Here is a 208,303-nt window from a genome sequence, read left to right as displayed (position 1 = left end):
GACAAAAAAGCATTTGCCAGAATCATTGCCGAAAAAAACAAACCCAATCAAAAAGACAGGGCATACAAACTAATTCCGTCGACTATGACACACTGTTGAGTTCTCAAACATCAGACGCACTCAGCGCGGTACCGGAGCCTTTGGTCCGACCGCCGCTGGGGCAACCTGCGAAACCTTACCGGGCGATCTCAGGCCGGTCAACTCTGGATGTTCGAGCCGATGTCGCCTGGTGTTCCCGCCCGGTGTGGGCCGCGAGATAGAACGTTAGGGCACTACCCGTCCGGACGCCAAATCGGGGGTCCCCTCACCCGCTCGGGGGTGGCGACGGTAGGCAGAGACCGATGGCTCATCCGGCAGCCAGAACCGCCACGGCCGGTCCGCGGCCAGGCGCACTCCGACCCGCGGACCGCTGCAGTACCTCACGCGCGTCGTCGCAAGAGCGAGGGCGAAGGGGGGTCGATCCAGCGCGGAGCCGGCGTCGTCGAGCTCGATGCCGAGCGCACGTCCGAGGTTGCCCGGCCCACGCGCGAGCAGATGCGCAGGGATGTCCGGCCGCCGTCGCGAGCGAGCGACGTCGATGCCCTCGACCACCTCACCCGCGCGCAGCAGCACGCCGCCTCCCTCACCCTCGGGACCGGTCACGATGTTCGCGCAATGGTGCATCCCGTAGCTCAGATAGACGTAGAGCCGCCCGGGCGGACCGAACATCGGCGCGTTGCGCGGCGTCGGGCCCAACGCCGCGTGCGAGGCGGGGTCGCTCGTCCCCTGATAGGCCTCGACCTCGGTGATCCGGACCGAGACGTCACCCTTGCGGAGCACCGCGCCGAGCAGCTGCGGCGCTGCCGACGCGGCGGCGCCGCGGAGTTCAGGCCAGCCGCCCACGAAGCAGCGCCATCTCCGAACGGACGTCGTCGAGCTGCTCGGCGACGCGCTCGGGAGCAGTGCCACCTCGACCGTTCCGCGCGGCGACCGACCCCGCGACCGTGAGCACGTCGCGAACTGCGGGTGTCAGATGCGGTGAGATCGCCGCGAAGTCGTCGTCACCGAGCTCGTGCAGCTCGATGCCCCGCTGCTCGCACTGCTGTACGCAGGCCCCAGCCACTTCGTGCGCAATGCGGAACGGCACGCCCTCCCGCACCAGCCACTCGGCGATGTCGGTCGCGAGCGAGAAGCCCTGCGGCGCGAGCGCAGCCATGCGATCCCGGTCGAAGGTGAGTGTCGCGACCATGCCGGTGAAGGCAGGGAGCAGCACCTCCAGGGTATCGACGGAGTCGAAGACCGGCTCCTTGTCCTCCTGGAGGTCACGGTTGTAGGCCAGCGGCAGCGCCTTCAATGTGGCCATCAGGCCGGAGAGATTGCCGATCAGGCGACCCGCCTTTCCGCGCGCCAGCTCGGCGATGTCGGGGTTCTTCTTCTGCGGCATGATGCTCGACCCCGTCGACCAGGAGTCGTGCAGGCGCGCGAACCCGAACTCGTAGGTCGTCCAGAGGATCACCTCCTCTGCCAGGCGTGAGACGTCCACCCCGATCTGCGCGCAGACGAACGCGAACTCGGCGACGAAGTCGCGAGCCGAGGTGCCATCGATCGAGTTCGCACTCGAGCCCGAGAAGCCCAGCTCGACCGCGACCGACGTCGGGTCGAGGCCCAGGGTCTGACCGGCGAGGGCACCCGAGCCGTAGGGCGAGTCGCTCGCGACCCGCGCATCCCAGTCGAGGAGGCGACTGACGTCGCGCAGCAGAGGCTGCACATGGGCGAGCAGGTGATGTGCGAGCAGCACCGGTTGTGCGTGCTGCAGGTGGGTGCGTCCGGGCATGACCGCGTCGCCCTGGGCCGCGGCCTGCTCGGCCAACGCCTCGACGAGATCCAGCACCGCGGCGCCGACGAGTCGGGCGTGATCACGCAGGTACATCCGAAAGAGGGTCGCGATCTGGTCATTGCGCGAACGTCCGGCGCGCAGTCGCCCACCGACATCCGCACCCACCTCGAGCAGCAGCAGTCGCTCGAGCGCACCGTGCACGTCCTCGTCGCCGGCGTCGGGCCGCAGGTCGCCGGCGGCGAAGCGCTCCCCGAGAGTGTCGAGCCCGCGCAGCAGCTCCGCATGCTCGGCGTCGGTCAGCAGTCCCGCTCGGTGCAGCGCGTTGGCGTGCGCCCGCGATCCCGCGAGGTCATAGGGCGTGAGTCGCCAGTCGAAGTGCGTCGAGCGGGACAGCGCCTCGAGCTCGGGCGAGGGGCCGCCCGCGAAACGGCCACCCCACAGTTTGCCGGTGTTGGTCGTGGACTCCCCCGCCATCAGTCGCTCCCGAACTCCATCGCCGCCGCGTCGAGCGCGTCGTCGGTGAGGTCCTCGTCGACGGCCGGGTTGTTGGCGATCACCTCGCCACCACCCTGTTCGATCTCGCCGAAGAGCGTGCCGTTCTCGACGAGCACCTGACCCTGCTCGATCGGCTGTGCGGCGTAGAGCTCGAGCTTGGCACGTGAGTCCGCGATGTCCAGGTTGCGCATCGTCAGCTGGCCGATGCGGTCGGTGGGCCCGAACGCCGCCGACTCGGTGCGCTCCATCGAGAGCTTGTCCGGGTGGTAGCTGAAGTCCGGGCCGTCGGTACGCAGCACCGTGTAGTCCTCGCCTCGACGCAGGCGGATCGTCACCTCGCCGGTGACGACCGAGGCGATCCACCGCTGGATCGACTCCCGCAGCATCAACGCCTGCGGGTCCAGCCACCGACCCTCGTAGAGCAGCCGACCCAGACGCCGGCCCTCCGCGTGGTAGCTGGCCACGGTGTCCTCGTTGTGGATCGCATTCAGCAGCCGCTCGTAGGCGATCCACAGCAACGCCATACCGGGCGCCTCGTAGATGCCGCGGGACTTGGCCTCGATGATCCGGTTCTCGATCTGGTCGGACATGCCGAGACCGTGACGCCCACCGATCGTGTTGGCCTCGTGGACCAGGGCGACGGCGTCGCCGAAGCGACGTCCATCGATCGCGACCGGACGTCCACGCTCGAAGGCGATGGTGACGTCCTCCGCGGCGATGTCGACGGAGGGATCCCAGAACTTCACGCCCATGATGGGCTCGACGGTCTCCAGGGAGACGTCGAGGTGCTCCAGCGTCTTGGCCTCGTGCGTCGCACCCCAGATGTTGGCGTCGGTGGAGTAGGCCTTCTCCTGGCTGTCGCGATAGGGCAGGTCGCGCTCGGTGAGCCACTGGCTCATCTCGGCGCGGCCGCCCAGCTCGGTGACGAAGTCGGCGTCGAGCCACGGCTTGTAGATACGCAGGTTCGGGTTCGCCAGCAGCCCGTAGCGGTAGAACCGCTCGATGTCGTTGCCCTTGAAGGTCGAGCCGTCGCCCCAGATCTCGACGCCGTCCTCGTGCATGGCCCGCACGAGGAGCGTGCCGGTGACCGCTCGCCCCAGAGGCGTGGTGTTGAAGTAGGACCGCCCGGCGGAGCGGATGTGGAACGCGCCGCATGCGAGGGCGGCCAGCCCCTCCTCCACCAACTGGGGCTTGCAGTCGACGTGGCGTGCGAGCTCCGCGCCGTACTGCATCGCGCGCCCGGGCACGCCGGCGATGTCCGGCTCGTCGTACTGACCGATGTCGGCGGTGTAGGTGCACGGCACCGCACCCTTCTCGCGCATCCAGGCGACGGCCACGGAGGTGTCGAGGCCGCCGGAGAAGGCGATGCCGACGCGCTCGCCGACGGGCAGGGAGGTGAGGACCTTGCTCAACGGATGTTCCTTCTTCTGATCAGGGAGGGGTGGGTCGGTGGTGGAGAGTTCAGTGGTCGACCGGCGGTGCGGGCGGGCTGTCGGCCAGCGCGAGCAGTCGTCGCGCCAGGGCGTCACCGCCCAGCGGATCACGGCCGATCAACAGCACGGTGTCGTCGCCGGCGATCGTGCCGAGGACGTCGGGCAGCTCCGCCTTGTCGACGGCCGACGCGAGGTACTGGGCGGCACCGGGAGGGGTACGCAGCACCACGAGGTTCGCGCTGGCGTCGGCACTGACGAGCAGCTCTCCGCAGAGTCTGGTCAGACGCGCCAACGCCGCGGCGGTCTCACTCGGCGCGGCCAGTCGACGGTCGCCGCCCTCTCCTGGCACGGCGTAGACCAGCGAGCCCGATGACGATCGCACCTTGAGCGCGTCCAACTCCACCAGATCACGCGAGAGCGTGGCCTGGGTGACTCGCAGGCCCTCGCCGGCCAGGAGGTCGGCCAGCTCGGTCTGGGAGTGGACCTCGTGCGTGGTCACGAGGTCGACGATGCGCTGATGGCGCGCGCTCTTCGTCGTCGGGACCATGCTCGCCATCCGCGTGCTCACTCCCCCGCCTCGGGGGAACCACTCTGCGCGAGCAGGAACGCGATCACGGCCTTCTGCGCGTGTCGGCGGTTCTCCGCCTCGTCCCACACGACCGACTGAGGCCCGTCGATGACGTCTGCGGCTATCTCCTTGCCGCGGTAGGCGGGCAGGCAGTGCATCGCGATGGCACCCGGGGCGGCGTGCGCCATCAGCTCCGACGTGAGCGCGTACCCGCCGAACACCGCGATGCGTTCGGCCTCCTCGGCCTCCTTGCCCATCGAGATCCAGGTGTCGGTGACGACGACGTCAGCGCCGGTGACGGCTTCGACAGGGTCGGCGAACGCCTGCGCCGACCCACCCGTGCCGGCCGCGATCTCGCCGGCCCGTTCGAACATCGCATCGCTCGGCACGTAGCCCTGCGGACCGCTCACGCGCACGTGCATGCCTGCCGTCGTGCCGGCCAGCAGCCAGGAGTTGCCCATGTTGCAGGCGCCGTCGCCGAGGAAGGCGACCGTCACTCCGGCGAGGCGGCCCAGGTGCTCGCGCACGGTGAGCAGATCGGCGATCAGCTGACAGGGGTGGAAGTCGTCGGTCAGCGCGTTCACGACCGGGACACCGACGTGGGCGGCCATCGTGTCGAGGTCGGACTGGAAGAAGGTGCGCCACACGACCACCGCGACCTGGCGGCCGAGCACGCGCGCGACGTCCTCGACCGACTCGCGCACGCCGATGCCGGCCAGGCGGCCCTCGACGAGCATCGGGCTGCCGCCCAACTCGGCGATGCCGGCACCGAAGGAGACCTGGGTACGCAGCGTCGGCTTGTCGAAGATCATCGCGACCGACCGCGGCCCGGCGAGCGGACGGCGAGCGAACGGCTCGGCCTTGATCGCCTGGGCCAGGTCGAGGACGTGCGCCTGCTCGGCCGGCGTCAGGTCGTCGTCGCGCAGGAAGTGCCGGATCACGAGGCACTCTCCGCGGCCATGGCCACCGCAGCGTCGAGGATGCCGGGCCACGCCTGCACCAGCTCGTCGATGTCGGTGTCGCTCACGATGAGGGGCGGCGCGAACCGGATCCGGTCCGGTCCGGTCGCGTTGATGATCCATCCGGCGTCCTGCGCGGCCGCGACCACGCGCGGCGCCTCGACGCCCTCGAGAGTCAGCCCGACCAGGACGCCTTCCCCACGGACCTCGACGACTCGATCATCCTGCGCGATGCCGGCCCGGAGCCGCCCACCCGCGAGCACGGCGCGCTCGATCAGGCCGTCGGTCTCGATGGTGTCGATGACGGCGAGCGCCGCGGCGCAGGCCACCGGGTTCCCACCGAAGGTCGTGCCGTGCTGACCGGGTTGCAGCAGGGCCGCCGCTGCTCCGAGACCGAGGCACGCGCCGATCGGCACACCGCCGGCGAGTCCCTTGGCGAGGGTCACGATGTCGGGGACGACGCCCGAGGGGTGGCTCGCCAACCAGTGGCCGGTACGACCCATCCCGCTCTGCACCTCGTCGAACCAGAGCAGTGCGCCCCGCTCGGTGGTGACCGTGCGTACCGCCGTCAGGAACTCCGCAGAAGCCACGTTCACACCGGCCTCGCCCTGGAGCGGCTCGATCACGACCGCGGCGGTCGCCTCGGTGACCGCCGCTGCGACAGCGTCGACGTCTCCGTAGGGAACCCAAGTGACCTCGCCGGGCAGAGGCTCGAAGGGCTCGCGGTAAGCGGCCTTCGAGGTCAGGGAGAGGCTGCCGAACGTCCGCCCGTGGAACGCGTCCTCCATGGCGACGATGTGCGTGCGACCGGTACGCCGGGTGATCTTGAGCGCCGCCTCGTTGGCTTCGGCCCCGGAGTTGCAGAAGAACACCCGCGCGTCGACCTCGGGGGGCGTCATCACGGTCAGCAGCCGCTCGGCCAGCTCGACCTGCGGTCGGGTGGTGAAGAAGTTGGAGACGTGGCCGAGCGTCGCGAGCTGATCGGTCACCGCAGCCACCAGTGCGGGGTGCGCGTGGCCCAGCGTGTTGACGGCGATGCCGCCGAGGAAGTCGACGTACTCGCGGCCGTCGACGTCCCAGACGCGGATCCCCTCGCCGCGCTCCAGGACGAGCTTGGGCCGGCCGAAGGTGTTCATCACGGCCGCCTCGTACCGGTCGAGATACGACGTGGTGGCAGGGCCCGCGCTCACGAGTCCCGAGCCTTCCGGGTCTTGGTCTCGACGCCCGGCAGCACCTGCGTGCCGACACCCTCCTTGGTGAAGAGCTCCAGCAGGACGGCGTGCGGTTCGCGGCCGTCGACCACGGTGGCCCGCGGAACCCCGGCGCGGACCGCCTGCAGGCAGGCGCCCATCTTCGGCACCATGCCGCTGGCCAGGGTGGGCAGCATCTCCTCCAACGACTCGGGGCTGATCTCTCCGACGACGTCCTGGCTGGCCGGCCAGTCGAGGAAGAGCCCCTCGACGTCGGTGAGCACGAGCAGCTTCTCGGCCCCCAGCGCGACGGCGAGCGAGGCCGCGGCGGAGTCGGCGTTGACGTTGTGCACCAGGCCGTCGACATCGGGGGCGACGCTGGAGACCACGGGGATGCGCCCGGCCTCGATCAGGTCGAGAACCGACTCCGGGCGCACGCTGGTGACCTCGCCGACCAGCCCGAGGTCGACCTCCTCGCCGTCGACGACGGTGTTGGTGGGCGTCGCGGTGAACAGTCCGGCGTCCTCGCCCGACAGTCCGACGGCGAGCGGTCCGTGCTCGTTGATCAGCCCGACGAGTTCACGCTGGACCTTGCCGACCAGCACCATCCGGACGACCTCCATCGCCTCCGGGGTGGTCACGCGGAGTCCGCCCCGGAACTCCGACTCGATGCCGAGCTGGTCGAGCATCGCGGAGATCTGCGGGCCGCCCCCGTGCACGACGACCGGTTTGAAACCGGCGAAGCGCAGGAACGCGATGTCCTCGGCGAAGGCGCGCTTGAGAGCGTCGTCGGTCATGGCGTTGCCGCCGTACTTCACCACCACGATCTTGCCGTGGTACTGCTTCAGCCACGGGAGTGCGGCGGCCAGCGTGCGGGCCTTGGCCTGGTCGGGCTTGGCGGTGTCGAACTCGCCGCCGACGCTGGAGTCGTTGACAGACTTCATGGAATCGCTCATGAGGAATAGGCGCTGTTCTCGTGGACGTAGGCGTGGGTGAGGTCGTTGGTCCAGACCGTGGCTCGCTCCGAGCCGGCCTTGAGGTCGATGGTGACAGTGACCTCGCGCGGCGCGAGGTCGACGGTCGACGGATCGGCGGACGGCGTGGAGTTGCGGCAGACCCAGACACCGTTCATCGCGACGTCGAGGTCGGCGGGGTCGAACGCTGCCGCGGTGGTGCCCACCGACGCGAGCACCCGACCCCAGTTCGGGTCCTTGCCGAAGACGGCGGCCTTGAAGAGGTTGCTGCGCGCCACGCTGCGGCCGACCTCGACGGCGTCGTCCTCGCTGGCGGCGTTCACCACCGAGATCGCGATCTCGTGGTCGGCACCCTCCGCATCGCGCAGCAGCTGCATCGCGAGGTCGGTGCACAGCTGACTCAGTGCGTCGGTGAAGTCGGCGAGCGACGGCGTGATGCCGCTGGCCCCGCTGGCCATCACCGTGACCGTGTCGTTGGTCGACATGCATCCGTCGGAGTCGAGCCGGTCGAAGCTGACCCGCGTGGCCGCACGGAGCGCGCCGTCGAGATCAGCGGCCGGCACGACGGCGTCGGTGGTGATCACCACCAGCATGGTGGCCAGTTGCGGGGCGAGCATGCCCGCGCCCTTGGCCATCCCGCCGATGCTCCACCCCGCGCCTTCGACGACCGCCTGCTTGCTGACGGTGTCGGTCGTCATGATCGCGCTCGCGGCGGCCGGTCCGCCGTCGGCACTGAGTCCGGCGTGGGCGGTCACCACGCCGTCGAGCAGGTTCTGGCGCGGGTTCGTCAGGCCGATCAGCCCCGTCGAGCACACCACGACGTCGAGTGCGCCGATGCCGAGGACGTCAGCGACCTTCTCGGCGACCGCGTGCGTGGTCTGGAAGCCCTCGGGACCGGTGTAGCAGTTGGCCCCGCCCGAGTTCAGGACGACGGCGCGCACGACGCCGTCCTTGACGACCTCCTGGCTCCACAGCACCGGGTTGGCCTTGCAGCGGTTGCTGGTGAAGACGCTGGCGGAGTCGAAGGTGGGGCCTTGGTTGACGACCAGCGCGAGGTCGGCGGCGCCAGTGGACTTGAGTCCGCAGGCGACTCCTGCGGCGACGAAGCCGGCAGGGGCGGTGATGCTCATGGGGGTTCCTCTCGGGCGTGGCTCTGAGGCCGTGACTAGGCGATGGGCGCAGGCTCGACGGCCTGCCCCGCTCGTCGCCAGGCCTGCGCCGCGCGCTCCGCATGCTGTTGGGGCACCAGGATCCAGTCGGTGTCGAACGTCGAGAGGGTGAAGGCACTGATGCCCTCCTCCGCCAGCGGCGCCAGGATTCCCGCCAGTACTCCGGCCTGCTCCCACGGGATCGTGCCGGCGATCTGGAAGGCCGTCAGGCCCCGGATGGCCCGGGCCTTGGTGGGCACCGAGCGCCCCGCGCAGACCAGCGAGGTCTCGGTCGCTGTCGCGGTGATGGAGAAGATCGACGAAGACTCGGCCCAGGTCGGGATCTCCGCTCCTGCGGGGAGGCGGACGACGGCGAGCTTCTCCGGAAACTGGTGCAGGGTCCACGAGGGTGCCGAGCCCTCAGCGGGGCTCTCGGCAGGCGTACCGGTGGGCTCGCTCATGGCGCGACTCCGATCGTCGAGAGGCCGAGGGCCTCGTCCAACCCCAGTGCGAGGTTCATACATTGCACCGCGGCACCGCCGGTGCCCTTCGCCAGGTTGTCGATGGCGCCGACCGCGACCAGCCGTCGAGCGGCGGCGTCGACGGTGACCTGCAGGTGGATGGCGTTCGACCCGAGCACCGACTGTGTCTGGGGCCATTGCCCGGTCGGCAGGACGTGGACGAACTGCTCGTCGGCGTAGAACCGCACGAACGCGTCGTGGGCCTCCTCGGCGGAGAGGTCGCGGGCCAACGGGGCCGAGCAGGTCGCGAGGATGCCCCGCGCCATCGGCACGAGCATCGGGGTGAAGCTGACGCTGACCGGAGTGCCGGCCAGCGGGCCGAGGTTCTGCATGATCTCGGGCGTGTGTCGGTGCACTCCCCCGACGCCGTAGGCGCTGGCGTTGCCCATCACCTCGCTGCCGAGAAGGTTCGCCTTGAGCGCCTTGCCCGCACCGCTGGTGCCCGAGGCCGCGACCACGACGACGTCCGGTTCGACCAGACCGCCCGCGATGGCCGGCGCCAGCGTGACCGAGGAGATCGTCGGGTAGCAGCCCGGGACGGCGACTCGACGCGCGCCGCGGAGCAGGTCGCGATGCCCGGGCAGCTCGGGCAGCCCGTAGGGCCAGGTGCCGGCGTGCGTGCCGCCGTAGAACTGCTCCCACGCCGCCGCGTCGCGCAGCCGGAAGTCGGCGCCGCAGTCGATGACGACCGCGTCGTCCCCGAGCTGCTCGGCGATCTGGGCGGACTGGCCGTGCGGGAGTCCCAGGAAGACGACGTCGTGTCCTGCAAGCACCTCCATCGTGGTGGGCTCAAGGACGCGGTCGGCGAGCGGCACCAGGTGGGGCTGGAGGGCCCCGAGCGTCTGACCGGCATTCGAGCCGCCGGTCAGGGCGCCGATGCGCACCTCCGGATGGGCCAGCAGCAGGCGCAGCACCTCACCACCGGCGTACCCGCTCGCTCCGGCCACCGCCACTGACGTCGTCGTCATGCGCATGAACATACAGGTTCTTGCATGATGATGCAGAATCGGGGTATCGCAGTCAGGAGCGTCGGACCGCCCCGGTGCGTTCGCCTGCCGCCGCGACTGCCGCATCGCGTGCGGCGGCGATCTCGTCCTCGGTCAGCGTCCGGTCCGGCGCACGGAACCGGAGCGCGAAGGCGAGAGAGACCCTGCCGTCCCCGACCTGCTCTCCGGTGTAGACGTCGAAGAGCCGGATCGACTCCAGCAGGTCGCCCGCTCCCTCGCGCAGCGCGTGCTCGACGTCGGAGGCAGGAACCGAGGCAGCGACGACGAGCGCCACGTCCTCCTTCGCGACCGGCTGGGTGGAGAACGAGGGCGCGACGCGCAGGTCGACGGCATGGTCGATCAGCACGTCGAGGTCGACCTCGGCAGCCACGGCCCGCGACGGCAGGCCGAGCTCGGCGCAGACCTTCGGGTGCAGCTCACCGGCATGGCCCACCACGACATCGCCCAGCACCAGCTCGGCACAGCGCCCGGGGTGCCACGGAGCGCGGGTCACCGCGCGACGATCGAGCCTCAGGCCGAGCGCCTCCGCGACGCCGTCGACGGCTGCGACCGCGTCGGTCCAGTCGACCGCCCGCCCCTGGCCCCACCAACCCGAGTGCTCCGCCTCGCCGACCGCGACGATCCCCAGGTGCAGCGGTTGTGCAGGCAACGCCTTCATCAGCGAGTCGAGCTCCGCGTCGGTAGGACGTCGGTCGACCGGCAGGATCGGCGCGCCGTCGCCACCCCGCGGCAGCGTCACGGTGGCGGCTTCGAAGATCGCGCACGAGGCCTGGCCGTGTCCCACGTTCCGCGACGCGGTGCGGAGGAGTGCCGGGAGCAGCGTGGTGGTCATCGCGGGCGCCTCGGCGCTGAGGGGGTTGCTCAGCACCAGGACATCGCGGCGCGGGTCGTCGGCTGGAATGCCGAGCGCATCGAGGGAGTCGACCCCGACGAACGGGAAGGTCACGACCTCCACGTAGCCGGCGCCGGCCATCGTGCGGCCGATGCGACGACGCAATCGCTGCGCGCGCGTCAGGCCGCGACCCGACGGCGGCGTCGGCAGCACCGAGGGCACCCGGTCGTAGCCGACGAGCCGGACGACCTCCTCGGTGAGGTCCTGCGGGTCGGTGATGTCGGCGCGCCACGGCGGCGGCACGACGTCGAGGCCGGCGGCATCGCCGTCGGGGACCTCGGTGACCTCGCAGCCGACGGCGCGCAGCGTCTCCACCACGCTCGCAGCGTCGATCGGGAGACCGGCGACACGGGCCGCCAGGTCGGTGGCGAGCCGGATCGTGGGCATGGGTGGCGGCGTGCCGACCACGGTGACGCCGGGGTCGGCCACGCCGCCGCCGTGCTCGATCAGCAGCTCGACGACCCGATCGGCCGCGGCCTCGCAGATGGTCGGGTCGACCCCCCGCTCGTTGCGCTTGCCGGCCTCCGAGGTCAGTCGGTGACGGCGCCCGGTGCGGAACATCGAGACGGGATCCCAGTGCGCCGCCTCGACGACGACGTTCGTGGTGGTCTCGCTGATCTCGGTCGAGGCCCCGCCCATGACGCCGCCCAGGCCGATGACACCGGAGCCGTCGGTGACGACGAGATCGCCGGCGTCCAGCTCGCGGTCCACGTCGTCGAGGGTCGTCAGGCGCTCACCGGTCCGGGCCCGCCGGACCACCAGCGGACCGGCTAGCCTGTCTCCGTCGTAGGCGTGGATCGGGCGGCCCGTCTCGAGCATGACGTAGTTGGTCACATCCACCGCGAGAGAGATCGAGCGCATCCCGGCCGCGGTGAGCCGCCGCACCATGAACGCCGGCGACGCAGCCGTGGCGTCGAAGCCACGTACCGTGCGCGCCACGAAGACGGGACAGCCCGTCGCGTCCTCCACCCGCACGGGGTGTCCCTCGGCGTTCGCCTGCGGCACCTCGCGGACCGCCGGATCACGGAACGACGTCGCGCCGTCGACGGAGACGAGAACCTCCCGAGCGATGCCGCGCAAGGAGAGGGCGTACGCACGGTCGGGGTTGACCTCGAACTCGATGATCTCCTCGTCCAGGCCGAGGAGAGGGCGCGCGTCGGCGCCGGGCGCCGCGGCTCCCGGCGCCAGCACGATGATGCCGTCGTGATCGCCGGAGAGGCCGAGCTCGGCCGCCGAGCAGATCATCCCCGCGGAGAGATGCCCGTAGGTCTTGCGTTCGGAGATCGCGAAGCCGCCAGGCAGGACACCTCCGGGGAGGACCACGACGACGAGGTCGCCGGGGCCGAAGTTGTGAGCGCCACAGACGATGCCCTGCGGTTCCCCCGTGCCGTTGGCGTCACCGACGTCGACGGTGCACCAGTTGATCGTCTTGCCGTTCTTCTGCGGTTCGGGCTCCTGGGTCAGCACCCGGCCGACGACAAGCGGGCCGGTGATCTGGTCTCCGGGACGCTCGATGGCCTCGAGCTTGAGCCCGGTGAGGGTGAGCCGCCGCGTGAGCTCGTCGGTCGTCACCTCGGCAGGGACCTCGACGTACTCGCGGATCCAGGACAGCGGCGCCTTCATCAGATCTCCGTTCCGAACGCGGCGCTGAACCGCACGTCACCTTCGAACAGCGGGCGCAGGTCGCCCAGCTGGTGCCGGAACATGAAGGACCGGTCGATGCCCATGCCGAAGGCGAACCCGCTGAACTCCTCGGGATCGACGCCGCACGCGACCAGCACGCGCGGGTTGACCACCCCGCAACCGCCCCACTCGATCCAGCCCTCGCCGCGGCACGTCCTGCACTGGTCGGCGTCCACCCCGCGACACACGAAGCAACGCACGTCGACCTCGGCCGACGGCTCGGTGAAGGGGAAGTAGGAGGGCCGGAACCGGGTGTCGATCCCCTCACCGAAGAGCTGACCGGCGAAGTGGTCGAGCGTGCCCTTCAGATGCGCCATCGAGATGCCGCGGTCGACAACGAGACCCTCGACCTGGTGGAACATCGGGCTGTGGGTGGCGTCGTACTCGTCGGTGCGGAAAACCCGCCCCGGGCAGACGACGTAGATCGGCGGAGTGCGGGTCAGCATGGTGCGCGCCTGGACCGGTGAGGTCTGGGTGCGGAGCACGACGTGGTGCTCGGCCGGCTCGACCCAGAACGTGTCCTGCATGGTGCGGGCCGGGTGGTCCGGACCCAGATTGAGCGCGTCGAAGTTGAGCCACTCGGCCTCGACGACCGGGCCTTCGGCGATCTCCCACCCCATCGCGACGAAGAGGTCGGCGATCAGCTCGGACTGCAGGGTCAGCGGGTGCCGCGACCCACGCGGGGTGCGGTCGACCGGACGCGTGACGTCGACGGTCTCCTCGACGAGCATCCGGTCCTCGTGCTCGACCTCCAGGACGGCGAGTCGGGCCGCCAGCGCCTGGTTGACCGCACCACGCGCCTGCCCGATGCGCTGCCCGGCCTCCTTGCGCGCCTGAGGCGGCAGGGCGCCGATCTCGCGGTTGGCCAGAGCCAGCGGCGAACGGTCGCCGGCGTGCTCGATCCGGACCTGCTTGAGCTGCTCGAGGTCGGCCGCCGCGCTGATAGCGCCGATCGCGGCGTCGCGAGCCGCCTCCACCTCCTCGGCCTTGAGTGGAGTGACCTCCACGGGGTCGTAGTCGGTGTTGGGTCCGGACATGGGGTGGAGTCTAGAGATCCATCGATCCACCGGAGTCGCGGCCCTTGACCGGCGAACCGGTGCCGTCGTCGGCCCGTCGTCAGCGCAGCTCGGTCGGCACCCCGGGCCAGTCGAACGCCAGACTCGCCCCGCCGCCGGGCGCGTCGGCGATCTCGACCGCTCCGCCGTGGGCGCGGACCAGACCGTTGACGATGTAGAGCCCCAGCCCCGACCCACCACGCCCTCCCCCGGTCCAGAACTTGGTGAAGACACGGCGGCGCAGCTCGGGCGGAATGCCCTCGCCCTCATCGGTGACACGGACCCGGATGCCCTCGGCCTCCGCCGTTGCCTCCGCCGAGGCACCCAGGCCCTCGGTGACGGTCCCGTGCTGGTGCGACTGCCCCGCGACGACCTCCACGCGCACCTCGCCGTCGCCATGCCGCACGGCGTTCTCGACCAGGTTCGTCACCACCTGGGTGAACTTGTCGGGATCGGCCATGATCTGGGGCACCGTCGCCGGGTCCGCCTCGAGCGTGATGGTGCGATGGGTACCGGCACCGACGGAAGCGACCACGCGCTCCAGCAGCACGAGCGGGTCGACCGGTCGCGGGTAGAGCTGGAGCCGACCGGTGTCGATGCGGGCGACGTCGAGCAGCTCGGCGATCAGCCGGCTGAGCCGGTCGGAGTCGGCCGCGACGGTGGTGAGCATCAGCTTCTTCTGCTCGTCGTTGAGCTTGTCCCAACGGTTGAGCATCGCCTGGACGAAGCCCTTCACCCCGGTCAGCGGCGAGCGGAGCTCGTGCGCCACGGTCGCCACGAGATCGGATCGCTCGCGGTCGAGCCGGGCCCGCCCCCGCCCCGAGCGCAGTACGACGGCCACGCCAGCGACCGGGCCGGCGCGGCGAGGTCGGGTCAGGCGCGCGGCGACCAGCACCTCGGTGCCGTCGGGCAGCAGCCAGGACTGCTCGGTGATACCCGTACGGGTGCTCAGGCCGCCATAGGGGGCGTTGCACTGCATCCACGCGCGGCCGTCCTGGTCCTGGAGGCGCAGCACGTCGGACAGCGGACGGCCGACCGCATGGGCGGTGTCGGTGCCGAGCATCCGAGCGGCGACGGCGGAGCAGTGCGTGACGCGTTGGTCGGCGTCGGCCAGCACCACGCCGTCGGGCAGGGCATCGAGCACGTCCTGGGGTTCGCAGCCGGCCACGTCGGCAGCGTACGCCGCGCGACCGCGGGGGCCGCTCGCCCGATGGTGTCCGCGGCGGCCGACCGTGTAGCCGGGTGACGACGGGGCATCATCGAGGGATGTCTCGGGCCATCACAGGATTCGCCACCTCCTTCGCGTTGCTCGCAGGGGTGGCCATCGTCGCCCCACCCGCCGCACGTGCGTGGAGCCCACCGTCTTCCGTGAGCTCCGTGAGCGACGACCCCGTCCGCACCGATGGAGCCGTCCGATTCACCGCGATCCCCCGGCAGGTCTTCCCCACCCCCGACGGCGGGCGGATCGCCGTCGGGGCCAACACCCCGCGTCGAGTGTTGATCCAGCGCCAACCGCCCGGCTCCGCCTGGAGCGCGCCGACCGTGCTCTACCAGCGCCGCGGCGTCACGTGCGGCGAGATCGACGGGCGAGCGTCCGCTGGCGGTGTCGCCCTCCTGCTCGAGTGCGACACCCCGTACTACGAGGACCAGGCCCCCGTCCACAGTGTGGCAATGGTGAGCCGCGACGGACGCTCCTGGGCGCGCACGGTGCTCCCCGGGGAGGCCTACCAGGCTCCGGCCATCTCAGCCGATGGTTCGCGAGCGGCCTGGCTGACCGGGGGTCACGGGCAGTACGTGCGCTGGAGCACGGGCGAGGGATTCGCGCCGGTCGCCGACACCGGCTACCGCTTCGACAGCGGAGGCGAGACGCTCGTGGTCGCCGACGACGGCAGTGTCACGGTGATCGGACCGGAGTCGAGGAGAGACCGCTGCCTCGTCGTCGCCTACACCCGTGGCGCGACGGGCCTCCGGAACCGCCAGGTCGTGTCCGGCGTCGACCCTGGTTGTACCGAGGGCGCTCTGTCCAACCGCGACCAGGACACCGTCACGGGTGGAACCTACGGGGGACGCGAGGCCCAGTACGTGATCAGTCGCACGGCGCCCGGAGCTCGATGGGTCCTCACCGCACGGCCGCCCTCATCCGCTCCGGGGCTCGCGGGGTTCGCCCGCCCCGGCGTGACGTTCCTGGACGTGCCCGGCCGCCCGCTGGCGGCGGTCGGGGGGATCGCGGGCACCTTGGCTCTCCAGACGTACGACACCGACCGCCAGGCCTGGAGCGGGTCCCGTGCGATCACCAGGCTCCCCGGCGACGGGTGCCGTGCGCGCGCGACGTTCACCGAGCGCGCGCTGCGGGTCGGGCTGCTCCCGCTGCGGTGCGGCCCCCGGGCGTATGCCGCCGTCTCGCCCGACCTCGCGTCCTGGCAGCTCGTGGTTACCGGTCGTCGTCCGGTCGCGATCTCGGCCGACGCCCGTACCGTGACGGCGCCCGCGGCGGGGCGCACCGTGATCGCCTCCCCCGACGGACTGCGGACGTTGAACGTCGTCGAGTCGTCGCGGTGCGGTTTCATCGCCGCCGACGGCGCCGACGTCGTGCGCCTGCACGCCCGCCGCTCGGATGGCTGGCCGAGGCTGGTGCAGACGTGGCGCGAGGGTCGTTGGCAGACGGTGCGTCGGCTGGCGCTGCCGAGGGGCACCTGCGCCGAGGTGCGCTCCGACGGCTACAGCGTGCCGACCGTGTTCGTGCTGAGGGGCGATGACCGGCGCTCGATCGCGCTCGAGGTGCGGCGCCGCGACGGCCGGCTGGACATCGTGCGCACCCGCTGGTGACTCCGCGACGAGGATCGCCACACCTGCGTGCCGGGTGTCGTCAGGATCGCGAACGGGCGCTCTCGTAGAGGCAGAGCGCGGCGGCCGTCGCGAGGTTGAGGCTCTCGGCGCGGCCGTGGATCGGGATCCGCACGCGGTGATCGGCCAACGCCGCGGTCTCGGCCGGGAGGCCCCACGCCTCGTTGCCGAAGAGCCAGGCCACCGGGCCGGGGGCGATCTCACCGACGCGATAGAGGTCGATCTCGCCGGTGCCGTCAGCGGCGAGCACGGTGAGTCCCCCAGCACGTGCGGCGGCGACGGCAGCGACGACGTCGCGCTCCTGCGCGATCGGGAGGTGGAAGGCGCTTCCTACGCTCGCGCGGATGGTCTTGGGGTTGTGCAGGTCAACGGCGTCGCCGGCCAGAACGACGGCATCTGCCCCGGCCGCATCCGCAGTGCGGATGATCGTGCCTGCGTTGCCCGGGTCACGCACCTCGGCGCAGATCGCCACCATGCTGGCGCCGTCGAGAACGGCGTCGACGGGACGGTCGAGGTGGCGGCAGACGGCGACCACCCCGGCCGGTGAGACGGCGTCGCTGAGCGCGGCCATGGCGCGGTCGTCCACGAGGTGGACCGGCGGCCCGCCGTCGCCGTCATCGGACTGCGGCAGCAACGCCAGGCCCGTTGGAGTCGTGAAGAGCTCCACGACGCAGCCCGGCCGGGAGAGCGCCGCCTCGACGGCCTTCGGGCCGTCGGCAAGGAACAGCCGCCGCTCGGAGCGAACCGAGCGGCGGCTGAGCCGACGCGCTTCCTTCACGCGGGCGTTGCCCGCGGTCAGAGGCGTCATGGTGAGACCTGTGCGCCTCAGGCGTCGGCGGACTCGCGCGGCGCGTTGACGTCGTCCGGCAGGGCCGCCTTGGCGACCTCGACGAGGTGGTTGAACGCAGCGACGTCGTTGACGGCGAGGTCGGCGAGGATCTTGCGGTCGACCTCGACACCCGCCAGGTTCAGGCCCTGGATGAAGCGGTTGTAGGTGATCCCCTGCGCACGCGCGGCGGCGTTGATGCGCTGGATCCACAGGCGACGGAAGTTGCCCTTGTTCTTGCGGCGGTCGTTGTAGCTGTAGACCAGGGAGTGGGTGACCTGCTCCTTGGCCTTGCGGTACAGGCGCGAGCGCTGGCCGCGGTAGCCGCTGGCGCGCTCGAGAGTGGTCCGGCGCTTCTTCTGGGCGTTCACTGCCCGCTTGACGCGTGCCATGGTGGTGCTCCTTCGTGTCGTGCGTCAGATAGGTGGGTGCGGGCAGGGCCTCAGCGGCCGAGCATCTTCTTCGCGCGCGGGACGTCGGCCTTCGCGACCTCGGTCGTGCCGCTCATCCGGCGGGTCACCTTGGAGGGCTTCTTCTCCAGGTTGTGCCGCTTGCCGGCCTTCTCGCGCAGGATCTTGCCCGAACCGGTCACCCGGAACCGCTTGCCGGCACCGCTGTGGCTCTTGTTCTTCGGCATGTCTTCTCTCCTCGGTTGGTCGCAGCCTGCCGCGCACGGCGGGCTGGTCGTCGTCCGCGGGTCACCCCGCGAAGTTGTGTGGGCTCAGAGCCCGATGCTCAGGCCTCGATCTCGGGGTCGAGGTTCTCCGAACGACGGCGCTCCTTCTTGGCAGCCACCGGACCAGCGGCGTGCGCGGCCTCGCGCTCGGCCTGCTCGTCGGCGGCCTGCGCCGCACGCGCGGCTTCCTTCTCGGCCTTCTCGACGAGATGGTCGGCCTTGGCCTCGGCCTTCTTCTTGTGCGGCCCGAGGACCATCACCATGTTGCGGCCGTCCTGCTTCGGCGAGGACTCGACGAAGCCGAGCTCGGTGACGTCCTCGGCGAGGCGCTGCAGGAGCCGGAATCCCAACTCGGGACGGTGCTGTTCGCGACCGCGGAACATGATGGTGATCTTCACCTTGTCGCCCGCGCGCAGGAACCGGACCACGTGACCCTTCTTGGTCTCGTAGTCGTGCGCGTCGATCTTGGGACGAAGCTTCATCTCCTTGATGATCACGTTCGTCTGATTGCGACGCGCCTCACGGGCCTTCTGGGCGTTCTCGTACTTGAACTTCCCGTAGTCCATGAGCTTGCAGACGGGCGGGCGCGCCGGGGGGGCCACCACGAGGAGGTCGAGGTCGGCCTCCTGCGCCAGCTTGAGCGCCTGGTCGGTCGACACGATGCCGACCGTCTCTCCGTTGGGACCGACGAGTCGGACCTCGGGAACCCGGATCCGCTCGTTGATGCGCAGCTCGGTGCTGATGTGTCCTCCAGTGATTCAGGGGTAAGGGCGGCGGAGTCTGCCCGTCGTCGTCCTCGAACACCGGCGCGGCCGGCGTCCGGGCCGCAAATGACGAACGGCTCCCGCTGGTCACAAGCGGAAGCCGATGCAGCCCACCCACCACGTACCTCCGCGTGCACGCCGTCGGCGCGCCCGTACAGGCACGAGGCCAGAGCCTCATGGACCGGACCCGACGATCTGTGATGGAGCTGGCGATCGATGCGGGTGGGAGAGGACGAACCTTCTCCGCTTGTGAGATCGGTGGGCATCAGCAGCACTGCCGAGGCGGCGCGGACGTCAACCCACTGATCGGTCAACACCGAAGGCTACGTCAGGATTCCCCGTCCTGCCCAATCGCCGTGCCCACCCAGGCGAGGCCACCGGCGACCCTCGCCACCTGCCACCCCGCGGCCAGTCCCCGCAGGTGCTCTCCCTCCACAACGAACGGCACCGGCCCTCCGACGTCGAGCACCAGCGCGGCAGCCTTCTCCTGGACCGCAGCGAGGGCGGCCGTGACCGCCGTGACGGGCACCGGGCGCGCGTCGGGCCGCCACGCCGACAGCGCTTCGGTGCTGGTGAAGCCGAGCAGCGCGAGCCGTCCGTCGGCGCCTTCCAGCAGCACTGCCGCCATGTCGCTCGACTTGTCGTGGGCCAGACCCTGCTCGTCGTACTCGACCTCTCCGAGCACGGCCATGACCGGGACCAGCACGCGACTGCGCCCGAGCGCGTCCAGGACGGCCCCGAAACCATCGATGTCGGTCGGCGCGGCGGCGTACGCCGCGAGGGCGGACTCCAGAGCCGGGTCGATCTCGCCGGTGTCGTCGGGGAACGCCGGAGCGAGGAGGTCACGGCGAGTCATGGGGTCCATCATCCCAAGTGCTCGGGGCGGGCGCACGTCCGGCATCGTTCGACGATCGGGTGGTTCTGGGAGGGTGGCCAGATGAGCCCTGGCCCCGACGTCGCCGAGGCGGCGCGCTCCGTGCGTGCCCAGATGGACGCGCGCGCCTCCCACGGTGTCGTCTGCCTCGACGGCCCCGCCGCGTCGGGGAAGACGACGCTGGCCCACGCTCTCCGCGACCACGCCGACGTGACCGTCGTCCACACCGACGACGTGCTCCCCGGGTGGTCCGGCCTGGCCTCGCTGCCTGCCGCGCTCGACGACCTGATCCTCACCTTCACCGCCGAACCGCGCCGGCCGTCAGGGTTCTACACCCGCTACGACTGGCACAGGGAGCAGCTGGCGGAGGTGGTCGAGGTGCCGCGGACGCCCTGGCTGGTGCTCGAAGGGGTCGGGAGCGGCAGCCTGCGCCATGCGCACGCCGTCACGCTGCTCGTGTGGGTGGAGCTCACCGACGCATCCGAGCGGGAGCGGCGCGGCCTGGCCCGCGACGGGGAGTCCGTGCGGCGGTACTGGCAGCAGTGGATGCTCGACGAACAGCGGTACTTCGACGAGCACCGGGTGCGCGAGCGCGCCGACCTGCTCGTCGTCGACGGCGTCCTGTCCCCCACCTGAGGCTCGAGTCAGCTCAGCGAGGCCCTTCCAGACCGGTCAGCGGTCGACCAGCGCGCGCAGCTCGCTGATCGCCGTCCGGGCGCGCGCACCGTCGGAGCTCTGGATGCCCATCGCGCTGAGGGTGGTGCCGTCCGCGAGGTCGAGGGTGGCCCACGGCGCTCCCCGGCCTAGGTGAGCGGCGACGACCTGCGGCCACTCCAGCTCGCGACGCCTGAAGCCGTTGACGACGGTGATCCCGTCCTCGCGCGCCTCCACCCGGGATCGCGCCATGGCATAGAGGCAGGAGAAGCCGAGCGCGAACATCGCGATCACCGTGCCGCGCTGAAACGGCGTGACGGCGGCTCGCGTCTCGTCGTCGAAGCCGAACCAGAGCAGCGCCATGATCACCGTCAGTGCCGCAGCCGAGGCGATGCCGGCGATGCGGGGGCCGATCGGGCGCCATGTGCGGGGAAGCGGCACGGTGTCTCCTGACTGTCCGGGCTGGGGCGTCATCGGTGGTCCGATCGCAGTCGCGTCAGAGGCGGCAGGCGTGGATGTCGGTGAGCAGGATGCCGCGCGCACCGAGGTCGTAGAGCTCGTCCATCAGTCGCTGGGCCCCTGCCCGCGGCACCATCGCCCGGACCGCGACCCAGCCCTCACGCCGCAGCGGCGACACGGTGGGACCCTCGATGCCGGGGGTCAACTCGACCGCCGCGGCGACGTCGGTCTCGGCGATGTCGTAGTCCATCATCACGTAGCTGCGCGCGACCAGGACGCCCTCGAGGCGGCGCTTGAACACCTCGAACGCGTCCGGGAGCTCGACGGCGGGGCGGGCGATGAGCACCGCCTCGCTCTGGAGAACCGGCTCTCCGAAGGTCGCCAAGCCCGCCCGCCGCAGCGTCGCGCCGGTCTCGACGACATCGGCGATCGCGTCCGCGACGCCGAGCTGGATGCTGGTCTCGACGGCGCCGTCGAGACGGATGACGCTCGCCTCGACACCGCGAGAGCGCAAGTAGGCCTCGACCACGCCGACGTAGGAGGTCGCGATGCGCTGACCCTCGAGGTCGGTGACATCGGAGAAGCGGCCCGTCGGACCGGCGAACCAGAAGGTGCTGCGCCCGAAGCCGAGCGTGCGCACCTCGGCTGCGGTCGCACCGGAGTCGTGGAGGAGGTCACGGCCGGTGATCCCGACGTCGAGGGTGCCCTCCCCCACGTACAGGGCGATGTCGCGCGGGCGCAGGTAGAAGAACTCGACGCCGTTCTCGGGGTCGGACAGCACGAGCTGCTTGGAGTCCTCTCGCTGCCGGTAGCCGGACTCGCGGAGGATCTCGGAGGCCGCCTGTGCCAGGGATCCCTTGTTGGGCAGAGCGATCCGCAGCATCGGGGCGGTCGGAAGGGTGGTCATCGGAAGGTCCGATCAGAAGAGCGATCCGGCGGGATCAGAGGTGGGCGTAGACGTCGTCGAGGTCGAGTCCGGAGGCGAGCATGAGCACCTGCGCGTGGTACAGCAGCTGGCTGATCTCCTCCGCCGTGCGCTCCTTGCCCTCGTGCTCGGCGGCCATCCACGACTCGGCGGCCTCCTCCAGGAGCTTCTTGCCGATCGCATGGACCCCGGCGTCCAGCGCCGCGACCGTGCCGGAGCCCTCGGGCCGTAGACGCGCCTTCTCGGACAGCTCTGCCCACAGCGCCTCGAACGTCTTCACGGGCACCCAGGGTAGTGCTGGGAGTCCCGGGTCATCGACGCAGGTCGTGCAGCGTGCGGGCGGTGAGCAGCGCGGCCGACGTCGCCTCGTGGCCCTTGTCCTCCGCCGACCCGGCCAGCCCGGCGCGGTCCAGAGCTTGGTCCTCGGTGTCACAGGTCAGCACGCCGAAGCCGATCGGCACGCTGTGGTCGAGTGAGACGCGAGTCAGACCGTCGGTGGCCGCGCTGCAGACGTAGTCGAAGTGCGGGGTACCGCCACGGATCACCACACCGAGCGCGATCACCGCGTCGTAGCCCTGAGCGGCGAGCACACCGGCGACGACGGGCAGCTCGAAGGCGCCGGGCACGCGGACGACCCGGGCACCCTCGACCGCGAAGTCGGCCAAGGCCCGCTCAGCACCGGCGAGCAGGCCGTCCATCACCTGGGTGTGCCAACTCGCGGCGACGACCGCGACGCGCAGGTCGCTGCAGTCGATCGCCTCGACGGCGGGGGCTCCGTGTCCGCTCATGCGTCTTCTCCTGTCGTTCCCGTCGCGGCGTCGACATCGTCGGACGTCGCCGTCCGGCCGGCGGTGCTGGCGTGCGCGTCGAGCCCGGGGAGCTCGTGTCCCATCCGGTCGCGCTTGGTCAGAAGGTAGGCGATGTTGTGCCCGTTCGGATGGGGCGTGAGCGGAACCCGCTCGGCGACCGGCACGCCGTACTCCTCGAGGTTGCTGACCTTGTCCGGGTTGTTGGTGAGCAGACGGACCTGCTCGACCTTGAGGTCCTTGAGCACCTGCGTGGCCGTGCCGTAGTGGCGGGCGTCGGCGGGAAGACCGAGGTCGAGGTTCGCGTCCACCGTGTCCCGACCGCCGTCCTGCAGCTGGTAGGCCTGCAGCTTCGCGACCAGGCCGATGCCACGGCCCTCGTGACCGCGCAGGTAGACCACGACACCGCGGCCCTCGGCGACGATCCGCTCGAGTGCCTCGTCGAGCTGAGGTCCGCAGTCGCAGCGCTGGCTGCCGAAGACGTCGCCGGTGAGGCACTCCGAGTGCACCCGGGTGAGCACCGGCTCGGGACCCGTCACATCGCCGTAGACGAGCGCGATGTGCTCGGAGCCGTCGGTGCTGATCCGGTAGCCGTGGGCGGTGAAGTCGCCGAACTTCGTCGGCAGTTGGGTCGTGGCCACCCGCTCGACGAGGTTCTCATGGGTTCTCCTCCAGCGGACCAGGTCCTCGATCGAGATCATCGCCAGACCGTGCTCGTCGGCGAACTCGCGGAGCTCCTGCGCGCGCTTCATCGTGCCGTCGTCGTTGACCACCTCCACCAGGACGCCCGCCGGCGTCAGTCCGGCGATCCGAGCGAGGTCGACGGCCGCCTCGGTGTGGCCCCGGCGAACCAGTACGCCACCCTCGCGGTAGCGCAGCGGGAAGACGTGGCCGGGCCGGGTGAGCTCCCACGGCTCGGTCGCGGAGTCGGCCAGGACCCGAGCGGTGTGGGCGCGATCGGCGGCCGAGATGCCGGTCGAGACGCCGTCGCGGGCGTCGACGGAGATCGTGTAGGCCGTCCGGTAGGCGTCCTTGTTGTGCGGCGTCATCAGGGGGATCTCGAGACGGTCGAGCATCGCGCCGGGCATCGGCAGACAGATGACGCCGCTGGAGTGACGGATCGTGAACGCCATCAACTCCGGTGTCGCCTTGCTCGCGGCGAAGATCAGGTCGCCCTCGTTCTCGCGGCCCTCGTCGTCGACGACCACGACGGCCTTGCCCGCCGCGATGTCGGCGATGGCACGCTCGACCGAGTCGAGCCGGACACCCCCGTGCTGGGGCGGTCGCGCGACGTCGTTGCTCGGGCCGTCGAGTGAGTCGTGGCCGGAGCCGGTGGTTCGGGATGCCATCAGCGGCTTCCTTCCTGCTGGGACGTGGACTGAGGGGGCACGACGTCGAGTCGTGCGGCGAGAAGCTTCTCGACGTGTTTGGCGAGGACGTCGACCTCGAGGTTGACCGCATCGCCGGGCTGACGGGAGCCCAGCGTGGTGCGGGAGAGGGTCTCGGGGATCAGGCTGACCGTGAAGGAGCCGGCCCGCGCCTCGACGACGGTGAGACTGACGCCGTCGACGGTGATCGAACCCTTGTCGACGAGATAGCGCCCGAGGTCAGGCGCCGCCGGCAGTCCGATCTCGACGACCTCCCAGTGCTCGCTCGGGTGGCGTGCCACGACCCGGCCCACGCCATCGACGTGGCCTTGGACGATGTGGCCGCCGAGACGCTTCTCCGCGGTGACGGCGCGCTCCAGGTTGACCCGGTCGCCGGGCGCGACGCCGGCCAGGCTCGTCTTGTCGAGCGTCTCCTGCATGACGTCGGCGGTCCAGCGGGCGCCGTCGCTGCTCACGACGGTGAGGCAGCAGCCGTTGACGGCGATCGAGTCACCGAGGCCGGTGCCTTCGAGCACCGTGCAGGCTGCGACGGTGAGACGGACGGCGTCGCCCTGCTCCTCGACGTCCTCGATGGTGCCGAGCTCCTCGACGATTCCGGTGAACATCAGCGCTCCTCTCGATGGGTGGATGGCGGGGCCGGACGGCCCGACGCGGATGTGACAGGGCGCAGGGTGAAGCGGACGTTGTGCTCGGGATCAGCGGTCAGGACGTGCACGTCGACGACCTCCGGCCGGAACGCGTCGCCGATCGTGGCGACACCGAAGTCGCCGACAGCCGACGCCCCCGCCCCGAGCAGGGTCGGCGCCAGGTAGGCCACGATCTCGTCGACCAGCCCGGCGCGGAGGAATGCCGCTGCCAGGGCAGGGCCACCCTCGAGGAAGACGTGGTGCCGATCGCGCTCGCGCAGGAGACGAAGCGCCTCGCGCGGATCGCGGGTGCGCAGGCGCACCGTGTCGGCCGCCGCGTCGAGGATGCGACGTCCGGGATCGAGGTCGCGTAGACCCATCACCGCGCGCAGCGGCTGGATCGGCAGGTCCACGTCGTGCTCGTCGCGGACGGTGAGCCGGGGATCGTCGGTCTCGACCGTGCCGGTGCCGACCAGCATGGTGTCGCAGAGCGCCCGAAGCCGGTGGGTGTCACGTCGCGCGGCGGCGCTGGTGATCCAGCGGCTGCTGCCGTCGGCCGCGGCGGAGCGGCCGTCGAGCGTGGCGGCGAACTTCCACGTGACGAACGGGCGGCCCTGCTCGATCGCGAAGGTCCAGGTCCGGTTGAGCTCACCGGCGTCCTCGGCGTCGATGCCACCGAGCACCTCGAGACCGGCGGCCCGCAAGGTCGCTCCCCCGCCGGACGCCACCGGGTTCGGGTCGGACTGGGCGAAGACGACGCGCCGGACGCCGGCCTGGATCAGCGCCTGTGCGCACGGCCCTGTGCGTCCGGTGTGATTGCACGGTTCGAGGGTGACGACGGCGGTGGTGCCGCGGGCAGCCGCGCCCGCACGCTGGAGCGCGTCGGCCTCGGCGTGCGCGGTTCCGGCACCGCGGTGATGCCCCTCGGCGACGGTGCGCCCCTCGTCGTCGAGCAGCACGCAGCCCACCCGCGGGTTCGGACCGACCGGGACGCCGGGCGTCGCCGCCAACGCGAGGGCACGGCGCATCGCCGTCCGCTCTACTGCGCTGACCGACATGGTCTCAGTCCTCGGTGGTCTCGGGCTCGCGAGACTCCGGGGCTGACGGCGGATCGCCGGCACGTCGATCGCGTACCGGAGCGTTCCACCAGCGTGCGCTTCCCATCCGGACTTTCACCGTCGGTTCAGGAATCACACCTGATCAACCGGTGACTGGCTGTCACCGGGTCGCGGACTTTCACCGCCGGCTCGGAATTACACCGACCCCAGAGCACGCGAGCGAATTGCTCGTCGAGGACAAGCCTGCCACACCGGAGCGGTCGATCCGACGCTGCCCGCACCGTGGACGGATGACGGCATCGCCTATCGGGCTCTGAGGCGTCGCCGATCGCGGCCCGAATTCGGCTCGCCGCGTTTCGAGACGCTTCCTGGCGCTCGCTCCTCGACCCAGGCGGTGACCGAGCCTCAGGCGCGGGCGGCCTCCGCGCGGGCGCGCAGGTCGGCGACCATCGCGTCGGGGTCATCGGCGGAGTACACCGCACTGCCGGCTACGAAGACGTCGGCGCCCGCAGCGGCGCACCTCTCGATCGTCTCCAGGGAGACACCGCCGTCGACCTGGAGCCAGGTCTGCACGCCGTGCTTGTCCATCAACGCTCGGGTGCGGCGGATCTTCGGCAGCACCATGTCGAGGAACTTCTGGCCCCCGAAACCGGGCTCGACGGTCATCAGCAGCAGCATGTCCAGTTCAGGCAGCAGGTCCTCGTAAGGCTCGACCGGTGTCGCCGGCTTGAGCGCCATGCTGGCGCGAGCACCCGCCGCGCGGATCTCACGGGCGAGCCGGACCGGGGCCGCGGCCGCCTCCACGTGGAAGGTCACCGAGCCGCATCCGGCCTCGGCATAGGTGACGGCGTGCCGGTCGACGTCGGCGATCATCAGGTGCGCATCGAGCGGAATGTCGGTGGAGCGCGCCAGCGCCTCGACCATCGTCGGCCCGAAGGTCAGGTTCGGGACGAAGTGGTTGTCCATCACGTCGACATGCACCCAGTCCGCACTGGCGATCCTGGCGACTTCAGCACTCAGGTTCGCGAAATCGGCGTTGAGGATGCTCGGGGTGATCTGCACGTGGCCCACGGAGGTGCAGGCTACGGGGCGTCCGCCGCCGCCGCGTCTTCGGTGTCGCCGGACTGTGCCGCGTCCTCGGGTGGGGTCTCGGCGCCGTCGCGCTCATCGCGATCGGCCCAGCCCCTTAGCACGTCGAGCGAGAACACGTGGTCGTCGATGTCGTGGTGGAGGTCGCCGAGCTCGGCGAACCGGCCCGGCATGGTGAAGATCGTGAAGTCGCCGGGCTCGGCGTCATCGATCTCGTCCCACCCCAGTGGTGCGGACACCCGTGCTTCCGGGACGCCACGGACGGAGTAGGCGCACGCGATCGTGTGGTCGCGGGCGTTCTGGTTGTAGTCGACGAAGAGGTGCCCGGGGTCGCGGTCCTTGCGCCACCACGCCGTCGTCACGTCGTCCGGGGCGCGGCGCTCGACCTCGCGCGCGAAGGCGAGTGCCGCCCGACGCACCTCCCGGTGGCCGTGGTCGGGTGGGATGCGTACGTAGACGTGCAACCCGCTGCCGCCACTCGTCTTGGGGTAGCCCACCGCTCCCAAGTCGTCGAGCAGCTCGTGGACCACCCCCGCGACCCGGCGCACCTGCGCCCAGTCCGACTCCGGACCGGGATCCAGGTCGATGCGCCACTCGTCGGGTTTCTCGGTGTCGGCACGACGGCTGTTCCACGGGTGGAACTCGACCGTCGACATCTGTACGGCCCAGATGACGCTGGCGCGTTCGGTGACGCAGAGTTCGTCGGCGGTGCGGTTCCAGCGCGGGAAGTGCAGACGCACGGTCTCCACCCACGGCGGCGCGCCGGCAGGCAACCGCTTCTGATGCACCTTCGGACCGTCGAGGCCACGCGGGAACCGATGGAGCATGCATGGTCGTTCGTCGAGCGCGTTGACGATCCCCTCGCCGACGGCGAGGTAGTACTCCACCAGGTCCAGCTTGGTCGCGCCGCTCTGCGGGAAGTAGACCCGGTCGGGGTTGCTGACGCGCACCACCTTGTCGTCGACGTCGATCTCGATCGCAGGGCTGCTGCTGGCCACGCCGTCACGCTAACGCCTGGGGGCAGATCGTCTCGGCGACGCGACCGGCCACCCGGGCACTAGAACACGTTCTAGACTCCGGTCATGGCGACGATGTATCCCTGTGAGCGCGTCGAGCTGGACTGGCTCGACCGCGCCCCGGCCCGTTTCAGCAACACCGTGAGCCTGGCGATCACACCGGCCCAGGCCTGGGAGGTGCTCGAACGAGCGGACACCTGGCCGCGCTGGGCTTCGGTGATCACCGACGTGGAGTACACCAGCCCCCAGCCGTTCGGCGTCGGGACGACGCGCGTGGTCACGATGCGCGGCGGCATCATCGGCGACGAGGAGTTCCTCGCCTGGGATCCCGGCGCCCACATGGCGTTCCGCTTCAACTCCTCCTCCGTCAAGCAGCTCGGCGCATTCCTGGAGGACTACCGGATCGTCGCGACACCGTCGGGATGCGACCTGACGTGGTCGCTCGGGCAGAGCCTGAGCGGCGCCTCGAAGGTGATGCTGCCGGTGTCGCGGCCGATCACCGACCTGATGTTCCGCCGCTTCCTGCGCAACCTGCGGCGACTCACCGCCGACGGCGTGCCGCCGGCTCTCTGAGCTCCGCCGAGACGGTCCGGTCAGGAACGCCGCAGCAGCGCGAGGAACATCGCATCGGTGCCGTGCCGGTGCGGCCACAGCTGCACGGTGCCCGGTAGCGGACCCTCGCAGTCGGGAACCTGCGGCAGCAACGCCGCGACGTCCTCGATCGCGACGTCGGCGCGAGCCTCGACGACCGAGGACACCACTCCGCCGGCCCCCGCGAGGCCCGGCGAGCACGTGGAGTAGAGCCCCACCCCGCCGGGTCGGACGGCGTCCAGTGCGGCACCCAGCAGTGCGCGTTGCAACAGCACGAGCTCCACGAGGTCGTCGGGGCGGCGGCGCCACCGCGACTCGGGACGACGTCGCAGGGCACCGAGACCGGTGCAGGGCGCGTCGACCAGGACGCGATCGGCCGAAGCCGGTGCGATCGGCACGTGCCGGCCGTCGGCGACCACGACACCGCTCACGCCGTCGCTGCCGGCGAGTGCCCGCTCGACGAGACGTGCACGATGCGGCTGCGGTTCGACGGCGAGCACCGCCGCGCCGCGCCGCGCGGCGAGCGCCGCCAACAGCGCAGCCTTGCCGCCTGGTCCGGCGCAGAGGTCGACCCAGCGCTCGTCGCGGCCGTCGACCTCGGCCTCGGCGAGGGCGATCGCGATCAGCTGGGAGCCCTCGTCCTGGACTCCCGCGCGCCCCTCGGCCACCGCCGGGATGGCACCGGGCGCACCCCCGGCCGCGGTCACCCCGAACGGCGAGTACGGCGTGGGCTCTCCGGGCAGCTCGGCACGTTCGGCGCGGCCGGGTCGGGCGACCAGCGTGACGGCGGGCGGCACATTGTCAGCTGCCAGCAGGGCGTGCAGTTCCTCGGCACCGACGGCCCGCCGCAGCTCCTCCACGATCCAGCCCGGGTGGCTGAAGCGGATCTCCTCGTGGCGCGTGGAGGTCGGTACGGGATCCGGCGCCAGGCGGGCGATCCAGCCGTCCAGGTCGTCGCCGGCGGCGGCGCGGAGCACGGCGTTCACGAAACCCGCCGCGCCGGGGTTCGCGACCGAGCGGGCCAGATCGACCGAGGTGCTGATCGCGGCGTGGGTCGGTACCCGCATCGCCAGCAACTGGTGCACGCCGAGTCGCAGCACGTCGAGCACCGGCGCCGCGACCTTGCTGAGCGGACGGTCCACGCACTGCCCCAGCACGGCGTCGTAGGTGCCGCGCCAGCGCAGCGTGCCGGACGCCAGTTCGGTGACGAAGCCCGCGTCGCGCGGGTCGAGTGCGTGGTGGGCGATGACGGTCGGCAGCACCAGGTTGGCGTAGGCGTCGTCGGCCCGGACCGTGCGCAGCACCTGGTAGGCCGCCAGCCGGGGCACGTCCACGGTGGCCGGACGCCCGCGCCCTCCCCCGGTGGGCGGGCGGCGGCGTTGGCCGCGACGCTCAGCCATCGCCGAGATGGGCCCGCACCAGGCGCTTCGGGGCGTACTTCGCCCACGCGTCGGTGATGATCTCGGCCAGCTCGTCCCGGCCGACCTCACCGATACGCGAGAGGGACACCAGCACCGCGGCGTAGTTGCGGAAGTGATCGATCGTGAAGAACGGGGTACCCGGATCCTCGACGAGAGCCCGCTTCTCCGCCTCCGTCGGCGTGATGATGACCAGCAGATCGTCGAAGGGTTGCCCGGTCGTCGGATCGACGGCGTCTCCGCGCGCGGGGCGGTAGAGCACGAATCCCTTGCCCTTGGGCCCGGCCGGCACCTTCCACGTCGGCACGTTCCCCCACGAGGTGCCCAACTCGGTCTCAGGCAGGTCGGCGCAGATCGCGTCGACGTCCTCCGGAGTGGCCGGCCGATCGGCCGTGGACGTCATGCTGCCCTCACTGCGACGCGTCGAGCGGTCCGCCGAACACCACGCCGGACTCGACGCGCGTCCCGCGGGCCCAGTCGGCCGCGCCCATCTGCTTCTTTCCGAACGCCTTGACCTCGCCCAACCGGACGGCGGAGGTGCCGGTGCCCACCAGGACGTCCCGCTTGCCCACCCGCAACTCGCCGCGCGGCAGGACGTCGTCGGTGACCTCGACCGGGCCGAGCTTGATGCGCTCCCCCGCGAACGTCGACCACGCGCCGGGCGCGGGGGTGCAGGCGCGAATCCGACGGTCGACGGCGACAGCCGGCTCGCTCCAGTCGACCTCGCCGTCCTCGGGGTTGATCTTGGGGGCGAAGCTGACGCCGTCCTCGGGCTGCTCGCGGGCCTCCAACGAGCCGTCCTCGATGCCGTCGAGAGTCGCGACCAGCAGCCCGGCGCCGCCTTCGGCGAGACGCGCGAGCAGGTCGCCGGAGGTGTCGGTCGGGCGGATCCGCTCGGTCATCACCCCGAACGTCGGTCCGGCGTCCAGCTCCTTGACGATCCGGAACGTCGTCGCGCCGGTGACCTCGTCGCCTGCCCACAGCGAACGCTGCACCGGTGCGGCACCGCGCCAGGCGGGCAGGCAGGAGAAGTGCAGGTTGATCCAGCCGTGGGGCACGAGGTCCAGCGCGGACTGCGGCAGCAGCGCACCGTAGGCCACGACCGGGCAGCAGTCGGGGCGGAGCGCCGCCAACTCCGCCTGGAACTCGGGGTCGCGCGGGTGCGCGGGCTTGAGCACCGGGACACCGAGCTCGGCCGCGCGCTGGCCGACCGGCGATGCGAGCAGCTTGCGGCCACGCCCGGCGGGGGCGTCCGGGCGGGTGACCACGCCGACCAGTTCGTGGCGGGAGGCGAGGATCGCCTCCAGCGCGGGGACGGCGACCTCCGGTGTACCGGCGAAGACGACGCGCATCAGAGTCCGAAACCTCTCGTGGCATGGGGGCTGATCTTGACGGTGGGCTGCTCGAGTCCGAACCACTCCGACTCGCGGATCTCACGCATCGCGGCCTTGCGTGCGACGTCGTCGAGGCGATCGATGAAGAGGATCCCGTCGAGATGGTCGGTCTCGTGCTGGATGGCGCGGGCAAGGAGGTCGGAGCCCTCGATCACGACGGGTTCGCCATGCAGATCGAACCCGCGTGCCACCACCGCGCGCGCACGACGGCAGTCGTAGGTGAGTCCGGGCAGCGACAGACACCCCTCACCTCCGTCCTGGACATCGTCGGAGAGCGAGAGATCGGGGTTGATCAGGTGCCCGACCTCCCCGTCGACGTGCCAGGTGAAGACCCGCAGGCCCACGCCGATCTGCGGTGCCGCGAGACCGGCGCCGGGGGCGGCGAGCATCGTGTCGACCAGATCCGCAACCAGCGTGCGCAGTTCCTTGTCGAAGTCGACCACCTCGAGCGCGGGCTTGCGGAGCACCGGGTCGCCGAAGAGCCGGATCGGCTGGATGGCCACGGTGGGATCGCACTCCTTCGCGCCGCGAGAGATCAGACGGGACGTCGCGCCTGCGACCCCGTGATCCTAGAGGTTCCGCGGAGAGGGGCTGTCGTGGTGGGCGTCGTCCCGGTGCGTGCAGGGATGCCGGGGATCACCAGTCGGCACACGGCCGGGTCTCTCCGGGCAGGACTGCGGCCGCGGTCACCGCGAAGAGCCGATCGCCCTGGCGGACGTAGGTTCCCAACCGGGCCTCACCGAGCAGGTCGGTGAGACCGGCCGCATCGACGACGCGGCAGCCCTGCTCGCCCGCCAGAGCGGGGCCACCGGTCGGCCACTCGACGACCTCAGCACCCTGCGCACCGTCGTCGCCGGAGACCGGCGTGACGAACAGCCGAAGCTGCTCGGGCTCGTAGGTCCCGTCGGCCGCCTCACCGAGCGCGTCGGTCGTGGCACCGACGAAGTCGCGTAGCCGCTGCCGGGCCGGGGTGTCGCCCTGGGTAGAGGAGAGCGCATAGATCTCGTGCACCCAGGGCCCGCCGTCAGCGGCGATCTCGACGGTCGTGGTCGGGTTGTCGGTGACCATGAAGCCGCCGTCGAAGTCGTAGCTCGGCGCGGCGGCCAGCAGCCCGCTCTCCGCGGCCGAGGAGAGGATCTCCTGGACCTGCGCCTCGTCGACACGCCCCTCACGGACGGTCCACAGCCGCGCGTCACCGTCGTCGGGATCGGTGGCCAGCACCCTGCCGTCTCCGTAGAGGACGATCGTGGGCCGGATGGCGAACTGGTAGTCCATCGAGGTGTAGCCACCTGCGGTCAGGATCCTGAGCACGACGTCGTCGGCGCCCGTCGGGTGCTCGTGCGCCCCCACAGCCGCACCGGCGGGCCGGTCGGCGGCCGGCGAGGTCTCCTCACCGCAGGCGGACAGGCCCAGCAGCGCGAGGCCGAGCAGCGCGACGAGACCGAGGCGGATCCGGGATGCGTGCATGGTCATATCTCTACAGACGTTGGGGCTCGACGACGCGTTCCCACGCCCGGGCCGAGGCGCGCGGTCGGACGCGCCGCTCAGAGATCCGCCGGATCGACCTGCACCCGCACGGGCTCGAGCTTGCGGGCCGAGCGGATCCGCTGCAGCTCTCCCAACGCCGCACCGAGCGCGGCTCCCTGGGCTCGCGGAACGCGCAGCACCACCCGCTCGACGACGTCGTCACCCGCCACCGCGGGTCCCGGTGCGAACGTCGCTGTCACGGCCGGCGAACCTCCCGGTACGGGCATCGGGCCGAGCACGTCGCACGGCTCGGGAGGGGTGAGGAGCCTCAACGCATCGTCCAGGGCCCCGGGGCTTCCGGTGAGAGTGGCGATCCGAGCGGCCGGCGGCAGGTGGGCTGCACGCCGCTCCTCGATCTCGCGGTCGGCGAAGCCCGCGTGGTCCCATCGCACGAGGGCCTGGACGGCGGCGTGGGCAGGGTCCCCGACGATCAAGGCTCGACCGCCCGGGCGCACCAGACCGACGGCATTGCTCCACCGTCGGAGCGCCTCCTCGTCCGAGCGCAGTCCGTCGCGACCGAGCGCGAGCCATGCGTCGAGCAGGACGACCGCGGCGTACCCGCCGTCCGCCACCGGTTCGGCACCGGGAGTGGCGACCACGATCGCGGGAGTCGCCGGGACCGCGGCACGAACCCGGTCGCCCGAGGAGGTGATCACCGATGTGCTCGGGTGGGTACGCCCGAGCTCCTCACCGGTGCGGGCGTCTCCGACCACACCCGAGCGCATTCCACGGCCCCCGCAGGCGGCACAGGCCCACGCCGGATGCTCGGTGCCGCACCAACCGCAGGCGGGCGGGCGCTGGGGGTCGCTGAGTCTCAGCGGGCCGCGGCAGGCCCTGCAATCGGCCGGAGTCCGGCAGCTCTCACATGCCAGCCGCAGGGCGTAGCCCGAACGCGGCGTCTGGACGAGCACGGGTCCGCTCATGAGCGCGTCACGGATCAGCTCGTGTACCTCGCGCGGCATCCGCGACGTCCGAGCCAGGGGGTCGCGTCGCAGTTCGTGCTCGCTGGCGCCGGCAGCACGCACGGTGACGCGTTGTCGCAGTACGTCGCGTTCGGCAGCTACTTGGTGCGCCCACCCCGCACGCACCAGCTGGTGTGCCTCGACGCTCCGTGCGTGACCGAGCACGAGTGCACCGGCGTCCTCGCGGGCGGCACGGGTCAACAGCACCTCGCGCGTATGCGGGTAGGGCGCTCGCGGTTCGGCGAAGAGATCGTCGCCGTCGTCCCAGATGATCACCAGACCGAGGTCGTGCACCGGAGCGAAGGCGGCTGCCCGTGTACCGATCGCGATCCGCACGCTCCCTCGGAGGACCGCGAGGAACTCCCGGTACCGGCGCGCCGGGCCGAGGTCGGCGGTCAGAGTCGCGAAGGCACCCTCGCCGGCCAGCTGCGTCAGCGCGGCGACGAGCCGGTCGAGATCGCGCCGATCGGGCACGCAGGCGACGACACCGCGACCAGCAGCGGCCGTGCGGACGGCCGCCTCGGCGACGAGGCGTGCCGCATCGTCACCCGGCAGCACCGAGACCACGGCGCGGGGTGCACCGCCGGAGGCGAGGTGACCCCAGAACGACTCGGCAGACCGGTACGGAGCCCAGGCTCCGGCTCCCGGGGCCACGATCGTGGGCGTGACGAGCGGACGGGCATCCTCACGCTCGGTCGTCGCATGTCGCGGAGGGATCGCCAGCCGGAGGACGTCTCCCGAGATGCCGGCGTAGCGCTGCGCCAGGTCGACGGCCAGCCCTGCTATCTGCGCTGTCAGCACGGGTTCGGCACTCACCACCCGTCGCACGGGAGCCAGCACGCCGTCGTGGTCGCTGACGGCGCGACGCTCGAGGACGAACCCGTCGACGTCCTGCCCGGCGAACCGCACCTTGACCCGCACGCCGGGGTGCGCGGTGTCGTCCAGGGCCGCGGGCACGAGGTAGTCGAAGGGGCGGTCCAGGTGAGCCAGCCCGGTGTCGACGAGGACCCGCGCGACCGGCAGCTCTGCGGCGGGCTCGACCGCGGCGCGCTGTCGCCGCTCCCGGGCAGCCGCGCGGTCGCGGGCCTGCCGCACGCTCGCGCGCGCCAGTTCGGGGAGTCCGGCGATCGTCGGCTGGCCGTCGTCGGACGCGGCGCTGGCACCGACCGCGCCCTCCGCGCCCTCCGCGCCCTGCCGACCTCCGCCTCGACTCACGCCGTGTGTCTATCAGGGGTTGCCGACAGCGTCGGCGTCGGCGTGGGTGGGGGTTCGCCCGTCGTGGAGGGAGAGATTCACCGGGTAGCCGGTGAATCTCTCCCAGGGCAGGGCGGAACTCCCGGGACGAAGTGCTGTCTGGCCCTCGTGGCGGGAGTTTCGCCACATCACGCGGGTCAGGCCGTCCACCGGCTGGCGGCCCGTCGCCCGAGACGCCGAACGCCGGACCCGACGAGCGGGACCGGCGTTGCGGCACGAATCCGAGGCGCCGGACGAGGCACCTCGGTCAGCTTCTCGATCAGATACCGGCGGCAGCCTTCAGCGCGTCGGCACGGTCGGTGCGCTCCCAGGTGAACTCGGGCAGCTCACGGCCGAAGTGACCGTAGGCGGAGGTCCTGGCATAGATCGGACGCAGCAGGTCCAGATCGCGCAGGATCGCGGCCGGGCGCAGGTCGAACACCTCGAGCACGGCCTCCTGGATCTTCTCGTCGGAGACCACGCCGGTGCCGAACGTCTGCACGAAGACGCCGACGGGCTGGGCCTTGCCGATGGCGTAGGCGACCTGAGCCTCGCAACGACGGGCGAGGCCGGCAGCCACGACGTTCTTGGCGACCCAGCGCATGGCGTAGGCAGCCGAGCGGTCGACCTTCGAGGGATCCTTGCCCGAGAAGGCGCCACCGCCGTGGCGGGCCATGCCGCCGTAGGTGTCGACGATGATCTTGCGACCGGTCAGGCCGGCGTCGCCCATCGGACCGCCGACGACGAAGCGTCCGGTCGGGTTGACCAGCAGTCGGTAACCGTCGGAGGGCAGTGCGATCGTCTCCAGCACCGGGTCGATCACGTTCTGCTTGATCTCGGCCTCGAGCTTGGCGAGGTCGGTCTCCTCCGAGTGCTGGGTGGAGAGCACCACGGTGTCGATGCGGACCGGACGGTCCTGCTCGTCGTACTCGACGGTGACCTGGGTCTTGCCGTCGGGGCGCAGGTTCGCCATCGTGCCGTTCTTGCGCACCTCGGTGAGCCGCTCGGCCAGTCGCTGGGCGATCACGATCGGCAACGGCATGAGCACGTCGGTGTCGTCGCAGGCGTAGCCGAACATCAGACCCTGGTCGCCGGCGCCACGCTGGTCGAGTTCGTCCTCCGACGAACCGACGCGGGCCTCGTGACCCTGGTCGACGCCCTGGGCGATGTCGGCCGACTGCGCGCCGATCGCAACCTGGACGCCGCACGTGGTGCCGTCGAAGCCCTTCTCGGAGCTGTCGTAACCGATGTCGAGGATCGCGTCGCGCACGAGCTGGGCGATCGGGGCGTAGGCCTCCGTGCGCACCTCACCCGCGACGACGACCAGACCGGTGGTCAGGAGCGTCTCGACGGCGACCCGCAGGTCGGCCTTGTTCGGGTCGTGCTCCATCAGGTAGTCGAGCACCGTGTCGCTGATGCGGTCGGCGATCTTGTCGGGGTGACCCTCGGTCACCGACTCCGATGTGAACAGACGTCCAGACACGATCTCTCGCTCTCAGTTCTGCGGGCGCGGCAGTCGGTCCGCCGCGCGACCCACGCCCCAGCGTAGGCGTCGTTCAGCATGCAAGATGCAGGTCTCAGGGTGTGAATCGGCGGGCGATCTGGTCCCAGATCACGTGCGCCAGAGCGGCCTTGCTCCCACGCGGCACCTCGACGGCCGAGCCGTCTGCGGCGAGGATGACGGCCTCGTTGTCCGGGCTGCCGAAGACCGCACCACCGCTGACGTCGTTGACCACGAGCAGGTCGCAACCCTTGCGGGCGAGCTTCGCGCGGGCCAGGTCCAGAACAGAACCCGTGGAGTCGCCGGTCTCGGCGGCGAACCCGACGATCACCTGGCCGGCGCGCAGGCGATCGCCCGAGAGCTCACGCAGGATGTCGGGGTTCTGAGTCAGCGTGATGGCGGGCGAGGATCCGTCGTCGCTCTTCTTGATCTTGGCGTCGCTGACGTCCGTCGGCCGGAAGTCTGCCGGTGCGGCGGCCATGACGACGGCATCGGCCTGGGCGCTGGCTGCGAGCACCTCGGTGCGCAGCTGTGCCGTCGTCTCGACGCGCACGACCGTCACGCCCGCCGGGTCGGCCAGCGCGGTGTTGGCTGCGATCAGGGTCACCTCGGCGCCGCGAGCGGCAGCCGCGCGGGCGAGTGCGTAGCCCTGCAGGCCCGAGGACCTGTTGCCCAGGAATCGCACCGGGTCGAGGTACTCGCGCGTGCCGCCTGCCGAGACGACGACGCGGTGGCCGACCAGGTCGACCAGGTCGCGCCCGGCGTGCTCCCGGCTGCGCGCCATCACCTGGGTACACACCTCGAAGATCTCGGACGGTTCGGGCAGTCGGCCCTTGCCGGTGTCCTTTCCGGTGAGCCGGCCCTCTGCGGGCTCGATCACCAGTGCTCCGCGGCCACGCAACGTCGCGACGTTGGCCTGGGTGGCGGCGTGCTCCCACATCTCGGTGTGCATGGCCGGGGCGAAGACCACCGGGCAGCGCGCCGTCAGCAGAGTGTTGGTGAGCAGGTCGTCAGCGAGTCCGTGAGCGGCCTTGGCAAGCAGGTCGGCGGTGGCAGGTGCGACGACGACGAGGTCGGCCTCCTGGCCGATCCGCACGTGCGGCACCTCGTGCACGGCGCTCCACACGTCGGCGGCGACGGCCTTGCCCGACAGTGCGGCCCAGGTCGATGCGCCGACGAACTGCAGCGCGGCCGACGTCGGCACCACGGTCACGTCGTGACCGGACTCGGAGAACCGTCGCACCAGCTCGCAGGCCTTGTAGGCCGCGATTCCGCCCGCCACTCCGACGACCACCCGGGGGCGGACAGCAGAGGACCGGGCCCCCTGGGGGGACCCGGCCTCGGAGTGGTGCTGCTCGTTCAGGAGGTCAGCCCTGCTCGGCGTAGGACGCCTCGAGCGCCGCCTGGCGGGCCGCCTCTTCGGCAGCGAGCTCGGCGGGGTCGACGTCCTCGCAGGTCAGCTTGTCGGCGGCGATCTCTCGCAGCGCGATCGACAGCGGCTTCTCCTGGACGCCGGTCTCGACCAGCGGGCCGACGTACTCGAGCAGGCCTTCGCCGAGCTGGGAGTAGTAGGCGTTGATCTGGCGGGCCCGCTTGGCGCTGTAGAGCACGAGCTGGTACTTGCTGTCGGTCTTGGTCAGCAGGTCGTCGATCGGCGGGTTGGTGACGCCTTCGGGCAGGGTGTGGGGCGCAGACACGCGGAACCTCATCATCGGCTGGATCGGTGGGCCGACGGTCACGTCACGAGGACGGCGATCCGACGGCAGAACGCGGAGCCGGATGCCGACTCACGCAGGTCGCATCAAGGCTACCAAGTCGTCAGCAGCAGCGTGAACTTCATGGTTGACGATGGTCACGTCGAACTCCGCCTCGGCGGCCAGTTCGTCACGTGCCGTCGCGAGCCGTCGGTCGCGCTCCTCCGCCGTCTCGGTGCCCCGACCCACCAGTCGGCGCACCAGCTCGTCCCACGACGGCGGCTTGAGGAAGACGAAGACGGCCTCGGGCATGGTCTTCCGGACCTGACGTGCACCCTGGAGGTCGATCTCGAGCATCGAGGGGCGCCCCGCGGCCAGCGACTCCTCGACAGGACCACGCGGCGTGCCGTATCGGGCGACCTGGTGGACGGTGGCCCACTCCAGCAACTGCTCCTCGGCGACGAGTCGGTCGAACTCGTCGTCGGAGACGAAGTGGTAGTGGACGCCGTCGACCTCACCGGGACGGGGACGACGGGTCGTGGCCGACACCGAGATCCACACGTCGGGATGGCGTTCGCGCACGGCAGCGGCGACCGTGCCCTTGCCGACCGCGGTCGGGCCCGCCAGCACGATCAGACGGGTCGGACCCTGCGGACCGACGTGGGCGGGCTGCTGGCTCACTCGGTCGAGAACTCGCGCGCGAGCGCGGCGATCTGCTTGGTACCCAGACCGCGAACCCGACGGGACTCCGCGATCGCGAGCCGCTCCATCATCTGGCGCGCGCGCACCTTGCCGAGCCCGGGCATGGACTGGAGCAGGTCGACGACCTTCATCTTGCCGATGACCTCGTTGGTCTGCCCCTCGGTGATGACATCGATGATCGAGGCACCGGAGTTCTTCAGGCGGTTCTTGACCTCGGCCCGCTCACGCCGCGAGGCGGCTGCCTTCTCGAGCGCCGCTTGGCGCTGTTCGGGTGTCAGCGGGGGCAAGGCCACGAGTTCAGGTTCCTTCGATCCAGGACGATCCCAGGAGATCCCGGGGATCGGGTGCGATCAGGGCGGTGCGGTGTGACATACCAGGGGTCGTCACACCGACGGGCACACCAGACCGCACCCTAGCCAGAGCCGAATGCCCCGGCAATGCAGGGGTGCGCCGTCCCCGACCACCTCACCGCTGGTCACCGCACGAGCGGTGTCTTGCAGACGTCGCGCGCTTGCTGCTGCACCGCGTTGAACGCTGTGCGCATCTCTGGGGTGTCGAGGGCCGAGGCAGCGGCGCGGATCCGCTCGACCTGGGCAGCGCTGACTCCCTCCGGCGGATCCGTCGGGTCGTAGCCCGCCGGATCGTCGATCCCCGCTGCGGAGAGGGCCTTCTGCAGTCCACCCAGTCGCTCGGTCACCACGGCCCATTCGTCCACGAGATCGTCGGGCGCCGCTGCCGCGAGCTCCTCGAGCTCGGGCAGCGCGGAGAGCAGACCGGTCGCCGCGCCGTCGGCGACCGCCGCACTCAGAGCCGACTGTCGCGCCTCGACCTCGGCGCAGTAGTCCGCCGTGGGATCTCCCCCGCACGCACTCAGCGACGTGGTCGCCACGAGCGCCGCGACCGTCAGCACCGGTCGCAGACGTCGCGCAGCGGCCACGCCGCTCATGCGGGCCGCAACTGCGCTGTCGCGTCGGCGACGGCCGCGCGCATCGCGTCGACGTCCGGCCCCTGGGAGAGCACCTCGCGCGAGGACGACGGGGCCACGTTCCCGGCCGCCGCGCCGAAGATCCGCTGGATGTCAGCGGGCGTGCCGCCCTGCGCACCGAACCCGGGGGCGAGGATCGGGCCGTTGAAGTCGAACGCGTCACGGAACCGATCGACGTCGCCGAGCGTGGCGCCGATGACGGCGCCGAACGACCCCAACGGTGCGGCGTCGCGGTTGAGGTCGGCCAGATGGGCCAGCACCCGCTCGGCGACGGTCTCGCCGGTGTCGACCGCGGCGTGCTGCACCTCCGGCCCCTCGGGGTTGGAGGTCAGCGCTAGCACGAACAGGCCCCCGCCGTGTGCCCGGGCCGACGTCACGAACGGATCCAGCGACCCGAAGCCGAGGTACGGGCTCACCGTGACGGCGTCCGCCGCGATCGGGCTCGTCGGGTCGAGGTAGGCATCGGCATAGGCCTGGGACGTCGATCCGATGTCACCGCGCTTGACGTCGAGCAGCACCAGCGCGCCCGCCTCGCGGCAGGTCGCGATCGTCCGTTCCAGCACCGCGACGCCGCGGGAGCCGAAACGCTCGAAGAACGCCGACTGCGGCTTCACCATCGAGCACACCGGACCGAGCGCCTCGGCCGCGGTCAGTGCGAAGCGCTCGAGCCCCGCGACGTCGTCGGTCAGCCCCCACTGCCGCAGCAGGGCTCCGTGCGGGTCGATGCCCGCGCAGAACGGCCCGCGGACGGCGACGGCGGCGTGCAGGCGCGCGCCGAACGGCACGGCGGAACTCGTCACGAGGTGAGCCTCCGGAGGATGTCGGGGGTCAGGTCCGCGCGGGCCGGGTAGCCGTCGACCGCCATGATCAGGTCGGCCTCGGCCAGCAGCGAGCGCAGCACGTGCACGGCACCGGGCACGCCGCCGTGGGCGAGGCCGTAGACGTAGGGCCGGCCGATCGCCACGGCACTGGCGCCCAGCGCCAGCGCCTTGACGACGTCGGAGCCCGAGCGCACCCCTGAGTCGAAGATCACCGGGGCATCCGCGTTCGCCTGCGCCGATGCCTCGACCACGTCGGGCAGCCAGTCCAACGCCGCCCCGCCGCCGTCGGCCTGGCGACCGCCGTGGTTGGAGCAGTAGATGCCGTCGGCGCCCTCGCCCAGAGCACGGCGCGCGTCGTCGGGGTGGCAGATCCCCTTGAGGACGATCGGCAGATCGGTCACCGAGCGCAGCCAGGGCAGGTCGTCCCAGGTGAAGGGGTGGCCGAACGTGCCGACCCACGTGAACACCACAGTGCCGGGATCCGGGTTCGGACCGCACATCTCCTGGAACACCGGGTCGGAGGTGTAGTTGGCCAGTGCCTTGCCGCGCAACTGCGGGAAGTTGCCGCTGGCCAGGTCGCGAGGACGCCAACCCGGCACCCAGGTGTCGAGGGTGACGACCAGGGCGTCGTAGCCGGCCGCCTCGGCACGGCGGATCAGACTCTCGGCGAGCTCGCGGTTCTTCGGGGTGTAGAGCTGGAACCAGCTCGGCGTCTCGCCGGTGTGGCCGACGACGTCCTCGAGCGGGTCCGACATCAAGGTCGAGCCGATCATCGGGACGCCCGTCGCCGCCGACACCTCGGCCGTGTGGATGTCGCCGTGCTGGTCGGGCGTACAGAGCCCGACGACGCCGACCGGCGCCATCATCAACGGGGTGGACAACCGCTTGCCGAACAGCTCGACCGAGAGGTCGCGCTCGGTGCTGGCACGCAGCATCCGCGGGATGATCGCCCACTTCTCGAAGGCGGTGACGTTCGCGCGCTGGGTGCTCTCGCGCCCTGCTCCCCCGGCGACGTAGGTGCGCAGCTCGGGCGGCAGCACCGCGAGCGCGCTCGCCTCGAGCTCGGTGTAGTCGAACGGGTGCGCGGGCAGAACGCCGCCGAGCGCGCCGAGGTAGAGCTCGATCTGATAGTCGCCGAACGTCATCGCGCCGCTCCCGCACTTGCGAGGGTGCGGTTCACGCGGGGAGATGACGGAGTCGGGCGTGCGACGGAGGTGCACGCGACCGGCGTCTCGAAGTCCATGCCGCTCAACCTCTCACATCCCCGCCACGACGCGGCGTGGCCAGAGCGGACCCTCGTAGATGAACGCGGTGTAGGCCTGTAGGAGGTCCGCGCCGGCCGCGAGGCGCCGGCGTGCGTCGTCCGCGGTGCTGATGCCGCCGACGCCGACGAGCGTCAGGTCGGGCCCGACCCGATCGCGGAGCAGCCGCATCACCGTCTCGGCACGCTCGGTCAACGGCGCGCCGCTGAGGCCACCGGCCCCGATCTCCTCGATCTGCTGCGGATGGCTGCGGAGGCCGGCGCGCGAGATCGTCGTGTTCGTCGCGATCACCCCGTCGAGGCCGATCGCCAGGGCCAGGTCGGCGACCGCCAGTACATCGTCGTCGGCGAGATCGGGGGCGATCTTGACCAGCAGCGGCACCGGAGCACCGCGATCGTCGAGCGTGGCCTCGTCGGCGATCCGACGCACGTGCTCCAACAGCGGCTGAAGCCGCTCGACGGCCTGCAGATTGCGCAACCCCGGCGTGTTCGGCGAGGAGACGTTGACGACCAGGTAGTCGGCGTGAGGCGCCAGCAACCGCGCGCTCGTGGCGTAGTCGGCGAGGACGGCGAACTCGTCGTCGTCCGGCACGACCTTGGACTTGCCGATGTTGACGCCCAGAACCGGGGCGCCAGCCACGCGACGACGGCGTCCGCGTGCGGCGAGCCGCTGGGCGACCGCTTCGGCGCCGTCGTTGTTGAAGCCCATCCGGTTGACCACGGCGCGGTCGGCCACCAGACGGAACAGCCGTGGCTGGGGGTTGCCCGGCTGGGCCAGCGCCGTCACGGTGCCGACCTCGACGTGCCCGAAACCGAGCGCACCGAGCGCGTCGATGCCCACCGCGTTCTTGTCGAAACCGGCGGCGAGCCCGAAGCGGTGCGGGAACCGCAACCCCATCGCCGTCACCGGCTCTGCGCCGGTGACGGGCAGCCTGGCCAGCACCGGTCGGCCGGCCCGCACCGCACGGAACCCGAGGTGGTGGGCGCGTTCGGGATCGACGCGGGCGAAACCGTGCTCGAACAGGCGTCGGTAGGGGCTCATGCCGGGGCGTGGTCCGCGCGCGCCCCGACCACGACCGCGCGCCAGTCCTGCAGGCTGCGGACGCCGATGTCGCCGCGGCGCATCGACTCGATGCCCTGCACGGCGGCACCGAGACCCTGCACGGTGGTGATGCACGGGACGTTGGCCATCACCGCCGCCGTCCGGATCTCGTAGCCGTCAAGACGTTCGTGGCCGGCACCGCCCGCACCGTAGGGCGTGTTGACGATGAGGTGGATCTCGCCGTCCTGGATCAACTGGACGGTGGTCTTCTCGCCGTTCGGTCCGGGGCCTTCGTGCTGCTTGCGGACGACCGAACACGCGACGCCGTTGCGGCGCAGCACCTCCGCGGTGCCCTGGGTGGCGAGAATCTCGAAGCCGAGGTCGGCGAGCACCTTGACCGGGAAGACCATCGAGCGCTTGTCGCGATTCGCCATCGAGACGAACACCCGACCACTGGTCGGCAGGGGCCCGAACGCGGCGGCCTGCGACTTGCTGAACGCCGTGCCGAAGTCGCGGTCGAAGCCCATCACCTCACCGGTCGACTTCATCTCCGGTCCGAGCACCGTGTCGACCTGCTGGCCGTCGGGTGTACGGAACCGGTTGAAGGGCATGACCGCCTCCTTGACCGCGATCGGCTGGTTCGGCGGGAGGACGCCTCCGTCGCCGGTGGTCGGGAGCACCCCTGCGGCACGGAGGTCTGCGATGGACTCACCGAGCATCACTCGTGCAGCAGCCTTCGCGAGCGGCGTCGAGGTGGCCTTCGAGACGAACGGCACCGTGCGCGAGGCGCGGGGGTTGGCCTCCAATACGTAGAGGATGTCCGAACCGAGGGCGAACTGGATGTTGAGCAGCCCGCGCACCCCGACACCGCGCGCGATCGCCGTGGTCGCCTCGCGGATGCGGGCCACCTCCCGCGCGCCGAGGGTGATCGGCGGCAGAGCGCACGAGGAGTCGCCGGAGTGGATCCCGGCCTCCTCGATGTGCTCCATCACGCCACCGAGGAAGAGCTCCTCACCGTCGAAGAGCGCGTCGACGTCGACCTCGACGGCGTCGTCGACGAACCGGTCGACCAGCACCGGCGCCTCGCGACTGATCAGGCCGGCCGCGACGTACTTCTCCAGATAGGCACGCAGCGCGTCGTCGCCGTAGACGATCTCCATACCGCGACCGCCGAGCACGTAGGACGGACGCACGAGCACCGGGTAGCCGACCTCGGTCGCGATCCGCTGTGCCTCGGGGTAGGACGTCGCGGTGCCGTGCTTCGGCGCGACCAGACCGGCCTCGGCCAGCACCCGGCCGAAGGCGCCGCGGTCCTCGGCGAGGTCGATCGCGTCAGGTGAGGTGCCGACGATCGTCACGCCGTTCGCGGCGAGACCCTGCGCGAGGCCGAGCGGCGTCTGACCACCGAGCTGACAGATGACGCCGGCGATCGGGCCGGCCTGCTGCTCGGCGTGCACGATCTCCAGGACGTCCTCGAGCGTGAGCGGCTCGAAGTAGAGCCGGTCGGAGGTGTCGTAGTCGGTGGAGACGGTCTCGGGGTTGCAGTTGACCATCACGGTCTCGTAGCCGGCATCGGCCAGCGCGAGCGAGGCGTGCACGCACGAGTAGTCGAACTCGATGCCTTGACCGATGCGGTTGGGCCCCGACCCCAGGATGATCACTGCCGGGCGCTCACGCGGCGCGACCTCGGTCTCCTCGTCGTAGGAGCTGTAGTGGTATGGCGTCCGGGCGGCGAACTCGGCCGCGCAGGTGTCGACGGTCTTGAAGACCGGGCGGATGCCGAGCGCGTGCCGTACCCCTCGGACGACGTCGGCGGTGGTGCCGCGGATCTTGCCGAGCTGGGCGTCGGAGAAGCCGTGCCGCTTGGCGATGCGCAGGAGCTCCGGAGTCAGCTCGGGAGCAGAGATGAGCTGCTGTGCGATCTCGTTGATCAGACTCAGCTGGTCGACGAACCAGGGGTCGATCTTGGTGCTGTCGAAGACCTCCTCGGCGGTGGCGCCGGCGCGCAGCGCATCCATCACCTTCTTGAGGCGACCGTCGTGCGGCGTGCGGATCTGTTCCAGCAGATCGGCCTTGTCGAGCTCGACGACCTCCTGGGACCAGTCGAAGGGAGCGTCCTTGCTCTCCAGCGACCGCAGCGCCTTCTGCAGCGCCTCGGTGAAGTTGCGGCCGATGGCCATCGCCTCGCCGACCGACTTCATGTGCGTGGTCAGCGTCGGGTCGGCTCCGGGGAACTTCTCGAACGCGAACCGCGGCACCTTGACCACGACGTAGTCCAGGGTCGGCTCGAACGCCGCCGGCGTCGAACCGTGCGGGCCTGCGGTGATGTCGTTGGGAATCTCGTCCAGGGTGTAGCCGATGGCGACCTTGGCGGCGATCTTGGCGATCGGGAAGCCGGTGGCCTTGGAGGCCAGGGCGCTGGAGCGGGAGACCCGCGGGTTCATCTCGATCACGATCACGCGGCCGTCGACCGGGTTGACGGCGTACTGGATGTTGCAGCCGCCGGTGTCGACGCCGACCTCGCGGATGATGCCGATCGCCAGGTCACGCAGGTGCTGGTACTCGCGGTCGGTGAGCGTCATCGCCGGTGCGACGGTGATGGAGTCGCCGGTGTGCACGCCCATCGGGTCGAGGTTCTCGATCGAGCAGACGATGACGACGTTGTCGAGCTTGTCGCGCATCACCTCGAGCTCGTACTCCTTCCACCCGATGATCGATTCCTCGATCAGCACCTCGGTGGTCGGGCTCGCCGCCAGGCCGGCGCCGGCGATGCGCTGCAGGTCGGCCGGGGTGTAGGCGATGCCCGAGCCCGTACCTCCCATGGTGAAGGACGGACGGACTACGACGGGGAAGCCGAGGTCGGCCGCGGCGGACTCGCAGTCGGCCATGGAGTGGCACACGAAACTGCGCGCCACCTCGCCGCCGACCTTGGCGACGATGGCGTTGAACAGCTCGCGGTTCTCACCGCGGTGGATCGCCTCGAAGTTGGCCCCGATCATCTCCACGCCGTACTTCTCCAGCACACCGTTCTCGTGCAGGGCGATGGCGGCGTTGAGCGCGGTCTGCCCGCCGAGGGTCGGCAGGATCGCGTCGGGGCGCTCCTTGGCGATGACCATCTCGCAGAACTCCGGCGTGATCGGCTCGACGTAGGTCGCGTCGGCGAACTCCGGGTCGGTCATGATCGTGGCCGGGTTGGAGTTGATCAGGATCACCCGCAGGCCCTCGGCCTTCAGGACGCGGCACGCCTGGGTGCCGGAGTAGTCGAACTCGCAGGCCTGGCCGATGATGATCGGGCCGGAGCCGATCACCAGGACCGACTTGATGTCATCACGCTTCGGCATCAGAGGTCTCCTGCCATCAGGGCGGTGAAGCGGTCGAAGAGGTACGCCGCGTCGTGCGGGCCGGCCGCGGCCTCGGGGTGGTACTGGACCGAGAAGGCCTTCAGACCCCCTCCCTCGGCGGCCGGAGCACGCAGTTCCAGTCCCTCGACGACGTCGTCGTTGAGGCAGACGTGGCTCACGCTGGCCAGGCCGTAGGGCGTCTCGGTGTCGTGGTCCAGCGGGGCGTCGACGGCGAAGCCGTGGTTGTGGGCGGTCACCTCGACCTTGCGCGTGGTGCGGTCCATGACCGGCTGGTTGATCCCGCGGTGCCCGTACTTGAGCTTGTAGGTACCAAAGCCCAGCGCGCGCCCGAACAACTGGTTGCCGAAGCAGATGCCGAAGTAGGGCAGACCTTGGGCGAGGGCACCACGCAGCAGCTCGACCTGGTCGGTCGTCGCGGCCGGATCACCAGGACCGTTGGAGAAGAACAGGCCGTCCGGCGAGACCGCGAGCACGTCGTCGAGCGAGGCCGTGGCGGGCAGGACGTGCACCTCGATGCCGCGCTCGGCCATCCGGTACGGCGTCATGGTCTTGATCCCCAGGTCGAGAGCGGCCACGGTGAACCGCTTCTCACCCCACGGGCCCGCGTGGGCAGGCACCACGTAGGTGGCGTCGGTGGAGACCTCGCCACTGAGCTCGCTGCCCGTCATCTCGCCGGAGGCCAGCACACGAGCGAGCAACGCCTCGGGGTCGCGCTCGACCGAGGAGATGGCGCACCGCATCGCGCCGCGCTCGCGCAGGTGGCGGGTCAGCGCGCGGGTGTCGATGCCGCTGATGCCGACGACGTCCTGGGCACGCAGCTCCTCGTCCAGGCTGCGAACCGAGCGCCAGTTGCTCGGACGGCGGGCGGGGTCGCGCACGACGTACCCGGCGACCCAGATGCGCGAGGACTCCAGGTCCTCGTCGTTCACCCCGGTGTTGCCGATGTGCGGTGAGGTCATCACCACGACCTGTCGGTGATACGACGGGTCGGTCAGGGTCTCCTGGTAGCCGGTCATGCCGGTGTTGAAGACCGCCTCGCCGAAGGTCTCGCCCTCGGCGCCGTAGGACTCGCCGCGGAACACGCGGCCGTCCTCCAGCACGAGGAGGGCCGGGATCGGCATGCGACCGGTCGGGGCACTCACTGCAGGTCTCCTTCCAGCACGGTCGGGACGCCGCGCAGCAGGGTGGTGTGTATGGAAGCCGCGAGCGTGCGGCCGTGCCAGGGGTTGTTGCGCGAGAGCGACACCGAGGCGTCGCGGTCCACGGTGTGGGTGCCGCGGGGGTCGATCAGGGTCAGGTTCGCCGGGCTGCCGACCTCCAGGGTCCGCCCGTGGCCGGAGAGTCCGGCGATCCGCGCCGGCTCGCTCGACATCACGCGCGCGAGGTCGGCCCAGGTCATCCGGCCGGACTCGACCATCACCGTCGCCACGACCGGCAACGCGGTCTCCAGGCCGAGCATGCCGAACGCGGCATCGACGAAGGCGTGCTCCTTGTCGTGGCGCGCGTGCGGCGCATGATCGGTCGCGACGGCGTCGACCGTGCCGTCGGCGAGCGCCTCGCGCAGGGCCTCGACGTCCTCGGCGGGACGCAGCGGCGGGTTGACCTTGTAGGTCGGGTCGTAGCCGCCGTTCTCGGTACCGAGCAGGTCGGTGGTGAGCAGCAGGTGGTGAGGCGTCACCTCGGCCGTGACCGACCAGGTGCCGTCCTTGGCTGCCATCGCCTTGGCCCAGCGGAGCACCTCCACGGTGCCGGCGGTGGAGGCGTGCGCGATGTGCACCCGGGAGCCGGTGTGGCGGGCCAGCATGACGTCGCGCGCCACGATGACCTCCTCGGCGATTCCGGGCCAGCCCGGCAGGCCCAGGCGTCCGGAGAGCTCGCCCTCGTGGCAGCACGCGGTCGGTCCCGCCAGCGTCGGCTCCTGGGCGTGCTGGCTGACCACGCCGCCGAACGCCTTGACGTACTCCAGCGCGCGACGCATCACGCGCGCGTCGGCCACGCAGCGCCCGTCGTCGGAGAAGACCGAGACGCTCGCCCGCGAGCGGTGCATCAGGCCGAGTTCGGCCAGCTCCTCGCCGCCGAGGCCCCGGGTGACGGCGCCGACCGGCTGCACGTCGACGATGCCGGCGGCACGACCCAGGTCGTAGACCCGCTCGGCAGCCTCCGCGGTGTCGGTGACCGGCGAGGTGTTCGCCATCGCCAGCACCGCGGTGTAGCCGCCGACGGCTGCTGCCTGCGAGCCGGTGCGCACGGTCTCGGCGTCCTCGCGGCCGGGCTCGCGCAGATGGGTGTGCAGGTCGACGAGACCGGGGAGCGCCACGAGTCCGTCGGCGTCGACGACGACGGCGCCGTCGGGCGCGGTGAGCGAGCCGATCTCGGCGATCACGCCGTCGACGAGGAGCAGGTCGGCGGCGTCGGCGCCGAGCAGCCGCGCACCCTGGATGAGGGTCTGGTTCGACCGCTGGGTCACGAGACGGCTCCTTCACCGGCCAGGAGGTGGTACAGGATCGACATCCGGACCGCGACGCCGGCCGAGACCTGGTCGAGGATCGCCGACTGCGCGGCGTCCGCGGCGTCGGCGGCGATCTCGAGGCCGCGATTCATCGGTCCCGGATGACAGATCGGGACGTCGGGTCCGAGCACCGCGAGACGGTCGCGAGTGAGTCCGTAACCCACGGTGTACTCGCGCGCGCTGGGGAAGTACCCGCCGCTCATCCGCTCTCGCTGGACGCGGAGCATCATCACCGCGTCGGCGGTCGGCAGCACCTCGTCGAGGTCCCAGCTGGTCGCGAAGCCCTGCGCGGCCGACCAGCTCGCCACGCCGCTGGGCATCAGCGTCGGCGGCGCCACGACCGTCACGCGGGCACCGAGGGTCGCCAGGCACTTGACGTTGCTGCGGAACACCCGACTGTGCGTCAGGTCGCCGACGATGACGACGTGGCGCCCTTCGAGGCTGCCGAGACGGCGTTGCAGCGTGTAGGCGTCGAGCAACGCCTGCGAGGGGTGCTCGTGGGTGCCGTCGCCCGCGTTGATCACGGCGGCATCGACCCACTGCGATACCTGGTGGGCCGCGCCGGAGGCGCTGTGACGCATGACGAGGGCGTCGACGCCCATGGCGGCGATGGTGAGCACCGTGTCGCGCAGACTCTCGCCCTTGGACGCCGAGCTGCCCTTGCCGGTGATGTTGATGGTGTCGGCCGAGAGCCACTTGCCGGCGATCTCGAAGCTCGACCGGGTGCGCGTGGAGTCCTCGAAGAAGAGGTTGATCACGGTGCGACCGCGCAGAGCGGGGAGCTTCTTGACCTCGCGGCGCTGGACGTCGTGCATCTCGGCCGCGGTGGCGAAGAGCGTCTCGATGTCGTCGGCGCTCAGGTCGTCGACGGAGAGCAGGTGACGCCTCACGACAGGTCACCTCCCGAGGCGATTCGCACTTCCTCGATGCCGTCGAGGTCGTCGAGGCGCACCATCACTCGCTCGGTGCGGGCGCTCGGCAGGTTCTTGCCGACATGGTCCGCGCGGATCGGAAGCTGGCGGTGGCCGCGGTCGACGAGCACGGCGAGGCGCACGACGTCGGGACGGCCGATGTCGTTCATCGCGTCGAGGGCCGCACGCACCGTGCGACCGGAGTAGAGGACGTCGTCGACGAGCACGACGGTGCGACCGTCGACACCGCCGGGAGGCAGCTCGGTGGGCTGCGGCGTCCGAGCGGGGTGCTTGCGCAGATCGTCGCGGTACATCGTGACGTCGAGGGCACCGACGGGCACGTCGACTCCCTCGGTGGCGCTGATCCGAGCGGCGATGCGCCGGGCCAGGTGTACCCCGCGCGTGGGGATGCCCAGCAGGACGAGGTCCGCTGCCCCCTTGTTGCGCTCGAGGATCTCGTGGGAGATCCGAGTCAGGGCCCGGTTGATGTCGCGGGCGTCGAGGACGACGGTGCCGGTCTCACCGGAGGAGACGGCGTCAGGGCTCGGCTGGGCGCACACGGGTGTCGCCAGACCTCCTTCTCCGCCTCACAGGACGGCTCGTTAAAGGATGTCGAACGACCCGAATCCTAGCACCACGGAAACGCCTCGAGAGGTCAACGTCCAGCCGTCAGGTGCGGCGCCGCGCGCCCGGCGATCAAGGGCAGATCGAGATAGGTCTTGATGCCCGGGCCGGCGGCGTGCACGTACGGGATCGCGCTGACGCAGTGATTCGCGGTGGAGACGATGCCAGGGTTGCGGACCAGACCCGCCTCGACACTCTCGGGCTGGAGACCCTTGATGGTGAGGCTGACCGAGGGGTCGCCGGTGACTTCGATCTCGAACCGCTCTCCCTCGGGTCCGAAGTCCCACGCCGGATCGAGGTGCTCCTCCCCCATCAGCCAGTTCACGGTCGCGATGACGACGGGCACGCCGTCCACGCTGGCCCGCCAGTGGAAACGACGAGCAGCGACGAGGCCGGGTTCGATCGGACCGATCGGGCTGTCGATCGGAGCCGTGGCGACGGCGACCTCCTGGATCGTCTCGATCTTCGGGTCGGCGTCGAAGCCCATCTCTGCCACGATCATGCGCACCGAGCTGCGGAACCCTCCGCCGAGCAGGCTCGCCATCGGACTGGCCAACGCCTCCTCCGGGGTCGCCCCGAAACCCATGACGTGGCGCACGACGTCGGGGGCACCGTAGGTGCGGATGTCGGAGAACTCCTCGGCACGCACGTGGGTGACGCGGGCCGAGACCGCCGAGACCATCAACGGGAAGCGCTCGGTGATGCCGCCGGGGTGGATGCCGGTGCCGTGCAGCGTCGAGCCGCCGGCCTCGCACGCCGCGCGGATCGCCTCGGTACGGGCGGGATCGGGGTAGATCCACCCGACGGGGGTCACGACGTCCTTGCCCGAGCGCAGGAGCGCCACGACCTCCGACTCGTCAGGTACCAGTGGCGAGTAGACGACGACGTCGGCGTCGGTGGCGTAGATCGCCTCCTTGTCCGTGGTCGCGCGCACGCCGACCGGTCCGGACGAACGTCCCTCGAGCAGGTCCCCGACGTCGAGCCCGTCCTTGGCGCTGCTGTGCACCCAGCAGCCGACGAGGGTCAGTTCGGGATGGCTCAACACCGCCTCGATCGCCGCGCGACCCACACCTCCGGTCGCCCATTGGATGACGCGGACCTGGTCTCGGCTGGGAGCGCTCACGGGCGCCCAGTCAGCCAGGCGGGGCCACCGAGGTCAAGCACCTTCGGCGCCGGGATTCGCCCGGCACGTGGATCAGAGCGCGTCGGCCATCCCCGCGCAGGCCGCCAACCACGACATCCTCGTCGCTTTGGACAGCTGCGCGTACGGCACCACCGAACCCGAGACCAGGCAGGGGTCGTAGGGGACGCGGTAGACGCCGCGGGTGCGCTGCTCGTAGACCGACACCAGGTCGTCGGCCAGGCGTCCGTCGACCTGAACGGAAGGGTCGGAGAGCACCGTGACGCACTTGCGCTTGAGATCGTGCATGCCGGCGTCCTGGAGAGCATCGAGCATCCACAGCCCGCTGTAGCCGGTGTCCTCTCGCACGGTGCTGGTCACCACGAGCAGGTCGGCCGCCTCCGCGGCCGCGAGCCAGTTCTCCGCGCGCATGTTGTTGCCGGTGTCGACCAGGATGACCCGGTAGAACCGCTCGAGCAGGCCGTGCACCTCGACGAAGTCGTCGGCGCGGATCGTGCCGGTCACATCCGGTCGCTCGTCGGAGGCCAGCACATCGAAATGGGCATCGCCCTGCGAGCGCACGAATGCGCCCAGGTCGCCGATCCGGGACTGGTAGACGTCCTTGAAGCGTCCCAGGTCCTCCAGCAGCTCCCGGGTGGTGTTGCGGTGCGAACTCCGTGCCCCGCGGATACCGAGCGTCCCGCGGGTCTCGTTGTTGTCCCACGCCACGACGCCGCCACCACGCACGGTGCCGAAGGTGTAGCCGGCCGCCAGCACGCCGGTGGTCTTGGCCGCCCCACCCTTGGGATTGATGAACGCGATGGTGCGCGGACCGTCGAAGTCACGCTGGATCGACCGGCGCGCGAGCTCGTAGGCCTCCTCCTTGGCGTTCATGGTGGGCTTGATCAACCCACCGGACCAACGGCGAACGACACCGCGCCAACCCCATGTCGCGGGGCCCAGCTGCTTGTCGTTCTCGCGGCGGTCCAGGAAGTCGGTCGCCGTCATCGGGCGGCGCGCAGCCGGCTCTCCCAGGGCTGTCGGATCGACGGGACCGGCGGGGTCGCCGGTCGCGTGAGCGGCCTGCTCCGCGGCGGGCTCGGGCACAGCGGTCCGCAGCGGCGGGGCCGAAGTGGGGGCCGAGGCAGGGGAAGGCGTGGCACCGATCCTCGCTCCGGCGCCGTCCGTCGACGGCGTCCAGGTCGGAGCCGGTCCGCGCGGGGCGGACGCGGGCACGGCCGGGGGCTCGGTGGCCGCCTGCGGCCAACCGTTGCGAGTCGCGGACTCACCGCCCAGCGGGTCACTGAGCGGATCCGCGAGTGGGTCGCGCAGGCGATCACCCAGGTCTCCCGTCGGCGCCTGATGCACGGATGGCTCGCCCCCCGCCGACGACGTACCCCGCGCTGCCGCGTAGCTCGCGAGCTCCTCGCGACGGTAGAGCCGGTCGCTGGTGCCGTCCGGGGCCGGCGACGGGTCGGCGTTCTGGCGGTGGCGAGTCATGGATCCCTCCGAGATAGACGTCACGACGTCCTCCTGCAACGTAAGCGGTCGGGGTCGCGCGTCGTCACCTGTCCCCGTGGACACGGCCCGAGCGCCGGGTGCGACGTGCGTGCTCCCTCTCGTTGTGTCCGCTCGCTCCCGCCGTGAAACCTCTCCGGCGGGACGGCGCGCGATGCGGGAGCAGCTCAGATCTTCTTGAGGGCGGTCTCGATGGCGCGGTGGAAGGTCAGGTACGCGAAGTGCATGCCGCGGAGCGTGGTGATCGGGATGCGCGCGTGCACCGCCGTCGCGAGCAGACCGATCACCTCGCCGCCGGCGGGCGCGACCGCCGTCGCACCGACCAGGATGCCGCGCTCGGCGTCCGCGACGACCTTGATCACGCCGCGGGTGTCGGGTCCGTGGATCCAGCCTCGGCTCGAGCTCTCGATCTCGGCCGTACCGACCCGGACATCGATCCCACGGGCGCGTGCCTGCGTCTCGGTCAGGCCGACGGCACCCAGCTCGGGGTCGGTGAAGGTGACGCGGCTGACGGAGTGGTACTCCGCCTCCGGCGGCGACTGCCCGAGGAGGTCGCGCACCACGATGTCGGCCTGGTAGCGCGAGACGTGCGTGTAGGCACCGTGCCCGGTGATGTCCCCGACGGCGTAGATCCCCTCGCCGACGCGGAGCAGCCCGTCGGTGGGCACCGCGGTGTCGCCGGCGTCGAGGCCGACGGTGTCGAGCCCGACGTCGAGATTGAGATGCCGCCCGGTCGCGACCAGCAACCGGTCGCTCTGCACCACGGACCCGTCGGCGAGCGTGACGGCGAACGCTCCGTCGTGGCGCACGCTGACGGCCTCGGCTGCGGTGCGGACGTCCACGCCGTCCGCGCGCAGCGCCGCCTCGACGACCGCACTGGCTTCGGGTTCCTCGTCGACCATCAGCCGCGCTGCCGACTGCAGCACCATCGTCTCGACGCCGAAGCGCGCGAAGGTCTGCGCCAGCTCGCAGCCGATCGGGCCGCCGCCGAGCACCACCAGGCTCTCCGGCAGCTCCTCGACCTTCACGACCTCGCGATTGGTCCAGTAGGGCGTGAAGTCCAGGCCCTCGATCGACGGCACCGCGGGCCGGGTACCGGTGTTGAGGACGATGCCGCGGCGCGCGCGCAGCACGACCTCGCCGTCCGCCGTCGTCACCCGAACCCGGCCGGGCCCCTCCAGGCGGCCGCGACCCCGGACCAGCCGGACGCCGGACTTCTCCAGCCTCTCGGCGTGCACGTGGTCGTGCCAGTCGCTGGTCGCCGAACTGACGCGACCGGCCACGGTGTCCCAGTCCGGACGGACCCGGGCGTCGCCGCCCAGCCCTTCGACCCGGCGCGCCTCGGCGAGAACGTCGGCGCCGCGGATCATCAGCTTCGACGGGGTACAGCCGAAGAAGGGACACTCGCCTCCGTAGAGCAGCTCGTCGACGGCGACGACGGCGAGGCCGGCGCGACCGAGCCGGTTGGCGGCGTACTCGCCTCCGGGCCCGACTCCGAGCACGACGACGTCGACAACCTGCTCCGGGGCACCCGTCATGCGTGTCAGCATGCCGGAGGCGTGGTCATCGGTACGACGGGCCGAGACCCGTCGCTCCCCTCGGGGAGTCGTCAGGCGGTGGCTCCGGAACGGTCGATCGCTCCGAGCACGCCGTTGACGAACGTCGGCGACTCGTCACCAGAGAGCTCACGTACCAGTGCGACCGCCTCGGCCATCGCCACATGGGCCGGGACGTCGTCGGCCCAGAGGAGCTCCCAGACCGCGAGCCGCAAGACATTGCGGTCGACCGCGGGCATGCGTTCGATCGTCCAGTCGGTCGCGTGCTCCGAGATCAGCTCGTCGATCCTCACCGCGTGCTCGGCTACTCCCTGGACGAGAACCGAGGTGTAGTCGTTGGACGGCGCGCCGTCCGCCGTGATCACGCGCTCGAGCGCCTCGCTCGGCGTCTCGTCGCGCAGATCGGCGGCGTAGAGGATGTCCAGTGCCCGTTTGCGGGCCTTGGAACGTGCAGCCACGAAGGTCAGCCCTTGACGCGGCCGAGGTAGGAGGAGTCGCGGGTGTCGACCTTGACCTTCTCGCCCTGGTTGATGAACAGCGGCACCTGGATCTCGTGGCCGGTCTCCACCGTCGCGGGCTTGGTGCGACCCGTGGCGGAGTCGCCGACGACGCCGGGCTCGGTGTAGGTGATCACCAGCTCCACCGACGCGGGCAGCTCGATGAAGAGCACGCGACCCTCGTTGGTGGCGACGATCGCCTCCTGGTTCTCGAGCATGAAGTTCTTCGCGTCCCCGACGATGGTCGGGTCGACCTCGATCTGGTCGTAGCTCTGCACGTCCATGAAGACGTAGTTGTTGCCGTCGTTGTACAGGTACTGCATCGTACGGCGGTCGACCGTGGCGGTCTCGACCTTGGTGCCGGCGTTGAACGTCTTGTCGACGATCTTGCCCGACTCGACGTTCTTCAGCTTCGTACGGACGAACGCCGGGCCCTTGCCAGGCTTGACGTGCTGGAACTCCAGGACGGCCCACAGGCCGTTGTCCATGTTGAGCACCATGCCGTTCTTGAGGTCGTTCGTGGATGCCATGCGCGCGTGTCAGCCTTCGGTCGTCGTGGTGAGGTCGATGCAGATGTCAAAGCTCGGGCGCCCGCGGCCGGCGGGCACAGCCGCCCACTCTACTGAGGCCGCTCGGCCGGATTCGAATCGGTGGCGGGCCGGCACCGACTCCGGGCCGACGCCGGTCGGGGCCGCCTCACACCCGCGGACGGGCCGCCAGATGCTCCAGCGCGAGCCGGTAGCCGTCGACGCCGTGCCCGGCGATGACGCGCTCGGCGTGCGGAGTGACCACCGAGGTGTGTCGGAACTCCTCGGGACGCTGCAGAGGATCGGAGATGTGCACCTCCACGAGCGGGGCCTCCAGCTGGGCGCAGGCGTCGTAGACGGCGTAGGAGTAGTGCGTCCACGCCGCCGCGTTGAGGACGACGGGCACCATCCGGTCGGCGGCGTCCCCCAGCCAGTCGAGCAGCTCGCCCTCGTGGTTGGTCTGACGGACATCGACGTCGAAGCCAAGGTCGCGCCCCCACCCGCGGCACAGGTGGGCGAGCTCGGCGAAGGTGGTGTGGCCGTAGATCTCCGGCTGGCGACGGCCGAGCCGGCCCAGGTTCGGCCCGTTGAGCACCCACACAGGTCGCGCACCGAGCACCCCCGCGCCGAGGTCTCCGCCGATGACGACGTCGTCCGGGCTCACAGGTCGACGTCCGCGTCGGAGCCGGTCACTGCCTCGAACGCAGCACGGAGATGCTCCTCGGAGGGCCCGGCCAACACGATCGGGCGGCCGACGTCGGCCAGCACGATGAAGCGCAGCTGGTTGCCGCGCGACTTCTTGTCGACCCGCATGGTGGCGAGCAGGTCCTCGAAGTCGGCACCCTCGTAGCTGATCGGCAGCCCGACCCGCCCGAACGCAGTCCGGTGGCGCTCGACGAGCTCGGCGGGCAGGCCGGCGGCGCGGTGGGCGAGCTCGGCGACGAACACGCAGCCGATCGACACGGCCTCGCCGTGCCGGATCTCGTAGCCTTCGGCACGCTCGATGGCGTGCGCCAGGGTGTGCCCGTAGTTCAAGGCCTCGCGGCCCGGGTGGGCGCCGGTCAGCTCCGAGCCGCCGGCCTCCTTGAGATCGGCCACGACGACGTCGATCTTGACCTGCACCGCCCGCTCGACGAGCTCGCGGAGCACCGGAGAGGCGGGCACCAGGTCGGCTGGATCGTTCTCCTCGACCAGGCGCAGGATCTCGGGATCGGCGATGAAGCCGCACTTCACGACCTCACCGAGGCCCGCGATCAGCTCCTCGGTGGGCAGCGTCTCCAGCAGGGCCAGATCGCAGAGGACGCCCGCGGGCTCGTGGAAGGCGCCGACGAGGTTCTTGCCGGCGGCGGTGTTGATGCCGGTCTTGCCGCCGACGGCGGCATCCACCATCGCGAGCAGCGTGGTCGGCACGTGCACGACCTTGACGCCGCGCAGCCAGGAGGCGGCCACGAACCCGCCGAGGTCGGTCGTCGCGCCACCACCGAGAGTGACCACGACGTCGGATCGGGTGAAGCCCTCCTCGCCGAGGGCCTCCCAGCACGCGTTGGCGACCTCGGCGCTCTTGGCCTCCTCGCCGTCGGGGCCGGCGAGGACCGTGATGTCGCGTTCGGGCACAGCCGGCGTCGGCTCGGCGAGAGGCCCGACGATCTCCTCGACGAGATGTTCGAGGGAGTCGGGGCAGATGATGGCGACCCGGACGGCGTCGCCGACCATGCCCGGAAGGTGCCCCGCCAGGTGGTGACCGATGACGACGTCGTAGGGCGAGGCGCCGCCGACGTGGAGCACCGACTCCGGCGCGTGGCTCATGTGGTCGCTCCTTGCAGTGCGGTGAGGATCTGGTCGGCGACGGCGTCGGGAGTCAGCTCGTCGGTGTCGACGACGACGGTCGCCACCGACTCATAGATCGGGGTGCGCTCGTCCAGCAGCGCCTTGACCCGGGAACGCACGTTGCCGAGCAGCAGCGGACGGCCGGTACCGAGCCCGACGCGCTTGACGGCCTCGCTGAGGCCGACGCGCAGGAACGCCACCTGATGGTCGGCGAGCAACCGGCGAGTGTCGACGTCGAGCACCGCTCCCCCGCCGAGCGAGAGAACGCCGGTGTGATCGGCCAGTGCCGCCGCGACCGCGGCCCGTTCGAGAGCGCGGAAGTGCTCCTCGCCGGACTCGACGAAGATGTCGGAGATCCCACGCCCGTCGGTGGCCTCGACGTCGGCGTCGGTGTCGCGGGCCGGGACGCCGAGTCGCCGGGCGAGCACGGCCGCCACCGTCGACTTGCCGGCACCCATCGGGCCGACGAGCACGACGACCGGCCCGGAGCGGGGCGCGTCGGTCATCGGTGGCTCACCGGTACCGCAGCGTGTCGAGGTAGCTCTCGGCGTTGCGACGGGTCTCGCTCAACGCATCGCCGCCGAACTTCTCCACGACCGCGTCGGCGAGGACGAGTGCCACCATCGCCTCGGCGACGATGCCCGCCGCGGGGACCGCACACACGTCGGAGCGCTGGTGGTGGGCCACCGCCTCCTCGCCGGTGGTGACGTCCACGGTGCGCAGCGCGCGGGGGACGGTCGCGATCGGCTTCATCGCGGCCCGGACCCGGAGCACCTCGCCCGTCGTCATCCCACCCTCGGTGCCGCCGGAACGTCCCGAGACCCGACGGATGCCGTCGGCGGTGGGAACGATCTCGTCGTGGGCCAGAGAACCGGGTGTGGCAGCGAGCTCGAAGCCGTCGCCCACCTCGACGCCCTTGATGGCCTGGATGCCCATCAGTGCGCCCGCCAGACGCGAGTCCAGACGACGGTCCCAGTGCACGTGGGAGCCCAGGCCTGGCGGCAGGCCGTGCACGACCACCTCGACGACCCCGCCGAGCGTGTCGCCGTCCTTGTGGGCCTGGTCGATCCGCTCGACCATCGCGGCTGCAGCCTCGGGATCCAGGCACCGCACGGGATCGGCGTCGAGGCGCTCGACGTCCTCGGGCGTCGGCCAGAGACCCGCCGGGGCGCGGACGCCACCGAGCTCGATGACGTGGGAGACGATGCGGGCGCCGACGGCCTGTTCGAGGAAGTTCGAGGCGACCCGGCCCAGCGCGACGCGGGCCGCGGTCTCACGGGCGGAGGCCCGCTCCAGGATCGGGCGCGCCTCGGCGAAGTCGTACTTCTGCATGCCGGCGAGGTCGGCGTGGCCGGGGCGGGGGCGGGTCAACGGAGCATTGCGCGCCGATCCCTCGAGGATCTCCGGTGCGACCGGGTCGGCCGACATGACCGTCTCCCACTTGGGCCACTCGGTGTTGCCGACCTCGATCGCGATCGGACCACCTTGGGAGCGTCCGTGGCGGACACCTCCGACGATGGTGACCTCGTCCTGCTCGAACTTCATCCGGGCACCGCGGCCGTAGCCCAGCCGGCGGCGCGCCAAGGAGTCGGAGATGTCGGCGGTCGTGACCTCGACGTGGGCCGGCAGGCCCTCGAGGATCGCGACCAGGGAGGGGCCATGGGACTCACCCGCGGTCAACCAACGCAGCATGGCTCCAGTCTCCCATCAGCTCGTCGACGGCCGCGCACCCTCACCCGGCGACGAGACCGGAGACCACGATGCCAACCCAGGCGCCCAGCAGCATCCACGGCCCGAACGGGTTGTTGCGGCGGTCGATCACGCCGAGCACGGTGAGCAGCAGGCCGCCGATCGCGCCGAGGAAGAGACCGGCCAGCAAGCCGTACATCGCCGCCTGATAGCCGAGGTAGCCGAGCACGATGCCCAGCACTCCCGCCAACCGAACGTCTCCGTAGCCCATGCCGGGCGGGTAGATGAACCACAGCACGAAGTAGAAGCCCCCGACGGCGAGCCAGCCGATCAGCGCACCGACGATGTTGCTCGGGACGTCGTCGAGCAGTGCAGCCGCGACGCAGGCCGCGAGCGCCAGCGGGTAGAGCGGAAGCACGAGCCGCTTGGGGAGCAGGCAGGTGCGCCAGTCGATCACCGCCAGCGCGACTCCGGGAACGACCAGGGGCAGCACGACCAGGAGCGACCACGACGCCCCCAGCGACCAGGCGAGCGTGCCCGCCACGAGCGCGCCGACCGCTGCGGCCAGCGCCGCCAACCCCGGCGTCGCCGCGATGTCGCGGTAGAGCTCCTTGGGCTCGGTCGGCTCGGGCGTCGTCGTCGCCTGCTCCCCCGGCACGACGTCGATCGGCGCGCCGTCCCGCCCCGGCGTCGGCTCGGGAGCTGCGTCCGGCGCCGGCTCGGGGATCGCGGCGACGAGCCGCGGCACGAGGAGGCCGAGGGTGCCGCAGGCGAACGCCGCCAGGAACACCGCCCCGAGAGTCTCGGTCATCGGGTTCTCACCGTGCCGTCCCCGCACGCGCCGCGAGCGCGGCCTCGCCGGCCGCCCGCATCAAGGCCAGCGGACCGGCCTGCCCGGTGAACAGCTTGCACTGGAGCACCGCCTGGTGAACCAGGAGGTCGAGTCCCCCGACGACCACCTGGCCGCGGCTCGCTGCCGCGGCGGCCAACGGGGTCGGCCACGGGTCGTAGAGCGCTTCGAAGACGACGACGGCCGCACCGGCACGCGCCACCAGCTGATCGTCCTGCGCGGCAGCAGGCACGGTCGACACCACGACCTGACCGATAACGTCGGCGTCCAGGGGCGCCACCCGCACGGTCGGCTGGGCCGGGTGCCGGGCGATCACCTCGAGCGTCTCGACGGCGCGCTCGGCACTGCGCGCCAGCACGACGATCTCGCGGGCGCCGAGTTCCACGAGCGCGAGCCCGGTCGAGGCCGCCGTCGCACCGGCGCCGATGATCGTGGCCGCGTCGATCGGGCCGTCGTACCGCTCGCGGACCGCCGCGACGGCCCCGGGCAGGTCGGTGTTGTCCAGCCGAAGCCGACCACGGTCGAAGACGACTGTGTTGGCCGCGCCCGTCCAGCGCACGCGGTCGGAGACGTCGTGGCCGAGCGGCACGACCTCGCGCTTGAGCGGCATCGTGAGGGACAACCCGCGCCATCGGCTCACACCGTCGGCGTCCACCCGCTCGAGGAACTCCGCCATCGCGCCGGCCGGCACGGAGATCGCATCGTAGGTCCAGTCGAGGCCGAGGCTGGCGAACGCGGCTCGGTGGAGCACGGGTGAGAGCGAGTGGGCGATCGGGTCACCCAGCACGGCACAGCGCATCGGCAGCGTCGTCTCTGACCGGGCTCAGCAGCGATCCGACTGCGTCGCGCAGTACTCGTCGAACTCGGCCTCGAGCTGGGAGAACTCGGCCGGCGTCTTGGCGAACTTCGTCTCCGCGGTGCGCAGGTTGACCGTGACGTAGAAGAACCAGTCGCCATCGGCCGGTGCCAGCGCCGCATCGATCGATGTCGAGTCGGGGGCGGCGATCGGACCGGGCGGCAGCCCCTTGGTGCGGTAGGTGTTGTACGGCGAGTCGGCGACCGAGTCGATCTGGGCGATGGTCAGTCGGGCGACCTTCTCCCCGAGGGCGTAGTTCACGGTGGCGTCGATCTGGAGGAAACCTGCACTCGGATTCGGACTCACCTGCTCGAGCCGGTTGTAGATCACGCGGGCGATCTTGCGACGATCGCCCTTGCTGAGCAGGCTGCCCTCGGCCTGCACCATGCTGGCGATGGTCATGACCTGCCGGGTGGTGTAGCCGAGCTTCGCCGCTCTCGCGTCGAGATCCATGTCGTCGGCGGCGCTACGCCAGCGCGCGACCATGTCTCGCAGGATGGAGGTCGCCGTGCTGTCGCCGAAGAACACGTAGCTGCCGGGGAAGAGGTAGCCCTCGGCGCTCCCCTCAGCCTCCGGCGGGAGGCCGAGCGCGTCGGGATCCTTCAGTGCCGCTTCGAAGTCGCGACGCGAGAGCTTGGTGTCGCGGGCGAGCAGCTCGACGATCTCGTCGACGGTCTTTCCCGGAAGGAACGTGTACTGGGTCCCACGGGTGTCCCCGGACACCAGCAGGTCGACGACGTCGGCCGCGGCCATCTCGCTCCGCAAGCGGTAGAACCCCTGCTGGATCCCCGACGAGCGAGGCTCCTCCTTGGCGGCCTCCACGAAGGCCTCGGAGGAGGCGACGACGCCCAGCGCCTCGAGATTCTGGCCCATCGTGGAGAGTGAATTGCCCCCGAAGACCTCGAAGGACACAGAGCCGGAGCCGGGGCCCGGGTAGTCCTCGGCTCCGCCGAAACGGTCACGCAGCTCATCGATCCCACGGGTCACGCCGAGGTAACCGAGCCCAGCCACGATCGCCAGCACCACGAGGATCGGCAGGCACCCGGAGCCGCGGCGCCGGCGGCGCCCGCCGGGGACGACGGGCGAGGGAGCGGCGTGCTCGTCAGACATCCTGCTCCTCCACGAGCTCGCCCGGCGCAACGCCGGTCGCTCGTTCGGTGTCGAGGGCGTGCTGAAGGATCAGCACGGCTGCGGCCTGGTCGACCACGGCCCGCCGCTTGCGGCCCTTGGTCCCCCGGTCGCGCAATATAGCCTCCGCCGAGACCGTCGTCAGCCGCTCGTCGACCAGACGCACGCGCACCGGGGCCAGCGCCCGGGAGAGCTTCCCGGCCCAGTCCCGCACCTTGACCGCCGCCGGACCCTCACCGCCCGAGAGCGAGCGGGGAAGGCCGACGACGACCTCGATGGCCTCGTGCTCGGCCACGAGGGCCTTCAGCCGCGCGACGTCGCCCTTGCCGCGCGACACCGTCTCGACCGGCGTTGCCAAGAAGCCCGAAGGATCGCAGCGGGCCACGCCGATACGGGCATCACCGGGATCGATGCCGAGCCGAACTCCCCTCCGCGTCGTCACCTGGCCTCCGGTCGGCTCAACCGGCCGCGACCGTGGCGAGCACTGCCGCGAGCGCCTCGTCCACACGACCGGTGTCGATGCCCCCGCCCTGAGCCACGTCGGCCTTGCCGCCGCCCTTGCCGTCGATGAACGGGGCGACGGCGCGCACCAGCGCGCCGGCCTCCAGGCCGCGCTGCTGGGCCGCGTCGTTGAGGGCCGCGACGACGGCCACCTTGCCGTCGGCCACACCGAGGACGACGACCACCGCCGGCACACCGCCCGGCATCCGACCGCGGACGTCGAGCGCGAGCGTCCGGACGTCGCCGCCACCGGCGCCGTCGACGCGGTGCGCCACGACCTGCACGCCGCCCACGTCCTGAGCGGCGGCGGCGAGCGCCGCACCGCCGGAGAGCAGCGTGGCCAGGCGCGCCTTCTCGATCTCCTTCTCCGCGGCCTTCAACCGTTCGACGAGGTCGCCGACGCGCGTGACGAGGTCGTCGGGCTGGGTCTTCAGCAAGGTGGTGAGTTGCCCGACGACGTCGCGCTCGCGGGCCAGATAGCCGAAGCCCTCGACGCCGGTGAATGCCTCGATACGCCGGTTGCCCGATCCGACCGACGCCTCGCCCGTGACGACGATCGTGCCGATCTGGCTGGCGTGGTCGACGTGCGTGCCGCCGCACAGTTCGCGCGACCACGGGCCGCCGATCTCGACGACGCGCACCTTGGACGAGTCGTAGGTCTCACCGAACAGGGCGACGGCGCCCCACTCCTTGGCCTCCTCCAGGCTCATGTACTGCCAGCCGACCGGCAGGTCGGCGCGCAGGGCCCGGTTCGAGACCTCCTCGATGTCGCGCACCTGCTCGGGGCTCAGGCCCGTCGTCCACCCGAAGTCGAGCCGCAGGTAGCCCGGGCGGTTGTAGGAGCCGGACTGCAGGGCGCTCGGCCCCAGCACCTCGCGCAGCGCGGCGTGCACGACGTGGGTGCCCGAGTGCGCCTGGCGGGCGCCGATGCGCCACTCGGGGTCGACCTGGGCGTGCAGCGATGCACTCGCAGCGTCGAGGGAGAGCTCGCCCTCCACGACCCGGACCTGGTGCACGACCAGGCCGCGCACCGGACGCTGGACGTCGAGCACCTCCAGGCGCCCCCCGTCGAACTCGATGATGCCGGCGTCGGCGACCTGACCACCGGACTCGGCATAGAACGGGGTCCGGTCGAGCACGATCTCGCCGACGTCGCCCTGCTCCAGTCGCGTCGACGGAGCACCACCGGCGAGGACGGCGAGTGCCCGCGACTCGGTCTCCAGCGTCTCGTAGGCCAACCACTCGGTCGGCCCGTGCTCGTCGAGGATCGCGCGGTAGACGCTGGTGTCGGCGTGCTGGCCCTTCTTCGCCCTCGCATCCGCCTTCGCTCGATCCCGCTGCTCGGCCATCAGGGCCCGGAAGCCCGCTTCGTCGACGCTCAGGTCGGCCTCGGCCGCCATCTCCAGCGTGAGGTCGATCGGGAAGCCGTAGGTGTCGTGCAACGCGAACGCCTGGTCACCGGCGAGCTGTGCTCCCCCGGCCGCCTTCACCTTCGCAGCGGCGACGTCGAAGATCGTCGTACCGGCCTGGAGCGTCTTGCGGAACGCCTCCTCCTCGGCGAAGGCGACCCGGCTGATCCGCTCCCAGTCCGAGTGGAGGTCGGTGTAGGTCTCGCCCATCTTGTCGCGGCTGATCGGCATCAGCTCGGGCAGCGCCGGGTCCTCGTAGCCGAGGAGGCGCATCGAGCGGACGGCGCGGCGCAGCAAGCGGCGCAGCACGTAGCCGCGGGCCTCGTTGCCCGGCGTGACGCCGTCGCCGATCAGCATCATCGAGGAACGCACGTGGTCGGCGACGACGCGGAACCGGACGTCGTCGACCGGGTCGGCGCCGTACTTCCTGCCGGTGAGGGCCATCGCGTGCTCGATCACCGGGAACATGACGTCGATCTCGTACATGTTCTCGACGCCCTGGGTCATGAACGCGACGCGCTCGAGGCCCATCCCCGTGTCGATGTTGCGCTTGGGCAGAGAGCCCGCGATGTCGAAGTCCTCCTTGCTCCGCACCGCACTGAGCTCGTCCTGCATGAAGACCAGGTTCCAGAACTCGAGGTAGCGGTCCTCGGCGGAGAAGTCGCCGTCGGCGCCATAGGCGGGACCGCGGTCGATGAGGATCTCCGAGCACGGGCCGCCCGGGCCGGGGACGCCCATCGACCAGTAGTTCTCCGACTTGCCCAGGCGGGCGATCCGGTCGTCGGGGAGCCCGGTGATCTTGCGCCACAACGCGACCGCCTCGGCGTCGTCGACGTAGACGCTCGGGTACAGCTTGTCCTCGGCGAAGCCCCAGCCGCCGTCGGCGACCGGCTTGGTCACCAGCTCCCAGGCGAGCTCGATCGCCCGCTCCTTGAAGTAGTCGCCGAAGGAGAAGTTGCCGCACATCTCGAAGAAGGTGCCGTGGCGCGTGGTCTTGCCGACGTCCTCGATGTCGGGGGTGCGTACGCACTTCTGGACGCTCGTGGCCCGCACGTACGGCGGCGTCTCCTGACCCAGGAAGTATGGCTTGAAGGGCACCATCCCGGCGTTGACGAACAGCAGGTTGGGGTCGTCGAGAAGCAACGAGGCCGACGGCACGGCCGTATGGCCGGCCTGCTCGAAGTGCGTCACGAACCGGCGGCGGATCTCCGCGGTGTCCATCAGTGGGTGCTGCCTTCCTGGATCTGCGTCACGTCCTGCATCGATTCCGATGTCAGTTCGGCCGGACGGCGAGCGCCGTCGAGCTGGGTGGCCCGCTCTGCGAGCCGATCGCGCAGGTGGAACTCGGCCTCGGCCTTGCCCTGCGCGACCTCGTCGCGGAACATCCGCGCTCCGACGGCGGCCGCGCCGACGCGGTCACGGAGACCGTCGACGGTCAGGGCCTCGGCGACCCGCCGCGCCCGCAGCATGCCGTAGACGCCGGCACCGGCGCCGGCCACGAACCACACCGCGCGGCTCACGAAGGCTCTCCGAGCCCGATGCCGCCGCGCTGGCGAGCCGCGACCTCACGTTGCGCCTGACGGCGAACGGTGCGGCGGTCCTTGCGAGCGCGCTTGACCTCTCGGCGCATCTCGAAGCGGATCCGGTGCCTGTTCTCGGCAGAGAGTGCGCGACGGAGCCCGGCGGCCAGTGAGACCGCGTGCACCACGCTCTCGCGGGCCACGATGTCAGCGAAGAGGGGCGCAGCCACCGTCGGCGCGTCGTCACGCTCGGCCCGATCCGCCGACGCGTCGGAGTCGCCGACGCTGGTGATCGTGTACTCGGTGCGCTCTGCTCCGTGCCTGATCTCGGTGCGCGCGGAGCGCGCCTGAGCGTCCGCAGCATCCAACCGCGCCTGCAACTCGCCGAGGTCACGCCGCAGGATGCTCGTCAGCGCCTGGGTCTCGGCGCGCAGCTGCGCGAGGGCGGTCGCCGTCAGGATCACGATGGCGAAGACGATGGCCAGCGCGGCGAGGGCGCACACGCCCAGCCACACCGGCACGGTCCAGTCTCCACCCACGGTCACTCAGCCTAGAGGTTGGACCCATCGACGGCCTCGATACCCGTCCCAGAGGCGACGAGGCAGCGTTCGGATGCCGCGGATCTCAGTCGGCCTCGCCACGGACGATCCGACGGACCCGCTCCCACCTCTCCTTGATCGCCGCCTCCGCCCCGATCTCCTTCGGCCGGTAGTAGGAGGCATCGACGACCGGGTCGGGCGCGTACTGCTGGGGCGCAATGCCGAACGGATGGTCGTGGGCGTACTCGTAGGTGGTGCCGTGCCCGAGTTTCTTCGAGCCGCCGTAGTGGGCGTCGCGCAGATGGGGCGGGACGGTGCCGAGTCTGCCGGCGCGCACGTCGGCGCTCGCCTCCCCCAGCGCGATGGTCACCGCATTCGACTTGGGGGCGACCGCGAGCGCGATGGTGGCGTGCGCCAGGGTCAGGCCGGCCTCGGGCATGCCGATCAACTGCACCGTCTGCGCGGCGGCCACCGCCGTGGTCAACGCGGTCGGGTCGGCCAGGCCGATGTCCTCGCTCGCCAGGATCATCAAGCGGCGTGCGATGAATCGCGGGTCCTCTCCCGCTTCGATCATCCGGGCCAGGTAGTGCATCGCGGCGTCCGCATCCGAGCCGCGCACGGACTTGATGAAGGCGCTGACGACGTCGTAGTGCTGGTCGCCGTCCTTGTCGTAGCGGACCGCGGCCTGGTCGACGGCGGTCTCGGCCGAGGCCAGGTCGATCCGTTCGACCCCGCGCGCCTGGGCAGCACCCGCAGCGGCCTCGAGGTAGGTCAGCGCCCGACGTGCATCGCCGCCGGCGAGCCGGACGACGTGCTCCAGCGCGTCGTCGTCGGCCTCGACCCCACCAGCGAGCCCCCGCTCGTCGACCAGCGCGTGGGCGATCACCTCGCGCACGTCATCGTCGGTCAGCGACTCCAGTCGCAGCAGGAGACTGCGCGAGAGCAGCGGTGAGATCACGGAGAAGTAGGGGTTCTCCGTCGTCGCGGCCACCAGCGTGACCCATCGGTTCTCCACACCGGGGAGCAGTGCGTCCTGCTGCGCCTTGCTGAATCGATGCACCTCGTCGACGAAGAGCACCGTCTCCGCACCGGTGCGCACCAGCGAGGCTCGGGCCGAGTCGATCGCGCTGCGCACCTCCTTGACGCCCGCCGAGACCGCCGAGACCTCGACGAAGCGACGTCCTGTCTGCTGACTCACGATCGAGGCGATCGTGGTCTTGCCCGTGCCCGGCGGCCCCCAGAGGAGGAGGGACATGGACTGGTCACCCTCGATGAGTCGCCGCAGCGGAGATCCCGCGGCGCGCAGCTGCTGCTGGCCGACGAGCTCGTCCAAGGTGCGCGGGCGCATCCGCACGGCGAGCGGCGCCGCAGCGTGGGAGGCCGACGACAGCGACCCTGACCCGCCCGCCGGGGCGGAGCCGGTCACGGGTGTGTCGAAGAGACCGTCGGACTCAGGCTCGGGCAAAGGTCTTGTTGTCCAGGTCGAACCAGGTGTCTGCGTACCCGGGCCGTTGCTCGAGGATCTCCGCACTCGGGCTGGCGCCAGCATCCGGATTGCCGTGAGCGTCGACGCCGAGCAGACGCGCCGTCAGCGGCTCGGTCGGCGCCTGACCCAGACGCCCGGGGAAGTGACACGCGACCTTGTGGCGTCGCCCGATCTGCAGCAACGGGGGTTCGTGCTTCGCGCAGATCTCCTGAGCGATCGGGCATCGTGTCCGGAACCGGCAGCCCGACGGCGGGTCGATGGGGCTGGGCACGTCGCCCTCGAGACGGATCCGCTCGCGGCGTCCACCGGTCGAGGCCTGCCGGACGTCGGGAACCGCGGAGAGCAACGCCTGGGTGTAGGGGTGCCGCGGAGCGGAGTAGATGCTCTCTCGGTCGCCGATCTCCACGATCTTGCCCAGATACATCACCGCGATCTCCGGGCAGAAGTGCCGTACGACCGCGAGGTCGTGGGCAATGAAGAGGAACGCCACGTCGAACTCGCGCTGGATGTCTTGGAGCAGGTTGATCACCTGAGCCTGGATGGATACGTCCAGGGCCGAGACCGGCTCGTCCGCGACCAGCAGCTTGGGCTGGAGCGCGAGGGCACGCGCGATGCCGATGCGCTGACGCTGACCGCCGGAGAACTCGTTGGGGTAGCGGTTGTAGTGCTCCGGGTTCAACCCGACGACCTCGAGGAGCTCCTGAACGCGGCTGAGCACCTGCTTCTTCGGCACGACGTCGTGAACCTGCAGCGGTGTGCCCACGATCGTCCCCACCGTGTGCCGGGGATTCAGCGAGCTGTAGGGGTCCTGGAAGATCATCTGCACCTCGCGGCGCACCGGCTTCATCTCTCGCTTCGAGAGCTTGGCGAGATCCTCTCCCTCGAAGCGGATCGCGCCGGAGGTCGGCTTCTCCAGCCGCGTGATCAGGCGTCCCGTCGTCGACTTTCCACATCCGGATTCACCCACCAGGCCCAGCGAGCCGCCCGCGGGCACCTGGAAGGACACACCGTCGACGGCCTGGACGTGCGCCACCGTGCGCCGCAGGATCCCGGACGACTTCACCGGGAAGTACATCCGCAGCCCGTCGGCCTCCAAGATGGCAGGCCGGGAAGGATCCAGCTCGGTCGGCGCATGCGGCTTGAGCACCGAGGAATCGGCGTCGAGCAACTCGGCCTCGTCGGCCAGCTCGTCGATGAGGCCGTCGCCGAGCTCGATCTCGGCGGCGCCGTCGGGCAGGCCGTGTGTGACCTCGCTCATCGCGTCTCCCCTGCCTCCGGAGCTACCTCCGGGATGACGAACTGCTCGTAGATGGCATCCGGGTCAGGCAGGTGACATCGCTTCAGGTGATGGGCCGATCGACCAGGTGCGAGCAGGGGAAGCGTCGTCGCACACAGGTCTCCGGGGACGGCGGTGGCGTGGATGCACCGCGGCTCGAAAGCACAGCCGGGAGGCGGTGACAGCAGACTCGGCGGCGTTCCAGGGATCGGCAGGAGACGCGTGGTCGTATCCGCCGTGACGTCGGGGACGCTCGACAGCAGTCCCCAGGTGTACGGCATCTCCGGATGGGTGAGGACCTCGGAGGTGGAACCCTTCTCCACCGCCCGTCCGCCGTACATCACCAGGACCTCGTCGGCGATCTCCGCGATCACACCGAGATCGTGGGTGATCATCACGATCGCGGAGTTGTACTCACGCTGCAGGTCCTGGAGGAGATCGAGGATCTGCGCCTGCACCGTGACGTCCAGAGCGGTGGTCGGCTCATCGGCGATGAGCAGCTTCGGGTCATTGACCAGCGCCATCGCGATCATGGCGCGCTGTCGCATCCCGCCGGAGAACTGATGCGGGTAGTCATCGACGCGACGAGACGGCTGCGGGATTCCGACGCGCGCCAGCATCTCGATCGCCCGTTCGCGCGCCTGCTTCTTGGAAACGTCGTGGTGGACGCGGTATGCCTCCGCGATCTGCGAGCCGATCGAGTAGAAGGGATGGAGCGCCGTCAGCGGGTCTTGGAAGATCATCGCGACGTCGTTGCCGCGGATCGAGCGCAACGTGTGCTGCGAGGCACCGACGACTTCGACACCGCCGACGGTGATCGAGCCGTTGAGGCGCGTCTGTCGCGGGTTGTGAAGTCCCAGCACGGCCATCGACGACACGGACTTTCCCGACCCGGACTCCCCCACGATTCCGAGGGTCTCGCCACGGCGGACGCTGTAGGACAGGTCGGTCACCGCTTGCACGAGGCCGTCGTGGGTGGGGAAACGCACCGTGAGCCCGTCGACGACGAGGAAGGGCTCCTGCTGATCGCCGTCGTTCGACGACGAGACGCCGGTCGAGGTGGTCGGGATGCTCATGACAGTCGGACTCTCGGGTCGATCACGGAATAGAGGATGTCGACGATCAGATTGGCGACGACGACGATGATCGCTGCGAACAGCACGGTGGCGGCTACGACTGGGAAGTCCACCGGTGACCGGAGGGACTGGATGGCCCAGCGTCCGATCCCGTCGATCTGGAAGATCTGCTCGGTGAACACCGTTCCCGAGAGCAGGAAGGCGAAGTCGAGACCGAAGATCGTGATGATCGGCACGATGGCCGCCCGCAGCGCGTGCCGGATGACGACCGCACGTTCCGAGACACCCTTCGCCGTCGCCGTGCGGACGAAGTCCTCGCCCAGCGCCTCGATCATCTGACCCCGCGAGTAACGGGCGTATGCCGTCGACGACGTCAGCCCGATCGCGAACCAGGGAAGGACCAGCGCCCATGCCCACGCCAGCGGATCCTCGGTCAGCGGGTGGTAGGAGGTGTCTTCGAACCACTTCCACTGCAGGGAGAAGAAGATCCACAGGAGCAGCGCGACGACGTAGTACGGGATCGCGGAGATGAACACGCTGACCGCGACGAGACCGCGGTCCATGTTCGTACCGCGCTTGCGAGCCGCGATGGTGCCGAGCAGGACCCCGGTCACCAGGTAGATCGTCGCGCCCCCGACGGCGATCGACAACGTGGCGGGGAGCTTCTCGACGAGTTCCTTGCGCACTTCGCCGCGCGTTCGGTAGGAGATGCCCAGACACGGGGCCTCGCAGGTGAACGTCGCACCGAACTTGATCTCACGGTCGCTGACGAGGCCCTTGGCCCAGATGCCGTACTGATGCACGACCGAGTCGTTCAGGCCCAGGTCCTCGGTGAGGATGGCCAGCTTCTCCGGGGTGCACTTCCCGTTGAGATCGCACAGCGGGCGCGCCGGATCGCTCGGCCCCTTGAAGAACAGCAGGAAGAGGAACATCGAGGTCAAGACGACGACCAAGGCGGCCGATACCAACCGACGCACGATGTAGCCGAGCACGACAAGCACTCTCCTTCAGGCACGTCTCCGCACCAAATCATCACAGCAGGAGGAGACGCATCGACCGGGTGGACGCGAGGTCAGCACCCGGCCGATGCGGTGGGACCGGTGGTCGGTCCGCTGACAAGCGGACCGACCACCGGCTTTCGATCACTGGTTGATCCACATGTCCCGGAACGTGGGGGTTCCGAGGGTGTTGTCGATCGCCATGCCCTCGACCTGCGAGCCGTGGACCTGCGCCACACCGCCGTAGAAGCGCGGCACGACCGGCATGTAGTCCGTCATGATCTTCTGCTCGAGCGCGTTCCACGCTGCGGGCTGCTCGTCGACCGACATGAGCGTCGTCGCGTCGATCTCCTCGTCGATCTCGGGCACGTTGAACGCGGCCTCGTTGGTTCCGAAGCCGACCTCATCGATGTCGGTGGACTGGAAGATCGGCGGGATCCACGTGGCACCGGACGGCCAGTCGGAGCACCAACCGTAGGAGCGGACGTTGATGTCGCCCTTCGGGTCGTCGCGGTCTGCCACGAAGTTGGCGATCGTCGTCGGCACGTAGGTCACCTTGAACCCGGCCTCCGTCAGAGCCTTCTCGGTGACGTCCTTGGCCTTGACGTCGGTGTCGAGGTCGGTGCGGAAGAGGAGCTTCAGCTCGAAGCCGAGGTTCCCGGACTCCTCGAGGATCTCCTTCGCCTTCGCGGCGTCGGTCTCGAACGGACCGTGGCCCTCGACCGGGTTGTACTCCTCACGACCGGGCACACCCGGCGGCATCAGGTTCGTCGCCGGAATGGCGTTCACGTCCGGGATCAGGCCGGCAGCCAGGATCTGGTCGTTGTACGGAACCGCCCACGTCAGCGCCTCGGCGATGGCCTTGTCCGGAACCACGCGCTGGTCAAGTGCGTAGAAGTAGGTGCAGGGCTGCCCACCGAGGACGAGACGCCCGGTGTCCTCGAACTTGCGGAAGTTCTGTGCCTGGACGTCGTCGTAGGTGATCGAGGTCTTGGCGTCACCGGAGTCGTTCAGCATGATCTGGTCGATCTGGTCCGGCTGCAGGCCCGAGGTGAACTCGTAGCCGTCGGGGTAGGCGGTGCGGCCGGGGTCGGTCGCCGGGTCCCAGGCGTCGTTGCGCTCCAGGACCAGCGTCTTGCTGATCGTGTACTCCTTGATCTTGTACGGCCCCGACGCCATCGGACGCTGCGCGTACGCGGCCGGGTCGTTGACCTTCGGGTCGAGCGGGATCGGGCCGATCGCCGGGAACGAGGCGTAGTAGGCGAAGTCCGGGAAGGGCTTGGCCATCTTGACCGTCACCGTGCGGGCGTCCTCGTCGAAGGTCACCGCCTGCTGCGAGGCATCCGGGGTGGTGTACGGACCCTTGTAGTCCTCGCCACCGAGGAAGTACGGGTTGCTGTAGTAGAGGCCCGGACCGTTCGGGAAGGTCTTGCCGTCCATCGACCGGATGATGCCGAAGGCGACCTCCTCTGCCGTGATGTCGTCGCCGTTCTCCCACTTCACACCGTCGCGGATCGTGAAGGTCCACTCGGTGAAGTCGTCGTTGGCGGTACCGAGGTCGGTGGCCAGGTCGGGGATCAGGACCATCTGGCCCGTCTCCTCGTCGTAGTCGTACTGCGTCAGCTGCCGCGTCACGAGGCTGGTCATGATCGCGTTGGTGTCGGTGTAGTACAGGTCGCTCGGGTCGATCGGCGTGGTGAAGCCGACCGAGGTCAGGACCTTCACAATGCCGCCGGTCTTGGCGCCCTCGATCGTGACGGGGCCCTCGCGGTCCGGGTCTTGGCTGTCGCCGGTGTTGCCCAGGCTCTCTCGATCGACGGAGCTGCCGCTCCCGCCGTCGTTCCCGTCGTCGCCGCCACAGGCGGCGAGCGTGAGGAGCCCGGTGGTGGCCACGAAGGCCACAACCGTCTTCTTCAGGCGCATTGTTCGTTCACCTTTCTCGATGTGCAACAGCTCACAGGGACCCGGGTGGTCACCGGCGAGTTCGGGGGTCGAAGGCGTCTCGCACGGAGTCGCCGAGGAGATTGAGCGACAGCGTCAGCAAGGTGATCGCCGCGACGGGGAGCCACAGGTACTGCGGGTAGTCGCTGTAGTACGGGGTCGCGTCGGAGACCATCTTCCCCAGCGACGGCGTACCGGTGAGGCCGAGACCCAGGAAGGAGAGACCCGCTTCGGCAGCGACGAACGCCGGGAGTCCGAGCGAGATCGAGACGACGATCGGCGCGACCAGGTTCGGCAGCAGCTCCTTGAAGAGGATGCGGTGCGTCGGCACCCCGATGACCTCGGCCGCCTGGATGAACTCACGCTCGCGCAGCGAGAGCACCTGGCCGCGGATCAGGCGAGCCAGTCCCATCCAGCCGAACACGACGAGGATCCCGATCAGGGTGAAGAGCTGCGCCCGCGCGAGGTCGTCGAGGTTGCCCTGGAAACGCGACACCACGATGGGCGCGAGCGCGAGCATGCCGAGCAGGTACGGGAACGACAGGAACAGGTCCGTGACGAACGAGATGATCTTGTCGAGCACGCCGCGCGAGAACCCTGCGATCAGGCCGAGCGTGACCCCGACGATCGTGGAGAGCACGGTCGCCGCGAGCGCGACCAGCAGGGAGGTGCGCAACCCGTACAGCAGGTAGGCCAGATTGTCGTAGCCCACGGTGGGAGCGAGACCCAACGGGTGATCCCACGTGAACCCGTGGAACGGCGGGCCGATGGCCGGGAAGCCGTCGTACTCCAGGACCTGGCTGGGCGTCGGCGCCGCCGGGTCGCTGATGTCCCAATAGATGTCGAAAGCGCGCGTGATCACCGGCGCGAAGAGCGCGAGCAGCACCAGGAGCAGCAGGACGACGCTGCACACGATCGCGATCTTGTCCTTCGCCAGCCGCGCCAGGGCGATCTGGGTCGGCGACTTGCCGGCGAGCGCCTTGCGACGCCGTGCCCGGGTCGGCATGCCGCCGTCACCGGCGGGCTCGTGCCCTTGGATGACGTCGCTGGGACCGACGACCGACATGCCCACCTCGTTCGGGCCGAAGCCCCGTCCTGAGTTCTGACCGGTGGCCCGAGACAGGCACCGGAGCGCTACAGCGCCCTCGTGACTTTAGGCGAGCGGACGGGGACGGGCGATCACTCGGCGGTAACGATCCGGTCTCATCGTCAAGCGGTTTGATCTACGGCCGGTCACGCCTTCGACGGGACATCCTCCGCAGGCTTGGCGTCGACACCAGCTTCCTTGCGCTGCTGGAGCGTGATCGGCGCCGGGGCCGCGGTGAGCGGATCGAAGCCACCGCCGGACTTGGGGAACGCGATGACGTCGCGGATCGACTCCGTGCCGGCGAGCAGCGCCACGATGCGGTCCCAGCCGAATGCCAGGCCGCCGTGCGGCGGGGCGCCGTACTTGAACGCCTCCAGCAGGAACCCGAACTTCTCCTGCGCCTCGTCCTCGTCCAGCCCCATGATCGCGAAGACGCGCTTCTGGACGTCCTCACGATGGATACGGATCGACCCGCCACCGATCTCGTTGCCGTTGCACACGATGTCGTAGGCCCACGCGAGCGCGTTGCCGGGGTCGGCGTCGAAGCCGTCGACGTCCTGCGGCGATGTGAAGGCGTGGTGGACGGCGGTCCACGCGCCGCTGCCGACGGCGACGTCACCCGCGGCCGTTGCGTCGTCGGCCGGCTCGAAGAGCGGGGCGTCGACAACCCAGAGGAAGCTCCAGGCCGCCTCGTCGATCAGGCCGCAGCGGCGGCCGATCTCCAGGCGCGCCGCGCCGAGAAGCGCACGGCTGCTCTTGACCGCGCCGGCCGCGAAGAAGATGCAGTCGCCGGGCTGGGCGCCCACGTGGGCGGCGAGGCCGGCCTTCTCCGCGTCGGTGAGGTTCTTGGCGACCGGACCTCCGAGCTCACCGTCGTCCTGGACCAGCACGTAGGCCAGTCCCTTGGCACCACGCTGCTTGGCCCACTCCTGCCAGGCGTCGAGCTGCTTGCGCGGCTGGCTCGCGCCACCGGGCATGACGACGGCACCCACGTACGGCGCCTGGAAGACGCGGAAGGTGGTCTCGGCGAAGTACTCGGTGCACTCGACGAGCTCCTGCGCCATCCGCAGGTCCGGCTTGTCGGAGCCGTAGCGCGCCATCGACTCGGCGTAGGTCATCCGCGGTAGCGGGACCGGCACCTCGTAGCCAACCAGGGACCACAGTGCGACCAGGATCTCCTCGGCGATCGCGATGACGTCGTCCTGCTCGACGAAGCTCATCTCGAGGTCGAGCTGGGTGAACTCGGGCTGCCGGTCGGCGCGGAAGTCCTCGTCGCGGTAGCACCGGGCGATCTGGAAGTAGCGCTCCATGCCGGAGACCATCAACAGCTGCTTGAACAGCTGCGGGCTCTGCGGCAGGGCGTACCAGCTCCCCGGCTGGAGCCGAGCAGGCACCAGGAAGTCCCGGGCGCCCTCGGGCGTGGATCGCGTCAGCGTAGGCGTCTCGATCTCGACGAAGTCGTGTCGGTCCAGGACGTCGCGCGCGGCCTTGTTGACCTGACTGCGCAGTCGGATCGCCTGATTGGGGCCGCTGCGCCGCAGGTCGAGGTAGCGGTGCCGCAGGCGCGCCTCCTCCCCCACCTCGACGTGGTCGTCGATCGGGAACGGCAGCGGCGCGGACGCGCTGAGCACCTCCAGCTCGGTGGTGATCACCTCGATCTCACCGGTCGGCAGGTTCGGGTTCGCGTTCCCCTCGGGTCGCAGGCCGACCTCGCCGGTGACCTTGATGCAGTACTCGCTGCGCAGGGCGCTGGCGACATCCTCGTCGCGGACGACGACCTGGACGACGCCGCTGGCCTCGCGAAGGTCGAGGAAGGCCACGCCGCCGTGATCGCGCCGCTTGGCCACCCACCCGGCAAGGGTCACGGTCTGGCCGACGTGCTCGGCGCGCAGGGCGCCGGCGTCATGGGTGCGGATCACTTCTACTCCTCGGTGTGCGAATCTCGGTGGTGCTGATCGGTGGACGAACGGCGCGTCGGGTGTGGGCTCGGAGGGACCGACTGCTCAGGGGGCCGCGCTGACGACGCGCGGCCGCAGATCGGCAGAAGGTGGATCCCAAGTGTGCGGATCCGCCTCGATCTGCTCACCACTTCGGATGTCCTTGACCTGGTGGCCGGTGCCGGCATCGGCGGGGAACCAGACGAACGGGATACCGCGACGGTCGGCGTGCCGGATCTGCTTGCCGAACTTGGCAGCGGTCGGCGCGACCTCGCACGGGATGCCACGGGTGCGCAGCGCCGACGCGACGGCGTCGCTGGCGGCCCGGTCGCTCTCCTCCGACACTGCCACCAGCACGGCGCTCGGCACCGATCGATCGGCGGTCAGACCGGTGCGGGCGAGCAGCGGCAGGATCACCCGGCTGAGACCGAGCGAGATCCCGACACCGGGGTAGGTGGTGCGGCCGTCGCTGGCGAGCGCGTCATAGCGGCCACCCGAGCAGATCGAACCGAGCGACTCGTACCCGTGCAGCCGGGTCTCGAACACCGTGCCCGTGTAGTAGTCGAGCCCGCGCGCGATCGAGAGGTCCGCGACGACCTGCACGCGCTCGGAGACGAGGTCGGCGCACGCCGTCACCAGCTGGGCCAACTCTGCGAGCCCCTCGTCGAGCAGCGGGTCGCTCACACCGAGCGCGCGGACGGCGTCCACGAAGGAGTCGTCCTCGGCCCGGATCGTCGCCAGGGCCAGCACCCGATCGGCGACCTCCTCGTCGACTGCGGCGTCGGTGACCAACAGCTCACGCACCCGGGAGGGTTCGAGCTTGTCGAGCTTGTCGACCAGGCGCATGACCTCGTCGATGCCGGCCGCGTCGATGCCCAGACCGGCGTAGAAGCCCTGGATGAGCTTGCGGTTGTTCACCTGCAGCCGGAAGCCGGGCAAGCCGATCGACGTCGGGTCGGCGAGCCGGGTCAGCGCATCGACCATCACCCGTGCGACTTCGACGTCGTGGTGGAACGGCAGGACGTCGCGCCCCACGATGTCGATGTCGGCCTGGGTGAACTCTCGGTAGCGACCCTCCTGAGGACGTTCGCCGCGCCAGACCTTCTGGATCTGGAACCGGCGGAACGGGAAGTCGAGCTTGCCGGCGTTCTCCAGCACGTACCGCGCGAACGGCACCGTCAGGTCGAAGTGCAGGCCGATGCCCGCGTGGCCCGACTCCGACTCCTCGTGGAGCCGGCGCAGCAGATAGACCTCCTTGGAGGTGTCGCCCTTGCGGAGCAGCTGGTCGATCGGCTCGACGGCGCGCGTCTCGATCCCGCCGAACCCGTGGAGCTCGAACGTCGCGCGCAGGGTGTCGATCGCCAGCTGCTCGACGGCGCGCTGGGCAGGCAGCAGCTCGGGGAACCCGCTCAGGGGCTTGGGGGCCGCCACGTCACAGTCCCCGGGTCACGCGACCGGCGTCGCCGTGGTCGAGGAGGTCGAGCAGGTAGGGGTTGGTCGCGCGCTCGCGGCCGATCGAGGTCTGCTCGCCGTGGCCGGGCAGCACCACGATGTCGTCGGCCAGCGGCAGCACCTTGTCGGTCAGCGAGCGCAGCATCGTCGCGTGGTCGCCGCCGGGGAGGTCGGTGCGCCCGATCGAGCCGGCGAACAGGAGGTCGCCGGAGAACATGACCTCGCTGATCTCGTCCTGCAGCCGCGTCCCGGCGGCGTCGGTGTAGGGCGAGCGGAACGTCACAGAACCCTCGGTGTGGCCAGGCGTGTGGTCGACGACGAAGCGGAGGCCGGCGAGCTCGAGCATCTGCGCGTCGCCCAGTTCGCGTACGTCGTCGGGCTCGGCCCAGGCGTAGTTGCCGCCGAGCAGCATCGAGGTCGTCTCGCGCGACATGCCCTGCATCGGGTCGGCGAGCAGGTGCCGGTCGGCCGGGTGGATCCACGCCGTCGCGTCGTAGGTGCCGGCGACCGGCGCCACGCACCACATGTGGTCGACGTGGCCGTGGGTCACCAGGACGGCCACCGGCTTGAGCCGGTGCTCACGAACGACCTCCGCGACGCCGTCGGCGGCGTCCTTGCCGGGGTCGATGACGACGCACTCGGCGCCCGGCCCCGTGGCCGCGACGTAGCAATTGGTACCCCACGGACCCGCGGGGAAGCCGGCGATGAACACCGTGGAAGCCTAGTTGGTGACGGCGGGTCGACTCGACCGGGTTGATGGGCCGATACGGCGAGCCGTGCTCACTGTTGAGAACCGGACCGGGTGACACCACTAGAGTGAGTGAGCACATCGAGCGCCCTGGTCGTCGGATGGCCGGTGCACACGACTGAGTAAGGAACCGCAGTGACGAGCAGCGAATGGGGCCGCGTCGCCGACGACGGCACCGTCTATGTCCGGACGACCGACGGCGAGCGGGCCGTGGGTTCCTACCCCGCAGGAACGCCTGAGGAGGCACTGCACTTCTTCACCGAGCGGTTCGCGGCCCTGCAGTTCGAGGTGACCCTGCTCGAGCAGCGGGTCAACGGCTCGAAGCTCTCCCCCGAGGAGGCCGCCGAGTCGGTGAAGTCGGTCCGCGCTCAGGTGGCGGAGGCGAACGCCGTCGGCGACCTCGCCTCGCTCGCAGGGCGTCTGGACGCCCTCGGCCCGGTGATCGCCGTCCAGCGTGAGGCGCGCAAGGCGGAGAAGGCCCAGCGCTCGGCGGAGGCCAAGCAGGCCAAGGAGAAGCTCGTGGCCGACGCCGAGGCGATCGCCTCGGGCTCCGACTGGCGTCACGGCGCTCAGCGCCTCCGCGATCTGCTCGACGCGTGGAAGGCGATCCCCCGGATCGAGCGGGCCGCCGACGACGCGCTCTGGAAGCGCTTCTCGGGTGCTCGCACGACCTACACCCGCCGCCGCAAGACGCACTTCGCCGAGCAGGACGAGAAGCGCGCCGGCGCCCAGGTGGTCAAGGAGCGCCTGGTCAAGGAGGCCGAGGCTCTCGCCAGCTCCACCGACTGGGGCCCGACCGCGGGCCGCTACCGCGATCTGATGCGTGACTGGAAGGCCGCCGGGCCCGCACCGAAGGACGTCGACGACGCACTCTGGAAGAGGTTCCGGGGCGCGCAGGACGCCTTCTTCGGTGCGCGTGACGCCGAGAACGCTGCCCTGGACGCCGAGTTCGCCGCGAATGCCGAGGTCAAGGACGCCCTGCTCGTCGAGGCCGAGGCGTTGCTGCCGATCACCGACCTCGATGCCACCAAGCGCGCCTTCCGCGACCTGGCCGACCGTTGGGAGGCGGCCGGCAAGGTGCCGCGCGACCGGATGCGTGACCTGGAGGGCCGCATGCGCGCCGTCGAGCAGGCGATCCGCGCCGCCGAGGACGACGCGTGGAAGCGCAGCGACCCGGAGAAGTCGGCTCGTGCCGACGACATGGTCTCCAAGCTGGAGGCGGCGATCGCGAAGGTGGAGGCCGATCTCGTCAAGGCGCGTGCGGCGGGCGATGCGAAGAAGACCGCCGAGCTCGAGGAGAACCTGGCCTCACGCCACTCCTTCCTCGAGATGGCGAAGCTGGCCTCGCAGGACTTCAACGGCTGAGTCCGAGCGCAGCCCGGGTGAGGCACGAACCCGGGCTGGGCGCGAGGAGGTTGAGGAGCGGGACGCGACTGCCCTTCGAGACGCCTCGTCCCTCGGCTCCTCAGGAACCGGAACGAAGTCGCGAACCGCGTCTCGAAACCCGGTGAGGGTCGCGACAGGCTCGACCATCGGCGGTGAGGGTCTCGACAGGCTCGACCACCGGCGGTGAAGGTCGAACAGGCTCGACCACCGGCGGTGAGGGTCTCGACAAGATCGACCACCGGGGGCGATCACCGCAACCGTTCGTCTCACCGGTTTCGAGACGCTCGCTGCGCTCGCTCCTCAACCACCGGAGGGCCGCTCGCTCCACGGCCAGCGGGCGAGCGCCTACTGCGTGACGCGGTAGGCGTCGAAGACGCCCGGCACCGACCGCACCGCACGCAGCACGTTGTCGAGGTGCTTGGCCTCGGCCATCTCGAAGGTGAACCTGGTCTTGGCCACCCGATCACGGGTCGTGGAGAGATTCGCACTGAGGATGTTCACGTGGGCGTCGGAGAGCACCATCGTGATGTCGGAGAGCAGCCGAGCACGATCGAGCGCCTCGACCTGGATGTTGACCAGGAACATCGACGAGCCGGTCGGTGCCCACTCGACGTCGAGCACCTTCTCGGGCTGCTCCTGGAGGTTCTCGGCGTTCGTGCAGTCCTTGCGGTGCACCGAGACGCCGCCGCCCTTGGTCACGAACCCGAGGATGTCGTCGGGGGGTACGGGGGTGCAGCACTTGGCGAGCTTGATCCACACGTCCGGTGAACCCTTCACCACCACGCCGGAGTCACCGCCCGTCGTCGCACGCGAGCGGTTGCGTCGTCCGGTGATGGTGACGGCCTCGGCCAGATCCTCCTGGGCGCCCTCGTTGCCGCCGTGCACGTCGACGACCCGGCGGACGACCGCCTGAGCGCTGAGATTGCCCTCACCGACCGCGGCGTAGAGCGCGGTGACGTCAGCCAGGTTGAAGTGCGCCGCAGCCAGACTCAACGAATCGTGGGAGAGCAGGCGTTTCAGCGGCAGGCCCTCCTTGCGCATCATCTTCGCGATCTGGTCCTTGCCCGCGTCGATGGCCTCCTCGCGGCGCTCCTTGGTGAACCACTGGCGGATCTTGGAGCGCGCCCGGGGAGACTTGACGAAGGAGAGCCAGTCGCGTGACGGCCCCGCGTTGGCGGACTTGGAGGTGAACACGTCGATGACGTCGCCGTTCTCCAGCGTCGACTCCAACGGCACCAGGCGCCCGTTGACCCGTGCCCCGATCGTGTGGTGTCCGACCTCGGTATGCACGGCATAGGCGAAGTCGACCGGGGTGGAGCCGGCCGGGAGGGCGATGACGTCGCCGCGCGGGGTGAAGACGTAGGTCTCCGCGCGGTTGATCTCGAACCGCAGCGACTCGAGGAACTCGCCGGGGTCGTCGACCTCGCTCTGCCAGTCCAGCAACTGGCGTACCCACGACATGTCATCCATGTCGCTGCGTCGCTCGGTGTCACGGCCCTCGCGGCCGTCCTCCTTGTACTTCCAGTGCGCGGCGACGCCGTACTCGGCGCGGCGGTGCATGGCGAACGTGCGGATCTGCATCTCCACGGCCTTGCCCTGAGGCCCGATCACCGTGGTGTGCAGCGACTGGTACATGTTGAACTTCGGCAGCGCGACGTAGTCCTTGAAGCGCCCCAGCACCGGGTTCCATCGCGAGTGGAGCACGCCGAGCACCGAGTAGCAGTCGCGGTCCTCGTCCACTAGGATCCGGATACCGACGAGATCGTAGATGTCGGAGAACTCCCGACCGCCCACGATCATCTTCTGGTAGATCGAGTAGTAGTGCTTGGGGCGGCCCGTGACGGTCGCCTTGACCTTCGCCTCGCGCAGGTCCTGCTCGACCTGGCTGATCACCTCGGCGAGGAACTGATCGCGAGACGGCGCTCGCTCGGCCACCATACGCACGATCTCGTCGTAGATCTTGGGGTGGAGCGTCGCGAACGCGAGATCCTCCAGCTCCCACTTGATGGTGTTCATACCGAGGCGGTGCGCCAGCGGCGCGTAGATGTCGAGCGTCTCTCGCGCGGTCCGCTCCTGGCTGGCGCGCGGGACGTAGCGCAAGGTACGCATGTTGTGCAGTCGGTCGGCGAGCTTGATCACCAGCACCCGGATGTCGCGCGACATCGCGACGATCATCTTGCGGATCGTCTCGGCCTGTGCCGAGTCGCCGTACTGCACCTTGTCGAGCTTGGTCACGCCGTCGACGAGCTGGGCCACCTCGTCACCGAAGTCGGCACGGCACTGCTCGAGCGTGTATGGGGTGTCCTCGACCGTGTCGTGGAGAAGCGCGGCGACCAGCGTCGGCTCGGTCATCCCGATGCCGGCGAGGATCGTGGTGACCGCGAGCGGGTGGGTGATGTAGGGGTCGCCGCTCTTGCGGGTCTGCGTGCCGTGGAGTCGTTCTGCCGTGGTGTACGCGCGTTCGAGAAGGGCCAGGTCGGCCTTGGGGTGATTGGTCCGCACGGCACGGAAGAGCGGCTCGAGCACCGGGTTCGCGCTCTGACTGCGCGTGCCCATGCGCGCGAGGCGCGCTCGCATGCCACGCCCCGACATCCCCGCACCCTCGGCGCCGCGCACGACCTCTGACCGGCCCTCCGAGTCAGAGGGCCTCAGCTGGCCTGGCTGCGAGGCTTCTGCACGAGGTGGCGACGTACCGGTGACGGGGTCCGTGGCAGTGCGTTCCTCCGTCATGGGCTCACTCTAGTGGCACGTCCGGGAAGTTCTGATGCGCTCCGCGCACCCCCGGCACGCACCCCGCGGCGTTGCCGACGCGTGCAAGACAACCCGGTATAGCCGCGCGCCGGCGCCTTGCGCTGCACCCACCGGGAGCACGCCCACCGCTTCACAACTTCTCGGACGCACCACGAGTAGCCGACCGCGCGGATCAGACGACGTCGAGTGCGACGACCGGTAGGTCGGCGACCTGGGCGCGACCGGGCAGGAAGCTCAGCTCGAGCAGCACCGCGACGCCGGCGACGACACCTCCGCACCGCTCGACCAGCTCGCGTGTCGCAGCGACCGTGCCACCGGTGGCGAGCACGTCGTCGACGAGCAGGACCCGTTGCCCCGGGGCGATGGCGTCGCGGTGGACCTCCAACGTCGCCGCGCCGTACTCCAGGTCGTAGGAGACAGCATGGGTCTCACGCGGAAGCTTGCCCGCCTTGCGCACCGGCACGAACCCGACACCGAGGTGCAGGGCGATCGGGGCGGCGAGGATGAACCCGCGTGCCTCCATCCCCACCACGACGTCGACCTCCCCCGCGGACTCCACGCCCGCGACGGCGAGCGACTCGACGACCTCGGCGAACCCTGCGGGATCGCCGAGGAGCGGTGTGATGTCCTTGAAGATGATCCCCGGCTCGGGATAGTCCACGACATCGACCAGCAGCCGTCGCAGGGTGGCCCGAACGTCGGGTTCGACCGTCGGGGTGCCACCACCCGCCGTGCTCACCTGCTGCTCGCGCTCAGCAGCATCCCGACTACTTCTTGCCGCGCTTGGACCGCGTCTGGCGGCTCGGCTGCTGACGGCCGGCGCTGTTGCTCATGCCGATCGGGCCACGCGCCTCCGGCACCGTCCGGCCACGACCCGTCGCCTCGTCGCGTCGGCCCGGTGCCACGAAGGATCCGCCGCCTCTGCGCGGGGAGTCCTCGTCCTCACCGTCGGCGAATCCGTCCGGGTCGTCGACGTCGGCCTCCACGGCCATGTCGTCGGTGAAGACGGGGACCGCCGCGTAGCGATCGGCCTGGGCACGCTCGCGCGCCTTGGCCCGGCGCTCCGCGAGCTTGACCTCGTCCTCGCCCGCCTTCATGTGCACGAGCACACGCGGCGCGAGGAACACCGAGGAGTAGACGCCCACGGCCATACCGACGAACTGGGAGAGCGCAAGGTCCTGCAACGAGCTCGCACCGAGCTGTACGGCGCTGACCCACAGGATCGCGCCGATCGGGATCAGCGCGACGATGCCGGTGTTGATCGAGCGGACCAGCGTCTGGTTGACGGCCAGGTTCGAGGCCTGCGCGTACGTCTGGCGGTTCGTACGCATCGCCGCGGTGTTCTCACGCACCTTGTCGAACACCACGACGGTGTCGTAGAGGGAGAAGCCGAGGATCGCGAGCAGGCCGGTGACCGCCGAGGGCGTGACCTGGAACCCGGAGAGCGCATAGACGCCCATCGTGATGACGACGTCGTGGAAGAGCGCGACGAAGGCCGCGATCGACATCTTCCATTCGCGGAAGTAGAAGCCGATGAAGATCAGCACCAGGACGAGGAAGACGGCGACACCGATCACCGCGCGCTTGGCCACCTCCTCACCCCAGCTAGCGCCGATCTCGCTCTGTGCGATGTCGTCACGAGGGACATCGACCACGGTCAGGATCGCGTCGGTGATCTGGTCGGCCTCTTCGCTCGTCATCTCCTCGACCTGCAGGAGCAGCGAACCGCCGGCGGTGGTCACGGTCGGAGACTCCGCCTCTGCGACCCCCGCGTTGGCCACGGCCTCACGCAACTGGTCGGCGGTCTCCTGGTTGTTCTGAGCCGCGGACACCGGGACGCGGTACTGCGTACCGCCGGTGAACTCGATACCGAAGTTCAGCCCCTTGATGAAGATCGCACCGAAGGAGAGCACCACGAGCACCGTGCTGATCGCGTACCAGAGGCCGCGCTTGCTGACGAAGTCGAACGAGCGACGGCCGTTGTAGAGCTCGTTGCCGATCCGGGAGAACTTGCCCATCAGGCCTTACCTCCGACGGTGCTCGCGACCGGGCCGTCGATGCCGAGCGTGCTCGGACTCAGACCCGACAGTCGATGACCGCTGTTGAAGAACTTGAACCGTGCCAGCCACGAGACCATCGGCTTGGTGAACCAGAAGAGGATCGCGAGGTCGACGATCGTGGTCAGGCCGAGTGCGAAACCGAAGCCCTTCACGGCCCCGGTGGCGAAGATGTAGAGCACCGCCGCCGAGAGCAACGAGACGACCTGCGCCGCGAGTCGGGTGACCTTGGCGCGCTTCCAGCCCGTCTCCACCGCGACGCGCATCGACTTGCCCTCGCGCATCTCGTCGCGGATACGTTCGAAGAAGATGATGAAGGAGTCGGCGGTGACACCGATGGCGATGATGAGGCCCGCGATACCCGGCAGCGTCAGGGTGAACCCGGCGGTCTCGCTGAGCAGCAGGACCAACGCATAGTTCACCGCTCCTGCTGCCAGGAGGGAGGCGACGACGACGGTGCCGAGGCCCCGGTAGTAGAGCAGGCAGTAGATCAGCACGAGCACGAGGCCGAAACCACCCGCCGTCAGACCGGCCGTGAGCTGGTCACCGGCGAGCGAGGGGCCGATCGTCTCGGTGGAGGGCTCGTCGAACGAGATCGGCAGTGCGCCGAACTTCAGGCTGGTCGCCAGGCTCTTGGCCGAGGACTCGCTGAAGTTGCCCGTGATCTGGGCGTTGCCGTCGGGGATGCGACTGGTGAACGTCGGCGCGGAGATGACCGAGCCGTCGAGCACGATCGCGAACTGCTCTTCGTTGGCGACCAGATCGGTCGACGCCTGGGCGAACACCTTGCGACCCTCGCCGCCGATGTTCAGCGTGACGACGTAGGAGACCTCGTTCTGCGGGATGCCGTAGTCGGCACTGTCGAGGTCGGTTCCGGCGATGATCGACTTGGAGAGCAGGTACTTCAGCGAGGGAACCGCCGGGTTACGGCCCTGTGCCGCTTCGGGGGGCGAGCACGCGACGAGAGCCTTGAGCGGATTGTCGGCGAGTGTGGCCGGGGTGCCGTCGGCCGCGTTCAGCAGCGTGCCGTCCTCACCGCAGGTGTAGGAGTTGTAGAGCTCGACGTCGGCCTGGGTGAAGCCGCCACGAACCCAGGCGAGTTCCTTCGCCAGCGGCGCGACAGCGCTCTCGTCGACGGTGTCGCCCTGGGGCGCGTCGGTCGCGGAGTCGGTGGGAGTGGCGTCCGGGGTGCCGGTACCGCCACTCGGGGTGGGCGACGGTGTTCCGGACGGCCCGTCGCTCGGCGCGGCGTAGGACGGTGCCACGCGGTTGTTGGTGCCGTTGTCGGCTCCATCGCTCGCGCCGTTGCCCTGTCCACTGCCCTGCCCATCGCCCTGCCCGGCGGGCGACGTGGCGTCCGGCTGGGGCGTGATGACGGCGTCGTCGGTGCCCGGGATCTCCAGCTGACCGTCCGGGCTTGGCGCCGCTCCGCTGCCAGGGGTACACGGCTGGCCGCTGCCCTCAGAGCAGGCGACGAGGCGGAACCGGAGCTGAGCCTGCCGCTCGACGGTCTCGACCAGGTCGCGGCGGGTACGACCAGGGATCTCCACGACGATGATGTCGCCGCCCTGGGTCATCACCTCGGCCTCGGTCACGCCCGAGCCGTTGACGCGCTGATCGATGATCGACCGCGCCTCGGCGAGGCTGTCCCCGCTCGGGTTGCCCTTCGCGACGAGCGTGATCCGCGTGCCGCCCTGGAGATCGAGCCCGAGCTCGGGCTTCCAGGAGCCGGCCAGGGCCACGAGGCCGTAGAGGATTCCGGTGCCGACCAAGAAGGCGATCAGGATGCGCCCGGGTCGGTACTGCTTGCGGGCCATCTCAGGCGTCTCCCCGCTCGTCGGTGGATGTGGGCTCGCCGATGGGCCGCTCGACATCGTCGGCGGTCTCGAACTCGGAGTCGTTTTCGGAATCGTTGCTGGGCACGACGCTGCCGATCGCAGCGCGAGCCACGGTCACGGTGGTTCCCGGACCGAGCTCGATGTCGACGCGGTCGTCGGCCAGGACCCTGACGATGCCGAAGAAACCACTGGTCAGGACGACCTGGTCACCCACGGCGATCGCCGACTGCATCTGCAGCTGCGCCTTCTGGCGCTTCGAGGCCGGGCGGATGATGAGGAACCAGAACAGGAGTGCGATCGCCACCAGGGGCAGGAACTCCACGACAAGACCTTTCGGGCGACGACATGCGAGCAGGACGGAACGAACCCGCGCTCGGGTCGACCGACGGGCCAGTGTAGCCACGGGGGTGTGCCGCACCACGAATCCCGCTGCCCGTGGGCGCGGGAGCCACGTCAGTCGAACAGAGGAGGCTCAGCGGCGCCGGACGGCGGAGCGGCGAGGCCGAGGTGCCGCCACGCGGCAGGGGTCGCGACCCGGCCACGAGGAGTACGGGACAGGAAGCCGATGCGCACGAGGAAGGGCTCGGCGACCTCCTCGACCGTCTCACGTTCCTCCCCCACCGCGACAGCGAGTGTCGACAGACCGACCGGACCGCCGCCGAACCGGTGGCAGAGCACCTCGACGACCGCACGGTCGAGCCTGTCCAGCCCGAGCTCGTCGACCTCGTAGAGCTCCAAGGTGCGGATCGCGACGTCGTGGTCCACCACGCCGTCGGCGCGGACCTGGGCGAAGTCCCGCACCCGACGCAGCAGCCGGTTGGCGATGCGCGGGGTCCCGCGGGAGCGGGAGGCGATCTCGGCTGCGCCGTCGTCGGTGATGCTCACTCCGAGCAACTGAGCCGAGCGCTTGATGATGGAGTCGAGCTCAGCGGGCTCGTAGAAGTCCAGGTGCCCGGTGAAGCCGAACCGGTCGCGGAGCGGGCTGGGCAGCAACCCGGCGCGGGTCGTGGCTCCGACGAGCGTGAACGGCGGCAGCTCGAGCGGGATCGCGGTCGCCCCAGGGCCCTTGCCGATGACGACGTCGACCCGGAAGTCCTCCATCGCGAGGTAGAGCATCTCCTCGGCCGGCCGCGACATGCGGTGGATCTCGTCGACGAACAGGACGTCGCCCTCGTTGAGCCCACTCAGGATCGCCGCGAGATCGCCCGCGTGGGTGATCGCAGGCCCACTCGTGAGCCGTAGGGGGGTGGCCATCTCTGCGGCGATGATCATCGCGAGCGTGGTCTTGCCCAACCCCGGGGGGCCGGAGAGCAGCACGTGATCGGGAGCGCGGCCGCGACCGCGGGCCGCCTCCAGCACAAGGCCGAGCTGCTCGCGGACGCGGACCTGGCCAACCACCTCGTCGAGGGTGCGCGGTCGCAAAGCCGCCTCGACGGCGCGTTCGTCGCCGTCCGCCTCGGCGACGGTGAGCGATCGCAGATGCTGCGACTCGGCGAGTTCCAGATCGTCCTCGTGCATGGTGAGGGCCTCTTATCCCTTGCTCAACGACTGCAGGGCCGCACGCAGCAGCAGGGCCACATTCGCCTCGTCACCGGCCTGCGGGGCCACGGTCTCGATGGCACGCTCGGCATCCTTGACCGACCAGCCCAGGCCGACCAGCCCTTGATGGACCTGATCGCGCCACGACGCCGCGGCCGGGACTGCCGGGCCGCCGACGGAGGCCGTGCCCAGTGCGGGGCCGATCCGGTCCTTCAGTTCCAAGATGATCCGCTGGGCGCCCTTCTGCCCGATGCCGGGCACTCGGGTGAGCGTCTTCACGTCGTCGGTACTGATGGCGCGGCGCACCTCATCGGGCGAGAGGACCGCGGTGATCGCCTGCGCGACCTTCGGCCCGACGCCCGAGGCGGTCTGCACCAGTTCGAACACGGCCCTCTCGTCGTCGTCGACGAAGCCGTAGAGCGTCAGGGAGTCCTCGCGCACGACCATGCTCGTCGGCAGCACGGCGTCCTGCCCGCGACGCAGCGAGGCGAGCGTCCCGGGCGAGCAGAGCACTTCCAGCCCGACGCCGCCGACGTCGACCACCGCGCTGGTGATGCCCAGCGACGCGACCTGACCCCGGACGTAGGCGATCATCGCTTCCTCCCGGCCGCGAGCACCGCGGCGTCGATCCTGGCCTGCGCGCCGCCGCGCCAGATGTGGGTGATGGCCAAGGCGAGCGCGTCAGCGGCATCCGCCGGTTTCGGGGGCGCGCTGAGTCGCAGGATGCGCGTGATCATCGCGCCGACCTGTGCCTTGTCAGCCCGGCCGTTGCCCGAGACGGCGGCCTTGACCTCGCTCGGAGTGTGGAGAGCGACCGGCAGACCACGCCGCGCGGCACACACCAACGCGATGCCGCTGGCCTGCGCCGTGCCCATGATCGTGCTGGAGTCGGATCGCGCGAAGACCCGCTCGACGGCGACCGCGTCAGGCGCGTGCTCCTCGATCCAGGCATCGACACCGCGCTCGATGCTGACCAGTCGCTCGGCCACCGGGAGGTGCGCCGAGGTGCGGATCACGTTGACGTCGATCAGGCTCAGCGGGCGCCCGACGTCGCCCTCGACGACCCCCAGACCGCACCGGGTCAGACCTGGATCGATCCCCAGCACACGCACACGGGCCCCCTCGTCATCCGAACATGTGTTCGGAGATCACCGTAGCGAGCCTCGCCGACGGCGGCCGAACGACACGCGGGCGCCGCTCCCGACGCGGCCGTGGAGATCGCGCGATCTCCTACTCGTCGAGAGCCGCCATGACCTCGTCGGAGACCTCGTGGTTGGCGAAGATGTTCTGGACGTCGTCGAGATCCTCGAGAACGTCGACGAGCTTGAAGAGCTTCGCCGCGCCGTCCTCCTCGAGCTCGACCTTGTTGTCCGGCACGAACGACGCCTCGGCGGAGTCATAGTCGATGCCCGCGGCCTGCAACGCCGAGCGCACGGCCACCAGGTCGCCCGGCTCGGAGACCACCTCGAGCGCCCCGCCGAGGTCGTTGACCTCGTCGGCGCCGGCCTCCAACGTGGCCTCCAGCACGTCGTCCTCACTGACGGAGCGAGCCTCCTGCTCCACCGGGACGACGACGACGCCCTTGCGGTGGAAGAGGAACGAGACCGAACCGGGGTCGGCCAGCGAGCCACCGTTGCGAGACATCGCCGTGCGCACCTCCATGGCCGCCCGGTTCTTGTTGTCGGTCAGGCACTCGATCAGCATCGCGACACCACCGGGGCCATAACCCTCGTACATGATCGTCTGGTAGTCGGCACCGCCGACCTCGGCACCGGAGCCGCGCTTGACCGCGCGGTCGATGTTGTCGTTGGGGACCGAGGACTTCTTCGCCTTCTGGATCGCGTCGTAGAGCGTCGGGTTGCCCGTCGGATCACCGCCACCCATCCGTGCCGCGACCTCGATGTTCTTGATCAGCTTCGCGAACATCTTGCCGCGCTTGGCGTCGATCGCGGCCTTCTTGTGCTTGGTGGTCGCCCACTTGGAGTGCCCGGACATGCGTTCCTTCCCTACGTGCGATCCGCGGAGGTTCGGCCGAGGTCTCGGCGCACCAGATCGACGAACAGATCGTGGACCCGGTGGTCGTCGCCCACCTCGGGGTGGAACGACGTCGCGATGACACGGCCCTGACGGACGGCCACGATTCTACTGGCCTCGGCACCGGCCTCGCCCGGGACCGCGGCCGCTCCGGCACCACCGGACGACGACACCCGCGCGAGGACCTCCACGTCAGGGCCGATCTCCTCCACCCAGGGGGCCCGGATGAAGACTCCGTGGACCGGCTCGGCGATGCCCCGGACGTGCACCGGACCCTCGAAGGAGTCGACCTGCCGGCCGAACGCGTTGCGCCGCACGGTGATGTCCAGGCCCCCGAAGGTCTCCTGGCCCACCACGCCGTCCTCGATGCGATCGGCGAGCAGGATCATCCCGGCGCACGTGCCGAAGACCGGCATGCCGGCGGCGATCCGCGCCCGGATCGGCTCGACGAGCTCGAAGATGCGAGCCAGCTTCGCGATCGTCGTCGACTCTCCACCGGGCAGCACGAGAGCGTCGCACCGGTCGAGCTCCTCGGGCCGGCGGACGGCGACGGCGTCGACGCCGCTGGCGCGCAGGGCGGCGAGGTGCTCGCGCACATCGCCCTGCAACGCCAGGACCCCGACCAGCGGAGGGCTCTGCGAGGAGTGAGGTGTCACGGCCCCGGATCGTACGGAACCTGCTACTGATCGATGAGCGGGGCGTCCAGCGGGATGATCCGCGCGAGCCGGTCCACGCGAGCCGCCCAGTCGTCGGCCTGCACTCCGCGGACCCCGCGCGGCCCGAAGAGCATCACCTCGGTGCCGTTGGCCTGCGGCCATCCGGGAAGCCCGTCCACCTCGGGCGACCCCGTCTTGACGAAGGCGGCCCAGTAGGCCGAGACCTGGCGCGAGAGCCGCTTGCGCTGAGGGTCGTTGACGGTGTCGAAGACGTAGACGACCTCCGAACCGTGGCTGGTCTCTGCGCCCTTGACGGCGAATCGGTAGCGGTAGGTCGGGGCTCGATCGTCGTGCAGAGCGGCCAGGGCGACCGCGGGCGCGGTGAACATCAGGTCGTCGAGCACGTGATCCTCGAACGCCGTCGGCCCGAATCGACGGTAGGCGCGCACCAGCCGATCGTGGTCGTCTCCACCCAGGCGCGCCCGCACCGCATCCGCGTCGCCGCCGGCCAGACCGAACTCCTCGTCGGAGAACTCCCCCGCCGTGGTGCCGACCAGGTAGGGCACCGGGGCCTCTGTCCCGTTGGCGAACGCGTCGACGGCTCGCACCGGGAGGACGGCGTCCACGATCGGCGCGTCGCCCGTCAGAGCGTTGAACGTGGAGGAGAGGAACTCCTCGGCCGGCATGGCCCGCAGTTGGGCCGCGTCCAGGTCGGGGAAGGCCCGACCACCCCGCTTGCGTGCCTGCTCGAGCGTCTGCGCCCGCCAGTCCCCCGGCGCCGACTGGGATATCGCCTTGTCGAAGAGCCCACGAGACAGCTCGGTCGACATGAGCGCATTCACCGACATCGCCCCGGCGGAGGCGCCGGCGATGGTGACGGCGTCCGGATCCCCGCCGAAGGACCCGATGTTCTCGTGCACCCATTCCAGGGCCGCGATCTGGTCGAGGATCCCGAAGTTGGCCACGTCGGTGTCCAGGGCCGGGTGGGCGAAGAATCCGAGGAGACCGAGTCGATAGTTGACCGTGACCACGATCAGACCGCGCGAGGCGAGAGAGCCGGCATTGCCCGCCGTGGTGGCGGCGTTGCCGAAGATGAAGCCTCCGCCGTGGAACCAGACCAGGACAGGCAGGTCGGTGCTGTCGTCGTCGGGCCGCACGACGTTGAGGAACAGGCAGTCCTCGGAGCTGTCCTGCTTGGCTGTCAGGCGCCGTTGCCCGTAGGTGTAGAGATCAGGCTGCACACAGTCGGGGCCGAAGGAGTCGGCGTTGCGCACGCCGTCCCAGCTTCCCGGGGCGGCCGGTGGCTGCCATCGTCGTGCCCCCACCGGAGGCGCCGCGAACCGGACGCCGCGCCAGGAGCGCATGCCGTCCTCCGCCACCGCGCGCAGACCGCCCTGATCGGTGCGTGCGACCCGAGGATCGCTGGTGCGTTCAGGCGAGACGACGAGAAGGACGGTCCCCACCACGAGCACGGTGAGCGCCAACGCCGCTGCTGCCGATGCGACCGCGGCCGAGCCGCGCACGCCTTTCCCTCCGAACGAGAGACCCCGCACCGTCCGCCCGAGCCGACGCCGCGGAGATTGCTGGGAACTCCCGCCGTGGCTACCAGCCACGCTCGGCGAGACGGTGCGGCTGCGGGATGTCCTCGACGTTGATGCCGACCATCGCCTCGCCGAGTCCGCGCGAGACCTTCGCGACCATCGCGGGGTCGTCGTGGAACGTCGTGGCCTTGACGATCGCTTCGGCACGCTGCGCCGGGTTGCCCGACTTGAAGATGCCCGAGCCGACGAACACGCCCTCGGCACCCAGCTGCATCATCATCGCGGCGTCCGCGGGGGTCGCGATGCCGCCCGCGGTGAACAGCACCACCGGCAGCTTGCCGGCCCGCGCGACCTCGCAGACCAGGTCGTAGGGCGCCTGCAGTTCCTTGGCGGCGACGTAGAGCTCGTCGGCCTCGAGCGCACCGAGTCGGGCGATCTCACGGCGGATGGTGCGCATGTGGGTGACGGCGTTGGAGACGTCGCCGGTGCCGGCCTCGCCCTTGGATCGGATCATCGCCGCGCCCTCGGTGATGCGACGCAGAGCCTCGCCGAGGTTCGTCGCGCCGCACACGAACGGGACGTCGAATGCCCACTTGTCGATGTGGTTGGCGTAGTCGGCCGGGGTGAGCACCTCGGACTCGTCGACGTAGTCGACTCCGAGGCTCTGCAGGATCTGCGCCTCGGCGAAGTGACCGATGCGAGCCTTGGCCATCACCGGGATCGAGACGGCAGCGATGATCCCGTCGATCATGTCGGGGTCACTCATCCGCGAGACGCCACCCTGCGCACGGATGTCGGCCGGGACCCGCTCCAGAGCCATGACGGCCACGGCGCCGGCATCCTCGGCGATCTTGGCCTGCTCGGGCGTGACGACGTCCATGATGACGCCGCCCTTGAGCATCTCTGCCATGCCGCGCTTCACGCGGGAGGTGCCGGTGGCGGTGGTGTCGCCCGGGTTCGAAGGGGTGGTGTCGACCATGGTCAGATCGTACGGTCGTCGTCGCCGCTGCCGGCATCGACCTCGGCGCGGACCTGTCGGTGCACCATCAGGACCCGCTGACCCACGGTGATGGTGTTCGCCGCTGCCAGCACCCAGAGCGTGAGATACATCAGGATCGGCAGGTCGAACAGGTCGCCCAATCCAGTCATCACCAGGATCGCGACAAGTCGGTCGGCACGTTCGGCGATACCGCCCTTGGCATTGAGGCCGAGGGACTCGGCCTTCGCGCGGGCGTAGGAGGTGACCGAGCCCATCACGATGCAGTAGAGCGAGACGCACAGATAGAGGTAGGAGTCGCCGCCCTCGGAGCCCGTGTTGGCGAAGTAGAGCGCCAGACCGCCGAAGATCGCGCCGTCGCCGATCCGATCCAGCGTCGAGTCCCAGAAGGAGCCGAACTTGCCGGTGTTGCCGGTCAGCCGCGCCATGTAGCCGTCGATGATGTCGCTGAACACGAACGCCGTGATGAACAGGACGCCGATCAGCAGCTCCCCTTGGGGGAAGAACACCAGCGCACCGGTGCACACGCCGAGCGTTCCGACGAAGGTGACCATGTTCGGCGTGACCCCGAGCTTGATGAGCAGGTGGGCCACCGGTTTCCACACGTTGGTCCAGAAACCTCGGAATCGTTCGAGCACGGCTCGGGAACCTATCCGATCGGAGCGTCGCCGACCCAACCCTCGGCCAGCAGGGCGCGGGTGTCGGTCAGGAGGGCGGGCAGGGTCTTGGTCCGGCCGATGATCGGCATGAAGTTCTGATCTCCGAGCCACCGCGGGACGACGTGCTGGTGCAGGTGGGCGGCGATACCGGCGCCGGCGACGGCGCCCTGGTTCATGCCGATGTTGACCCCGTCGACGCGTGAGACCGCGCGAAGCGTGCGCACCGCCTGCTTGGTCAGCACGGCGATCTCCGCGGCCTCCTCCTCAGTGGTCTCGGTGTAGTCCGCGATGTGGCGTAGCGGGCACACCATCAGGTGCCCCGGCGCGTAGGGGTAGAGGTTCAGCACGACGTAGGAGAGCAGTCCTCGCCGCACGACGAGGCCGCTGGCGTCGTCCTGGGCAGGGATGCGGCAGAAGGGGCACGCGGCGCTGCTGGCGTCGACCGGCTTGTTCTCGCCTCGGATGTAGGCGAGCCGATGCGGCGTCCACAGCCGCTCGAGCGCATCGCTCTCGCCGACGCCGTACTGCTCGACGACCTCACCGTGCGAGGCGGGCGCGTCGGTGTCGCTCACGCGGTGGCCCCGTCGACGAATTCAGCGGGGATGCCGAGCACGTCGACCAGCGGGCGGCTCGGGTCGACCTCGACGCCCAGACGGCGCAAGTGGCCGTCGAGGAGATTCCAGATCGAGAGGGCGAGCAACTCGGAGAGTCGTCCGGCCGGGGGCACGTGCTCGGCGCGCGCGACCCAGCGGCCGACCGTCCCGAAGACGGCGCCGACCAAGCCGTGCGCGAGGGGATCGACCAGTGCCTGCTCGTCCTCGTCCAGATCCAGCCCGAGCATGGCGATCGCCAGGTCGAGGAGGTCGACCAGGGAGCCGGCGATGCGGTGCAGCCCCATCTCCAACGCATTGCCACCGTCGACGACGGCGAAGGCATGCAGCTTCGGATGCTCGACCGTCCAGTCGACGTAGGTCGCGACGATGCGCAGGACGATCTCGTTGATCGTGCCCTCGAGGGAGACCGCAGGGGTCAACAGCTCGGTGAAGTTCTCCACGACCTGGGCGCGGATCGCCGCGTCCAGGTCGGAGCGGTCGGCGAAGTGGCGGTAGACGACGGTGCGGTTGAGACCCGCTCGCTCGGCGATCTGCTGGACGTGGAACTCCTCGCCCGGCTCGCCGGACTCGATCACCTCGATGGCGGCGCTGAGGATCTGCTGCCGCCGCTGCTGGTTGTGGTGGTCCCACCGCAGCTGACGCCCGTCCTGCGTCCTGCCCATCTCACCTCCGCCTCTCGAGCCTCCTGGCCAACGTCGTGACCGAAGCGTAACCGCGCCTGGTCTGGGCCGGTGCGCCCGCTCGAGCGACGCGTACTGCCTCGTCGACATCGACGATCTTGGCGCGCGGGCGGCCACGGGCGGCGCCACGGCGGCGCTCCTCGGCGTCGATCGCGCGCCAACCGGCGAGGTCGACCATGCCCGGCGCCCGGCCCGCGACGACCGCCGCGATCGAATCGGCGGTGCCGACCGGCTCGGCGATGCCCGAATCGAGGTCGTCGAGCAGGCTCGCGACGGTCTCCTCCGAGCACGACTTGTTGGTGCCGATGAAGCCCGACGGGCCACGCTTGATCCAGCCTGCGACGTAGACGCCCGGCTCCACTCGACCGCGATCGTTGGGCACGACACCTCGGGCCGGGTCGTAGGGCAGGTCGGCCACCGGAAGGCCGTGGTAGCCGATGGCGCGCAGCACCAGGCCGGCGTCCAGGCGCTCGACGGCACCGTCGCGCTCGATCTCGACGGCCTCGACCTGGTCGGTACCGAGGATGCCCACGACGCGGGTGTCGAAGCGGAGCACGAGACGGCGCGCACCGGGCCGCGGCGTCCGCCGGGCGGCGGCCAGATCGGCGAGCAGCTCGACCTTGCGGCCCTCCCCCTCGATCGGCTGTCCACCGGTGTCGACGACGACCTCGAGCACGCCGGCGTCCGCCAGACCGATCAGGCCGACGAGCTCGGGCAGGGTGAAGGCCGCGGCCTCGGGGCCACGCCGTCCGAGGACAACGACCTCGCGCACGGCGCTCCGGGCCAGCGCCGCCCAGGGCAGCGCGGCGATGTCGGTCCTCTCCAGGTCCGCGGGATCGCGGGCGAGGATGCGGGCGACGTCGAGGGCGACGTTGCCGTTGCCGATCACGACGGCACGTTCGTGATCGAGGGGAACGAGCAGGTCCTGCTTGTCGGGATGGCCGTTGTACCAGCCCACGACGTCGGTGGCCGACAGGGAGCCGGGCATCGACTCCCCCTCGATCCCGAGCCGACGGTCCGAGCTCGCGCCGACGGCGTAGACCACCGCGTGGTACTGGGCACGCAGGTCGGCCAGGGTGATCTCCGACCCGACGTCCACCCCGAGGAAGTAGCGGAAGCCGGGCTGCTCCTCGACGTCGCGGAAGAGCTTCTCCACGCGCTTGGTGTGCGGGTGGTCGGGAGCGACGCCGGCGCGGACGAGGCCGTACGGCGTGGGCAGCCGGTCGTAGACGTCGACGCTGATCTCGGGGTGCTTGAGCAGTTCGTCGGCGGCGTAGAGACCGGCCGGGCCCGCCCCGACGACAGCGACGCGGAACGGTCCGCTGTGCCGCACCCGGCGCTGCTTGGCCACGATCGCGAGCGGATGGCGATCACGGTGGGGGAAGCAGTCGTAGTAGTCGGCGTTGATCTGCAGGAAGGGTTGCTCGGACGGCGTGAGCAGCGTGTGCGGCTTGATCGCGTCCACCGGGCACGCGGTCGCGCAGGCTCCGCAGTCGACGCAGGAGTCCGCGTCGACGTAGAGCATCTCCGCGGTGGCGAAGCCCGGCTCCCCGGGCGCGGGGTGGATGCAGTTGACCGGGCAGGCGATGACGCAGGATGCATCGGCGCAGCACGACTGCGTGACGACGTAGGGCACGGCGCGACCTCAGTGCGCGGCGGTCGCAGGCTCGCTGCGGAACCGCGACGAACGGCCGTCGATCTTGAGCAGCCGCCACATACGCCGCGAGGCGGGGTTCATCAGACCGGTGTCGTCGGCGAGGCGGCGAACGTCTGCGAACAGGTCGCGCAACATCTTCCGCGACGCGGGCGAGTCCCAGTAGAGCTCCTTCATCACCGAGTCCGGGATACCCATGTCGCGCTGCGCCTTCTTGCTCGGCACCAGGATCTCGTCGCAGAGCCAACGCATGATCACCGGCACGAGCATCGAGAGGACGGCGCGCTCGGCGACGTTCAGCTTCGGTGCGTGGTGCTCGAGGTACTGATGGGCGAAGCCGATGTGGCGCGCCTCCTCGGCGATGTGGATCTGCATGATCCGCTGCAGCAGAGGATGCATCTCCTCGCCACTGCGCACGATCGCCTTCTGCACGTGGTCGATCGGCTCTTCCCCGGCCAGGACGCCGTAGAAGAAGCCGAACGGAACGATCCGCGCTGCGAGCGGCAGGATCGGCGCGAGACCCCGGAAGAGGCGCGAACCCCCAGCGACGTCCTGGCCGGAGCGGTTGACGAACTCCTGGAACATCTGGGTGTGGTGGCACTCCTCGGTCGCCTCGTGCGTGGAGTAGCGGAACTCCGGCGACCCGTTGGGCAGGGCGAAGCAGTAGTTCATGATGCCAGCGACGAGTACCTGCTCGAACTGGAGCCCGACCTTGGTGACGTTGGCCTGCCGGTAGAGCCCGATCCGGATCTGCTCCTCCTTCGGCAGACTCTGGTACCAGGGGTGCCGGCCGAGCACGTCGGCCTCGGGGAGAACCCACCGCTCGTCGGTGGGGTCGATCGCGAAGTCCGGGTTGTCCCAGTCGATGTCGAGGAAGGCGTCGAAGTGCTGGTTGACCGATGCCTCACTGAGGGTCCGCAGCCGTTCGTTGTAGGTCGGGTGCGTGTCGCTCGTCGCCGCGTCGTAGCGATCGGTCGGCTCGAGTGTGCTGGTCATGACGTCACCTCTCGTCGTCGGGTGGTGGATGACGTCAGATTAATGAGACACCGTGTTGCATGTAAAGGGTATCTGCGACGTTACGTCTCGGTAACTTAGCGAGCGTCGCCTTACTCAGTCGGCGAGCCGAGGCGGGAATCCGCCCGTGGCGATCGGGCCCGACCGGGTCGGCGTCACTCGGATCAAGGATTTCCCCTGATCACGCATCGCCTGGCGGTACTCGTCCCAGTCGGAGTGTTCGCCGGCGATGCAGCGGTAGTAGTCGACCAAGGGCTCGACCGCCTCGGGCATGTCGATCACCTCGGCGGTGCCGTCGACCTGCACCCAGGCGTCGTCGAACTCGTCGCTGAGCACGAGCACGCTCACCTCGGGGTCGCGACGCGCGTTCACTGCCTTCGCCCGCTCGGGGTAGGTGGAGATCACGAACCGTCCGTGCTGGTCGACTCCTCCGGTGACCGGACTCATCTGGACACCGCCGCTCGCCCGGCGGGTCAACAGCACCAGATGATGCCGGGTGGAGGCGAACGCGAGGACGGTCGCGAGGTCGGCGTGTTCCGTGGTGGCGAGCTTGCGAGGCATGGCCCCAGCCCATCACCTGACCGGTGCAGCACGCCTCCTCCTCGTGGGCGACCACGAGGAGGAGGCGCCGGCTCAGACCTGTTCGCGGGCGGCGACGGCCGCGGCGACCCGTGCGATGGCCTCGTCGACGGGGATGCCGTTCTCCTGACGCCCGTCGCGGTAGCGGAAGGAGACCGCACCGGCCTCGACGTCGTCCGCGCCCGCGATGAGCATGAACGGCACCTTCTGCAGTTGAGCGTTGCGGATCTTCTTCTGCATCCGGTCGTCGGAGTCGTCGACCTCCACTCGCAGGCCCTGGGTCTTCATCCGGCGCGCGACGTCGTGCAGGTACTCGCTGAATGCGTCGGCGACCGGGATCGCCTGCACCTGCACCGGAGCGAGCCAGGGCGGGAATGCGCCGGCGTAGTGCTCGACCAGGACGCCGATGAACCGCTCGATCGAGCCGAATTTGGCCGAATGGATCATCACCGGCTGCTGCCGGGTGCCGTCGGAGGCCTGGTAAGTCAGGTCGAAGCCCTTGGGCTGGTTGAAGTCGTACTGGATGGTCGACATCTGCCAGGTGCGACCGATCGCGTCCTTGGCCTGGATCGACACCTTCGGGCCGTAGAACGCAGCGCCACCGGGGTCGGGCACGAGGTCGAGGCCGGTCTCCCGGCACGCCTGCTCCAGCACCGTGGTCGCTGTCGCCCAGTCCTCGTCCGAGCCGACGAACTTGTCCGGCTTGGAGTCGTCGCGCGTAGAGAGCTCGAGGTAGAAGTCGTCGAGCCCGAAGTCGCGCAGCAGGCCCAGGATGAAGGCCAGCAGGTGCTTGATCTCCGACGGCGCCTGCTCAGGGGTGACGTAGGAGTGCGAGTCGTCCTGGGCGAACCCGCGCACCCGGGTCAGCCCGTGGATCACACCGGACTTCTCGTAGCGGTAGACGTGCCCGAACTCGAAGAGCCGCAGCGGCAGCTCACGGTAGGACCGTCCGCGCGAGCGGAAGATCAGGTTGTGCATCGGGCAGTTCATCGCCTTGAGGTAGTAGTTCGCGCCCTCGAACTCCATGGGCGGGAACATCCCGTCGGCGTAGTACGGCAGGTGGCCCGAGAGGTGGAACGTCTGCTCCTTCGAGATGTGCGGCGTCCCGACGTACTCGAAGCCCTCCTCGATGTGGCGCTGGCGGACATAGTCCTCCATCACGCGCTTGATCACTCCGCCCCTGGGATGGAAGACGGGCAGGCCGGAGCCGATCTCGTCGGGGAAGCTGAACAGGTCGAGGTCGCGGCCCAACTTGCGGTGGTCGCGCTTCTCCGCCTCCGCGATCCGGTCGAGGTAGGCGTCGAGCGCCTCCTTGGACTCCCACGCGGTGCCGTAGATGCGCTGGAGCTGCTTGTTCTTCTCGTCGCCGCGCCAGTACGCCGCGGCCGAGCGCATCAGTTTGAACGCCGGGATCCGCTTGGTCGTCGGCAGGTGCGGACCGCGACAGAGGTCCTTCCATGCGACCTCGCCGGAGCGGCCGACGTTGTCGTAGATGGTCAGCTCACCCGCGCCGACCTCGGCGCTCGCGCCCTCAGCAGCATCGGCCGCGGAGCCCTTGAGACCGATCAACTCGATCTTGTACGGCTCGTCGGCGAGCTCGACGAGGGCGTCCTCGTCGGTGGTGACCCGACGGGAGAACCGCTGGTTCTCCTTGATGATCTTGCGCATCCGGGTCTCGATCTTGTCGAGATCCTCGGGAACGAAGGGCGTGGGGACGTCGAAGTCGTAGTAGAAGCCGTTCTCGATCGGCGGGCCGATGCCGAGCTTGGCCTCCGGGAAGAGATCCTGCACGGCCTGAGCCAGCACGTGCGCACAGGAATGGCGCAGGATGTCGTGGCCGTCCGCGCTGTCGATCACGACGGCCTCGACGACGTCGCCGTCGACGAGCTCGTAGGAGAGGTCCTTCAGCACGGCACCTGAGGCGTCGACGAGTCGCGCGGCCACGACGTCGGCGTCCTCGGCGAACAGCTCCCACGCCTTGGTGCCCGTCGTGACCGTCCGCTCCTCACGCTCACCTGCGTGACTGCGGACGATCTGGATCTCGGACACGGTGGCTCCTTAGCTGGACGGCGGGTGGCGGTGGCGACCCGGAGTCAGGCTATCGAGGCACCAGAGGCGGGCGCGCACGGATATCGCTCGCGTGCGCGACCGCGCCGTGGAGCCACTCAGCAGGAGATGTCGCGTCCCGCCGTCGGGGCAGGCGCCTTCTTGATCTGCTTCTCGGCAGTGCCCTTCTTGTCCAGGGTCCAGAACCGCGCCCAGTCGACGCCGATCCGGGTGTGCCGCATCTGGGTCGTCTCGTCGGGCGCGATGAGTGAGAGGCGCATCGTCAAGGGCTGGCCGCTCACGGCAGCAGTGTTCTTGATGGAGGCCGAGACCTTGGCGTCGACGAACCACGTGACCCGGTTCTTGGTGACCTCGACGGCGTAGGTGTGCCAGTTGTCGCGGTTCTTCACCACGCCGCCGACGGTGTGGGCCCACGAACCCGTGCCGTTGGTGACACCGAGGTCGACGGTGTTCTCATAGCCCTCGAAGTCGGCCATCGTGATCGTCTGGTTCGAGCACGCGCCGTTGGCCGTGCTCGCCGGGATGAGCTCGGCCTTGACGCGGTAGTTCGGTCCGGAGGGCCAGTTGGGCACCCTCATCCGGATCTCCCAGCGCCCGTACTTCTCGCCGGAACCGCCGAGCGTCGCTCGCGTGGTGCCCACGTTGTCCCAGCCGCGCCCCGTCGGACCGCTGTCGACGGTGAGCATTGCCCACCCGACCGCCGCGCGGCCGGTGCCGCTGCTGTACTCGCGCCACGGTGCGAGCGCCTCGCCGTACTCCCAGTCCCAGACCCACTTCAACGGCCACCACCCGAAGGTGTTGCCGGCGTGGATCGGACCGGGCTGGGTGTAGGGAGCGCGGGCCGCGCGCGGGGCGGGGGCGACGTCGGACGTGTTCGCCGCGCCACGTGCGGGCGCGGACGCCGTGCGAGCGCTCCCGGCCACGGTGACGTACTCGGGGAACGAGGGGAAGGCTGAGATGCCCGCGGACTTCATCGCGCCTGCCACCGCGCGATAGGCGATCTCTCCGGCCGCGTCGGGCGTGATGGCGAAGCGCGCGACGCCCTGGGCGTCGGTCACCCCCGACCCCGCCGTCGTCCATGACGTCGGGGTGAGGCGGCGTAGCAGGGTCACCGCCCGGCCGGCACGGGCCGGGGAGACGGCGACCCGCACGGTCGTCTGCTGGCCGAGGGCCGGCGCCGGCGAGAAGGAGATGTCGAACGACTGCTCGACGGGAACGACGGGCGCCTGCGGCGTCCGCTTCTTCAGGCTCGGGGCGAACACGCTGAACGGCGTCGCCATGCCCGGACCGCGCACGCGGAAGCGGAAGTTGCCGCGGGCGTCGGTCTTGCCGGTGCCGGCGTCGAGGTACCTGTCGCGCATGAATCGCTGAAGCACGATCTTGCGTTGACCCGTCGTACCGATGTTGCCGGTGATCGTGAGGTACTCCCCCGCGATGTACTTCGTCGGCGTCAGGGAGATACGCGCCTGACCTCGCTCTGCCGACGAGGCCGGCGAGAGGGATCCGGGCAGCACGAGCGCCACCGCGAACAGCAGCGCGGCGAACGGGAGGAGCGGGCGTCGGGCACCGCGGCGTCCAAGCGAAACAGGCATGGACGGAGCGTAGGTCGAGGCACCGACACCGGGAGGCGAATCCGACAACTCCGCCGGCATCGACAGCCGAGGTCAGGGGGCCGTGCGTGGACCCTCGTCCGCGCACGAGTCGAGCATCTCCTCGAGAGCCACGATCTCGCTGTGATCGGCCGCCAGACGCCACGCGTCCTTGACCGCGATCCATCGAGAGGCGAACGAGCACTGGTAGACCTTGCGCGGACGCCACGCGGCCGGGTCGTCGTCGCTCTTGGCCGCGTTGGTAGGCCCGTCGACGGCAAGCAAGTTGGCGAGGTCGTTGGCGAACCGTCGGCGCCGGTCGTCCTGCCATGACGCCGCACCCGAGCGCCACGCCTCCGACAACGGCACGACGTGATCGATCTGGATCGCCTGCGCCTGGGCGGGATTCTTCAGATCGTCGAAGGTCAGCGTGGCGCCGGTGTACGGGTCGATCCAGGTGCCGGCGAGGACGTCGTTCGGGCATCGGCCCTGCTGCTGGACCTGGGTCGACCCCGGCACCGCGTCGCGGAGCAGCACGTCGTCGCGCTGGTTGCAGCCGTTGCCGTCGACGTCGGCCCAGGACGAGCCGAACGAGCCCCGGTCGTAGGGCGGGAGTCCGCCGGGACGGCGATCGACCACGTCGAGATCGGCCAGCCGGCTCCTCGCCTCGGCCGGCGAGATCGATGCCGGAGCCCGCGGGATTCCGCGGTCATTCTCGACGTCGGGGACGCTGCACCCGACGAGGACCAGCGCGGCAACCACGCCGACGAGGAGCGGCGCCTTCCGTCGCGGCCGGGGCCGCGTCGTGCATATGAGGGTGGGCGATACTGGGTTCGAACCAGTGACCTCTTCGGTGTGAACGAAGCGCGCTACCACTGCGCCAATCGCCCTCATGGTCGTCGCCGTGGCGACGGTCGCCGACTGTAACGCATCGACGCTGTCGGGTTCACATCGCCCGACGCGACGCCGGCACGGGCGGCTCGCGCCGCGCTCACCGACCGAGCAGCTCGGGCTCGCGCCGGCGCCAGGTGTCGGCCGCGCTGCGCGTGATCGGACCCACCGACAGCTCCCGGTCGCCCCATCGGGTGACCGCCTGGACGTCGCGGGTGGTGGACACCACGAACACCTCGTCGGCGCCTTCGGCGACGAAGATCGGCTCGTCGACCTCGACCCCGCCGACCCACTCGAGCACCAGGGCGCGAGTCACGCCCGCCAGACATCCGCTGGCCAGGGTCGGCGTGCGGAGCTCGCCGTCGACGACGTAGAAGATGTTGGACCCGGTGCCTTCGCAGAGGTGACCGGCGAGGTTCGCGAACACCGCCTCCGTGGCCCCACGAAGCCGGGCGTCCGCCAGCGCGACGACGTTCTCGCCGTAGCTCGTCGTCTTGAGGCCCGCTAGCGGGCTGCGCTCGTTGCGGGGCCACGGCGCCGTCACGATCGACGTCGTGGGCTCACTGGCGTCCATCGCCGCCGCGACGACCGCGATCGTGGGCGCGTGGTCGCCACGACCCGAGCCGAGCGGCGCCGGCCCGGCAGTGACCGTGATCCGCAGGCGCCCCAACTCGAGCCGCTCGGCGCCCAGGACGGCGCGAACGCCTCGCTCGACCGCCAGGCGATCGAAGGACAGGCCCAGGCCCTCACCGGATCGCTCGAGGCGGTCGAGATGACGACCGAGCGCGAACGGCTCGCCGTCCACGACCTTGATGGCCTCGAAGACGCCATCACCGACGGTGAAGCCGTGGTCGGTCAGCCGGACAGCAGGCGCCGTGGGGTCGTCGAGGAGCTCTCCATCCAGCCATGCGTGCACGAGCGCCACTGTAGGCGGCGGCTCCGACGCTCCTGCGAGGGTCGGATCGGAGGTGCGACACCCCCGGTTTGGCGACCCTCAGGGCATCGGCTACTGTTCTCACGCACTCCGAAACACCAGGTCGCAAGGCCTGAAACTCGGAAGCGCAAGCGGACGTAGCTCAGTTGGTAGAGCGCAACCTTGCCAAGGTTGAGGTCGCGAGTTCGAGCCTCGTCGTCCGCTCGGAGAGGTCAGTGTCACGGCCAGGCCTCTATGGTGGGTTGGCCGAGAGGCGAGGCAACGGACTGCAAATCCGTGTACACGGGTTCAAATCCCGTACCCACCTCTGGTACACAACTTCACAACTCCCACGGAGCTCCAACTCGGTGGATTCGGGCGATTGGCGCAGCGGTAGCGCGCTTCCTTGACACGGAAGAGGTCACTGGTTCAAACCCAGTATCGCCCACAGCACAGAAACAGCCTCTGACCTGCGGAAACGCAAGTTAGGGGCCGTTCTGCTTTTCAGCGGTTGACGGATGCTGAGCGTTCTTGTGGGGCCGGAGTGCATTCCGTCAGGGCTCGACCTGAGCGTCGTGCTCGTCCGCATACTCCGGGCACACCGCGGCGACGACGACGCCGAGCCCCTCGATCACGCGTCCTTGATTCGCCACGACGTCGGGGAAGTCGGAGGCGAAGGCGTCGACGCGCTCGTCGAGAGGTGCGTCGTGCGCGAGCAGCGCACACGACCGGACGACGCGCTCGATGGTCAGCTCGACCTCGCGGTGGGAGACGTCGAGCGCCTGCGCGACCTGCGCGATGAGCGATCCGCCTGCGGTCTCGACGCGAGCCTGCCAGTTCTGCCGCGGCGTGGTCGGACGGCGCACCTCGGCGCTCGACGTCGAGCCGGTGTCGGACGGCGCGGTGCGCGGCCCTCCCGGCGCGTGGTCGCTGGCGCCCGCCCCCGCGATTCCCGAGGGCAGGCTGCGATCGACCATCAACGGCAGGGCCACGATCGCGACTGCGAAGCCGACGAGGATCAGACTGGTGCGGCGGTGGGTGCGGATCCATCCGAGCGCCTGGTGCCGCCACGGAACCTCCTCCGGGGCGACGAGGACGACATCCGGCCCGTCCTCACCCGGCCCCCACCCGCCCGTGGGTCGCACCTCGCCGGTCCAGCGCGCGCCGTCCCAGAAGCGCTCACGCCCCGGCGTCGCTGCGGCGTACCAGCCCGGCGGACGGCCATCCATGACCTGCTCATCGGCCCGATCGCGCCCGTCTGAAGTGTTCGCCGAGACACCGCGAGCAGGTATGGGAATGCCGGTATGGCCGACTACTAGACCGGTCGTCTGGCCGCCTTGACCGCCCCGATTCCGCGTCGCGATGCTCTCCACCGACCTCGGCCGCCACCGTGCCGGTCGACCCCCGTCCAAGGAGACCTCGCATGAGCGCCCAGCAGCCCTACGCCCCACCGCCCCCGCCGCCCGCCACCGGCAAGTCCTTCACCACCGCGGTGTTGCTGTCCTTCTTCCTCGGCGGACTCGGCGTCGACCGCTTCTACCTGGGCTACACCGGCCTGGGGATCCTCAAGCTCGTCACCTGTGGCGGCCTCGGCATCTGGGCGATCATCGACTTCGTCCTGATCGTGCTGCGCAAGATCCCCGACTCCAACGGACAGCCGCTCGTCTGAGCGAACACCGCGGGGTCACCCGCGCACCGCGACCGCCGGCGCTCCTGGACACAGGGGTTCCGGCGGTTCGTGGTTCATGCCAGGATCCACCGACGCACCGGCGGCCGGACCTGCGCCGTCGGATCCGAGAAGGAGAAGAATGGACTCGAACCTGCTCGCCATCGGCCTCCCAGCCGCCCTCGCGATCATCATGTTCGGGCTCGGACTCTCCCTCACCGTCGCCGACTTCGCACGCATCGGCCGGGAGCCCCGACCGGTCGCGATCGCGTTGGCCGCCCAGCTGCTGATCCTGCCGGCGCTCTGCTTCGCCCTGGTGAGCATGGCCGACGTCGACCCGTTGCTGGCCGTCGGCATGATGCTGCTCGCCGCCTCCCCCGGTGGTACGACGGCCAACCTGTTCAGCCACCTGTTCCGCGGCGACGTCGCGCTCAACATCACCCTGACGGCGGTCAACTCGGTCATCGCGGTCATCACGCTTCCGGTCGTGGTCAATCTGGCCGTGCACTACTTCGACCCCGAGGGCGCCGACGAGATCGGGCTCCAGTTCGCCAAGACGGTGCAAGTCTTCGCGATCGTCTTGATCCCGGTGGCGATCGGCATGTTCGTGCGACGTGCCCGGCCTGGATTCGCGCACGCGGCCGACAAGCCGGTGCGGATCGCCTCGGCGCTGGTACTGGCCCTGGTGATCGTCGGCGCCATGCTCGCCGAGCGGGAGAACCTCGGCGACTACCTGGCCGATATCGGCCTCATCGCCTGCCTCTTCTGCGCGATCAGCCTCGCGATCGGGTACGTGCTCCCCCGTGCGTTCGGCGTCAACGGCCCGCAGTCGCTCTCCAGCGCGTTCGAGGTCGGCATCCACAACAGCACGCTCGCCATCGCCGTGGCGGTGAGCGTGCTCGACAACGAGACCTTGGCAGTGCCGGCCGCGGTCTACGGTGTCGTGATGTTCCCGATCGCCCTCGCTGCCGGGTTCCTGCTCACCCGAGGAAACGCGCAGACGTCGACCGCCGCCCACTGACCCGCCAGCCATCCAGGGCATCGCGAGATAGCCCAAACCCTCCCGTGGACGGCGTCTGAAACTTCTCGCTCCAGAGTGGTCTAGATCTCATTCCGTGGGGCAGACTCGGCGAATGGAGCAGTTCTCGGGCTGTGTGCTCCTCCTCGTCGCGACGACGTTCGGGCTGCCGCACATCATGATCAGAGTCACCGAACGGTGGGAGCGTGGCCGCCGCGCCGCCGTGCTCGCCTCCGTGCGGATCCCTGACGGCGTCCACGACGCCCGGTGCGTGGATCAGGCGTGCACCTATGCCGACCCGCAAGCCGAGTTCGTCGCGCCGACGGTGTCCCCGCGCGGCGGCTGATCGCGCAGCACTCGCACGCCGCTACTCGTCGTCGGAGGCGAGGTCCTCGTGATGCGTACCGGGCCGCGGAGCCCACGGCCGCTCCTTGGCCGGACGGACGACGATGAGCCGGTCGCCGCGCGCCAGCAGCGCCACGACCGGATCGAAGTAGCGGTACACCTTCTCGTCGCGCACCACCGCGATCACCTGGTCGGGTAGCGACTGGGGCTGCCGTCCGACCTCGCTGACGAGCAGGTCGCGCTCGGCGACCTCCAAGCCCTCCCCGTACGTGAGGAGGTCCTCCATCACGGTGCCGAGCGTCGGCGAGAGCGTGGAGAGTCCGAGCAGTCGGCCCACCGCATCGGACGAGGTGATCACCGAGTCGGCACCCGACTGCCGCATGAGAGGGGCGTTCTCGTGCTCGCTCACCGAGGCCACGATCCAGGTGTCGGGGTTCACCTGACGCACGGTGAGCGCGGCGAGCACGTTGGAGTCGTCACGACCGGTCGTGATGATGACCTGGTCCGCTGTCGCCACGCCGGCGCGGCGCAGCACGTCGCGTCGCGTGGCGTCGCCGGTCACGACCGCCAGACCGTCGGCGTGCGCGTCGGCCAGGGCGGTCGGCGACGGGTCGACGACGACGACGTCGTCACGCGAGACCCCGTTGTTGACCAAGGTGTCCACGGCGCTGCGGCCCTTCGTCCCGTATCCGACCACGACCACGTGGTGCCCCATCCGCTTCCTCCATCGTGCGACACGGAACAGCTCGCGCCCCTGCGAGGCGAGCACCTCCAAGGTGGTACCGATCAAGAGCACCAGGAACCCGATACGCGCGGGTGTGATCACGAACGCGTTGATCAGGCGGGCGTGTGGCTCCACCGGCGCGATGTCGCCGTATCCGGTGGTGCTCAAGGTGACGGTCGTGTAGTAGATCGCGTCGATCAGGCTGATGCTGTTCGTCGGATCGTTGCCGTCGCGGTAGCCGTCACGGTCCAGATAGACCAGCAGCACCGTGCCGACCAGGATGGCGACAGCGAGAAGCAACCGGCGTCCGAGGATGAACCAGGGCGAGCGCGCTCGGTCGGGCAACGCCACGCCGCCCGCGCCGGGACTCGGCTCGGTCTTCTCCTGAGGCTGTGGCACCCCTAGAGCGTAGGACCGTCGGTCACCGAGGAGTCGTCGCCACCCCGGGCGAGGCGCGTGCGCAGTCGCTGCATCAGTTCACGGCGGGCGCGCATCGTGGTGACCTGCGGGAACACCTCGTCGAAGGCGGCGTTCACCGCCGCGCCGATGAGCACCGCGATCGCGACGATGTAGAGCCACAGCAGGACGGCGATCGGTGCGGCGAGCGGTCCGTAAATCGACTTGGAGTCGGCCGCGGTGATCGTGAGCACCCAGCGCAGCACGTAGGAGCCGAGGATCCATGCCAGCAGCGAGAACGTCGCTCCCGGGAGGTTGAAACTCCAGTTCGTCCGCACCGGCACCGACACGTGGTACAGCGTCGCGAGGAAGCAGATGCACACCACGACGACCACCGGCCAGTAGAAGCGCATCAGGAAGTCCAGGCGCTCCGGGAGAGCGTCGGACACCACGCTCGGCCCCGCGACCACGAGCGGGATCGAGACGGCGCCGGTGAGCATGGCCAGGATGTACAGCACGAACGAGAGCGCCCGGGTCTTGATGATCCCGCGGTGCCCGCCCAGGCCGTGCATGATCGTGATGGTGTCGACGAAGACGTTGAGCGCACGCGACCCCGACCACAACGCGAGCACGAATCCGAGCGAGATGACGTCGAAGCGCCCGCCGTCGAGCACCTCCTCGATCGTCGGGTCGATCACGCGGGTGACCGCGGAGTCGGTCAGGAACGCGGAGAAGAGATCGGTGACGGCGACGCGGATGTCGTCGAGCTGGGCCTGGGTGAACTGTTCGGAGACGTATCCGATCGCACCCGCCAGCGCGAAGATCAGCGGCGGCACCGACAGGATCGCGAAGAACGCCGCCTCGGCCGCCAGCCCGGTGACCCGGTAGCGCAGGCAGGAGGACACCGTCGTCACGACCAACCGCCACCAGGTGTGCAGACGACGGACCGCCCACGCGGGAAGCCTGGAGCGGATGCGCTCGGGCCACCGGACGGCGCCCCTGCGCTCGACCGCACGTTCGGAGGCACCCGGCGGCATGTCTCTACGGTAGCGATACGGGGACGGCGGATCCGTCACCCACGCGCCCCGGACTTCGTCGGTCGAACCGATCAGGCACCGTCGCTCTCGGTCGCCCAGGCCCGCTCCCGCACGGCTCGACGACGAGCTCACGACCTCTCCCACGAGAACGGCCGGCCCCTCCGCGTGAAGCAGAGGGACCGGCCGTCGTTGCGGCGGTCTGGTGTGACGGGCTCAGACCCGCTGCAACGGACGCTCGGGCCCACCCACCGAAGCGGCCACCACGGCCTCCTCCGGCTCGGTGGCCGGGCCGTGGTCGTCGACCATGGTCTCCTCGTCGAACGGGTCCTCGCCGCTGACGGCGCGGTCGAACTGCGCGCGGTCCAGGCCGCCGGTCCAGTGCCCGACCAGGACGGTGGCGACGGCGTTACCGGCGAAGTTGGTGACCGCGCGCGCCTCCGACATGAACCGGTCGATGCCGACGATGAGGCCTACGCCGTCGAGCAGCTCGGGGCGGTGGGAGCTGAGCCCGCCGGCCAGCGTCGCCATCCCGGCGCCGGTGACGCCCGCGGCGCCCTTGGACGCCACCATCATGAACACGAGCAGCGAGAGCTGCTCCCCGATGGCGAGCGGCTGGCCCAGTGCCTCGGCGATGAAGAGCGAGGCCATGGTCAGGTAGATCGCGGTGCCGTCGAGGTTGAAGGAGTAGCCGGTCGGGACGACGACGCCCACGGTGGGCTTGTCGACGCCGGCGTGCTCCATCTTGGCGATCAGTCGCGGCAGCGCCGACTCCGAGGACGAGGTGGAGACGATCAGCAGGAACTCGCGACCCAGGTAGCGCAGCAGTGAGAAGACGTTGATGCCGGTCGCGACCTTGAGCAGCGTGCCCAGGACGACGAAGACGAAGAGCGCGCAGGTGACGTAGAAGCCGATCATCAGCACGGCGAGGCTGACCAGCGCGTCGGCACCGGTCTCACCGACGACGGCGGCGATCGCGCCGAAGGCACCGACCGGGGCGGCCCACATGATCATCGAGAGGATGCGGAACACCAGGCGCTGCACGTGCCCGATACCGCGCAGGACGGGCTCGCCCGTGCGTCCCATGCCCTGGAGGGCGAACCCGACCAGGAGCGCCACGAAGAGCGTCTGCAGCACCTCGCCGGAGGTCAGCGAGGAGAGCAGCGATTCCGGGATGATGCCGAGCAGGAACTCCGTGGTCGATCCGTGCGCACCCTCGGCGAGCTTCTCACCGGCCCCGAGCGCGGCGTCGTCGAGCTTCAGGCCGTTGCCCGGGTGGAGCAGGTTGCCCACCAGGAGCCCGATGCCGAGCGCGAACGTCGACATCGTGATGAAGTATCCGAGCGCCAGCCCACCGACCTTGCCGACCTTGGCGGCGTTGGCGACCGAGCCGACACCGAGCACGATCGTGCAGAAGATGACCGGCTGGATGAGCATCTTGATCAAGCCGACGAAGGCCTGGCCGAGTGGCTTGAGCTCGATGGCGAAGGCCGGTGCGACGAGGCCGACCACGATGCCGAGAGCCACCGCCGCGATGACGGCGATGTAGAGGTAGTGGGTGCGGGCGCCTGAGGGGCGCCGCGTGACGTGCTTGGTGCTGCTCATGATTCCTCCTGCGGGACGGCCCCGGCCCGGCGATCGACCTGGTGACGGACTGGCGATGGGCGGCGGCACCCGGCATTCACCGGTGTGCGTTCATCGTGTGCGTCGTCGTGATCTGCGTCACCGTTGTGGTCGTTGTGGTCGCGATCACAACGACCACGTGCCGCCGGGCGCGACCTGAGGCAGAATCCGCGGCATGGTCCGACGGCGGCGCTCGAGCTCCGTCGCCCGCCAGATCTGGGTTCTGCAGGCCGCCGTACTCGGGGTGCTGATCGCGGTGTCGCTCGCCCTCGCCGTCCTCGACGCGCGACACGACGAACGCGACAACGCCTCGCGGCTGACCCTCGCCGTCGCTCGCGCGATCTCCGATGCCCCCACCATCGCGGCCGCGATGCGACTCGACGATCCGTCCGCGGTCCTGCAGCCGCTGGCCGAGCAGATCCGCGCGGACACCGACGTCGACTTCGTGACGATCATGGATCTCGACCGGGTGCGGCTGACCCATCCCGATCCTGCCCGGATCGGGGAGCTCTTCCTCGGCGACGTCGGCACCGCACCGCAGGGCCGACCGTTCACCCAGGAGTTCACCGGCACCCTCGGCCCCTCGATGCGCACCGTCGCGCCCGTGATGGACGACGGGCGGGTCGTCGCGCTCGTCGCCGTCGGAATCACGGTGCAGTCGATCGAGCAGGCGCTCCGCGGCGACCTGATCACCATCGGCGCCGCAGCCGCCGCGGTGTTCCTGGTCGGCGCGCTCGGCACCTGGCTGGTCACGCGTCGTCTGCGACGTCAGACCCACGGCCTGGGTGAGCAGGAGATCACCCGGATGTATGAGTACTACACCGCCGTGCTGCGCGCCGTGAGGGAGGGACTGATCCTGGTTGATCGACGCGGTCGGGTGGCGATGCTCAACCAGGAGGCCCAGCGGTTGCTCGATCTCTCCGACGACGCCGCCGGCCGCTCGCTCGCCGGCCTGGGCCTCGCACCCGCCTTGGTCGGCGCGGCACTCGGCGGGGAGTCGGTCGCCGATGAGCTGTTCCTCGCCGGGGATCGCGCACTGCTCGTCAGTGCCGCTCCGGCGGCGTGGGGTGGGCGCGAGGTCGGCGCCGTCATCACCTTGCGCGACCACACCGAGCTGCGCGACGTCACGGGCGAGCTGGACGTCGTCCGAGGGCTGACCGAATCGCTGCGATCCCAGACCCACGAGGCCGCGAACCGCCTGCACACCGTGGTGTCGCTGGTCGAGCTGGGCCGCACCGAGGAGGCGATCGCGTTCGCCACCGAGGAGCTCGCCGTGGCCCAGCGCCTGACCGACGACGTCGTCAGCGCCACCACCGACCCCGTCGTCGCCGCCCTGCTGCTGGGCAAGACCGCCGAGGCGGCCGAGCGCGGTGTCGAGCTGGTGATCAGCGGATCCTTCGAGGGCGACAGTGGCGGCGGCACGCCGATCCCGGCACGCGACCTGGTCACCGTCCTCGGCAACCTGATCGACAACGCCCTCGATGCCGTCGGCAACGGCTCGGGGCGACGGATCGAGGTCCACCTCGACGACCACGACGGGACGCCTCTGGTCTCGGTCGGCGACGACGGCCCGGGACTCACTCCCGAGGAGGCACGGCGGGCGCTGTCACGGGGATGGAGCACGAAGGCGGCCGGACGCGGTGTGGGTCTGGCGCTCGTCCGCCAGACGGCACTGCGTCACGGCGGCGACGTCACCATCGGCCGCTCCACCGCAGGTGGCGCGCTGTTCCACGTGCGCCTGGGACCACTGGCCACGGCGCCAGCCCCTGCGGACCTCGGAGCAGCGCCCGGGCAGGATGGTCTCCCGTGACGGTCAGGGTTCTCATCGTGGAGGACGAGGAGCTGGCGGCGCAGGCCCATGCGGCCTACGTCGACCGCGTGCCGGGTTTCGAGACCGGGGCGGTCGCCAGGTCGGCGACCGACGCGGCACGCATCCTGGACGGGGACGATGCCATCGACCTGGTGCTGCTCGACATGAACCTCCCCGACGGCCACGGTCTGGGCCTGCTGCAACGTCAGCGTGCTGCCGGACGCCTCGTCGATGTCATCGCGGTCACCGCGGCGCGCGACGCCGACGTCGTCCGGCACGCCGTGGCACACGGCGTCGTGCTCTACCTGCTCAAGCCGTTCACCTTCGCGACCTTCCGCGCCAAGCTCGAGCAGTACGCCGAGTACCGCGCACGCCTCGCCTCGACGTCCGGCGGCTTCGTGCAGGACGAGGTCGACAGCCTGCTCGGCACGTTGCGTCCCGTGCCCGCCGAGCCACCGAAGGGCGTCAACGCCGAGACTCTGCGCGAGGTCGTCGCCGCCGTCCGCGACGCCGAGCAGGCCCTGTCGGCGACCGAGGTCGCCGAGCTCGTGGGCTCGTCCCGCGTCACGGCACGTCGCTACCTGGAGCACTTGGCCGACGTCGGCCAGCTCGATCGCGCGCCTCGCTACGGCGGTTCGGGCCGACCCGAGGTCGAGTACCGCTGGCGTTGAGGCGACGTTCGGCGCGGAGTGGGCCCGGGAAGCCGACAGACCCCGACCCGGCGCCGCGTGGCGCTGGGTCAGGGCCTGGTTCGAGACGGTGGTCGCTCAGGCCAGGTCGAGACCCGGGTAGAGCGGGTGCTTGTCGAGCATCTCCGCCGAGGCGTCCTTGACCTTGTCGGCGACGCCGTCGGCGAGGCGGTAGGAGGCCTGGGACGGCGTCCCCGCCTTGGTGGTGCCGGGCTCGGTGTTGCGCAGCACCTCGACGATGAGGTCGGCGGTGCGGTCGAACTCGTCGTGGCCGAAGCCACGCGTGGTCAGTGCGGGCGTGCCGATCCGGATGCCGGAGGTGTACCAGGCTCCGTTGGGGTCGGCCGGCACGGAGTTGCGGTTGGTGACGATGCCGGCGTCGAGCAGCGCCGACTCGGCCTGGCGGCCGGTGAGTCCGAATGAGGAGACGTCGATGAGCACCAGGTGGTTGTCGGTCCCCCCGGTGACGAGTTTGGCGCCGCGGGAGAGCAGGCCACCCGCGAGGGACTGGGCGTTGTCGGCCACAGCCTGGGCGTAGGTGCCGAACTCTGGACGACGCGCCTCGGCGAAGGCGACCGCCTTCGCCGCCATCACGTGCGAGAGCGGGCCGCCGAGCACCATCGGGCAGCCGCGGTCGACGCTCGGGGCGTACTCCTCGGTCGCGAGCACCATGCCGCCGCGAGGTCCCCGCAGCGACTTGTGCGTCGTCGTGGTGACGATGTGGGCGTGCGGCACCGGGTCCTCGTCGCCGGTGAACACCTTGCCGGCCACCAGTCCGGCGAAGTGCGCCATGTCGACCATCAAGGTGGCGCCGACCTCGTCGGCGATCTCGCGCATCTTGGCGAAGTTCACCCGGCGCGGGTAGGCGGAGTAGCCCGCCACGAGCACCAGCGGCTTGAACTCGCGCGCCTTGGCGGCCACGGCGTCGTAGTCGAGGAGGCCCGTCTCCGGATCGGTGCCGTACTGCTGCTGGTGGAACATCTTGCCGCTGATGTTGGGCCGGAAGCCGTGCGTGAGGTGACCGCCGGCGTCCAGGCTCATGCCCAGGAGACGCTGGTTGCCGAGCTCCCGACGCAGCGACTCCCAGTCGGCCTCGGTGAGGTCGTTGACGTTCTTCTTCTCGGCGTTCGCCAACCACGGCCCCTCGACGCGATGGGCCAGGATCGACCAGAAGGCGACCAGGTTCGCATCGATACCCGAGTGCGGCTGAGCGTAGGCGTACTCGGCGCCGAAGAGCTCGCGTGCGTGCTCGGCGGCGAGCGCCTCCACCGTGTCGACGTTCTGGCATCCCGCGTAGAAGCGGTGCCCGACGGTTCCCTCGGCGTACTTGTCGCTGAACCAGGTACCCATCGTCAGCAGGACGGCGGGTGACGCGTAGTTCTCACTGGCGATCAGCTTGAGCGACCCACGCTGATCGGCGAGCTCCTGGCGGGTCGCCTCGGCGATCCGCGGCTCCACGGAGGCGATGACCTCGAGCGCCTGCTGGTAGGCGCTGCTGGTCAGGCTGGCAAGGTCCGGGGCGGTCATGGCCGCACTGTAGCGAGGCTCCGGCGCGGCTTCCGCATTCGCACCGGGCCCCTCCGGCCGACGTCGCGCCGGCCACATCCGCCGTCACCACCCGGCGTCTAGACCAGCGTCGGCGACGATCTCGATTTCCTCAGTTTGGTAACAAACACACCGAATGACCCCCCAGCGCCAGCAGTGCGTCGCCTGGAGGGACGGCGGGGCGCCAGGAGGTCCGCCACGGAGGGTGGGGGCCACTCATGGGGGGGCCAGCTCGCTGGCTCCAGGATGGAGAGACCATGCAGTACACGCGCACGCCCGCTCGGACCGCCACCCGCGGTTGGGCGGCCAAGCTCACCGGAATCGGCGCCACCACCGCGCTGATGACCGGCATGCTCGTCGCCGGCGCACCGGGCACCGCCCACGCCGCCGCCCCGACGTCGCCGATCCGCTACGAGTGCACGGGCCCGATGGGCCTGGTGAAGCTCGGCGTCGAGGTCGACATCACCAACCTGCCCGACGCGGCGCCGACCGAGCTGTGGATGCCGCAGGGCATCTCCTTCGATCTCACGATCGACTTCCCCACCAGCCTCTTCGGCGGACTCTTCGGCGGCATGTTCGGCGGACTCACCGGGCTGGGGGGCCTCGGTGGCCTGCTCGGCGGGTTCGGCGGGTTCAGCGCCGGCGACGACGTCCCGGGCCAGCTCGATGACTTCTCATTGATGTTCGGCGCGAAGAGGCTCAGGGTCGACGGCGTCAGCGACGACGTCACCAATCCGACCAAGAACCCGACACTCGACACCGACGGCAGCACCGACGAGTTCGCCCTCCCCACGCCGGGCGACTACCCGATCTCGCTGCCCGAGGAGTTCTCCTTCTCACCGCTGTCCTTCTTCGGCATCTCGCTGTTCAGCATCGACTGCGAGCTCGTGAGCAAGACCGCCGTCGTCGACGAGGTCGAGGTCGAGGAACAGGAGTCGGAGACCGAGACCGAGGTCGTCACTCCCACGCCGACCGAGGAGCCGATCGTCGTCACCACCGTCACCCGTCAACTCGGCAAGGGCGCCAGCGGCAAGGTCGTGGCGAAGGTCGGGAAGAAGACCGTGGGCTCGGGGACACTGCGCAAGGGCGTGACGAGGATGAAGCTGAAGGGCCTCTCCTCGGGCACGAACGCGGTGAAGGTGACCTACCTCGGCAACAAGACGACGAAGTCGAGCAGCGCGCTCGTGCGGGTGCGCAAGCGCTGATCGTCCGGCACCAGATGGTGACGATGCCCCGGAGCGGACCGCTCCGGGGCATCGTTCTGTCTAGACCACCGCGTGTGACGTACCCCTCACCGCGCGGTTCGAGCCTCCGGATTTCGTCCAAATTACGGACAGATGTCTCACATCACGAGATTTGGGTTTGGTCTACCTACGTCCGCTGACTGAGACTCGCTGATCATGGTCACTGGTGCGACGCACGCCTTCCTCGTGGTACGACGCCACGTGGACTTCGGCCGTACGCGCAGCAGTATGTGTCGGCCCCGCTGATCCCCCGCCGTCCAGCCTCCGCGCGCCGCTCCGGCGCGCTTCAGCGAAAGAGTGCGATCCGCCGCCATGTCCGACCTCCGCTTCCAGGCCACCAAGGCCCAGCACACCGAGATCCCCCGCCCCAAGCGTGCCGAGGGTCAGTGGGCGCTCGGGTACACCGAGCCGCTCAACAAGAACGAGCAGTCCAAGAAGGACGACGACCCGCTCAACGTGCGGGCGCGGATCATCAACATCTACTCCAAGCGCGGCTTCGCCTCGATCGACCCCGCCGACCTGCGCGGACGGTTCCGATGGATGGGTCTCTACACCCAGCGCGCGCCGGGCTTCGACGGCGGCAAGACCGCCACCCTCGGCGAGGAGGAGTTGGACGACGAGTACTTCATGCTCCGCGTCCGCTCCGACGGCCGGCTTCTCAGCGCCGACACCGTGCGCGCCCTGGGTGAGATCGGCGTGGAGTACGCCCGCGACACCGCCGACGTCACCGACCGCGAGAACATCCAGTACCACTGGATCCGGGTCGAGGACGTTCCCGCGATCTGGGAGAAGCTGGATGCCTCCGGCCTGAGCAGCCTCGAAGCCTGCGGCGACTCGCCCCGTCCGTTCCTGGGTTCACCGGTCGCCGGCGTCGCCAAGGACGAGATCATCGACGGCACCGCGGCGCTCGACGAGATCTACCGCCGCTTCATCGGCGACCCGGCCTTCTCGAACTTCCCCCGCAAGTTCAAGACGGCCCTGACGGGCCACCCGAGCCAGGATGTCTCGCCCGAGACCAACGACATCTCGTTCGTGGGTACCGAGCACCCCGAGCACGGCCCCGGCTTCGACCTCTGGGTCGGCGGCGGCCTCTCCACCAACCCCATGCTCGCAGCGAAGATGGGCGTCTGGATCCCGCTGGACGACGTCGCCGACGTCTGGGCCGGTGTGGCCTCGATCTTCCGCGACTACGGCTACCGCCGACTCCGCTCGCGCGCCCGGCTGAAGTTCCTCGTCGCCGACTGGGGTATCGAGAAGTTCCGAGAGGTGCTGGAGAAGGAGTACCTCGGCCGCCCCCTGGTCAGCCTGGACTCTCCCCCCGCTCCGGTGGGGCACCGCGACCACATCGGCGTCCACGAGCAGAAGGACGGCCGGTTCTACGTCGGGGTCGCGCCCTCCGCCGGTCGGGTCTCGGGCACGCTGCTGGTGCAGCTGGCCGACGTGATGGCCGAGTTCGGCGTCGCCGGCGCTCGCCTGACGCCCTACCAGAAGATCGTGCTGATCGGCGTCGAGCCCGACGCGGTCGAGGCACTGGTCGCGCGGCTGGACGAGATCGGTCTGCCGGCGCGCCCCTCGAACTGGCGACGCAACACGATGGCATGCACTGGCATCGAGTTCTGCAAGCTCGCGATCGTCGACACCAAGGAGCGCGCGCGCTCGCTGGTCACCGAGCTGGAGAAGCGCTTCCCCGACCTCGATGTGCCGATCACCGTCAACGTCAACGGTTGCCCCAACGCGTGCGCGCGGACTCAGGTCGCCGACATCGGTCTCAAGGGTCAGCTCGTCATGGACGGCGGAGAGCAGGTCGAGGGCTTCCAGGTGCACCTGGGCGGCGCGACCGGTCTACAGGCCAACTTCGGCCGCAAGCTCCGGGCGCACAAGGTGACGAGCGCCGGACTGGACGACTACATCACCGCCGTCGTCGGGAACTACCTGGTCGACCGCGAGGAGGGCGAGAACTTCGCCACGTGGGTCGCGCGCGCCGATGAGGAAATGTTGCGCGGCGAGAAGGCGTTGTCAGCAACATGAGCAACCGCGGCATCCCCTTCCACTGCCCCTACTGCGGCGACGAGAACCTGTGGCCCCACGAGGCCACTGCTTCCGATGGCGAGCCCGTCGTCGCTCACGGGGCCTGGGAGTGCCGCTCCTGCCTACGCGCCTTCTCGCTGAAGATGCTCGGCCTGGTGCGCCCGAAGGCGCTGCGATGACCACCGTCACCCAGCGCGCCCGTGACTCCCGCGGTATCGCCACAGCGGGTCGCTCCCCCGAGGAGCTACGCGACCTGGTCTCGCACTGGGGAGCCGAGCTCGAGCTCGCTCCGGCCGAGACGATCATCGAATGGGCCGCCGCCACCTTCGGAGACCGGTTCTGCGTGACGTCGTCGATGGGCGACGCCGTGTTGGCGCACGTGGCCTCGAAGGTCGTACCGGACATCGACGTGGTCTTCCTCGACACCGGGTACCACTTCGTGGAGACCATCGGCACCCGCGACGCCGTCGAGGCGACCATGCCGGTCAACCTGATCACGATCACACCTGTCCAGTCGGTCGCCGAGCAGGACGCGACCTACGGCAAGGACCTCTTCCGCACCGACCCCGACCTGTGCTGCAAGCTCCGCAAGGTGCAGCCGCTGGCCGACTCGCTCGCCGGCTACGACGCGTGGGCTACGGGCTTGCGTCGCGCCGAGACCCACAACCGGGTGATCGCTCCGGTGATCGGGTGGGACGCCAAGAAGGGCAAGGTCAAGGTCTCCCCCCTCGCTCGCTGGAGCGACGAGCAGGTCGAGCGCTACATCCAGGACAACGGCGTCCTGGTGAACCCGCTGGTCTACGACGGCTATCCCTCGATCGGCTGCGCACCCTGCACCCGGCGGGTGGCGCCGGGCGAGGACCCGCGATCGGGCCGATGGGCCGGCACCAACAAGACCGAGTGCGGCATCCACACCTGATCGCTGCACGCATCCAGCACCACCCCAGCATCACCAGCCCCGGGATACCGGGTCGTCAGCAGAGAGGAGGCAGCGCACCATGGCTGCTCCCGCATTGATCGCCCTGGCTCACGCGAGCCGCGACCCCCGCACCACCAAGACGATCGCCGCCTTGGTCTCGGAGGTGAAGGCGCAACGCCCTGACCTGCGGATCGAGCGCGCGTTCGTCGAGCACGGCGCGCATCGCGGCAAGCCGGAGTTCCAGACGGTCGTGGACCGCCTGGTGAAGGCCGGTCACCACGAGATCGTGGTCGTGCCGCTGGTGATGTCGGAGGCGTTCGGCGCCACGGTCGACATCCAGGCCGCCGTGGCGTTGGCCGGTGAGCGGCACCCCGGCGTCGCCGTCCGCACCAGCGCCATCCTCGGCATGGAGGCCGCCTTCCTGGAGGTGCTCGACGTCCGGATGCGCGAGGCTCTCCAGGCGTGCCGGGTCCGCGAGCTCGACGCACTCGTGCTTGCCGCCGCCGGGTCGACCGACCCGCTCGCCAACCAGGGCGTGGCCCGCCTCGCCCGGCTGTGGGGCACCCATCACAAGCTGCCGGTGACGGCCGCCTACGCCGCCAACACCCCCCCTGCCACGGGAGAGGCGGTGCGTGCCTTCCGCGCGGAGGGACGCCGCCACATCGCCGTCGCCTCGCTCTTCCTCACCCCCGGCGAACTGACCGACCGGGCCGAGGAGCTCGCGCTCGAGGCCGGGGCGGTCGCCGTCTCCAAGCCGCTGGGTGCCCACCCCGAGGTCGCTCGGATGGTGCTCGCCCGGTACGCCGTCGGCGCAGTCGAGCTCGTCCCCGTCTGAGGCGTTGACCCGTCTCTACTTGAAGACGGGTCAACCTCGCGACGGCCGTTGACCCGTCTTTACCTGGAGACGGGTCAACGCGCGATGGCGGCCAAGAGGTCCGCAGCGAGCGTCGCCGGCGCGGTGGTGAGACCGCCGTGCACCGGCCCGGGTTGCAGCACGGTGCTGCGGGGCGCCTTGAGGTAGCCGAACCGCTGCGACGTCGCAGCGGCGGCAGCCGCGCCTGCCCTGTCGACGTCGCCCCGGCAGACCGCGTCGACGTGTGCCAGCGCGTCCGCGAGATCGTCGAGATCCAGGTCGTCTGCGAGCGCGTGCACCCGAGCACCGTCGACGTGCCACACGACGTCGAGCAGATCGGCGTCCTGGCAGTAGACGACGACGCCGACGTTGAGGAACTCCTCGCGCTCGGGGCGCGGAACGCACCGCAGGACGACGTACTGGTACGCGTCGGCTTCGTCCGTCATCGCGGATCGCCACCCGGCAGCCACTGTCGCGTCGCAGCCCGCGCCGTCAGGAACTCGCGGTAGGCGCTGCGGACATCCTCCGGGCCGACGGTGCCGGGCACCGGCTCGAGCCAGTCGGCCGGCACCGTGGCGACGATGTCGCCGAGCAGGTCCTCGGTGAGGATCGACGTCACCTCGGCGTCGACCGCCGCGAGCTCGGTGGCCCGATCACGGAACAGGTGATCGCCGACGCTCCACGGTTGCGCTGCGAAGCGCGCAGGGTCTCCGACACCGTTCGACCATCCGTGGTGGAAGTAGAGCGATGCGCCGTGGTCGATCACCCACAGCCGCTTCCCCCACCAGAGCAGGTTCGGGTTGCGCCACGAGCGATCGACGTTGGCGATGAAGGCATCGAGCCAGACGATCCGAGACGCGAGCTCGGCAGAAATCTCCCCCGCCGCCTCGGGCCCGAACGAACCAGGGAGGAAGTCGATGCCGAGGTTCGTGCCGACACTGGCACGCAGCAGATCCTGCACCTCCTCGTCGGCCTCGAACCGGGTCAGCGCCTGGTCCAGATCCAGGACGACCTGTCGCGGGGTGTCCAGGCCGACTGCCGAGGCGACTCCTGCTGCGATCACCTCCGCCACGAGTACCCGCAGTCCCTGGCCTGCGCCTCGGAACTTGCACACGTAGGTGCCCCAGTCGTCGCCCTCGACGACTCCCGGCATGCTGCCGCCCTCGCGCAGCGGCGTGAGGTAGCGGGTGACGGCGACCTGCGCCAACGGCTCCCTCATGCGATCGGCGCCTCGTCGTCGAGACGCCGCCGCTGTTCGGCGACGTCGAAGTCGGCGACGGGCCAGGACAGGCCCATACCCCGCAGCGCGCTGCCCAGCAGCGAGGCGACCGCAAGGTCCCGGTACCACTTGCGATCGGCCGGGACGACGTGCCAGGGCGCGGCGGCGGTGTGGGTCCTCTCGATGGCCGTCTCGTAAGCCCTGCGGTAATCCGTCCAACGACCTCGCTCGTCGATGTCGCCCGGGTTGAACTTCCAGTGCTTGCGCGGGTCGTCCAGTCGGGCCAGCAGTCGTTCCCTCTGCTCCTGGGGCGAGATGTGCAGCATGCACTTGACCAGGACCGTTCCCTGGTCGACCAGACGCTGCTCGAAGTCGACGATGGCGTCGTAACGACGCTCGATCTCAGCGGGCGGGGCGAGCTCCCGCACCCGGGCGATCAGCACGTCCTCGTAGTGCGAGCGATCGAAGACGCCGACGGCACCCGGCGGCGGCAGCTCCCGTTCGATGCGCCAGAGGAAGTCGTGTGCCCGCTCTTCCTCGGTCGGCGCCTTGAACGCGGCGATGCGGACACCCTGCGGGTCGAGCATGCCGACGGTGTTGCGCAGCGTGCCCCCCTTGCCCGAGGTGTCCATCCCCTGCAGCACCACGAGAACGCTGCGGTGCCCGCCGGCTCTCCCGTGGGCGAAGAGCCGCTCCTGGACGTCCGCGAGCTCCTCGCCGAGCTCGGCCAGGGCTGCGCGCCCGGCGTCGCGGTCACCGTCGAAGCCAGGCGTGGCGTCCGTCGGGATCGACGTCAGGTCGAGGCCGGCGAGGTCGTCGGGAAGTCTCAGGTCCTGCATGCGCCGATCATGGCACCGGCCCGCCGTGAGCGCGGGTCAGCGCGCCCGGGAGACCAGCGGCTCGCGGCTCGACCACGGGAAGTCGATCCAGGCGTCGGTCTGCTTCCAGCAGTAGTCGGGCTTGACCACCGAACGTGCTTTCTCATAGACCGTGGCGATCCGCGCCTCGGCGACGTGATCGGCGCAGAACTCCTGCACGTGCTGGAGGGTCAGCCCCGTGTCGGCGATGTCGTCGGCGATCAGGATCCGCAGGCCGTCGAGGGCGACGACGTCCGGCGTGGGCGGCAACATGATCGGCACCGGCAGGCGGGTGTCGACGCCGGTGTAGAACTCGACGTTCACTGCAGACAGGTTCTTGACGTCCAGGGCGTAGCCCAGCCCCATGCCGAGGGCCAGACCCCCTCGTGCCACGGACAGGATGAGATCGGGTTCGAACCCGCTGGCGACCACCTGACGTGCCAGACCGTCGATCGCGTCCCCGAAACCGGACCAGGTCAGCTTCTCGTGCTCGTCGCTCACGCGCACGAGTGTGGCACTGCTGCATGACGGCCGGGTTTCATCCCGCGTCGGGGGCCACACGATCAGCAGCCGCCAGCTCCTCGCGCACGACGGCGAACGCCAGGCCTGAGCCGTACCCCTTGCGGGCGAGCATGCCCACCAGACGGCGGGTGGCCGTGACGTCGTCGACCCGCGCCAACGTGCGCAGCTTCTTGCGCACCAGCGCGCGGGCCGCCTCCGTCTCAGCGTCGGGGTCGAGTTCGTCCAGCGCGGTACGCGCCGTCTCGTCGCCGACGCCCTTGCGTCGCAGTTCCTGGGCGATCGCCCGCCGCGCCAGGCCCTTGGCCGACTGGCGACCGCTCGCCCAGGCACGCGCGAAGGCCGCGTCGTCGACCAACCCGACCTCCTCGAACCGATCGAGGAGTCGTCCGGCGACCTCCTCGGGCACCCCCCGCGAGCGCAGCTTCTCGGCGAGCTCGTGACGGCTGCGCGCACGCCCGGTCAACTGATCGAGCAGGATCGTGCGGGCGACCGACTCCGGGTCGGCGTCCGGGCCCGCGTGCACCGGGGCCGGCGGGGGGGGGCCCGCCGCCCGGCCCCCGGGGGGGGCCGCCCGCCCGCCGGACCACGGGTGCGTCCATGCGTCCAGGCGTCGACGCCGAGCCCGACGTCGCCTGCCCAGACCGGGGTCGGATCAGAAGTCATCGACACCGATCGGGGTGTCCGGCAGGTCCGCGAGGTCGTCGGGGACATCGACGGACGGGCCGACCCCGAGCTTCTCCAGGATCTTCTTCTCGATCTCGTTCGCCAGGTCGGGGTTGTCGCGGAGGAACGTGCGTGCGTTCTCCTTGCCCTGACCGAGCTGGTCGCCTTCGTAGGTGTACCAGGCGCCGGCCTTGCGGATCAGGCCCGCCTCGACTCCGACGTCGATCAGGCCACCCTCACGGCTGATGCCCTTGCCGTACATGATGTCGAACTCGGCCTGCTTGAACGGCGGCGCGACCTTGTTCTTGACGACCTTGACGCGGGTGCGGTTGCCGACCATGTCGGTGCCGTCCTTGAGGGTCTCGATGCGACGCACGTCCAGCCGCACCGAGGAGTAGAACTTCAGCGCCCGACCACCGGTGGTGGTCTCGGGGGATCCGAACATCACGCCGATCTTCTCGCGCAGCTGGTTGATGAAGATCGCGGTCGTGCCCGAGTTGTTCAGCGCGCCCGTCATCTTGCGCAGCGCCTGACTCATCAGACGGGCCTGCAGACCGACGTGGCTGTCCCCCATCTCGCCCTCGATCTCGGCGCGCGGCACCAGCGCCGCCACGGAGTCGATGACGATGAGAGAGAGCGCACCGGAGCGCACCAGCATGTCGGCGATCTCGAGGGCCTGCTCACCGGAGTCGGGCTGGGAGACCAGCAGCGCGTCGGTGTCCACCCCGAGGGCCTTGGCGTACTCGGGATCGAGGGCGTGCTCGGCGTCGATGAAGGCCACGATGCCGCCCTGGGCCTGCGCGCTGGCGACGGCGTGCAGCGCCACGGTCGTCTTACCCGAGGACTCCGGGCCGTAGATCTCCACCACGCGACCGCGCGGCAGGCCACCGAGGCCCAGCGCGACGTCGAGGGCGATCGAGCCGGTCGGGATGATCTCCAGCGGCGCTCGGCTCTCCTCGCCCAAGCGCATCACCGAGCCCTTGCCGAACTGCTTCTCGATGTTGAGCAGTGCGGCGTCGAGGGCCTTGTCGCGGTCTCCAGCAGCCATGTCTCGTCCTTAGGTCAGGGGGTGCGGTTCGTTGTCTCGAGGGACGCTAGAACCAGGCACCGACAGTCCCGGGTCGACGACCGGGAACCCCTGTGGAGAGTCCGCCGCGTCGTCGGCGTCAGCACCGACCGTAGTACGAACACCTGTTCGAAGAACAGCGACACGCCCGGTTCCGAGTCACCGGATCGGCAGCTCGGGCCACGCTGTCAGTGCAGGTCGTCGAACGACCGCTCGCCGAGCTCGGCCTGACGCCGCTCCACCCGCAACACGGCGGTCTCGTGCTCGGGATCGCCCGACATCGCGGCTGCCAGACGCAGGTGCGGGAGCGCATCGGCGTAGCGCGACTGGCGCTCCAGGCTGCGGCCCAGGGCGTGCCGTGCCCACACGTCGTCCGGCACCTGCTCCACGATCTCCCGCAGCTCCTCCTCGGCGCGTCGGAGCTGGGCTCGGATCAGGAACGCCCAGGCACGCAGCGAGCGCAGCCCGACGTTCTCAGGCTCCGACTCCAGCGCCGGCTCGAGCACGGCCAACGCCTCCGCAGGCGCCCGGCGGCTCAGCAGGTCGTGCGCGACCCGATAGGCACTCTCGTGCGACGCCGCCTGGCCGGGGAAGACCACCGGAGGCGCACTCAGTACCTCGTCGGCGCCGAGCCCGCCGTCCTCACCGGCGGGCACGTCGGGCACGCTCGCGTCATCGGCCACGCCTCCACCCTGCCACACCCCCGACCGCGCTCGGAGGCTCGTCGTCGGCAAGCTCCCCGGCGTCGGCCGAGCGCCGAGAAGCGGTCCAGACCAGTTCGCGGGCCGGAGGCCGTTCCGCGACGATCTCCCCGTGAGGCGCACCGCATGGATCACGTCCCTGGTCGTCATCGCCGCTCTGACGCCGCTGGTCCTGGCCTCGCCGGGCCAGGCGGCGACGGCGTACACGTGGAGCGGCGCGTCGTCGTCGACGTGGAGTGACGCCCGCAACTGGACGCCGTCGGGCATCCCCGCGGACGGCGACTCGGTGACGGTGGGACCGGTCCCCTCCGGCGCCCATCAGACCGTCGACGGCGTCCCCACCGTCCGTCTCGCATCGCTGACGATGATCGGCAACCCTGCGCGCGCGTCGTCGCTGAGCGGCACGGGGCAGGTCACGACCGGTGAGTTGCGCTGGACCGGTGGCGACATCAACCTCGACCTCGTCGTGGCGCCGACGACCTCGAGCACCCCGTCGCTGATCAGCCCCACCCAGACGACACTCGGCTTCGGCCGCGGCGGCGACCAGACTCTGACCCTCGCCGGCCCGGTCGAGCTGACGTCGGGTGCGGCCGCGGGCGACCGGCCCTGGCTCACCTTCTGGTTCGACAGCGGCATGCGGATCGCCGAAGGCGGCACGCTCGAGGTCGATCCCACTGCCCGGCTGCTCGGCAGCCGCTGCTGCTCCGGGACGGCCTCGACCGTCGTGGTCGACGGCGCACTGCGCGTCCGCTCGGCCGGCACCACCGTGCCGTGCGCCTCCCCGGCGAAGCTGGAACAGCTGGGCCTCGACCTGGCCGGCGCGATCGACGTCGCACGTGGGGGCGAGCTCCAGGTCGTCGGCGGACCTATCCGTGTCGGTGGCAACGCCGTCAACAGCACCTCGGGCCCGGCGACGCTGACCGGCGGAGGTCGGTTGACCATCGCCGAGACCGACGGCGACAACTTCCGGCCCGAGAGCCCGCTCGCACCCGACCACACCATGAAGTTCCTCGGCCTCGGCGAGCGGCTCACCCTGGCCGATCGATCCACCCTGGCCCTCGGCGACGACGCGGTCGTCTCGGGTGTCGGCACGATCGCCGGCTCGGGCCAGGTGCGTTTCGCCGGACCGGACATCCGCGGCGAGCTCACGCTCGCCAGCGGGGTCTCGGCGATGACCGAGCGGCAGACCATCACCCGCATCACCGTGCGCGATCCGGCCGTCCGCGGGCAGTCGGGTGCGCTGATCCCGGGCGGCGGGCTGGCGATGACGGGTAACCAGCCGGGCTCGCAACTGTGGGTGATGAGTGGCGCGCGCCTGACCATCCCCGCGGGCGCCCGCCTCACCGTGCCCGACGGCGCGACCGTGGCCGCGGGCGGCTGCTGCACCTCGCTCGGCGTCCTGACGCTGCAGGAGGGCTCCCAGATGCTCGTCGGCGATAGGTCCTCGGCCGACGCCGTGGTGAAGTGGGTCGAGGTCGACGGCCAAGGCCGACTCCAGTTCCGCGGACGCACCGTCTGGGACGTGCCGACGACCCGCTTCACCTCCGCGGCCCGCATCATCGGGACCGGGAGGCTCACCGGTGACCTGAACGCGGGCAACGCCCGGGTGCAGCCCAACGGCGTGTTCACCATCGACGGCGACTACACCGCCGCGGCGGGCGGTCTCTACATCCCGGCGGTCTCCACGGCTGCCGACGCCCCGGGGCGCCTGGTCGTCACCGGGACGGCGCGACTCGCCGGCCGGATGCAGACCACGCGGAGCGGCGAGCAGGCACCCTCGGGCGCCGTCCGCGTTCTTCGGGCGGCCCAGGTCGTCGGCTCCTTCCGCTGCTCGATCGACCCCGGACGGGTGATGAGCACGACGAGCACCGGCGTGACGACGAAGCCGCTCCCGGTCTCCACCGACGGATGCGTCGCCCCCACATCGCGGCGCGTACTGAGCGCGAGCATCGACGGCACGAGATCCGTCAAGATCGCCGCGCCGGCCGGTGCCACCAGCGTGCTGGCGGCGGTGACGGTGTCGCGGGCGATCCGCGCGACCACGGTGACGCTGGACGGCGGCACCTCGTCACGGGGGTCGATCTCGGCTCCGCGTGGGCGGACGGTGAAGCGCACCGTGCTCGTGGGGTTGGGCAGCCGCCGCATGCTCGCGGTCCGGTCGCCGCACCGAGCGACCGTGAGCATCACTCTGCTCGGCTTCGTGGTGACGGATTGATCGACCCGGACTCGGGCACGGCGACGGCCGGTCGCCGCAGGCGCGTGCGATCAGGCGGGAACGGCCTCGCGCGCGACGTCGACGAGGCGGAACAGGTGGGTCTTGTGCAGCATCCGCCGCACGGCGCCGTTGCAGCCGATTAGCCGCAGGTGACGGCCGTCCTGGCCGGCGTAGCGCGACGCCACGGCAAGCACCTTGAGCGCGGTGACATCGGCTGACGCGACCTCGGAGAGGTCGACCACGACCTCGTCGTGGACGGCGATCAGGTCGTAGAGCGCCGCGCGGACCTCCCACGTGCTCCGCACGTCGAAGTCGCCCGCCAGTACGAGCGTGGGACCGCTGGTCACGATGTCCATCGTCACTCCCGAGTGTTGTGTGCCGTGGTGCTCTGGTCGCGTCCTCGTGGTGCCTTCGTTGTCTCGGATGCTGCGACGGGCACGCCCCAGATGTGCCCGTCGCAGTGTTCCTACCCACTACGACGCGCTGGCACGCCCCGAGGTTGCATCTGATGCGCAGATTCTTTCGGCGCCTCACCAGGGCCGCACTCCGCGGCCGCCACCACGGCTCTCGTCCCTGCTCGCTACCGTGGCCCCGTGGTGAATCTGACGCGCATCTACACCCGGACCGGCGACGGCGGGGAGACCCGGCTCGGCGACATGAGCGTCACCACGAAGAACGATCCGCGGCTGCACGCCTACGCCGACGTCGACGAGGCGAACGCGACGCTCGGCCTCGCCGTCACCCTCGGCGGGCTCGAGGACGACGTCGTCGCGGTGCTCATGCACGTGCAGAACGACCTCTTCGATGTCGGCGCCGACTTCTGCACGCCGGTCGTCGCGGACCCGGAGTTCCCGCCGCTGCGCGTGGAACAGGACTACATCGACCGCCTCGAGGGCTGGTGCGACCGGTACAACGCCGACCTTCCGGCGTTGCGCTCGTTCATCCTCAACGGCGGCACGCCCGGCGGTGCCCACCTCCACGTCAGTCGCACCGTCATCCGCCGCGCCGAGCGCTCCGCCTGGGCCGCCTTCGAGGTCCACGGGGAGTCGATGAACAGGCTCGCCATCACCTACCTCAACCGGCTCTCCGACCTGGTGTTCATCCTGGCCCGCCACGCCAACCGCGAGCAGGGCGACGTCCTGTGGGTGCCGGGCGGCGAGCGCGGAGCCTGAGCCTCCGTCCGACCCGTCCCGCAGCGGACGATCACGTCCAGGCGGCGACCTGCGCCCGCGTGGGGTGCCACGGCTCGATGCGCAATCGCATGCCCGCCTCGGACGGCGTCCGGTTGCCCTTGCGCTCGTTGCACGGGCCGCAGGCGGCGACGGTGTTCTCCCAGGTCCAGGTGCCGCCGCGGGATCGGGGCACGAGATGGTCGACGGTCCGGGCCACCGCGCCGCAGTAGGCGCAGCAGTAGCGATCGCGGACCAGGACGCCCTGCCGGGTGAAGCCGGCGGGTCGGTAGAGCCATTTCGTCGCGACGTAGCGCACCAGCCGCAACGCACGCGGCCATTGGTAGGGCCCGATCATCCGCTCGCCGTGGGCCTCGTGGACGACGGCGACCTCGCGCACGAGCATCTTCACCGCGTGCTGGAAGCTGACCCGACCCATCGGCTCGAACGAGGCGTTGTAGAGCAGCACCGAGCCCGTCAGTGTGCTCACGGCCGACCACCTCCTCGCAGGCGTCAGGTCCAGAGTAGATGCGAGGAAGTCAACGCACCCGCGATTTCCTCGCGGTTGAGAGCGCGTTGTCGGGATGTGAACGGCCGACGACGCTCAGCCACCAGGGCGTCGCGTCGTCCTCCCGGTACGCGCGTGCCATCGCCACCGCGACCTCCTCCAGACGGGGCCAGGCCATCCCCTCCGGTTCCGCCGCCCCAGCGCGCAGCAGGTCGGCGGCCTCCTGCCAGGCACCGGCATCCACCGGGAGCGGGAGGTCGAGCAGCTGGCGTGCGCTGAAGCGGTGCGACGTCGCCGATCGGCCGGCACCGAGATACCGACCGACGGTCGCGGCGGCGATCGGCGGCGCGGTCAGCACAGCCAGGACCCGCCACAGCCCGTCCACGTCGTCAGGGACGACGCTGACCACCGGCACCGAGGGCAGCCAGACACCGTCGGGGTCGGCGACGCCCTCGATCACGCGACCCTGAGCCGCGACGAGGACCTTCGGCACGCGTCGTGCGGCAGCCCACGTCGCCAGCCGCTCGTCGGCGGCCAGCGAGGACAGGTCGACCACGGGGCGCTGCAAGCGTCGTCCGGCGAACGTCGCCGCGCGCCGACCCCACAGCGACAGGCCGGGCTCGATCAGACCGGACGTGATCAGCGGGGCCCAGCGATCGACGTCGTGGAGGTCGGGAGCCTCGGTCACGTGCGGCACGAGGCCGTAGAACTGATCACGGAAGTCGGAGGTCGCGGTGGCCAGCGCGGCGAGCGTGGCCCGGCTCCCCCGCGCCGCCACCGGACGGACCACCGGCAGAGGCACCGACGGCGCTGCCAGGGGTCCCCACTCGAGCTCGGGCGGCGCGATGTCGGGTCCGCGCTGGAAGCCGGGCCCGTGCCAGGTCGGCACCGCCTCACGGCCCGCATCGGTGGCCCCGCAGCGGACGACGACGACGCACGCCAGCACCGAGACGCCGGGGAACACCGAGGTACGCGAGGCCCAGAAGGCCGTGATCCCTCCGCGGTCGGTCGCCAGGCGCCGCACGCTGGCGGTGTCTCGTGCGGCGAGCACCGACCACGGTTGGACGAGCGCGACGACGCCGTCGCCGGCGACATGGTCACGCAGCGCCTGCTCCAGGAAGCGAGCGCTCACGTCGGCGTAGGGCCCCAGGCTCGATCCCGAGTCGGACGCGTCGACGCGCGTGCCAGGAGCCGACCTCGGCACGGGGCGTCGGGTGGCGCGACGCATCTGCCCCAGGAACGGCGGGTTGCCGAGGACGACGTCGAACGGTCCTCCGGGAACGGTCGCGAGGCCATCGGCTCGACGCAGCCCCGCCTCGAGGCCGACGTCGATGACGTCCGCGCCGTCCGGACCGGCTAGCGCACGCAGCCGGGCCCGGGCGATCCGGACCGCGACGTCGTCCACGTCGGTGCCGTGCATCGACTGCACCACCTGCCGCGCCGGGTGGCCCAGATCGACGAGCCGCCGCGCGAGCGCGAGGAGCAGGTTGCCCGTGCCGCACGCCGGATCGAGCACGCGCGGAATCCGGCGGTCGATCGGCCACGCCTCGGCGACCCGGTCGACCATCCAGTCCGCCAGGGCAGGCGGCGTGTAGTAGACACCCTCGGCGGCGCGGCGCTCCACCAGCGACTCATAGACCGCGCCGAGGTGCTCGATCGCGCCGTCCTCGGTCCACGGCTCGAGATCGCGCGGCGCGGGCGCGCCGTCCAGGACGGCGAGCACCTCCTGCCAGACGTCGATCGGCGCGTCGAGACGCGCGGCCGCCGCCTCGACACTCGCCCGCCACCGCTCCACGGACGCATCTTGACCGAACGCGGACGTCCGAGGCATCTCGGCGGGTCGCCTCCGTCCCGGAGTGTGGGGCGGAGTGGCGGCGCCGTCGGCCACACTGGACTCGTGGCCACGGTGGATGCTCCGCCGGCGGGCGGGGGCGACCCGCTCGCCGGGTTCAGCGAGCCCACGCGCACCTGGTTCTCCGCCGCTTTCGCAGCCCCGACACCGGCCCAGGTCGGCGCCTGGTCGGCGATCTCCGCCGGCCGGAACGCGCTCGTGGTCGCACCCACCGGATCCGGCAAGACGCTCAGTGCCTTCCTCTGGTCCCTCGACCGGTTGATGCGGACGCCGCCGCCCACCCCGACCGCCGGATCGCTCCCGGCCTCTGGGGACGGCGCGGCCGGTGCCCGCACCCGTGTGCTGTACATCAGCCCGCTCAAGGCCCTCGGCGTCGACGTCGAGCGCAACCTCCGGGCACCGCTGACCGGCATCCGGGTGACCGCCGAGCGGCTCGGCATCCCGGTGCCGGACGTGCGGGTCGGTGTCCGGTCCGGCGACACCAGCGCCGCGGACCGTCGACGGCTGACCACCGCGCCTCCCGACGTCCTGATCACCACCCCCGAGTCGCTCTTCCTCATGCTGACCAGTCGCGCGCGCGAATCGCTGCGGGGCGTGGAGACGGTCGTGCTCGATGAGGTGCACGCCGTCGCCGGCAGCAAGCGCGGCGCCCACCTCGCCGTCAGCCTGGAGCGACTCGACGCCCTGCTCCCGCGGCCGGCCCAGCGGATCGGGCTCTCGGCCACGGTGCGCCCGCTGGAGGAGGTGGCCCGGTTCCTCGGCGGCACGGCGCCGGTCGACATCGTCGCACCTGCGTCGGAGAAGCAGTGGGATCTCCAGGTCGTGGTGCCGGTCGCCGACATGACCGCTCCCGGCCCGGTCTCTCGTCCTGGACCCGCGGAGGAGACGGACACCGCAGACGACGAGGACGACGGCGGAAGCGGCGCGAGCCTGTGGCCACACGTGGAGGAGTCGGTGGCCGACCTGATCGAGAAGCACACCTCGACGATCGTCTTCGCCAACTCCCGACGGCTCGCCGAGCGACTGACCGCGCGGCTGAACACCATCGCGACCGAGCGGGCCACCGGCGTCGCGCCGGTCGAGATCCCGGCGGCGATGCTCGGCGGCAGCGGCATCAGTGCGCCCCCCGAGGACACGGACAGGCGCGACGACGCAGATCCGGCCGACGCCGTGGTGATCGCCAAGGCCCACCACGGCTCGGTGAGCAAGGAGCAGCGGGGCCTGATCGAGGACGACCTCAAGCGCGGCCGGCTGCCGGCAGTGGTCGCGACCAGCAGCCTCGAGCTCGGCATCGACATGGGCTCGGTCGATCTCGTGGTGCAGATCGAGTCGCCCCCGAGCGTGGCGAGTGCGCTGCAACGCGTGGGTCGTGCCGGCCACCAGGTCGGCGAGGTCTCGCGCGGAGTCCTCTTCCCCAAACACCGCGGCGATCTGGCACAGACCGCGGTATCGGTGGAGCGGATGCGCGCGGGCGAGATCGAGTCGCTGCGGGTGCCGACCAACCCGCTGGACGTCCTCGCCCAGCAGATCGTGGCGGCCTGCGCGCTGGACGAGCTCGACATCGACCAGCTGTTCGCGCTCGTGCGGCGATCCGCACCGTTCACCCAGCTGCCGCGTTCGGCGTACGAGGCCGTGCTGGACCTGCTGAGCGGCCGCTACCCCAGCGAGGAGTTCGCCGAGTTACGTCCTCGCGTCGTGTGGGACCGGGTGGCGGGCACCATCACCGGTCGGCCGGGTGCGCAACGCCTCGCCGTCACCAGCGGCGGCACCATCCCCGACCGTGGTCTCTTCGGGGTCTTCCTCGTCGGGGCCGAGCAGGGGGCCGGACGTCGGGTGGGCGAGCTCGACGAGGAGATGGTCTACGAATCACGCGTCGGCGACGTGTTCGCGCTCGGCGCGACCAGCTGGCGTATCGAGGACATCACCCACGATCGCGTTCTGGTCACACCGGCCCCGGGGATCCCTGGGCGCCTCCCCTTCTGGAAGGGCGACTCGCTGGGTCGACCGGCCGAGCTCGGTGCGGCGATCGGCCGATTCACCCGCGAGCTGGGGGCTCTCCCTCAGGACGCGGCTGAGCGACGAGCCGCCAGCGCGGGCCTCGATGCGTGGGCAGCGGCCAACCTGGTCGCCTACGTGCGTGAGCAGGCCGAGGCGACGCAGGTGCTGCCGACCGACTCGCTCATCCTGGTCGAACGCTTCCGCGACGAGCTCGGCGACTGGCGCCTGGTCGTCCACTCCCCCTACGGCACTCCCGTCCACGCGCCGTGGGCCCTGGCGATCAACGCCCGTCTCCGCGAGCGGCACGGTGTCGACGGCCAGGCGCTGGCCTCCGACGACGGCATCGTCATCCGCGTCCCCGACACCGACGCGGAGCCGCCCGGCGCGGATCTCGTCGTCTTCGAGGCCGACGAGCTCGACGACCTCGTCACCCGGGAGGTCGGTGGCTCGGCGCTCTTCGCCGCGCGGTTCCGTGAGTGCGCCGCGCGCGCCCTGCTCCTCCCTCGACGTGACCCCGGCCGGCGCTCCCCGCTGTGGCAGCAGCGCCAACGTGCCGCGGCCCTGTTGGAGGTCGCGGTCAAGTACCCGTCGTTCCCGATCGTTCTCGAGGCCGTCCGGGAGTGTCTGCAGGACGTCTACGACCTGCCCGCACTGGTCGACCTCCACCGCGCCATCGAGCGTCGCGAGGTCGTCGTCACCGACGTCACCACCCACTCACCGTCGCCGTTCGCGCGGTCGCTGCTCTTCGGATACGTCGCCCAGTTCATGTACGAGGGCGACTCTCCGATCGCCGAGCGTCGCGCCGCGGCACTCTCCCTCGACCAGGGCCTGCTCGCCGAGCTGCTCGGCCGGGCCGAGCTGCGTGAGCTTCTCGACGCCGACGTGCTCGCCGAGGTCGAGGAGCAGCTCCAACGTCTCTCCTCCGACCGCCGGGTCCGCGACGCCGAGGGACTGGTCGACCTGCTGCGCCTGCTCGGCCCGTTGACCGACGACGAGATCGCCGCACGATCGACCTCGCCCGAGGCGATCACCAGCTGGATCGACCACCTCCAGACGGCGCGCCGCGTGGTGCGGATCCGGCTCTCCGGTCGCGACTGCTGGGCGATCGTCGAGGACGTCGCCCGCCTGCGCGACGGTCTCGGCGTCCCGGTTCCGCCCGGCACCCCGGACGTCTTCGCCGAGCCGGTCGAGGACCCGCTCGGCGACCTGGTCGCTCGGTACGCCCGCACCCACGGCCCGTTCACCGTCGCCGACGTCGGGGAGCGGCTGGGTCTGGGTTCTGCCGTCGTGGCCCATACCCTCCAGCGGCTCGCGGCGCAGGGGCGCGTCGTGGAGGGCGAGTTCAGGCCGGCGGGAACAGGGGCGGAGTGGTGTGACGCCGAAGTGCTGCGTCGGTTGCGACGACGGTCTCTCGCACATCTGCGTCAGCAGGTCGAGCCCGTCGAGCGCTCGGCGTTGGCGCGCTTCCTTCCCGTCTGGCAGCACTGCCAGGGTCGCGGGCTGCGCGGCGTGGACGGTGTGCTGACCGCCGTCGAGCAGCTCGCTGGATGCCCGCTGCCCGCCAGCGCGCTGGAGTCGCTGGTGCTGCCGGCGAGGGTGCGCGACTACGCGCCAGGAATGCTCGACGAACTCACCGCCACCGGCGAGGTCACGTGGTGCGGCCACGGACCGATCTCCGGCTCCGACGGCTGGGTGAGCCTGCACCTGGCCGACCAGGCGCCGCTGACCCTGCCCGACGCCGACGTCGACGACGTCCCCGAACTGGCCGAGCGCGTACTCGAGGTCCTCGCCGGGGGTGGCGGATGGTTCTTCCGGCCACTCGCCGAGGCCGCCGGCTGCACCGACGACGCGGCTCTCTCGGCCGCGCTGTGGGATCTGGTCTGGCGGGGCCACCTGACCAACGACACCGTGACGCCGTTGCGCGCACTGACCCGCGCCGGGGCCCCTGCCCACCGCAGCCGACGTCCACCGCCCCGCACCGGCCGACCGGGCCGCACCGTCCGCTCGGGTCCCCCGGAGACGGCGGGGCGCTGGGCCCTGCTCCCGGCACGCGAGGCCGACCCGACCCGGCGGGCGCACGCCCACGCGGAACGTCTGCTCGACCGGCACGGTCTCGTGGTCCGCGGAGCTGTGATGAACGAGCGCACGACCGGCGGCTTCGCCGCGGTGTACCGGGTGCTCGCCCGCTTCGAGGAGAGCGGACGCTGCCGACGTGGCTACTTCGTGGACGGACTCGGAGCCGCGCAGTTCGGCACGGCCGGCGCCGTCGATCGCCTCCGCACCTTCGGCGAGGTCGACCCGGCGGCGCCCCCGACGACGGTGACCTTGGCCGCGACCGATCCGGCCAATCCGTACGGCGCGGCACTGCCGTGGCCCGGCGGCGACGGCGGCCATCGGCCAGGTCGCAAGGCGGGGGCGCTCGTCGTCCTGGTCGACGGCGATCTCGCGCTCTACGTCGAGCGCGGTGGGCGCACACTGCTCACCTGGACTGAGGACGCCGTCGCGCTGACGGCCGCGACGTCGGCGCTCGCCGATCGCGTGCGCGCGGGTGCCCTCGGACGTCTGACCGTCGAGCGAGCGGACGGAGTACCGGTGCTGGGAGCTGGGGCCACGCCGTTGCGGCAGGCCCTGGACGCTGCCGGGTTCGTCGCGACGCCGCAGGGATTGAGGATCCGCGGTGCCGGAGGGTGACACCGTCTTCCGCTCAGCGCGTCTCCTGGATCGCGCACTGTCGGGCCACGAGCTGGTCGGATCCGACTTCCGCGTTCCCGAGCTGGCCACCGTCGACCTCCGCGGTGCCACCGTCGAACGCACCCGTTCGCGCGGCAAGCATCTCCTGACTCGACTCGTCGACGTCGACGGCGGCCGGTGGACGCTGCACACCCACCTGAAGATGGAGGGGGCCTGGCGCATCATCGAGGACGGCGAGCGGTGGCGGCGGCCGGCGCACCAGGCCCGCGTCGTGCTGACCGTGCCGCGACGTCAGGCAGTGGGATTCTCGCTCGGCATCGTCGAGCTGCTCCCGACCGCCGAGGAGGAGGCCCTGCTGGGCTATCTCGGCCCCGACCTGCTCGGGCCGGACTGGAGCGAGGAGATCGCCCTCGCCCGTCTGACCGCCGACCCCGCGATACCGCTCCACCAGGCCCTGCTCGACCAGCGCAACCTGGCGGGCATCGGGAACATGTACGCGGCCGAGCTGTGCTTCATCTCCGGCTACCACCCCCGGCAACCTGTGGGCGAGGTCGATCGGCTCGCACGGCTGGTGCGGCGGGCGCGCCAGATGCTCGACCTCAACAAAGAGCGAGCGATTCAGGCGACCACGGGCGACCTGCGCGAGCCGCACTGGGTCTACCGTCGCGACGGTCGAGCGTGCCGCCGCTGCGGTGCGACCATCGAGGTCGACATGGCGGGCCCGAGCGGCCGCGAGCGAGCGATCTACTGGTGTCCCGCCTGCCAACCGGTGCCGACCGACGCGACCTGAGCCTGCTCCGGCTCTGTCAGGCGGCCGAGGCGACGACGTCGGGGTGCGAACGGGCCGCGAGCGGCGCCGAGATCGGGATCGTCTGGAGCGCGGCCTCCTCGAGCGCCACGGCATCGGACACCTCGCGGAGTACCGCGGAGAGGGGCATCTCCAGAGCGCCGCACAGCGAGGCGAGCAACTCGGAGGACGCCTCCTTCTGACCGCGCTCGATCTCGGAGATGTAGCCGAGTGAGACCCGGGCCTCGGCGGAGACCTCACGCAGCGTCATCCCGCGCTCGATACGACGATCGCGCAGCACGTCCCCCAGCATCCGCCGGAACAGCACCATCGCGGTCTCCTTCCGCTCGCCCACGTCTGCCGCAACGCTACCGGATCGGTCCTTCTTCCCTGCTGAGGATCGACGATGTGGCCCCGGTCCTGAGAAGTCGCTGGTCTCAGTGGCACCGACACGCGCTGGCCCGGTCGGCCGGATCGAGGCCACCGCCGCGCGTTGACCCGTCTTGAGACAGAGACGGGTCAACGTGGGCGCGTCAACGTGGGCGGCCTACCGAGCAGGATCAGAGGAGCACCCGGAACCTCAGCGAGTGCTCACCGGCGGCCACCTCGTCGTCGCCCGAGTACCGGATCCGCACCTGCTTGGCACCAGGCACCAGGTAGCCGGGCAACGTCACCTGGGCGACGCCGTCGACGAGACGTGCCCGCAGTGCGAGGAGGCGATCGTGGACGACGACCGTCCCGGACGCCGGTCGCCCACCCTCGGTCGTCACGGCGATGCGGAGGCGCACGGGGCGCAGCCACCGCACCGGATCGGGCTGGACCGTCGTCTCGAACCGCGGCGGACTCGGCTCCTGCGGCTCCTCGGACCCCGCGCCCGGGAGGTCGATGCCGACGATCTCCGGGTTGTGGTCGGAGGCCCGGAAGGGTGACGCGTCGTAGAGCCTGGTGATGTTGGCGTCGAATCGGCTGTACTCGTAGAAGACCGGCTCGTAGGCGTTGGTCGTCCAGATGTCGACGTCGCTGACCAGCGCCGCGGCGGCCTCGTTGGCGAAGACGTGATCAAGCGACCCCACGGCACCGTCGAAGCTGTAGCTGCGCTCGTGCGGATCGGTGGTCGGCTCGAGATTGGTGTAGCCGGCCGCCTCGATGGCCTGGACCGGGTCCTCGGCGGAGTAGGCGTTGAAGTCGCCGGTGAGGAAGACGGGCCCGACACCACGATCACGCGCCACTTCATCGGCGAACCGTACGAGCGCCTCGGCCTGGGCGACCCGGTCTGCGTTCGCATTGCCTTGGCCGTCGGGGTCCGGTGTGCCCGAGCCCTTGGACTTGAAGTGGTTCACGATCACCAGGAACGCATCGTCGAGACCGGTGGCTCCCTGCGGCGCGAACACCTGAGCCAGCGGCTGACGCGCGTTGTCGAACGCCGCCTCTCCCCCCAGGATCTGGGACTCACCCACCAGACGGACTGCTGACGGATCGTAGATGAAGGCCGTGCGGATGACGTCCTCGTTCGCGGGCACCTCGGCCGGTGACGGCGCGAACCGCCATCGCTCGCGCCCGGCGTTCTCGTTGAGTGCCGCGACCAGCGCAGCGACCGCCTCGTCGCGGTCGTCTCGGTCGACGACCGCGGAGTTCTCGATCTCCTCCAACGAGACGATGTCGGCACCGAGCGCGTTGATCGAGGCCACGATCTTGGCCTGCTGCCGGGCGAGATTCGCCGCATCCCAGGCTCCGCGCGGACCGCCGTCGGGGCACGATCGGACGGTGATCGGAGCACCGGTGCGGTCGTTGTAGGCGGTGCACGCACCGTCCTGGTCCACGCCGAGCGTGGTGAAGTAGTTCAGCACGTTGAACGTGCCGAGCGCGACGTCGCCGCCGACGTCGGCCGGGGCGGCTGCGCGGTCCTGCGCGAAGGAGATGCCGCGAGGAACGCCCACGACCTGGCCCTGCGGTTGGAGCTTCCAGCCGAAGCGGAAGTCCAGGACCACCGGATCGCTGAATGTGACGGCGGCCCCGACGCGCACGGTGTGGTCTGGGGTGAGCCAGGGGTAGGGCAACGCACTGCCGGCGGCGGTGGCGTAGTTCGTGCTCGACCCGTCGTCGAGCACGATGCGGTGGGCATCGTTGTACGCGGTGCGAGCCGCGATCCCCGGGCGGTCCTGGGCGTCGATCACCTCGGTCGGAGTGATCAGCGGGATCTCGCTCTGTGCGGCCAGGCCGATCTCGCCGTACATCGCGCTGGACGGCGACGCACCGGCCTGGAAGGCCGAGCCGTCGTAGCTGTCGGTCACGGTCACCGGCCCGCGCGGTAGGAACAGCTCACCCTCGTGCGCCTCACGGGCGGCCTCGAGGGCCGCGTCGGTGAGGCAGCGGTCGCCGGGAAGTTCGCAGTCGGTTCCTGGGATCACCGCACGCGGGGTGATCGGCTCGAGATCGGGGATCGGGGTGATCGAGCCTCCGCTCGCGGTGATCTCGGTCAGCCCTTGATACTCGCTGACGGCTCCGGTCACCCGGCGCGAGGCGCCGACCTCGGGGTAGTCGCCGACCGCAAGCGCCGGGGTGTAGACGAAGACGGCGTCCGAGGCACCGGGGGTCGCGTCCTGCTCACCGCCGCTGCCGGCGGTCTGGAGGTAGAAGCCACGGAAGCCCCCCGTGGGGAACGATGCCGTGACCACGCCTTCGACCGTGACGGTCGCGCCTGCGAGCGGCGAGGCGGAGCCGGTGCCCTGGACGGCGGCGATCTCCACGACGTCAGCGGCCTGGGACGGGGCGGAGGCATCCACGCGAGCGGGACCGAGCAGGGTCGCGCTCGAGAGGAGTGCCGTGACGACGACCACCGCGATGGATCCGGTCCGGGGGCGGCGACGTGGGGCTGTGCTGGGGTGGGACATGGGGTGGTGCCTTCCGAGAGTTTGAGGTCGCGCAGTAGGGGCTGTCGTGGTGGGCGTCGCTCCGGTGCGTGCATGAGTGCCGCCGAGGAGGGAGGCGTGCCGGAGGCACGGCGACCTCTGGAGTTGGTGCTCAGGTGCGTGCGGGGGCGGCGGCCAGCCGACATCTGCCCTACTGGCGGGACTTCTCAATCCCACGGCGCTCGACGAGCGAGCGACGTGGCCCGAGAGAGATCGGCACCCCGCTGACGAGGTGCGGCGGGTGGGGCGGCGCGATGGCGCCGCCCCACCCAGCGCTAGGTCAGCGCTTGCGAGGCTGGACGACGAACACGATCCGCTTGCCGGCGGCGTTGGTCGTCTGGTTGCCCGCGTAGGCGACCGTGACGACCTTGCGACCCGGCTTGGCGACCTTGCCCAGCGAGAGCGTGGCACGGCCGTTCTTCAGGGTGACCGTGCGGACCTTCCCGTTGAACTTCACCAGCACCTTGCCGGCCGCGGGGCCACCCGCACGGCGGACGCTGATCGTCACCTTCACCGGCGCCTTGCCCGCCACCACGCGTCGCGGGGTCACCGTTCCGGTGATCTTCGCGTCGGCCTTCGGAGCTGCGGCGATCGTGATGGGGACCGTGATCGAGGTACCCGTCGTGGCACCCGTGACGGTCAGCGCACGACGGCCCGGAGCGGCCGATGCCGGCACGACCACCGAGACCGAGGCCTTGCCTGCCTCGTCGTCGGTGGCTCCCGGGGCGACGGTGTTGTCCACCGGTGCCGACCCGAGGGTCACCCCGCCGAGCTTCACCTCGACCTCGGTGTCGGTCGCGTCTCCGGCACCGCTCATCGCGAGCGAGGAGACGTCGAACGCCACGGTCTGCCCCGGCCGGTACGTCGCCGGCGCACCCGCGGGGAAGGTCACCCCGACCGCGCGCTGACCGTAGTCGACCGGAAGGTTGTCGTCGGCGAACTCGGCGAGGTAGTCCACCATCGCCGCGAGATCGACCTTGCCGGAGTCGCGCATCTGGGTGGCGTCGCGGAACACCGTGAAGTTGTCGCCACCCGCCGCGAGGAACGAGTTCGCGGTCACCGAATACGACGTCGCGTCCTGCACCGCGGTGCCGTTCAACCACATCCCGGTGATCCGGGAGCCGGCCGCAGCCGCCGGGTCGTAGGTGTAGGTGAAGCCCTCGGAGACGCCGAGCCGGAGGAACGGTCGCGAGGAGCCCGTCGGCTGCCACTGCTGCTCGAGCAGCGCCGCGATCTGGGCTCCGGTCATCCGCATATTGACCAACGTGTTGGCGAACGGCTGCACCACGGCCGCCTGCTTGTAGGTCAACGTCCGCGGGAAGGCGTCGGTACCGGATCCGGTCATGTCGGCGCGCAGGCCACCGGGATTCATGAAGGCGATCTGGGCCGACCCGGACTCGGTGGCCGACGTCGCCCAGCGCTGCACCTCGGCGACCAGGTTGCCCAGCGAGGATTCGCCGCCGCGGTTCTCGGCGAACGTCTGCGGGTTGTCCGGGGCAGGACGGCGCGCGCGGCTGAAGGCCCCGCCGATCTTGCCGAGCGGCGCCGCGCCGAGTACGTCGGCCTGGGTCACCGCCTTGTCGACGATGGTCTTGGTCGCCGCATCGGCGGGGAACTTCGCGGTCCAGGTCGGCGTAGCCGCCTGGCAGGTGTCGTTGCAGGAGGCGAGCGCGAGCAGCTCGTGCTCGACGCCGGTCAGTTGGTTGGCCGCCGCGTCGTAGGAGAAGCCCAGACGGTTCAGGTTCATGCCGTACTGACCGGCCGAGACCACCGAGCGCTCCTTGACCGGGCGGTCCGCCCAGGCGGCCACGGGGAACGAGCAGTCGTAGGCAAGGTGGGTGTGCCCCGACACGATGGCGTCGACGTTGGCGTTGACGCCGGTGACGATGCTGCCGAAGTCGGAGGTCGGGTCGTCGTCCATGGTGGCGCAGTTCGTCGAGGGAGCACCCTCGTGGACGAGCATGACGACGATGTCGACGCCGGACGCCTTGAGAGCGTCGGCCTCGGTGTTGACCGCGGCCACGACGTCGGTGATCTGCAGCTGGGAGATGCCGGCCGGCGAGACGAGCTCGGGCAGGTGCTCGGTCACGGCTCCGACGAAGCCCACCTTGACCTCCGAGGCGCTGCCGGGGTTGAAGGTCTTGACCCAGGTCGGATCCAGAGCCGGGTTCCCGTTCGACTTCAGCTTCACGTTGGCAGCGAGGTACTTCCAGGAGGCGCCGCCGTCGGGGTTGCTGGCCGAGGCCGGCTTGAGGACGCGGTTGACGAGGTCGTCATAGCCCTGGTCGAACTCGTGATTTCCGGCCGCCGAGACTTCCAGACCCGCCTCGTTGAGCGCGTCGATCGTCGGCTTGTCGTTCGCCACGAACGACTCGAACGTCGAGGCTCCGATGAGGTCGCCTGCGGCGGCGAAGACCGTATTGGCGTACTGCGTGCGCATCTGGTCGACGGCACCTGCCAGCACCGCGGCACCGGCCTCGGCGCCGTTGGAACGAATACGACCATGGAAGTCGTTGGTCGCCACGATGTTGACGTACACGGGGTCGGCGGCCTGCGCCGGAGCAGCGCCGAAGGCGACCGGCACGAGCGCCGTCGCGGTCAGGACGGCCGCCCCGACGAGGGCGACGCTGCGGCGCCGTCCGTGGGGAGGAGTTGCACGACTGGACACGGAACGGACCTGCCTTCGAGTAGGTGACCTGGGCCACAGACCCTAGTCCGTTCTAGCTACTTCTGCGCTAGTGCTCGGTTGCCGTTCGGCGACGATCGTGTTGCGTGTCTCGCTGCGGTTCAGGGCGTGGGCGTGCGCCGGCGCTGCTGCCAGAAGTCCCGGAAGAACTCGTACCCGGAGTACAACGTCATCGCGACCGCGGCGACCAGGAGGACCTGCGCGGTGAGGTAGAAGATGTCGCCCGGGACGTCGGCCCAGCCCGCGAGCTGACGGCCCGGCAGGGTGATCCCGCCGAGCGCGAGCGCCTGCAGCGTCGTCTTGAGCTTTCCGCTCTGGTTGGCAGCCATCACCACGTGCTTGGCTACCGAGAGGCGCAGCAACGTCACCGACCACTCGCGGGTGAGCACCAGGATCGTCACCCACCACCAGATGTCTCCGGTGATCGAGAGCGCGACGAAGGCCATGCCGGTCAGCGCCTTGTCAGCGATCGGGTCGGCGATCTTGCCGAAGTCGGTGATCAGGCCGCGCGACCGCGCGATGTCGCCGTCGATCTTGTCGGTGATCATCGCGATCGCGAAGATCACCCACGCCAGGCTGCGCCACAGCACACTGTCGTGGTCATGGCCCAGGAGGAACCAGCCGTAGACGGGTACGAGCGCGATCCGCATCGTCGTCAGGGCATTCGGCAGGTTCAGGTTGCTCGGCGCCGAGCCGCTGGGCGCGGAGTTGCCGGCGGCACCCGGATTCGTCGGATCGGTCATCGGGCGGCTCCTGTCGGCTCGGCGACCAGGTCGATGCCCTCGGTGCTCACCACGACGGCGGGCACCAGGTCTCCGACGCGCCACGGGACCGGACCGACCGTGGCGGTGAGCCGGGTGATGCCGTCGACCTCGGGGCCCTGCTGTTCCGCACGACCCTCGGCGACGCCGTCCTCGACCGACTCCACGAGCACCTCGACGTGCTCGCCGATGCGCTCCTCCGCACGCTGCGCGGTGAGCTCCTCGACCAGCGAGGAGACGTGCTGCACGCGGGCCAGCACCTCGTCCTCGTCCACCTTGTCGTTGAAGGACGCCGCCTCGGTGCCGTCCTCGTCGGAGTACCCGAACACCCCGGTGACGTCCATCCGAGCCTCGACGAGGAAGTCGCACAGGACCTGCAGGTCCGCCTCGGTCTCGCCGGGGAAGCCGACGATGATGTTGGACCGCACCCCGGCATGCGGCGACAGGTCGCGCACGCGCTCGAGCAGGGCCAGGAAGCTCTCGGCATCGCCGAAACGGCGCATCCGACGCAGAACCGGGCCGCTGGCGTGCTGGAACGACAGATCGAAGTACGGGACGACACCAGGCGTGGTGGCGATCGCCTCGATCAGCCCGGGCCGCGTTTCAGCCGGCTGGAGGTAGGACACACGCACGCGCTCGACGCCGTCGATCGCGGTCAGCTCCGGCAGCATCGTCTCCAGCAGGCGCAGGTCGCCGAGGTCCTTGCCGTAGGACGTGGAGTTCTCCGAGACCAGGAACAGCTCGCGGACGCCCTCGGACGAGGCGAGCCAGCGCGACTCGGCGATCACGTCGGAGGGTCGGCGGCTCACGAACGAGCCCCGGAACATCGGGATCGCGCAGAAGGTGCAGCGACGGTCGCAACCGCTCGCGAGCTTGACCGGTGCGAGCGGGCCGCTCTCCAGCCTGGCTCGGGGAGCCACCACGGGCGCACCCTCGGCCTGGCGATCGGCCGGGCTGATCGGCAGCAGCAGACGACGGTCCTGGGGCGTGTGCGGGTGCAGCTGCTCCCCCGCGAGCACCGACCGCAGCCGCCCGGCGATGTCCTCGTAGTCGTCGAAGCCGAGCACGGCATCGGCCTCGGGCAGGGACGAGGCGAGCTCGGCGCCGTAGCGCTCGGCCAGACATCCCACGGCGACGACGGCGCGAGGCCGACCGCTCTCCTTCAGATCACTCGCCTCGAGCAGCGCGTCGACCGAGTCCTTCTTGGCCTGCTCGACGAAACCGCACGTGTTGACCACCACGGTGTCGGCATCGGCCGGGTCCTGCACGAGCTCGAAGCCGTCCGCGGCGAGCCGGCCGGCCAGCTCCTCGGAGTCGACCTCGTTGCGTGCGCAGCCGAGTGTCAGCATCGCGACCGCAACCGGCTTCGGTGCCTGGTCGGGCGCTGTCGGGGCTGAGGATGCGGTGGTCATAGCGAGCCGAGTATGCCGCGCGCGGGGGCGAGGCGACGAAAGCACGCCTGCCCCCGCGAGACGTGCATCAGGGAACGAAGAGCTGCTGCGCCTGCTCGCCGGTCGCTCCCAGCGCTCCCTGGCGCTCGCCATCGAGGACGACCGTCAATCCGCCGTCGCTCGACCTGATGCGGACCGGAGGGACCACGTTCAGCGTTGCGGTCTGCATGAAGGCGAGGTCGTCGTTGAACACCACGCGCTGGCGGCCATCGCGCACGATCACCCGCGCACCCCCGGTCTCGGCAGTGAACGAGACCGGGACCTTCGCCGTCGCTCCGGCCAACGTGGCCTTGCTTCCGCTCGGCGAGCCGTTGAGCACGGGCTGGTCGGTGACCGGGGCCGGGGAGTCCATCACCAGGCGGGCGATCGACCAGACCAGCACCACCGCCATCACCGAGGCGACCAGCACCGACCAGTTCACGCCTCCACGAGTGCCACGGATGGCTCCGTGCTGGCCGGTGGCCAGTTCCGCCTCGAAGACGCAGCGAGGGTCGATGGGAGCGTCGGCGTATCGCTCGTCGTAGGTGGCGATGAGCGGCTCGGCGTCCAGTCCGAGGACCCGGGCCAGCGTGCGAAGATGCCCGCGGGCGTAGAAGTCGCCGCCGCACAGGGCGAAGTCGTCCTCCTCGATCGCCTCGATGACATGCACGCGGATACGGGTGCGCTCGGCGAGCTGCTCGGTGCGCAGCCCCAGCCTCAGACGCGCCGCGGCCAGTTCGGGACCGATCACCGCGGAGGGTGCGACGAACTGCTCGGTCGGCTGCTCGTCGGCAGCGGACCGGACAGCGGTGGCGTCGAGTTCCTCGCTCGCGTCGCTGCGGCCGATCCGTTCGGTGACCGCTCCGGCCCGGCGCTGCAGGGCGGCCATCACACCGCGCGGGCCCCCGCTACCCGGCAACGGCGGCCGCACCGCGGTCGCGTCGCTGTCGCCGTGGCCGTTCCACCGGTCCTCGTCGTCGGAGCCGTCGTCGGCCGCATCGTCGTCGGTCTGGCCCTCCGGCGCCGCGAACCCCGCCGCGGACCAGCTCAGGGGCTGGGTCGGCTCGGCTACGGGGGCTGCGGGCTGGGCGGCCGGGATCGCCGCGTCGTCCTCGGCGGCCGCCGCGTGTCCGTCCCACGGCGCGGTACCGTCCTCCTCGACAGCGCCTTGTTCGATCTCGGCCTGCTCGGCCTCGGCCTGCTCGATCTCGACGTCCAGCGGCTGGGCGACACCGACCGGCGTCGTCGGGATGCCCGGCTTCTCGACGACCTCGACGGCGTCGGCAGTGAACTCCCGAAGCGCCTCGGTGAGCTCGTGCCAGTTCGCGCCGATCAGTCGGGTCGACATCGACAACCGCACGGTGCTGCGCTCGCCGGCGACGTCGACGACGCTGATGCGACCATCGCGCAGCAGCGCCTCGCGCGGCTGGTGCTCCACCCGGGCGACGTCGGACCAGGCCAGTCCGGTCCAGGCGCGGCCACGCCGCAGACGCAGCCCGTGCCCGTCGACGACGAGCAGCGGGAGCCGGGAGTCCAGGACGACGAGCAGGAAGAGCACCGCGATCGCTCCGGCGCCCAGGGTGATCACCCAGTCGAGTGGTGCCGCACTGCCGACGGCGCGCTGGAGGTAGGCGACGGCGACGATGGCCGCGACGCCGGCGACGAGCGCGGCGAGCGGTCCGTCGCGGCGGATCTCGACCGCGTCGTCCTCGAACGCGCTATGGCCGTGAGTCAGGTCGGCGGTGGCACCGGTCTCGGCTCCTGCCGAGCCCTGCGAGGTCTCGAGGTCGTTCACAGCTCCCCCTGAATCGTCATGATCACAGCATCGATCTCGTCGGGCTTGACCAGCACGTCACGGGCCTTGGAGCCCTCGCTGGGCCCCACGACGCCGCGGCTCTCCATGATGTCCATCAGGCGCCCCGCCTTGGCGAACCCGACGCGCAGCTTGCGCTGCAGCATCGACGTCGACCCGAACTGGGTCGAGACGACGAGCTCGATGGCCTGGACGACCAGGTCCAGGTCGTCGCCGATGTCGTCGTCGAGTTCGCGCTTGCTCTGCGCCGGCGCCGTGACGTCGTCGCGGTAGCTGGGCTCGAGCTGGCCCTTGCAGTGCCGCACGACCTCGGCGATCTCCGCCTCGGTGACCCAGGAGCCCTGGACGCGGATCGGCTTGGAGGCACCCATCGGCAGGAACAGTCCGTCACCCTGGCCGACGAGCTTCTCGGCACCGGGCTGGTCGAGGATGACGCGGCTGTCGGCGAGCGAGGACGTCGCGAACGCCAGGCGCGAGGGCACGTTCGCCTTGATCAGACCGGTGACGACGTCGACCGAGGGGCGCTGGGTGGCGAGCACGAGGTGGATACCGGCCGCGCGCGCCAACTGCGTGATCCGGACGACGGCGTCCTCGACGTCGCGCGGCGCGACCATCATCAGGTCGGCCAGCTCGTCGACGATCACCAACAGATACGGGTAGGGCACCAGGACACGCTCGGAACCCGGCGGCACCTCGACCTTGCCTGCCCGCACGGCGCGGTTGAAGTCGTCGATGTGACGGAAGCCGAAGTTGGCCAGGTCGTCGTAGCGCAGGTCCATCTCGCGCACGACCCAGGCCAGCGCCTCGGCGGCCTTCTTCGGGTTGGTGATGATCGGGGTGATCAGGTGCGGCACGCCCTCGTAGGCGTTCAGCTCGACCCGCTTGGGGTCGACCATGATCATCCGCACCTCGTCGGGCGTCGCCCGCATGAGCACCGAGGTGATCATCGAGTTGATGAAGCTCGACTTGCCTGAACCGGTGGCGCCGGCGACGAGCAGATGCGGCATCTTGGCCAGGTTCGCGACCACGAAGCCGCCCTCGACGTCCTTGCCGAGGCCCGCGACCATCGGGTGGTGGTCCGAGCGCGCGGTGTTGGACCGCAGCACGTCGCCGAGGGAGACGATCTCCTTGTCGAGGTTGGGGATCTCCACGCCGACCGCCGACTTGCCGGGGATCGGACTCAGGATCCGCACGTCGGCCGAGGCGACCGCGTAGGAGATGTTCTTCTGGATGCCGGTGATCTTCTCGACCTTGACGGCGGGCCCGAGCTCGATCTCGTAGCGGGTGACCGTCGGGCCGCGCGTGTAGCCGGTGACGCGGGCGTCGATGTTGAAGTCCGCGAGCACCTGGGTGAGCGAAGCGACGACGTCGTCGCTGGCCTGGGAGCGCGTGCGGTGCGGTGTGCCTTCCTTCAGCGAGGTCATCGCCGGCACGGAGTAGACGATGTCGCCGGACAGTGAGAGCTGCTCCATCCGTGGTTCGACGGGGTTGTGCGACGGGGGCGCGATCGGCGCACGGTCGGCGTCCTCGTCGGTCGTGCTGCCAGCGCCGGCGACGGCGGGCGGTGCCGCGATCGGCGCCACGGAGCCAGCGTCGGTGCCCGTCGTCGGCTCGAACGGGTCGTCGAGGCCGAAGGCGACATCGAGAGCGTCGCCGCTCTCGTGCGCGTCGAGGTCGACGGACGCGGCCTCCTCGAACAGCGGCTCCGGGTCGCCACCGCGGCGGCGACGACGGCGAGACTCGCGCTCCTCCACCACGGGGGTGTCGTAGGCCGGGAGTCCCAGCTCAGGGTCGATCGTGTCGTCGAGACGCGCCATGGCCTGGGTCGCGTCGGGGTCGCTCTCGTCGCCCGACGGGTGACCCAGGACGGCGTCGCGCAGCCCGCGCAGCCGGTCGGGCACCGCGTAGAGCGGGGTCGAGGTGACGACGAGAAGGCCGAAGAACGCGATCAGCACGAGCACGGGGACCACGACGTAGGAGGAGCGCATCAGGTCGAGCAGCAACGAGGCGATGACGTAGCCGATCGCGCCACCGCCCTCGCGCAGCGGCGTGGTGTCACCGGCGATGGGCTGGGGATCGCCGGCACTGATGTGCACGACGCCCAGGACTCCCGCTCCGAGGGCCGACCATCCGATCACCTGGCGTCCGGCCGGGCCACTGCCGACCGGGTCGCGCATGACGCGCAGACCCGACCAGATCAAGGCCGGCGGCACCAACCAACCGACCTTGCCGACGGTGCCGACGACGGCCGCGCGCGCGAAGTCCATCAGCCCGCCGGGCACCTCGAACCACACCGCGGCGGCGACGACCACGGCCACGCCGAGCAGCGCGAGGCCGGCGCCGTCGCGACGATGAGCGGGGTCGAGGTCGCGTGCCGAGCGGCCGACCGCTCGCGCCGAGGCACCGATGGCGTGGGCGAGGCCCAGCCACGCCGCCGTCAGGCCACGCAGCAGTACCAGGAAGAACCGAGCGACCGGTCCGGTACCGCTGCGGACCGCACGCGGTGCGGGTCGCTGCGCGGGCCGCCGCGAAGCCGGCCGCTTGGTCGGCTTCGTGGAGGTGTTCTTCGCTGTACTCCGGGTGCGCGTGCTCGAAGACTGTCCGCTCCGGGAACGGGCCGTGCTGCTCCTGGACGTGGACGTGCTCTTGCTCCGCGACCCCGGCGGGGAAGACGTACGGGTCGCCATGCCATCAAACCTAGGTGATCGTCACATCCGTCACACGGACCACAGTGGTGCGTGTCGCTGCGTTGACCCGTCTTCAACTCAAGACGGGTCAACGCAGGCGGGGTCACCTCGTGGGCGCGGCGGCCGGGGCCTCCAGCACCTGACTGGTCGAGCCGGGCGCGTTGTGGAGCCGCAGCACCAGCGCCTTCGCTCCTGCTCGCGAGCCTGCTGCCCGCCACGGGACGACGTCGCCCGGCGCCGCGTCGAAGAGCGGCGCGTCGACGCCGATCGACGGGGTGCCCGCGTCATAGGCGACCGGGCCCACCGTGTCGACGTCGTCATCGGTCAGCAGGCTGTAGGTGCCGACGGTGTAGCTGATCGGCGCCGACGCCGTGCCGCTCGGCAGACCGAGCGCCGCCTTGGAGGCACCGAAGACGAGCACGTCGGTGTCGAACACGTTGGTGTCGGTGCCGCCGTCGGCGAAGTTCACCGGCTGCACGTCGACGAGCGGGTCCTCCCCCTCGGGCACGTCGAGGTCGATCGTCCAGGCGTAGAGGAGATCGGTGCCCTCGATGCGCTCGACGTAGATCTCGTAATCGGCCTTCTCGTCGCCGTCGACATCGATGTCGACGTACGGCGTGATCAGGTTGCCGACGTTCTCCCACGCGCGGTGGGCCGCGATACCGAACCAGAGCAGGCCGTCCTCGCCGTTCGTGCTGCCCGCACCGACCTGGGCGAGGTCGGCGGACTCCGCCGTCGGGCCGTCGGTGCACGGCTCGGGGACGTCCCCGGTGCCGGTGTCGTCATCAGGATCGTCGGCGTCTCCCGCATCTCCGGTCGTCTGCGGATCGTCCTCGTCGAGCGGAACGCAGAGAGGAAGCAGCGGGCTCTCGGCGCCCCACTCCAGCACGGCGACCTTGGCGGCCGTCGCCCCCTCCCCCGACGGCAGTCCCTGGCCCCCCAGGGCGACTCCGGCCTGCGTCGCCGTCGCGGTCATCGCCGCGACCGGCTTGGGCGCCGCGGTCACCGGGATGCGCAGAGTCGCGCCCCCCGGCTGAGTGACCAGCACCCGGCCCGAGGCGTCCGTGACGAACTGGCGCAGCTCGGACTCGCCGAAGAGCGGGTTGACCTGCTCTGCGGCCATCGTCGGGTCGAGGTGACGACGCAACGCCGTCGGATCGACGCGCAGGGTCAGCGTCGCGGTGGCGGGCGAGCGACCGACCATCAGCCGGTTCGGCCTCACCGAGAACGAGACCCCGGGAACCGCGGTGAGCGATTCGTAGGAGAGCCGCACCGGGACCTTCCCCTTCCCCGTCACACGGCGTACCGCGATCGGCATCGACCGGGTGATGACGCCGTCGGACGTGCGTGCGCGCACGACACCGAAGGAGGCCGTCACCGCGTTGAACCCGGCCCCGCGCGCGTAGGCGACCATCGACGTCCGGCTGGCGGCCAGCGCGTCGACCCGACCGGCACCGACCCGCAGCGGACCGTAGCGCTTGCCCGTGCGCGAGGGACCGGTCCACACGTCGTGGCCGGCGCTGTTCATGATCGCTGCCTTCAGGTTCAACGGCCCCCACCCCGGGTGGGCGGACTTGACCATCGCCGCGATGCCGGCGACGTTCGGCGCGGCCATCGAGGTGCCTGAGAAGCTGACGCCCTCCGAGCCGGTGCCCATGTAGGCCGAGAAGACCGAGTCGCCGACTGCGGCGACGTCGGGCTTGGACACGCCGAGGCTGCCGTGGGAGCCGCGCGAGGTGAAGTCGGAGGCCTGGTCGACGATGCCCGGCGTGACGTCCTCGAACGCCGCCAGCAGGGCGCCGTCGAAGGTGACCGCGAGGTCACCCGCTTCGGCCGCCGAGCGGAGCGCCCCGGTGCTCGCGCGGGTGAGTTGGAAGACCGGGATCTCCTCGATGCCGAGGATCCCCGCGCCGAAGATGTCGCGGTCGGAGGTGAAGAGCGCGCCGATCGCCCCTGCCGCGGCGACGTTCCCCGCACGGCCGGCCGAGCCGCAACGGCGGGTGGCGTCGTCGTCATCCCACTCGAGCCAGGCGATCCTGCCCTGGACGGCGGCGGCGTCGGCGTCGCCGAGCGGGTCGCAGCCGTCGGCGTTCCCCTCCGACAGCACCGCGACCTCGCCACCGACGGGCTCGGACTCCAGCCAGGGATAGGCCGAGGACACCTGACCTCCGACGACACCCTTCAGCGCCGATGGAGCGTCGACGCGCAGTCCGTCACGCACCTGCGATGCGTCCACGGTGCTGGCCACGACGAGCGAGCTCGCCGCGTTGGAACCGGCGATGTCGGTGATGTCGCCGTCGTTGCCGGCAGAGAAGACGGCGAGGACGCCGTGCCGCGCCAGCTCGTCGGCGACGGCGACCTCGGGGTCGTCGATCGGCGAGAACGCGTACCCGAGGGAGAGGTTGACGATGTCGAGCCGATCGTCGAAGAGGCCGTCGCCGTTGGGGTCCAGCGACCAGTCCAGAGCGGGGATGACCGCGTCGGTCGAGCCCTCGCACCCGAAGACCTTCAAGCCGTAGAGCCCGACCTTCGGCGCCGTGCCCGGTCCGACGCGGAGCTCGTCGAGCCAGCCCGGGTTCAGCGTCTGGTGCCGCGCGGTGAAGGTCGTGCCTCGTGCCGTGACCCCGTAGCCGCCGAGCGTGCCGGCCACATGGGTGCCGTGCTCGCCGCAGTCGATCGGGTCGGGATCGGGCCGCGGCACGGGCTGATAGCTCTCCGCCGCGGGGTCGGCGTTGTAGTCGTCGCCGACGAAGTCGTAGCCGCCGAGCACCTTCGCACGTCCCAGTGCGCCGAGCCGCGCGCGCCAGTTGTAGGCGGTCGGCTGCGACCGTGCCTTCTCATAGGCCGCGACCGTGCCCGGCCCACCGAAGGTCGCATGGGTGTAGTCGATGCCGGTGTCGATGACGCCGACCCGCACTCCCTGGCCCATGTTGCCCTGACGGCGCCAGGACGCCACGGCCTTCTCGAGCTGGATGATGCTCGAGTTCTCCACCGTGTGGCGCGGAAGCCGCGCGACCGAGAGCACCCGTTCGTCGGCCGACAGCCGAGCCACACCCTCGGCATCGAGACGCAACGCCACGCCGGGCACCGTGTTGGTCGTGGTGAACAGCGCGCTGGCCCGAGGGTCGGCGCGCCGTGCGGTCTGCGCGACCTGCCGGGCCGTCGTCTCGATGCTGGCGCGGCGCTGGACGGCGGCGCGCCGCGCGGCGCCGTCGCTCGCGGTGCGCGCGGCGACCGCCGCGGCGCCATCCCCCACCAGTCGGACGAAGTAGGAGGCGCGGGCACCTCGAGCCAGTGCGGGAGCCCCGAGGCCACCGGTCCTCCCGGCATCGCTGCCGCGCACGCCGTCGGCGGCGAGATCGCGGACCACCGACTCGACGGCCGTAGCCGACCCGGGCGCCGCCTGGGCGGAGGAACCGGATCCCACGACGGGGCCGAGCGCTGCTGTCACGGCGAGCACACCCACCCCGGCCACACGCATCGCGGGACGGCCTCGTCGGTGGCGTGCGACTGGCCGAGGGCGGGCGACGAGCGACGAGCGCCGCAGTGACGAGAAGAGGGCAGGCAGGGACATGGGCGTCCTCACTTCCGACGGGATCCGAGACGTCGGGAGAACCACATCGGCGAAGCCCTCCCGCATCGGGAGGCTATGCCCGGACGTCGTCCGGCGCCAGAGTCCTGCAGCGGAAGTTCTGCGGCGTCGGCCGTCCGTGCCGTGCCGCGACCCGACGTCAGGCCTCGACGACCACCGGGATGATCATCGGGCGTCGACGGTGGGTGTTGCTCACCCACCGGCCGACCGTGCGCCGCACGGTCTGCTGAAGCTGGTAGGAGTCGGTGTTGCCCTCGGCGATCGCCCGGTCGAGCGCCTGGGTGATCGAGCGCTTCACGTCGTCGAAGTTCTCGCCCTCGAGCGCGTTGCCGCGTGCCTGGATCTCGGGGCCCGCCGACACCTTGCCGCTGACCGAGTCGACCACGACGATGATCGAGATGAAGCCCTCCTCACCGAGGATCCGGCGGTCCTTGAGGTCGGCCTCGGTGATGTCGCCGACCGAGGTGCCGTCGACGAAGACGTAGCCGCACTCCACCTTGCCGGTGATCGAGGCGACGCCGTCGACCAGATCGACCACGACGCCGTCCTCGGCGACGACGACGTTCTCGACGCCGGTCGCGCGGGCGAGGTCGGCGTTGGCGAGCATGTGGCGGATCTCGCCGTGCACCGGCAGCACGTTGCGCGGCTTGACGATGTTGTAGCAGTAGAGCAGCTCGCCGGCGCTGGCGTGACCGGAGACGTGCACGAGCGCGTTGCCCTTGTGCACGACTCGGGCGCCCCACCGTGCGAGGCCGTTGATCACGCGGTAGACGGCGTTCTCGTTGCCCGGGATCAGGCTCGAGGCCATCAGGACCGTGTCGCCCTCCTCGATGTGCACGAAGTTGTGGCTGCGCTGGGCGATGCGGCTCAACGCGCTCATCGGCTCGCCCTGGCTGCCGGTGGAGATGAGCACCTGGCGCTCCGGTGGCAGCGAGGCGAGCTCCTTGGCCTCGACCATCACCCCGGGCGGCACGGTCAGGTATCCCAGGTCGCGGGCGATGGCCATGTTGCGCACCATCGAGCGGCCCACGTAGGCGACCCGACGGTCATGGGCGACGGCGGCATCGAGTACCTGCTGGACGCGATGCACGTGCGAGGCGAAACAGGCCACCACGATGCGCTGCTTGGACTCGCGGAACACCTGGTCGATGACGGGGGTGATCGACTTCTCGGCCGGAGTGAAGCCCGGCGTCTCGGCGTTGGTGGAGTCGGTCAGGAAGAGGTCGACGCCCTCCTCCCCCAGCCGGGCGAAGGCACGCAGATCGGTGATCCGGCCGTCCAGCGGGAGCTGGTCCATCTTGAAGTCGCCGGTGTGCAACACCAGGCCGGCGCCGGTGCGGATGGCGACAGCGAGGGCATCGGGGATGGAGTGGTTGACCGCGACGAACTCGAGCTCGAACGGCCCGAGCTGCAGACGATCCCCCTCGGCGACCTTGTGGTGCACGGTCTGCTTGAGGCGGTGCTCGCGCAGTTTGCTGTCGAGCAGGGCCAGCGTGAGCTCGGAGCCGACCAGCGGGATGTCCTGGCGCTCGCGCAGCAGGTACGGCGTCGCGCCGATGTGGTCCTCGTGTCCGTGGGTCAGCACCAGCGCCTCGACGTCGTCGAGACGGTCCCGGATGGCGGCGAAGTCGGGGAGGATGAGATCGACGCCGGGGTGGTGGTCCTCGGGGAAGAGCACGCCGCAGTCGACGATCAGCAGACGGCCGGCGTACTCGAAGACGGTCATGTTGCGCCCGACCTCGCCCAGACCGCCGAGAGGGATCACCCGGAGCCCGTGGGCGGGCAGTTCCGGCGGGGCACTGAGTTCAGGGTGCGGGTGGCTCACGGATTTCCTTCGTCGTTCCTCGTCGTACGTCGGCGTCGCTGGCGCCGTGGGTTCGAGCGATCAGAGCAGGTCGGCGGCAGCGAGGCCCGCGCGCAGCGCGGCGTACTCGTCGTCGTCGAGGGGGACGAGCGGCGAGCGCACGTGACGGTTGTCCAGCACTCCGAGAAGCTCGAGGGACGCCTTGGCGGTCGTCGCACCGTAGTTCGGCACGCCCATGACGGCCTCGAAGGCGGGCAGCAGCCGCTGGTAGGTCGCCAGCGCCGCGGCGTGGTCGCCGGACTGGAAGGCAGCGATCATCGCCGCGAGCTCGTTCCCGGCGACGTGGCCGGCGACCGAGACCAGGCCGACCGCGCCGTGGGCGAGGAAACCGAGCGTGTTCGCGTCGTCGCCGGAGTAGACGGCGTACCCCATCTCGACCAGACGGGCCGAGCGCGGCATGTCGCCCACGGCGTCCTTGACCGCGACCACCGCGTCGTCGCCGGCGAGTGCCTCGTAGGTCTCCATCGCGATCTGGCTGCCGGTGCGGCCGGGGACGTCGTAGAGCATCACAGGCAACTCGGCTGCGTCGATGACCTGGCGGAAGTGGTGCAGGACGCCGCGCGGGCCGGGCTTGTTGTAGTACGGCGTGACCAGCAGAGCGCCGTCGGCGCCCTGCTTGCGCGCCTGCTGGGCCAGCCAGATCGAGGTGCTGGTGTCGTTCGTGCCGACGCCGGCCACGATCGCGACGTCGGGGCCGACGGCGTCGCGCACGGCGGCGAGGATCTCGCCGTCCTCCTCCTTGGTGGTGGTGGCCGACTCGCCGGTGGTGCCCGAGACCACGAGCCCGTCGTGACCGTGCTCGACGAGATGACGAGCGATCCGCTGGGTGCCCTCCAGGTCGAGCGAGCCGTCGGGTCGGAACGCGGTGGCCATCGCGGTCAGCAGGGTGCCGAACGGCGCGCGCGTACGGGTCTCGGACATAGGCTCAGGCTATCGGCCCGTCGCACACCCGGCCCCTACGGCTCGCAGACCCGGACGGCGCAGGGGCTGATTTGGGCGCCACCGGCTGCCGCTGGTAGTTTTGCTCTCCGCGTGTCCGGCCTGCCCAGGCTGCAGAAGGCAGCGCGACGGACCCACCCAGACTGATTCATTCCCATTCGGCACCAGCGAGACGAAGGCACATTCGTGGCGAACATCAAGAGCCAGATCAAGCGCAACAAGCAGAACGAGAAGCGCTACGAGCGCAACAAGGCGGTCAAGACCGGTCTGAAGACCGCGATCCGCAAGTTCCGCGAGGCCGCCGAGGCCGGCGAGAAGGACCAGGCCGTCGAGCTGGGTCGCACCGCCAACAAGATGCTGGACAAGGCGGCCTCCAAGGGCGTCATCCACAAGAACCAGGCCGCGAACCGCAAGTCCGCGATCGCCAAGAAGGCCGCCTCGCTCTGACGCGACAGCACCTCCGGGCTCCTCGTCGAGCCCACCCGTCACCAACGGCGTCGTCCCCTGAGGAGGAGGCCCTTCGCGCGGGCCGGCCTCCGCCACCGGCCCCAGCCGGCGTCGCCCAGGTCGGTGATCGTCAGGACGAGTCGCTCGAGGGAGTAGGACGCGTCGCTGGCGGCGCCCTTGACCTCGGCGTCGGCTCGGGCGACGGCGCGCACGGCCCGCGCCAGCCCGCCCTCGGACCATCCGTGTGCCTGCCCCCGGATGGTGCGGATCTTCCACGGCGGGACGCCGAGTTCGCGCGCCAGGTCGGCTTCCCGCAGTCCGCGTGCGGCCCCCTTGAACCGGGCCAGTCCGCGCGCGCTGCCGGCGAAGGCGGAGGTGACGAGCACCGGCGCGGTGCCGTTGTCGAGTGCCCAGCGCAGTTCCTCCAGCGCCTGGTCGCGCCGGCCTGAGAAGGCCAGGTCGGCCACCGCGAACGACTTGGCCTCGGCACGGCCACCGAAGTAGCGCCCGACGAGCTCGCCGGTGAGGCGCTGCCCCGGAAAGTCGCCGACGAGCTGATGCGCGGCAGCGCAGAGCGAGCGCAGGTCGAGCCCGACGGCGTCGACCAGGGCCTTGGCCGCCTCCGGATCGATCTGCCCGCCGCGACCGCGGACCTCGGCCGCGACGAAGCCCGGGTACTCCGAGGCCTTCAACTCCGCGGACTTGACCTCGGTGACGCCGGAGAGCTTCCTCAGTTTCGTCAGGGTGCCGCTGCCCTTCTGCCCGCCACCGTGCATGAGCACGATGGCGACGTCCTCCACGGGCGCCGCGGCGTAGTCGACCAGGCCCTGGACACTCTCCTCGGGCAGGTTCTCCAGCCCGCGCACGACGACGAACCGCACGGACGAGAACAGCGAGGGCGCCGAGAGCTCCCCCAGCGCACCCGCGGTGAGGTCGACCGCGCTGACGTCGGAGAAGTCGGCCTCGGCGTCGTAGGCGCGCACGATCTCGCGTGCTTCCAGGACGGTGCGGTGGTTCAGGTACTCCTCCTTGCCGGTGACGAGGAGCACCCGGCCGAGCACCTGATCCGCAGAGAGAGCCACGAGGCCAGCGTGGCACAGCGCGCCGACACCGGTCGCTGCGCCTCGCCTCGGTGATGGCGAGCGTGCGGCTCGGGGTTCTCTCCACGCACTGCGAGCTGGGGCGGTCGGGGTTGAGGTCCTCAGGGCATGTGAGCCCTAGCGATGGGTCAGTCGCGGGCCGTCGCTCGTCGCGAGCACGAGGAGATCGCCGTCGACGTCGGTGCGACCGACCTGTGCGCCGGCCGCGGTCAGTGCAGCGAGGACGGACGGCACGGGATGGCCGTAGTCGTTGTCAGCCCCGACCGAGACGACCGCGAGGTCGGCTCGCAGGCTGGCGAGCCAGTCGAGGTCCTGAGCGCGGGAACCGTGGTGCGGGACCTTGAGGACGTCGACCTGCAAGCCCGGATGATCGGCCGCGAGCGCCGCCTGCCCCGTCGGCTCGAGGTCGCCGGTGAGGAGGATCCGCACGCCACGCACGGTCGCCAGCAACGCCAGGCTGGCGTCGTTGGCCAGTCCGCCGTCAGCGCCCGGGCGGGGCGTGAGGTCGCGGGGAGCGAGCACCTCCAGGCCCACCTCGCCGACCGTCGTCGCCACCGGGGCGGGCACCTCGACGAGAACACCTGCCTCCTCGGCCGCGGCCAGGATGGCGTCCGCTGACGCGGGCGGGTCCAGCGCCGGTGAGGCCCAGATCCGCCCGACGTCGCGATCGTCTAACACCGCGCTGAGCCCTCCCACGTGATCGGCGTGGAAGTGGGTGAGCACCACCAACGGGACATGCCTGATGCCAAGGCGATCCAGGCACGCATCGACGAGGTCCGGCGTCGGGCCCGTGTCGACGACGATGCCCGTGTTCGCACCGGCCCGTAGGACCAGCCCGTCGCCCTGGCCGACGTCGCACACCGCGAACACCCAGTCGTCGTCGGGCCACCCCCAGGTCGGGAGCCGGACGGCGACGACGACGATCGCCACCAGCGCGACCCCCGCAGCGAGCCACGGGCGTGCGAGCACGCGGACGGCGAGCAGCGCGACGACCACGCACACCGCGGCCAACGTGCCGACCGCGAGCCACCCGCTCCCCCACGCCCACGAGGCGCCGGGGAGCGCTGCACTCCGCGCGGCGACCTGCACGATCCAGGCGACGCACCACACGGCGCCGGTGCCGACCACGGCACCGAGGGGCGGAACCACCAGGCCGACGAGTCCCGCGGCCAGGCCGAGCACGGTCGCCGGTCCGACGACGGGCGCCACGAGCAGATTGGCCGCCACCGCGACCAGGCTGACCTCGCCGGACAACGCGGCGATCACCGGCGTGCAGGCGAGCTGCGCCGCAGCGGGCACCGCGATCGCCTCAGCCAGCCACCGCGGCAACCAGCGCGCCATCGCGTCGCGCCAGACGGGCGAGAGGACGACGATCCCCGCGGTGGCGAGCGCGCTGAGGGCGAACCCGGCGCTGGTCGCGAGCGAAGGCTGGACGAGCAACAGGCCGACCACGGCCACGCCCAGACTGCGCAGAGCGCGCCGTCGGCTGTCGACGCCGAGAGCCACGAGCCCGACGACCCCCATCACGGCGGCGCGCAGCACACTCGGCTCGGTGCGGGCCAGGAGGACGAATCCGACGACCGCGAGCGCGCCCACGATCACCAGACCCCGGCCGCGCACCCGGCACCACCTGGCCACGACGAGCACGAAGCCGACGACGAGGGTGACGTTGGTGCCGGACACCGCGGTGAGATGCGTCAGCCCGGCGGTCGCGAAGTCGTCGGCCACGTCGGGGTCGAGGCCCGCATCGTCGCCCACCACCAGAGCGGGCACGAGGATGCGCTCGGCGGGCGGTGCATGGTCGACGGACTCGCGCAGCGAGGCACGGATCGCAGCCGCCCCGCGCCACCACCAGTCCGGCTCCTCGATGACCTGGGGTGTCGACCGCACCAGGAGCGCGCTGAGGTGCGGATCGTCCGCGGACGCCAGCACCCCGGTCGCGCGGACCTTCGCCCCCAACGGCACCCGCTCCCATGCCTCGTGCCCGATCACCAGTACCGGGCTGCGCAGCGAGAACGTCTGCCCGCGCCCCTGGACGAGGGTGACGGTCAGTCGCACGACGATGAGAGGCCCGAATCGACCCTCCACGGGCCGCGGGTCTGAGGTCACCGTGCCGACGAGTGACACAGCGGCGCCCTCGTCGGCGAGACGAGCGACCGGGTCGCTGTGAACCGCGTCCGATCGCAACGTGGCCGAGACCCACACGGCTCCGGTCACCACTCCGGCCGCGACGACGGCGCGCACCAGCGGTGCGACGGACAGCCGACGCCGCAAACGGTGCGCGATCCACCAGCCGATGCCGAGCGAGCCGGCGGCGGCCGCGCATGCCGTCACCGCGACCGACGCGAGGGCGAGCAGCGCACCACCCCAGGCGCCGACAGCGACGAGCGCCATCCGGAGATCGGGGGCGGTCACGCGGCGCACCGGCTCCGACGGGGCCGATGTATCGGCGTTCACGCCGTCACCCATCAGGTCACACCGTGACGTGCGGAGCGATCATCGCCAGGGTCTTCTCACCGATGCCGCTGACCTCGAGCAGCTCCTGCACCGCGCTGAACCCGCCGTGCTCCTCGCGCCACGCGATGATCGCGGCCGCCGTGACCGGTCCGACCTCGGGCAACGCCTCCAGCTCCACCGAGGTCGCCAGGTTCAGGTCCACCAACGGTCCCGCTCCTGGCACCGCTGGCTGAGGGCCTCCCGTCGCCGAGCCCCCTCCTGACGCCGGGCCGCCGACGACGATCTGCTCACCGTCGACCAGCACGCGGGCGAGATTGATCGACGTGGTCTCCACACCGCGGCGCGCCCCGCCGGCGGCGTCGACGGCGTCGATCACCCGCGCGCCGGCGTCGAGAACCACGATGCCGGGCTTCTGCACCTCCCCGGCCACATCGACGGTGACGGTGGCCTCGACCCCGGTGCCTGCCGGTGCGCTCTCCTGCGGCGCCGTCGGGGCGGCGTCGGAGTCGAGAACCGTGCCCGCCGGGGCCCGGGTGAGCGCCACCGTTCCGGGACCCTCGATCGGCGCCGCGTCGGAGCGGACCACGATCCACGTCGTGACGGCAAGGCCGAGGGAGACCACGAGCGCGACGACCGCGACCTGGGCGGGGCCGAAGGCGAGACGCCCGCGGAGCGTGTCGGGAAGCAGCCCCCAGGCGGCCGCACCGGCACTCTCACCCGGACGCCGGGCCGCGTGCCGCCCGGGCATGACGAAGCGTGTGGGTGCAGGCACCGTCCGCTGCGTCGTGCGCACGCCCTCGTCGGCACCGCTCCCCGCCGCACGTCGCGCATCGTCGCCGTCGTCGTCGCGGTCGCTCCCGACGCCGGCGGCCTGCTCCACCAGCCGCAGGATCGGCCGCTCCGCCAGACGGGTGTGCTCGTCCCACCACGGTGCCGGTTCGGTGACCGCGCCCACCTGCACCGAATCCGCGTCGTCCGACACGGAAGCCGAGTCGGCGGTGCGCATCTGCTCGGCCAGCATCGCCAGCCGGCGGGCGACGACGTCATGATGCGTGGGATCTCGGCGACTCCGCATGGAGCGACGCTAGGAACCTCGTCAGGCTCGGCGCCCCGCGCCCCGCGCGGGCTGTGGAGGACGCGCGCTCCGACCCGGTGTGGGTCAGGCGTGGCGCGTACGCGGTGCCACGCAGACGGCGAGCATGCCCGGGCCCACGTGCGCGCCGAGCACCGCGCCGACTTCGGAGCAGGTCACCTCGCGGCCCTCGAGCGGGGTCGCCAACCGCTCACCCAGCTGCGCTGCGAGCTGCTCGGCACGCTCGGGACTCGCCAGATGGGCGACGGTGACGTCGACGCCCGTCTCGGCAGCCTCGTCGGCCGCTGAGACGGCGAGCTCCGCCAGCCGGGCCAGAGCGCGTCCTGCGGTGCGCACGCGCTCGAGGGAGACGACGGAACCGTGGTCGATCGCGAGGAGCGGCTTGACCGCGAGAGCGCCGCCGAGCAGGGCCGCCGCGGCACCGACGCGCCCGCCCCGACGCAGGTACTCCAAGGTGTCGACATAGAAGTAGGAGGCACACGCCCCCGCCCGCGCACGCGCGGCGGCGGCGACCTCCGAGGCGCTCCCGCCGCTCGCGGCGCAGAGGGCAGCATCGATCGCCGCGTACCCCGTGCCTGCCCCGACCTGGCGGCTGTCGACGCAGGTCACCGGGACACCGGCGTCCCGCGACCCGATCTGCGCCGACTCGAAGGTGCCGCTCATGTCGCCGGAGAGGTGCACCGAGACGATCTCGCGCGCACCCTCGTCCGCCAGGCGCCGATAGAGCTCACGCATCACCGTCGGAGCCGGGCGCGAGGTGCTCACCGGCCGGAACTCGCGCAGCGCTGCCGCGAGCATCTCCGGAGCGACCTCGGGCGACCCCTCGTCGTAGGAGTTCGGGCCGACGATCACCTGCAGCGGGACCACGACGATGCCGTGCTCGGCAGCGATATCAGCCGGGAGGCTCGCCGTGGAGTCGGTGACCACCACGACGTCGGACATGGGCGTGAGGATAGTCGGGCTCAGGTTTCGGGACGCGGCGCGCTCCTCGCCTGCCGCGCCCTCCTCCGTCGGGCGCGGGGCTCAGACCACGACGTTGACGAGCTTGGGCTCGCGCACGACCACCTTGCGTACCGGGCGGTCGGCGATCGCGGCGACGACGTTGGGGTCGGCCAGAGCCAGGTGCTCGAGATCGGCGGCGGAGATGTCGGGTGCCACCTCGAGCCGTGCCTTGACCTTGCCCTGGATCTGGACGACGGCGATCACCGACTCCTCGACCAGCAGCGCCTCGTCTGCCAGGGGCCAGGCCGCCTGGGCGACCGATGGAGCGTGCCCGAGCAGCTCCCACATCTCCTCAGCGACGTAGGGCGCCACCATCGACAGCAGGATCGCGACGGTCTCGACCGCTTCGCGTACCGCGGGGTCGGCACCGCCCGCACCGGAGTCGATTGCCTTCCGCGTGGCGTTGACGAGCTCCATGACGCGCGCGACGACGACGTTGAAGCGGTAGCCCTCGACGAGCTGCTCGGCGTCGCGGATGGTGCGGTGGGTCACGCGACGCAGGGCGACGTCGCCCGTCGCCGGATCCGCGTCCGGGGCGGACGTGACGTCGTTGGCCAGGCGCCACGCACGCTGCAGGAAGCGCACCGACCCGACCGGCGAGACGTCGGCCCAGTCGATGTTGTCCTCCGGCGGGCTGGCGAAGACCAGGGTGAGCCGGACGGCGTCCACGCCGAACTCGGCCAGCTGGTCACCGAGGTTGATGCCGTTGCCCAGGGACTTGCTCATCTTGCGCCCGTTGTTGATCACCTTGCCCTGGGAGAGGTAGGCCGAGAACGGCTCGTCCCAGCTGATCAGGCCCGCATCACGCAGCACCTTGGTGAAGAAGCGCGCGTACAGCAGGTGGAGGACGGCGTGCTCGTCACCGCCGATGTAGAGGTCGATCGGCCCCCATGCCTGGGCCAGAGCGGGGTCGAACGCCTGGGTGGCATCACGAGGCGAGAGGTAGCGGAAGAAGTACCAGGACGAGTCCACGAAGGTGTCCATGGTGTCGGTGTCGCGCTCGGCAGGGCCTCCGCATGCGGGGCAGTCGACCTCGACCCACTCGCGGGCACCGCCGAGCGGCGAGGTGCCCTTCGGCTTCAGGTCCGCCCCACGCAGCTCGGGCAGCTCCACCGGCAGCTGATCCTCCGGCACCGGCACCTCGCCGCAGGAGGGGCAGTGCACGATCGGGATGGGCGCACCCCAGTAGCGCTGACGGCTCAGCAGCCAGTCGCGCAGGCGGAAGTTGACCGTGCCCGTGCCGCGGCCGCGCTCCTCCAGCAGGTCGATGGCCGCACGGATGCCGGCCTCCTTGTCGCTGAGGCCGTCGAGCGGGCCGGAGGACACGTAGGTGCCGGCGCCGGCGGTGGCCACGCCCGTCTCGGCCGGGTCGTCCTCGCCGGTGTCGACCACCCGGCGCACCGGCAGGTCCATCGCACGCGCGAAGTCGAGGTCGCGCTGGTCATGAGCAGGAACGGCCATGACCGCTCCGGTGCCGTAGTCGGCCAGCACGTAGTCCGAGGCCCACACGGGGATCTGCTCGCCGTTGACCGGGTTGATCGCGTGCACGCCCAGGAACACGCCGGTCTTGGGCCGGTCGGTGGACAACCGGTCGATATCGGAGGCCTTGCGCACGTCGTCGCGGTAGGCCTCGAGACTTGCGCGCTGCTCGTCGTCGACCAGCTCGGCCGCCAGGGCGGCGTCGGCGGCCACGACCATGAACGTCGCACCCCACAGGGTGTCGGGGCGGGTGGTGAAGACGGTGATGTCGTGACCCGGGCGCTCGGCGACCTCGAAGGTGACGTGCGCCCCCTCGGAACGGCCGATCCAGTTGCGCTGGGCGTTGACGACCTTGCCGATCCAGGAGTCCTGCAGGTCGTCGAGGCAGTCGTAGAGCTCCTGGGCGTAGGCCGTGGTCTTGAAGTACCACTGGGTGAGCTCGCGCTTCGTGACCTCCGCGCCGCACCGCTCGCAGGTGCCGTCGGCGAGCACCTGCTCGTTCGCGAGCACCGTCTGGTCGTTGGGGCACCAGTTGACCGGGCTGTTCTTGCGGTAGGCCAGGCCCTGCTCACGGAACTTCAGGAACAGCCACTGGGTCCAGCGGTAGTACTCGGGATCGGAGGTGTGCAGCCGCCTCGACCAGTCGAAGCTGACGCCGTAGCGCTTCATCGACTCGAACTGGGTCTCGATGTTGGCGTAGGTGTAGGTGGCTGGATGCTCGCCGCCTCGGATGGCGGCGTTCTCGGCGGGCAGCCCGAAGGAGTCCCAGCCCATCGGGTTGAGCACCTCGTAGCCGCGGAAGCGCCAGTACCGCGAGATGACGTCGTGCAGCGCGAACACCTCGGCGTGACCCATGTGCAGGTCGCCGCTGGGGTAGGGGAACATCGTGAGGGCGTAGCGCTTCTCCCTCTCACCGCTGAGCACCGCGGCGTCGTCCGCGCGGAACGGGTCGAGGTCGTCCCACGCCTGCAGCCACTTCTGCTCGATGGCGTGGGCGTCGTACCCGGTCTGCTCGTCTCGCTCGCTCATGGTTCTCTCTCGGTGGCCTCGAAGGTGTGGCGTGCCCGGACATGAAAAAGCCCCTCGCAGGGAGGGGCTGCCGCATCGGTGGTGAGGCCGAGGCGGCTAGGGAAGAAGCAGGGCCGGGTGCACGACGTCGATGATACCGACTTCGGTCGCGGAGCCGTGGACCGGAGACGGTGGCTGTGGGCCGAGCACGTGATGGCGATGCCCCGACGTCCGCAGCCTGCAGCGCGGGCCGCACGTCGGGACCGGACCTGGGACGGGGAATCCTCCCCTCCCCGGGTCCGGCCCCCTCGCCCGACCGAGAGAACTCCCCTCAGCGGTCCTGGTAGGCCACCACGACCGAGGGCCGCGGGAAGTCGTCGGAGTGCGGCCAGGTGCTGGCGGGATTCTCGAAGGTCGCGCCGTCCAGCTCGCCGGGATGCTGGACGGCGAAGAAGAGCGAGCGGTCGTCGTCGGCGAGCAGCGGGCCGCAGGCCTCGGCGCCGCGCGGCATGGTGACGAACTGCAGCACCTGTCCGCGCGCCGGCCCGGTCACCGGCACCCGGAAGATGCCGTCGTTGGAGCCGAGGACGTTGCCGTCGGTGGAGATCCACAGGTTGCCGGCACTGTCGAAGGAGACGTTGTCGGGGCAGCTGATCGGGCTGACCTTCGACTTGTCGAAGCCACCGAACCAGGTCTCGGCCGCAGCCGGGTCCCCGCAGACGAGCACCAGGTTCCAGGTGAACCCGGTGCTGGTGTGGTCGTTGCGGTTCTCGATCATCTCCAGCACGTAGCCGTTGCGGTTGCCGGTGGCCGCCGTCAGCGGCGCACCCAGAGCCGAGCGGACCATCGAGGTGGCGATGGGATTGGCCTCGTCGGTCGGGAGCGTGTCCTTGCCGCGGTTGGAGTTGTTGGTGAGCGCGGCGTAGATGCGCCCGTTGACCGGGTTGGGCTCGACGTCCTCGGGGCGGTCCATCTTCGTCGGGGCGACTTTGTCGGCGGCCAGACGCGTGAAGATCAGGACGTCGTTGACGCTCATGCCCTCGACGAAGGACCTCGTGTGGTTCGCGAGCGGGATCCAGGTACCGGTGCCGTCGTACTCACCGTCGGTGACGCCGTCGCCGGTGAGCTTGGCGACGTAGATCGTGCCCTTGGTCAGCAGCGTCATGTTGTGGCGCTTCGCGGCCGCGTTGCCCCGCGCATCGAACTTCTCGGCCGAGACGAACTTGTAGAGGTAGTCCCCACGCTCGTCGTCACCCATGTAGGCCACGGCGTGGCCGGTTCGACCGATGATGACGTTGGCGCCCTCGTGCTTGAACCGGCCCAGCATCGTGTGCTTCACCGGTGTCGACTTCGGGTCGTACGGGTCGATCTCGACGATCCAGCCGAATCGGTGCGGCTCGTGCGGGTCCTTCGCGAGGTCGAAGCGGGCGTCGACCTCGCTCCACCCCCTCCCCGAGCCCGTGATGCCGTAGCGGGCGTACTCGGCGGTGTAGCGCGCGTCGAGCCCGGCGCCCTTGTCGAAGTACTGGTTGAAGTTCTCCTCGCCGGAGAGGACCGTGCCCCACGGGGTGGTTCCGCCGGCGCAGTTGTTCAGGGTGCCGAGCACCCGGCGTCCGGTGGGGTCGGCCACGGTCTTGAGCCGGTCGTCTCCGGCAGCGGGACCGCTGAGGGCGAACGGCGTCTCGATGTGGACGCGACGATTCTCCTTGCAGGTCTTCAGGTCGTGGACCTGACGCGACGATCCGGGCACGATGCTGCGTTTGATGGTGACCACGGACATGCCGTGGTTGCTCATGGCGATGGCCTTGATCTGGGCGTCGGTGTAGACGCCGGCCGGGAACATCACGTTCTCGTCGGTGTACTCATGGTTGACGACGAGCAGAGCCCGGTCTCCGCGCAGCGGGAGGACGCCGACGTAGTCGCAGTTGTAGCCGAACTGCTGACGGGCGGCCTGGGGCGTCTGCTTCCACGCGTCGAAGGCGGGTGCGCCGGGGAGCACCCGGTCGCCCCATCGGATGACGACGGAGCTGCTGAAGCCGGCCGGCGTGACGACCGCGTCACGCTTGTTGGGCGCGACCGGGGCGAAGCCGGCGCGGGCCAGGGTGCCACCGCCTGCGGCGCCCGTCGCGCTCACCGCCGTCGCCGGGGCCGAGGCCGCAGCGGCCCGGGGACCCCACCCCAGCACGAGGGCTCCGGAGCCGAGGGCCGCGCCCGCGAGCACGCTCCGTCGCTGGACGACCTTGGCGATCTCGTCCTGCACGTGGCCGTGGCTGTGACGATTCGGCTCGGGGTGGTCGCAGGCGTTGCCGCACCGGAAGTAGCAGGTCATCCGGCTGCGGGAGCCGTGGCGAGTGCCCTCCCCGATCACGTCGAGCGGGATGAGCGGGCGGGGGCGGTCGGTCTGCTGGGACGTCGTCATGCTGCGGAACGTAGGGACGGCGGCAGGAGGCGTCGTTGCCGTCGGTTGAACGGCGAGCGAGCATCTGACGACGAGACGGCGCTGCCTCAGGCGGTCGTCTCCTGCTCGGGGCCGGTCGACGGATCGCCGCTCGCCGCCTCGCCGGCCTGGGCGGCTCCGCTCCCCTCCCCGACGGCGGCGAGCGCCTCCGCGAGGTCCTCGTGCACGCGGAAGACGAAGTTCAATCCGGTCACGGTGACCACGGTCCGCACTGTCGGGGCGACGGAGGCCAGGTGCAGCGCGCCGCCGAGACCGCGCAGGCGCTGGTGCGCACCGACGAGAGCACCCAGGCCGGCGGAGTCGATGAAGGAGACCGAACTCATGTCGACGACCTGGTGGATGCGCCCTTGCTCGCTCAGCTCCTGGAGGATCCGCCGGAGCAGGGGGAGCCCGGCGAGGTCGACCTCGCCGGCCAGGCGCACGATGGCGGCGTCCGCCGTCGTGTCGACCGGCTCGACGTCGACGGTGAGGAGCCGACGGCGGTCATGAGGAGAGTGCGACATCGCTGCCTCCGTACTGACGGGTGGACGGCGTCCACGTCCGGACGATCTCGCGGACCGAGCACAGCGGCTGGCGATACTGCACACGCAACTCCTCCAGGGCTCGTCGGCGCCGCGCCTCGTCGGTCGAGGCGATCGCCTCATCGGCCAGCGTGACGCGGAGGTCCCGGGCGTACGCATCCGACGCGGTCGCGTAGATGCAGGTCTCGGCCGAGACACCCGCGAGCACCACGCGACGCACGCCGGCCGTCGACAGCAGCTCGCCGAGGTCGGTGCCGTGGAACGCGCTGTTGCGTGCCTTCGGGACGAGCACCGCCCCCTCGAGGGCCAGTTCGGGCAGCGCCACGGCTCCGGGTGTCCCCCGCACGGCGCGCGGCTCGGAGTCCTCGCGCATGTCCATCGTCCACGTGCTCCCGTCGGGATGGTGCAGCGTGCGGACCTCGACGATGAGATGTCCAGCCGTCCGTGCCGATGCTGCGAGCGCGTTGACCGCCCGGACGACGCCCATCCGGTGCGGGGCCATCTGAGGATCGGCGAAGAACTCGGTCTGTAGATCGACCAGGACCAGCGCTTCGCGACCGACGTCGCCGTCGGGGGGTAGCGCACGAGTGGGAGCCATGCTGTTCAGTACCCCCTGCCGCGCCATCCATGCCGCGTGGCCCGAGATCGACCCGAAGGGGTGAGCATGACTCGACTCCCGCGGGGAACCGGATCCGCAGATGTGTCCACCACTCGGAGGTAGCCATGCCAGCCGGACGTGACCACGGCCCCAGCGTCAAGGACGACGAGACCTACGACGCATTACGCCGCGAGGGAGCCAGCAAGGAGAAGGCGGCGCGGATCGCCAACGCCTCGGCGAGTGAGGGCCGGTCCCGCGTCGGACGCCGCGGCGGGCGATCAGGCTCCTACGAGGACTGGACCGTCGACCAGCTGCGCCGACGCGCCCGCGAGCTTGAGATCGACGGCCGTTCCACGATGACCAAGGACGAACTCGTGGTCGCACTTCGCGATCACTGACGACCCCGACGCCCGGGGACCAGTGCCGCTCTGCGCAGTTTGACGGCGAGGCGGCACTGCGAACGAGCCGGCTGAGGGCTGAGGGGCCGCCACTTCTGGTCCGTCGACTAGCGGGTGAGCGCCACGATCACGAGAAGCGCGAGCACCATGACGATCAGGGCCACCACTCCCCCGAGCGCGATCGGTCGCTTGGACTCGTGGGGAGCCGGGTGCAACGGACTGTCGTCGCGGTTCATGTGTCCGGGTACCCGCAGGTCCAGCGCTTCACTCAACCGGTCCCTCGCTGGAAGAGACCGGATCTGCTGTTGAGCGCTTCCGCGTCGGGTACCGCGATGTATGGACACCACACCGGAGACACCGAACACCGACAATCCCGACCAGGACGCCGGCCCTCCGGGCAACGGCCTCCCGGACGGGGCAGACGACACAGGCCCTCACCCGGACCCTCCTCCGCCCGACGCGGAGCGCGACGCGGATGCAGGCGCCACTGACGAGCGCGGCAGTTCGGTCGACGAGCGCAGCGCCGAGTCCTTCCCGGGAAGCGACCCGCCGGCCACGTGGGCCGGCCCGGACCGGCCACCTCGCTGACCGTTCGGCTGGACACGACGCGGGTCCCGTCGACCCTCACATGCCGGCGGGACCCGCGGCGCCCCGAGCGGTGCGTAACCGAGGTGGCGCATCCATCCGGTGCCCCGCACGCGGCGGTTCACTCCTCACCCGATGGTGGGGGTCACGTCGGATCCCGCGGGTCAGCGGGCGTCGCGTTCTGATGAGCACCCGCGCCCGTCGTCGACGCAATACCGCCGAGATCGTGGTCGGTCTCGGCGGTCGAGGGTGCTCCGGGACCCACCCGGCTCGACGCGGCGGCCTGGTCCGCCTCCCGCACGATGCGGGCGGCGACGTCGCTCAGCGGCGTGTTCGTCGTGCTGCTGTAGCGCTGGAGCACGGTGAAGGCGCGGCCCACCGTGAGGCCGTGCCGTTCCATCAGGACCCCCTGCGCGACACCGATCTGATGGCGGCTTGTCAACGCCGTCTCCAGACCGGAGATGACCTTCGCCGCGTCGAGGGCGATCGCGGCGTGCGTCGTGTAGAGCAGGGCGAAGTCGACGCCGTCGCGACCCCACGCGTCCTGCTGGTGGGAGTAGAGCGTCATGGCTCCCGTCGCCTCACCGCCGACGCGGAGCGGCACGGCGATCACCGATCGTCCACCGAGTTCCGCGGCCTGGGGGCCCCACGACGTCCAGCGCGCGTCCTGCGCGACTCTGCCCGAGTGCTGGGGTTCGCCGGTCTCGATCGCGTCCAGGCTCGGCCCCTCGGCATGGACGAGTTGCCTCTCGTCCAGCTCCTCGCACAGAGACGAGGACGCCGCGCGGGTGCGCAACCTGCCTCGACGCGACTTCAACATCAGGCTCGCGTGGTCGCAGTTCTCCACGAGCTCGACCGCGAGTTCGCAGATCCGCACCGCGGTGACGGCCTCGTCACGCTCACCGGCCAACTGCAATGAGACCCGCGCCAGGACGCTGGCGAGATCATCGAGGGGCATGCACAACTCCCAGAACATCGGTGTCGTGCCCCGTCTGCTCCAGGACGGGGAACAGTGTTGCCTACTCTCCGTCGCACCCTGTCGCCGGGGTTGTCTCGGCCTGCCGCGTGCGAGAGGCTGGGCGCCGGTGTCCCGACCCCCACCATCGCGAGACCCGACGAGGGACGATGAGCAACGACAACCGCACCGACCTGGCGCGCTACTTCGCCCAGATCAGCGACGACCTCCATCGCGCCCGTGACGGAATGGCGACATCGGAGTTGGTGACCACGCGTGCCGTCGAGGTGGTGGAGGCCGCCGACCACTGCGGGCTGACCGTGCGAGGCAAGCGCAGCCTGCATCACTCCGAGGCAGCCAGCTCTCCGACCGCGCGACGCGCTGACGAGCTGCAGAGCGAACTCAACGACGGCCCCTGTATCGACGCCGCCTTCGAGCAGGAGGACTTCGTGATCTCGGACCTCCAGACCGAGAGTCGGTGGTCTTCCTGGACCCGCGGAGCACTCGACCTGGGCATCCGATCGGCGTACGCGGTCGCGATCCGAGGCGAGTCGGGCCCACTCGGCGCCATCAACTTCTACGCCGAGTCGCCTGGCGCGTTCGACGACCCGACCGAGCGAGCTCTGGCGAGCGTCTACGCCAGCCACGCCGGCGAGGCGCTACGTCGGTCCCAGGTCGTCACCGGCCTCCGGGCCGCCTTGGACTCGCGGCACGCCATCGGGATCGCCCAAGGGGTGCTCGCCACCACCTACGGCGTGGACTACGAGACGGCGTTCTCGATCCTGCATCGCTACTCCAACGACGCGAACATCAAGCTGCGCGACGTGGCACAGACGGTCCTCGACACCGGCTCGCTGCCCCCGCTCGAGGTCTCGGCGACCGCCGACTCCGACACGGCGTAGTCCGACCACGGAGGCACGCTGCGTGCGCGTCCGGGCCGACGGGTACCGGTCGCCATGACGACGTCCGACGACACCGCGTCCTTCCCTTCGCAGCAGCAGTCCCCGCCGGGGACGACCGCCGAGATGCGCCCTCAGCCCGATCACGGCGAGCAGAGCTACCGCGGGAACCAGCGACTCCGCGACCAGCGTGCACTCATCACCGGCGGCGACTCCGGCATCGGCCGCGCCGTGGCCATCGCCTACGCCCGCGAGGGCGCCGATGTCGCCTTCACCTACCTGCCCGAGGAGGCGGGGGACGCCGAGGTCACGGCGTCCTGGGGGGAGCAGGCCGGGCGGCGGGTGGCCGCGATCGAGGCAGACCTGCGGACCTCCGGCGCCTGTGACGGCGTCGTGGCAGCCGCGGTCGGCGAACTCGGTGGGATCGACGTGCTGGTCAACAACGCCGGCTACCAGATGGCCCGCGACACCTCCTTGGAGGAGCTCGACGACGAGCGACTGCAGCGCACCCTCGACACCAACCTCAGCGCGCTGTTCTGGCTGAGCCGCGCCGCGCTGCCCCACCTGCGCGAGCGACCGGGTTGCATCGTGAACTGCAGTTCGATCCAGGCCTTCGAGCCCTCGGAGACCTTGCTCGACTACGCCGCCACCAAGGCCGCGATCAACAATGTGACGGTCAACCTCGCCGCGATGCTGGGTGCGGACGGGATCCGGGTCAACGCGGTGGCCCCCGGCCCCATCTGGACGCCCCTGCAGCCGGCGACGCAGCCCGAGGAGAAGATCCGGCACTTCGGCGAGAACACCCCGCTCGGCCGCGCCGGGCAACCGAGCGAGGTCGCTCCCGCCTTCGTCTTCCTCGCCTCCCCCGCCGACGCTTCCTACGTCTCGGGCACCGTGCTCGGTGTCACCGGAGGACGCCCCGTGTTCTGAACGTCGTGCGCACGCCTCGGCTCTGTCAGGGCTTGAAGACCACCTTCACCATGCCGTCCTCCTTGTCGCGGAACGACGCGTAGGCCCCGGGCGCCTCCTCCAGCGGGAGCCGGTGGGTGGCGAACGACTCGGTGCCGAGATGGTCCTCGTCCTCGCTGAGCAGCGCGAGGATGTCGTCGCTCCAGCGACGCACGTTCGCCTGCCCCATCCGGAACTGCAGCTGCTTGTCGAACATCTGCATCAAGGGCAGGGGATCCATCGCCCCGCCGTAGACACCGCTGATGGAGACGGTGCCGCCTCGACGCACGCACTCGATGGACTGCAACAGCGCATCGAGCCGGTCGACGCCCACGCGTGTCATCAGGGCGGCGGCGGCGCGCTTGGGCAGGAGACCCAGCGCCTTCTGGGCCGCCTCGGTCATCGGCGATCCGTGTGCCTCCATGCCGACGGCGTCGACGACGGCGTCGGCGCCCCGCCCCGCGGTGCGCTCCCGCACCCATTCGGCCAGGTGCTCGCTGCCGACGTCGTCGAGGCTGACGGTCTCCGCGCCGCGGGCCGCGACGCGCTCCAGGCGCTCGGGAACCCGATCCACCACCAGCACGCGCAGGCCTCGGTGCAGCGCGATGCGGGCAGCCATGTCGCCGATCGGTCCGGCGCCCATCACCGCCAGCGTGCCGCCATCCGCGACGTCCGCGTACTCCACGGCCTGCCATGCGGTGGGCAGGACATCGGACAGGTAGAGGAACCTCTCGTCCGGAGGGCCCTCCGGCACGACGACCGGGAGGAAGTCGGCGAAGGGGACGCGCATCGCTTCGGCCTGGCCACCGGGTACCTGACCGTAGAGCTTGCTGTAGCCGAAGAGGCTCGCCCCTGTCCCGTGCTCGCGGTTCTGCGTGGTCTCGCACTGCGAGTGCAGTCCCTGGCCACACATCCAGCAGCTCCCGCAGCTGATGTTGAAGGGCACCACCACGCGGTCACCCGGGCGGAGTGTCGTGACGCCCGTGCCCACGGCCTCGACCACGCCCATCGGTTCGTGGCCCACGATGTCGCCGGACTCCATGAAGGGGGCCAGTGGATCGTAGAGATGCAGGTCCGAGCCGCACAGACCGGTGGAGGTGATCCTCACGATCGCGTCGGTCGGCTCCTCCAGTGCCGCGTCGGGCACGTCGATCACCCGCATGTCGGTGCGTCCGTGCCAGGTGACGGCCCTCATCGCGCAGCCCCTACCGCGTCGGCACGACGTCGATGGCCGCACCTCGATCCGTCGGGTGAGCCTTGACGTCCGACACCCGCGGAGCGCTCGAGAAAGGTGACCCTGTCGTCTCTCGTCGTATCCATCGTCGTCGGTACCCGATCGGTGCAGACAGATGCGGTGAGACTCAGTCTCCGCCGATCCCGCAGTGCCCGAGAGTGAGGAGACTCATGGCCGGGACGGCGCCTCGTCATGGTCGGGGATGCCATCCGGACCGGCCGGCCCCTCGTCCGGCCGTCGCTCCTGCGCCGGGCGCGTCGAGGCGCCCGGCTCGACCTCGCCCGGCGCCCCGGCGACTGCGTCGCCCGGCGAGATCGGCTCGCCCGGGGTGTGCTCGTCACCGGTGGACAGCTGTCCGTCGTGCTCGGTGCCCGCGTCGTCGGGGTCCGTCGTCCCCTCGGCGAGTCGTTCCCCGCCGTCGTGAGTGGTCGCCATCCCGTCCTCCTCCTCGGTCGCCTTCTGTCACGACCGGTGCCCCGCCCGCCGGGGGCGATGCACTCCCGGGTCTCGCCATGGCGATGAGACTCACTGGAATCTGTCTGCCGACGGCTGCACTAGACACCCGCCGGAGGTGGCGCTCGGCGACCTGGCGTGGTTTGGTCTAGATACCCCTTCTTGCTGGAGACCACGGCAAGGATCCCGTCGCACCTCTCGGAGACGGACCTTCATGCCTACTTTCTCGCGCTCCGTCGACGTGTCGCCGCTCACCGCGATCGTCGACCTGGACCATCCCACTCCCGCCGTAGGCCTCACGCGCGATGAGCGCTCGGCCCTGACCGATCAACTGCTGCGCCGCGCGGCCGACGTCCTGAACGAGGCCGAACGGGAACGACTGCTCGCCGAGGTCATCGAGATCAATCACCGCGTCGCCCGCGCCGTGGCGGCCCGGTATCGCGGTCGAGGTGTCGACCTGGAGGATCTGGAGCAGGCCGCCTGCGAAGGCCTCGTCAAGGCGGTGCAGCGTTTCGATCCCGAGAGCGGGCACGACCTGCTCTCGTATGCCGTGCCGACGATCCGCGGGGAGGTTCTGCGCTTCTTCCGGGACCGTTCGTGGAGCATCCGACCGCCGCGACGCATCCAGGAGATGCAGTGGCGGATCAACCAGAGCATCGACCACCTCAGCCTGGAGCTCGGCCGCGAGCCGACCCCCCAGGAGTTGTGCGAGCACCTGGACATCGACCGGAACGAGTACGCCGAGGTGGTGACCTCCTTCGGGTGCTTCACCCCGCCGTCGCTGGACCAACCGGTCGACGGCAACGAGCACAGCAGTCTCGGCGACGCGGTCGCCGACGCCCGCGACCCCCGCGAGGCGGCCGAGGCGCGTGTCGTGCTCGGGCCCGCTCTCACCGAGCTGAGTGAGCGGGACCGGACCGTGCTGTACCTCCGCTTCTACGAGGAGCGCACCCAGCAGCAGATCGGCGACCAGTTCGGGGTGCCGCAGATGCAGGTGTCACGGTGGTTGAGCCGGATCCTCCGCGATCTACGGGGTCAGATCGGCGACCTGCAGTCCGTGGACCCGGTTCCGGCCTGAGCCAGCGTCACGGCGTCACCCGTCTGAGAGAAAGTGCGGTGTAGCTCGGCCGACTCTGGGTACTCCTCGCACATGACTGCGGATTCCGAAGGACCGGACAGTGCCTCGACGTCGCGCGAATCCCGGGGCGCCGTTCTCGACGAGGAGTCGACGGCCTTCGGACCGCTCGAGATCGTCTTCGATACGCGCGTCCTACGCCCCCGCCCCTGGACCCAGTTGCAGTCTCGCTGGGCGGCCGAGATCAGCGCCAGTCTGCCCGCCGGACCGGCTCTGGAACTGTGTGCCGGGGCCGGACAGATCGGGCTTCTCTTCGCTCACCTCACCGGGCGGCCGCTCGTCGCCGTCGACCTGAACCCCGTGGCGTGCGAGTTTGCCACGCGCAACGCCGCAGCAGCCGGACTGGGCGACCGCGTCGATGTGAGGCACGCGGACATGGACGACGCGATCGCACCGGACGAGCGCTTCCCTCTCGTGATCGCCGACCCGCCCTGGGTCCGATCGGAGGACACCGCGACCTTCCCGGAGGACCCGCTTCTCGCCATCGACGGCGGAGACGACGGCCTGGCCATCGCGCGCCGCTCCCTGACGGTCGCCGATCGCCATCTGCAACTCGGGGGCGCCGTGGTCATCCAGGTCGGCGACCGGGGCCAACTCGCCTCGCTGGAGGGGCGACGCTGGCGCGTCGTGGCATACCGCCAGGGTGAGCGCGGCGTCATCGGCCACCTAGCGCGGGCCTGAGCCTCCCTGTGCGACTGCTGGTGCTCACCGCCCGCGGGGACCCGGCGTCCTGGCTAGGGCCTCTTGCCGGGCGGCAGCAGCTGGTGCGTGCCGTCGCACCACGGCAGGTCCGCCGACTTCAAGCAGCGGCAGACGGCGCTCACCGGCCGGGTGGTGCGGTGCCGGTTGCCCTCGGCGTCCTGGACGACGACGTCGCCACGCAGCAGCATCGGCCCACCTGGGCACAGCACGACGTCGGCGTGCGGCAGCGTGCCGGACTCGATGGAGGTCGCATCGCGCGGATCCGGGGGTGCCACCCTCAGCTGAGACGCCGACGACCCCGACGAACCGTCGTCGGGCGAGCGGCCGCTCATGCGGCTGCCTCCGCCCACGTCGCCAACCAGGTCTGGGCGAATCGCCGTTCCAGATCCATGCAGGTGAACGCACCGAAGAGGACGTCGTCGTACAGGGTCGGCTCCTCCTCCACCATCGCAGCGCAGATCGCGCGGACCGCGAGCTGGTCGTGCACCGCGTCCGCGGTGACGTGCTCGGTGTAGTAGCCGACGATCTCCTCGGGGAGGCCGAGACGACGAAGACCCTGCGCGATCCGGCGTGACGGGACCGAGCTGGTGGCCTCGAACGCCGCGAGATGGCCCGCGGCGGCGGCGCGCAGTCGCCGGTGGAGGCCGAAGAGGGAGACGGCGTTGTTCTGCTCGAGCACCTCGACCGGCGTCTCGTCGATGTAGGTGCCGTAGGTCGGATCGAGGCCGGAGGCCTGCAGCCCGCGCGCGAAGAGCTGGTGGTGCAGGCGATTGGGATCGCCCGCACCGTACTCGTCGTACTGGATCTCGGCGAGCGCGGCTTTGGGCCGCGCCGAGAGCCGCGGAAGCAGCCACGACACCGGGTCGGACTCCTTGAGGTGGTAGATCGACTTCACCCGGAGGAAGTCGCGCGCCTGTTCGACGTCCGCGTGAGACTGCAGGTGGCGCGCCACGGACGGACCGTCGAACGCCTCGACGAAGGCGAACAACGCGTCACCGACATCGCCGTCGCGTCCGTCATCGCCCGGGGCCGAGGCGGCGTCCCATCGTTCGCGGAGCCGGGCCTCGAGCCGTCTCTCGAGCATCCGACGCACACGCAGCACGTCGGCGTCCCACTCGAGGTCGTCATCGACGTCGTCGAAGCCGCGATAGGAGAGCTCGTGGAGGGCCCAGAGGGTGAGCGCCTCGTCGTCGTGAGTCGTCCCGGACGACGAGGGGCCGATCTCGCGGAGGGACGCGACGTCGTGGGTCAGGGCGTGGAAGACCGCGGAGCCGAGCGGGCCGCGGGACGTGGGGAGGCGCACGAGCGCGTGGTACCCACCGTGGGCGTGCCTATTTCCACCCCCAGGGGTGGGTGCCTGTCGGGATCGGCACGACATCACCGCTCTGGCCTTCCGACCACCCTCTCGGGCCGCATGAACCGCGCGCCTCCGGGCACCGCATCGCCATGCCCTTGACCGCGCTCTGGACCGATCTGCAACCCACCGACGCACCGACGTCCGGGTCGCATACGAACGACGCCACTCCGCCAACTGAGGTGGACGTCGTGGTCGTCGGCGCCGGTATCACCGGCCTCACGACGGCACTCCTCCTCGCGCGGTCCGGTCTGAGCGTGTGCGTCCTGGAGGCACGGGCGGTAGGTGCTGGAACGACGGGCCGCAGCACGGCCAAGGTGACGCTCCTGCAGGGCGCCCGGCTGACGTCGGTGTCGCGCGGACATCGGGAGTCCGTGGTCGGTCACTACGTCGAGGCCAACCGCGAGGGCCAAGCGTGGCTCGCGCGCTTCTGCGCCGACCACGGCGTCGCAGTCGAGACGCGCGACGCGGTCAGCTATGCGACCTCGAGTCGGGGCGAGGCCCTGGTGAAGCACGAGCGGAAACTCGCTCGTCGCCATGGACTGGACGTCATGACCCGCGGCGAGATCGACGTTCCGTTCCCCGTGCGCGGTGCCATCTCTCTCGCCGACCAGTTCCAGGTGGATCCTCTCGCCGTGTGTCGCGCACTGGCGGACGAGGCACGCTCGCACGGCGCGGTCGTCGTCGAGAGCGCTCGCGTACGACAGGTGCTCGGCCGAGACCCCGTCGAGGTGCGAAGCAGCGCGGGCACCGTGCATGCACGGACGGTGGTCGTCGCGACCGGGATGCCGATGGTGGATCGAGGCGGATTCTTCGTCCGCATGTCGGCGCAGCGCTCCTACACGGTCGCGCTGCGACTGCCTCGCGATCCGTGCGAGGAGATGCTCCTCTCGGTCGACAGCCCGACCAGGTCGTTGCGTGACGCGCCCGACCCGGCTTCGGGCTCGGAGACCGGCCGCCTCCTCCTCGTCGGCGGGGCCGGGCCCCGGCCCGGGCGGGGCTCCTCGCCGCGATCCCATCTCGATCAGCTGCGTGAGTGGGCCGCGACCTGGTACCCCGACGGCGTGGAGACCCATGCCTGGTCGGCGCAGGACTACACCACCGCCCACGGGCTGCCTGTCGTCGGCCCTGTGCTCCCCGGCGCTGAGCATCTCCTGGTAGCAGGCGGCTTCGCCAAGTGGGGGATGACCAACGGCGTCGCCGCGGGCCTGGCCCTGACCGCACGGATCTGCGGTGGCCGGATGGACTGGGCCGAGGCCTTCGAGCCGTGGTCGGTCCACGAGATCCCCGGTTCGCTCCAGACCGCCGCTCTCAACGTCGACGTCGGCCTGCGGATGGCGTCGGGATGGATGCGCCCGATCATCGACCGGAGCGACGCGACCACCGGAGACGTGCGCTACGAGGGGGTGGGCGCACCGGTGGCGGTGGCTCCCGACGACGGCGGGTGCCGACGCCGGGTGTCCGGCGTCTGCCCCCATCTGGGCGGTGTGGTCACATGGAACGACGCCGAGGACTCCTGGGACTGCCCGCTGCACGGCTCGCGCTTCGACGCCGACGGCGCGGTGCTGGACGGACCCGCCGCGCAGGCGCTCGCCCAGCGCTAGTCGGCGGCCGGGCGGCTCCGAGTCGTGTCGAGAGAGGACGCCCGCGCCGCTGATCGCAAAGGGCTCACTCTTCCGACTCGTCGACGTCGCGCCACATCTCGCGTCGGCGACGCAGTTCTTCACGCAGATCCGCCTGGATCTGCTCGGCCCGACGTCGCTCGAAGGCCAGGATCATCGCCACGACGAAGACGGTCACCGCGATCGTGAGGACGAGGTCGAGCACCATGCCTCCCGGTACCCGCGGCGCGCGATCGTGATCGCTGGTCGCGGACATCGCCAGTCCGATGACGGTCCTACGGCGCGACGCGATGACTGAGCGAATGAGGCTCGGCGTTTGCCTAGGACCCTTAGGAAACGTACCGTCGAGTGCATGGAGCACCTCACCGAGCGCGAGATCCGCGGCTCGTTCGTGAACGGCACGCGAGGCGACGCCCAGCGGATGCACCTGCCCGATCTGACCGAACAGCGGTGGCCGGGCCTGGACTTCCTCGGTTGGGTCGACCCGAAGGCGCCCCAGCAGTCGCACCTCGTGCTCCGGGACGACGACGGCGCACCGCTCGGCGTCCACCTGCGGCGCAACACCAGTGCGGCCGGCCTGACGCGCGCTCGGATGTGCTCGCTGTGCTGCACGACCCATCCCGGCTCCGGGGTGGCGTTGATGGTCGCCCCTCGGGCCGGTCGTGCGGGCCGCGACGGCAACACCGTCGGCATCGAGGTGTGTACCGACCTGCGGTGCTCGGGGTACCTGCGTGGCTGGGCACCCGCGCCGACCGTGAGTCTCGTGCACGAGACCCTGTCGACCGAGGAGCAGGTTGCACGGCTGCGCCGCAATCTGCAGGACTTCGTCGATCGGGTGCGCCGGTGAGTCGTGCCGGGCTGAGCCCGGAGCGTCTGACGCGGGCCGCGGCCGACCTGGCCGACGAGGTCGGGTTGGAGCACGTCACTCTCTCCGCGCTCGCGCGCCGCTTCGAGGTGACGCTGCCCAGCCTGTACTCCCATGTCCGAGGCTCGGAGGACCTTCGGGAGCGCATCTCCCTGCTCGCGCTCGCCGAGCTCGCCGAGCGGGGCGGCGTCGCACTCGCCGGGCTCTCCGGCAAGGACGCCCTCCTCGCCCTGGGCGGGCTGTACCGCGGCTACGCCGCGGAGCATCCGGGGCCAGATGCGCGCGCCCGGCAGCTGCATCTGACGACCACCGAGGAGTCGGTGCAGGTCGCGGCCCGCCTGCACCGCCTCCACGACGCCGTACTGCGCGGCTATCCCGTACCCGACGACGAGCGCCCGCACGCCGTCCGGTTCATCGGTGCGACGATCCGAGGCTTCGTCGAGCTCGAAACTGGTGGCGCCTTCGACCACAGCCCTCCCCCGAGCCAGAGGTCGTGGGAACGGGCGCTCGACGTGATCGACACCGCCCTGCGGTCGTGGCCCCGCGGAAGCGACCGTCACGAAGCGTGAGTGCCTTCGGCCTCACGGCGCTGGCTGGTCGTGCACGGGGAGCTGCACCGTCACCACCGTGCCCGCACCCAGGCGACTCTCGATCGCCACCGACCCGCCGTGCGCATCGACGATGCTGCGCACCAAGGCGAGCCCCAGCCCGGCACCCGGCCGATGATCCGCCGCAGCGTTCTGCCCGCGATAGAGGCGGTCAAAGACGCGGTCGATGTCGTCGGCTGCGATCCCGGGACCGGTGTCCGCAACCCGGAGCACGACGCTGTCGGTCAGAGGCTCCAACGACACCTCGACGCTGTCGCCGGACCGTGCGAACTTCACCGCGTTGCCGACGAGGTTCTCCACCACCTGTCGCACGCGCAGTCGATCTGCCTGCGCGGGCGAGCGCGGCGGGTTGCACGCGCCGAGCACCACGCCGGCAGCCAGGGCCACCGGTCGCGCTTCGCGCACGACGTCGGCGACGAGCTCGCCCAGGTCGACGGCCTCCAGGTCCAGGCGGAGATGCGCCAGGTTGGCGACGGCCAAGGTCAGCAGGTCGCTGACGAGCTGCAGTTCTCGGCGCGCATTGCGTTCGATCGCCTGCAGCATCGCCTGGGCCTGCTCACCGGCAAGCTCTCCGGGCTCGTCTGCGAGCAGCTCGGCGTAGCCGAGGATCGAGGTCAGCGGCGTCCGGAGCTCGTGGGTCACCGTCGCGAGGAACTCATCGCGCATCCGATCCGCCTCAGCCTCCAGCTCCAGGCGCGAGGTGACGTCGCGAACCGTGGCGACGGTATGCCGCCCGGTCTCCCCCTCGATGGACGCCAACGAGATCTCGGCGGGGAACTCCGACCCGTCGCGACGTGTCGCGGAGAGCTGCAACAGCCCCATCGGCCGGTGCTGGTAAGCGCCGCGTCGCCGCGGATGAGTGGACCGCAGCCGGGCCGGAACCAGCGCCTCGACGGACTGTCCCTCCAACTCGGCGGGCTCGTAGCCGAACACCTCGCGCACCTGGGTGTTGGCGGTGACGATCACGCCGGCGCCATCGACGATCACCACCGCGTCGGGCACGGCGTCCAGCGCCGCGCGCAGGAGGTCGGAGATCCCGCCTCGCGCGGTCGGGTCGACCTCATCCCACGACATGCCCGCCCCCTCGCCACGATCGCCGCACAGCGGCCCGCGCGACCTCCCCGACGCGCAACGGCTCAACGTTCCCACACCGGGTCCCGGTCTCGGGCCACGCGAGGGTCGCCGGAGGCGCGGACCCGGTGAAAACGCGCCGAGGCGGCCCGTCTGGGCCGCCTCGACGCCGGTTCGCTGCGGAACCTGTACCGGTGGAGGTGAGGGGACTCGAACCCCTGACCCCCTGCATGCCATGCAGGTGCGCTACCAGCTGCGCCACACCCCCGGGGTCATCACCGACACGTCGGCGACTCGGAGAACATTAGCAACGGGGGTGGCGAAGGTGAAATCTGGGGTCGCTCCCCGCGACGGCTGGTCGGACGGCAGCCCCAGACGCCGTCAGGGAGCGGTGCGGTTGTAGGCCAGCAGGCGCCACCCGGACCACGGATCACCGCCCGTCGGCTCGACCTCGACGAGGTGAACCCAGCCGCAGTTCTCCAGGCCACGAAAGGTGAACACGGTGGCCGGATCCCACCCCAGCACGGTGCCGACGGCGATCCGGATCGCAGCGCCGTGGCTGACGACGACACCGGTCTCGCCGGCTCCGAGGCCGGCGAGCACGTCGCCCAGCACCGCGAGCATCCGCACGCCGACCTCGGCGGTGGACTCCCCGCCGGGGATGCCGTCCCACTCGCCGAGTCGGAAGCGCTCGAACTCGTCGGGGTAGCGCTCGGCGTACTCGTCGTGGGTGATGCCCTGGCGATCGCCGAGGCAGGTCTCCCGCAGCCGCTCGTCGGTGCGGACGGCGAGTCCACACTCCCCCGCGACGGCCTCGGCGGTCTTCTGGGCGCGCGAGAGGTCCGAGGACCACACCAGCGTCGGCGCGAGCGCACCGACCACGGGCGCGACGGCGCGCGCCTGCGCGCGCCCGACGTCGTCCAGCGGCGCGTCGAGCTGCCCCTGGATCCGACGCTCGGCGTTCCAGGCGGTGCGGCCGTGACGCAGCAGGACCAGGGAGCGGGTCACCGCTCGCGCGAGACGACGTCCGCCGGCAGCGTGATCGTCGGGCAGTCGCGCCACAGCCGCTCGAGGGCGTAGAACTGACGCTCCTCCTCGTGCTGCACGTGGACCACGATGTCGCCGTAGTCGATGAGGACCCAACGGCCCTCCTTGTGACCCTCGCGACGGATCGGCTTGGCGCCGAGCTCGCGGAGCTTGTCCTCGACCTCGTCGACGATCGCCTTGACCTGGCGGTCGTTGCCGGCCGAGGCGAGCACGAACGCATCGGTGATCGCGAGCTGCTCGCTGACGTCGAAGGCGATGATCTGCTGGGCGAGCTTGTCGCTGGCGGCGCGCGCCGCGGCGACGACCAGTTCGATCGCGTAGTCGGTGGCGGTCATGGAAGTCCCTCCGGAGGCCCCGTGTAGAGCCGATGCTTGGTGATGTACTGGACGACGCCGTCGGGCACCAGGTACCAGACCGGCCGGCCCTGGCGCTGCCGCTCGCGGCAGTCGGTGGAGCTGATGGACAGAGCGGGGATGTCGAGCAGGGTCACCCGGTCGGCCGGGATCGCCTCGATCGTGTCCGGATCGAACTCCGACCCCGGCCGCGCGCACCCCACGAAGTGCGCCAGCTCGAAGAGCCGGTCGGCCTCGCGCCAGCCGAAGATCTCGGTCAGGGCGTCCGCCCCGGTGATGAAGTACAGGTCGGCGTCCGGCATGGTCATCGAGAGATCGCGCAGGGTGTCGATCGTGTACGTGGGTCCCGGCCGGTCGATGTCGACGCGCGAGACCCGGAAGCGCGGGTTGGCCGCGGTCGCCACCACCGTCATCAGATACCGGTGCTCGGCGGGCGAGACGCTGCGGTCGGCCTTCTGCCAGGGCTGGCCCGTCGGCACGAAGACGACCTCGTCGAGCTCGAAGAACGCCTGCGCCTCCGAGGCCGCGACCAGGTGCCCGTGGTGGATCGGGTCGAACGTGCCCCCCATGACGCCGACGCGTCGGCGCGAGGTCGTGCCGACGTCGGAGGTCACGGGATCGGACTCAGCTGTGGTCCCGGCCCCCGCCGAACGCCATCAGCGCGAACAGCATGCCCAACAGGATGGCGAGCGCGAGACCGCCGATCACCCACGGCGAGACGGCCGGGTCACCGTGGTGCTCGACCTCCTCGGACGCACGGAGGACGGCAGTGTGGAGCAGGCTCAACGACATGGCCGCATCCTATCCGCTGGCACGCCCCCGCCGCGGCCCGACCCGGAGGGCGGCACCCATCCCGACGATGTCGCGATGCCGCACGCTCGCAGCCGGCCGCGGACTCAGTGCAGGGCGAAGTCCACGCCGAGGAAGAGGAGCGTGAAGCGCAGGCTGCGGCCGATGAACACGGTCGGGATGAACAGCCACATCGGCATCTTCAGCAGACCGCCCACCGCTGCCATCACCAGCAGCGGCGGCACCCCTACCGACGCCGCCAGGAACATAATCGCCACGGCGTAGACCGGGCGACCTTCCATCCGCTGCTGCCACCGCAGGTAGCCGCTTCGGATCTTGGGGTTGGAGAGCTTCTTCTGCGCCCACGCCGAGTCGACGCCGCGGCGGGCGGCCTCGTACCAGATGATCTTGCCGACCGTGGCTCCGGCGCCGGCCGCGATGCCGAGTGAGATCGCCGTACCGGTGCCGCCCTCGGCAGCGCCGGCTCCGAGGATGTAGACCTCGATGGGCAGGAACGGGATGAGCGCCGACGCGATGCTGATCGCAAAGGTCGTGAGCCACAGCCACATCAGGCCGGCTTCCGCTCCGTCACCGGGGGAACCGGAAGGCCGAGCTGCAGCAGCCACCGCAGCGAGACGCACTTGAGGACGACGAGCGCGGTCGCGATGATCACGCCGAGCCACCACCACCCGGTGACGAGCAGGAGCACGGCGAAGAGCGAGGAGTTCACCGCCTTGGCCGGCTTCGACCAGTTCCACATGTAGATGCGGCGGTCGACCTCGTAGAAGTAGTTGGGACTGCGGATCGGCCAGGCGAGGAAGGCCAGCGACAGGAAGAAGTCGATGACCATGAACTCGAAGAGGTAGATCGCGACGGGCAGCACCATCTCGTGCTCCAGAGCCGCGAAGCCGAGGTAGAAGGCCGCGCAGTTGAGCCGGTCGCACAGCATGTCCATGACGCCGCCGATACGCGTCTCGCAGTCGAAGCGGCGTGCGTAGGCGCCGTCGGCCATGTCGCCGATCCAGTAGACGCCGAGGCCGACGACCAACCAGGTCAGGTCCTCCTGCCACACGCCGACCAGGCACAGCGCGAACGAGGCGATCGTGCGCGCGAACGTGATGACGGTGGCACCGGTCCACAGCCGCTCGGCAGCCGGATCGGCGTGCGTCGCGTGACTCACCTCGTGCACGCGCGGCACCCTACCGGTCTGCGATGACGCCCCGGCACCTGGACGGCGCCGACGGGCCACGGATCAGCGCACGTGCCCGTCGCCGGTGACGATGAACTTGGTCGAGGTCATCTCCGGCAGCCCCATCGGCCCCCGGGCGTGCAGCTTCTGCGTGCTGATCCCGATCTCGGCGCCGAAGCCGAACTCGCCGCCATCGGTGAACCGGGTGCTCGCGTTGACCAGGACGGCTGCCGAGTCGACCGCAGCGGTGAACCGCCGCGCGGTCGCCTGGTCACGGGTCAGGATCGCCTCGGTGTGACCGCTGGAGTAGCGACGGATGTGCGCGATCGCCGCGTCGACGTCGGCGACGACCGCGACGGACATGTCGAGGGAGAGGTACTCCCGCTCGTAGTCGTCCTCGGAGGCGATCTCGACGCCGTGCAGTCGCGCGGTCGTCTCGTCGCCGTGGATCGTCACGCCGGCCTCCTGCAGGGCCTGCACGACGCGCGGTAGGAAGGAGTCCGTGAGGTCGGCATGCACGAGCAGCGACTCCGCGGAGTTGCAGACGCTGGTGCGGTGGGTCTTGGCGTTCATCACGACCGCCAGCGCCTGGTCGAGGTCGGCCGCCGCATCGACGTAGACGTGGCAGTTGCCCACACCCGTCTCGACCACCGGCACCGTGGACTCCTCGACGACGGCCTGGATCAGGCCCGCTCCCCCGCGAGGGATCAGCACGTCCACGAGCCCGCGCGCCCGCATCAGGGCCTTGACGGTGTCGTGGGAGTCGGCCGGGACCAGCTGGATGACGTCGGCGGGCAGCCCGACGTCCTCCACGGCGTCGCGCAGTGCCGCGACGATGGCCGCGTTGGAGCACGAAGCGCTCGAGGAGCCGCGCAGCAGGACGGCGTTGCCGGACTTCAGGCAGATGCCTGCGGCGTCCGCCGTCACGTTCGGGCGAGCCTCGTAGATCATCCCGACGACACCGAACGGGACGCGCACCTGCCGCAACTCGAGGCCGTTCGCGAGGGTGCTGCCTCGCACGACCTCCCCGACGGGGTCGGCCAGCCCCGCGACGTCGCGGAGCCCCTGCGCCATGCCCTCGAGCCGCTCGGTCGTCAGGCGGAGCCGGTCGACGACGTTCGGCGGGGTGCCACCGGACTCGGCGCGGGCGACGTCGTCGGCGTTTGCGGCGAGGATCTCCGCCTCGTGGTCGGTCAACGAGGCCGCCATCGCGTGCAGCGCAGCGTCCTTGACGGAGCGGGTGGCGAGCGCGAGATCGTGGCTGGCCTCGCGGGCACGCACCGCGAGCGTGCGGACGTCGTCGGCGGTGGTGTCGGTCACCGCACCAGCCTAGTGCCGAGAGCACGACGTTCTCGGACCGTTGGTGCCGCCATGGCACGCACCTCGCCGCGTTGGCGTGGCGGGAGATACCCCGGGTAGCCCTGCGCGATGGCCGCCTTGCGCTGCACGCACCGGGAACACGCGAACCGTTTCAGAACTTCTCGGACGCACCACTGGCGAGGCGATCTCCCAGGCCGCGCGACACTCGATCCGACGCGCAACCGAATGGCGATCCGCGGCGTCTACCTTGGCAGCGTGCGGCACCGGGCCGCACCCGTCGCTCGGAGGAAACGTGCCTCGACCTCGCCGCCATCTCACCGTGGCCACCACAGCACTGGGCCTGGGGCTCGCCCTGATCGCCCCCAGTACGGCACTCGCCAGCGCGACCGCTTCGGCCCCCTCGGCAGCGTCGCGGGCGGACGACGCTCCGACGTCGGTGGCGCCCGGTGAGCCGACGCCCAACGCCGTCTCGCTCGAACTCTCGGTGCCGCGCCGCCAGGTCGTCATGGGCGGCGGCTCGCGGGTCTACTCCGATCTCGGCGCACGATTGATCGCCCACGGTGCCTCGTTCCAGCTGAACGCGATCCGCACCTCCTACAGCAAGCCCGTCACCGCCAGCGTCGACCAGGGTGGACACGTCCGCACCCTTCCGGTCGGCTCGATGAAGACGCTGTCCGGCCTGGACAGGTTCATCCGGCTGCGCGTGCAGCCGATCAACGCCCAGGGCAAGCCTGCGGGCAAGGCCTACGGCATCGCCCGCGATGTCTGTCTCGGCGCCGTGACCGAGCGCACCGAGCCCGATGCGGCGCCGACCTCGCCCTACCCGCAGGTGTGTCAGTACAACCCGTACAGCCTCGGCGGCGTGATGGGCATCCAAGAGGGCTGGGCCTCGAGCATGATCGACCCCTACGGCAGCCTGCTGATGCGCCCGGGCCGCTACGACGTCGAGGTGTCGCTGCGTCCCGTCGTCGCGCGAGCGCTCGGCGTCAAGGGCCCGACGTCGGCCCGTACCCGCGTCGTCGTGGAGTCCTACGAGGAGGAGCCGCACGGCGGCGGAGGCCACCATGCGGTCGGACGCGCGACGGTGTCACCGGACGCTCCCTCGACCTCGGGTCCTCGAGGCCGCCGGCTCACGCCGTCGGAGGGCGGACCTGCGCCGGATCTGCGGTCGCTTCCGGCCTGGGGCATCCAGCTCTCCCCGTCGGGCAAGTACCTGCAGTTCTCCGCGACCGTGTGGAACGCCGGTGACAGCCCGCTCGTCGTCGACGGGTTCCGCCGTCCGGGCAAGGACCTGATGGACGGCTACCAGTACTTCTTCGACGCCGAGGGCAACCAGGTCGGCTATCAGCCGGTGGGCACCTTCGAGTGGGACTCCAAGGACACCCACCTGCACTGGCACTTCCGCGACTTCGCGACGTACACGCTGCTGCGCGCGGACAAGTCGCGGATCGTGAAGTCCCGCAAGGAGGCGTTCTGCCTCGCCAACACCGACGCCGTCGACCTGACGGTGCGAGGCGCGACATGGGAGGCTTACAACGAGGACCTCTCGACCGCCTGCGGCGACTACTCCTCGCGGTCCATCCGCGAGGTGCTGCTCTCGGGCTGGGGCGACACCTACGCCCAGTTCCGCGCCGGCCAGTCGTTCAAGATCGCCGATCTGCCCAACGGCGCCTACTACATCGAGGTGGCGGCCAACCCCAGCCGCAATCTGGTCGAGAGCGACGAGTCCAACAACGACTCGCTGCGCAAGATCTGGCTCGGCGGCACGCCGGGCAAGCGCACCCTGCGCGTGGCCAAGGTCGGGATCGTCAGCGAGCCGGCCCAGGATCGGTTCGAGGGCGGTCGCTGACCCACCCCCGGTGTTGACCCGTCTTTACTTGAAGACGGGTCGACGTGCGGAGTGGGTCAGATCGTCACTTGCGCGCGTTGATCTGCTCGGTGGCAGCCGGCAGGACGGCGTGCAGGTCACCGACGACGCCGAAGTCGACGAGCTCGAAGATCGGCGCCTCCTCGTCCTTGTTGACCGCGACGATCGTCTTGGAGGTCTGCATGCCGGCGCGGTGCTGGATCGCGCCGGAGATGCCGTTGGCGACGTAGAGCTGCGGCGAGACGACCTTGCCGGTCTGGCCGACCTGGAAGGTGTGCGGCTTCCAACCCGAGTCGACGGCGGCGCGCGAGGCACCGACCGCAGCGCCCAGCGCGTCGGCCAGGTTCTCCACCGACTCGAAGTCGCCGCCGGTGCCGCGACCGCCCGAGACCACGATGGCGGCCTCGGTCAGTTCGGGGCGTCCGGTCGACTGACGCGGCTGCGAGGCCACGATCTGAGCCTTCTTCGCGTCGTCGGAGATGGTGGCGGCGAACTCCTCGACGGCACCCGCGCCCGCCTCCTCCACCGGGGCGGCCGCGTTCGGCTTCACCGCGATGATCGGCGTGCCCTGGGTCACCTTGGCCTGCACGGTGTAGTTGCCGGCGAAGACACTCTGGGTGGTCGTGCCGTCGTCGGCGACGTCCACGGCGTCGGTGATCAGGCCGGACTTCAGGCGGATGGCGAGACGCCCCGCGATCTCCTTGCCCTCACCGCTGGACACCACCAGGATCGCGGCGGGCGAGGCCTTCTCGGCGAGCTGCTGGAGCACCTCGACCTTGGGGACGACCAGGTAGCCCTTGATCTCGGCGTCGTCGACGGCGTAGATCTTCTCGGCGCCGAACGCCTTCAACTTCTCCGCGGCGCCCGACGCCTGGTCGGAACCACCGATGAAGACGGCGGACGGCGAGCCGAGCCGCTTGGCGATCGCCAGCAGCTCGAGGGTGGGCTTGCGGATGGCACCGTCGACATGGTCGACGAGGACCAGAACCTCAGACATGTTGTGAACTCCTCTTCCTGGTCCGCTGCTCAGATGAACTTCTTCGACGCGAGGAACTCGGTCAGCGCGGTCGCGCCGGAGCCGTCCTCGTCCTTGACGATCTCGCCGGCCGTGCGCGGCGGGCGGGCGGCGGTGTCGGCCACCTCGCTCCACGACACGGAGAGGCCGACCTCCGAAGCGTCGACGCCGAGGTCGCCGAGGGTCAGGGTCTCCAGCGGCTTCTTCTTCGCGGCCATGATGCCCTTGAAGGAGGGGTAGCGCGCCTCGCCGGTCTGGTCGGTCACCGAGAGCACCAGCGGCATCTGCGCGCCGATGACCTCGGTCGCGGTGTCGCCGTCGCGCTTGATCCGGACCTGGTCGCCCTGGGTCTCCACGACGGCGGCCAGGGTGACCTGCGGGAGCCCGAGACGCTCGGCGAGCATCGCCGGGACGACGCTCATGCCAGCGTCGGTCGAGGCCATACCGCACATGACGAGGTCGGGCACGCCGATCTTCTCCACGGCCTTGGCGAGCACGAGCGAGGTCGCGATCGCGTCCGAGCCGGCGATGGCGTCGTCGTTGATGTGAACGCCCTCGTCGGCGCCCATCTGCAGGGCCTTGCGGACGGCGGCGACGGCCTTGTCGGGACCGACGCAGAGCGCGGTCACCTTGATCTCCTCGCCCTCGCGCTTCTCGCGGATCTGGAGCGCCTGCTCCACCGCGTACTCGTCGAGCTCGGACAGCAGACCGTCGACTCCGTCGCGGTCAACGGTGTTGTCCGACTCGAACCGCCGGTCAGCGGTCGCGTCGGGGACGTACTTCACACAGACGACAATGTTCATGGTGGTGTGGCCCGGAGGCCCCTCCTGATTGCACTCGGGTGACGGCGCCGTCGGGCGCAGCCAGATGATGCGACAAGGGATGCAGCTTGAGATCCAGCACGGGATGCAACGAGCCGCTGCAACCAACGGGTGAGGTTACCGTCGGTTCACTTCCGCCGGTACCTACGTCCAGCAGCAATCGGCCCTCCGTGGCCGAGATCACTCGCCACGGACACCGTTCGGTCCGGCGCGGAACGCCCCGCCTCAGCGACCGTGGAAGACCGCCTTGCCCGGCCCCTGCTCCACGAACGAGGTCATGCCCGACGTGCGGTCCTCGGTGGCGAACAGGGCCGCGAACTGCTGGCGCTCGATCTCCAGACCCGTCTCGAGGTCGACTTCGAGGCCGCGGTCGATGCACTCCTTCGCCGCGCGGACGGCGTAGGAGGCCGCGCCGCTGAACTGCCGAGCCCACGACAGGGCCTCGCTGTAGACCTGGTCGGCCGGGACCAGACGATCGACGAGCCCGATGGCCAGCGCCTCGTCGGCCTTGACGAACCGGCCGGTGAAGATGATGTCCTTCGCCTTGCTCGGGCCGACCAGCCGGCTCAGCCGCTGGGTCCCCCCGGCCCCGGGGATGATGCCCAGCAGCACCTCGGGCTGGCCGAGGGTGGCGTTCTCGGCGGCGATCCGCACGTCTGCGGCGAGGGCCAGCTCGCAGCCACCGCCGAGCGCGTAGCCGGTGATCGCGGCCACGACCGGCTTGGGGATCCGCGCGACGGCGGAGACCGCGGAGGTGATCGAGTGGGAGACCTTGACCATCTCGGCGTAGGAGAGGTCGGCCATCTCCTTGACGTCGTTGCCCGCGGCGAAGACCCGCTCGCCGCCGTACAGGACGACCGCCCGGACGTCGTCACGCGCGGACGCCTCGGCCGCGGCGTCCCGCAACTCGTCCTGCACCTGGATGCTGATCGCGTTCATCTTCGGCCGGTCCAGCCGGATCGTGCCCACGCCGTCGGCCACCTCGAGCCGCACGAACTCACCCATCGTCACTCCTTCGTTGCCGGCCGCTCGCGTGCGCACCGGTTGTCGTAACACGCCGCTCCTATCATTCCCGGCGTGACCCTCGGCGTGTGGAACACCCTCGGTGAAGCCTCCGACGTCTGGCCGGGGCGGATGGAGCCGCTCGGTGCCACGTGGCGCGCCGACGCCACCAACTTCGCCGTCTTCGCACCTCGGGCGGAGGCCTGCTGGGTGTGCCTGATCGACGAGGACGGGGGTGAGTCGCGCTACCGGCTGCGGGAGCAGACCCTCGGCATCTGGCACGGCGCGATCCCGGGCGTCACCCCCGGCGTCCGCTACGGATTCCGGGTCGACGGTCCGTGGGAGCCGACGCAGGGGCTGCGCTTCAACCCGCACAAGATCCTGCTCGATCCGTTCGCGCGCGCCGTCAGCGGCGAGCTGACCCCGGGCCAGCCGGTGCATGGATACGCCTTCGGCGACGCCGAGCGGCGCGACGAGCACGATTCGCTCGGCTCGGTCCCCCTCGGCGTGGTCACCGGCCCGGACAACTTCGACTGGGGCGAGGACGCTCCACGCCGCCAACGCTGGCGCGACACGGTCATCTACGAGTTGCACGTCAAGGGCATGACCGCCCTCCACGACCTGGTGCCCGAGCACCTGCGTGGCACGTACGCCGGACTCGCGACTCCGGCGGTGATCGACTACCTGCGCGACCTCGGCGTCACCGCCGTCGAGCTGCTGCCGGTGCACCAGTCGGTCTCGGAGCCCGGCGTCGTCGAACGCGGGCTGACCAACTACTGGGGCTACAACACCATCGGCTACTTCGCGCCCCACCACCAGTACTCCGCGAGCGGTGACCGCGGGCAGCAGGTCGTCGAGTTCAAGCAGATGGTCAAGGCGTTCCACGACGCCGACATCGAGGTCTACCTCGACGTCGTCTACAACCACACCGCCGAGGCCGGTCCGCTCGGACCGACGCTGTCGATGCGCGGACTGGACGACGCCGGCTTCTACACCCGCGTCGCCACCGGGCCGGCGCCCGCGACCGAGGTCGGCACCCCCACCGACGCCGAGACCGACGCGGCCGCCGAGGACGACCGGTCCCTCGCGCCGTGGGACGCGTACTGGGACGCCACCGGCTGCGGCAACACCGTCGATGCCGACAACCCGTTCGCGCTGCGACTGATCCTGGACTCCCTCCGGTACTGGGCGACCGAGATGCACGTCGACGGATTCCGGTTCGACCTGCTCTCGGCGCTGACCCGGGTCGACCACGAGGTCGACATGCGCTGCCATCTGATGACGGCCATCGGCCAGGACCCGGTGCTCCGTGGCGTCAAACTGATCGCCGAGCCGTGGGACGCGACCATGACCGGGTACCTGGTCGGTCGGTGCCCACCGCCGTGGGTGGAGTGGAACGACCAGTACCGCGACGTCATCAGGGACTTCTGGCGCGGACACTCCGACGGAATCCGCACCGTCGCGACCCGCCTGGCCGGCTCCTCCGACCTCTATGCCGACGACGGCCGCTCGCCCTACGCCTCGGTCAACTTCGTCACCGCCCACGACGGGTTCACCCTGCGCGACCTGGTCAGCTACGACCGCAAGCACAACGAGGCCAACGGCGAGGACAACCGCGACGGCACCGACGACAACAGGTCGCACAACCACGGCGTCGAGGGTGAGACCGACGACCCCGACGTGGTCGCGCGGCGCCGGCGGACCGCTGCGAACGTGATGGCGACGCTGTGCCTCTCCAACGGTGTGCCGATGCTGACCGCCGGCGACGAGCGCGGGCGCACCCAGCGCGGCAACAACAACGCCTACTGCCAGGACAACGAGATCTCGTGGGTCGACTGGAGCGACGACGGAGCATGGCACGACGTCGCGGAGGTCACCCGGACGGCGCTCCGGCTGCGCCGCGACCACCCGGCACTGCGCCAGCGGCACTGGTTCGAGGGACGACCCACCATCGAAGGCGGCCCCAAGGACCTCACCTGGGTGCATCCTTCAGGTCGGGAGATGACCGAGGCCGATTGGCACGACGACTCGCTCCGCACGGTGGCGATGTGGGTGCTCGGCAGTCCGCTTCGCTCCCCCGGCCCTCGCGGCGAGCAGCAGATGGACGCCTCGTTCGCGCTGTGGTTCCACGCCGGGCACGACGCGATCGACGTCGTGCTGCCACAGAATCCGTGGGTCAGCGCCGGGGAGGTCGTGCTCTCCACCGACCCCGAGCTCGCCGTCGGCACACGCCTTCGCATCGGCGAGACCGTGCGTCTCTCCGGGCCGTGCGTGCTCGTCGTGCGTGAGCTCGCCTCGCCCTGATCAGAGCGCCGAGCGCCGTCGGGGTCAGGACGCCGCGGACTGCTCGCCGTCGCCGTCGACCCGGATCAGGCCGCTGAGGATCCGGCGAGCGGCGACGAGGAGGTCGCGCACCTCCGGGGCGCTGACGGTGTAGATCACCTCGCCGGCCTGGCGACGCGAGACCACCAGCGAGGTGCGCCGCAGGACGGCCAACTGCTGGGACAGATTGCTGGCCTCGACCGGGATCTGCTCCAGCAGCTCGTGCACGGCGTGGTCGCGCTCGGAGAGCAGCTCGAGGATGCGGATGCGCGTGGGGTGGCCGAGAGTCTTGAAGAACTCCGCCTTGGCTTGATACAGCGGCACGCTCATCGCCGCGACCACCTACTCTGTCGGTTGCCCCCGGACGCGATTGCGTCGCACAGCACGCTACACGAATTGAAGAACTATTCAATCTGTGTAGAGTCGGGGCGCCCGCGCGTTGGAGCGCGGGGAATCATCCACGGTGGAGAGGACCAGCAACAGCATGCTCGACGCAGACGACGTCAAGAAGGCGCTCGACGAGGCAGGGCTGACCAACGCGGACGTACGTGACTACGTCGTCCACTGGGCCGGCGTCACCGGTGCCGACCGCGTCGAGGTCGTCAGCGCGGCCGACGATGCGCGACTGGTCGCCGAGTCTCTCGAGGCGGGCGAGCTGCTCCCCGCGGGCGAGGGGCGCTACTACTCGCGCAGCTATTTCAAGGACACCGCGCGCGCCGAAGAGCGCACGATCGTCGCCACGAGCGACGAGGCGGACAAGGGCGTCTACAACAACTGGCGCCCTGCGGCGGAGATGAAGCCCAAGCTCATCGAGCTGATGACCGGGGCGTCGGCCGGCAAGACGATGTACGTCATCCCCTACCTGATGGCGCCGCAGGGCTCGCCCCTGGAGAAGTTCGCCGCGGGCGTCGAGCTCACCGACAACCGCAGCGTCGTGCTGCAGATGATCCGGATGGCCCGCGTGGGCGTCGAGTTCATCAACGACCTCGGCGACTCCTTCGTCAAGGCCGTCCACGTCACCGGCGACCTGGAGAACCTCGGGCAGGGCACGCCCGACGACAAGCGCTACTTCGTGACCGTCGCCGACGAGCGCACCATCCTCCACTTCGGTTCCTCCTACGGCGGCAACGCGCTGCTCGGCAAGATCGCCCACGGTCTGCGCCAGGGCTCCTTCGACGGCTGGAAGAACGGCTTCCTGGTCGAGCAGTTCATGCTGCTCGGCATCGTCGACAAGGAGACCGGCCGCAAGTACCACATCTGCGGCGGCTTCCCCTCGGCCTCGGGCAAGACCAACCTCGCGATGACCCTGGCCCCCGACGCACTGGGCGACCGCTACTACGTGGAGTTCTACGGCGACGACATCGCCTGGCTCTGGGTCGGCGAGGACGGCAAGCTCTACGGGATGAACCCCGAGTTCGGAGTCTTCGGCGTCGCCAAGGACACCAACGAGCTCACCAACCCGACCGCGATCGACTCCATCGTCCCCGGCACCGGCGCGATCTTCACCAACGTCGCCTACAACGACAAGCTCGAGGAGGTCTGGTGGGAGGGTCGCGGCGACAAGCCGACCGACCTCGACGGCTGGATGGACTGGAAGGGCGAGCGCATCGCCGACCGGTCACCCGAGGAGGCCGACGCGCCGTGGGCCCACCCGAACAGCCGCTTCACCACGACTCTGGCCAACGTCCCGAACGTCGCCAAGGACTTCGAGGAGCCCGCGGGCGTCGAGATCCACGGCATCATCTTCGGTGGCCGCACGCGCGACCGTGAGCCGCTGATCCGTGCGATCGACGACATCGCCGAGGGCGTCTACGACGGCCTCACGCTCGGCGCCGAGGCGACCGCCGCGGCCGACGGCCTCGAGGGCGTGCTCCGCTACGACCCGATGTCGATGCGCCCGTTCATGTCCTACTCCGAGGCCGACTACGCCGCGCACTGGCTCGAGGTCATCGGCCGCGCGACGACCAAGCCGATCTTCGCGCACGTGAACTGGTTCCAGCGCGGCGACGACGGCCGCTTCCTGTGGCCGGGCTACCGCGAGAACCTGCGCCCGCTCGTGTGGCTCATGCAGTACCAGAACGGCGAGGTCAGCGGCGTCCAGACGCCCGTCGGCGTCATCCCCGCCCGCGAGGAGCTGCTTTTGGACGGTCTCGACGAGCAGACCCTCGCCGACCTCGACACGGTGCTGACCATCGACGTCGAGCGCTGGAAGCAGGAGATGGGTCACCGCGAGAAGCACCTGCACCAGTTCGACGGCCTGCCCGACGCCATCTGGGAGGCGCACCGCCGGGTCGCCGGCGAACTCGACGCCTGATCCAGCACGACACTGACGGGGTGTCGTTCGTCCGCGGACGAACGACACCCCGTCGGCGTCGTGTCGCTGGACGGTCGCCCAGCGACCGCCGTGGTCGCCTCAGCAGGCGAACTGGCGCCGGTAGACCTGCGGGCTGACCCCGCGCACGCGGCTGAAGTGGTGGCGCAGCGTAGCGGCGGTGCCGAACCCGACATCCGCAGCGACCCGGTCGATCGAGAGGTCGGTGCGTTCCAGCAGCTCCTCCGCGGCGCGCACCCGCTGCTCGTTCACCCACGCGTGCGGGGTCGCTCCCGTCTCATCACGGAAGCGGCGCGCGAAGGTTCGCGGCGACATGTGCGCACGCTCGGCCAGGGTCTCCACCGCGTGGTCCTCGGCGAGGTGCTGCAGGATCCATCCGAGCAGCGGGCCGAGTGTCTCGGCATCGCACGCCGGCACCTGGCGGGCGATGTACTGCGCCTGCCCGCCGTCGCGATGCGGCGGCACCACGATCCGACGCGCGGTCGCGGCCGCGGCGGCGGCGCCGAACTCCTCGCGCATCAAGTGCAGCGACGCGTCGATGCCGGCGGCCGAACCCGCGCCCGTGACGACCCTTCCGTCGTGGACGTAGAGGACGTCGGGCTGGACCCGGACTCGGGGGTACATCCGCGCCATCCGCTCGGTGAAACGCCAGTGCGTCGTGGCGCTCCGACCGTCGAGAACGCCTGCCTCGGCCAGCACGAACGCGGCCGAGCAGTGCGCGTAGAGATAGGCGCCGCGGTCGTGGCTGGCCCGGACGAGGTCGAGCACCGCGGGGTCGTGGTCGAGGAAGCCGTACTTGGGCGCCAAGCACACCAGGTCGGCGTCCGCAGCAGCGTCGAGTCCACGGTCGACGATCAGGTCGAAGTCCGAGCGGCCGCGCACCCGTCCCGGGCGCGGAGTGCAGACCTGGAAGTCGAAGGTGGGCGTGCGATCCTCGGGATGCTCCGGCTCGCCCCACACCTCCACCAGCGATCCGAGACCGAATGGCTCCGCGCCGTCCTCGACGACCACTGCGACCTTGTGCATCGTGCGAGCATACGCCTGATTTGGCAGCAAATCGACGAGAGATGTCATTCCTGCCACTCGCGGCAGGAACAGGTGGAGCGCAGGATTACTGCCATGACCTCCTTCCTGATCCTCCTCATCGGCCTCTCGCTCTGGGCCGTAGCCGCCAGCATCTCCTCCGCCGTCCGCGACGGGCGGGGAGCGACCCCTCCCGCCTCCCACCGGCCCGACGCGTTCGCGCCGCCGATCCACCGTCGTTGATCGACCCCGCTCGCCTACGCGAGGCCGACCAGAAACCGAAACCGCCCCCGATGCCGCTGGCATCGGGGGCGGTTTCGTGGTTCAGCGGTGACGACACCGGCTCATCGGAGCCGGGCCGTCGGCCTCACGTCGTCGGTGACGACTCAGGCACCGCCGCCGGTGAGCTTCTCGCGCAGGGCCTGCAGGGCCTCGTCGCTGGCGAGCGAACCGCCGTCACCCTCGGTCTCGGCCTCGTCGCCGCCCGAGGAGTACGAGGTGGCCTCGCCGGCCTCGGCCGCGGCCTGCTTGGCCTCGGCCTGCTGCTTGACGTGCGCCTCCCAGCGAGCGTGCGCCTTGGCGTACTGCTCCTCCCAGGTCGCGCGCTGGTCGTCGAAGCCCTCGAGCCACTCGCCCGTCTCGGGGTCGAAGCCCTCGGGGTAGACGTAGTTGCCCTGGTCGTCGTAGGTCGCCGTCATGCCGTACAGCGTCGGGTCGAACTCCTCGACGTCCACGGCAGCAGCGGTCTCGTTGGCCTGCTTGAGCGAGAGCGAGATGCGACGACGCTCGAGATCGATGTCGATGATCTTGACCATGACATCGTCGCCGACCTGGACGACCTGCTCGGGGATCTCCACGTGGCGCTCGGCCAGCTCCGAGATGTGCACCAGACCCTCGATGCCCTCCTCGACACGGACGAACGAGCCGAAGGGCACCAGCTTGGTGACCTTGCCCGGCACGATCTGGCCGATCTGGTGGGTGCGGGCGAAGTGCTGCCACGGGTCTTCCTGCGTGGCCTTGAGCGACAGCGAGACGCGCTCGCGGTCCATGTCGACGTCGAGCACCTCCACGGTGACCTCGTCGCCGACGGTGACGACCTCGCTCGGGTGGTCGATGTGCTTCCACGAGAGCTCGGACACGTGCACCAGACCGTCGACGCCGCCGAGGTCGACGAACGCACCGAAGTTGACGATCGAGGACACGACACCCTTGCGGATCTGGCCCTTCTGGAGCTGGGTGAGGAAGCCGTGGCGGACCTCGGACTGCGTCTGCTCGAGCCACGCACGACGCGACAGCACCACGTTGTTGCGGTTCTTGTCGAGCTCGATGATCTTCGCCTCGAGCGTCTGACCGACGTAGGGCTGCAGGTCGCGCACGCGGCGCATCTCCACCAGCGAGGCGGGCAGGAAGCCGCGCAGGCCGATGTCGAGGATGAGACCGCCCTTGACGACCTCGATGACGGTGCCCTCGACGACGCCGTCCTCCTCCTTGACCTGCTCGATGGTGCCCCAGGCGCGCTCGTACTGGGCGCGCTTCTTGGACAGGATCAGGCGGCCTTCCTTGTCCTCCTTCTGGAGGACGAGGGCCTCGACCTGGTCGCCGACCTTGACGACCTCGTTGGGGTCGACGTCGTGCTTGATCGACAGCTCGCGCGAGGGGATGACGCCCTCGGTCTTGTAGCCGATGTCCAGCAGGACCTCGTCGCGGTCGACCTTCACGATCGTGCCGTCGACGATGTCGCCGTCGTTGAAGTACTTGATCGTCGCGTCGATCGCGGCGAGGAAGTCGTCCTCGGACCCGATGTCGTTGATCGCGACCTGAGGCGCGTCGTAGTCGGGGAGGGCGGAGAGGGTGCTCGTCATAAGGGAATGGATCCTCGGGTGGGCAGATGTCGTGTGGACGCGCGCAACCGCCTGTTTTCACTACCGACGAGAACACCGACGAGAACGCGGCGAGACCGACACTGATAGCGAGCCGAGGTCCGCTCCGTATGGGATCCGGGCAGACGACTGGCGCAACCGTGGATTCTACGCGCGGCGTGCGGACCCAGTCCATTCGGTGAGCCCGGCCCGGAGGAGGCCATGGGCGCGGGCGGCCACGGGGTTGGCGTCGCGGCGCGACGCCAACTCGATCAGAGCCCACAGGTCCGCGGCGAGCGCCAGCCTCCCTGCCACCTCGCGCCCGACACCGTGACGTTCGCCGTACGCCCCCAGAACGGCGTCGAGGTAGTGCCGATCTCGCTCGAACCGCACCAGGTTCCCCAGGTCGGTGAACGGGTTCCCGGCGTGGGAGAACTCCCAGTCGAGCACCGCGGTGACCTGCAACGTGTCCGGATCGAGCAGGACGTTCTTGGGGTTGAGGTCGCTGTGCACCAGACTCACGCGGCGCACGGTGTCGAGAAGGTCCTGGAAGTCCTAGGCGAGGGCACGCAGACGACGGCGCTCCCCCGCCGTCCACTCCGGCAGCTCATGGGCGTCCAGGAATCCAGGCAACCCGTCGGGCAGGTCCCACGGCTGCACGTCCAGCGTGGCATCGACGAACGCTCCGGCGTTCAGGAGCGGCATCCCGGCCAGTGTCGCCGCGACCTCGCCGAGCGCACGCCCCATCCGCGCTCGGCCCGCAGCGTCGAGGGTCGGCAGCAGCAGGTCGCCCCTGACGCCGTCGACGAACTCGGTGACGAGCAGCGCGGGCGTCCCGGTCGCGGCGTCGGCGCGACGTACGTCGAGGACCTCCGGCACCGGCACCAGACCGCGCACGAGCCGTAGCAGCGCGGCGTCGACCTCGGCCCGGCCGGGCCTGCGGACATGGATCCGGACCACGACCCGATCGCCGGTCGCGAGCTCGGCGAGGTAGGTCTCGCCGGACCACCCGCCCTCGAGCGGGCTGATCGCCACGAAGTCGGTGCCCTCCAGCATGCTCCCAGCGTGCCGTACGGTGCCGTGCGTGGCAGAACAGGCGGCTGCTCCCGACCCGGTCCAGGAGCACTGGCCGCATCCGGCGGTGACATCGCACCGGCGCCCGGTGGGCGAGGAGGAGTCGCGACGCGCCAATGGCCCCGACTGGGACCGCTACGCCGACGAGTACCAGTCCACCCACGGCGAGTTCCTCGGCGACGTCGGGTTCGTGTGGGGTCCTGAGGGCCTGACCGAGCAGGAGGCCGGCGTGCTGGGCGACGTGCGCGGGCGCGACGTGCTCGAGGTCGGCTCCGGGGCCGGTCAGTGCTCGCGATGGATCACCGCGCAGGGCGGGCGTGGGTACGGGCTCGACCTGTCGTTCCGACAGCTGCAGCACGCCCGACGCATCGATGAGTCGACCGGCATCGCCGTGCCGTCGGTGCTCGGCACCGCGACCCACCTGCCCTTCCGGGACGACTCCTTCGACGTGGTCTTCTCCAGCTTCGGGGCCCTGCAGTTCGTGCACGACATCGACCTGGCCGTCGCCGAGGCCGCTCGGGTCTTGCGCCCCGGGGGGCGCTTCGCCTTCTCCATCACCCACCCCACGCGCTGGATGTTCCCCGACGACCCGACCGCCGAGGGACTGCTCGCGAGCCAGTCGTACTGGGATCGCACGCCCTACGTCGAGGTCGAGGACGAGACCGGCGAGGTGGCCTATGTCGAGCACCATCGCACCCTCGGCGACTGGGTGGCTCTGCTCGCGGGCGCCGGCTTCGTGATCACAGCGCTCCTGGAACCGGAATGGCCCGACGGTCACGACCGACTCTGGGGCGGCTGGTCGGCCACCCGTGGACGGCTGACGCCGGGGACCGCGATCTTCGCGGCCGACCGACTCGCCCATGCACCGGCCTCCGCGCCTCGAGAGTCCGGGCCCACCGCGTAGGTTGACCACGTGGACGAGTCGGAGATCCGCAAGGCGGGTGCCCTGGAGGATCGGCACTGGTGGTACGCCGAGCGTCGCGCGATGGTGCGTCGCCTGGTGGCTCCCGTGGCCGCAGGGCGCGCGCTCGACGTCGGGTGCGGCGGCGGCGGCAACACCGCGGTGCTGCGCGACCTGGGCTGGCAGACCACCGGACTGGAGTACAGCCCCACGGCGGCGAGTCTGGCGACGAGCCGCGGGATCCAGGTCGTGCGCGGCGACTCCCGCCGCCTTCCCTTCGCCGACGCGAGCTTCGACCTGGTCATGTCGACCGACATGTGGGAGCACATCGATGACGACGAGGCCGTCGCCCGAGAGAGCGCGCGCGTGCTGCGTCCCGGCGGACGCCTCCTGGTCGCCGTGCCCTGCAGCATGAAGCTGTGGAGCGGACACGACCTCGCCGTCGGGCACGTGCGCCGCTACGAGCGGGACGAGCTCGTCGAACGGGTCACCGGCGCGGGATTCGACATCGTCGACGTCCGGTCGTGGAACGTGCTCCTGCGCCCTGTCGTACGGATGCGCCGCCGGAGCAACGTCAGCGAGAGCGAGATGGAGCAGGTGAACCCGGTGCTCAACGCCGGACTGCGCGCGGTCGTCGTGGCCGAGCGGGTGCTCCCGGTGAAGCGGCTTCCCGGCGTGAGCCTGGTCGTCCGCGCCGTCAAGCGCTGAAGCCACGCGCCGGTGGCGTCTCCCTCCCCACCCGCCCGGCGGGACCGGGTCGCCGACTCGAGCATCGCGTGGCGGATCCTGCTCACGGCGAGACTCCCCTCCCCCGTCGACGCCGACCACGTCCGGCTCCGCCTCACCGAGCTCTACCGCGACCAGGCATGGGGTGCACCACCGTCGCTGCTCGCGCGTGCCTCGGTTGGCTCGGCTCGCGAGCAGGAGGAGTCCGAGCTGCTGCGCGACCTGGGCGAGGTGCGTGGGGCACCGGTCGTCGTGGGCTGCATCGGGGATCTGCTGATGCTCTCGGCCGACCACGCCGACCTCGACGGACTGGCGATCCTCGCGGCGCTCGGCACGCTCGTCGACGGTGGAGCTGCCTCGTCAGCGCGCGGGGTGGGCGAACGTGCCGACACCGGCACCTTCGGCGGAGCTGCCGTCCGGCGTCTGCGCGAGGCGGTACTCCGCCCGCCCGCCGGCGTGGCGCGCGGCACCACGGCGCCGGCCGTCGTCTCGACCGGCGACATCGTCGTGTCGGTGCCGGTGCCACACGGTCCCGGTACCGCACCGGGTACGGCCGATCTGATCGTTGCGGCCGCCGCGGGTGTGCGCGAGCACAACGAGCGCAACGGTCGGGCCGGCCGCCGGGTGGCGATCGCAGTCGGCGTCGCTCGCGAGCGCCCCGGCGCGGTCCTGCGCGACCGGAGCGCTCTGATCCGGATCACCGACGCCGAGACCATGGAACGCGACGAGGTCACCCACCGCCTGCGGGAGGGCGCGACGGAGCCGGCGCCGAGTGCCTCCGGCGCACTGGGCGGACTGGCTGTCGGGCTGGCGCTTCGCGCACTGCGGCGTCGACTCGGGTCCACGCTGTTGGTCTCGCACCTGGGACGCGTCGAGGCGCCGGGCCTGACGACGTCCGGTGCACTCGCGTTCTACCCGGTCTCCGCGGGCGGCACCGGGCTCTCGCTCGGAGCGGTCACTCATGGCGGCGTCACGGTGGTGACGCTGCGCGGACGAGGCCGGGACTGGTCGAGGAAGACCCTGGCCTCGCTGCTGGGCACGATCGTCGACCACCTGGACGACGTGGGACCACGCTGACCGGGTCGAGGTTGTGGTGGGCCGGCGTGCCGCCGACCCACCACGTGGCGGTCAGACCGTTGCGCGGCCCCCACGGCGCAGCCACAGTCCGCCGGCCACACTCGCGACGCCGAGGAGCAGTGCCAGCAACGGGAAGGTCCCCTGCATGCCGGCGAGCATCGGCGCCGTGCCCTTGACGTCCTCGACGAGCTCGGCGACCTGGTCGCTGGTGTAGGCGACGGTGCCGACGAAGAGGTCGATCGTGGTGCCCCGGTAGCTCATGGTCTGGATGCGGTCCTCGACCCGGTTCACCGGCGCACCGGTCGTCGGCTCGATGTAGAGGGTGCGCGTCATCGCGTAGTTGACGTCCGCGGTCACCGAGGCCTCCTCGGAACCGAAGAGCGAGCCGGGCACCTCGCGCTGGTCGACGACCTCGCTGGGGATCTCCTGCACGAACCGGTAGACCTTCAAGCCGTCGATGGACGTGACGCCGTCGAACCTCGCCGTCGTCGCCTCACCGAGGGTGCCGTCCCACTGCAGGTAGTCCTTCTTCTGCGTGTCGAAGGGGAACTTGTAGATCTGACCGCCACGCGTGATGTTCTCCCGGCGCAGCTGCTCCTCGCCCTGGGTGTCGGTGTAGGTCTCCTCGACCCAGGAGTCGCACGCTTCGCACGAGGCGGCGCGCTCGGTCGCAGCACCGCTGACCCGATCGAAGGCGGCACGCTCGGTCGACTGTTGGAACACCGTGCCGTCGGCCATCGTGACCGTGGCGCTGTTGACCCAGACGACGACGCCGTCGGGCGCGTCCGCGCCGGAGTCGGCGATCGTGCGCGAGCTGACCGCGAGGTCGGTCACGATCGGCGCGAGCACGTCGGGGTCGCTGTTGAAGACCGTGACGTCCTGGCCGGCCAGGTTCGTCTCGGACTCGTAGTTCGTCGGCGCCTGGGCGAGGTTCGGGTAGGCGTAGAACTTGATCATCCCCGCGGCGACGATCAGGAAGGCGCCGAGGCCGACCAGGGCGACGCCCAGGGCACGCCGGACACCTCGGGGCCTGCCCGGACGCCGGGCGTTCTCGTTGCTGTCGGCTCCGGGCCGGGGTCGGGTGGTGGTGGTTCCGCTCATGGTGTGGGCCTCTCGGTCACGTCGGTGGGATCGATGTCGGTCGCGCGGTCAGGCCGCGCAGGTCGTGCTCGACGGCGTCGAGGGACGGGTGGTGGGGCAGGCGACCGGAGAGACGGCGAGCATCTGCTCACCATCGCCGGATCGGTCGGTCGTGGCGACGGCGACGCCGTGGTCGCGATGCCGTGGTCGGGCACCGGGGTGGACGTCCGCGCCGCGCCGGCGGACCAGCTCGTCGGCGACCAGCGCAACGGTCTCGGCGTGCATGCGGGCCCAGCTGAATCCCTGCGCCCAGCGACGGCACGCGGCCGCGATCTCGCGGCGTCGCGGTGCCGACTCCAGGGTCGTCAGCGCCGAACCGATGGCGGCGGTCACGCGCTCGGCGGTGCGCTCGGGGTCGACGTCGTCCGGGGTGAGGAAGCCGGTCTCCCCGTCGCGGATGGAGTCGCGCAGTCCCGGCACGTCGCGCGCGACGGTGGGCACGCCGTGGGCGGCGACGTCGATGACCACCTGGCCCCAGCCCTCGACGTCGGAGGCGCACACGTGCAGCGTCGCGCGGCTGAGGATCTCGGCCAGCTCGGCGTCCTCGACGTATCCGTGGAACCGGACCCGGTCGGCGATCCCCCACGTCGCCGCCAGCTGCTCGAGCCGCTCTTGCTCGGGCCCCTTGCCGCAGACGTCGAGCTGGAGATCGGGGCGCTCGGCGGCGAGGTCGCGCACCGCACGCAGCACCAGGTCGACGCGCTTGTGAGGCACGAGCCGGCCCAGCACCACCAGCCGGTCAGCAGACGTCGAGCGGGCGATGGGTCCGGTGGAGGTCGACGGCACATCCGCACCGTTGGCCAGCAGCTCGATCTCGCCGGTCCAGCCGAGCTGGCCCTGCATCTCGCGGCGCGTCGACTCCGAGACCGCCACCGTGCGTCGTCCCCGGTAGACCCGACGCATCGCCACCCGCTCGAGCCAACGGCCGAATGCGGCCACCGGCGCGGGGAAGTAGGTGCCGAACTGCTTCTGGTGCACGTGGTGGACGACGAGCACGACGGCGGTGGTGCGGCGGACGAAGAGCGGCGAGAAGGCGGGGATCCCGCACTCGGGGTCGATGACGACGTCGAGCCGACGGCGCCGGGTCAGCAACGACCAGGCCGCGAAGAGGTAGAAGCCGAAGGCTCCGCCACCTCGACGGATCCCGATCCCCTCGACCTCCTCGCTCCGGGACTGGCCCCGGTCACGAGCGGTGATGAACTCGACGGCCACCCCGGCGTCGCGCAGGGCACGAGCGCTCTCCCACGCGTAGCGCTCCGAGCCGCCCGCCAGGCGGTGGCCGAGGTCGCGCCAGTTCACGACGACCGCGCGGAGCGGCCGGTTCTGCGAGTCGGTGGTCGCACTGTGGAGGGCCATCGCTCAGGCCTCCACCGCGACGGCGGGTGCGGGCGAGGCGATCGCCGGCGCGAACCGCGGCACCGAGACGACGGCCGTCGCGCCACGCAGGCGCCAGGAGATGCGCGCCAGGTCGACGAACGAGGCGGCTCCGTGACGCAGCGGCTCGAAGGTGGATCCGGGCACGTCGGCCCACTCCACCGGGAACTCGGCCAGCCGGGCGCCGCGGCGACGCAGCCGCGCCAGCAGCTCGACGTCGAAGGAGAACCCGTGGGTCCGCAGCTCCGCGCAGGCCTCGCGCGCGAGGTCGCCGTCCATGATCTTGAATCCGCACTGCGTGTCGCTGACGCCGGGAACGACCCGCTGCGCCCAGGTGCGGTACCAGTGGGCGCCCGACTCGCGCAGCCGGCTGTGTCGCACCTCGGCGACGGCGCCGTGTGCGCCGCGCGAGCCGATGGCGACGTCGTGACCGAGCGCGAGCAGGCGCGTGGCCTCGACCAGCGCGGAGAGTCGCGTCGCTCCGTCGGCGTCCATGAAGCCGACGACAGGCGCCGTCGTGACGGCGATCCCGGCGGCGACGGCGGCTCCCTTGCCGCGCGTCGGGCATGCCACGACGCGCACCGGCAGGGCCGAGGTGTGCGCAGCCAGGGCGACCTGAGTGGTCGCGTCCGTGCTGGCGTTGTCGACGACGATGACCTCGACCTCACCGAGCAGTGCACGGTTCTCGCGCACGTAGCGACGCAGCTCGCGCAACGTGCGCGGCAGCCGCGCCTCCTCGTTGAAGGCGGGTATGACGATCTGCAGCATCCGGGGCCCTCCCATGCTCCGTCTGCGCTCACCGAGGTGAGCTCCGATCCCGGCCCCCCGCCGGGATCACGACACCGAGACAGCGACCCTCCCCGGTCGTTGCCCGTGTCCTCGGTGATTCCGCGGAACCACCTCGCTCGTCGCCGAGCGCTCAGAGCACTACTGGCTCGAGTACTGGTACAGCTCGGTCTGCGCGACGGGCTTCTGATCACCCTTGGCGGCGTTGACGCCGCCGATGAGTGCGACGGTGGCCAGCACGGCCCCCACCACTGCGGAAATGGCCACGTTCATGATGCTCAGTCCCTCCCAAGACCTCAGCAACGCGCACTCACCCGAAGCGGCGACGCGTTCTCCCTCGTGTCAGGTGTAACACACCTGACACGAGTGCGGTGGCCACGACGAGAAGGTCTGCCCCGACGACCATCGCAGGTGACGCGGAATGACTAGTGAATGTGTCCATCCGGGTGGCGTCGCGAGGCAGCGGCGCCAGTTCTACGAGCACGAGCGGCTCAGCGGCATCGCCGAAGACCAACCGCGAACCGAGCTCGGAGACGCCGTCGGGGACCTCCCCCGACTCCACGAGCAGCCCCGTCACGCCGAGCGCCCGGAGAGCGCCGACCATCGCGGCCGGTTCCTCGTGACCCAGCGCCGTCACGACGGCGTCGAGACGCGGATCCTCCCCCGGCACCGCGGCGCCGTCGACGAACGTCCGATCGTCGACCAGCACGCGACCGGGCAGGAAGCGCGGCGCGGGATCCAGCACCGCGCGTCCATGGTTCCAGCCGAAGCCGCGGTAGCCACCGCTCCACGGCAGCACCACCGTGACCGGATCGTCAGCGAGCTCGGCGCGCTGGCCCTCGAGGTGGTCGCGCACCTCGAACCAGGAGTCCGGGTAGTGCACCGGACGCAGGGAACCCCCGCGATCGGCCGCGACCGCGCCACCCCAGGCCAGGCTCGGTAGCAGGACGACGGGCGCGAGCAGCATTGCCACGATCCCTGCCCAGACAGCCTCCCGCCCCGGCGCGACCCGTGCCCGCAGCCAGGTGACCGCCTCGACGGCTCCCACGGCGAGCGCGAGACCCGCGGGCGCCAGGTAGCGATGGGAGTCTCGGAGCATCGCGACGCCGGGCACGACGTCCGCAAGGCCGGCCAGCACGCCGTCCGCCCCGAGGGGCGCCGCGGCCGCGACGACGATCGCCCCGAGCGCGGTCCATCCCAGCCGACGCGCCTCCAGCGACGTCGGCGCTCCCGCGCGCGCACGGCGCGTCAGGCCGGCGAGTGCGGCGAGAGTGAGCAGAGCCGCGACGACGACGATCACGGCACTGGTGCGCTCACCCGCGACGATCGAGGTCTTCCACGTGCCCCCGAGCGAGAACAGGCTGGCGATCACCCCCAGGGAGGACTCGCCGCGGGCCGCGAAGACGTCGAAGGCGCCGGAGGAACCGGCGCTCGCCGGTGTGGCGACGAGGGCCGGCACGAGCCAGGGCAGGTTGGCGAGCACACCGAGAGCACCGACCACGGCCAGCCTGCTCAGCCGGGTACGCCACCGATCCGCGGCGCTGAGGACGGCGAGCACGGCCACGGCGGTGATCCCGCTCGAGGGACTGCACACCGCCGCAGCCGTCAGCACGAGCACCGACGTCGGCCAGGCACGGCGCGCGTCGGCACGCAGGCCGCGCGCGGCCAGTGCGACCCACGGCAGCACCAGATAGCCCGACAGGATCGCCCACTGACCGATCTGCAGATGGTCGTGCACCCACGGGTTCCAAAGGAAGATCGTGATCCCCGCGGCACGGGCGTACCACGGGGCGTCGGCGACGAGTCGCCCGACACCGAGCGCGCCGACGAGGAATCCCCCGATCAGCAGCACCCGCTGCACCACCCAGCCGGGCAGGACCTGGGTCGCGGCCGAGATCAGTGCGTCCATCGGGACAGCGCGCGGCAGGGCGCCGTCGAGCCCCAGCCACTCCGGCTTCCACGGCTGGCGGGGAACGAACACCATGTCACCCACGAGCCAGTAGCCCGTCGAGGTCAGCAGCGGGCCGAACACGGCGAGCGCCACGACCGCGCCGACCAGCAGATCGGCGTGCCAGGGCCGGCGGCGGAGCGATCCCGCGCGAAGGCTCACCGGTCGCCCACCGCGGGTAGTCCCGCTTCGAGGGCCGTCACACACAGGGTCGGGGCGCCCTCGTCCGACTCATCGGCGTCGTCCGGCCCGGGGAGGACCCGCAGGCGGACGCTGCCGATCGGCATCTCGAGGTCCGGGAGCACCCACCAGATCTCGTTGGGTCCGACGCGGGCGAGGAACTCCGCCGACCAGGTGCCCGCGCTCACCTCGACGGTCGACTCCCGGTCGGTGAAGTAGCCGGCCCGGATGACGACTCGCCCCGCGAGCGGAGCGGCCATCGGCACCCGTGTGCCATCCGCGTCGACCACGTAGCCGCACCCCTCGACGGGGCCGGGGCGCGCGGGGATGGCTCCGTCGAGCTCGACGACGACGAGGTTCCCCTCGTCGGTGACCTGACGCAGCCGCGCCGACGGCTGATCGAAGACCGGCTCCTCAGGCAAGGGCCCGAGGATGCGCGAGAGGAGCGAGTCCTCGCCGACGAGCGGCAGCACGATCTCGGCCGGAGCCAGTTCGTCGAGCACCACCTGGTGGGGGTCGCGGGCGAGCTCGGCTCGGAACGTCGTCAGGTACTCGCGGTCGAGCGGGTTCTGGAAGTGCGGCACCAGGACGGCGGTACCGAGTGCCGATCCGGCGGCGTACAGAGCGACGCCGCTCCCGACGGTCATGGTGCGGACCAGGGCCCAGCGCCGCGCATCCACGCCGAGCCCGTAGCGCGAGGGCGCACCCCGCAGAGCCACGGCTGCGAACAGCACGGCCGCGTGCACGACGTCGGAGGAGTAGCGGGGATCCAGACCGATGACCCGGCCGAACCCGCCGCGCCCCGCGAGCACCAGGGCCAGGTCGGCCAGGACATAGGCCACGAAGAACGCCAGCGCCCATCGTCGGGCGGGACCACCGCGCCACAGGAGCAGCCCCGCGAGCGCGACGGCAAGCACCGATGACACCACCGTGACCGCCACCGCGGGCTGGACCGCGCCGCCGTCGACCTCGGCCACCCACGGCCCGCCGGCGAGCCCGGGCACGACGTTCTCCCCGACGAATGCCCAGCTGATGGAGAGCGACGCACCGAGGTCTCCGCCGCCGCCCTCGACCGTGGTCAGCTGCGAGTGGGCGATCAGATAGCCGACCACCACCAGCGCCGCCACGATCCACAGCGGCCGGTGACGGCGCCACGCCCCCCGGAGACGCCGCCACCCCGAGCGCCAACCCGATCGGGCGCTCACGTCCTCCATCGCGACCGCGACCGCGGCCACCACCGGCGGGATCAGCACAGCACGTTCGTGCCAGAGCAGTCCCACGACGATCGCGGCGAGGATCGCGGCGTGGTTGGCTGCCCGCCGACCGACGCCCTGGTGCTCGCGCACCAGGAAGAGCACCGCGAGCAGCGAACAGATCACGTGCGGCCACAGACCCATCGCGGCGCTCCACCACAGCGTGGTCGCCAGGGTCAGCGGTGACCACGCGAAGACGGCGAGCATCGCGACGGCCACCCAGCGACCCGGCAGGAGGCGGCACAGCAGGTGCCACATGACCACGATCGCGCCGACCTGGAGCGCGAGCACGAAGGCGGCGACCAGACCCCAGTCGTAGGGCGCCAGATGCGCGAGGGCCGCATAGGCCAGCTGTTGGAACGGGTTGACGTGCCCGGCGGTGTCACGCAGCAGGAACTCGACCGTGACGTCGGAACGGAAGGCGCGCCCGCTGAGATAGAAGTCGTCCTGGTTGAAGTAGGACCCCGCGAGCAGAACGCCCCGCCAGATCGCCGTCGTCACCACGACCAGCGCGGCGGCGACACCATGACGACTCCACCACGGTGCGAGGAACCTGCGCAGCGCCGACGGGCCGGCGACCAGCGCCGCGGACGTGGCCGTCATGGCGCGGCCTCCAGTCCGACGTCGGGCGCGGGCGCCCGCGCGATCACCCCGAGCGCGATGCCGACGGCGAGCGCGGCCGCGAGGTCACCCGCGCCTCGCCCGGCGGCGGGGTCCCAGGCGACGTCGACCACCGCGGGGGTCACGAGGAGCCCACCGGCGAGGCCTGCCACCATCATCGCCCCCGACGTCGCGAACGCCCGGCGTCCCACCGCCCACCAGCCGAGGACCAGGCCGGCGGTCGCCGCCGGGCCGAGCAGCACGCCGCTCGCGACCAGTGCGGCCGTGGTCAGGGCGAGCTGCCGGCCACGTGATCGCGGCGACGCCGCGAGCGGCGCTACCCGCTCGGTCTCGAAGGGCACCGCGGGGCGACGTCGCCGGCCGAGCACGAGTGCGACCAAGCCGGCGAGCAGCACGACACCGCTGACGGCGAGCCCCACGGGCAGCAGCACGTCGTAGGTCCGCTGCGGCCGGTACGTCAGATCGACCTCGACCGGCGCCGAGGAGGCCGGCAACCGCCAGGCCTGCTGCCAGCCGTCGACCCGGATCGGCTCGAGCTCGCCCGCGTCCGTCGTGGCCACCCAGCCGGCGTTGAAGTTCTCGGGGAGATGGAGCAACGAGGCGGGGCCCGCTCCGACCCTCACCTGGCGGTCGCTGGCACCCCAATTCTGGATCGCGACGGCACGGACGGCTTCGGACGCTTCGTCGCCCGTGGGGCCCTTCGGGTGCTCCGACACCGGCCGCGCCGTCAACTGCACCACCTGGAACTCCCGCGTCGGCGGGGCCGCCCACAGGTGCTCACCGGCCGGGACGTCGACCGCCCCGCACGCCTGGAGTCGCAGGGGGCTGCCGTTGACGACGTCGCCCATCGTGCCGATCACGCGCGTCCGCACGCGGGTGCCCGCGATCTCCAGGTTGGGGCCGAGACCACAGACGGCTCCCGTGCGGGTGTCGGCGTAGAAGGGCCGTGTCAGGCCCACGCCGCCGAGCACCATCTCCGCCACCTCGACGCGACGACGCCCGGGTGCTTCGTCGAAGGCCACGCTGATCCGTCGAGCACGAAGCGGCGCGAAGGTGGACGTGACACCGGGCGTCAGCGAGACGGTCCGGGTCCGGTCACCTGCCCTCACCACGGCTGTCGCCGGGGCGGCGGGGGCCGCGGGGGTCCCGGGGGGGGGGGGGGTGGGGGGGGGGGGGCCCCCCCAGAGGG

Annotated in this window: 189 protein-coding genes, 5 tRNA genes, 1 pseudogene and 1 riboswitch; of the genes and pseudogenes, 37 read left to right on the top strand and 158 right to left on the bottom strand. The window is 70.6% G+C overall.

From position 1 onward, the window contains the following. Positions 1-264: 264 nt before the first annotated feature. The 13 genes from KSO97_RS01720 to KSO97_RS18120 all read right to left on the bottom strand — a co-directional run bounded on the left by KSO97_RS01720 (position 265) and on the right by KSO97_RS18120 (position 14,909). Positions 265-882 (bottom strand): DNA-3-methyladenine glycosylase, encoded by a 618-nt coding sequence (locus KSO97_RS01720; RefSeq protein ID WP_232676093.1) that lies wholly within the window; start codon positions 880-882, stop codon positions 265-267. Then, entirely contained in the window at positions 866-2,290 is a 1,425-nt protein-coding gene (gene argH / locus KSO97_RS01715; RefSeq protein ID WP_232676092.1) for an argininosuccinate lyase, read from the bottom strand. The genes KSO97_RS01720 and argH overlap by 17 nt, the downstream gene beginning before the upstream one ends. Then, positions 2,290-3,723, bottom strand: coding sequence for an argininosuccinate synthase (gene argG, locus KSO97_RS01710; RefSeq protein ID WP_232676091.1), 1,434 nt, complete (start codon positions 3,721-3,723; stop codon positions 2,290-2,292). Before argG ends, argH begins: the two co-directional genes overlap by 1 nt. Before the next feature lie 49 nt (positions 3,724-3,772). After that, positions 3,773-4,300 carry an arginine repressor gene (locus tag KSO97_RS01705; RefSeq protein WP_232676120.1) on the bottom strand — a complete coding sequence of 176 codons (528 nt, stop codon included), beginning with the start codon at positions 4,298-4,300 and terminating at the stop codon, positions 3,773-3,775. An 8-nt stretch (positions 4,301-4,308) separates the two neighbouring features. Next, a complete protein-coding gene (argF, locus tag KSO97_RS01700) occupies positions 4,309-5,253 on the bottom strand; it encodes an ornithine carbamoyltransferase (RefSeq protein ID WP_232676090.1) in 945 nt (314 codons plus the stop codon). Beyond that, positions 5,250-6,461: an acetylornithine transaminase gene (locus tag KSO97_RS01695; protein WP_232676088.1), complete on the bottom strand. Its 1,212-nt coding sequence runs from the start codon at positions 6,459-6,461 to the stop codon at positions 5,250-5,252. Before KSO97_RS01695 ends, argF begins: the two co-directional genes overlap by 4 nt. After that, positions 6,458-7,405 carry an acetylglutamate kinase gene (gene argB, locus KSO97_RS01690; RefSeq protein WP_232676086.1) on the bottom strand — a complete coding sequence of 316 codons (948 nt, stop codon included), beginning with the start codon at positions 7,403-7,405 and terminating at the stop codon, positions 6,458-6,460. The genes KSO97_RS01695 and argB overlap by 4 nt, the downstream gene beginning before the upstream one ends. An 8-nt stretch (positions 7,406-7,413) precedes the next feature. Next, positions 7,414-8,565 carry a bifunctional glutamate N-acetyltransferase/amino-acid acetyltransferase ArgJ gene (argJ, locus tag KSO97_RS01685; protein ID WP_232676084.1) on the bottom strand — a complete coding sequence of 384 codons (1,152 nt, stop codon included), beginning with the start codon at positions 8,563-8,565 and terminating at the stop codon, positions 7,414-7,416. A 35-nt stretch (positions 8,566-8,600) separates the two neighbouring features. After that, positions 8,601-9,044 (bottom strand): ACT domain-containing protein, encoded by a 444-nt coding sequence (locus KSO97_RS01680; protein WP_232676083.1) that lies wholly within the window; start codon positions 9,042-9,044, stop codon positions 8,601-8,603. Then, positions 9,041-10,078 (bottom strand): N-acetyl-gamma-glutamyl-phosphate reductase, encoded by a 1,038-nt coding sequence (gene argC, locus KSO97_RS01675; RefSeq protein ID WP_232676082.1) that lies wholly within the window; start codon positions 10,076-10,078, stop codon positions 9,041-9,043. The genes KSO97_RS01680 and argC overlap by 4 nt, the downstream gene beginning before the upstream one ends. A 46-nt stretch (positions 10,079-10,124) precedes the next feature. Next, a complete protein-coding gene (gene pheT, locus KSO97_RS01670; RefSeq protein WP_232676081.1) occupies positions 10,125-12,626 on the bottom strand; it encodes a phenylalanine--tRNA ligase subunit beta in 2,502 nt (833 codons plus the stop codon). Further along, positions 12,626-13,723, bottom strand: coding sequence for a phenylalanine--tRNA ligase subunit alpha (gene pheS, locus KSO97_RS01665; protein ID WP_232676080.1), 1,098 nt, complete (start codon positions 13,721-13,723; stop codon positions 12,626-12,628). The genes pheT and pheS overlap by 1 nt, the downstream gene beginning before the upstream one ends. A gap of 79 nt (positions 13,724-13,802) precedes the next feature. After that, positions 13,803-14,909, bottom strand: coding sequence for an ATP-binding protein (locus tag KSO97_RS18120; RefSeq protein WP_232676079.1), 1,107 nt, complete (start codon positions 14,907-14,909; stop codon positions 13,803-13,805). 209 nt (positions 14,910-15,118) lie between these two features. On the opposite strand from KSO97_RS18120, the gene KSO97_RS01655 reads away from it, so the two are divergent. Next, positions 15,119-16,567, top strand: coding sequence for a hypothetical protein (locus tag KSO97_RS01655; protein ID WP_232676078.1), 1,449 nt, complete (start codon positions 15,119-15,121; stop codon positions 16,565-16,567). A 40-nt stretch (positions 16,568-16,607) separates the two neighbouring features. Here the strand turns inward: KSO97_RS01655 and KSO97_RS01650 are convergent, their stop codons facing one another. The 5 genes from KSO97_RS01650 to KSO97_RS01630 all read right to left on the bottom strand — a co-directional run bounded on the left by KSO97_RS01650 (position 16,608) and on the right by KSO97_RS01630 (position 19,707). Next, a complete protein-coding gene (locus KSO97_RS01650) occupies positions 16,608-17,393 on the bottom strand; it encodes an RNA methyltransferase (RefSeq protein ID WP_232676077.1) in 786 nt (261 codons plus the stop codon). 17 nt (positions 17,394-17,410) lie between these two features. Then, entirely contained in the window at positions 17,411-17,803 is a 393-nt protein-coding gene (rplT, locus tag KSO97_RS01645) for a 50S ribosomal protein L20 (RefSeq protein WP_232676076.1), read from the bottom strand. A 50-nt stretch (positions 17,804-17,853) separates the two neighbouring features. Then, positions 17,854-18,048 carry a 50S ribosomal protein L35 gene (rpmI, locus tag KSO97_RS01640; protein WP_232676074.1) on the bottom strand — a complete coding sequence of 65 codons (195 nt, stop codon included), beginning with the start codon at positions 18,046-18,048 and terminating at the stop codon, positions 17,854-17,856. A gap of 98 nt (positions 18,049-18,146) precedes the next feature. After that, on the bottom strand, positions 18,147-18,845 hold the full coding sequence (gene infC, locus KSO97_RS01635) for a translation initiation factor IF-3 (protein WP_374198429.1): 699 nt from the start codon (positions 18,843-18,845) through the stop codon (positions 18,147-18,149). A gap of 334 nt (positions 18,846-19,179) precedes the next feature. After that, the gene (locus KSO97_RS01630; protein ID WP_232676072.1) at positions 19,180-19,707 is read right to left on the bottom strand and encodes an SseB family protein; all 528 of its coding nucleotides are present in this window, start codon (positions 19,705-19,707) and stop codon (positions 19,180-19,182) included. Between the two features lie 81 nt (positions 19,708-19,788). Here KSO97_RS01630 and KSO97_RS01625 point away from each other — a divergent pair, with 81 nt between their 5' ends. Continuing rightward, complete coding sequence (locus KSO97_RS01625) at positions 19,789-20,361, top strand: 4-amino-4-deoxy-L-arabinose transferase (protein ID WP_232676071.1); 573 nt, start codon at positions 19,789-19,791, stop codon at positions 20,359-20,361. Between the two features lie 36 nt (positions 20,362-20,397). Here the strand turns inward: KSO97_RS01625 and KSO97_RS01620 are convergent, their stop codons facing one another. From KSO97_RS01620 to ligD, 9 genes are all read right to left on the bottom strand, one after another. Next, positions 20,398-20,820, bottom strand: a complete 423-nt coding sequence (locus KSO97_RS01620; RefSeq protein ID WP_232676069.1) for a PH domain-containing protein — start codon at positions 20,818-20,820, stop codon at positions 20,398-20,400. 55 nt (positions 20,821-20,875) lie between these two features. Continuing rightward, positions 20,876-21,721 carry an ATP phosphoribosyltransferase gene (hisG, locus tag KSO97_RS01615; RefSeq protein ID WP_232676116.1) on the bottom strand — a complete coding sequence of 282 codons (846 nt, stop codon included), beginning with the start codon at positions 21,719-21,721 and terminating at the stop codon, positions 20,876-20,878. 58 nt (positions 21,722-21,779) lie between these two features. Further along, positions 21,780-22,043 carry a phosphoribosyl-ATP diphosphatase gene (locus KSO97_RS01610; RefSeq protein ID WP_232676068.1) on the bottom strand — a complete coding sequence of 88 codons (264 nt, stop codon included), beginning with the start codon at positions 22,041-22,043 and terminating at the stop codon, positions 21,780-21,782. Positions 22,044-22,074: 31 nt separating this feature from the next. Next, positions 22,075-22,551, bottom strand: a complete 477-nt coding sequence (gene ribH, locus KSO97_RS01605; RefSeq protein ID WP_232676067.1) for a 6,7-dimethyl-8-ribityllumazine synthase — start codon at positions 22,549-22,551, stop codon at positions 22,075-22,077. Next, a complete protein-coding gene (locus KSO97_RS01600; RefSeq protein WP_232676066.1) occupies positions 22,548-23,918 on the bottom strand; it encodes a bifunctional 3,4-dihydroxy-2-butanone-4-phosphate synthase/GTP cyclohydrolase II in 1,371 nt (456 codons plus the stop codon). Before KSO97_RS01600 ends, ribH begins: the two co-directional genes overlap by 4 nt. Further along, positions 23,918-24,562, bottom strand: a complete 645-nt coding sequence (locus KSO97_RS01595; protein WP_232676065.1) for a riboflavin synthase — start codon at positions 24,560-24,562, stop codon at positions 23,918-23,920. Before KSO97_RS01595 ends, KSO97_RS01600 begins: the two co-directional genes overlap by 1 nt. After that, entirely contained in the window at positions 24,562-25,641 is a 1,080-nt protein-coding gene (gene ribD / locus KSO97_RS01590) for a bifunctional diaminohydroxyphosphoribosylaminopyrimidine deaminase/5-amino-6-(5-phosphoribosylamino)uracil reductase RibD (RefSeq protein WP_232676064.1), read from the bottom strand. Before ribD ends, KSO97_RS01595 begins: the two co-directional genes overlap by 1 nt. A gap of 89 nt (positions 25,642-25,730) precedes the next feature. After that, positions 25,731-25,860, bottom strand: a riboswitch (FMN riboswitch). Between the two features lie 186 nt (positions 25,861-26,046). Beyond that, on the bottom strand, positions 26,047-26,712 hold the full coding sequence (rpe, locus tag KSO97_RS01585) for a ribulose-phosphate 3-epimerase (protein ID WP_232676063.1): 666 nt from the start codon (positions 26,710-26,712) through the stop codon (positions 26,047-26,049). Between the two features lie 11 nt (positions 26,713-26,723). Further along, on the bottom strand, positions 26,724-27,728 hold the full coding sequence (ligD, locus tag KSO97_RS01580; protein WP_232676062.1) for a non-homologous end-joining DNA ligase: 1,005 nt from the start codon (positions 27,726-27,728) through the stop codon (positions 26,724-26,726). A gap of 84 nt (positions 27,729-27,812) precedes the next feature. Here ligD and KSO97_RS01575 point away from each other — a divergent pair, with 84 nt between their 5' ends. Then, complete coding sequence (locus KSO97_RS01575) at positions 27,813-28,319, top strand: SRPBCC family protein (protein WP_232676061.1); 507 nt, start codon at positions 27,813-27,815, stop codon at positions 28,317-28,319. Positions 28,320-28,339: 20 nt separating this feature from the next. On the opposite strand, the gene KSO97_RS01570 is transcribed toward KSO97_RS01575, so the two are convergent. The 45 genes from KSO97_RS01570 to KSO97_RS01350 all read right to left on the bottom strand — a co-directional run bounded on the left by KSO97_RS01570 (position 28,340) and on the right by KSO97_RS01350 (position 77,785). Further along, positions 28,340-29,737, bottom strand: a complete 1,398-nt coding sequence (locus KSO97_RS01570; protein ID WP_232676060.1) for an RsmB/NOP family class I SAM-dependent RNA methyltransferase — start codon at positions 29,735-29,737, stop codon at positions 28,340-28,342. Then, a complete protein-coding gene (locus KSO97_RS01565; RefSeq protein WP_232676058.1) occupies positions 29,730-30,158 on the bottom strand; it encodes an MmcQ/YjbR family DNA-binding protein in 429 nt (142 codons plus the stop codon). The genes KSO97_RS01570 and KSO97_RS01565 overlap by 8 nt, the downstream gene beginning before the upstream one ends. A gap of 7 nt (positions 30,159-30,165) precedes the next feature. Further along, entirely contained in the window at positions 30,166-31,107 is a 942-nt protein-coding gene (gene fmt / locus KSO97_RS01560; protein ID WP_232676057.1) for a methionyl-tRNA formyltransferase, read from the bottom strand. Then, complete coding sequence (def, locus tag KSO97_RS01555; protein WP_232676056.1) at positions 31,107-31,652, bottom strand: peptide deformylase; 546 nt, start codon at positions 31,650-31,652, stop codon at positions 31,107-31,109. Before def ends, fmt begins: the two co-directional genes overlap by 1 nt. 133 nt (positions 31,653-31,785) lie before the next feature. Continuing rightward, entirely contained in the window at positions 31,786-32,616 is an 831-nt protein-coding gene (locus tag KSO97_RS01550) for a hypothetical protein (protein ID WP_232676055.1), read from the bottom strand. Positions 32,617-32,693: 77 nt separating this feature from the next. After that, positions 32,694-34,853: a primosomal protein N' gene (locus KSO97_RS01545; protein ID WP_232676054.1), complete on the bottom strand. Its 2,160-nt coding sequence runs from the start codon at positions 34,851-34,853 to the stop codon at positions 32,694-32,696. Positions 34,854-35,151: 298 nt separating this feature from the next. Continuing rightward, positions 35,152-36,354 carry a methionine adenosyltransferase gene (gene metK, locus KSO97_RS01540; protein WP_232676053.1) on the bottom strand — a complete coding sequence of 401 codons (1,203 nt, stop codon included), beginning with the start codon at positions 36,352-36,354 and terminating at the stop codon, positions 35,152-35,154. A gap of 94 nt (positions 36,355-36,448) precedes the next feature. Continuing rightward, a complete protein-coding gene (coaBC, locus tag KSO97_RS01535; RefSeq protein ID WP_308188243.1) occupies positions 36,449-37,666 on the bottom strand; it encodes a bifunctional phosphopantothenoylcysteine decarboxylase/phosphopantothenate--cysteine ligase CoaBC in 1,218 nt (405 codons plus the stop codon). A gap of 73 nt (positions 37,667-37,739) precedes the next feature. Further along, positions 37,740-38,069 carry a DNA-directed RNA polymerase subunit omega gene (rpoZ, locus tag KSO97_RS01530; RefSeq protein ID WP_232676051.1) on the bottom strand — a complete coding sequence of 110 codons (330 nt, stop codon included), beginning with the start codon at positions 38,067-38,069 and terminating at the stop codon, positions 37,740-37,742. A gap of 90 nt (positions 38,070-38,159) precedes the next feature. Next, positions 38,160-38,747, bottom strand: coding sequence for a guanylate kinase (gmk, locus tag KSO97_RS01525; RefSeq protein ID WP_232676049.1), 588 nt, complete (start codon positions 38,745-38,747; stop codon positions 38,160-38,162). Continuing rightward, complete coding sequence (gene mihF / locus KSO97_RS01520) at positions 38,744-39,061, bottom strand: integration host factor, actinobacterial type (RefSeq protein WP_232676047.1); 318 nt, start codon at positions 39,059-39,061, stop codon at positions 38,744-38,746. Before mihF ends, gmk begins: the two co-directional genes overlap by 4 nt. A 182-nt stretch (positions 39,062-39,243) precedes the next feature. Beyond that, positions 39,244-39,714, bottom strand: a complete 471-nt coding sequence (locus tag KSO97_RS01515; protein ID WP_232676046.1) for a hypothetical protein — start codon at positions 39,712-39,714, stop codon at positions 39,244-39,246. Further along, positions 39,711-40,553, bottom strand: a complete 843-nt coding sequence (gene pyrF, locus KSO97_RS01510; RefSeq protein WP_232676045.1) for an orotidine-5'-phosphate decarboxylase — start codon at positions 40,551-40,553, stop codon at positions 39,711-39,713. Before pyrF ends, KSO97_RS01515 begins: the two co-directional genes overlap by 4 nt. Then, positions 40,550-41,719 (bottom strand): alpha-hydroxy-acid oxidizing protein, encoded by a 1,170-nt coding sequence (locus KSO97_RS01505; protein ID WP_232676044.1) that lies wholly within the window; start codon positions 41,717-41,719, stop codon positions 40,550-40,552. Before KSO97_RS01505 ends, pyrF begins: the two co-directional genes overlap by 4 nt. A 111-nt stretch (positions 41,720-41,830) precedes the next feature. Further along, a complete protein-coding gene (locus tag KSO97_RS01500; protein WP_232676043.1) occupies positions 41,831-42,877 on the bottom strand; it encodes a quinone-dependent dihydroorotate dehydrogenase in 1,047 nt (348 codons plus the stop codon). Beyond that, positions 42,874-46,218, bottom strand: a complete 3,345-nt coding sequence (carB, locus tag KSO97_RS01495; RefSeq protein ID WP_232676042.1) for a carbamoyl-phosphate synthase large subunit — start codon at positions 46,216-46,218, stop codon at positions 42,874-42,876. The genes KSO97_RS01500 and carB overlap by 4 nt, the downstream gene beginning before the upstream one ends. Next, complete coding sequence (carA, locus tag KSO97_RS01490; protein WP_232676114.1) at positions 46,218-47,360, bottom strand: glutamine-hydrolyzing carbamoyl-phosphate synthase small subunit; 1,143 nt, start codon at positions 47,358-47,360, stop codon at positions 46,218-46,220. Before carA ends, carB begins: the two co-directional genes overlap by 1 nt. Before the next feature lie 17 nt (positions 47,361-47,377). Next, positions 47,378-48,706 carry a dihydroorotase gene (locus tag KSO97_RS01485; RefSeq protein ID WP_232676041.1) on the bottom strand — a complete coding sequence of 443 codons (1,329 nt, stop codon included), beginning with the start codon at positions 48,704-48,706 and terminating at the stop codon, positions 47,378-47,380. Continuing rightward, positions 48,703-49,638 carry an aspartate carbamoyltransferase catalytic subunit gene (locus tag KSO97_RS01480; RefSeq protein ID WP_232676040.1) on the bottom strand — a complete coding sequence of 312 codons (936 nt, stop codon included), beginning with the start codon at positions 49,636-49,638 and terminating at the stop codon, positions 48,703-48,705. The genes KSO97_RS01485 and KSO97_RS01480 overlap by 4 nt, the downstream gene beginning before the upstream one ends. Beyond that, a complete protein-coding gene (gene pyrR / locus KSO97_RS01475; RefSeq protein ID WP_232676038.1) occupies positions 49,635-50,219 on the bottom strand; it encodes a bifunctional pyr operon transcriptional regulator/uracil phosphoribosyltransferase PyrR in 585 nt (194 codons plus the stop codon). The genes KSO97_RS01480 and pyrR overlap by 4 nt, the downstream gene beginning before the upstream one ends. A gap of 95 nt (positions 50,220-50,314) precedes the next feature. Continuing rightward, a complete protein-coding gene (locus KSO97_RS18115; RefSeq protein WP_232676037.1) occupies positions 50,315-51,406 on the bottom strand; it encodes a hypothetical protein in 1,092 nt (363 codons plus the stop codon). A gap of 72 nt (positions 51,407-51,478) precedes the next feature. Continuing rightward, positions 51,479-52,903, bottom strand: a complete 1,425-nt coding sequence (locus KSO97_RS01465; protein WP_232676035.1) for a hypothetical protein — start codon at positions 52,901-52,903, stop codon at positions 51,479-51,481. A gap of 185 nt (positions 52,904-53,088) precedes the next feature. Further along, the gene (locus KSO97_RS01460; RefSeq protein ID WP_232676034.1) at positions 53,089-54,459 is read right to left on the bottom strand and encodes an NAD(P)/FAD-dependent oxidoreductase; all 1,371 of its coding nucleotides are present in this window, start codon (positions 54,457-54,459) and stop codon (positions 53,089-53,091) included. A 71-nt stretch (positions 54,460-54,530) separates the two neighbouring features. Beyond that, the gene (gene nusB / locus KSO97_RS01455; protein WP_232676033.1) at positions 54,531-54,935 is read right to left on the bottom strand and encodes a transcription antitermination factor NusB; all 405 of its coding nucleotides are present in this window, start codon (positions 54,933-54,935) and stop codon (positions 54,531-54,533) included. A gap of 5 nt (positions 54,936-54,940) precedes the next feature. After that, positions 54,941-55,504 (bottom strand): elongation factor P, encoded by a 564-nt coding sequence (gene efp / locus KSO97_RS01450; RefSeq protein ID WP_232676032.1) that lies wholly within the window; start codon positions 55,502-55,504, stop codon positions 54,941-54,943. 166 nt (positions 55,505-55,670) lie between these two features. Then, positions 55,671-56,120, bottom strand: a complete 450-nt coding sequence (locus tag KSO97_RS01445) for a type II 3-dehydroquinate dehydratase (RefSeq protein WP_232676112.1) — start codon at positions 56,118-56,120, stop codon at positions 55,671-55,673. A 41-nt stretch (positions 56,121-56,161) separates the two neighbouring features. Then, complete coding sequence (gene aroB, locus KSO97_RS01440; protein ID WP_232676031.1) at positions 56,162-57,307, bottom strand: 3-dehydroquinate synthase; 1,146 nt, start codon at positions 57,305-57,307, stop codon at positions 56,162-56,164. Continuing rightward, the gene (locus tag KSO97_RS01435; RefSeq protein ID WP_232676030.1) at positions 57,304-57,834 is read right to left on the bottom strand and encodes a shikimate kinase; all 531 of its coding nucleotides are present in this window, start codon (positions 57,832-57,834) and stop codon (positions 57,304-57,306) included. The genes aroB and KSO97_RS01435 overlap by 4 nt, the downstream gene beginning before the upstream one ends. A 7-nt stretch (positions 57,835-57,841) precedes the next feature. After that, positions 57,842-59,020: a chorismate synthase gene (gene aroC, locus KSO97_RS01430; protein WP_232676029.1), complete on the bottom strand. Its 1,179-nt coding sequence runs from the start codon at positions 59,018-59,020 to the stop codon at positions 57,842-57,844. Positions 59,021-59,060: 40 nt separating this feature from the next. Next, positions 59,061-59,828 carry an A24 family peptidase gene (locus KSO97_RS01425; protein WP_232676028.1) on the bottom strand — a complete coding sequence of 256 codons (768 nt, stop codon included), beginning with the start codon at positions 59,826-59,828 and terminating at the stop codon, positions 59,061-59,063. A 7-nt stretch (positions 59,829-59,835) separates the two neighbouring features. Further along, positions 59,836-60,666 (bottom strand): shikimate dehydrogenase, encoded by an 831-nt coding sequence (locus tag KSO97_RS01420; protein ID WP_232676027.1) that lies wholly within the window; start codon positions 60,664-60,666, stop codon positions 59,836-59,838. A gap of 24 nt (positions 60,667-60,690) precedes the next feature. Beyond that, positions 60,691-61,833 (bottom strand): endolytic transglycosylase MltG, encoded by a 1,143-nt coding sequence (mltG, locus tag KSO97_RS01415; protein WP_232676026.1) that lies wholly within the window; start codon positions 61,831-61,833, stop codon positions 60,691-60,693. Next, a complete protein-coding gene (gene ruvX / locus KSO97_RS01410; RefSeq protein ID WP_232676023.1) occupies positions 61,826-62,293 on the bottom strand; it encodes a Holliday junction resolvase RuvX in 468 nt (155 codons plus the stop codon). The genes mltG and ruvX overlap by 8 nt, the downstream gene beginning before the upstream one ends. Positions 62,294-62,309: 16 nt before the next feature. Continuing rightward, positions 62,310-64,982 (bottom strand): alanine--tRNA ligase, encoded by a 2,673-nt coding sequence (gene alaS, locus KSO97_RS01405; protein WP_232676022.1) that lies wholly within the window; start codon positions 64,980-64,982, stop codon positions 62,310-62,312. After that, complete coding sequence (locus tag KSO97_RS01400) at positions 64,982-65,281, bottom strand: DUF6167 family protein (RefSeq protein WP_232676021.1); 300 nt, start codon at positions 65,279-65,281, stop codon at positions 64,982-64,984. The genes alaS and KSO97_RS01400 overlap by 1 nt, the downstream gene beginning before the upstream one ends. Beyond that, positions 65,278-65,820 carry a hypothetical protein gene (locus KSO97_RS01395; RefSeq protein WP_232676020.1) on the bottom strand — a complete coding sequence of 181 codons (543 nt, stop codon included), beginning with the start codon at positions 65,818-65,820 and terminating at the stop codon, positions 65,278-65,280. Before KSO97_RS01395 ends, KSO97_RS01400 begins: the two co-directional genes overlap by 4 nt. 85 nt (positions 65,821-65,905) lie before the next feature. Further along, positions 65,906-67,246 carry a replication-associated recombination protein A gene (locus tag KSO97_RS01390; RefSeq protein WP_232676019.1) on the bottom strand — a complete coding sequence of 447 codons (1,341 nt, stop codon included), beginning with the start codon at positions 67,244-67,246 and terminating at the stop codon, positions 65,906-65,908. Between the two features lie 25 nt (positions 67,247-67,271). Next, on the bottom strand, positions 67,272-68,381 hold the full coding sequence (locus KSO97_RS01385) for a dipeptide ABC transporter ATP-binding protein (RefSeq protein ID WP_232676111.1): 1,110 nt from the start codon (positions 68,379-68,381) through the stop codon (positions 67,272-67,274). Between the two features lie 179 nt (positions 68,382-68,560). Next, positions 68,561-69,658 (bottom strand): ABC transporter ATP-binding protein, encoded by a 1,098-nt coding sequence (locus tag KSO97_RS01380; RefSeq protein WP_232676018.1) that lies wholly within the window; start codon positions 69,656-69,658, stop codon positions 68,561-68,563. Further along, positions 69,655-70,650 (bottom strand): ABC transporter permease, encoded by a 996-nt coding sequence (locus tag KSO97_RS01375; protein ID WP_232676017.1) that lies wholly within the window; start codon positions 70,648-70,650, stop codon positions 69,655-69,657. The genes KSO97_RS01380 and KSO97_RS01375 overlap by 4 nt, the downstream gene beginning before the upstream one ends. Positions 70,651-70,800: 150 nt before the next feature. Next, complete coding sequence (locus tag KSO97_RS01370) at positions 70,801-72,579, bottom strand: ABC transporter substrate-binding protein (protein ID WP_232676016.1); 1,779 nt, start codon at positions 72,577-72,579, stop codon at positions 70,801-70,803. Positions 72,580-72,628: 49 nt separating this feature from the next. Further along, positions 72,629-73,663 (bottom strand): ABC transporter permease, encoded by a 1,035-nt coding sequence (locus KSO97_RS01365; protein ID WP_232676014.1) that lies wholly within the window; start codon positions 73,661-73,663, stop codon positions 72,629-72,631. A 167-nt stretch (positions 73,664-73,830) separates the two neighbouring features. Next, positions 73,831-75,603, bottom strand: coding sequence for an aspartate--tRNA ligase (aspS, locus tag KSO97_RS01360; protein ID WP_232676013.1), 1,773 nt, complete (start codon positions 75,601-75,603; stop codon positions 73,831-73,833). 84 nt (positions 75,604-75,687) lie between these two features. Continuing rightward, on the bottom strand, positions 75,688-77,052 hold the full coding sequence (hisS, locus tag KSO97_RS01355; RefSeq protein WP_232676012.1) for a histidine--tRNA ligase: 1,365 nt from the start codon (positions 77,050-77,052) through the stop codon (positions 75,688-75,690). A gap of 1 nt (position 77,053) precedes the next feature. After that, entirely contained in the window at positions 77,054-77,785 is a 732-nt protein-coding gene (locus KSO97_RS01350) for an MBL fold metallo-hydrolase (RefSeq protein ID WP_232676011.1), read from the bottom strand. A gap of 171 nt (positions 77,786-77,956) precedes the next feature. Between KSO97_RS01350 and KSO97_RS01345 the strand changes: the two genes are divergently transcribed. Beyond that, entirely contained in the window at positions 77,957-79,186 is a 1,230-nt protein-coding gene (locus KSO97_RS01345) for a DUF349 domain-containing protein (protein WP_232676010.1), read from the top strand. 366 nt (positions 79,187-79,552) lie between these two features. Here the strand turns inward: KSO97_RS01345 and KSO97_RS01340 are convergent, their stop codons facing one another. The 23 genes from KSO97_RS01340 to KSO97_RS01230 all read right to left on the bottom strand — a co-directional run bounded on the left by KSO97_RS01340 (position 79,553) and on the right by KSO97_RS01230 (position 103,283). Beyond that, positions 79,553-81,784, bottom strand: a complete 2,232-nt coding sequence (locus KSO97_RS01340; RefSeq protein ID WP_232676009.1) for a bifunctional (p)ppGpp synthetase/guanosine-3',5'-bis(diphosphate) 3'-pyrophosphohydrolase — start codon at positions 81,782-81,784, stop codon at positions 79,553-79,555. A gap of 346 nt (positions 81,785-82,130) precedes the next feature. Continuing rightward, positions 82,131-82,643 carry an adenine phosphoribosyltransferase gene (locus tag KSO97_RS01335; RefSeq protein ID WP_269781845.1) on the bottom strand — a complete coding sequence of 171 codons (513 nt, stop codon included), beginning with the start codon at positions 82,641-82,643 and terminating at the stop codon, positions 82,131-82,133. Between the two features lie 82 nt (positions 82,644-82,725). Further along, entirely contained in the window at positions 82,726-83,976 is a 1,251-nt protein-coding gene (gene secF / locus KSO97_RS01330; RefSeq protein ID WP_232676006.1) for a protein translocase subunit SecF, read from the bottom strand. After that, the gene (secD, locus tag KSO97_RS01325; protein ID WP_232676004.1) at positions 83,976-85,832 is read right to left on the bottom strand and encodes a protein translocase subunit SecD; all 1,857 of its coding nucleotides are present in this window, start codon (positions 85,830-85,832) and stop codon (positions 83,976-83,978) included. Before secD ends, secF begins: the two co-directional genes overlap by 1 nt. 1 nt (position 85,833) lies before the next feature. Continuing rightward, positions 85,834-86,175 (bottom strand): preprotein translocase subunit YajC, encoded by a 342-nt coding sequence (yajC, locus tag KSO97_RS01320; protein WP_232676002.1) that lies wholly within the window; start codon positions 86,173-86,175, stop codon positions 85,834-85,836. 131 nt (positions 86,176-86,306) lie between these two features. Beyond that, a complete protein-coding gene (ruvB, locus tag KSO97_RS01315; protein WP_232676000.1) occupies positions 86,307-87,371 on the bottom strand; it encodes a Holliday junction branch migration DNA helicase RuvB in 1,065 nt (354 codons plus the stop codon). A gap of 12 nt (positions 87,372-87,383) precedes the next feature. Further along, the gene (ruvA, locus tag KSO97_RS01310; protein WP_232675999.1) at positions 87,384-87,986 is read right to left on the bottom strand and encodes a Holliday junction branch migration protein RuvA; all 603 of its coding nucleotides are present in this window, start codon (positions 87,984-87,986) and stop codon (positions 87,384-87,386) included. Beyond that, positions 87,983-88,495 (bottom strand): crossover junction endodeoxyribonuclease RuvC, encoded by a 513-nt coding sequence (gene ruvC, locus KSO97_RS01305; RefSeq protein ID WP_232676110.1) that lies wholly within the window; start codon positions 88,493-88,495, stop codon positions 87,983-87,985. The genes ruvA and ruvC overlap by 4 nt, the downstream gene beginning before the upstream one ends. 127 nt (positions 88,496-88,622) lie before the next feature. Next, entirely contained in the window at positions 88,623-89,387 is a 765-nt protein-coding gene (locus KSO97_RS01300) for a YebC/PmpR family DNA-binding transcriptional regulator (protein ID WP_232675998.1), read from the bottom strand. Between the two features lie 11 nt (positions 89,388-89,398). Next, positions 89,399-90,082, bottom strand: a complete 684-nt coding sequence (gene pdxT, locus KSO97_RS01295; protein ID WP_232675997.1) for a pyridoxal 5'-phosphate synthase glutaminase subunit PdxT — start codon at positions 90,080-90,082, stop codon at positions 89,399-89,401. A gap of 23 nt (positions 90,083-90,105) precedes the next feature. Beyond that, complete coding sequence (locus tag KSO97_RS01290; RefSeq protein ID WP_232675996.1) at positions 90,106-91,605, bottom strand: carboxylesterase/lipase family protein; 1,500 nt, start codon at positions 91,603-91,605, stop codon at positions 90,106-90,108. Positions 91,606-91,684: 79 nt separating this feature from the next. Further along, entirely contained in the window at positions 91,685-92,602 is a 918-nt protein-coding gene (gene pdxS, locus KSO97_RS01285) for a pyridoxal 5'-phosphate synthase lyase subunit PdxS (protein ID WP_232675995.1), read from the bottom strand. Positions 92,603-92,604: 2 nt separating this feature from the next. Next, positions 92,605-93,258 (bottom strand): phosphatidylinositol phosphate synthase, encoded by a 654-nt coding sequence (gene pgsA, locus KSO97_RS01280; RefSeq protein ID WP_232675994.1) that lies wholly within the window; start codon positions 93,256-93,258, stop codon positions 92,605-92,607. Between the two features lie 11 nt (positions 93,259-93,269). After that, positions 93,270-93,851 (bottom strand): HIT domain-containing protein, encoded by a 582-nt coding sequence (locus KSO97_RS01275; RefSeq protein ID WP_232675993.1) that lies wholly within the window; start codon positions 93,849-93,851, stop codon positions 93,270-93,272. After that, positions 93,848-94,555: a TetR/AcrR family transcriptional regulator gene (locus KSO97_RS01270; RefSeq protein ID WP_232675991.1), complete on the bottom strand. Its 708-nt coding sequence runs from the start codon at positions 94,553-94,555 to the stop codon at positions 93,848-93,850. The genes KSO97_RS01275 and KSO97_RS01270 overlap by 4 nt, the downstream gene beginning before the upstream one ends. Position 94,556: 1 nt before the next feature. Continuing rightward, positions 94,557-96,209, bottom strand: coding sequence for an FAD-dependent oxidoreductase (locus tag KSO97_RS01265; RefSeq protein ID WP_232675990.1), 1,653 nt, complete (start codon positions 96,207-96,209; stop codon positions 94,557-94,559). 9 nt (positions 96,210-96,218) lie between these two features. Continuing rightward, on the bottom strand, positions 96,219-97,223 hold the full coding sequence (locus tag KSO97_RS01260; RefSeq protein ID WP_232675989.1) for a diiron oxygenase: 1,005 nt from the start codon (positions 97,221-97,223) through the stop codon (positions 96,219-96,221). Positions 97,224-97,337: 114 nt separating this feature from the next. Continuing rightward, complete coding sequence (locus KSO97_RS01255) at positions 97,338-97,802, bottom strand: PPOX class F420-dependent oxidoreductase (RefSeq protein ID WP_232675988.1); 465 nt, start codon at positions 97,800-97,802, stop codon at positions 97,338-97,340. A gap of 72 nt (positions 97,803-97,874) precedes the next feature. Continuing rightward, on the bottom strand, positions 97,875-99,869 hold the full coding sequence (gene thrS / locus KSO97_RS01250; RefSeq protein ID WP_232675987.1) for a threonine--tRNA ligase: 1,995 nt from the start codon (positions 99,867-99,869) through the stop codon (positions 97,875-97,877). Positions 99,870-99,985: 116 nt separating this feature from the next. After that, positions 99,986-101,479, bottom strand: a complete 1,494-nt coding sequence (locus tag KSO97_RS01245; RefSeq protein WP_232675986.1) for a glycoside hydrolase family 16 protein — start codon at positions 101,477-101,479, stop codon at positions 99,986-99,988. Between the two features lie 72 nt (positions 101,480-101,551). Beyond that, positions 101,552-102,238, bottom strand: a complete 687-nt coding sequence (locus KSO97_RS18110) for an HNH endonuclease family protein (RefSeq protein ID WP_232675985.1) — start codon at positions 102,236-102,238, stop codon at positions 101,552-101,554. A 56-nt stretch (positions 102,239-102,294) separates the two neighbouring features. After that, positions 102,295-102,366, bottom strand: a tRNA-Val gene (locus KSO97_RS01235). Between the two features lie 101 nt (positions 102,367-102,467). Then, complete coding sequence (locus KSO97_RS01230; protein ID WP_232675984.1) at positions 102,468-103,283, bottom strand: aminotransferase class IV; 816 nt, start codon at positions 103,281-103,283, stop codon at positions 102,468-102,470. 149 nt (positions 103,284-103,432) lie between these two features. Between KSO97_RS01230 and KSO97_RS01225 the strand changes: the two genes are divergently transcribed. The 3 genes from KSO97_RS01225 (at position 103,433) to KSO97_RS01215 (ending at position 103,728) form a co-directional block, all read left to right on the top strand. Next, a tRNA-Gly gene (locus KSO97_RS01225) sits at positions 103,433-103,505 on the top strand. Positions 103,506-103,537: 32 nt separating this feature from the next. Beyond that, positions 103,538-103,608 (top strand) — tRNA-Cys (locus KSO97_RS01220). 48 nt (positions 103,609-103,656) lie between these two features. Then, positions 103,657-103,728, top strand: a tRNA-Val gene (locus tag KSO97_RS01215). A gap of 106 nt (positions 103,729-103,834) precedes the next feature. On the opposite strand, the gene KSO97_RS01210 is transcribed toward KSO97_RS01215, so the two are convergent. Then, positions 103,835-104,509, bottom strand: a complete 675-nt coding sequence (locus KSO97_RS01210) for a DUF2510 domain-containing protein (RefSeq protein ID WP_232675982.1) — start codon at positions 104,507-104,509, stop codon at positions 103,835-103,837. Between the two features lie 194 nt (positions 104,510-104,703). On the opposite strand from KSO97_RS01210, the gene KSO97_RS01205 reads away from it, so the two are divergent. The 3 genes from KSO97_RS01205 to KSO97_RS01195 all read left to right on the top strand — a co-directional run bounded on the left by KSO97_RS01205 (position 104,704) and on the right by KSO97_RS01195 (position 106,310). Continuing rightward, a complete protein-coding gene (locus tag KSO97_RS01205) occupies positions 104,704-104,949 on the top strand; it encodes a TM2 domain-containing protein (RefSeq protein ID WP_232675981.1) in 246 nt (81 codons plus the stop codon). Between the two features lie 139 nt (positions 104,950-105,088). Further along, on the top strand, positions 105,089-105,967 hold the full coding sequence (locus KSO97_RS01200) for a bile acid:sodium symporter family protein (RefSeq protein ID WP_232675980.1): 879 nt from the start codon (positions 105,089-105,091) through the stop codon (positions 105,965-105,967). Between the two features lie 112 nt (positions 105,968-106,079). Continuing rightward, on the top strand, positions 106,080-106,310 hold the full coding sequence (locus KSO97_RS01195; protein ID WP_232675979.1) for a hypothetical protein: 231 nt from the start codon (positions 106,080-106,082) through the stop codon (positions 106,308-106,310). Between the two features lie 21 nt (positions 106,311-106,331). Here KSO97_RS01195 and KSO97_RS01190 read toward each other — a convergent pair whose 3' ends face one another. From KSO97_RS01190 to KSO97_RS01180, 3 genes are all read right to left on the bottom strand, one after another. After that, on the bottom strand, positions 106,332-107,432 hold the full coding sequence (locus KSO97_RS01190) for a TrkA family potassium uptake protein (protein ID WP_232675978.1): 1,101 nt from the start codon (positions 107,430-107,432) through the stop codon (positions 106,332-106,334). 2 nt (positions 107,433-107,434) lie between these two features. Then, positions 107,435-108,466: a YihY/virulence factor BrkB family protein gene (locus KSO97_RS01185; protein WP_232675977.1), complete on the bottom strand. Its 1,032-nt coding sequence runs from the start codon at positions 108,464-108,466 to the stop codon at positions 107,435-107,437. Between the two features lie 213 nt (positions 108,467-108,679). After that, the gene (locus KSO97_RS01180; RefSeq protein ID WP_232675976.1) at positions 108,680-110,068 is read right to left on the bottom strand and encodes a cation:dicarboxylate symporter family transporter; all 1,389 of its coding nucleotides are present in this window, start codon (positions 110,066-110,068) and stop codon (positions 108,680-108,682) included. 193 nt (positions 110,069-110,261) lie between these two features. On the opposite strand from KSO97_RS01180, the gene KSO97_RS01175 reads away from it, so the two are divergent. Both KSO97_RS01175 and KSO97_RS01170 read left to right on the top strand, forming a co-directional pair. Next, positions 110,262-111,896: a sensor histidine kinase gene (locus tag KSO97_RS01175; RefSeq protein ID WP_232675974.1), complete on the top strand. Its 1,635-nt coding sequence runs from the start codon at positions 110,262-110,264 to the stop codon at positions 111,894-111,896. After that, positions 111,893-112,567, top strand: a complete 675-nt coding sequence (locus tag KSO97_RS01170) for a response regulator (RefSeq protein WP_232675973.1) — start codon at positions 111,893-111,895, stop codon at positions 112,565-112,567. The genes KSO97_RS01175 and KSO97_RS01170 overlap by 4 nt, the downstream gene beginning before the upstream one ends. A gap of 96 nt (positions 112,568-112,663) precedes the next feature. Here KSO97_RS01170 and KSO97_RS01165 read toward each other — a convergent pair whose 3' ends face one another. Beyond that, complete coding sequence (locus tag KSO97_RS01165; protein WP_232675972.1) at positions 112,664-114,112, bottom strand: glycine hydroxymethyltransferase; 1,449 nt, start codon at positions 114,110-114,112, stop codon at positions 112,664-112,666. A gap of 275 nt (positions 114,113-114,387) precedes the next feature. On the opposite strand from KSO97_RS01165, the gene KSO97_RS01160 reads away from it, so the two are divergent. From KSO97_RS01160 to KSO97_RS01140, 5 genes are all read left to right on the top strand, one after another. Continuing rightward, complete coding sequence (locus KSO97_RS01160; protein ID WP_232675971.1) at positions 114,388-115,335, top strand: hypothetical protein; 948 nt, start codon at positions 114,388-114,390, stop codon at positions 115,333-115,335. Positions 115,336-115,686: 351 nt separating this feature from the next. After that, positions 115,687-117,402 carry a nitrite/sulfite reductase gene (locus tag KSO97_RS01155; protein WP_232675969.1) on the top strand — a complete coding sequence of 572 codons (1,716 nt, stop codon included), beginning with the start codon at positions 115,687-115,689 and terminating at the stop codon, positions 117,400-117,402. Further along, positions 117,399-117,581: a hypothetical protein gene (locus tag KSO97_RS01150; protein WP_232675968.1), complete on the top strand. Its 183-nt coding sequence runs from the start codon at positions 117,399-117,401 to the stop codon at positions 117,579-117,581. The genes KSO97_RS01155 and KSO97_RS01150 overlap by 4 nt, the downstream gene beginning before the upstream one ends. Further along, positions 117,578-118,321 carry a phosphoadenylyl-sulfate reductase gene (locus KSO97_RS01145; protein ID WP_232675967.1) on the top strand — a complete coding sequence of 248 codons (744 nt, stop codon included), beginning with the start codon at positions 117,578-117,580 and terminating at the stop codon, positions 118,319-118,321. The genes KSO97_RS01150 and KSO97_RS01145 overlap by 4 nt, the downstream gene beginning before the upstream one ends. Before the next feature lie 79 nt (positions 118,322-118,400). Continuing rightward, a complete protein-coding gene (locus KSO97_RS01140) occupies positions 118,401-119,156 on the top strand; it encodes a sirohydrochlorin chelatase (protein WP_232675966.1) in 756 nt (251 codons plus the stop codon). Positions 119,157-119,230: 74 nt separating this feature from the next. On the opposite strand, the gene KSO97_RS01135 is transcribed toward KSO97_RS01140, so the two are convergent. The 7 genes from KSO97_RS01135 to KSO97_RS01105 form a co-directional block, all read right to left on the bottom strand. Continuing rightward, positions 119,231-119,620, bottom strand: coding sequence for a DUF3037 domain-containing protein (locus tag KSO97_RS01135; protein WP_232675965.1), 390 nt, complete (start codon positions 119,618-119,620; stop codon positions 119,231-119,233). Continuing rightward, positions 119,617-120,393, bottom strand: coding sequence for a HipA family kinase (locus KSO97_RS01130; protein ID WP_232675964.1), 777 nt, complete (start codon positions 120,391-120,393; stop codon positions 119,617-119,619). Before KSO97_RS01130 ends, KSO97_RS01135 begins: the two co-directional genes overlap by 4 nt. Continuing rightward, entirely contained in the window at positions 120,390-121,232 is an 843-nt protein-coding gene (locus KSO97_RS01125) for a PPK2 family polyphosphate kinase (protein ID WP_232675963.1), read from the bottom strand. The genes KSO97_RS01130 and KSO97_RS01125 overlap by 4 nt, the downstream gene beginning before the upstream one ends. 36 nt (positions 121,233-121,268) lie before the next feature. Next, positions 121,269-121,751, bottom strand: coding sequence for a phosphoribosyltransferase (locus tag KSO97_RS01120; protein WP_232675961.1), 483 nt, complete (start codon positions 121,749-121,751; stop codon positions 121,269-121,271). A 37-nt stretch (positions 121,752-121,788) separates the two neighbouring features. Further along, positions 121,789-122,295, bottom strand: coding sequence for a regulatory protein RecX (locus KSO97_RS01115; RefSeq protein ID WP_232675960.1), 507 nt, complete (start codon positions 122,293-122,295; stop codon positions 121,789-121,791). A 129-nt stretch (positions 122,296-122,424) separates the two neighbouring features. Beyond that, complete coding sequence (gene recA / locus KSO97_RS01110) at positions 122,425-123,483, bottom strand: recombinase RecA (RefSeq protein ID WP_232675959.1); 1,059 nt, start codon at positions 123,481-123,483, stop codon at positions 122,425-122,427. 206 nt (positions 123,484-123,689) lie between these two features. Continuing rightward, entirely contained in the window at positions 123,690-124,184 is a 495-nt protein-coding gene (locus KSO97_RS01105) for a tetratricopeptide repeat protein (protein ID WP_232675958.1), read from the bottom strand. Between the two features lie 130 nt (positions 124,185-124,314). Here KSO97_RS01105 and KSO97_RS01100 point away from each other — a divergent pair, with 130 nt between their 5' ends. Continuing rightward, positions 124,315-126,417, top strand: coding sequence for a hypothetical protein (locus KSO97_RS01100; protein ID WP_232675957.1), 2,103 nt, complete (start codon positions 124,315-124,317; stop codon positions 126,415-126,417). A 50-nt stretch (positions 126,418-126,467) separates the two neighbouring features. Here the strand turns inward: KSO97_RS01100 and KSO97_RS01095 are convergent, their stop codons facing one another. Beyond that, entirely contained in the window at positions 126,468-126,773 is a 306-nt protein-coding gene (locus tag KSO97_RS01095) for an STAS domain-containing protein (RefSeq protein WP_232675956.1), read from the bottom strand. A gap of 237 nt (positions 126,774-127,010) precedes the next feature. Between KSO97_RS01095 and KSO97_RS01090 the strand changes: the two genes are divergently transcribed. Continuing rightward, on the top strand, positions 127,011-127,589 hold the full coding sequence (locus KSO97_RS01090) for a cob(I)yrinic acid a,c-diamide adenosyltransferase (protein ID WP_232675955.1): 579 nt from the start codon (positions 127,011-127,013) through the stop codon (positions 127,587-127,589). Positions 127,590-127,620: 31 nt separating this feature from the next. Here KSO97_RS01090 and KSO97_RS01085 read toward each other — a convergent pair whose 3' ends face one another. Then, complete coding sequence (locus tag KSO97_RS01085) at positions 127,621-128,076, bottom strand: HNH endonuclease (RefSeq protein WP_232675954.1); 456 nt, start codon at positions 128,074-128,076, stop codon at positions 127,621-127,623. 49 nt (positions 128,077-128,125) lie between these two features. Further along, positions 128,126-129,889 (bottom strand): N-6 DNA methylase, encoded by a 1,764-nt coding sequence (locus tag KSO97_RS01080; RefSeq protein ID WP_232675953.1) that lies wholly within the window; start codon positions 129,887-129,889, stop codon positions 128,126-128,128. A 102-nt stretch (positions 129,890-129,991) separates the two neighbouring features. Here KSO97_RS01080 and KSO97_RS01075 point away from each other — a divergent pair, with 102 nt between their 5' ends. Continuing rightward, positions 129,992-134,635 carry an ATP-dependent helicase gene (locus KSO97_RS01075; RefSeq protein WP_374198424.1) on the top strand — a complete coding sequence of 1,548 codons (4,644 nt, stop codon included), beginning with the start codon at positions 129,992-129,994 and terminating at the stop codon, positions 134,633-134,635. After that, the gene (locus tag KSO97_RS01070) at positions 134,622-135,425 is read left to right on the top strand and encodes a DNA-formamidopyrimidine glycosylase family protein (protein ID WP_232675951.1); all 804 of its coding nucleotides are present in this window, start codon (positions 134,622-134,624) and stop codon (positions 135,423-135,425) included. The genes KSO97_RS01075 and KSO97_RS01070 overlap by 14 nt, the downstream gene beginning before the upstream one ends. Before the next feature lie 16 nt (positions 135,426-135,441). Here KSO97_RS01070 and KSO97_RS01065 read toward each other — a convergent pair whose 3' ends face one another. From KSO97_RS01065 to dapA, 10 genes are all read right to left on the bottom strand, one after another. Next, positions 135,442-135,753, bottom strand: coding sequence for a helix-turn-helix domain-containing protein (locus tag KSO97_RS01065; RefSeq protein ID WP_232676108.1), 312 nt, complete (start codon positions 135,751-135,753; stop codon positions 135,442-135,444). A 229-nt stretch (positions 135,754-135,982) separates the two neighbouring features. After that, complete coding sequence (locus KSO97_RS01060; RefSeq protein ID WP_232675948.1) at positions 135,983-138,313, bottom strand: ExeM/NucH family extracellular endonuclease; 2,331 nt, start codon at positions 138,311-138,313, stop codon at positions 135,983-135,985. 298 nt (positions 138,314-138,611) lie between these two features. Continuing rightward, complete coding sequence (locus KSO97_RS01055) at positions 138,612-140,999, bottom strand: bifunctional UDP-sugar hydrolase/5'-nucleotidase (RefSeq protein WP_232675947.1); 2,388 nt, start codon at positions 140,997-140,999, stop codon at positions 138,612-138,614. Positions 141,000-141,118: 119 nt separating this feature from the next. Then, positions 141,119-141,760: a CDP-diacylglycerol--glycerol-3-phosphate 3-phosphatidyltransferase gene (gene pgsA, locus KSO97_RS01050; protein WP_232675946.1), complete on the bottom strand. Its 642-nt coding sequence runs from the start codon at positions 141,758-141,760 to the stop codon at positions 141,119-141,121. Next, positions 141,757-143,190: a 30S ribosomal protein S12 methylthiotransferase RimO gene (gene rimO / locus KSO97_RS01045; protein ID WP_374198423.1), complete on the bottom strand. Its 1,434-nt coding sequence runs from the start codon at positions 143,188-143,190 to the stop codon at positions 141,757-141,759. The genes pgsA (KSO97_RS01050) and rimO overlap by 4 nt, the downstream gene beginning before the upstream one ends. A 67-nt stretch (positions 143,191-143,257) precedes the next feature. Beyond that, positions 143,258-145,003: a helix-turn-helix transcriptional regulator gene (locus tag KSO97_RS18105; protein ID WP_232675945.1), complete on the bottom strand. Its 1,746-nt coding sequence runs from the start codon at positions 145,001-145,003 to the stop codon at positions 143,258-143,260. Beyond that, positions 145,000-147,708: a DNA translocase FtsK gene (locus tag KSO97_RS01035; RefSeq protein ID WP_232675944.1), complete on the bottom strand. Its 2,709-nt coding sequence runs from the start codon at positions 147,706-147,708 to the stop codon at positions 145,000-145,002. The genes KSO97_RS18105 and KSO97_RS01035 overlap by 4 nt, the downstream gene beginning before the upstream one ends. A 103-nt stretch (positions 147,709-147,811) precedes the next feature. Next, on the bottom strand, positions 147,812-151,189 hold the full coding sequence (locus KSO97_RS01030) for a S8 family serine peptidase (RefSeq protein ID WP_232675943.1): 3,378 nt from the start codon (positions 151,187-151,189) through the stop codon (positions 147,812-147,814). Positions 151,190-151,439: 250 nt separating this feature from the next. Beyond that, positions 151,440-153,125, bottom strand: coding sequence for a ribonuclease J (locus tag KSO97_RS01025; protein WP_232675942.1), 1,686 nt, complete (start codon positions 153,123-153,125; stop codon positions 151,440-151,442). A gap of 60 nt (positions 153,126-153,185) precedes the next feature. Further along, positions 153,186-154,085 carry a 4-hydroxy-tetrahydrodipicolinate synthase gene (gene dapA, locus KSO97_RS01020; RefSeq protein WP_232675940.1) on the bottom strand — a complete coding sequence of 300 codons (900 nt, stop codon included), beginning with the start codon at positions 154,083-154,085 and terminating at the stop codon, positions 153,186-153,188. A gap of 204 nt (positions 154,086-154,289) precedes the next feature. Between dapA and rpsT the strand changes: the two genes are divergently transcribed. Beyond that, complete coding sequence (gene rpsT / locus KSO97_RS01015) at positions 154,290-154,550, top strand: 30S ribosomal protein S20 (RefSeq protein ID WP_232675938.1); 261 nt, start codon at positions 154,290-154,292, stop codon at positions 154,548-154,550. Positions 154,551-154,588: 38 nt separating this feature from the next. Here rpsT and holA read toward each other — a convergent pair whose 3' ends face one another. From holA to KSO97_RS00975, 8 genes are all read right to left on the bottom strand, one after another. Then, positions 154,589-155,632 (bottom strand): DNA polymerase III subunit delta, encoded by a 1,044-nt coding sequence (gene holA / locus KSO97_RS01010; protein ID WP_232675936.1) that lies wholly within the window; start codon positions 155,630-155,632, stop codon positions 154,589-154,591. A gap of 135 nt (positions 155,633-155,767) precedes the next feature. After that, a complete protein-coding gene (locus KSO97_RS01005; protein WP_232675934.1) occupies positions 155,768-158,119 on the bottom strand; it encodes a ComEC/Rec2 family competence protein in 2,352 nt (783 codons plus the stop codon). Positions 158,120-158,123: 4 nt separating this feature from the next. Further along, positions 158,124-159,182: a helix-hairpin-helix domain-containing protein gene (locus KSO97_RS01000; protein ID WP_232675932.1), complete on the bottom strand. Its 1,059-nt coding sequence runs from the start codon at positions 159,180-159,182 to the stop codon at positions 158,124-158,126. A gap of 84 nt (positions 159,183-159,266) precedes the next feature. Beyond that, positions 159,267-160,142, bottom strand: a complete 876-nt coding sequence (locus KSO97_RS00995) for a DegV family protein (protein ID WP_232675930.1) — start codon at positions 160,140-160,142, stop codon at positions 159,267-159,269. 81 nt (positions 160,143-160,223) lie between these two features. Next, positions 160,224-162,710, bottom strand: a complete 2,487-nt coding sequence (gene leuS / locus KSO97_RS00990) for a leucine--tRNA ligase (protein WP_232675928.1) — start codon at positions 162,708-162,710, stop codon at positions 160,224-160,226. 310 nt (positions 162,711-163,020) lie between these two features. Next, positions 163,021-165,108 (bottom strand): PhoX family phosphatase, encoded by a 2,088-nt coding sequence (locus KSO97_RS00985; protein ID WP_232675926.1) that lies wholly within the window; start codon positions 165,106-165,108, stop codon positions 163,021-163,023. An 86-nt stretch (positions 165,109-165,194) separates the two neighbouring features. Further along, complete coding sequence (locus tag KSO97_RS00980) at positions 165,195-165,650, bottom strand: STAS domain-containing protein (RefSeq protein ID WP_232675925.1); 456 nt, start codon at positions 165,648-165,650, stop codon at positions 165,195-165,197. Next, positions 165,631-166,266, bottom strand: coding sequence for a cysteine hydrolase family protein (locus KSO97_RS00975; RefSeq protein ID WP_232675924.1), 636 nt, complete (start codon positions 166,264-166,266; stop codon positions 165,631-165,633). The genes KSO97_RS00980 and KSO97_RS00975 overlap by 20 nt, the downstream gene beginning before the upstream one ends. A 125-nt stretch (positions 166,267-166,391) precedes the next feature. Between KSO97_RS00975 and KSO97_RS00970 the strand changes: the two genes are divergently transcribed. Next, positions 166,392-166,664, top strand: coding sequence for a Rho termination factor N-terminal domain-containing protein (locus tag KSO97_RS00970; protein WP_232675923.1), 273 nt, complete (start codon positions 166,392-166,394; stop codon positions 166,662-166,664). A gap of 107 nt (positions 166,665-166,771) precedes the next feature. On the opposite strand, the gene KSO97_RS00965 is transcribed toward KSO97_RS00970, so the two are convergent. After that, positions 166,772-166,936, bottom strand: a complete 165-nt coding sequence (locus KSO97_RS00965) for a hypothetical protein (RefSeq protein ID WP_232675922.1) — start codon at positions 166,934-166,936, stop codon at positions 166,772-166,774. A gap of 458 nt (positions 166,937-167,394) precedes the next feature. Then, a complete protein-coding gene (locus KSO97_RS00960; protein WP_232675921.1) occupies positions 167,395-168,207 on the bottom strand; it encodes a GAF and ANTAR domain-containing protein in 813 nt (270 codons plus the stop codon). Between the two features lie 167 nt (positions 168,208-168,374). Here KSO97_RS00960 and KSO97_RS00955 point away from each other — a divergent pair, with 167 nt between their 5' ends. Further along, complete coding sequence (locus KSO97_RS00955) at positions 168,375-169,106, top strand: GAF and ANTAR domain-containing protein (RefSeq protein WP_232675920.1); 732 nt, start codon at positions 168,375-168,377, stop codon at positions 169,104-169,106. Between the two features lie 54 nt (positions 169,107-169,160). Continuing rightward, positions 169,161-170,033 carry an SDR family oxidoreductase gene (locus tag KSO97_RS00950; protein ID WP_232675919.1) on the top strand — a complete coding sequence of 291 codons (873 nt, stop codon included), beginning with the start codon at positions 169,161-169,163 and terminating at the stop codon, positions 170,031-170,033. 25 nt (positions 170,034-170,058) lie between these two features. On the opposite strand, the gene KSO97_RS00945 is transcribed toward KSO97_RS00950, so the two are convergent. Next, positions 170,059-171,246, bottom strand: a complete 1,188-nt coding sequence (locus tag KSO97_RS00945) for a zinc-dependent alcohol dehydrogenase (RefSeq protein ID WP_232675918.1) — start codon at positions 171,244-171,246, stop codon at positions 170,059-170,061. A gap of 207 nt (positions 171,247-171,453) precedes the next feature. Further along, positions 171,454-171,720, bottom strand: a complete 267-nt coding sequence (locus KSO97_RS00940) for a hypothetical protein (RefSeq protein ID WP_232675916.1) — start codon at positions 171,718-171,720, stop codon at positions 171,454-171,456. 232 nt (positions 171,721-171,952) lie between these two features. Between KSO97_RS00940 and KSO97_RS00935 the strand changes: the two genes are divergently transcribed. Both KSO97_RS00935 and KSO97_RS00930 read left to right on the top strand, forming a co-directional pair. After that, entirely contained in the window at positions 171,953-172,816 is an 864-nt protein-coding gene (locus KSO97_RS00935; protein WP_232675914.1) for a sigma-70 family RNA polymerase sigma factor, read from the top strand. A 72-nt stretch (positions 172,817-172,888) separates the two neighbouring features. After that, the gene (locus KSO97_RS00930; RefSeq protein WP_232675913.1) at positions 172,889-173,554 is read left to right on the top strand and encodes a methyltransferase domain-containing protein; all 666 of its coding nucleotides are present in this window, start codon (positions 172,889-172,891) and stop codon (positions 173,552-173,554) included. A gap of 53 nt (positions 173,555-173,607) precedes the next feature. Here the strand turns inward: KSO97_RS00930 and KSO97_RS00925 are convergent, their stop codons facing one another. Together KSO97_RS00925 and KSO97_RS00920 are read right to left on the bottom strand one after the other, a co-directional pair. After that, entirely contained in the window at positions 173,608-173,907 is a 300-nt protein-coding gene (locus KSO97_RS00925) for a CDGSH iron-sulfur domain-containing protein (protein ID WP_232675912.1), read from the bottom strand. After that, the gene (locus KSO97_RS00920; RefSeq protein WP_232675911.1) at positions 173,904-174,878 is read right to left on the bottom strand and encodes an iron-containing redox enzyme family protein; all 975 of its coding nucleotides are present in this window, start codon (positions 174,876-174,878) and stop codon (positions 173,904-173,906) included. Before KSO97_RS00920 ends, KSO97_RS00925 begins: the two co-directional genes overlap by 4 nt. A 143-nt stretch (positions 174,879-175,021) precedes the next feature. On the opposite strand from KSO97_RS00920, the gene KSO97_RS00915 reads away from it, so the two are divergent. Beyond that, on the top strand, positions 175,022-176,533 hold the full coding sequence (locus KSO97_RS00915) for an FAD-dependent oxidoreductase (protein WP_269781777.1): 1,512 nt from the start codon (positions 175,022-175,024) through the stop codon (positions 176,531-176,533). Positions 176,534-176,597: 64 nt separating this feature from the next. Here KSO97_RS00915 and KSO97_RS00910 read toward each other — a convergent pair whose 3' ends face one another. Beyond that, positions 176,598-176,807: a hypothetical protein gene (locus tag KSO97_RS00910; RefSeq protein WP_232675909.1), complete on the bottom strand. Its 210-nt coding sequence runs from the start codon at positions 176,805-176,807 to the stop codon at positions 176,598-176,600. A 96-nt stretch (positions 176,808-176,903) separates the two neighbouring features. On the opposite strand from KSO97_RS00910, the gene KSO97_RS00905 reads away from it, so the two are divergent. Together KSO97_RS00905 and KSO97_RS00900 are read left to right on the top strand one after the other, a co-directional pair. Next, positions 176,904-177,398, top strand: coding sequence for an FBP domain-containing protein (locus KSO97_RS00905; protein ID WP_232675908.1), 495 nt, complete (start codon positions 176,904-176,906; stop codon positions 177,396-177,398). Further along, a complete protein-coding gene (locus KSO97_RS00900; protein WP_232675906.1) occupies positions 177,395-177,985 on the top strand; it encodes a TetR/AcrR family transcriptional regulator in 591 nt (196 codons plus the stop codon). The genes KSO97_RS00905 and KSO97_RS00900 overlap by 4 nt, the downstream gene beginning before the upstream one ends. A gap of 12 nt (positions 177,986-177,997) precedes the next feature. Here KSO97_RS00900 and KSO97_RS00895 read toward each other — a convergent pair whose 3' ends face one another. The 9 genes from KSO97_RS00895 to KSO97_RS00855 all read right to left on the bottom strand — a co-directional run bounded on the left by KSO97_RS00895 (position 177,998) and on the right by KSO97_RS00855 (position 183,793). Beyond that, positions 177,998-179,098 carry a cell wall metabolism sensor histidine kinase WalK gene (locus KSO97_RS00895; protein WP_232675905.1) on the bottom strand — a complete coding sequence of 367 codons (1,101 nt, stop codon included), beginning with the start codon at positions 179,096-179,098 and terminating at the stop codon, positions 177,998-178,000. Between the two features lie 192 nt (positions 179,099-179,290). Continuing rightward, positions 179,291-179,363, bottom strand: a tRNA-Ala gene (locus KSO97_RS00890). A gap of 113 nt (positions 179,364-179,476) precedes the next feature. Then, positions 179,477-180,103, bottom strand: a complete 627-nt coding sequence (locus KSO97_RS00885) for a histidine phosphatase family protein (protein WP_232675904.1) — start codon at positions 180,101-180,103, stop codon at positions 179,477-179,479. Next, entirely contained in the window at positions 180,100-180,477 is a 378-nt protein-coding gene (gene rsfS / locus KSO97_RS00880; RefSeq protein ID WP_232675903.1) for a ribosome silencing factor, read from the bottom strand. Before rsfS ends, KSO97_RS00885 begins: the two co-directional genes overlap by 4 nt. Further along, entirely contained in the window at positions 180,474-181,109 is a 636-nt protein-coding gene (nadD, locus tag KSO97_RS00875; RefSeq protein ID WP_308188242.1) for a nicotinate-nucleotide adenylyltransferase, read from the bottom strand. The genes rsfS and nadD overlap by 4 nt, the downstream gene beginning before the upstream one ends. A gap of 10 nt (positions 181,110-181,119) precedes the next feature. Beyond that, positions 181,120-181,287 (bottom strand): hypothetical protein, encoded by a 168-nt coding sequence (locus KSO97_RS00870; protein WP_232675902.1) that lies wholly within the window; start codon positions 181,285-181,287, stop codon positions 181,120-181,122. A gap of 104 nt (positions 181,288-181,391) precedes the next feature. Then, positions 181,392-181,853, bottom strand: coding sequence for a hypothetical protein (locus KSO97_RS00865; RefSeq protein ID WP_232675901.1), 462 nt, complete (start codon positions 181,851-181,853; stop codon positions 181,392-181,394). Next, positions 181,853-182,473 (bottom strand): CDP-alcohol phosphatidyltransferase family protein, encoded by a 621-nt coding sequence (locus KSO97_RS00860; RefSeq protein ID WP_232675900.1) that lies wholly within the window; start codon positions 182,471-182,473, stop codon positions 181,853-181,855. The genes KSO97_RS00865 and KSO97_RS00860 overlap by 1 nt, the downstream gene beginning before the upstream one ends. Positions 182,474-182,536: 63 nt before the next feature. Beyond that, a complete protein-coding gene (locus KSO97_RS00855) occupies positions 182,537-183,793 on the bottom strand; it encodes a glutamate-5-semialdehyde dehydrogenase (protein WP_232675899.1) in 1,257 nt (418 codons plus the stop codon). Positions 183,794-184,112: 319 nt separating this feature from the next. Here KSO97_RS00855 and KSO97_RS18100 point away from each other — a divergent pair, with 319 nt between their 5' ends. Then, complete coding sequence (locus tag KSO97_RS18100; RefSeq protein ID WP_232675898.1) at positions 184,113-185,642, top strand: lysyl oxidase family protein; 1,530 nt, start codon at positions 184,113-184,115, stop codon at positions 185,640-185,642. A gap of 64 nt (positions 185,643-185,706) precedes the next feature. Here KSO97_RS18100 and KSO97_RS00845 read toward each other — a convergent pair whose 3' ends face one another. From KSO97_RS00845 to KSO97_RS00835, 3 genes are all read right to left on the bottom strand, one after another. Further along, positions 185,707-186,657 (bottom strand): electron transfer flavoprotein subunit alpha/FixB family protein, encoded by a 951-nt coding sequence (locus tag KSO97_RS00845; RefSeq protein ID WP_232675897.1) that lies wholly within the window; start codon positions 186,655-186,657, stop codon positions 185,707-185,709. 29 nt (positions 186,658-186,686) lie between these two features. Further along, positions 186,687-187,478 carry an electron transfer flavoprotein subunit beta/FixA family protein gene (locus KSO97_RS00840; protein WP_269781776.1) on the bottom strand — a complete coding sequence of 264 codons (792 nt, stop codon included), beginning with the start codon at positions 187,476-187,478 and terminating at the stop codon, positions 186,687-186,689. Positions 187,479-187,721: 243 nt separating this feature from the next. After that, positions 187,722-188,501 (bottom strand): enoyl-CoA hydratase/isomerase family protein, encoded by a 780-nt coding sequence (locus tag KSO97_RS00835; protein WP_232675894.1) that lies wholly within the window; start codon positions 188,499-188,501, stop codon positions 187,722-187,724. Positions 188,502-188,573: 72 nt separating this feature from the next. Here KSO97_RS00835 and KSO97_RS00830 point away from each other — a divergent pair, with 72 nt between their 5' ends. Then, entirely contained in the window at positions 188,574-190,802 is a 2,229-nt protein-coding gene (locus KSO97_RS00830) for a glycogen-debranching protein (RefSeq protein ID WP_232675893.1), read from the top strand. A 24-nt stretch (positions 190,803-190,826) separates the two neighbouring features. On the opposite strand, the gene KSO97_RS00825 is transcribed toward KSO97_RS00830, so the two are convergent. Continuing rightward, on the bottom strand, positions 190,827-191,150 hold the full coding sequence (locus KSO97_RS00825; protein WP_232675892.1) for a helix-turn-helix transcriptional regulator: 324 nt from the start codon (positions 191,148-191,150) through the stop codon (positions 190,827-190,829). Between the two features lie 154 nt (positions 191,151-191,304). Between KSO97_RS00825 and KSO97_RS00820 the strand changes: the two genes are divergently transcribed. Beyond that, entirely contained in the window at positions 191,305-193,134 is a 1,830-nt protein-coding gene (locus tag KSO97_RS00820) for a phosphoenolpyruvate carboxykinase (GTP) (protein WP_232675891.1), read from the top strand. 99 nt (positions 193,135-193,233) lie between these two features. On the opposite strand, the gene KSO97_RS00815 is transcribed toward KSO97_RS00820, so the two are convergent. Continuing rightward, entirely contained in the window at positions 193,234-194,178 is a 945-nt protein-coding gene (locus tag KSO97_RS00815; RefSeq protein WP_232675890.1) for a GlxA family transcriptional regulator, read from the bottom strand. Between the two features lie 93 nt (positions 194,179-194,271). Here KSO97_RS00815 and KSO97_RS00810 point away from each other — a divergent pair, with 93 nt between their 5' ends. After that, positions 194,272-194,418: a hypothetical protein gene (locus KSO97_RS00810; protein ID WP_232675889.1), complete on the top strand. Its 147-nt coding sequence runs from the start codon at positions 194,272-194,274 to the stop codon at positions 194,416-194,418. A gap of 143 nt (positions 194,419-194,561) precedes the next feature. Here the strand turns inward: KSO97_RS00810 and rpsA are convergent, their stop codons facing one another. Next, positions 194,562-196,037, bottom strand: coding sequence for a 30S ribosomal protein S1 (gene rpsA, locus KSO97_RS00805; RefSeq protein ID WP_232675888.1), 1,476 nt, complete (start codon positions 196,035-196,037; stop codon positions 194,562-194,564). 165 nt (positions 196,038-196,202) lie between these two features. After that, a pseudogene (locus tag KSO97_RS00800) lies at positions 196,203-197,090 on the bottom strand (phosphotransferase family protein). 28 nt (positions 197,091-197,118) lie between these two features. On the opposite strand from KSO97_RS00800, the gene KSO97_RS00795 reads away from it, so the two are divergent. From KSO97_RS00795 to KSO97_RS00785, 3 genes are read left to right on the top strand one after another with little or no spacing between them, the layout of a single operon-like run. Further along, the gene (locus KSO97_RS00795; protein ID WP_232675887.1) at positions 197,119-198,012 is read left to right on the top strand and encodes a class I SAM-dependent methyltransferase; all 894 of its coding nucleotides are present in this window, start codon (positions 197,119-197,121) and stop codon (positions 198,010-198,012) included. 9 nt (positions 198,013-198,021) lie between these two features. Continuing rightward, on the top strand, positions 198,022-198,717 hold the full coding sequence (locus KSO97_RS00790) for a bifunctional 2-polyprenyl-6-hydroxyphenol methylase/3-demethylubiquinol 3-O-methyltransferase UbiG (protein WP_232675886.1): 696 nt from the start codon (positions 198,022-198,024) through the stop codon (positions 198,715-198,717). Positions 198,718-198,729: 12 nt separating this feature from the next. Next, positions 198,730-199,812, top strand: coding sequence for a hypothetical protein (locus KSO97_RS00785; protein WP_232675885.1), 1,083 nt, complete (start codon positions 198,730-198,732; stop codon positions 199,810-199,812). A 51-nt stretch (positions 199,813-199,863) separates the two neighbouring features. On the opposite strand, the gene KSO97_RS00780 is transcribed toward KSO97_RS00785, so the two are convergent. The 7 genes from KSO97_RS00780 to KSO97_RS00750 form a co-directional block, all read right to left on the bottom strand. Then, the gene (locus KSO97_RS00780) at positions 199,864-200,913 is read right to left on the bottom strand and encodes a DUF3068 domain-containing protein (RefSeq protein ID WP_232675884.1); all 1,050 of its coding nucleotides are present in this window, start codon (positions 200,911-200,913) and stop codon (positions 199,864-199,866) included. A gap of 48 nt (positions 200,914-200,961) precedes the next feature. Then, positions 200,962-202,308 (bottom strand): glycosyltransferase family 4 protein, encoded by a 1,347-nt coding sequence (locus KSO97_RS00775; protein WP_232675883.1) that lies wholly within the window; start codon positions 202,306-202,308, stop codon positions 200,962-200,964. Between the two features lie 3 nt (positions 202,309-202,311). Then, entirely contained in the window at positions 202,312-203,094 is a 783-nt protein-coding gene (locus KSO97_RS00770) for a glycosyltransferase (RefSeq protein WP_232675882.1), read from the bottom strand. A 159-nt stretch (positions 203,095-203,253) separates the two neighbouring features. Continuing rightward, entirely contained in the window at positions 203,254-203,379 is a 126-nt protein-coding gene (locus KSO97_RS00765) for a DUF2613 family protein (protein ID WP_232675880.1), read from the bottom strand. A 43-nt stretch (positions 203,380-203,422) separates the two neighbouring features. Further along, the gene (locus KSO97_RS00760; RefSeq protein ID WP_232675878.1) at positions 203,423-205,222 is read right to left on the bottom strand and encodes a hypothetical protein; all 1,800 of its coding nucleotides are present in this window, start codon (positions 205,220-205,222) and stop codon (positions 203,423-203,425) included. Continuing rightward, complete coding sequence (locus KSO97_RS00755) at positions 205,219-207,096, bottom strand: hypothetical protein (RefSeq protein WP_232675876.1); 1,878 nt, start codon at positions 207,094-207,096, stop codon at positions 205,219-205,221. The genes KSO97_RS00760 and KSO97_RS00755 overlap by 4 nt, the downstream gene beginning before the upstream one ends. Further along, positions 207,093-208,136 (bottom strand): hypothetical protein, encoded by a 1,044-nt coding sequence (locus KSO97_RS00750; protein WP_232675875.1) that lies wholly within the window; start codon positions 208,134-208,136, stop codon positions 207,093-207,095. Before KSO97_RS00750 ends, KSO97_RS00755 begins: the two co-directional genes overlap by 4 nt. Between the last annotated feature and the right edge of the window lie 167 nt (positions 208,137-208,303).

The sequence above is a fragment of the Nocardioides sp. R-C-SC26 genome, assembly GCF_021246465.1.
Classification (GTDB): Bacteria; Actinomycetota; Actinomycetes; order Propionibacteriales; family Nocardioidaceae; genus Nocardioides.
The sequence above is the reverse complement of the archived record's forward strand: the minus strand, read 5'-3'. Positions and strand labels throughout refer to the sequence as shown.

What these genes read in the sequence shown, in the direction of transcription:
- argH (WP_232676092.1), bottom strand. Translation starts at nt 2,290, where the DNA reads ATGGCGGGGGAGTCCACGACCAACACCGGCAAACTGTGGGGTGGCCGT.
- KSO97_RS01705 (WP_232676120.1), bottom strand. Translation starts at nt 4,300, where the DNA reads ATGGCGAGCATGGTCCCGACGACGAAGAGCGCGCGCCATCAGCGCATC.
- argB (WP_232676086.1), bottom strand. Translation starts at nt 7,405, where the DNA reads ATGAAGTCTGTCAACGACTCCAGCGTCGGCGGCGAGTTCGACACCGCC.
- argJ (WP_232676084.1), bottom strand. Translation starts at nt 8,565, where the DNA reads ATGAGCATCACCGCCCCTGCCGGCTTCGTCGCCGCAGGAGTCGCCTGC.
- KSO97_RS01680 (WP_232676083.1), bottom strand. Translation starts at nt 9,044, where the DNA reads ATGAGCGAGCCCACCGGTACGCCTGCCGAGAGCCCCGCTGAGGGCTCG.
- argC (WP_232676082.1), bottom strand. Translation starts at nt 10,078, where the DNA reads ATGCGCATGACGACGACGTCAGTGGCGGTGGCCGGAGCGAGCGGGTAC.
- pheT (WP_232676081.1), bottom strand. Translation starts at nt 12,626, where the DNA reads ATGAAGGCGCCGCTGTCCTGGATCCGCGAGTACGTCGAGGTCCCTGCC.
- pheS (WP_232676080.1), bottom strand. Translation starts at nt 13,723, where the DNA reads ATGTCCGGACCCAACACCGACTACGACCCCGTGGAGGTCACTCCACTC.
- KSO97_RS01650 (WP_232676077.1), bottom strand. Translation starts at nt 17,393, where the DNA reads ATGACGCCTCTGACCGCGGGCAACGCCCGCGTGAAGGAAGCGCGTCGG.
- rplT (WP_232676076.1), bottom strand. Translation starts at nt 17,803, where the DNA reads ATGGCACGCGTCAAGCGGGCAGTGAACGCCCAGAAGAAGCGCCGGACC.
- rpmI (WP_232676074.1), bottom strand. Translation starts at nt 18,048, where the DNA reads ATGCCGAAGAACAAGAGCCACAGCGGTGCCGGCAAGCGGTTCCGGGTG.
- KSO97_RS01630 (WP_232676072.1), bottom strand. Translation starts at nt 19,707, where the DNA reads ATGACTCGCCGTGACCTCCTCGCTCCGGCGTTCCCCGACGACACCGGC.
- KSO97_RS01625 (WP_232676071.1), top strand. Translation starts at nt 19,789, where the DNA reads ATGAGCCCTGGCCCCGACGTCGCCGAGGCGGCGCGCTCCGTGCGTGCC.
- hisG (WP_232676116.1), bottom strand. Translation starts at nt 21,721, where the DNA reads ATGCTGCGGATCGCTCTGCCCAACAAGGGATCCCTGGCACAGGCGGCC.
- ribH (WP_232676067.1), bottom strand. Translation starts at nt 22,551, where the DNA reads ATGAGCGGACACGGAGCCCCCGCCGTCGAGGCGATCGACTGCAGCGAC.
- KSO97_RS01600 (WP_232676066.1), bottom strand. Translation starts at nt 23,918, where the DNA reads ATGGCATCCCGAACCACCGGCTCCGGCCACGACTCACTCGACGGCCCG.
- KSO97_RS01595 (WP_232676065.1), bottom strand. Translation starts at nt 24,562, where the DNA reads ATGTTCACCGGAATCGTCGAGGAGCTCGGCACCATCGAGGACGTCGAG.
- ribD (WP_232676064.1), bottom strand. Translation starts at nt 25,641, where the DNA reads ATGTCGGTCAGCGCAGTAGAGCGGACGGCGATGCGCCGTGCCCTCGCG.
- KSO97_RS01575 (WP_232676061.1), top strand. Translation starts at nt 27,813, where the DNA reads ATGGCGACGATGTATCCCTGTGAGCGCGTCGAGCTGGACTGGCTCGAC.
- KSO97_RS01570 (WP_232676060.1), bottom strand. Translation starts at nt 29,737, where the DNA reads ATGGCTGAGCGTCGCGGCCAACGCCGCCGCCCGCCCACCGGGGGAGGG.
- KSO97_RS01565 (WP_232676058.1), bottom strand. Translation starts at nt 30,158, where the DNA reads ATGACGTCCACGGCCGATCGGCCGGCCACTCCGGAGGACGTCGACGCG.
- fmt (WP_232676057.1), bottom strand. Translation starts at nt 31,107, where the DNA reads ATGCGCGTCGTCTTCGCCGGTACACCGGAGGTCGCCGTCCCCGCGCTG.
- KSO97_RS01550 (WP_232676055.1), bottom strand. Translation starts at nt 32,616, where the DNA reads ATGCACGCATCCCGGATCCGCCTCGGTCTCGTCGCGCTGCTCGGCCTC.
- KSO97_RS01515 (WP_232676046.1), bottom strand. Translation starts at nt 39,714, where the DNA reads ATGAGCGGCGTGGCCGCTGCGCGACGTCTGCGACCGGTGCTGACGGTC.
- KSO97_RS01505 (WP_232676044.1), bottom strand. Translation starts at nt 41,719, where the DNA reads ATGACGTTCGGCGACTATCAGATCGAGCTCTACCTCGGCGCGCTCGGC.
- KSO97_RS01500 (WP_232676043.1), bottom strand. Translation starts at nt 42,877, where the DNA reads ATGAGCCCCTACCGACGCCTGTTCGAGCACGGTTTCGCCCGCGTCGAT.
- carB (WP_232676042.1), bottom strand. Translation starts at nt 46,218, where the DNA reads ATGCCGAAGCGTGATGACATCAAGTCGGTCCTGGTGATCGGCTCCGGC.
- carA (WP_232676114.1), bottom strand. Translation starts at nt 47,360, where the DNA reads ATGCCGATCCCGGCCCTCCTCGTGCTGGAGGACGGCCGCGTGTTCCGC.
- KSO97_RS01465 (WP_232676035.1), bottom strand. Translation starts at nt 52,903, where the DNA reads ATGACTCGCCACCGCCAGAACGCCGACCCGTCGCCGGCCCCGGACGGC.
- KSO97_RS01460 (WP_232676034.1), bottom strand. Translation starts at nt 54,459, where the DNA reads ATGACGGGTGCCCCGGAGCAGGTTGTCGACGTCGTCGTGCTCGGAGTC.
- efp (WP_232676032.1), bottom strand. Translation starts at nt 55,504, where the DNA reads ATGGCATCCACGAACGACCTCAAGAACGGCATGGTGCTCAACATGGAC.
- aroB (WP_232676031.1), bottom strand. Translation starts at nt 57,307, where the DNA reads ATGAGCCACGCGCCGGAGTCGGTGCTCCACGTCGGCGGCGCCTCGCCC.
- KSO97_RS01435 (WP_232676030.1), bottom strand. Translation starts at nt 57,834, where the DNA reads ATGACCGACGCGCCCCGCTCCGGGCCGGTCGTCGTGCTCGTCGGCCCG.
- aroC (WP_232676029.1), bottom strand. Translation starts at nt 59,020, where the DNA reads ATGCTGCGTTGGTTGACCGCGGGTGAGTCCCATGGCCCCTCCCTGGTC.
- KSO97_RS01425 (WP_232676028.1), bottom strand. Translation starts at nt 59,828, where the DNA reads ATGACCGAGACTCTCGGGGCGGTGTTCCTGGCGGCGTTCGCCTGCGGC.
- KSO97_RS01420 (WP_232676027.1), bottom strand. Translation starts at nt 60,666, where the DNA reads ATGCGCTGTGCCGTGCTGGGTGACCCGATCGCCCACTCGCTCTCACCC.
- mltG (WP_232676026.1), bottom strand. Translation starts at nt 61,833, where the DNA reads ATGTCTGACGAGCACGCCGCTCCCTCGCCCGTCGTCCCCGGCGGGCGC.
- alaS (WP_232676022.1), bottom strand. Translation starts at nt 64,982, where the DNA reads ATGGACACCGCGGAGATCCGCCGCCGGTTCGTGACGCACTTCGAGCAG.
- KSO97_RS01385 (WP_232676111.1), bottom strand. Translation starts at nt 68,381, where the DNA reads ATGTACTTCCCGGTGAAGTCGTCCGGGATCCTGCGGCGCACGGTGGCG.
- KSO97_RS01380 (WP_232676018.1), bottom strand. Translation starts at nt 69,658, where the DNA reads ATGAGCATCCCGACCACCTCGACCGGCGTCTCGTCGTCGAACGACGGC.
- KSO97_RS01370 (WP_232676016.1), bottom strand. Translation starts at nt 72,579, where the DNA reads ATGCGCCTGAAGAAGACGGTTGTGGCCTTCGTGGCCACCACCGGGCTC.
- KSO97_RS01365 (WP_232676014.1), bottom strand. Translation starts at nt 73,663, where the DNA reads ATGTCGGTCGTCGGTCCCAGCGACGTCATCCAAGGGCACGAGCCCGCC.
- KSO97_RS01340 (WP_232676009.1), bottom strand. Translation starts at nt 81,784, where the DNA reads ATGCGAGCGCGCCTCGCGCGCATGGGCACGCGCAGTCAGAGCGCGAAC.
- secF (WP_232676006.1), bottom strand. Translation starts at nt 83,976, where the DNA reads ATGGGCAAGTTCTCCCGGATCGGCAACGAGCTCTACAACGGCCGTCGC.
- secD (WP_232676004.1), bottom strand. Translation starts at nt 85,832, where the DNA reads ATGGCCCGCAAGCAGTACCGACCCGGGCGCATCCTGATCGCCTTCTTG.
- ruvB (WP_232676000.1), bottom strand. Translation starts at nt 87,371, where the DNA reads ATGCACGAGGACGATCTGGAACTCGCCGAGTCGCAGCATCTGCGATCG.
- ruvA (WP_232675999.1), bottom strand. Translation starts at nt 87,986, where the DNA reads ATGATCGCCTACGTCCGGGGTCAGGTCGCGTCGCTGGGCATCACCAGC.
- KSO97_RS01300 (WP_232675998.1), bottom strand. Translation starts at nt 89,387, where the DNA reads ATGTCCGGGCACTCCAAGTGGGCGACCACCAAGCACAAGAAGGCCGCG.
- pdxS (WP_232675995.1), bottom strand. Translation starts at nt 92,602, where the DNA reads ATGGTCGACACCACCCCTTCGAACCCGGGCGACACCACCGCCACCGGC.
- KSO97_RS01270 (WP_232675991.1), bottom strand. Translation starts at nt 94,555, where the DNA reads ATGGGCAGGACGCAGGACGGGCGTCAGCTGCGGTGGGACCACCACAAC.
- KSO97_RS01260 (WP_232675989.1), bottom strand. Translation starts at nt 97,223, where the DNA reads ATGACCAGCACACTCGAGCCGACCGATCGCTACGACGCGGCGACGAGC.
- KSO97_RS01255 (WP_232675988.1), bottom strand. Translation starts at nt 97,802, where the DNA reads ATGCCTCGCAAGCTCGCCACCACGGAACACGCCGACCTCGCGACCGTC.
- KSO97_RS01245 (WP_232675986.1), bottom strand. Translation starts at nt 101,479, where the DNA reads ATGCCTGTTTCGCTTGGACGCCGCGGTGCCCGACGCCCGCTCCTCCCG.
- KSO97_RS01210 (WP_232675982.1), bottom strand. Translation starts at nt 104,509, where the DNA reads ATGGATGGCCGTCCGCCGGGCTGGTACGCCGCAGCGACGCCGGGGCGT.
- KSO97_RS01205 (WP_232675981.1), top strand. Translation starts at nt 104,704, where the DNA reads ATGAGCGCCCAGCAGCCCTACGCCCCACCGCCCCCGCCGCCCGCCACC.
- KSO97_RS01200 (WP_232675980.1), top strand. Translation starts at nt 105,089, where the DNA reads ATGGACTCGAACCTGCTCGCCATCGGCCTCCCAGCCGCCCTCGCGATC.
- KSO97_RS01195 (WP_232675979.1), top strand. Translation starts at nt 106,080, where the DNA reads ATGGAGCAGTTCTCGGGCTGTGTGCTCCTCCTCGTCGCGACGACGTTC.
- KSO97_RS01185 (WP_232675977.1), bottom strand. Translation starts at nt 108,466, where the DNA reads ATGCCGCCGGGTGCCTCCGAACGTGCGGTCGAGCGCAGGGGCGCCGTC.
- KSO97_RS01180 (WP_232675976.1), bottom strand. Translation starts at nt 110,068, where the DNA reads ATGAGCAGCACCAAGCACGTCACGCGGCGCCCCTCAGGCGCCCGCACC.
- KSO97_RS01175 (WP_232675974.1), top strand. Translation starts at nt 110,262, where the DNA reads ATGGTCCGACGGCGGCGCTCGAGCTCCGTCGCCCGCCAGATCTGGGTT.
- KSO97_RS01165 (WP_232675972.1), bottom strand. Translation starts at nt 114,112, where the DNA reads ATGACCGCCCCGGACCTTGCCAGCCTGACCAGCAGCGCCTACCAGCAG.
- KSO97_RS01160 (WP_232675971.1), top strand. Translation starts at nt 114,388, where the DNA reads ATGCAGTACACGCGCACGCCCGCTCGGACCGCCACCCGCGGTTGGGCG.
- KSO97_RS01155 (WP_232675969.1), top strand. Translation starts at nt 115,687, where the DNA reads ATGTCCGACCTCCGCTTCCAGGCCACCAAGGCCCAGCACACCGAGATC.
- KSO97_RS01150 (WP_232675968.1), top strand. Translation starts at nt 117,399, where the DNA reads ATGAGCAACCGCGGCATCCCCTTCCACTGCCCCTACTGCGGCGACGAG.
- KSO97_RS01145 (WP_232675967.1), top strand. Translation starts at nt 117,578, where the DNA reads ATGACCACCGTCACCCAGCGCGCCCGTGACTCCCGCGGTATCGCCACA.
- KSO97_RS01140 (WP_232675966.1), top strand. Translation starts at nt 118,401, where the DNA reads ATGGCTGCTCCCGCATTGATCGCCCTGGCTCACGCGAGCCGCGACCCC.
- KSO97_RS01135 (WP_232675965.1), bottom strand. Translation starts at nt 119,620, where the DNA reads ATGACGGACGAAGCCGACGCGTACCAGTACGTCGTCCTGCGGTGCGTT.
- KSO97_RS01130 (WP_232675964.1), bottom strand. Translation starts at nt 120,393, where the DNA reads ATGAGGGAGCCGTTGGCGCAGGTCGCCGTCACCCGCTACCTCACGCCG.
- KSO97_RS01125 (WP_232675963.1), bottom strand. Translation starts at nt 121,232, where the DNA reads ATGCAGGACCTGAGACTTCCCGACGACCTCGCCGGCCTCGACCTGACG.
- recA (WP_232675959.1), bottom strand. Translation starts at nt 123,483, where the DNA reads ATGGCTGCTGGAGACCGCGACAAGGCCCTCGACGCCGCACTGCTCAAC.
- KSO97_RS01095 (WP_232675956.1), bottom strand. Translation starts at nt 126,773, where the DNA reads ATGGACATCGTGACCAGCGGTCCCACGCTCGTACTGGCGGGCGACTTC.
- KSO97_RS01065 (WP_232676108.1), bottom strand. Translation starts at nt 135,753, where the DNA reads ATGGTGCTGTTCCGGCGGATGCTGGGGGACGTGCTGCGCGATCGTCGT.
- KSO97_RS01060 (WP_232675948.1), bottom strand. Translation starts at nt 138,313, where the DNA reads ATGTCCCACCCCAGCACAGCCCCACGTCGCCGCCCCCGGACCGGATCC.
- pgsA (WP_232675946.1), bottom strand. Translation starts at nt 141,760, where the DNA reads ATGACCGATCCGACGAATCCGGGTGCCGCCGGCAACTCCGCGCCCAGC.
- rimO (WP_374198423.1), bottom strand. Translation starts at nt 143,190, where the DNA reads ATGACCACCGCATCCTCAGCCCCGACAGCGCCCGACCAGGCACCGAAG.
- KSO97_RS01035 (WP_232675944.1), bottom strand. Translation starts at nt 147,708, where the DNA reads ATGGCGACCCGTACGTCTTCCCCGCCGGGGTCGCGGAGCAAGAGCACG.
- KSO97_RS01030 (WP_232675943.1), bottom strand. Translation starts at nt 151,189, where the DNA reads ATGCGTGTGGCCGGGGTGGGTGTGCTCGCCGTGACAGCAGCGCTCGGC.
- dapA (WP_232675940.1), bottom strand. Translation starts at nt 154,085, where the DNA reads ATGTCCGAGACCCGTACGCGCGCGCCGTTCGGCACCCTGCTGACCGCG.
- KSO97_RS01005 (WP_232675934.1), bottom strand. Translation starts at nt 158,119, where the DNA reads ATGGGTGACGGCGTGAACGCCGATACATCGGCCCCGTCGGAGCCGGTG.
- KSO97_RS01000 (WP_232675932.1), bottom strand. Translation starts at nt 159,182, where the DNA reads ATGCGGAGTCGCCGAGATCCCACGCATCATGACGTCGTCGCCCGCCGG.
- KSO97_RS00995 (WP_232675930.1), bottom strand. Translation starts at nt 160,142, where the DNA reads ATGTCCGACGTCGTGGTGGTCACCGACTCCACGGCGAGCCTCCCGGCT.
- leuS (WP_232675928.1), bottom strand. Translation starts at nt 162,710, where the DNA reads ATGAGCGAGCGAGACGAGCAGACCGGGTACGACGCCCACGCCATCGAG.
- KSO97_RS00985 (WP_232675926.1), bottom strand. Translation starts at nt 165,108, where the DNA reads ATGACGACGTCCCAGCAGACCGACCGCCCCCGCCCGCTCATCCCGCTC.
- KSO97_RS00980 (WP_232675925.1), bottom strand. Translation starts at nt 165,650, where the DNA reads ATGTCGCACTCTCCTCATGACCGCCGTCGGCTCCTCACCGTCGACGTC.
- KSO97_RS00975 (WP_232675924.1), bottom strand. Translation starts at nt 166,266, where the DNA reads ATGGCTCCCACTCGTGCGCTACCCCCCGACGGCGACGTCGGTCGCGAA.
- KSO97_RS00970 (WP_232675923.1), top strand. Translation starts at nt 166,392, where the DNA reads ATGCCAGCCGGACGTGACCACGGCCCCAGCGTCAAGGACGACGAGACC.
- KSO97_RS00960 (WP_232675921.1), bottom strand. Translation starts at nt 168,207, where the DNA reads ATGCCCCTCGATGATCTCGCCAGCGTCCTGGCGCGGGTCTCATTGCAG.
- KSO97_RS00955 (WP_232675920.1), top strand. Translation starts at nt 168,375, where the DNA reads ATGAGCAACGACAACCGCACCGACCTGGCGCGCTACTTCGCCCAGATC.
- KSO97_RS00950 (WP_232675919.1), top strand. Translation starts at nt 169,161, where the DNA reads ATGACGACGTCCGACGACACCGCGTCCTTCCCTTCGCAGCAGCAGTCC.
- KSO97_RS00945 (WP_232675918.1), bottom strand. Translation starts at nt 171,246, where the DNA reads ATGAGGGCCGTCACCTGGCACGGACGCACCGACATGCGGGTGATCGAC.
- KSO97_RS00940 (WP_232675916.1), bottom strand. Translation starts at nt 171,720, where the DNA reads ATGGCGACCACTCACGACGGCGGGGAACGACTCGCCGAGGGGACGACG.
- KSO97_RS00935 (WP_232675914.1), top strand. Translation starts at nt 171,953, where the DNA reads ATGCCTACTTTCTCGCGCTCCGTCGACGTGTCGCCGCTCACCGCGATC.
- KSO97_RS00930 (WP_232675913.1), top strand. Translation starts at nt 172,889, where the DNA reads ATGACTGCGGATTCCGAAGGACCGGACAGTGCCTCGACGTCGCGCGAA.
- KSO97_RS00925 (WP_232675912.1), bottom strand. Translation starts at nt 173,907, where the DNA reads ATGAGCGGCCGCTCGCCCGACGACGGTTCGTCGGGGTCGTCGGCGTCT.
- KSO97_RS00915 (WP_269781777.1), top strand. Translation starts at nt 175,022, where the DNA reads ATGCCCTTGACCGCGCTCTGGACCGATCTGCAACCCACCGACGCACCG.
- KSO97_RS00910 (WP_232675909.1), bottom strand. Translation starts at nt 176,807, where the DNA reads ATGTCCGCGACCAGCGATCACGATCGCGCGCCGCGGGTACCGGGAGGC.
- KSO97_RS00905 (WP_232675908.1), top strand. Translation starts at nt 176,904, where the DNA reads ATGGAGCACCTCACCGAGCGCGAGATCCGCGGCTCGTTCGTGAACGGC.
- KSO97_RS00895 (WP_232675905.1), bottom strand. Translation starts at nt 179,098, where the DNA reads ATGTCGTGGGATGAGGTCGACCCGACCGCGCGAGGCGGGATCTCCGAC.
- rsfS (WP_232675903.1), bottom strand. Translation starts at nt 180,477, where the DNA reads ATGACCGCCACCGACTACGCGATCGAACTGGTCGTCGCCGCGGCGCGC.
- KSO97_RS00870 (WP_232675902.1), bottom strand. Translation starts at nt 181,287, where the DNA reads ATGTCGTTGAGCCTGCTCCACACTGCCGTCCTCCGTGCGTCCGAGGAG.
- KSO97_RS00865 (WP_232675901.1), bottom strand. Translation starts at nt 181,853, where the DNA reads ATGTGGCTGTGGCTCACGACCTTTGCGATCAGCATCGCGTCGGCGCTC.
- KSO97_RS00845 (WP_232675897.1), bottom strand. Translation starts at nt 186,657, where the DNA reads ATGTCTGAGGTTCTGGTCCTCGTCGACCATGTCGACGGTGCCATCCGC.
- KSO97_RS00840 (WP_269781776.1), bottom strand. Translation starts at nt 187,478, where the DNA reads ATGAACATTGTCGTCTGTGTGAAGTACGTCCCCGACGCGACCGCTGAC.
- KSO97_RS00835 (WP_232675894.1), bottom strand. Translation starts at nt 188,501, where the DNA reads ATGGGTGAGTTCGTGCGGCTCGAGGTGGCCGACGGCGTGGGCACGATC.
- KSO97_RS00825 (WP_232675892.1), bottom strand. Translation starts at nt 191,150, where the DNA reads ATGAGCGTGCCGCTGTATCAAGCCAAGGCGGAGTTCTTCAAGACTCTC.
- KSO97_RS00820 (WP_232675891.1), top strand. Translation starts at nt 191,305, where the DNA reads ATGCTCGACGCAGACGACGTCAAGAAGGCGCTCGACGAGGCAGGGCTG.
- KSO97_RS00815 (WP_232675890.1), bottom strand. Translation starts at nt 194,178, where the DNA reads ATGCACAAGGTCGCAGTGGTCGTCGAGGACGGCGCGGAGCCATTCGGT.
- KSO97_RS00810 (WP_232675889.1), top strand. Translation starts at nt 194,272, where the DNA reads ATGACCTCCTTCCTGATCCTCCTCATCGGCCTCTCGCTCTGGGCCGTA.
- rpsA (WP_232675888.1), bottom strand. Translation starts at nt 196,037, where the DNA reads ATGACGAGCACCCTCTCCGCCCTCCCCGACTACGACGCGCCTCAGGTC.
- KSO97_RS00780 (WP_232675884.1), bottom strand. Translation starts at nt 200,913, where the DNA reads ATGAGCGGAACCACCACCACCCGACCCCGGCCCGGAGCCGACAGCAAC.
- KSO97_RS00775 (WP_232675883.1), bottom strand. Translation starts at nt 202,308, where the DNA reads ATGGCCCTCCACAGTGCGACCACCGACTCGCAGAACCGGCCGCTCCGC.
- KSO97_RS00770 (WP_232675882.1), bottom strand. Translation starts at nt 203,094, where the DNA reads ATGCTGCAGATCGTCATACCCGCCTTCAACGAGGAGGCGCGGCTGCCG.
- KSO97_RS00755 (WP_232675876.1), bottom strand. Translation starts at nt 207,096, where the DNA reads ATGACGGCCACGTCCGCGGCGCTGGTCGCCGGCCCGTCGGCGCTGCGC.